This is a genomic window from Pseudomonas sp. LFM046 (assembly GCF_000949385.2).
In the GTDB taxonomy this organism is placed as follows: domain Bacteria; phylum Pseudomonadota; class Gammaproteobacteria; order Pseudomonadales; family Pseudomonadaceae; genus Metapseudomonas.
In genome coordinates, this window is sequence record NZ_JYKO02000001.1 from 506,292 (window position 1) to 730,866 (window position 224,575).

General features: G+C 65.6%; 215 protein-coding genes, 1 tRNA gene and 4 riboswitches (2 of these 220 only partly in view). Of the genes, 112 read left to right on the top strand and 104 right to left on the bottom strand.

What is annotated here, in order from left to right:
* The 4 genes from cobJ to cobG form a co-directional block, all read right to left on the bottom strand.
* Positions 1-1,020, bottom strand: partial view of a precorrin-3B C(17)-methyltransferase gene (cobJ, locus tag TQ98_RS02400; protein WP_044872669.1) — the 5' portion only. Its footprint begins 630 nt before the window's first position; the window shows 1,020 of its 1,650 coding nt (coding positions 1-1,020); it begins with the start codon at positions 1,018-1,020; its stop codon lies off the left edge, out of view.
* 90 nt (positions 1,021-1,110) lie between these two features.
* Positions 1,111-1,860 carry a precorrin-2 C(20)-methyltransferase gene (locus TQ98_RS02405; RefSeq protein ID WP_044872668.1) on the bottom strand — a complete coding sequence of 250 codons (750 nt, stop codon included), beginning with the start codon at positions 1,858-1,860 and terminating at the stop codon, positions 1,111-1,113.
* On the bottom strand, positions 1,857-2,483 hold the full coding sequence (locus tag TQ98_RS02410; protein ID WP_044872667.1) for a precorrin-8X methylmutase: 627 nt from the start codon (positions 2,481-2,483) through the stop codon (positions 1,857-1,859). The genes TQ98_RS02405 and TQ98_RS02410 overlap by 4 nt, the downstream gene beginning before the upstream one ends.
* Positions 2,480-3,796: a precorrin-3B synthase gene (gene cobG, locus TQ98_RS02415; RefSeq protein WP_103102855.1), complete on the bottom strand. Its 1,317-nt coding sequence runs from the start codon at positions 3,794-3,796 to the stop codon at positions 2,480-2,482. The genes TQ98_RS02410 and cobG overlap by 4 nt, the downstream gene beginning before the upstream one ends.
* A gap of 86 nt (positions 3,797-3,882) precedes the next feature.
* A riboswitch (cobalamin riboswitch) is annotated at positions 3,883-4,076 on the bottom strand.
* A gap of 81 nt (positions 4,077-4,157) precedes the next feature.
* Here cobG and TQ98_RS02420 point away from each other — a divergent pair.
* From TQ98_RS02420 to TQ98_RS02435, 4 genes are all read left to right on the top strand, one after another.
* Positions 4,158-5,360 carry a bifunctional cobalt-precorrin-7 (C(5))-methyltransferase/cobalt-precorrin-6B (C(15))-methyltransferase gene (locus tag TQ98_RS02420; RefSeq protein WP_044872666.1) on the top strand — a complete coding sequence of 401 codons (1,203 nt, stop codon included), beginning with the start codon at positions 4,158-4,160 and terminating at the stop codon, positions 5,358-5,360.
* A gap of 132 nt (positions 5,361-5,492) precedes the next feature.
* The gene (locus TQ98_RS02425) at positions 5,493-6,590 is read left to right on the top strand and encodes a cobalt-precorrin-5B (C(1))-methyltransferase (protein WP_044872665.1); all 1,098 of its coding nucleotides are present in this window, start codon (positions 5,493-5,495) and stop codon (positions 6,588-6,590) included.
* On the top strand, positions 6,587-7,318 hold the full coding sequence (locus TQ98_RS02430) for a cobalt-precorrin-6A reductase (protein WP_044872664.1): 732 nt from the start codon (positions 6,587-6,589) through the stop codon (positions 7,316-7,318). Before TQ98_RS02425 ends, TQ98_RS02430 begins: the two co-directional genes overlap by 4 nt.
* The gene (locus TQ98_RS02435) at positions 7,315-8,022 is read left to right on the top strand and encodes a (2Fe-2S) ferredoxin domain-containing protein (protein WP_044872663.1); all 708 of its coding nucleotides are present in this window, start codon (positions 7,315-7,317) and stop codon (positions 8,020-8,022) included. Before TQ98_RS02430 ends, TQ98_RS02435 begins: the two co-directional genes overlap by 4 nt.
* A gap of 90 nt (positions 8,023-8,112) precedes the next feature.
* Here the strand turns inward: TQ98_RS02435 and TQ98_RS02440 are convergent, their stop codons facing one another.
* Positions 8,113-8,766 carry a VWA domain-containing protein gene (locus TQ98_RS02440; protein ID WP_082073226.1) on the bottom strand — a complete coding sequence of 218 codons (654 nt, stop codon included), beginning with the start codon at positions 8,764-8,766 and terminating at the stop codon, positions 8,113-8,115.
* Positions 8,767-8,768: 2 nt separating this feature from the next.
* The gene (locus TQ98_RS02445; protein ID WP_103102856.1) at positions 8,769-9,770 is read right to left on the bottom strand and encodes an AAA family ATPase; all 1,002 of its coding nucleotides are present in this window, start codon (positions 9,768-9,770) and stop codon (positions 8,769-8,771) included.
* A gap of 519 nt (positions 9,771-10,289) precedes the next feature.
* Between TQ98_RS02445 and TQ98_RS02450 the strand changes: the two genes are divergently transcribed.
* Positions 10,290-11,381, top strand: coding sequence for a 3-deoxy-7-phosphoheptulonate synthase (locus tag TQ98_RS02450; protein ID WP_082073225.1), 1,092 nt, complete (start codon positions 10,290-10,292; stop codon positions 11,379-11,381).
* 106 nt (positions 11,382-11,487) lie between these two features.
* On the opposite strand, the gene cobN is transcribed toward TQ98_RS02450, so the two are convergent.
* A complete protein-coding gene (cobN, locus tag TQ98_RS02455; protein ID WP_044872661.1) occupies positions 11,488-15,222 on the bottom strand; it encodes a cobaltochelatase subunit CobN in 3,735 nt (1,244 codons plus the stop codon).
* A gap of 107 nt (positions 15,223-15,329) precedes the next feature.
* Positions 15,330-16,382, bottom strand: coding sequence for a cobalamin biosynthesis protein CobW (cobW, locus tag TQ98_RS02460; RefSeq protein WP_044872660.1), 1,053 nt, complete (start codon positions 16,380-16,382; stop codon positions 15,330-15,332).
* A gap of 91 nt (positions 16,383-16,473) precedes the next feature.
* Positions 16,474-16,667: riboswitch (cobalamin riboswitch) on the bottom strand.
* Between the two features lie 58 nt (positions 16,668-16,725).
* A riboswitch (cobalamin riboswitch) is annotated at positions 16,726-16,942 on the top strand.
* A gap of 102 nt (positions 16,943-17,044) precedes the next feature.
* On the opposite strand from cobW, the gene TQ98_RS02465 reads away from it, so the two are divergent.
* The 6 genes from TQ98_RS02465 (at position 17,045) to TQ98_RS02490 (ending at position 21,020) form a co-directional block, all read left to right on the top strand.
* Complete coding sequence (locus TQ98_RS02465) at positions 17,045-17,230, top strand: CbtB domain-containing protein (protein ID WP_044872659.1); 186 nt, start codon at positions 17,045-17,047, stop codon at positions 17,228-17,230.
* Between the two features lie 11 nt (positions 17,231-17,241).
* Positions 17,242-17,943, top strand: coding sequence for a CbtA family protein (locus TQ98_RS02470; RefSeq protein WP_044872658.1), 702 nt, complete (start codon positions 17,242-17,244; stop codon positions 17,941-17,943).
* The gene (locus TQ98_RS02475; RefSeq protein WP_044872657.1) at positions 17,940-18,350 is read left to right on the top strand and encodes a cobalamin biosynthesis protein; all 411 of its coding nucleotides are present in this window, start codon (positions 17,940-17,942) and stop codon (positions 18,348-18,350) included. Before TQ98_RS02470 ends, TQ98_RS02475 begins: the two co-directional genes overlap by 4 nt.
* Positions 18,347-19,117, top strand: coding sequence for a precorrin-4 C(11)-methyltransferase (cobM, locus tag TQ98_RS02480; RefSeq protein ID WP_044872656.1), 771 nt, complete (start codon positions 18,347-18,349; stop codon positions 19,115-19,117). The genes TQ98_RS02475 and cobM overlap by 4 nt, the downstream gene beginning before the upstream one ends.
* Before the next feature lie 96 nt (positions 19,118-19,213).
* A complete protein-coding gene (locus TQ98_RS02485; protein WP_044872655.1) occupies positions 19,214-20,098 on the top strand; it encodes a sugar nucleotide-binding protein in 885 nt (294 codons plus the stop codon).
* Positions 20,091-21,020 (top strand): NAD-dependent epimerase/dehydratase family protein, encoded by a 930-nt coding sequence (locus TQ98_RS02490; protein ID WP_044872654.1) that lies wholly within the window; start codon positions 20,091-20,093, stop codon positions 21,018-21,020. Before TQ98_RS02485 ends, TQ98_RS02490 begins: the two co-directional genes overlap by 8 nt.
* Before the next feature lie 65 nt (positions 21,021-21,085).
* Here TQ98_RS02490 and TQ98_RS02495 read toward each other — a convergent pair whose 3' ends face one another.
* The 5 genes from TQ98_RS02495 to TQ98_RS02515 all read right to left on the bottom strand — a co-directional run bounded on the left by TQ98_RS02495 (position 21,086) and on the right by TQ98_RS02515 (position 24,995).
* Positions 21,086-21,757 carry an OmpW family outer membrane protein gene (locus TQ98_RS02495; RefSeq protein ID WP_044872653.1) on the bottom strand — a complete coding sequence of 224 codons (672 nt, stop codon included), beginning with the start codon at positions 21,755-21,757 and terminating at the stop codon, positions 21,086-21,088.
* Positions 21,758-21,897: 140 nt separating this feature from the next.
* Entirely contained in the window at positions 21,898-22,416 is a 519-nt protein-coding gene (locus TQ98_RS02500) for a DUF3299 domain-containing protein (protein WP_044872652.1), read from the bottom strand.
* A 7-nt stretch (positions 22,417-22,423) separates the two neighbouring features.
* Positions 22,424-23,686, bottom strand: a complete 1,263-nt coding sequence (locus TQ98_RS02505; protein ID WP_044872651.1) for an ABC transporter permease — start codon at positions 23,684-23,686, stop codon at positions 22,424-22,426.
* 1 nt (position 23,687) lies between these two features.
* Positions 23,688-24,395, bottom strand: a complete 708-nt coding sequence (locus TQ98_RS02510) for an ABC transporter ATP-binding protein (protein WP_044872650.1) — start codon at positions 24,393-24,395, stop codon at positions 23,688-23,690.
* A gap of 39 nt (positions 24,396-24,434) precedes the next feature.
* Positions 24,435-24,995, bottom strand: a complete 561-nt coding sequence (locus TQ98_RS02515) for a DUF2796 domain-containing protein (protein WP_044872649.1) — start codon at positions 24,993-24,995, stop codon at positions 24,435-24,437.
* A gap of 106 nt (positions 24,996-25,101) precedes the next feature.
* Here TQ98_RS02515 and TQ98_RS02520 point away from each other — a divergent pair, with 106 nt between their 5' ends.
* Complete coding sequence (locus tag TQ98_RS02520; RefSeq protein ID WP_044872648.1) at positions 25,102-25,449, top strand: hypothetical protein; 348 nt, start codon at positions 25,102-25,104, stop codon at positions 25,447-25,449.
* A 98-nt stretch (positions 25,450-25,547) separates the two neighbouring features.
* Here the strand turns inward: TQ98_RS02520 and trxA are convergent, their stop codons facing one another.
* The 3 genes from trxA to TQ98_RS02535 form a co-directional block, all read right to left on the bottom strand.
* A complete protein-coding gene (trxA, locus tag TQ98_RS02525; protein WP_044872647.1) occupies positions 25,548-26,417 on the bottom strand; it encodes a thioredoxin in 870 nt (289 codons plus the stop codon).
* Between the two features lie 244 nt (positions 26,418-26,661).
* Positions 26,662-27,315, bottom strand: coding sequence for a 50S ribosomal protein L11 methyltransferase (locus TQ98_RS02530; RefSeq protein ID WP_044872646.1), 654 nt, complete (start codon positions 27,313-27,315; stop codon positions 26,662-26,664).
* Entirely contained in the window at positions 27,312-27,737 is a 426-nt protein-coding gene (locus tag TQ98_RS02535) for a YbaY family lipoprotein (protein WP_044872645.1), read from the bottom strand. The genes TQ98_RS02530 and TQ98_RS02535 overlap by 4 nt, the downstream gene beginning before the upstream one ends.
* Positions 27,738-27,849: 112 nt before the next feature.
* Here TQ98_RS02535 and nrdR point away from each other — a divergent pair, with 112 nt between their 5' ends.
* From nrdR to TQ98_RS02600, 13 genes are all read left to right on the top strand, one after another.
* A complete protein-coding gene (nrdR, locus tag TQ98_RS02540; protein WP_044872644.1) occupies positions 27,850-28,314 on the top strand; it encodes a transcriptional regulator NrdR in 465 nt (154 codons plus the stop codon).
* On the top strand, positions 28,314-29,423 hold the full coding sequence (gene ribD, locus TQ98_RS02545) for a bifunctional diaminohydroxyphosphoribosylaminopyrimidine deaminase/5-amino-6-(5-phosphoribosylamino)uracil reductase RibD (protein WP_044872643.1): 1,110 nt from the start codon (positions 28,314-28,316) through the stop codon (positions 29,421-29,423). The genes nrdR and ribD overlap by 1 nt, the downstream gene beginning before the upstream one ends.
* A gap of 90 nt (positions 29,424-29,513) precedes the next feature.
* Positions 29,514-29,660: riboswitch (FMN riboswitch) on the top strand.
* 219 nt (positions 29,661-29,879) lie between these two features.
* Positions 29,880-30,542, top strand: a complete 663-nt coding sequence (locus tag TQ98_RS02550; RefSeq protein ID WP_044872642.1) for a riboflavin synthase — start codon at positions 29,880-29,882, stop codon at positions 30,540-30,542.
* Positions 30,543-30,559: 17 nt separating this feature from the next.
* On the top strand, positions 30,560-31,654 hold the full coding sequence (ribBA, locus tag TQ98_RS02555; protein WP_044872641.1) for a bifunctional 3,4-dihydroxy-2-butanone-4-phosphate synthase/GTP cyclohydrolase II: 1,095 nt from the start codon (positions 30,560-30,562) through the stop codon (positions 31,652-31,654).
* A 61-nt stretch (positions 31,655-31,715) separates the two neighbouring features.
* Positions 31,716-32,192: a 6,7-dimethyl-8-ribityllumazine synthase gene (gene ribE, locus TQ98_RS02560; protein WP_044872640.1), complete on the top strand. Its 477-nt coding sequence runs from the start codon at positions 31,716-31,718 to the stop codon at positions 32,190-32,192.
* Entirely contained in the window at positions 32,189-32,662 is a 474-nt protein-coding gene (gene nusB / locus TQ98_RS02565) for a transcription antitermination factor NusB (RefSeq protein WP_044872639.1), read from the top strand. Before ribE ends, nusB begins: the two co-directional genes overlap by 4 nt.
* 13 nt (positions 32,663-32,675) lie before the next feature.
* A complete protein-coding gene (gene thiL / locus TQ98_RS02570; RefSeq protein ID WP_044872638.1) occupies positions 32,676-33,644 on the top strand; it encodes a thiamine-phosphate kinase in 969 nt (322 codons plus the stop codon).
* Positions 33,637-34,137 carry a phosphatidylglycerophosphatase A gene (locus TQ98_RS02575; RefSeq protein WP_044872637.1) on the top strand — a complete coding sequence of 167 codons (501 nt, stop codon included), beginning with the start codon at positions 33,637-33,639 and terminating at the stop codon, positions 34,135-34,137. The genes thiL and TQ98_RS02575 overlap by 8 nt, the downstream gene beginning before the upstream one ends.
* A 47-nt stretch (positions 34,138-34,184) precedes the next feature.
* Entirely contained in the window at positions 34,185-34,940 is a 756-nt protein-coding gene (locus TQ98_RS02580) for a transporter substrate-binding domain-containing protein (protein ID WP_044872636.1), read from the top strand.
* A 1-nt stretch (position 34,941) separates the two neighbouring features.
* The gene (locus tag TQ98_RS02585; RefSeq protein ID WP_242443182.1) at positions 34,942-35,580 is read left to right on the top strand and encodes a TIGR02281 family clan AA aspartic protease; all 639 of its coding nucleotides are present in this window, start codon (positions 34,942-34,944) and stop codon (positions 35,578-35,580) included.
* A gap of 198 nt (positions 35,581-35,778) precedes the next feature.
* Positions 35,779-36,393: a GTP cyclohydrolase II gene (ribA, locus tag TQ98_RS02590; protein ID WP_044872634.1), complete on the top strand. Its 615-nt coding sequence runs from the start codon at positions 35,779-35,781 to the stop codon at positions 36,391-36,393.
* Positions 36,390-36,809: a hypothetical protein gene (locus TQ98_RS02595; RefSeq protein ID WP_044872633.1), complete on the top strand. Its 420-nt coding sequence runs from the start codon at positions 36,390-36,392 to the stop codon at positions 36,807-36,809. The genes ribA and TQ98_RS02595 overlap by 4 nt, the downstream gene beginning before the upstream one ends.
* Positions 36,809-37,606 (top strand): cobalamin-binding protein, encoded by a 798-nt coding sequence (locus TQ98_RS02600; RefSeq protein WP_044872632.1) that lies wholly within the window; start codon positions 36,809-36,811, stop codon positions 37,604-37,606. The genes TQ98_RS02595 and TQ98_RS02600 overlap by 1 nt, the downstream gene beginning before the upstream one ends.
* A gap of 126 nt (positions 37,607-37,732) precedes the next feature.
* Here the strand turns inward: TQ98_RS02600 and TQ98_RS02605 are convergent, their stop codons facing one another.
* On the bottom strand, positions 37,733-38,074 hold the full coding sequence (locus TQ98_RS02605; RefSeq protein ID WP_044872631.1) for a zinc ribbon domain-containing protein YjdM: 342 nt from the start codon (positions 38,072-38,074) through the stop codon (positions 37,733-37,735).
* A gap of 201 nt (positions 38,075-38,275) precedes the next feature.
* Here TQ98_RS02605 and TQ98_RS02610 point away from each other — a divergent pair, with 201 nt between their 5' ends.
* Both TQ98_RS02610 and cysC read left to right on the top strand, forming a co-directional pair.
* Positions 38,276-38,980 (top strand): sulfotransferase family 2 domain-containing protein, encoded by a 705-nt coding sequence (locus tag TQ98_RS02610; RefSeq protein WP_044872630.1) that lies wholly within the window; start codon positions 38,276-38,278, stop codon positions 38,978-38,980.
* Positions 38,973-39,554 (top strand): adenylyl-sulfate kinase, encoded by a 582-nt coding sequence (gene cysC / locus TQ98_RS02615; protein WP_242443032.1) that lies wholly within the window; start codon positions 38,973-38,975, stop codon positions 39,552-39,554. The genes TQ98_RS02610 and cysC overlap by 8 nt, the downstream gene beginning before the upstream one ends.
* A gap of 18 nt (positions 39,555-39,572) precedes the next feature.
* Here cysC and TQ98_RS02620 read toward each other — a convergent pair whose 3' ends face one another.
* The 3 genes from TQ98_RS02620 to TQ98_RS02630 all read right to left on the bottom strand — a co-directional run bounded on the left by TQ98_RS02620 (position 39,573) and on the right by TQ98_RS02630 (position 42,241).
* Positions 39,573-40,040 carry an LEA type 2 family protein gene (locus TQ98_RS02620; protein WP_044872628.1) on the bottom strand — a complete coding sequence of 156 codons (468 nt, stop codon included), beginning with the start codon at positions 40,038-40,040 and terminating at the stop codon, positions 39,573-39,575.
* Positions 40,041-40,545: 505 nt separating this feature from the next.
* Complete coding sequence (locus tag TQ98_RS02625; protein WP_044872627.1) at positions 40,546-41,301, bottom strand: phytanoyl-CoA dioxygenase family protein; 756 nt, start codon at positions 41,299-41,301, stop codon at positions 40,546-40,548.
* Between the two features lie 97 nt (positions 41,302-41,398).
* Positions 41,399-42,241, bottom strand: a complete 843-nt coding sequence (locus TQ98_RS02630; RefSeq protein ID WP_044872626.1) for an arylamine N-acetyltransferase — start codon at positions 42,239-42,241, stop codon at positions 41,399-41,401.
* Between the two features lie 391 nt (positions 42,242-42,632).
* Between TQ98_RS02630 and TQ98_RS02635 the strand changes: the two genes are divergently transcribed.
* Positions 42,633-44,075 (top strand): sodium:solute symporter family protein, encoded by a 1,443-nt coding sequence (locus tag TQ98_RS02635; protein WP_044872625.1) that lies wholly within the window; start codon positions 42,633-42,635, stop codon positions 44,073-44,075.
* Between the two features lie 245 nt (positions 44,076-44,320).
* Here TQ98_RS02635 and TQ98_RS02640 read toward each other — a convergent pair whose 3' ends face one another.
* The 4 genes from TQ98_RS02640 to TQ98_RS02655 form a co-directional block, all read right to left on the bottom strand.
* A complete protein-coding gene (locus TQ98_RS02640) occupies positions 44,321-44,632 on the bottom strand; it encodes a hypothetical protein (protein ID WP_044872624.1) in 312 nt (103 codons plus the stop codon).
* Positions 44,633-44,740: 108 nt separating this feature from the next.
* Positions 44,741-45,559: an outer membrane protein OmpK gene (locus tag TQ98_RS02645; RefSeq protein ID WP_044872623.1), complete on the bottom strand. Its 819-nt coding sequence runs from the start codon at positions 45,557-45,559 to the stop codon at positions 44,741-44,743.
* 333 nt (positions 45,560-45,892) lie between these two features.
* Positions 45,893-48,103, bottom strand: a complete 2,211-nt coding sequence (locus TQ98_RS27725) for an Ig-like domain-containing protein (protein WP_044872622.1) — start codon at positions 48,101-48,103, stop codon at positions 45,893-45,895.
* Between the two features lie 42 nt (positions 48,104-48,145).
* Positions 48,146-49,450, bottom strand: coding sequence for a hypothetical protein (locus tag TQ98_RS02655; protein WP_044872621.1), 1,305 nt, complete (start codon positions 49,448-49,450; stop codon positions 48,146-48,148).
* A gap of 385 nt (positions 49,451-49,835) precedes the next feature.
* On the opposite strand from TQ98_RS02655, the gene TQ98_RS02660 reads away from it, so the two are divergent.
* From TQ98_RS02660 to TQ98_RS02670, 3 genes are all read left to right on the top strand, one after another.
* Positions 49,836-51,245, top strand: coding sequence for a HAMP domain-containing sensor histidine kinase (locus tag TQ98_RS02660; RefSeq protein ID WP_044872620.1), 1,410 nt, complete (start codon positions 49,836-49,838; stop codon positions 51,243-51,245).
* Between the two features lie 5 nt (positions 51,246-51,250).
* On the top strand, positions 51,251-52,678 hold the full coding sequence (locus tag TQ98_RS02665; protein WP_044872619.1) for a sigma-54 dependent transcriptional regulator: 1,428 nt from the start codon (positions 51,251-51,253) through the stop codon (positions 52,676-52,678).
* 194 nt (positions 52,679-52,872) lie between these two features.
* Positions 52,873-53,391, top strand: a complete 519-nt coding sequence (locus TQ98_RS02670) for a response regulator (protein ID WP_044872618.1) — start codon at positions 52,873-52,875, stop codon at positions 53,389-53,391.
* Between the two features lie 110 nt (positions 53,392-53,501).
* Here the strand turns inward: TQ98_RS02670 and TQ98_RS02675 are convergent.
* The 8 genes from TQ98_RS02675 to TQ98_RS02710 form a co-directional block, all read right to left on the bottom strand.
* Positions 53,502-53,577, bottom strand: a tRNA-Ala gene (locus TQ98_RS02675).
* Positions 53,578-53,680: 103 nt separating this feature from the next.
* Positions 53,681-54,619 carry a class I SAM-dependent methyltransferase gene (locus TQ98_RS02680; protein ID WP_044872617.1) on the bottom strand — a complete coding sequence of 313 codons (939 nt, stop codon included), beginning with the start codon at positions 54,617-54,619 and terminating at the stop codon, positions 53,681-53,683.
* Positions 54,620-54,728: 109 nt separating this feature from the next.
* Positions 54,729-54,974, bottom strand: a complete 246-nt coding sequence (locus TQ98_RS02685; protein ID WP_044872616.1) for a hypothetical protein — start codon at positions 54,972-54,974, stop codon at positions 54,729-54,731.
* A gap of 198 nt (positions 54,975-55,172) precedes the next feature.
* Entirely contained in the window at positions 55,173-55,940 is a 768-nt protein-coding gene (locus TQ98_RS02690) for an ATP-binding cassette domain-containing protein (RefSeq protein WP_044872615.1), read from the bottom strand.
* 16 nt (positions 55,941-55,956) lie between these two features.
* Positions 55,957-56,670: an ABC transporter permease gene (locus TQ98_RS02695; RefSeq protein ID WP_044872614.1), complete on the bottom strand. Its 714-nt coding sequence runs from the start codon at positions 56,668-56,670 to the stop codon at positions 55,957-55,959.
* Positions 56,667-57,356 (bottom strand): histidine ABC transporter permease HisQ, encoded by a 690-nt coding sequence (gene hisQ / locus TQ98_RS02700; RefSeq protein ID WP_044872613.1) that lies wholly within the window; start codon positions 57,354-57,356, stop codon positions 56,667-56,669. The genes TQ98_RS02695 and hisQ overlap by 4 nt, the downstream gene beginning before the upstream one ends.
* Before the next feature lie 79 nt (positions 57,357-57,435).
* A complete protein-coding gene (locus TQ98_RS02705; RefSeq protein WP_044872612.1) occupies positions 57,436-58,224 on the bottom strand; it encodes an ABC transporter substrate-binding protein in 789 nt (262 codons plus the stop codon).
* A 71-nt stretch (positions 58,225-58,295) separates the two neighbouring features.
* On the bottom strand, positions 58,296-59,465 hold the full coding sequence (locus TQ98_RS02710; RefSeq protein ID WP_044872611.1) for a M20 aminoacylase family protein: 1,170 nt from the start codon (positions 59,463-59,465) through the stop codon (positions 58,296-58,298).
* A gap of 153 nt (positions 59,466-59,618) precedes the next feature.
* On the opposite strand from TQ98_RS02710, the gene TQ98_RS02715 reads away from it, so the two are divergent.
* Together TQ98_RS02715 and osmE are read left to right on the top strand one after the other, a co-directional pair.
* On the top strand, positions 59,619-60,572 hold the full coding sequence (locus TQ98_RS02715) for a LysR substrate-binding domain-containing protein (protein ID WP_044872610.1): 954 nt from the start codon (positions 59,619-59,621) through the stop codon (positions 60,570-60,572).
* A gap of 184 nt (positions 60,573-60,756) precedes the next feature.
* A complete protein-coding gene (gene osmE, locus TQ98_RS02720; protein ID WP_044872609.1) occupies positions 60,757-61,113 on the top strand; it encodes an osmotically-inducible lipoprotein OsmE in 357 nt (118 codons plus the stop codon).
* A gap of 205 nt (positions 61,114-61,318) precedes the next feature.
* Here the strand turns inward: osmE and ppa are convergent, their stop codons facing one another.
* The 3 genes from ppa to TQ98_RS02735 form a co-directional block, all read right to left on the bottom strand.
* Positions 61,319-61,846, bottom strand: coding sequence for an inorganic diphosphatase (ppa, locus tag TQ98_RS02725; RefSeq protein WP_004420411.1), 528 nt, complete (start codon positions 61,844-61,846; stop codon positions 61,319-61,321).
* A 78-nt stretch (positions 61,847-61,924) separates the two neighbouring features.
* Positions 61,925-62,743, bottom strand: coding sequence for a M90 family metallopeptidase (locus TQ98_RS02730; protein WP_044872608.1), 819 nt, complete (start codon positions 62,741-62,743; stop codon positions 61,925-61,927).
* Between the two features lie 10 nt (positions 62,744-62,753).
* The gene (locus TQ98_RS02735; RefSeq protein ID WP_044872607.1) at positions 62,754-63,413 is read right to left on the bottom strand and encodes a DedA family protein; all 660 of its coding nucleotides are present in this window, start codon (positions 63,411-63,413) and stop codon (positions 62,754-62,756) included.
* A 150-nt stretch (positions 63,414-63,563) separates the two neighbouring features.
* On the opposite strand from TQ98_RS02735, the gene TQ98_RS02740 reads away from it, so the two are divergent.
* Positions 63,564-65,150, top strand: a complete 1,587-nt coding sequence (locus tag TQ98_RS02740; RefSeq protein WP_044872606.1) for a protein kinase — start codon at positions 63,564-63,566, stop codon at positions 65,148-65,150.
* Positions 65,151-65,192: 42 nt separating this feature from the next.
* Here TQ98_RS02740 and TQ98_RS02745 read toward each other — a convergent pair whose 3' ends face one another.
* The 4 genes from TQ98_RS02745 to eat all read right to left on the bottom strand — a co-directional run bounded on the left by TQ98_RS02745 (position 65,193) and on the right by eat (position 69,488).
* Complete coding sequence (locus tag TQ98_RS02745; RefSeq protein WP_044872605.1) at positions 65,193-65,651, bottom strand: GNAT family N-acetyltransferase; 459 nt, start codon at positions 65,649-65,651, stop codon at positions 65,193-65,195.
* Between the two features lie 169 nt (positions 65,652-65,820).
* Entirely contained in the window at positions 65,821-66,654 is an 834-nt protein-coding gene (gene eutC / locus TQ98_RS02750; protein ID WP_044872604.1) for an ethanolamine ammonia-lyase subunit EutC, read from the bottom strand.
* A 16-nt stretch (positions 66,655-66,670) separates the two neighbouring features.
* Complete coding sequence (locus tag TQ98_RS02755; RefSeq protein WP_044872603.1) at positions 66,671-68,065, bottom strand: ethanolamine ammonia-lyase subunit EutB; 1,395 nt, start codon at positions 68,063-68,065, stop codon at positions 66,671-66,673.
* Positions 68,066-68,120: 55 nt separating this feature from the next.
* Positions 68,121-69,488, bottom strand: a complete 1,368-nt coding sequence (eat, locus tag TQ98_RS02760; RefSeq protein ID WP_044872602.1) for an ethanolamine permease — start codon at positions 69,486-69,488, stop codon at positions 68,121-68,123.
* 302 nt (positions 69,489-69,790) lie between these two features.
* On the opposite strand from eat, the gene TQ98_RS02765 reads away from it, so the two are divergent.
* Positions 69,791-70,843 (top strand): AraC family transcriptional regulator, encoded by a 1,053-nt coding sequence (locus TQ98_RS02765; RefSeq protein WP_044872601.1) that lies wholly within the window; start codon positions 69,791-69,793, stop codon positions 70,841-70,843.
* A 148-nt stretch (positions 70,844-70,991) separates the two neighbouring features.
* Here the strand turns inward: TQ98_RS02765 and TQ98_RS02770 are convergent, their stop codons facing one another.
* Positions 70,992-72,512, bottom strand: a complete 1,521-nt coding sequence (locus tag TQ98_RS02770; RefSeq protein WP_044872365.1) for an aldehyde dehydrogenase family protein — start codon at positions 72,510-72,512, stop codon at positions 70,992-70,994.
* Between the two features lie 318 nt (positions 72,513-72,830).
* Here TQ98_RS02770 and TQ98_RS02775 point away from each other — a divergent pair, with 318 nt between their 5' ends.
* The 9 genes from TQ98_RS02775 to TQ98_RS02815 all read left to right on the top strand — a co-directional run bounded on the left by TQ98_RS02775 (position 72,831) and on the right by TQ98_RS02815 (position 88,197).
* The gene (locus TQ98_RS02775) at positions 72,831-74,732 is read left to right on the top strand and encodes a sigma-54-dependent Fis family transcriptional regulator (RefSeq protein ID WP_044872364.1); all 1,902 of its coding nucleotides are present in this window, start codon (positions 72,831-72,833) and stop codon (positions 74,730-74,732) included.
* 229 nt (positions 74,733-74,961) lie between these two features.
* Positions 74,962-76,059, top strand: coding sequence for a hypothetical protein (locus tag TQ98_RS02780; protein WP_044872363.1), 1,098 nt, complete (start codon positions 74,962-74,964; stop codon positions 76,057-76,059).
* A 254-nt stretch (positions 76,060-76,313) separates the two neighbouring features.
* The gene (gene vgrG / locus TQ98_RS02785; RefSeq protein WP_044872362.1) at positions 76,314-78,698 is read left to right on the top strand and encodes a type VI secretion system Vgr family protein; all 2,385 of its coding nucleotides are present in this window, start codon (positions 76,314-76,316) and stop codon (positions 78,696-78,698) included.
* Positions 78,699-78,758: 60 nt separating this feature from the next.
* Entirely contained in the window at positions 78,759-81,464 is a 2,706-nt protein-coding gene (locus tag TQ98_RS28010; protein ID WP_082073197.1) for a pesticin C-terminus-like muramidase, read from the top strand.
* Positions 81,449-82,021, top strand: a complete 573-nt coding sequence (locus TQ98_RS02795; protein ID WP_082073196.1) for a lysozyme inhibitor LprI family protein — start codon at positions 81,449-81,451, stop codon at positions 82,019-82,021. The genes TQ98_RS28010 and TQ98_RS02795 overlap by 16 nt, the downstream gene beginning before the upstream one ends.
* Positions 82,022-82,073: 52 nt before the next feature.
* Positions 82,074-82,517, top strand: a complete 444-nt coding sequence (locus TQ98_RS27530; RefSeq protein ID WP_146035982.1) for a hypothetical protein — start codon at positions 82,074-82,076, stop codon at positions 82,515-82,517.
* Positions 82,518-83,389: 872 nt separating this feature from the next.
* A complete protein-coding gene (locus TQ98_RS02805; protein WP_082073194.1) occupies positions 83,390-83,653 on the top strand; it encodes a PAAR domain-containing protein in 264 nt (87 codons plus the stop codon).
* 2 nt (positions 83,654-83,655) lie between these two features.
* Positions 83,656-84,879, top strand: a complete 1,224-nt coding sequence (locus TQ98_RS02810; protein WP_044872360.1) for a hypothetical protein — start codon at positions 83,656-83,658, stop codon at positions 84,877-84,879.
* Positions 84,880-85,161: 282 nt separating this feature from the next.
* Positions 85,162-88,197, top strand: coding sequence for an ImcF-related family protein (locus TQ98_RS02815; protein WP_242443183.1), 3,036 nt, complete (start codon positions 85,162-85,164; stop codon positions 88,195-88,197).
* Between the two features lie 131 nt (positions 88,198-88,328).
* Here the strand turns inward: TQ98_RS02815 and phnX are convergent, their stop codons facing one another.
* From phnX to TQ98_RS02830, 3 genes are all read right to left on the bottom strand, one after another.
* Entirely contained in the window at positions 88,329-89,156 is an 828-nt protein-coding gene (gene phnX, locus TQ98_RS02820; RefSeq protein WP_044872329.1) for a phosphonoacetaldehyde hydrolase, read from the bottom strand.
* A gap of 39 nt (positions 89,157-89,195) precedes the next feature.
* Positions 89,196-90,533: an MFS transporter gene (locus tag TQ98_RS02825; protein WP_044872328.1), complete on the bottom strand. Its 1,338-nt coding sequence runs from the start codon at positions 90,531-90,533 to the stop codon at positions 89,196-89,198.
* Between the two features lie 298 nt (positions 90,534-90,831).
* The gene (locus TQ98_RS02830) at positions 90,832-91,998 is read right to left on the bottom strand and encodes a 2-aminoethylphosphonate--pyruvate transaminase (protein WP_044872327.1); all 1,167 of its coding nucleotides are present in this window, start codon (positions 91,996-91,998) and stop codon (positions 90,832-90,834) included.
* A gap of 133 nt (positions 91,999-92,131) precedes the next feature.
* Between TQ98_RS02830 and TQ98_RS02835 the strand changes: the two genes are divergently transcribed.
* On the top strand, positions 92,132-93,004 hold the full coding sequence (locus TQ98_RS02835) for a LysR substrate-binding domain-containing protein (RefSeq protein WP_044872326.1): 873 nt from the start codon (positions 92,132-92,134) through the stop codon (positions 93,002-93,004).
* Here the strand turns inward: TQ98_RS02835 and TQ98_RS02840 are convergent.
* From TQ98_RS02840 to TQ98_RS02850, 3 genes are all read right to left on the bottom strand, one after another.
* A complete protein-coding gene (locus tag TQ98_RS02840; RefSeq protein WP_103102859.1) occupies positions 93,001-93,738 on the bottom strand; it encodes a GntR family transcriptional regulator in 738 nt (245 codons plus the stop codon). The two genes, TQ98_RS02835 and TQ98_RS02840, sit on opposite strands and share 4 nt — an antisense overlap.
* 86 nt (positions 93,739-93,824) lie before the next feature.
* Complete coding sequence (locus TQ98_RS02845; RefSeq protein ID WP_044872323.1) at positions 93,825-94,514, bottom strand: FadR/GntR family transcriptional regulator; 690 nt, start codon at positions 94,512-94,514, stop codon at positions 93,825-93,827.
* Positions 94,515-94,572: 58 nt separating this feature from the next.
* Positions 94,573-95,919 carry a C4-dicarboxylate transporter DctA gene (locus tag TQ98_RS02850; protein WP_242443034.1) on the bottom strand — a complete coding sequence of 449 codons (1,347 nt, stop codon included), beginning with the start codon at positions 95,917-95,919 and terminating at the stop codon, positions 94,573-94,575.
* Between the two features lie 272 nt (positions 95,920-96,191).
* Here TQ98_RS02850 and mpl point away from each other — a divergent pair, with 272 nt between their 5' ends.
* From mpl to TQ98_RS02865, 3 genes are read left to right on the top strand one after another with little or no spacing between them, the layout of a single operon-like run.
* Positions 96,192-97,544, top strand: a complete 1,353-nt coding sequence (gene mpl, locus TQ98_RS02855; RefSeq protein WP_103102860.1) for a UDP-N-acetylmuramate:L-alanyl-gamma-D-glutamyl-meso-diaminopimelate ligase — start codon at positions 96,192-96,194, stop codon at positions 97,542-97,544.
* Between the two features lie 10 nt (positions 97,545-97,554).
* On the top strand, positions 97,555-98,184 hold the full coding sequence (gene ubiX, locus TQ98_RS02860) for a flavin prenyltransferase UbiX (protein ID WP_044872319.1): 630 nt from the start codon (positions 97,555-97,557) through the stop codon (positions 98,182-98,184).
* Positions 98,177-98,467 carry a YceK/YidQ family lipoprotein gene (locus TQ98_RS02865; protein ID WP_044872318.1) on the top strand — a complete coding sequence of 97 codons (291 nt, stop codon included), beginning with the start codon at positions 98,177-98,179 and terminating at the stop codon, positions 98,465-98,467. The genes ubiX and TQ98_RS02865 overlap by 8 nt, the downstream gene beginning before the upstream one ends.
* A 53-nt stretch (positions 98,468-98,520) precedes the next feature.
* Here the strand turns inward: TQ98_RS02865 and TQ98_RS02870 are convergent, their stop codons facing one another.
* The 5 genes from TQ98_RS02870 to TQ98_RS02890 form a co-directional block, all read right to left on the bottom strand.
* Entirely contained in the window at positions 98,521-98,988 is a 468-nt protein-coding gene (locus TQ98_RS02870; protein WP_044872317.1) for a YbaK/EbsC family protein, read from the bottom strand.
* Positions 98,989-99,049: 61 nt separating this feature from the next.
* Complete coding sequence (locus tag TQ98_RS02875; protein WP_044872316.1) at positions 99,050-99,916, bottom strand: MBL fold metallo-hydrolase; 867 nt, start codon at positions 99,914-99,916, stop codon at positions 99,050-99,052.
* Positions 99,917-99,987: 71 nt separating this feature from the next.
* Positions 99,988-100,629 (bottom strand): oxidoreductase, encoded by a 642-nt coding sequence (locus TQ98_RS02880; protein WP_044872315.1) that lies wholly within the window; start codon positions 100,627-100,629, stop codon positions 99,988-99,990.
* 28 nt (positions 100,630-100,657) lie between these two features.
* Positions 100,658-102,385 carry a C13 family peptidase gene (locus TQ98_RS02885; RefSeq protein ID WP_044872314.1) on the bottom strand — a complete coding sequence of 576 codons (1,728 nt, stop codon included), beginning with the start codon at positions 102,383-102,385 and terminating at the stop codon, positions 100,658-100,660.
* Positions 102,386-102,468: 83 nt separating this feature from the next.
* On the bottom strand, positions 102,469-102,924 hold the full coding sequence (locus tag TQ98_RS02890; RefSeq protein WP_044872313.1) for a MaoC family dehydratase: 456 nt from the start codon (positions 102,922-102,924) through the stop codon (positions 102,469-102,471).
* 212 nt (positions 102,925-103,136) lie between these two features.
* Here TQ98_RS02890 and TQ98_RS02895 point away from each other — a divergent pair, with 212 nt between their 5' ends.
* From TQ98_RS02895 to TQ98_RS02905, 3 genes are read left to right on the top strand one after another with little or no spacing between them, the layout of a single operon-like run.
* Complete coding sequence (locus TQ98_RS02895; protein ID WP_044872312.1) at positions 103,137-103,499, top strand: CidA/LrgA family protein; 363 nt, start codon at positions 103,137-103,139, stop codon at positions 103,497-103,499.
* Positions 103,496-104,212, top strand: a complete 717-nt coding sequence (locus tag TQ98_RS02900) for an LrgB family protein (protein WP_044872311.1) — start codon at positions 103,496-103,498, stop codon at positions 104,210-104,212. Before TQ98_RS02895 ends, TQ98_RS02900 begins: the two co-directional genes overlap by 4 nt.
* A gap of 9 nt (positions 104,213-104,221) precedes the next feature.
* Positions 104,222-104,812 carry an LON peptidase substrate-binding domain-containing protein gene (locus tag TQ98_RS02905; RefSeq protein WP_044872310.1) on the top strand — a complete coding sequence of 197 codons (591 nt, stop codon included), beginning with the start codon at positions 104,222-104,224 and terminating at the stop codon, positions 104,810-104,812.
* Between the two features lie 97 nt (positions 104,813-104,909).
* On the opposite strand, the gene TQ98_RS02910 is transcribed toward TQ98_RS02905, so the two are convergent.
* Together TQ98_RS02910 and TQ98_RS02915 are read right to left on the bottom strand one after the other, a co-directional pair.
* The gene (locus TQ98_RS02910; protein ID WP_044872309.1) at positions 104,910-106,226 is read right to left on the bottom strand and encodes a bifunctional DedA family/phosphatase PAP2 family protein; all 1,317 of its coding nucleotides are present in this window, start codon (positions 106,224-106,226) and stop codon (positions 104,910-104,912) included.
* Positions 106,223-106,933, bottom strand: a complete 711-nt coding sequence (locus TQ98_RS02915) for a DNA-3-methyladenine glycosylase (RefSeq protein ID WP_044872308.1) — start codon at positions 106,931-106,933, stop codon at positions 106,223-106,225. Before TQ98_RS02915 ends, TQ98_RS02910 begins: the two co-directional genes overlap by 4 nt.
* 116 nt (positions 106,934-107,049) lie before the next feature.
* Here TQ98_RS02915 and TQ98_RS02920 point away from each other — a divergent pair, with 116 nt between their 5' ends.
* On the top strand, positions 107,050-107,895 hold the full coding sequence (locus tag TQ98_RS02920; RefSeq protein ID WP_044872307.1) for a class I SAM-dependent methyltransferase: 846 nt from the start codon (positions 107,050-107,052) through the stop codon (positions 107,893-107,895).
* Between the two features lie 229 nt (positions 107,896-108,124).
* Here the strand turns inward: TQ98_RS02920 and TQ98_RS02925 are convergent, their stop codons facing one another.
* On the bottom strand, positions 108,125-109,354 hold the full coding sequence (locus TQ98_RS02925; protein ID WP_044872306.1) for an alpha/beta hydrolase: 1,230 nt from the start codon (positions 109,352-109,354) through the stop codon (positions 108,125-108,127).
* Positions 109,355-109,624: 270 nt separating this feature from the next.
* Between TQ98_RS02925 and TQ98_RS02930 the strand changes: the two genes are divergently transcribed.
* From TQ98_RS02930 to lipB, 11 genes are all read left to right on the top strand, one after another.
* Positions 109,625-110,890, top strand: coding sequence for a glutamate-5-semialdehyde dehydrogenase (locus TQ98_RS02930; RefSeq protein ID WP_044872305.1), 1,266 nt, complete (start codon positions 109,625-109,627; stop codon positions 110,888-110,890).
* A complete protein-coding gene (gene nadD / locus TQ98_RS02935) occupies positions 110,890-111,534 on the top strand; it encodes a nicotinate-nucleotide adenylyltransferase (RefSeq protein ID WP_044872304.1) in 645 nt (214 codons plus the stop codon). The genes TQ98_RS02930 and nadD overlap by 1 nt, the downstream gene beginning before the upstream one ends.
* A gap of 22 nt (positions 111,535-111,556) precedes the next feature.
* Entirely contained in the window at positions 111,557-111,910 is a 354-nt protein-coding gene (gene rsfS, locus TQ98_RS02940; RefSeq protein ID WP_044872303.1) for a ribosome silencing factor, read from the top strand.
* A 12-nt stretch (positions 111,911-111,922) separates the two neighbouring features.
* Entirely contained in the window at positions 111,923-112,390 is a 468-nt protein-coding gene (gene rlmH / locus TQ98_RS02945; protein ID WP_044872302.1) for a 23S rRNA (pseudouridine(1915)-N(3))-methyltransferase RlmH, read from the top strand.
* A 9-nt stretch (positions 112,391-112,399) separates the two neighbouring features.
* Positions 112,400-114,298, top strand: coding sequence for a penicillin-binding protein 2 (gene mrdA, locus TQ98_RS02950; protein ID WP_044872301.1), 1,899 nt, complete (start codon positions 112,400-112,402; stop codon positions 114,296-114,298).
* Positions 114,295-115,440: a rod shape-determining protein RodA gene (gene rodA, locus TQ98_RS02955; RefSeq protein ID WP_044872300.1), complete on the top strand. Its 1,146-nt coding sequence runs from the start codon at positions 114,295-114,297 to the stop codon at positions 115,438-115,440. The genes mrdA and rodA overlap by 4 nt, the downstream gene beginning before the upstream one ends.
* Before the next feature lie 14 nt (positions 115,441-115,454).
* Complete coding sequence (gene mltB, locus TQ98_RS02960; protein WP_044872299.1) at positions 115,455-116,465, top strand: lytic murein transglycosylase B; 1,011 nt, start codon at positions 115,455-115,457, stop codon at positions 116,463-116,465.
* A 3-nt stretch (positions 116,466-116,468) separates the two neighbouring features.
* Positions 116,469-117,473: a septal ring lytic transglycosylase RlpA family protein gene (locus tag TQ98_RS02965; protein WP_044872298.1), complete on the top strand. Its 1,005-nt coding sequence runs from the start codon at positions 116,469-116,471 to the stop codon at positions 117,471-117,473.
* 61 nt (positions 117,474-117,534) lie between these two features.
* Positions 117,535-118,698: a D-alanyl-D-alanine carboxypeptidase family protein gene (locus tag TQ98_RS02970; protein WP_044872297.1), complete on the top strand. Its 1,164-nt coding sequence runs from the start codon at positions 117,535-117,537 to the stop codon at positions 118,696-118,698.
* 74 nt (positions 118,699-118,772) lie between these two features.
* A complete protein-coding gene (locus tag TQ98_RS02975) occupies positions 118,773-119,054 on the top strand; it encodes a DUF493 domain-containing protein (protein ID WP_044872296.1) in 282 nt (93 codons plus the stop codon).
* The gene (gene lipB / locus TQ98_RS02980) at positions 119,054-119,680 is read left to right on the top strand and encodes a lipoyl(octanoyl) transferase LipB (protein ID WP_082073192.1); all 627 of its coding nucleotides are present in this window, start codon (positions 119,054-119,056) and stop codon (positions 119,678-119,680) included. The genes TQ98_RS02975 and lipB overlap by 1 nt, the downstream gene beginning before the upstream one ends.
* 129 nt (positions 119,681-119,809) lie before the next feature.
* On the opposite strand, the gene lipA is transcribed toward lipB, so the two are convergent.
* From lipA to leuS, 6 genes are all read right to left on the bottom strand, one after another.
* Positions 119,810-120,862 (bottom strand): lipoyl synthase, encoded by a 1,053-nt coding sequence (gene lipA / locus TQ98_RS02985; protein ID WP_044872295.1) that lies wholly within the window; start codon positions 120,860-120,862, stop codon positions 119,810-119,812.
* 176 nt (positions 120,863-121,038) lie between these two features.
* Entirely contained in the window at positions 121,039-122,346 is a 1,308-nt protein-coding gene (locus TQ98_RS02990; RefSeq protein ID WP_044872294.1) for a lytic murein transglycosylase, read from the bottom strand.
* Positions 122,347-122,400: 54 nt separating this feature from the next.
* Positions 122,401-122,559 (bottom strand): alternative ribosome rescue factor ArfA, encoded by a 159-nt coding sequence (gene arfA / locus TQ98_RS02995; protein ID WP_044872293.1) that lies wholly within the window; start codon positions 122,557-122,559, stop codon positions 122,401-122,403.
* Positions 122,560-122,634: 75 nt separating this feature from the next.
* On the bottom strand, positions 122,635-123,672 hold the full coding sequence (gene holA, locus TQ98_RS03000; protein WP_044872292.1) for a DNA polymerase III subunit delta: 1,038 nt from the start codon (positions 123,670-123,672) through the stop codon (positions 122,635-122,637).
* Positions 123,673-123,712: 40 nt separating this feature from the next.
* Positions 123,713-124,321 (bottom strand): LPS assembly lipoprotein LptE, encoded by a 609-nt coding sequence (lptE, locus tag TQ98_RS03005; protein ID WP_044872291.1) that lies wholly within the window; start codon positions 124,319-124,321, stop codon positions 123,713-123,715.
* Positions 124,322-124,382: 61 nt separating this feature from the next.
* Complete coding sequence (gene leuS, locus TQ98_RS03010) at positions 124,383-127,004, bottom strand: leucine--tRNA ligase (RefSeq protein WP_044872290.1); 2,622 nt, start codon at positions 127,002-127,004, stop codon at positions 124,383-124,385.
* A gap of 254 nt (positions 127,005-127,258) precedes the next feature.
* Between leuS and TQ98_RS03015 the strand changes: the two genes are divergently transcribed.
* Together TQ98_RS03015 and TQ98_RS03020 are read left to right on the top strand one after the other, a co-directional pair.
* On the top strand, positions 127,259-127,696 hold the full coding sequence (locus tag TQ98_RS03015; RefSeq protein ID WP_044872289.1) for a hypothetical protein: 438 nt from the start codon (positions 127,259-127,261) through the stop codon (positions 127,694-127,696).
* A 23-nt stretch (positions 127,697-127,719) separates the two neighbouring features.
* Positions 127,720-128,481 carry a YdcF family protein gene (locus TQ98_RS03020; RefSeq protein ID WP_044872288.1) on the top strand — a complete coding sequence of 254 codons (762 nt, stop codon included), beginning with the start codon at positions 127,720-127,722 and terminating at the stop codon, positions 128,479-128,481.
* A 52-nt stretch (positions 128,482-128,533) separates the two neighbouring features.
* On the opposite strand, the gene lnt is transcribed toward TQ98_RS03020, so the two are convergent.
* The 5 genes from lnt to miaB all read right to left on the bottom strand — a co-directional run bounded on the left by lnt (position 128,534) and on the right by miaB (position 133,910).
* Entirely contained in the window at positions 128,534-130,054 is a 1,521-nt protein-coding gene (gene lnt / locus TQ98_RS03025) for an apolipoprotein N-acyltransferase (RefSeq protein ID WP_044872287.1), read from the bottom strand.
* A gap of 90 nt (positions 130,055-130,144) precedes the next feature.
* Positions 130,145-130,984, bottom strand: a complete 840-nt coding sequence (locus TQ98_RS03030; RefSeq protein ID WP_044872286.1) for an HlyC/CorC family transporter — start codon at positions 130,982-130,984, stop codon at positions 130,145-130,147.
* A gap of 21 nt (positions 130,985-131,005) precedes the next feature.
* Entirely contained in the window at positions 131,006-131,470 is a 465-nt protein-coding gene (gene ybeY / locus TQ98_RS03035) for an rRNA maturation RNase YbeY (RefSeq protein WP_044872285.1), read from the bottom strand.
* Positions 131,463-132,479, bottom strand: a complete 1,017-nt coding sequence (locus TQ98_RS03040) for a PhoH family protein (RefSeq protein ID WP_044872284.1) — start codon at positions 132,477-132,479, stop codon at positions 131,463-131,465. The genes ybeY and TQ98_RS03040 overlap by 8 nt, the downstream gene beginning before the upstream one ends.
* 90 nt (positions 132,480-132,569) lie before the next feature.
* Positions 132,570-133,910 (bottom strand): tRNA (N6-isopentenyl adenosine(37)-C2)-methylthiotransferase MiaB, encoded by a 1,341-nt coding sequence (gene miaB / locus TQ98_RS03045; protein ID WP_044872283.1) that lies wholly within the window; start codon positions 133,908-133,910, stop codon positions 132,570-132,572.
* A gap of 135 nt (positions 133,911-134,045) precedes the next feature.
* Between miaB and TQ98_RS03050 the strand changes: the two genes are divergently transcribed.
* The gene (locus tag TQ98_RS03050) at positions 134,046-134,369 is read left to right on the top strand and encodes a DUF1820 family protein (protein WP_044872282.1); all 324 of its coding nucleotides are present in this window, start codon (positions 134,046-134,048) and stop codon (positions 134,367-134,369) included.
* A gap of 31 nt (positions 134,370-134,400) precedes the next feature.
* On the opposite strand, the gene TQ98_RS03055 is transcribed toward TQ98_RS03050, so the two are convergent.
* From TQ98_RS03055 to TQ98_RS03070, 5 genes are all read right to left on the bottom strand, one after another.
* A complete protein-coding gene (locus TQ98_RS03055; RefSeq protein WP_044872281.1) occupies positions 134,401-134,949 on the bottom strand; it encodes a tetratricopeptide repeat protein in 549 nt (182 codons plus the stop codon).
* Between the two features lie 143 nt (positions 134,950-135,092).
* The gene (locus TQ98_RS27730) at positions 135,093-135,254 is read right to left on the bottom strand and encodes a hypothetical protein (protein WP_158249343.1); all 162 of its coding nucleotides are present in this window, start codon (positions 135,252-135,254) and stop codon (positions 135,093-135,095) included.
* Entirely contained in the window at positions 135,254-136,543 is a 1,290-nt protein-coding gene (gene hemL / locus TQ98_RS03060; RefSeq protein WP_044872280.1) for a glutamate-1-semialdehyde 2,1-aminomutase, read from the bottom strand. The genes TQ98_RS27730 and hemL overlap by 1 nt, the downstream gene beginning before the upstream one ends.
* A gap of 30 nt (positions 136,544-136,573) precedes the next feature.
* The gene (gene thiE / locus TQ98_RS03065) at positions 136,574-137,203 is read right to left on the bottom strand and encodes a thiamine phosphate synthase (protein WP_044872279.1); all 630 of its coding nucleotides are present in this window, start codon (positions 137,201-137,203) and stop codon (positions 136,574-136,576) included.
* Complete coding sequence (locus TQ98_RS03070; RefSeq protein ID WP_044872278.1) at positions 137,200-137,997, bottom strand: hydroxymethylpyrimidine/phosphomethylpyrimidine kinase; 798 nt, start codon at positions 137,995-137,997, stop codon at positions 137,200-137,202. Before TQ98_RS03070 ends, thiE begins: the two co-directional genes overlap by 4 nt.
* 251 nt (positions 137,998-138,248) lie before the next feature.
* Between TQ98_RS03070 and TQ98_RS03075 the strand changes: the two genes are divergently transcribed.
* The 4 genes from TQ98_RS03075 (at position 138,249) to amn (ending at position 144,664) form a co-directional block, all read left to right on the top strand.
* Positions 138,249-140,645 carry a hybrid sensor histidine kinase/response regulator gene (locus tag TQ98_RS03075; RefSeq protein WP_044872277.1) on the top strand — a complete coding sequence of 799 codons (2,397 nt, stop codon included), beginning with the start codon at positions 138,249-138,251 and terminating at the stop codon, positions 140,643-140,645.
* A 128-nt stretch (positions 140,646-140,773) separates the two neighbouring features.
* The gene (locus TQ98_RS03080) at positions 140,774-141,418 is read left to right on the top strand and encodes a TetR/AcrR family transcriptional regulator (RefSeq protein WP_044872276.1); all 645 of its coding nucleotides are present in this window, start codon (positions 140,774-140,776) and stop codon (positions 141,416-141,418) included.
* Positions 141,415-143,064 (top strand): acyl-CoA dehydrogenase family protein, encoded by a 1,650-nt coding sequence (locus tag TQ98_RS03085; RefSeq protein WP_044872275.1) that lies wholly within the window; start codon positions 141,415-141,417, stop codon positions 143,062-143,064. Before TQ98_RS03080 ends, TQ98_RS03085 begins: the two co-directional genes overlap by 4 nt.
* A 118-nt stretch (positions 143,065-143,182) precedes the next feature.
* Positions 143,183-144,664 (top strand): AMP nucleosidase, encoded by a 1,482-nt coding sequence (amn, locus tag TQ98_RS03090; protein WP_044872274.1) that lies wholly within the window; start codon positions 143,183-143,185, stop codon positions 144,662-144,664.
* Between the two features lie 63 nt (positions 144,665-144,727).
* Here amn and TQ98_RS03095 read toward each other — a convergent pair whose 3' ends face one another.
* On the bottom strand, positions 144,728-145,777 hold the full coding sequence (locus TQ98_RS03095) for an MBL fold metallo-hydrolase (RefSeq protein ID WP_044872273.1): 1,050 nt from the start codon (positions 145,775-145,777) through the stop codon (positions 144,728-144,730).
* 144 nt (positions 145,778-145,921) lie between these two features.
* Between TQ98_RS03095 and TQ98_RS03100 the strand changes: the two genes are divergently transcribed.
* Positions 145,922-146,488, top strand: a complete 567-nt coding sequence (locus TQ98_RS03100; protein ID WP_044872272.1) for a pseudouridine synthase — start codon at positions 145,922-145,924, stop codon at positions 146,486-146,488.
* 20 nt (positions 146,489-146,508) lie between these two features.
* On the opposite strand, the gene TQ98_RS03105 is transcribed toward TQ98_RS03100, so the two are convergent.
* The 4 genes from TQ98_RS03105 to TQ98_RS03120 all read right to left on the bottom strand — a co-directional run bounded on the left by TQ98_RS03105 (position 146,509) and on the right by TQ98_RS03120 (position 149,138).
* The gene (locus TQ98_RS03105; RefSeq protein ID WP_044872271.1) at positions 146,509-146,712 is read right to left on the bottom strand and encodes a DUF2788 domain-containing protein; all 204 of its coding nucleotides are present in this window, start codon (positions 146,710-146,712) and stop codon (positions 146,509-146,511) included.
* A 174-nt stretch (positions 146,713-146,886) separates the two neighbouring features.
* A complete protein-coding gene (locus tag TQ98_RS03110; RefSeq protein WP_044872270.1) occupies positions 146,887-147,366 on the bottom strand; it encodes an Lrp/AsnC family transcriptional regulator in 480 nt (159 codons plus the stop codon).
* Positions 147,367-147,719: 353 nt separating this feature from the next.
* Positions 147,720-148,607: a cation diffusion facilitator family transporter gene (locus TQ98_RS03115; protein WP_044872269.1), complete on the bottom strand. Its 888-nt coding sequence runs from the start codon at positions 148,605-148,607 to the stop codon at positions 147,720-147,722.
* Positions 148,608-148,718: 111 nt separating this feature from the next.
* Positions 148,719-149,138, bottom strand: coding sequence for a hypothetical protein (locus TQ98_RS03120; RefSeq protein ID WP_044872268.1), 420 nt, complete (start codon positions 149,136-149,138; stop codon positions 148,719-148,721).
* Positions 149,139-149,265: 127 nt separating this feature from the next.
* On the opposite strand from TQ98_RS03120, the gene hrpB reads away from it, so the two are divergent.
* Positions 149,266-151,788 (top strand): ATP-dependent helicase HrpB, encoded by a 2,523-nt coding sequence (gene hrpB, locus TQ98_RS03125; RefSeq protein ID WP_044872267.1) that lies wholly within the window; start codon positions 149,266-149,268, stop codon positions 151,786-151,788.
* Positions 151,789-151,844: 56 nt separating this feature from the next.
* On the opposite strand, the gene TQ98_RS03130 is transcribed toward hrpB, so the two are convergent.
* On the bottom strand, positions 151,845-152,930 hold the full coding sequence (locus TQ98_RS03130; protein WP_044872572.1) for an endonuclease/exonuclease/phosphatase family protein: 1,086 nt from the start codon (positions 152,928-152,930) through the stop codon (positions 151,845-151,847).
* 88 nt (positions 152,931-153,018) lie between these two features.
* Here TQ98_RS03130 and TQ98_RS03135 point away from each other — a divergent pair, with 88 nt between their 5' ends.
* Together TQ98_RS03135 and TQ98_RS03140 are read left to right on the top strand one after the other, a co-directional pair.
* On the top strand, positions 153,019-153,267 hold the full coding sequence (locus TQ98_RS03135; RefSeq protein WP_044872266.1) for a CDGSH iron-sulfur domain-containing protein: 249 nt from the start codon (positions 153,019-153,021) through the stop codon (positions 153,265-153,267).
* A 79-nt stretch (positions 153,268-153,346) separates the two neighbouring features.
* A complete protein-coding gene (locus TQ98_RS03140) occupies positions 153,347-154,084 on the top strand; it encodes a transporter substrate-binding domain-containing protein (RefSeq protein WP_044872571.1) in 738 nt (245 codons plus the stop codon).
* Here TQ98_RS03140 and TQ98_RS03145 read toward each other — a convergent pair.
* The 5 genes from TQ98_RS03145 to TQ98_RS03165 all read right to left on the bottom strand — a co-directional run bounded on the left by TQ98_RS03145 (position 154,078) and on the right by TQ98_RS03165 (position 157,319).
* Positions 154,078-154,515, bottom strand: a complete 438-nt coding sequence (locus TQ98_RS03145) for a VOC family protein (protein WP_044872265.1) — start codon at positions 154,513-154,515, stop codon at positions 154,078-154,080. The two genes, TQ98_RS03140 and TQ98_RS03145, sit on opposite strands and share 7 nt — an antisense overlap.
* A 91-nt stretch (positions 154,516-154,606) precedes the next feature.
* A complete protein-coding gene (locus tag TQ98_RS03150; protein WP_044872264.1) occupies positions 154,607-155,269 on the bottom strand; it encodes a YciC family protein in 663 nt (220 codons plus the stop codon).
* 75 nt (positions 155,270-155,344) lie between these two features.
* Positions 155,345-155,824, bottom strand: a complete 480-nt coding sequence (locus TQ98_RS03155; RefSeq protein WP_052659186.1) for a YbaK/EbsC family protein — start codon at positions 155,822-155,824, stop codon at positions 155,345-155,347.
* A gap of 43 nt (positions 155,825-155,867) precedes the next feature.
* The gene (locus TQ98_RS03160; RefSeq protein ID WP_103102861.1) at positions 155,868-156,590 is read right to left on the bottom strand and encodes a transporter substrate-binding domain-containing protein; all 723 of its coding nucleotides are present in this window, start codon (positions 156,588-156,590) and stop codon (positions 155,868-155,870) included.
* Between the two features lie 162 nt (positions 156,591-156,752).
* Entirely contained in the window at positions 156,753-157,319 is a 567-nt protein-coding gene (locus TQ98_RS03165; RefSeq protein ID WP_044872260.1) for a cysteine hydrolase family protein, read from the bottom strand.
* Positions 157,320-157,402: 83 nt separating this feature from the next.
* Between TQ98_RS03165 and TQ98_RS03170 the strand changes: the two genes are divergently transcribed.
* The gene (locus TQ98_RS03170; protein WP_044872259.1) at positions 157,403-157,882 is read left to right on the top strand and encodes an NYN domain-containing protein; all 480 of its coding nucleotides are present in this window, start codon (positions 157,403-157,405) and stop codon (positions 157,880-157,882) included.
* 24 nt (positions 157,883-157,906) lie between these two features.
* Positions 157,907-158,518, top strand: a complete 612-nt coding sequence (locus TQ98_RS03175) for a 3'-5' exonuclease (RefSeq protein WP_044872258.1) — start codon at positions 157,907-157,909, stop codon at positions 158,516-158,518.
* Positions 158,519-158,593: 75 nt separating this feature from the next.
* Here TQ98_RS03175 and TQ98_RS03180 read toward each other — a convergent pair whose 3' ends face one another.
* Positions 158,594-159,070 carry an Lrp/AsnC family transcriptional regulator gene (locus TQ98_RS03180; RefSeq protein ID WP_044872257.1) on the bottom strand — a complete coding sequence of 159 codons (477 nt, stop codon included), beginning with the start codon at positions 159,068-159,070 and terminating at the stop codon, positions 158,594-158,596.
* 162 nt (positions 159,071-159,232) lie between these two features.
* On the opposite strand from TQ98_RS03180, the gene yedA reads away from it, so the two are divergent.
* The 8 genes from yedA to TQ98_RS03220 all read left to right on the top strand — a co-directional run bounded on the left by yedA (position 159,233) and on the right by TQ98_RS03220 (position 168,665).
* Positions 159,233-160,159, top strand: a complete 927-nt coding sequence (yedA, locus tag TQ98_RS03185; protein ID WP_044872256.1) for a drug/metabolite exporter YedA — start codon at positions 159,233-159,235, stop codon at positions 160,157-160,159.
* Positions 160,160-160,220: 61 nt separating this feature from the next.
* Entirely contained in the window at positions 160,221-161,549 is a 1,329-nt protein-coding gene (locus TQ98_RS03190; protein WP_044872255.1) for a DEAD/DEAH box helicase, read from the top strand.
* A gap of 207 nt (positions 161,550-161,756) precedes the next feature.
* Positions 161,757-162,581 carry a helix-turn-helix transcriptional regulator gene (locus TQ98_RS03195; RefSeq protein WP_044872254.1) on the top strand — a complete coding sequence of 275 codons (825 nt, stop codon included), beginning with the start codon at positions 161,757-161,759 and terminating at the stop codon, positions 162,579-162,581.
* Between the two features lie 418 nt (positions 162,582-162,999).
* Entirely contained in the window at positions 163,000-164,151 is a 1,152-nt protein-coding gene (locus tag TQ98_RS03200) for an ABC transporter ATP-binding protein (protein ID WP_044872253.1), read from the top strand.
* Positions 164,152-164,206: 55 nt separating this feature from the next.
* Complete coding sequence (locus tag TQ98_RS03205; RefSeq protein ID WP_044872252.1) at positions 164,207-165,352, top strand: spermidine/putrescine ABC transporter substrate-binding protein; 1,146 nt, start codon at positions 164,207-164,209, stop codon at positions 165,350-165,352.
* A 100-nt stretch (positions 165,353-165,452) separates the two neighbouring features.
* Complete coding sequence (locus TQ98_RS03210) at positions 165,453-166,364, top strand: ABC transporter permease (RefSeq protein ID WP_044872251.1); 912 nt, start codon at positions 165,453-165,455, stop codon at positions 166,362-166,364.
* Entirely contained in the window at positions 166,364-167,176 is an 813-nt protein-coding gene (locus TQ98_RS03215) for an ABC transporter permease (protein WP_044872250.1), read from the top strand. The genes TQ98_RS03210 and TQ98_RS03215 overlap by 1 nt, the downstream gene beginning before the upstream one ends.
* 19 nt (positions 167,177-167,195) lie before the next feature.
* Positions 167,196-168,665, top strand: a complete 1,470-nt coding sequence (locus tag TQ98_RS03220) for an aldehyde dehydrogenase family protein (protein WP_044872249.1) — start codon at positions 167,196-167,198, stop codon at positions 168,663-168,665.
* A gap of 111 nt (positions 168,666-168,776) precedes the next feature.
* Here the strand turns inward: TQ98_RS03220 and TQ98_RS03225 are convergent, their stop codons facing one another.
* The 4 genes from TQ98_RS03225 to TQ98_RS03240 all read right to left on the bottom strand — a co-directional run bounded on the left by TQ98_RS03225 (position 168,777) and on the right by TQ98_RS03240 (position 172,693).
* Positions 168,777-169,232 carry a PAS domain-containing protein gene (locus TQ98_RS03225; protein ID WP_044872248.1) on the bottom strand — a complete coding sequence of 152 codons (456 nt, stop codon included), beginning with the start codon at positions 169,230-169,232 and terminating at the stop codon, positions 168,777-168,779.
* Positions 169,233-169,235: 3 nt separating this feature from the next.
* Entirely contained in the window at positions 169,236-170,243 is a 1,008-nt protein-coding gene (locus TQ98_RS03230) for a response regulator (protein ID WP_082073188.1), read from the bottom strand.
* A 109-nt stretch (positions 170,244-170,352) separates the two neighbouring features.
* A complete protein-coding gene (locus tag TQ98_RS03235) occupies positions 170,353-171,606 on the bottom strand; it encodes a TIGR03862 family flavoprotein (RefSeq protein WP_044872247.1) in 1,254 nt (417 codons plus the stop codon).
* 148 nt (positions 171,607-171,754) lie between these two features.
* Positions 171,755-172,693 carry a histone deacetylase gene (locus tag TQ98_RS03240; RefSeq protein ID WP_044872246.1) on the bottom strand — a complete coding sequence of 313 codons (939 nt, stop codon included), beginning with the start codon at positions 172,691-172,693 and terminating at the stop codon, positions 171,755-171,757.
* A 73-nt stretch (positions 172,694-172,766) separates the two neighbouring features.
* Between TQ98_RS03240 and TQ98_RS03245 the strand changes: the two genes are divergently transcribed.
* Genes TQ98_RS03245 through TQ98_RS03260 form a run of 4 tightly spaced genes read left to right on the top strand, consistent with a single transcriptional unit; the run spans position 172,767 to position 176,448 of the window.
* A complete protein-coding gene (locus tag TQ98_RS03245) occupies positions 172,767-173,327 on the top strand; it encodes a GNAT family N-acetyltransferase (RefSeq protein WP_044872245.1) in 561 nt (186 codons plus the stop codon).
* Entirely contained in the window at positions 173,324-174,928 is a 1,605-nt protein-coding gene (locus TQ98_RS03250) for a SagB/ThcOx family dehydrogenase (protein ID WP_103102862.1), read from the top strand. The genes TQ98_RS03245 and TQ98_RS03250 overlap by 4 nt, the downstream gene beginning before the upstream one ends.
* A gap of 31 nt (positions 174,929-174,959) precedes the next feature.
* Complete coding sequence (gene tesB / locus TQ98_RS03255; RefSeq protein WP_044872242.1) at positions 174,960-175,829, top strand: acyl-CoA thioesterase II; 870 nt, start codon at positions 174,960-174,962, stop codon at positions 175,827-175,829.
* Between the two features lie 25 nt (positions 175,830-175,854).
* Entirely contained in the window at positions 175,855-176,448 is a 594-nt protein-coding gene (locus TQ98_RS03260; protein WP_044872241.1) for an HAD family hydrolase, read from the top strand.
* Between the two features lie 189 nt (positions 176,449-176,637).
* Here TQ98_RS03260 and TQ98_RS03265 read toward each other — a convergent pair whose 3' ends face one another.
* The 3 genes from TQ98_RS03265 to TQ98_RS03275 all read right to left on the bottom strand — a co-directional run bounded on the left by TQ98_RS03265 (position 176,638) and on the right by TQ98_RS03275 (position 178,924).
* Complete coding sequence (locus tag TQ98_RS03265; RefSeq protein ID WP_044872240.1) at positions 176,638-177,510, bottom strand: neutral zinc metallopeptidase; 873 nt, start codon at positions 177,508-177,510, stop codon at positions 176,638-176,640.
* A 69-nt stretch (positions 177,511-177,579) separates the two neighbouring features.
* Positions 177,580-178,434 (bottom strand): PhzF family phenazine biosynthesis protein, encoded by an 855-nt coding sequence (locus tag TQ98_RS03270; RefSeq protein ID WP_044872239.1) that lies wholly within the window; start codon positions 178,432-178,434, stop codon positions 177,580-177,582.
* 55 nt (positions 178,435-178,489) lie between these two features.
* Complete coding sequence (locus TQ98_RS03275) at positions 178,490-178,924, bottom strand: DUF411 domain-containing protein (protein WP_044872238.1); 435 nt, start codon at positions 178,922-178,924, stop codon at positions 178,490-178,492.
* A 138-nt stretch (positions 178,925-179,062) separates the two neighbouring features.
* On the opposite strand from TQ98_RS03275, the gene TQ98_RS03280 reads away from it, so the two are divergent.
* Complete coding sequence (locus tag TQ98_RS03280) at positions 179,063-179,449, top strand: DUF4345 domain-containing protein (RefSeq protein WP_044872237.1); 387 nt, start codon at positions 179,063-179,065, stop codon at positions 179,447-179,449.
* Positions 179,450-179,499: 50 nt separating this feature from the next.
* Here the strand turns inward: TQ98_RS03280 and trmA are convergent, their stop codons facing one another.
* Both trmA and TQ98_RS03290 read right to left on the bottom strand, forming a co-directional pair.
* On the bottom strand, positions 179,500-180,594 hold the full coding sequence (gene trmA / locus TQ98_RS03285) for a tRNA (uridine(54)-C5)-methyltransferase TrmA (RefSeq protein WP_044872236.1): 1,095 nt from the start codon (positions 180,592-180,594) through the stop codon (positions 179,500-179,502).
* Entirely contained in the window at positions 180,594-181,886 is a 1,293-nt protein-coding gene (locus tag TQ98_RS03290; RefSeq protein WP_103102863.1) for an NCS2 family permease, read from the bottom strand. Before TQ98_RS03290 ends, trmA begins: the two co-directional genes overlap by 1 nt.
* A 196-nt stretch (positions 181,887-182,082) precedes the next feature.
* On the opposite strand from TQ98_RS03290, the gene TQ98_RS03295 reads away from it, so the two are divergent.
* Positions 182,083-182,649, top strand: a complete 567-nt coding sequence (locus TQ98_RS03295; RefSeq protein WP_044872233.1) for a DJ-1 family glyoxalase III — start codon at positions 182,083-182,085, stop codon at positions 182,647-182,649.
* Positions 182,650-182,782: 133 nt separating this feature from the next.
* On the opposite strand, the gene TQ98_RS03300 is transcribed toward TQ98_RS03295, so the two are convergent.
* Positions 182,783-183,991 (bottom strand): MFS transporter, encoded by a 1,209-nt coding sequence (locus TQ98_RS03300; RefSeq protein ID WP_044872232.1) that lies wholly within the window; start codon positions 183,989-183,991, stop codon positions 182,783-182,785.
* 288 nt (positions 183,992-184,279) lie between these two features.
* Between TQ98_RS03300 and TQ98_RS03305 the strand changes: the two genes are divergently transcribed.
* The 8 genes from TQ98_RS03305 to TQ98_RS03340 all read left to right on the top strand — a co-directional run bounded on the left by TQ98_RS03305 (position 184,280) and on the right by TQ98_RS03340 (position 193,514).
* Positions 184,280-187,108 (top strand): xanthine dehydrogenase family protein molybdopterin-binding subunit, encoded by a 2,829-nt coding sequence (locus tag TQ98_RS03305; RefSeq protein WP_044872231.1) that lies wholly within the window; start codon positions 184,280-184,282, stop codon positions 187,106-187,108.
* On the top strand, positions 187,101-187,640 hold the full coding sequence (locus TQ98_RS03310; protein WP_044872230.1) for a (2Fe-2S)-binding protein: 540 nt from the start codon (positions 187,101-187,103) through the stop codon (positions 187,638-187,640). Before TQ98_RS03305 ends, TQ98_RS03310 begins: the two co-directional genes overlap by 8 nt.
* A gap of 2 nt (positions 187,641-187,642) precedes the next feature.
* Positions 187,643-188,863 carry a cytochrome c gene (locus TQ98_RS03315; protein ID WP_044872229.1) on the top strand — a complete coding sequence of 407 codons (1,221 nt, stop codon included), beginning with the start codon at positions 187,643-187,645 and terminating at the stop codon, positions 188,861-188,863.
* 23 nt (positions 188,864-188,886) lie between these two features.
* The gene (locus TQ98_RS03320; protein ID WP_044872228.1) at positions 188,887-189,858 is read left to right on the top strand and encodes an XdhC family protein; all 972 of its coding nucleotides are present in this window, start codon (positions 188,887-188,889) and stop codon (positions 189,856-189,858) included.
* An 82-nt stretch (positions 189,859-189,940) separates the two neighbouring features.
* Entirely contained in the window at positions 189,941-190,510 is a 570-nt protein-coding gene (locus tag TQ98_RS03325) for a nucleotidyltransferase family protein (protein ID WP_044872227.1), read from the top strand.
* A gap of 399 nt (positions 190,511-190,909) precedes the next feature.
* Entirely contained in the window at positions 190,910-192,349 is a 1,440-nt protein-coding gene (locus tag TQ98_RS03330) for a cytochrome ubiquinol oxidase subunit I (RefSeq protein WP_044872226.1), read from the top strand.
* Between the two features lie 3 nt (positions 192,350-192,352).
* Positions 192,353-193,360, top strand: coding sequence for a cytochrome d ubiquinol oxidase subunit II (cydB, locus tag TQ98_RS03335; protein WP_044872225.1), 1,008 nt, complete (start codon positions 192,353-192,355; stop codon positions 193,358-193,360).
* A gap of 13 nt (positions 193,361-193,373) precedes the next feature.
* The gene (locus TQ98_RS03340) at positions 193,374-193,514 is read left to right on the top strand and encodes a DUF2474 domain-containing protein (RefSeq protein ID WP_044872224.1); all 141 of its coding nucleotides are present in this window, start codon (positions 193,374-193,376) and stop codon (positions 193,512-193,514) included.
* A gap of 132 nt (positions 193,515-193,646) precedes the next feature.
* On the opposite strand, the gene TQ98_RS03345 is transcribed toward TQ98_RS03340, so the two are convergent.
* Positions 193,647-194,771, bottom strand: a complete 1,125-nt coding sequence (locus tag TQ98_RS03345) for a class I SAM-dependent methyltransferase (RefSeq protein WP_044872223.1) — start codon at positions 194,769-194,771, stop codon at positions 193,647-193,649.
* 83 nt (positions 194,772-194,854) lie between these two features.
* On the opposite strand from TQ98_RS03345, the gene TQ98_RS03350 reads away from it, so the two are divergent.
* Positions 194,855-195,631, top strand: coding sequence for a ferredoxin--NADP reductase (locus TQ98_RS03350; protein ID WP_044872222.1), 777 nt, complete (start codon positions 194,855-194,857; stop codon positions 195,629-195,631).
* Positions 195,632-195,759: 128 nt separating this feature from the next.
* Here TQ98_RS03350 and TQ98_RS03355 read toward each other — a convergent pair whose 3' ends face one another.
* A complete protein-coding gene (locus TQ98_RS03355; protein WP_103102864.1) occupies positions 195,760-196,005 on the bottom strand; it encodes a cytochrome Cbb oxidase CcoQ in 246 nt (81 codons plus the stop codon).
* Positions 195,998-197,434 carry a cytochrome-c oxidase, cbb3-type subunit I gene (gene ccoN, locus TQ98_RS03360; protein WP_044872221.1) on the bottom strand — a complete coding sequence of 479 codons (1,437 nt, stop codon included), beginning with the start codon at positions 197,432-197,434 and terminating at the stop codon, positions 195,998-196,000. The genes TQ98_RS03355 and ccoN overlap by 8 nt, the downstream gene beginning before the upstream one ends.
* A 287-nt stretch (positions 197,435-197,721) precedes the next feature.
* Here ccoN and TQ98_RS03365 point away from each other — a divergent pair, with 287 nt between their 5' ends.
* The 3 genes from TQ98_RS03365 to TQ98_RS03375 all read left to right on the top strand — a co-directional run bounded on the left by TQ98_RS03365 (position 197,722) and on the right by TQ98_RS03375 (position 201,685).
* The gene (locus TQ98_RS03365) at positions 197,722-199,392 is read left to right on the top strand and encodes a nitrite/sulfite reductase (RefSeq protein WP_044872220.1); all 1,671 of its coding nucleotides are present in this window, start codon (positions 197,722-197,724) and stop codon (positions 199,390-199,392) included.
* Complete coding sequence (locus tag TQ98_RS03370) at positions 199,389-199,856, top strand: DUF934 domain-containing protein (RefSeq protein WP_044872219.1); 468 nt, start codon at positions 199,389-199,391, stop codon at positions 199,854-199,856. The genes TQ98_RS03365 and TQ98_RS03370 overlap by 4 nt, the downstream gene beginning before the upstream one ends.
* Before the next feature lie 275 nt (positions 199,857-200,131).
* On the top strand, positions 200,132-201,685 hold the full coding sequence (locus TQ98_RS03375) for a TerC family protein (RefSeq protein ID WP_044872218.1): 1,554 nt from the start codon (positions 200,132-200,134) through the stop codon (positions 201,683-201,685).
* 134 nt (positions 201,686-201,819) lie between these two features.
* On the opposite strand, the gene mscL is transcribed toward TQ98_RS03375, so the two are convergent.
* Positions 201,820-202,236: a large-conductance mechanosensitive channel protein MscL gene (gene mscL, locus TQ98_RS03380; protein ID WP_044872217.1), complete on the bottom strand. Its 417-nt coding sequence runs from the start codon at positions 202,234-202,236 to the stop codon at positions 201,820-201,822.
* A 211-nt stretch (positions 202,237-202,447) separates the two neighbouring features.
* Between mscL and TQ98_RS03385 the strand changes: the two genes are divergently transcribed.
* The 3 genes from TQ98_RS03385 to radA all read left to right on the top strand — a co-directional run bounded on the left by TQ98_RS03385 (position 202,448) and on the right by radA (position 204,459).
* A complete protein-coding gene (locus TQ98_RS03385) occupies positions 202,448-202,693 on the top strand; it encodes a YdcH family protein (RefSeq protein WP_044872216.1) in 246 nt (81 codons plus the stop codon).
* 79 nt (positions 202,694-202,772) lie between these two features.
* The gene (locus tag TQ98_RS03390) at positions 202,773-203,051 is read left to right on the top strand and encodes a hypothetical protein (RefSeq protein ID WP_044872215.1); all 279 of its coding nucleotides are present in this window, start codon (positions 202,773-202,775) and stop codon (positions 203,049-203,051) included.
* A 43-nt stretch (positions 203,052-203,094) separates the two neighbouring features.
* Positions 203,095-204,459, top strand: coding sequence for a DNA repair protein RadA (gene radA / locus TQ98_RS03395; RefSeq protein WP_044872214.1), 1,365 nt, complete (start codon positions 203,095-203,097; stop codon positions 204,457-204,459).
* 184 nt (positions 204,460-204,643) lie between these two features.
* Here radA and TQ98_RS03400 read toward each other — a convergent pair whose 3' ends face one another.
* From TQ98_RS03400 to TQ98_RS03410, 3 genes are read right to left on the bottom strand one after another with little or no spacing between them, the layout of a single operon-like run.
* A complete protein-coding gene (locus TQ98_RS03400; protein ID WP_044872213.1) occupies positions 204,644-205,012 on the bottom strand; it encodes a PilZ domain-containing protein in 369 nt (122 codons plus the stop codon).
* A gap of 53 nt (positions 205,013-205,065) precedes the next feature.
* Positions 205,066-207,228, bottom strand: coding sequence for a hypothetical protein (locus TQ98_RS03405; protein WP_044872568.1), 2,163 nt, complete (start codon positions 207,226-207,228; stop codon positions 205,066-205,068).
* Positions 207,215-208,396 carry a DUF3142 domain-containing protein gene (locus TQ98_RS03410; RefSeq protein ID WP_103102865.1) on the bottom strand — a complete coding sequence of 394 codons (1,182 nt, stop codon included), beginning with the start codon at positions 208,394-208,396 and terminating at the stop codon, positions 207,215-207,217. The genes TQ98_RS03405 and TQ98_RS03410 overlap by 14 nt, the downstream gene beginning before the upstream one ends.
* A gap of 175 nt (positions 208,397-208,571) precedes the next feature.
* Here TQ98_RS03410 and TQ98_RS03415 point away from each other — a divergent pair, with 175 nt between their 5' ends.
* The 4 genes from TQ98_RS03415 (at position 208,572) to TQ98_RS03430 (ending at position 212,816) form a co-directional block, all read left to right on the top strand.
* On the top strand, positions 208,572-209,078 hold the full coding sequence (locus tag TQ98_RS03415) for a DUF3015 domain-containing protein (RefSeq protein WP_044872212.1): 507 nt from the start codon (positions 208,572-208,574) through the stop codon (positions 209,076-209,078).
* 151 nt (positions 209,079-209,229) lie between these two features.
* Positions 209,230-211,296 (top strand): carbon starvation CstA family protein, encoded by a 2,067-nt coding sequence (locus TQ98_RS03420; protein WP_103102866.1) that lies wholly within the window; start codon positions 209,230-209,232, stop codon positions 211,294-211,296.
* A 13-nt stretch (positions 211,297-211,309) separates the two neighbouring features.
* Entirely contained in the window at positions 211,310-211,513 is a 204-nt protein-coding gene (locus TQ98_RS03425; RefSeq protein WP_044872209.1) for a YbdD/YjiX family protein, read from the top strand.
* A gap of 238 nt (positions 211,514-211,751) precedes the next feature.
* On the top strand, positions 211,752-212,816 hold the full coding sequence (locus TQ98_RS03430) for an extracellular solute-binding protein (protein ID WP_044872208.1): 1,065 nt from the start codon (positions 211,752-211,754) through the stop codon (positions 212,814-212,816).
* Between the two features lie 168 nt (positions 212,817-212,984).
* Here TQ98_RS03430 and glyA read toward each other — a convergent pair whose 3' ends face one another.
* The gene (glyA, locus tag TQ98_RS03435) at positions 212,985-214,241 is read right to left on the bottom strand and encodes a serine hydroxymethyltransferase (protein ID WP_044872207.1); all 1,257 of its coding nucleotides are present in this window, start codon (positions 214,239-214,241) and stop codon (positions 212,985-212,987) included.
* A gap of 159 nt (positions 214,242-214,400) precedes the next feature.
* On the bottom strand, positions 214,401-218,543 hold the full coding sequence (locus TQ98_RS03440; RefSeq protein WP_044872567.1) for an EAL domain-containing protein: 4,143 nt from the start codon (positions 218,541-218,543) through the stop codon (positions 214,401-214,403).
* 344 nt (positions 218,544-218,887) lie between these two features.
* Here TQ98_RS03440 and ettA point away from each other — a divergent pair, with 344 nt between their 5' ends.
* The 3 genes from ettA to gdhA all read left to right on the top strand — a co-directional run bounded on the left by ettA (position 218,888) and on the right by gdhA (position 222,787).
* On the top strand, positions 218,888-220,555 hold the full coding sequence (gene ettA / locus TQ98_RS03445; RefSeq protein WP_044872206.1) for an energy-dependent translational throttle protein EttA: 1,668 nt from the start codon (positions 218,888-218,890) through the stop codon (positions 220,553-220,555).
* Positions 220,556-220,664: 109 nt separating this feature from the next.
* Complete coding sequence (locus TQ98_RS03450; RefSeq protein WP_044872205.1) at positions 220,665-221,192, top strand: hypothetical protein; 528 nt, start codon at positions 220,665-220,667, stop codon at positions 221,190-221,192.
* 257 nt (positions 221,193-221,449) lie between these two features.
* Positions 221,450-222,787, top strand: a complete 1,338-nt coding sequence (gene gdhA, locus TQ98_RS03455; protein ID WP_044872204.1) for an NADP-specific glutamate dehydrogenase — start codon at positions 221,450-221,452, stop codon at positions 222,785-222,787.
* A gap of 62 nt (positions 222,788-222,849) precedes the next feature.
* Here the strand turns inward: gdhA and TQ98_RS03460 are convergent, their stop codons facing one another.
* The 3 genes from TQ98_RS03460 to TQ98_RS03470 all read right to left on the bottom strand — a co-directional run.
* Positions 222,850-223,212 (bottom strand): hypothetical protein, encoded by a 363-nt coding sequence (locus tag TQ98_RS03460; protein WP_044872203.1) that lies wholly within the window; start codon positions 223,210-223,212, stop codon positions 222,850-222,852.
* Positions 223,213-223,316: 104 nt separating this feature from the next.
* Complete coding sequence (rtcA, locus tag TQ98_RS03465) at positions 223,317-224,342, bottom strand: RNA 3'-terminal phosphate cyclase (protein WP_044872202.1); 1,026 nt, start codon at positions 224,340-224,342, stop codon at positions 223,317-223,319.
* A 58-nt stretch (positions 224,343-224,400) separates the two neighbouring features.
* On the bottom strand, positions 224,401-224,575 hold the 3' portion of the coding sequence (locus tag TQ98_RS03470) for an RtcB family protein (RefSeq protein WP_044872201.1). Its footprint extends 1,043 nt past the window's final position; only the last 175 of its 1,218 coding nucleotides appear in the window; its start codon lies off the right edge, out of view; it ends in the stop codon at positions 224,401-224,403.

Here is a 224,575-nt window from a genome sequence, read left to right on the forward strand (position 1 = left end):
CCCGGCCATGCGGATGTAGGTTTCGTAGCCCAGCAGATCCTCGGCTTCGTCCAGCGCCTGGCGTGCGGCGGGCACCATGAATTCGGCGGCGCCGGGGCCCAGGCCGACCACCGTCAGGCGACCGCGCGGCTGGCCGAGCCGGGATGGGTCCAGGGGCTCGGCAGCCAGATAGAGGCGGATGCCGGCTCCCATCTGGCGCAAGGGCGGCAAGGCAGTCTCGTCGGTGATGAACCGCAGTGGCACGCCGAGTTCGGCGGCGGTCGCTGCCAGTTCGGCGTCGACCATGCGTTCGCGATCCGCCACCAGGCAGGCCAGGGACAGCGGCGCGAGACCGGCAGCTTCCAGCGCTCGTCGCAGGGCTTCGGCACTGGCTTCGCCGTCGATTCGCGCCACGGCGACGCGAGGGTGGATCAGCAGTTCATCGCGCTGCGCCGTGCGCGCTTCGGCGGTGATGTGGATAACTCGCCTGGCCTCCTTGGCCAGCGGCAGGCGAGCCTCGTCCAGCCAGGGGGCCACGCCCTCCACGCGAACCGCCTCGCCGCCCAGAAGATCCGAGACGAAGCGCTTGCCCTGCTCGATATCGGCGAGGGCATAACCCGCCGGTGGGTCCAGCAGACAGGTGCCGAAACGCAGCTCACCGCTGGTGGTGATGGCTGGCGCCACCGCAAATAGGGCGGCGATCTCCCGCGCCATGCGATTGACCCCGCCCAGGCCGCCCAGCAGCGGCACCACGGCGCTGCCGTCCTCGGCCACCACCAATACCGGCGGTTCGGCGCCCTTGCTCGCCAGCAGCGGCGCCAGGGTGCGGATGACGATACCGGCCGCGCACAGGGCGATGATCGGCGTATCGCTTCGGTACAGCTCGCGCAGGGTGTCGCCGAACTCGGCGTAGGCCTCATCTGCACCTTCGACACGCCCGGCCAGGCCGAGGACGCGCGCCTGTGGATAAAACGCCTGGATGCGCCTCGCGACGGGCAGGCCGGTGTTGCCGAGCAGGACGATGGCCGGGGCGTTAGGCATGGCGAGGTACCAAGGGTAGGGTGCGCCGTGCGCACCATGGGGAAGTGGTGCGCACGGCGCACCCTACGGGGAGAGTCCTGTCAGGCGCCATCAGCCTCTCCACTTCTGGCCGGGGATGACGATCATCGAGAAGTAGGGCGAGGCCATGGGGTCCACCTCGTCCAGCGGCACGATGCGCTGGTTGGCCATGGTGGCGCGTTCCACATAGTGGGCGCGGTCGGCGATGCCGAGGTCCTGGAGCACGCGACGCACCTTGTCGAAGTTGCGCCCGAGCTTCATCACCACGGCGGCTTCGGCGTCCGCGAGGCGCGTTTTCAATTCGTCTTCCGGCAGTACACCGGAGAGCACCGACAGGCTCTGGTTGCGATACACCAGCGGTACGCCGAGCACCGCCGCGCTGCCCAGCATGGAGCAGACGCCGGGCACCACGTCCACCTCATAGCGGCCGGCCAGGCGGTCATGCAGGTACATGTAGGAGCCGTAGAAGAAGGGGTCGCCTTCACAGATCACCGCCACGTCGCGGCCAGCGTCCAGGTGCCGGGCAACCTGTTCGGCGGCGGTGTCGTAGAAGTCGCTGATGACGGTCTCGTAGGACAGCGGCGGCTCCAGCTTTTCGGTGGTCACCGGATAGACCAGCGGCATGCGCTGCTGGGCATCGGTCAGGTGCTGCTCGATGATGCCGAAGGCGTTGCCGCCTTGGCCCTGGCTGGCCTTCGCCTTGGCCACGAAATAGCCCACCACCGGCGCCGATTGCAGCAGGCGCAGGGCCTTCACCGTAATCAGTTCCGGATCGCCGGGGCCCACGCCCAAACCAATCAACCGTCCCTTGCGTTCCATCATTCCACCTCCGTGGCCAGGGCGTTGACCGCCGCGGCCGCCATGGCGCTGCCGCCGCGACGGCCGCGCACGATCACATAGGGCACGCCGCGGCTATCGGCGGCGAGCATGTCCTTGGATTCCGCCGCACCGACGAAGCCCACCGGGAAGCCGAGGATCAGGGCCGGCTTCGGGGCGCCGGCATCGAGCATTTCCAGCAGGTAGAACAGCGCGGTGGGCGCATTGCCGATCACCACCACGCTGCCTTCCAGGTGCTCGCGCCAGTGCTCCAGGGCTACCGCCGAGCGGGTGTTGCCCCGTTCACGCGCAAGCTCCGGTACGCCGGGATCGTTGAGGGTGCAGACCACCTTGTTGTTCGCAGGCAGGCGGGCGCGGGTAATGCCTTCGGCCACCATGCGTGCATCGCAGAGGATCGGTGCGCCAGCGGCGATGGCCGCACGGCCAGCAGCACCGGCGTCGGGGGAGAAGCGCAGGTCCTCCACCACATCGACCATGCCGCAGGCGTGGATCACCCGCACCGCGAGCTTTTCCAGGTCGGCGGGAATGCCGGCAAGGTTGGCTTCGGCGCGGATGATGGAGAAGGAGTTGCGATAGATCTCCTGACCATCGCGGATGTACTCGATCATGGGGTGGAACTCCAGGTGTCAGGAGAGGCGGCCAGGCGTTCACCGGCCTCTTGGATGCTGATCTCGCGCGCCAGCTGTTGGCCGAAGCCGGTGCCGCCGCGCTGGTAAAGGTCGTAGCGGCCGGGGCCGGTCGCCAGCAGGGTAAAGGGCGCCACATGGGCGGCGGCGCAGGAGCGCGGACAGCCGCTGAGGTGGACGTGGGCGCCGGGGGGTAGCAGCGGTGCCAGGGCCAGACCATCGGCCTTGGTGTCGGCCAGGCCTTTGGCGCAGCCGGCGGAGCCGGTGCAGGCGATCAGACGTGCCAGCGGCTCGCGGGCGTCGGTGACCAGCCCCATTTGGCGCATCTCGTACAGCACTGCCTCGGGGCCGCGGGCATTGGGCAGCAGCACGGATTGCCAGGGCGTCAGGCGCAGGCTGCCGTCGCCCTGGGCATCGGCGAGGTCTGCCAGGGCATGGAGCTGCGTGGGGTCCAGTCGACCCAGGACCGGCGCGCCGCCGACGTGCTGGCTATAGCGAATACCCAGGTGGGCGAAGGGCTGCGGGGCAGGGCGATGCCAGTCGCCGGCGGGCAGCAGGGGCCTGTCCAGACGCTGCTGCAGGCGTAGCAACAGGTCGCCTGACGGACGGTGTTCCAGTACGTGGCGCATGCGCGTCTGCTCCGGCGTCGCCAGGTCGAGGAACAGATCGAGCAGGGCCTCCACCAGCGCCGGAACCTGGGTGCGGGGCACGGCAGCCAGCGCAGGCACATCGTCTGCCGATTGTGGCGGGCAGCCCGCCAGGCCGAAGGCGAACAGCGCGTCTTCGCCCCGGCCCATGGCGGCCAGCCAGATATCGTGGGGGTGGTCCAGCATCGCCATGGACTCGCCGCCATCCAGCAGCAGGGCGAACTTGGGCGACAGGGCGTGGAAGTGTGGCTTGCCTTGCAGCAGCGCGAGGATCTGGTCGGCCAGCGGCGAGACATCCACCGCGGCGCGGGGATCGAGCCCGGCCAGGGGGCTGACCATCAGGTTGCGCACGTCGTCGGCGCCGGGGGAACCGGCGCCCAGTCCGGCGGCCAGCAGGGCATCGATCAGCGACTGCTCGGTGCCGGCCTTCACACCGCGAATCTGCAGGTTGGAACGATTGGTGGCCTCGATCACGCCGCCGGCATGCTCGCTGGCGGCCGCCGCCACGGCGCGGGCCTGGCCAGACGTCAGCCGGCCGCAGGGCAGCTTGATGCGGCAGATGCCACCGTCTTTCGCCGGGACGATGCGCAACAGCCCGGGACAGGCCGAGGGGCGGACGGACGAAGATGTGGGCTGGGCGTGCTTCACTCAGGTCACCATGGTTGGCGTCGCGGCGACCCGGTTCCCTAAGTTAGGGACAACGTTGCACCGATACACCCCGCTCGATGCGTACACACGCGACTGGTTCCACCGGCAGGTCTCCTGGCTGGCAGGTCGTCATCCTCTGCGGTCTTCCCAGGTTGCCCCAGTGACCCGAATGCATGGACTCGCTGCTTACAGTTGCGGGGGCAGCCACGGCTCGGCCGTGTTCCCTCTTAGGCTGGGGCTCGTCAGGTGAGCGCCAGCGACCGATGAAGGGCGCTATTATGCCCGCTTTGCCCGGACCGATGAAAAGGCTGCCTGTCGGAAGCCGAATGGCCTTGGCGTTTTCAGAGATCGAGGACAGCAGATGCAGCCCTGGCTGACAGTGGTGGGAATTGGCGAAGACGGCTATGCGGGCCTTGGCAAGGCCGCGCGCCGTGCATTGCTGGAAGCCGCCGAAGTGGTCGGCAGCCCGCGCCAGCTCGACCTGCTGCCGCACTGCATTCGTGCCCGGCGCACGCCGTGGCCGAGCCCATTCTCAGTGGTGCCGGTGCTGGAAAAGAGCGGGACGCCGGTCTGCGTTCTGGCCAGCGGTGACCCCATGTTCTTCGGCGTCGGTGCCAGCCTGGCGCGGCAGGTGGCGGTGGAGGAAATGCACGTGATTCCGGCGCCTTCGTCCTGTTCCCTGGCCGCCGCTCGCCTGGGCTGGCCGCTGCAGGACGCGACCCAGCTCTCCGTGGTGGCGCGGCCCCTGGCGGCACTCAACGCCTATCTCCACGACGGCGCCCGACTGCTGGTGTTGAGCAACGACGGCGACAGTCCGGCCGCCATTGCCGCGCTGCTGATGGAGCGGGGCTTCGGCCGAAGCCGGATCACCGTGCTGGAGCACCTGGGCGGCGAGCGGGAACGGCGCATCGACGGCATCGCCAGCGACTGGTCCCTTGTCGACGCCGCCGCGCTTAATCTCGTGGCCATCGAATGCCGGGCGGAGGAGGGCGTTCGCTCGTTGCCACTGACCACCGGGCTGCCAGACGATGCCTACCGCCACGACGGCCAACTCACCAAGCGTGATGTCCGCGCCATCACCCTGGCGAGGCTGGCGCCGCGTCCCGGTGAGCTGCTTTGGGATGTGGGCGCCGGTTGCGGCTCAATCGGCATCGAATGGATGCGCGCGCACCCGAGCTGCCGCGCCATCGCGATCGAAGCCAACGAGGGCCGACAGGACCATATTCGTCACAACCGCGATGCCCTCGGCGTGCCCGGCCTGCAACTGGTGGCCGGCCAGGCTCCGGCAGCGCTCGACGGCCTGCCCGCGCCGGATGCCATCTTCATCGGCGGCGGCGTCACCGAGCCCGGTGTGCTGGACACCTGCTGGGAGCAGTTGAAACCCGGCGGACGCCTGATCGCCAACGCCGTGACCCTGCAGAGCGAAGCCACGCTGGTGGCCTTCCGCGAACGCCAGGGCGGCGAACTCACCCGCATCGCCATTGCCCAGGCCCAGCCGCTGGGCGGCTTCGATACCTGGCGCTCGGCGTTGCCGATTACCCTGCTCGAAGTGGTGAAGCCGTGACGAACTCACCGCTTGTATCCCCTCTCGCGCTTGCGGGAGAGGGGCCGGGCGGGAGGGGCTTTGCCGAGCTTTCGTGCGATGGCCACCCCCCTCTCCTCCAAAGGGGCGAGAGGACTGAACCGAGCGTGCCCCATGCGTGACGAAACCCCCGAACAACCCGCCCCCCTGCGCAGCGGCTACACCACCGGCAGCTGCGCCACCGCCACCAGCCTGGCGGCAGCGCGCCTGTTGCTGGGGGGCGAGGCGACGGATGCGGTCGAGATCACCCTGCCCAAGGGCCAGCAGGTGCTGATGCGCCTGGAGTTCTGCCGCCTGATCGAGGGTGGTGCCGAAGCCGGAACCCTCAAGGATGCCGGCGACGACCCGGACGTGACCCACGGCGCGCTGATCTACGCCCAGGTGCGCTTGGCGGCCGAACCCGGCGTGCGTTTCCACGCTGGCCCCGGCGTCGGCACCGTCACCAAGCCGGGCCTGACCCTGGCTGTCGGCGAGCCCGCCATCAACCCGGTGCCCCGGCAGATGATGACGGGCCACCTGACCCAACTCGCGGCGGAGCAGGGCTACGCCGGCGGCTTCGAGGTGACCCTCTGCGTGCAGGGCGGCGAGGAGCTGGCGCTGAAGACCATGAACCCGCGCCTGGGCATCCTCGGCGGGCTTTCCATCCTTGGCACCACCGGTATCGTCCGGCCCTTCTCCTGCTCGGCGTACATCGCTTCCATCCATCAGGGCATCGATGTCGCCCGCGCCAACGGTTTCACCCATCTCGCGGCCTGCACCGGCAACGCCAGCGAGGACGCCATGCGCCGTCGCTATCACCTGGATGACACGGCCCTGATCGAGATGGGCGACTTCGCCGGCGCTGTACTCAAGCACCTGCGCAAGGCGCCTGTGGAAAAACTCAGCCTGTGCGGTGGCTTCGGCAAGATCAGCAAACTCGCCGCCGGCCATCTGGACCTGCACAGCCGCAGCTCCAGTATCGATCTGCCGCTGCTGGCGCAATGGGCTGCCGAACTGGGAGCCAGCACCGAGTTGCAGGAGGCCATGCGCGGCGCCAATACCAGCCAGCTGGCGCTGGTCATGGCCCATGACGCGGGCATTCCGCTGGGCAATGCGGTCTGCGCCCACGCCCTGGCTTTCGCCCGCAAGACGGTGCCGGCCAGCGTGACGCTGGAGGTCTTCGCCATCGACCGTCAGGGGAATATCGTCGGCGAAGCGGTGGAACAGCCATGAAGCGCATCCTCCTGCTGGGCGGCGTCAGCGAAGCCCTGGCCATCGCCCGCCGCCTCGGCCCCGACCACATTTACAGCCTCGCCGGTCTCGGCAAAGTGCCGGATGACCTCGCTTGTCAGGTGCGCGTAGGCGGCTATGGTGGCGCCGAGGGACTGGCGCGATTCATCGCACAAGAGGCTATCGACCTGTTGCTGGACGCTACCCATCCCTATGCCGCGCAGATCAGCCAGAACGCTGCCACGGCAGCCTCGCTGTCTGGCATCCCTTGTTGGGCGCTGCGCCGTCCCGGCTGGCAGGCCGGCCCCGGGGACGACTGGCGCGAGGTGGCCGATTGGGCCGAGCTGATCGAGGCGCTGAAGGGGTTCCGCCGGCCCTTTTTCACCCTGGGGCGTGAGCCCCTGGAACACCTCCACGAAATCCCTTCGCAGCAGCACTGGACGGTGCGCTGCCTGCAATCCCAACCGGCGGGCGAGCGTTACGACGTCATCGGCGCTCGCGGTCCCTTCAACCTGGACGACGAGCGCGAGCTGTTCTCCCGATTGCAGAGCGATGTGCTGATCAGCAAGAACAGCGGCAGCCAGTCCACCGAGCCCAAGCTGCAGGTGGCCCGCGAATTGGGGCTGCCGGTCTTGATCCTCAAGCGTCCGGATTTGCCTGGCGTGGCTCGCGAATTCGATTCCGTCGAAGGCCTCTGGCAGGCCCTCACGACCTACCTGGAAACCCCATGACTGCAACATCCTACGCTCGCGTGCTATTCGCCGGACCGGACCTTGGCAAAGGCTCCTTTGCCGAACTCTTCCGCCGCCAGCTCACGACCCTGCTCGGCGAGGCGGCCCTGGCCGATATCGTCGACACGTCCTCTGGCTACGACGCCCTGTGGCCCGTTGTGCAGTCCAGCCCGCGCCCGCTGCTGGTGGTCGACCTCGATCCGCAATCCTCCCCCCAGCACCTGGACTGGTTGCGCAGCGAACTGGGCAGGCTGGACGCCCCCGACCAGCTCTTCGCCGCCAGCCTGCTGGGCCAATACGACACCGACCCGGCAGGTGCCGCCTGCACCCTGGCCGACCGCCGCGAACTGCACCGTCCCTGTGTGGATGTGCCGGTCCTGCCCGAACGCCATTCCTGGTCCTGCATCCCGCCCCATTCCCGCCGGCTGCTGCTCTGCAACGGCCCCCGCTGCACCCGCCGTGGCGCACTGCCGCTGTGGAAGAAACTGCGCGAAACCCTCAAGGCCGCCGGCAAGCTGGAATGCGACGGCGGTGTGCTGATCACCCGCACCCACTGCCAATACCCCTGCGACGAAGGCCCCACCGCCAGCCTTCAGCCCGACGGCGAGTGGTACTGCATTCGCAATGAGGAAGAGGTGCTGCGCTGGGTGCAGGAGCGGATCGTGGAAGACCGGCCGGTGCCGGAGATGTTGATGAAGGCGTGACCGGGGCGGCGTCATTGATGGGTTTAACGCCGCCCGCCCATCTAAGGAGCCGCCACGTAGGATGGGTAGAGCGGAGCGAAACCCATCGATTCACAGCTCGGAGATGGTCCTGTACTCCGCGCCCAACTCCTCCGCCAGCTTCTTCGCACGCCCCAGGCGAATCGGCCCCCCCTCGATATTCACCAGCAGCGTCGGGCAACCCAGCGGCTCCAGCGCCGGCCATTCCTTCAAACGCCCATCGGTGAGGATCAGCATTCGCTGCTCCTCGGCCGGCTTCTGTCGTTGCCGACGTGCCAGCCAGTGTGCTGATTGCTGCAGCGCGTCGATCAATGGAGTGCCACCGCCGGCACCAAGTTCGGCGAGCCAGTGGTGCAGGGCGGGGGAGGCTTTCTGACCCTGCCAGAGCCACTGTGGCTGGCGCCCAGTGGCGTGGAGCACGGCGAGGCGGGTGCGCTGGCGATAGGCGGCGTCGAACAGATTGGCCAGCAGCCCCTTGGCCTGGGCCAGCGCGCCGTGGCGGCGGGTGGAGGCGGAGGCATCGACGACCACCAGCCAGAGCTGGTCAGGGCGCTGGCTGCGCGGCGCACGCACCAGGTCGGCGGCCTTGCGCGGGCGACCGCGCAGGAGCGTGGGCAACCACTGGATTGCACCATTGGCGCCCGAGCGGCGAGCGCCGCTGCGGCCGTTGCCAAGAGTGCCGGGTCTGGGCCGGGCACCCGCCCCTGTGACCGTACGCGGGCGGATGCTCAGGGCTTTTTTGGCCAGCGCGGCAGGTCGCGCCGTTCACCCATGGGCACCGCGTGTGCCGGCAATTCGCCCCATTGGCCTTCGCCACCGGATGCCTGCGATTGCGAGCCAGCGGGCGGGGACTGCGGCGGCTGGGACGCGGGCGGCGGCGTATGAGTACGGCGATGAGCCAGCGCGAAATGCTCGACGGCGTCGATATCCGCCGCCTCGATCCGCTCGGCACCTCGCCAGGCGGCATGGGCGCGGGCGGCACGCAGCCAGACCAGGTCGGCGCGCAGGCCGTCGACTCCGGCGGCGAAGCAGCGCTGGGCGATGTCATCCAGGGCGGCATCGTCCAGCGGAATGTTCGCAAGACGTGCGCGGGCATCCTGGCAACGGTGGGCGAGGGCCTGTTGCTCGTCACTCCAGCGGGCGATGAAACCCTGCGGGTCGGCGTCGAATGCCAGGCGACGGCGGACGATCTCGGCGCGCTCGGCCGGTTGTGGCTGGCCGTCCTGCAGTACCTTGAGACCAAAGCGGTCCAGCAGCTGTGGGCGCAGTTCGCCTTCCTCGGGGTTCATCGTGCCGATCAACACAAAGCGCGCCGCGTGGCGGTGGGAGATGCCGTCGCGCTCCACCTGGTTCACGCCGCTGGCGGCTACATCCAGCAGCAGGTCCACCAGGTGGTCGGGCAGCAGGTTCACTTCATCCACGTAGAGCACGCCGCCGTGGGCCTTGGCCAGCACGCCGGGGGAGAAGCGGGCGCGGCCTTCGCCGAGTGCGGCGTCCAGATCCAGGGTGCCGACGATGCGTTCCTCGCTGGCGCCCAGCGGCAGGGTGACGAAGATGCCGTCCGGCAGCAGTTCGGCAATGCCCCGGGCCAGGGTGGACTTGGCCATGCCGCGCGGACCCTCGATCAGCACGCCGCCAATGGCCGGGTCGATGGCCGCGAGGTAGAGCGCCAGTTTCAGCTCGTCGGCGCCGACGACGGCGCTCAGGGGGAAGTTGGGAAGCTCGGACATGGCTGGTTCCTGCAAAAGCATGCCGCGCATGTTAGCGAAAGGTCTGAATAGCCGATAGAAATCAGTGATTGAACGGTGCGCGGCGATGAAGTAGGTTAGCCAGCATTCGCTTTGGAGATTGTCATGCCGCACCTCGCTTCCACTTCGCTCACCGCTCGCCAGGCTCAGGCCGTGGCGCGTGTGCGTGTGGCCGCTGCGGCCAGCTATTTCTATGGGTATTGGTTTAGCCACGGGCTGGCCTGATACCCAATCAGGCGGCCCACTCCAGCAGGGTCGCCGCCAAAGCTCCACGAAACCCCCGGTCGGCAACCCGACCGGGGGTTTTTGTTTTCCGGCTCACAAGGCCACTCACCGAGATACAGACAGGATCGCACCATGATCAGCTACCGCACCTACCAGACCTATTACCGCAACTCCGACTGGCGATTTAGCCGCTTCAGCACCGCTCAGACACCTTTGAATCGAACACCCAGATAGCGCCGCGCGCGGATCGAGCCGCGCCGGCTGAGGACGCCAGTCATGAATTCGCATCTATCCGTTCTGTCCACCACTGTACAGCCGCTCCACGCCATCGCGCTGGAGGCTGCCTTGCCGCCATCCCGCAGCACCCGCCCGCTGCCCACGCCCGCCGAACTGCGCCAGCGCCTGCCGCTGACCCATGAATGCTCCCGCCAGATCAGCGCCCAGCGCGATGCCGTGCGCGCCGTGCTGGACGGTGAGGATTCGCGCCTGCTGGTGGTGGTCGGTCCTTGCTCCATCCACGACCCGGAATCCGCCCTCGACTACGCCCGCCGCCTCGCTGCGCTGGCGCCGGAAGTCAGCGACCAGCTGCTGCTGGTGATGCGCGCCTACGTCGAAAAGCCGCGCACCACCGTGGGCTGGAAGGGCCTGGTGTATGACCCGCACCTGGATGGCCGCAGCGACATGGCCGAGGGCCTGGCCCTGAGCCGCCGGCTGATGCTGGAGATGGCCGAGCTGGGTCTGCCGGTCGCGACCGAACTGCTGCAGCCACTGGTGGCCGGTTACCTGGACGACTTGCTGAGCTGGGCCGCCATCGGCGCGCGCACCAGCGAATCGCAGATCCACCGCGAGATGGTCAGCGGCCTGGACCTGCCGGTGGGCTTCAAGAACGGAACGGACGGCAGCCTCGGCATCGCCACCGACGCCATGCGTGCGGCGGCCCATGCGCACCAGCACTTCGGCATCGACGCCCATGGCCGCCCGGCGCTGGTGGAGACAGCCGGCAACGCCGATACCCACCTGGTGCTGCGCGGTGGCCACAAGGGGCCTAACCATGACGCCGCCAGTGTGCAGACGGCCCGCGAAGGGCTGGAGAAACTCGGCATCGCACCGCGCATCATGGTCGATTGCAGTCACGCCAACAGCGGCAAGGACCCGCTACGCCAGCCGGCGGTGCTGGAAGACGTGGTCAATCAACGCCTGGCCGGCCAGGACTCCCTGCGCGGCGTGATGATCGAGAGCCACCTGTTCGATGGTGCGCAGTCGCTGTCCTGCGAACTGCGCTACGGGGTTTCGGTTACCGATGGGTGCCTGGGCTGGGAAGGCACCGAGCGCATCCTGCGGGAGGCGGCAGAAAGGTTGCGGGGGTGATTTGCCGAGCTCCGAGCGGCGCCGGGCATCCCTCACCCCAACCCTCTCCCAAAGGGAGAGGGGGCGGGGGTGAGGGCAGCATCAGGTCGCTCGGTGCATCCGGGAATCACTGCTCCTCACTATCCAGCAACAGGTTCTCGATCGCCTCGCGGTACGCCCCCGGGTTTTCCCAGAGCCCACGCTGCTGCGCTTCCACCAGCCGCTCGGCGATATCGCGCAGGGCTTCGGGGTTGTGTTGGTGGATGAACTCGCGGGTGTCTGCGTCCAGCAGGTAGGCGTCGGCCAGCAGCTGGTACTGGTGGTCGTCCACCAGTTCGCTGGTGGCGTCGAAAGCGAAGAGATAGTCCACCGTCGCGGCCAGCTCGAAGGCGCCCTTGTAGCCGTGGCGTTTCATGCCGGCGATCCACTTGGGATTGGCGGCGCGGGCGCGGACCACGCGAGCGAGTTCTTCCTTGAGCGAGCGTATGCGCGGCAGGTCCGGCTGGCTGTGATCGCCGTGGTAGCTGGCGACCTTCTCGCCGCGCAGGGTTTCGGCGGCGGCGAGCATGCCGCCCTGGAACTGGTAGTAGTCGTTGGAATCGAGGATGTCGTGTTCGCGGTTGTCCTGGTTCTGCAGCACCGCCTGGAGCCGCTCCAGGCGCTGGGCGAATCGTTCCCGCGCTGGCGTCCCCGCATCCTGGGCGCCGTAGGCATAGCCGCCCCAGTTGAGGTAGACCTCGGCCAGCTCGGCGCGGTCCTGCCATTGGCGTTCCTCGATAGCGCCCTGCACGCCAGCGCCATACGCGCCGGGCTGAGCGCCGAACACCCGCCAGCCGGCCTGCAGGCGGGCGTCCTCGACGGCCAGGCCCTCGCTGGCGAGGCGTGCGCTTTCCTGCTTCACCCGTGCGGCCAGTGGGTTCATGTCCTCGGGCTCGTCCAGTTCCGCTACGGCTTGTACGGCAGCGTCGAACAGGCGGATCAGGTTGGCGAAGGCATCGCGGAAGAAGCCTGACACGCGCAAGGTCACGTCCACACGCGGACGGTCCAGCAGCGACAGCGGCAGGATCTCGAAATCCTCCACCCGTTGGCTGCCGGCCTGCCACACCGGGCGCACGCCCATCAGTGCCAGGGCCTGGGCGATATCGTCACCGCCGGTGCGCATGGTGGCGGTGCCCCACACGGAAATACCGAGCTGGCGCAGGTGGTCGCCGTGGTCCTGCAAGTGGCGCTCCAGCAGCAGGCTGGCGGACTGGAAGCCCAGGCGCCAGGCGGTGGGCGTGGGCAAATTGCGCACGTCCACGGTGAAGAAGTTGCGGCCGGTGGGCAGCACGTCGAGTCGCCCGCGACTGGGGGCGCCGCTGGGCCCGGGCGGGACGAAGCGGCCTTCAAGGGCGGCCAGCACGGCGCCGATTTCGGCAGCGCCACAGGCGTCCAGGGTCGGCGCGATCACCGCGCGCAGGGTGTGGATAACCGCATCGCTCGCCGGTCCGATGGACTCGGTTTCCGGCGCCGTGATCATCCGCAAGGCCAGCAGTTCCAGGCGCTCGCGGGTATCGCCATTGCTGCGCCAGGGTTCAGCGCTGGCCCCTTCCAGCACGGCCGGACGCGGGCCTTGCCAGGGCTCGGCCCAGTTCAGGTCCAGTGGGTCGGTGCCCAGTGCCAGGTCGGTGGACAGGGCGCGTAGCAGGCTGGCGTTGGCGCCTTTGCCGTCGCCACGGGGGATGCGCACCAGTGACAGCAGGGTGTCGTCCCGCAGGCGCCCGGCGGGGGACTCGCCGAATACATGGAGACCGTCGCGGATCTGCGATTCCTTGAGGTCGCAGAGGTAGGCATCCAGTTGCGGCAGCCAGCTTTCCGGGTCGTCGTTGATGACGAGATTCAGCTCGCGGTCGAGCGCGGTGGCTTTCACCAGCTCGAGGATTTCCCCGCGCAATTGCACGGCCCGGCGTGGGTCGAGCAGGGAGGCGTCGTAGTACTCGTCGGCCAGGCGCTCCAGGTCCCGCAGCGGGCCGTAGTTCTCGGCGCGGGTCAAGGGTGGCATCAGGTGGTCGATGATCACCGCCTGGGCGCGGCGCTTGGCCTGGGCGCCTTCGCCGGGGTCGTTGACGATGAACGGGTAGAGGTTCGGCAGCGGGCCCATCACCGCATCCGGCCAGCATTCGGCGGACAGGCCGACGCCCTTGCCCGGCAGCCATTCCAGGTTGCCGTGCTTGCCAACGTGGATCAGCGCGTCAGCGGCGAACACTTCCCGCAGCCAGAAGTAGAAGGCGAGGTAGCCGTGGGGCGGTACCAGGTCGGCGTCGTGGTAGATGGCCGCTGGGTCCAGTTGGTAGCCGCGGGCGGGTTGGATGCCGACGAAGGCCAGGCCGAAACGCAGACCGGCGACCATCATGCGGCCGCTGCGGAACATCGGGTCCTGCTGCGGCTCGCCCCAGCGCTCGCGTACGGCGCGCTGGTTGGCCTCGGGCAGGCGGACGAAGCAGGCGAGGTAGTCGGAGAGGGCCAGGCTCTGGGCGCACGGGCGCAGGTCCAGGCTGTCCAGGTCGTTGCTGACGCCGCCCAGCAGGCTGTGGATAAGCGCGGTGCCGCTGTCCGGCAGGCCGGCGAGCGGATAGCCCTCGGCCTCCAGCGCGCGGAGGATGTTCAGGGCGGCGGCCGGGGTGTCCAGCCCCACGCCGTTGCCGATGCGGCCGTCGCGGGTGGGGTAGTTGGCGAGGATCAGGGCGACGCGCTTGTCGGCATTACGCTTGTTCGCCAATTCGCACCAGCGCCGCCCCAGTTCGGCGACGAAGTCCATGCGCTCCAGCTGCGGCAGGTAGCAGACGACGTCGCTCTGGCTGCGTTCGCTGCGCCAGGCCAGGCCCTTGAAGCTGATGGGGCGGGTGATGATGCGGCCGTCCAGTTCCGGCAGGGCGATGTGCATGGCCAGGTCGCGCGGGCCCAGGCCTTGGGGGTTGTCGCACCACAGCGGTTCGTTGTCCAGGGAGCAGATGGCCTGCAGCACCGGGATATCGCGGCGGAAGGGGCGCAGGCTGGGGGCGTCGGGGTTGGACTGGGCGAAGCCAGTGGTGTTGATGATCAGGCCGGCTTCGGCAGCATCGAGCCAGTCTTCCACCGTCGCCAGGCACTCGGCTTCCTTGAGGCTGGCCACGGCGATGGGCAGGGGATTGAGACCCTGGGCCGCCAGGCGCTCGCAGAACGCGTCGATAAAGGCCGTGTTCGCGGCCTGCAGGTGGGTGCGGTAGAAGAGCAGGGCGGCCACCGGCTGGTCCGGCTGCCAGTCGGCTTTCCACTCCTCCAGCCGCGCATTTCGCAGGCGCGGGTGGTACAGGGCGACCCGCGGCAGCGCTCGGGGCTCGTTCCAGGGGTAATCGCGGCCGAGCCAGCGCCCGGCCAGGCAGTTGAAGAATTGCCGGGCATTGTCCAGGCCGCCCTGGCGCAGGTACTGCCAGAGGCGCTCGGCATCTTCGGCCGGCACGTTGCAGAGGCTGGCCAGTTCCGGGTCGGGGCGGTCGTCGCCGGGGACCAGGATCAGCTTCGCGCCGCGTTCGGCCAGGGCCACCAGTTGCTCGATGCCGTAGCGCCAATAGCTCACCCCGCCGTGCACCGAGATGAAGATGACCTTGGCGTGCTGCAGCACCTCGTCCACGTAGAGGTCCACCGAGGCGTGGTTCTGCAGCTGCATGGGGTTGGCCAGGCGCAGGCTGGGGAAGCCTTCGGGGAGTTCGCGGGCGGTTTCGGCCAGCAGCGCCAGGTGCGAATCGCCGCTGCAGAGGATCACCAGCTCGGCGGGCGTCTGGGCCAGGTGGGCGATGCCGTCGTCGGGGACGAAGCCGCCGGGTTGGGTGCGCAGGAGGTGCATGGGGTGCCTTTACGTCCTCGGAGGGAGGGTGGGGGAGCGTCCCAGTGGGCGGAGGCTTCCCTCACCCCCGGCCCCTCTCCCAGGGGGAGAGGGGAGAAGAGTGGAACTCACGCCAGCGCGGTACGCAGCTCGTTGGCGATGGCCGCCTGATCCAGTTCCTGGCCGATGACCACCAGGCGGGTGCTGCGGGTTTCGCCTTCCAGCCACTTGCGGTCGAAGTGCTTGTCGAAGCGCTTGCCGACGCCCTGGATCAAGAGGCGCATGGGCTTGCCGGGAATGGCAGCGAAGCCCTTGATGCGCAGGATGGCGTGGCGCTCCACGAGTTGGCCGAGGGCTGCCAGCAGGGCGGCTTCGTCCACTTCCGGCAGGTCGACGTGGAAGGAGTCGAACTCGTCGTGGTCGTGGTCCTCATGGCCTTCGTGATCATGGTGGGTGGGGCGGCTGTCGATGTGCAATTCAGCTTCGGCATTCAGGCCCAGCAGCACGGAGAGCGGCAGCTTGCCGGCGCTGGCTTCGACGATCTTCACCGCCGGCGGCAATTCCTCGGCCACTTCGGCGCGTACGGCGGCCAGGGCTTCAGGGCTGAGCAGGTCGGCCTTGTTCAGCACCACCAGGTCGGCGCTGGCCAACTGGTCTTCGAACAGCTCGTGCAGCGGGGATTCGTGGTCGAGGTTCGGGTCCTGCTTGCGCTGCTCGTCCACCTGCTCGGGGTGGGCGGCGAAGGTGCCGGCGGCCACGGCGGGGCTGTCCACCACCGTGATCACCGCGTCGACGGTGCAGGCGTTGCGGATTTCCGGCCACTGGAAGGCCTGCACCAGGGGTTTGGGCAGGGCGAGGCCCGAGGTCTCGATGAGGATCTGGTCGAGGTCGCCGCGACGGGCCACCAGTTCGCGCATCACCGGGAAGAACTCTTCCTGCACGGTGCAGCACAGGCAGCCATTGGCCAGCTCGAAGACGCGGCCCACGGCTTCCTCTTCGGTGCAGCCGATGGAGCATTGCTTGAGGATTTCGCCGTCGATACCCAGTTCGCCGAACTCGTTGACGATCACCGCGATGCGGCGGCCTTGGGCGTTGTCCAGCATGTGGCGGAGCAGGGTGGTTTTACCGGCGCCGAGGAAGCCGGTGACGATGGTGACGGGGAGTTTGGCCAGGGATTTCATGCGCGCCTCTGCGTGGTCGGTCGGCGGGCATGACGAGCGCAGCGGGGAGAGCCCCGCGCAACGGATTCGCCACCGGATCACCCCGCCCGGTTGTCTGGAAATTCGTCGAGGCAGGTCTCCTGGCTCACGACCCTGCGCGTGGCGCGGCACCTTCGCCTTCCCGCTTTCGCAGTGGCATTTCGAAGGGCCCGGGGGCGTTCACAGTTGCGGGGGCAGCCGTGGCCTTGACCACGTTCCCTCTTAGCTCCGGCCCATGACCGGAGAACCTCGAAAGGGCGAAGGCTACGCAGCGTCCAGGTGGCGGTCAATCACGGCAGTTGACGCTTGGTCGGACTCGTGATGTCCTAGCACGGTTTTTTCAGGTGCCCTGCGTCGCCGTACGCGGGGTGAAACGGGAAGTCGGTGCGTCCATCTCGGACAAGTCCGACGCTGCCCCCGCAACGGTAAGCGACCGTAGGGTTAAGTACGCCACTGTGCCGATCCGGCATGGGAAGGCATGCCCATCCTGCCCCTGGCAGGCGTCGCAAGCCCGGAGACCGGCCTGATCACGTTTTGGCAACCCGCGGTGGGCGGGCGCAAGCCGGAAATCTGGGTGCCTGTGCGCCCGCTTCCCTCGCGCGCGTTCCGCTGCCGGTATCACACACACTGCAGAGGGAACCTTCATGTCCAGCCGCGTCCTGTCCCAATCCGCCGTCTCCTCCTCGACCCTGGCCCAGCGCCTGCTGCTGGCCATCGGCGCCGGCCTCGTCGGCCTGTCCCTGGTGTATTTCGCCGGTTTCTCCCACATCGAGGCGGTGCACAACGCCGCTCACGACACGCGCCACAGTTCCGCGTTCCCCTGCCACTGAGTGGGTTCCCGATGATCAAGCGCATCGCCCAGACGGCCGGTTTCGCCGGCCTGATCGCCGCCATCGTGCTGACCCTGCTGCAGAGCCTGTGGGTCGCCCCGCTGATCCTCCAGGCGGAAACCTATGAAAATGCCGCGCCGGCGGAGCAGGTCCAGGACCACCAGCACGGCGGCCCCGCCGTTGCCCATACCCATGAACACAGCGACGAGGCCTGGGCGCCGGAGGACGGCTGGCAGCGCACCCTCTCCACGGGAGGCAGCAACCTGGTGGTGGCCGTGGGCTTCGCCCTGATCCTCGCTGGACTCTTCAGCCTGCGCGGCCCGACCCGTGCCTGGCAGGGCCTGCTCTGGGGACTGGGCGGTTTCGCCACCTTCGCCCTGGCGCCGTCCCTTGGGCTGCCGCCGGAGCTGCCGGGCACCGCCGCTGCTGACCTGGCCGAGCGTCAGGCGTGGTGGATCAGCACTGCCGCGTCGACTGCTGCGGGACTCGCCCTGATCGCTTTCGGCCGCCATTGGGCCCTGCGCATCGTCGGCGTGGCTGTTCTGGTGATCCCTCACGTCGTGGGCGCACCGCAGCCGGAGGTGCATTCCAGCCTGGCGCCGGAAGCCCTGGCCCGTGAGTTCATCGCCGCGTCCCTGATCACCAATGCGGCGTTCTGGGCGGTGCTCGGTTGGGCTGCCGCCTGGCTTTACCAGCGTCACACGACCGCTTGAAGCTGGTCGCCGGGCTGGGCTGCCGACGTGGCTGCCCAGCGGACGAGTTGCACGGTCTGCTGTGGCAGTGCCTTGCGGAGGCTGGGGCGTCCATCGATTCGCTGGTCGCCCTGGCCAGCAGTGAAGCGAAGGCTGCCGAACCAGGCCTGGTTGCCCTGGCCGAGGGGCTGGGGTTGCCGCTGCACGTCCTGCCTGTGGATATCCTGGCGGCCTGTGAAGCGCGCCTGAGTCAACCGTCCGAGCGGGTTCGCGCCGCGACGGGCAGTCCGGGGGTGGCCGAGGCCGCCGCCCTGGCCCAGGCCGAAGCGCTGTTCGGCGAACGCGCCATCCTGCTGATCGACAAACGCCGCAGCGCCAGTGCCACCTGCGCCCTGGCCTGCATCCATCACGAGGCTGAACGGCCATGACGGTCTATTTCATTGGTGCCGGCCCCGGCGATCCGGAACTCATCACGGTGAAGGGGCAGCGGCTGATCCGCTCCTGTCCGGTGATCCTCTACGCCGGTTCGCTGGTGCCGGAAGCCGTGCTGGCCGGGCACAGCGCCGAGCGGGTGGTGAACACCGCCGAGCTGCACCTGGATGAAATCGTCGCCCTGCTGGCAGAGGCCCACGACCGGGGGCACGACGTGGCGCGGGTGCATTCCGGTGACCCGTCGCTCTATGGCGCCATCGGCGAGCAGATCCGCCACCTGCGCGAACGGGGTATTCCCTATGAAGTGGTGCCGGGCGTCACCGCCACTGCCGCCTGCGCCGCGCTGCTGGGTTGCGAGCTGACCCTGCCGGACGTGTCCCAGACGCTGATTCTCACGCGCTACGCCAGCAAGACGCGGATGCCGGAGGGAGAAGCGCTGGGTGACCTGGCACGCCACCGCGCCACCATGGCCATCCACCTGGGGGTGAGCCAGTTGGCGAAGATCGTCGACGAATTGCTGCCCCATTACGGCCCGGCGTGCCCTATCGCCGTGATCCACCGCGCCAGTTGGCCGGATCAGGAGCAGGTCACCGGCACCTTGGGCGACATTCTGCCCAAGGTGGCGGCGCGGGACTTTCGCCGCACCGCGCTGATCCTGGTGGGCGAGGTGCTGGCCGCCGAAGGTTTCGCCGACTCGTCCCTGTACCGAGCCGACCACGCCCACCTCTACCGCCCTGCGACGACAGAGCCGCCACGCGGCTAGTGACGTCTGGCGGTTAAACCCGCAGAATGCGGCTCTTATGCGGCGGGCGGATGGCCCGCCCACTCCCTTAACCGGCTTTAAGCGACCTTTTTCTCTATGCGAATGCGCTTGATGCTGTTGGGTGGCGGCAACTCACTCGGACAGGCGCTGATTCGCCTCGGCGCCGAGGAAGACATAGGTTTTCTCGCTCCGCGCCCGCCCGAAAAGGGCTGGGACGCCGCCAGCCTGACCCAACTGCTCGACGACACCCGGCCCGACGCCGTGGTCAACCTCGCCTACTACTTCGACTGGTTCCAGGCCGAGGAAGTCAGCGAAACACGCCTGGCTGCCCAGGAGCGCGGGGTGGAACGCCTCGCCGAACTCTGTCAGCACCACGGCATCATCCTGCTGCAACCGTCCAGCTACCGGGTCTTCGATGGTTCCCGCGCCACCGCCTACAGCGAGAAGGACGAGACCGCTCCCCTCAGCCTGCGTGGCCAGGCCATCTGGCGCATGGAGCAGAGCGTTCGTGCGGCGTGCCCCAAGCATGTGCTGCTGCGGTTCGGCTGGTTGCTGGACGACAGCCGCGAAGGGGCGTTGGGGCGTTTCCTCAGTCGAGCCGAGCACGACAAGGAGATCTGCCTGGCCGACGACCGTCGTGGCAACCCCACCCCCGTGGACGATGCCGCGCGGGTGTTGCTGGCGGTAATCAAGCAGCTGGATTGCCAGGCGCCGCTCTGGGGCACCTACCACTACGGTGGCCACGAGGCGACCACGCCGTTGGCCCTGGGCCAGGCGCTGCTCAGCGAGGCTCGCAGCCTGCATCCGCTGACGGTGCAGGACATCACTCCGCAGGCCCACGCTGCCCGTCCTGACGCCGCGGACGAGCCGCAGAATGCGGTGCTGGCGTGCAAGAAGATCCTCCATACCTTCGGCATCAAGCCGCGTGCCTGGCGCGCCGCGCTGCCGACCCTCCTGGACCGTTACTACCGTCATGGCTGATTCCCCCATCCTGATCACCGGCGGCGCCGGCTTCATCGGCTCGCACCTGGCTGACGCGCTGCTCGCCAAAGGACATGCCGTGCGCGTGCTGGACAACCTTTCCACCGGCAAACGCGCCAACCTGGCGCTGGACAACCCGCGCCTGGAACTGATCGAGGGGGACGTGGCCGATGCTGCCCTGGTGGCGCAGGCAATGGCCGGCTGCAAGGCGGTGGCGCACCTGGCTGCAGTGGCCTCGGTACAGGCCTCGGTGGACGATCCGGTGGCGACCCACCAGAGCAACTTCATCGGCACCCTGAACGTCTGCGAAGCCATGCGCCAGTGTGGCGTGAAGCGTGTGGTCTTTGCGTCCAGCGCGGCCGTGTACGGCCAGAACGGTGAAGGCACGGCCATCGACGAAGACACCCCCAAGGCGCCCCTGACGCCTTACGCGGTGGACAAGCTGGCCAGCGAGCAGTACCTGGATTTCTACCGTCGCCAGCATGGCCTGGAGCCGGCGGTGTTCCGCTTCTTCAACATCTTCGGCCCGCGCCAGGACCCGTCCTCGCCCTATTCCGGGGTGATCAGCATCTTCACCGAGCGCGCCCAGGCCGGTCTGCCGATCACGGTGTTCGGTGACGGCGAGCAGACCCGCGATTTCGTCTACGTCGGCGACCTGGTTCAGGTGCTGGTGCAAGCCCTGGAGCTGGACTGGCTGGAAGCCGGCCCGGTGAATGTGGGCCTCAACCAGGCCACCAGCCTCAAGCAGCTGCTTGCCGCCATCGGCGAAGTGCTGGGTGGTCTGCCACCGGTGAGCCACGCCGAACCCCGCGCTGGGGATATCCGTCACTCGCGGGCGAACAATGTGCGTCTGCTGCTGCGCTACAACTTCCCGCAGCCGACACCGTTGCGTGATGGCGTGGCGCGTCTGTTGGGGCGCTGAGGCCCCTACAGTGATTCGCAAAAAAGGCGCCCGAAGGCGCCTTTTTTCATGGGGAGTGTCCGGGCTCAGAACTTGTAGCCGACGCCAACCATGTAGACCCACGGGTCCACGTCCACATCCACTTTCACTTTGCCCACGCCCGCCAGATCGGTGGTGGCGGTGGTGTCGATGTCGATGTACCAGACCGCGGCGTTGAGCAGGATGTTGTCGGTCAGCATGTAGTCCATGCCCACCTGCGCGGCCAGGCCGACGGAGTCGTCCAGATCCAGGTTGCTGAAGCCTTGGGCTTTGCGCTCGCTGGTCAGGTCTTCGTCGAAGAACAGGGTGTAGTTGATGCCGGCGCCGACGTAGGGCTGGAACGCCGAGTTCGGGTCCAGCGGGTAGTACTGGAGGCTCAGGGTCGGCGGCAGGTGCTTGACGTCGGCCAGCTTGCCGTCCAGGCCGCCGAGGCCCTTCACGCCCACTTCGTGCTTGAAGGGGGTGGCGGCCAGCAGTTCCAGGCCGATGTGGTCGGTGAGCATGTAGGTGCCGGTCAGACCCAGCTGGGTGTCGCTGTCCAGGGTGGCCTTGGTGCCGCCAACCTTGGTGCCGGCGATCGACAGGTTGGAACTGTCTTCATTCGGGGCGACGGTGGCGGCGCCTGCGCGGACGATCACGTCGCCGGCCTTGTGGGCGTGTGCCAGGGGCGAAGCGATGGCAAGGGCGAGCAGGGATGCGGTGAGAAGATGCTTGCGCATGAAAGGCTCCAGGGAGTTTTAGAAGTGTTTGGCTGGAGCCAGTTTCGGTAATTAGGAAGCTTTGTATCTTGATCCAGAGCAATACCGCTGGAAGTGGGTAGCAAAAGGCCAGGCAAGACCTGGCCTTTGTGCATTGGAGGTCAGTTGGCGGGGGATTCGTACGGGTAGATCTTGGTCGCATCCATCTGGTAGCCGGCTTCGGCCAGCTCGCTGCTGCTGGCCTTCACCTGCAGTGGACCTTCGATCCAGAAGGGCTGGTAGAGCGCATCCATCAGCACCCCCAGCTCGCTCGTCACATGGACGATCTGGTTGGACGGCGGCGGCGGTACGTGAATGCAGGCGCCGAAGTAGGGCACCAGGAGGAACTCGGTGACACGGCCTTCCTCGGTCACATCCAGCGGCACGATGTAGCCGGGCAGCTTCACTTGCTGGCCGTCCAGTTCCTTGACCACCGGCGCGGCCGGCGATTGCTGGCTGGCCGCTGGCGCAGCTTCGGCGTTGAGGGCGTCGGATAGCTGCGACAGGTCGTGGATCGGTGCAGGCGGGGCCGGTGGCGGAGCACCCTCGGGAATCATTTCCGCCCAGGTGAGTTCGCGCACCTCGCCGGCCCAGAGAGGGGTGGAGAGGGACAGCAAGAGAATCAGCAGGATGCGCTTCATGGACGTCTCACAGGCGAATGGACAGACCGTCGGCCAGCGACTGCCGATAGGCACGCCAGGCTGGCACCACCCCCATCAGCAGGGCGGCGGCCAGGATAGCGCCAAGCAGCGTCCACTCATAGGCAGTGGGCAGGGCCAGCGGCAGGTAGAGGCCATAACTGGCCTGCACGTAGCCCTGGCTGAGGCCGATTCCCAGGTAGAGCAACCCCACCCCCAGCACCGCACCGGCCAGGGCCAATGCGAAGGCCTCCAGCACCAGCAGGCTGCCGACGTGCCAGGGTCGCGCGCCCACCGAGCGAAGGATGGCCATCTCCCGGCGGCGCTCGTTGAGGCTGGTGAGGATGGCGGTGAGCATGCCGATCAGGCCGGTGAGCACCACGAACAGCGAGACCACGAACAGCGCCTTCTCCGCCGTGCCCATCAGGCCCCAGAGTTCCTGCAGGGCCACGCCGGGAAGGATCGCCAGCAGCGGTTCACCCCGGTATTCGTTGATCTGCCGCTGCAGGGCGAAGGTAGCGATCTTGCTGTTCAGGCCCAGCATGAAGGCGGTGATGGCCTTCGGCTGCAGGTCCATGGACCGGGCCTGGTCGGCGCTGACCTTGCCGGCGCCGCGCGCGGGCACGCCGTTCTGCCAGTCCACGTGCAGCGCTTCCATGCCCGCCAGCGAAATGTGCAGGGTGCGGTCCACCGGGGTGCCGGTGCGGGCGAGGATGCCGACCACCTTGAACGGCTTGTCGTCGTGCTGCACCAGGCTGACGGTGCTGACACCGTGGGCCAGCACCACCTGGTCCCCCAGCGTGTAATGCAGCGCTTCGGCCACCTCGGCGCCCAGCACCACCTCGAACAGGTCGGCGAACGGCTTGCCCTCGGCCAGTCGCAGCGGCTGGCCACGGCCGTAGTGGTAATGCTCGAAGTAGGCGGCGCTGGTGCCCATGACGCGGTAGCCGCGGTGGGAGTCGCCGAGGGAGATGGGGATCGCCCATTTCACTCGCTTGTCCTGGCTGATGGCCTCTAAGCTGTCCCAGCGGATGTTGTTGGTGGCGTTGCCGATGCGGAACACCGAATAGAGCAGCAGGTTCACCGAGCCTGAGCGGGCGCCGACGATCAGGTCGGTCCCGCTGATGGTGCTGGCGAAGCTGGCGCGGGCTTCGGTGCGCACGCGCTCCACCGCCAGCAGCAGGCAGACCGAGAGGGCGATGGCGAAGACCGTGAGCAGGGCGGTGAAGCGGCGGTTGGCGAGGCTCGCCAGGGCCAGGCGCAGCAGATACATCTCAATCCTCCTCGATGCGCGCGGCGTGGTTCAGGTCAGCCAGCGACAGGCTGCGGTCGAACAGCGGGGCCAGGCTCTGGTCGTGGCTGACGAACAGCAAGCTGGCGCCGGCCTCGCAGCACTCGGCGAAGAGCAGCTGGAGGAACGCCTCGCGGGCATCAAAGTCCAGGGCGGAGGTGGGTTCGTCGGCGATCACCAGTTCCGGCTGGCCGATCAGGGCTCGGGCGGCGGCTACCCGTTGCTGCTGGCCGATGGAGAGCGCATCGGCGCGGCGTTGCAGCAAATCTTCCTTGAGGCCCAGGTGCCGCAATAGCGTGGCGGCGGCTGCATCGACGCTGCCGTGGCGCTGGCGCGCTCGTTCGGCGCGCAGCCGGGAGAAGCGGCAGGGCAGCTCGACGTTCTCGCGCACGGACAGGAAGGGCAACAGATTGAACTGCTGGAAGATGTAGCCGGTGTGGTCGACACGGAAGTGATCGCGGGCGCTGGCGGAGAGTGTCGCCAGGTCCTGGCCCAGCAGGCGGATGCTGCCGCGACCGGGTTTCTGCACGCCGCCGAGCAGCCCGAGAAGCGTGGTCTTGCCGCTGCCGCTGGGGCCCTTGAGGAACAGGCTTTCGCCCCGATTGAGATGGAACTCGGGGATGTCCAGCAGTTCCGGGTGGCCGGGCCAGGCGAAGCCCAGCCCCTGGAGTTCGATCAGTGTCTGGCTCATGGGAAATCAGTCGGGTTACCCCGGTTGGTTCTTGGGAAATCAGAAGCTCAGGCTGGCGTTGGTGGCGCTGAGTTCTGCGCCTTGCTGGCCATTCGGGCCGATGAGTTGTACCTGAATTTTCTGGGTGGCGGGGAAGCGCTTGAGCAGGGGGGTAATGTCAAGGGCCTGCAGCGCTTCGGGGGTGGCGCACACCAGTGTGTAGTGGGCGTGAATGTCGCTGTGGTCATGGCCCTTGGACGCTTCATCGTCGTGGTGGGCGTTGTCGAAGAGCGGGCTTTCCAGTTCCCGTGAAGTCACTGTGCAGCCGGCCTCGGTGGGGATGGCGAAGAGCTCCAGGGGGGTGTCCAGGGCAGTGCGGGTGGCGACGACCTTGGCCTTGTCGGCGTCGCTCGTTGCGACGTGCTCGAAGCCCACCAGGTTCATGGCGGGGCTTTCCAGTTCCAGCTCCAGGGTCTTGCCGTCCAGGGCCACGTTCAGCTGCGCCACGCCATGTTCGTGGGCGCCTAGGCTGCCGTGCTCGTGGTCATGGTCGTGCTCATCGGCGTGGACAGCGACCAGGGGCAGCAGGGCGAATGGCAGGGAAAGCAGCAGGCGACGCATGACACATCCTCCGGTACGGAACGAAATTTGCGTTACGTTATAACAAATGTATGCATCTCGCCAGCGCCGTGGGAGCATTGCCCATTCGTTTCTGGAGGAGTTGGACATGCTGCGTATTCGCGGACAGATCGGTGATTGGCCGGTGGACCTGACGGTGGAGATGGATGCTGAGGACTGGGACCAACTGACCAGCCGCCTGTCGCCTGAATTGGCGGCCAAGGCGCCAGCGGCACCGATGGAGCGGAGCGCTCCGCGCAACGACTCACTCTGGGAGACCGCCCAGCAGTTGCTACAGAACGCCGGGCAGATGGAAGGCCCGCGCCTGTTGGCCGAGTTGGAGGCACTGGCGGGCGGGGCGGCGGCAGGCAAGCGCCTGCTGGTGCGGCTGCGCCACAGCGAGCAGGTGCATGTCGAGGTGCGGGAGGACGCGCCGCTCTACGTCTGGAAGGGTTGAGGAGCGATGCCTGAAGACCCTATGCGTTGGGCTTCGTGCCTCAGCCCAACCTACACGTAGGTTGGTGCCGAGCCTGCTAGGCCCAACGGCCGGCACGATCAGTAGATCGCGTTGTACAGCTTGCGGCGGTAGGTGGTGACCAGCGGATGGTCGTTGCCCAGCAGGTCGAACACTTGTAGCAGGGTCTTGTGGGGCAGACCGTTTTCGTAGCCGCGATTTCGCACGAACAGCTTGAGCAGAGCGTCCAGCGCCGGTTCGTATTGCTGGCGGGACAACTGCTGGACGGCTAGCTGATAGACCGCCTCGTCATCGCCCGCGTCTTGCGCCAGGCGCGATTTCAGGTCGGCCACTTCGGGCAGGTTGGCGGCCTGGCGGAGGAAGGTCAGCTGAGCGCGTGCGCCGGCCAGGGCCTGCTTGTGCTCGTCGCTCTTCACGGCATTGAGCACGGTTTCCGCTTCGCCCAGCTCACCGCGTTCGGCCAGGCAGCGCGCATAGAGGATCAGCCCGGCGGCGTTGGTGTTGTCTTCGGTCAGCAGTTGCTTGAGCAGGTTCTCGGCGTCGGCGATGCGGCCTTCGGTGAAGGCGATCTGGGCAGCGTCCAGCAAGTTGCCCTGGGGCGTGGCCGGCATCTGCACATGGGGTTCGAGCATGGCGCGGATGGCCGATTCCGGCTGGGCGCCGGCGAAGCCGTCCACCGGCTGGCCGTCCTTGAACAGCACGACGGTGGGCAGGCTGCGGATGCCGAAGCGCATCACGATGTCCTGCTCGATGTCGCAGTTGACCTTGGCCAGCAGCAACTCGCCCTGGTAGGACTCGGTGATCTGCGCCAGCAGCGGCATCAGGGCCTTGCAGGGGGCGCACCAGTCGGCCCAGAAGTCCACCAGCACGGGTTTCTGGAAGGAGTTCTGGATGACCGACTGTTCGAAGTCGGCGCTGGTGGTATCGAAGATGTAGGGAATGTCGCTCATCTGGGTTCTCGAAGGCGCAAACGGATGGGCGAATCATACGGCTGCCCGAGGCAGCCGCCTACCGGAGAACGCGACATCTGCGCGAGCACCTGTCCTTCCCGCTACTCGGTCTGCTTTACCTGTAGGGGCGAATTCATTCGCCAACCGGGCCGAAGGTCCGGCCCCGGATATCTCCCAAGGAGGGAGTGCTGCGCACTCCATTCGCGAATGAATTCGCTCCGACAAGGGGAGTTCGGGGCGACGCTCACCGAATCGCGTGATACAGGCTCACGGTGCGGAATTCCGCCGGTTCGGCCAGGTCCGGCCAGGTGCAGGCATCCAGCACCGCCAGGCGGGTATAGAGCGGATGCTGGAAGTCGCGGACCCGCGAGTCGGCCACCAGGGCCTGGCGGCCGCGGCTGAGGAAGTGGTCGAGCAGCGGCAGGTTGGCGCGGTCGTAGAGCACGTCGGCCACTATCACCAGGTCGAAGCGGTCTTCCTCCTGGAAAAAGTCGGCCGAGTAACTCAGCTGCACGCCATTGAGTTCGGCATTGGCCCGGCAGGCATCCAGGGCCAGCGGGTCGAGGTCGCAGGCCACCACTTCGGCAGCGCCGGCCTTCGCGGCGGCAATGGCAGCGACGCCCGATCCCGCGCCGAAATCCAGCACCCGTTTGCCGGCCACCCATTCGGGCTTCGAAGCCAGCCAGCGCGCCAGGGCCAGGCCGCTGGCCCAGCAGAAGCACCAGTAGGGCGGTTCTTCGAGGATGCGCCGGGTTTCCTCGGGGCTGAAGGCGCGGTCCATGTTGTCGGGGTCGATCAGCCAGAGGCGCAGGTCGGTGCCGGGCAGGGTTTCCGCACAGAGGCTGGCGTCGCCCAGCAACTGGTTGAGGGCCTGTTGCAGTGATTCCGGGGCCTTCATGGGGCGGGCACCATCTGCAGGGGGCCGAGGGACTGGTTTTCCGGTTGCAGGATCAGCTGCGGCCGCACTTTGAGGATCAGTCGTCCGGACTGGATAGCCCGGGCGCGAAACTCGACCCGTTCGCCACGGGGAAAGGCTTCTGGGTTGAACAGCAGGCGAAAGGGCAGGGGCCCGCCGTTGCCTTTCAGCGTCAGGCTGCCCAGCAGGCGTTGCGGGCGATCACGGGCGTCCACGGACATCAGCGCGATCTCCACCTCGCTACCCGCCGGCGGCACCTGGAGCACACCGCTGATTTCCCGCAGGTAGGCGGGCGTGGCCTCGACCTTGGGGGCCGGCGCGGTGCTGGGCAGCTTCGGCGCGGGCTTCTCGCTGGCGCAGGCGGCGAGCAAGGCGGCAAGGAGAAGGGGAAGAAGTGGGCGCATCTGGGCTTCCTGATCGCTGTGCGCGGGCCTTATAGCGCAAAGCCGTCGGCTTGTCTTGCCCCGGGGATGCGCTACCATGGACCACCTTTTCTGCCGATGCCTCTAGAACGCCATGCACTGTCCTTTCTGCGGGGCCCACGACACCAAGGTCATTGATTCGCGGCTGGTCGCCGAGGGCGACCAGGTGCGCCGGCGTCGCGAGTGCCTGGCTTGCGAAGAGCGCTTCACCACCTTCGAGACCGCCGAGCTGGTGATGCCCCGCCTGATCAAGCAGGACGGTAGCCGCCAACCCTTCGACGAAGACAAGCTGCGCGCTGGCATGCAGCGCGCGCTGGAAAAGCGTCCGGTGAGCGTCGAGCGCCTGGAGGCGGCCATCGCCCATATCAAGCACAAGCTGCGGGCCACTGGCGAGCGCGAGGTGAAGTCGCGGGTGCTGGGGGAACTGGTCATGGCCGAACTGCAGAAGCTCGACGAGGTCGCCTACATCCGCTTTGCCTCGGTCTACCGGCGCTTCCAGGACCTCAACGAGTTCCGCGAGGAAATCGAGCGCCTGGCCCGCGAGCCGTCGAAAGACTGATGGCCGCCAGCGATCAGGCCTATATGGCCCGCGCCCTGGAGCTGGCGCGCAAAGGCATCTACTCCACCCATCCCAATCCGCGTGTCGGCTGCGTCATCGTTCGCGATGGCCAGGTCGTGGGCGAAGGCTGGCACGTCCGCGCCGGCGAGCCCCACGCTGAAGTCCATGCCCTGCGGCAGGCCGGCGAGCTGGCTCGCGGCGCCACCGCCTACGTCACCCTCGAACCCTGCAGCCACCATGGCCGCACGCCGCCCTGTGCCGACGCACTGGTGGCCGCCGGGGTAGGGCGTGTGGTGGCAGCCATGCAGGACCCCAATCCCCAGGTCGCCGGCCGTGGCCTCGAGCGCCTGGCTGATGCCGGCATTGCCGTGGAAAGCGGCGTGCTGGAAGCCGAAGCGCGGGTGCTCAATGCCGGCTTCATCAAACGCATGGAGCAGGGCCTGCCCTTCGTGCGGGTCAAGCTGGCCATGAGTCTCGATGGCCGCACCGCCATGGCCAGCGGCGAAAGCCAGTGGATCACCGGCCCCGAAGCCCGCTCGGCCGTGCAACGCCTGCGTGCCCGCGCGAGCGTCGTGCTGACCGGTGCGGACACCGTGCTCACCGATGCCGCGCGCCTGACCGTACGTCCCGACGAACTGGGCCTCGATGCCGAGCTCAGCGCCCTGGCCGTCAGCCGCCCGCCGCTTCGTGTGCTGGTGGATGGCCGCCTGCGAGTGCCGCTGTCCGCGCCTTTCTTCCAGGCGGGCCCGGCTCTGGTGGCCACGGCCAGTGGGGCTGGCGAAGGCGCCTATCCGGGGCACGAACTGCTATCGCTGCCGGGCGCCGATGGTCATGTCGACCTGCGCCGACTCCTGCAGGAACTGGCGTCTCGTGGCACCAACGAAGTGCTGGTGGAAGCCGGGCCGCGCCTGGCTGGCGCTTTCGCCCGTGCCGGCCTGGTGGATGAGTACCAGATCTTCATCGCCGCCAAGTTCCTCGGCTCCAGCGCCCGTCCGCTGCTGGATTGGCCTCTGGACCGCATGGCCGAGGCGCAGGAACTGAAGATCGTCGAGATGCGCGCCGTGGGTGACGATTGGCGGGTCATCGCAGTCCCCCGTCCCATTGCCTGAATACCCGACAGCCGACATGGCCTCGGCAGCCGATGCAAGTTCGCCACGACTGTGATAAAACGCCTGCCAGCCAGCCTTGAAGGTTGGCTGTAACGTTCTCAGGGCGGGGTGCAAGTCCCCACCGGCGGTAATTGCGCGGAATGCGCATAGCCCGCGAGCGCTCGTCGAAGGCGAGGTCAGCAGACCCGGTGCGATTCCGGGGCCGACGGTAACAGTCCGGATGAAGAGAGAACGGGATTGCCTGCCTGGGCCGGGGTTTCTGCGTACCCGCGCCTGCCAGATCCCTTTCAATCCGATACGCCCTGTTTTTCACGAAACAGGAGTTCCATCGATGTCACATGCAATTGTCCACTACCTTCCGGCGCGAGCGGCCTGCGCGCGCGCGGGTGAGGGGCGGGCGCTTATAATGCGTCTTTCGCCGGCTCCGGCCGGTTCGCTGCAAGCTCTGGAGGTCCCATGTTCACCGGCATAATCGAAGCCATTGGCACCATCCGCGCGATCACGCCCAAGGGCGGTGACGTCCGCGTCCTGGTGGAAACCGGCAAACTGGACCTCGCCGACGTCAAACTGGGCGACAGCATCGCGGTCAACGGCGTTTGCCTGACTGCCGTGGAGCTGCCCGGCCACGGCTTCTGGGCCGACGTCAGCCGTGAAACCCTGGCCTGCACCGCCTTCGATGACCTGAAGCCCGGCAGCCCGGTCAACCTGGAAAAGGCCCTGACCCCCACCAGCCGCCTGGGCGGCCACCTGGTCAGCGGCCACGTCGACGGCATCGGCGAAGTGGTGATGCGCGAAGACAATGCCCGCGCCGTGCAATTCCGCATCCGCGCCCCGCGCGAACTGGCCAAGTACATCGCCCTCAAGGGTTCGATCACCGTCGACGGCACCAGCCTGACGGTGAACGCGGTGAATGGCGCCGAGTTCGAGCTGACCATCGTTCCGCACACCCTGGTCGAGACCATCATGGCCGACTACCGCCCGGGGCGCCGGGTCAACCTGGAGGTGGACCTGCTGGCCCGCTACCTGGAGCGCCTGCTGCTCGGCGACAAGGCGGCCGAGCCCCAGGCCTCCGGCCTGACCGAAAGCTTCCTCGCCGAACACGGCTACCTCAAACACTGAATTCATAAGGAGGGCCCATGGCTCTCAACACGATCGACGAACTGATTGAAGACATCCGCCAGGGCAAGATGGTCATCCTCATGGATGACGAAGATCGCGAGAACGAAGGCGACCTGATCATGGCCTCCGAGTGCGTGCAGGCCGAGCACATCAACTTCATGGCCCGGTTCGCCCGCGGCCTGATCTGCATGCCGATGACCCGTGAGCGTTGCGAGCTGCTCAAGCTTCCGCTGATGGCGCCGCGCAACGGTTCCGGCTTCGGCACCAAGTTCACCGTCTCCATCGAGGCCGCAGAGGGCGTGACCACCGGCATCTCCGCCGCCGACCGCGCGCGCACCGTGCAGGTGGCCGCCGCCAAGGGCGCCAAGGCTGAGGACATCGTCAGCCCCGGCCACATCTTCCCGCTGATGGCCCAGCCGGGTGGCGTGCTGGCCCGCGCCGGCCACACCGAGGCAGCGTGCGACCTGTCCCGCATGGCGGGCTTCGAGCCCTCCGGCGTGATCTGCGAAATCATGAACGACGACGGCACCATGTCCCGTCGCCCGGAGCTGGAGGCCTTCGCCGCCGAGCACGGGATCAAGATCGGCACCATCGCCGACCTCATCCACTACCGCCTGATCCACGAGCGCACCGTCGAGCGCATCGCCGAGCAGCCGCTGGACAGCGAACTGGGCCACTTCAACCTGGTGACCTACCGCGATGCCGTGGAAGGTGACGTGCACATGGCCCTGACCCTGGGCAAGATCTGCCCGGAAGAGCCGACCCTGGTGCGGGTGCACAACATGGACCCGCTGCGCGACCTGTTCATGGTCAACCAGGCCGGCCGCTGGAGCCTGCGCGCCGCCATGAAGGAAGTGGCGGCTGCCGGCAGTGGCGTGGTGCTGCTGCTGGGCAATCCGCTCACCGGCCCGCAGCTGCTGGCCCATCTGGAGCGCCAGTTGGGGGCCGAAACCAAGGTCACCAACCCGACCACCTACAGCACCGTCGGTGCCGGTTCGCAGATTCTCCGCGACCTCGGGGTGCGCAAGATGCGCCTGATGAGCTCGCCGATGAAGTTCAACGCGATATCCGGTTTCGACCTGGAAGTTGTAGAATACCTGCCCGCTGAATGACCCGCAGGGCTCCGACCGTCAAGGCCGGGGCCCTCGCTCTTTAATTGACGAGAACTCGCCCATGTCCCTGAAGACCATCGAAGGTACCTTCATCGCCCCCAAAGGCCGCTATGCCCTGGTGGTCGGCCGTTTCAACAGCTTCGTCGTGGAAAGCCTGGTGAGCGGCGCCGTAGACGCCCTGGTTCGCCACGGTGTCAGCGAAAGCGACATCACCATCATCCGCGCTCCCGGCGCCTTTGAAATCCCGCTGGTGGCCCAGAAGGTCGCCCAGCAAGGCGAGTACTCCGCCATCATCGCCCTCGGCGCGGTCATTCGTGGCGGCACCCCGCACTTCGAATACGTGGCCGGTGAGTGCACCAAGGGCCTGGCCCAGGTATCCATGGAATTCGGCGTACCGGTCGCTTTCGGCGTGCTGACCGTCGACTCCATCGAGCAGGCCATCGAGCGCTCCGGCACCAAGGCTGGCAACAAAGGCGCGGAAGCTGCCCTGTCTGCCCTGGAGATGGTCAGCCTGCTGGCTGCCCTGGAGGCCAAGTGAGCAACGCAGACGGTTCGGCACCCAAGGCGCCGAAAGGCAAGATTGCCGCTCGTCGCCAGGCCCGCACCCTGGCGATGCAAGCTCTGTACTCCTGGCACATCGCCGGTCAGCCGCTCAACGAAATCGAGGCGCAGTTCCGCGTCGACAACGATTTCAGCAAGGTAGACGGCGCCTACTTCCACGAGATCCTCCACGGCGTGCCGCGCCAGAAGACCGAGATCGACGCCGCTTTCCTGCCCTGCCTGGACCGCGCGCTGGAAGAGGTCGACCCGGTTGAGCTGGCGATCCTGCGTCTCTCCACCTACGAGATGATGAACCGCGTTGATGTGCCGTACCGCGTCGTGATCAACGAAGGCATCGAGCTGGCCAAGGTGTTTGGCGCCACTGACGGGCACAAGTTCGTCAACGGCGTGCTGGACAAGCTGGCACCGCGCTTGCGCGCTGCCGAAGTCCGCGGCGGCAAGCGCTGATCGCAGTTCGCGCGTGGGTGAGTTCGAGCTGATCCGCCGCTTCTTCGCCTCCGCCGCCTGTGCGGCGGGAGGCGAAGGCGTTGCCCTCGGCATCGGCGACGATTGCGCCCTGCTGCACGTTCCCCCTGGTGAACAGCTGGCGATCTCCACCGATACGCTGGTGGCCGGCGTTCACTTCCCCCTGGACGCCGACCCCTTCCTGCTGGGGCAGCGCGCCCTGGCGGTTTCCGTCAGCGACCTGGCCGCCATGGGCGCCACGCCCGTCGCCTTCACCCTCGCCCTGACCCTGCCCGATGCCCGCGCCGATTGGCTGGACGGTTTCGCCCGTGGCCTCTGCGCCATGGCCCAGGATTGCCGGATCGCACTGGTGGGTGGCGATACCACCCGCGGCCCCCTCTGCCTGACCCTCACTGTGTTCGGCCGCTTGCCTGTTGGCCTGGCACTGCGCCGTTCCGGCGCGCGGCCCGGTGACCTGCTCTGCGTTGGCGGCAGCCTGGGCGATGGCGCCGGCGCGCTGCCGCTGGTGCTGGGCGAACGCCAGGACACCGGTCCCGAAGCGCAGTACCTGCTGCAGCGCTACTGGGCGCCGCAGCCGCAGCTGGCCCTGGGCGAAGCGCTACGCGGTCGGGCGACGGCAGCGCTGGACATTTCCGACGGGCTCCTGGCCGATTGCGGCCATATCGCCCGCGCATCCGGCGTCGCGCTGATGGTGGAATCGGCACGATTGCCATTGTCGGACGCCCTGCAAGCACTCTTCCCCAGGGATTTCGCCCTCAACTGTGCGCTGGCCGGTGGCGACGATTACCGCCTGGCCTTTACCCTGCCGGCCGCTGAGTTGGCCGCCGTCCAGGCCGACTGGCCGGACGTGGCGGTGATCGGTCGGGTCGAGGCCGGGCAAGGCGTGCACCTGCTCGATGTCGCCGGGGCCGAACTGCAGCCGCCGGCACTGGGTTATCAACATTTCGGGAGTCAAGGTGACTGATCGCGAATCGGCCACGCCGCAACCCATCCCCCATTCGGTGTGGACCAACCCCTGGCATTTCATCGCCTTCGGCTTCGGCTCGGGCACCCTGCCCAAGGCACCGGGTACCTGGGGTTCGATGGTGGCGCTGCCCTTCATCCCCCTCTGGCAGATGCTGCCCGACTGGGGCTACTGGCTGATGCTGGGGCTGACCATGCTGTTCGGCTTCTGGCTGTGCGGCAAGGTGGCGGACGACCTGCGGGTGCACGACCATGAAGGTATCGTCTGGGACGAAATGGTCGGCATGTGGATAACCCTCTGGCTGGTGCCCGAAGGCTGGCAGTGGCTGCTGCTGGGCTTCGTGGTGTTCCGGGTGATGGATATCGTCAAGCCCTGGCCGATCCACTGGATCGACCGCCACGTCCACGGTGGCGTCGGAATCATGCTGGATGACGTGCTGGCGGGGGTCTTCGCCTGGCTGGCGATGCAACTCATCATCTGGGGTCTGGCCTAGGACCGTAGCTGCCCCGCCCAAGTCGACGGCCGGAGGAGGGAAAAACGATGCGGAGCTGGATATCGAAGGTCCTGATCGCTTGCCTGCTGCTTCCCGCGGCCTGGGCCGAGACCGTACAGGCCGACGAAATCCAGCTCGCCAGCGAGCTCTGGCCCGGCCATACCAATCCCGACGGTACCGGCCTTGCCTGGGACGTGCTGCGGCGCGTCTACGAGCCTGAAGGCATTCGGTTGAAGATCCGCTCGGTGCCTTACTCCCGCTCCATTGGCCTGGTGCTGCGCGGCGAGGCGGACGCCTGGCTCGGTTCCTACCGCGACGAGGTCAAGGGTATTCACTACCCCCGCTGGCACTACGACGCCGACCGGGTCAGTGCTCTGTCCAGCGCCTCCACGCCGGTTCCAACCTTGGCTACCTTGGGGCAGTACCGGCTCGTCTGGATTCGTGGCTACAACTACGATCGTTATCTGCCCAACCTGAAGCACTTCGAAGAAATCCAGCGGCGCAGCGGTATCCTCTCGATGCTCGATCTCGGCCATGTGGATTTCTACATCGACGCCCGTACCGAAGTGGACGATGTGCTCAAGAGCGCCGCCGATCCCAGCCGCTACCGAATCACCCCGCTGATGCGCTTGCCGCTTTACCTGGGTTTCGCTGATACCCCGCGTGGTCACAGCCTGGCGGAAATCTTCGACCAACGCATGGGCGAGCTGGTCGCCAGTGGTGAACTACGCCCACTGTTCCAGCGCTGGAAGCAGCCCTATGCCTTCGACAAGGACCTGGAGAAACCCCATGCCGCACCCTGACCTGCGTACTCTCGCCTTCCTGCTGGCCCTCGCTCCGGCATTTGCGGGCGCCACCCAGGTCCAGGTGGTCGGTCTGTTTCCCGGCGCCGCCGTGCTCAACGTCGACGGCCAGCGCAAGCTGGTGAAGGTGGGCCAGACCGGGCCCGGCGGCGTCCAGGTGATCAGCGCCGACAGCAAGGGCGCGGTGCTGCGGGTCGATGGCGTCGAACGCAGTTACGGCCTGTCCCGCGAATACAACCAGGCGGGTAGCCCCAGCGCGCCGCAGAAGACCCAGATGAGCATCGCCCGCGGCAACAACGGGCACTATCAGGTCGCCGGCTCCATCGAAGGCCATCCCGTGCAGTTCCTGGTGGACACCGGCGCCAGCAGCGTCGCCATGAGTGAGGGCCAGGCGCGCCGCCTGGGCATCGATTACCGGGTCAACGGCGTGCCGATGAAGGCCAGCACCGCCAGTGGGACGGTCAATGCCTGGCGGGTGACCTTCGACCGGATCAAGGTCGGTGGCATCGAGGTGCTGGGTGTGGAAGGGGCGGTGATCGAAGGCGAGGCGCCCGTCGACGTGCTGCTGGGCATGAGCTTCCTCAACCGCGTGCGCTGGCGCGAGGAGCAGGGAGTGCTGATGCTCGAATCCAAATTCTGAAGGCCCGCCGTGGTCTCCGCTGCGTTGTGGTGATGCCGTGTTGAAAGCAGGCACGTTCCGCTCCCGCCCGGCAGATCATTCGCAGGCTTTCCCGGCGTCTCTTCGAGCCGTTCGATACGTATTCCCAACTATTCAGTCTGACCTGCCGGAAAGCGTGCTGTTACAATGCCGGCCTTGACAGTATCCAGGAGCTCTTCGGTGTCCGTCGTCTTCGTCGCCGCCTCCCAGTTGCCCACCCCGTTCGGTGTGTTCACCATGCACGGCTTTCTTGACGAGGCCAGCGGGAAGGAACATGTCGCCCTGACTCTGGGCGATGTCGCCAATGGTGAGCCGGTGCTGGGCCGCCTGCATTCCGAATGCCTGACTGGCGACGCCCTGTTCAGCCTGCGTTGCGATTGCGGCTTCCAGCTGGAAGCGGCGCTGCGCGCCATCGCCGAAGACGGCCGTGGTGTGCTGCTCTACCTGCGCCAGGAAGGTCGTGGCATCGGCCTGCTGAACAAGATCCGCGCCTACGAGCTGCAAGACGCCGGCGCCGATACGGTGGAAGCCAACGAGCGCCTGGGCTTCGGTGCCGATCAGCGCGACTACGCCATGTGCGAGCCGATGCTGGAACACCTGGGTATCAAGGCCATCAAGCTGATGACCAACAACCCGCGCAAGGTGAAGGCACTGGAGACCTATGGTCTCAAGGTGGCCGAGCGGGTACCGCTGCAAACCGGTCTGAACAAGCACAACCGCAAGTACCTGGCCACCAAGGCCGGCAAGCTCGGCCATATGCTGGGCAACCTGCATCAGGCGGAAGCCGAGTCGTGACCCGCAAGGAAGTCCGCCGTCGTCTGGCCCAGGCCTGGTGGCGTCAGGTGGGTTACACCCTGGCCCCGCTGCTGGTCATGGGTTACCTGTTCGGCGACGGCGAACCGGTGTTGCCCGTGTTGCAGATGCCGCTGTTCATCGTTGGCCTGACTTCCTTGTTCCTCACCCTGCCGCTGTTCTCCGCCTATAAGCGTGCCCTGGTTGCCACCGAGGCTTCCCTTGGTCGCGCCGAAGAGCCGGGCGCCTGGCAAGAGCTGGCCCGGCGCCGCAGCAAGGCATTCCTCGCTGCCGGACTGCCGGCGTGGATCTCCGCGCTCGCAGTACCCTTCGGGCTGAACACCGTTGCGCTGATCCTCCTTGCCCTGAGCAGCCTGGTGCTGCTCTACCTCTACCGAATTCCCCGCCAGCTCGGCTGATGCGCCGACTGCTCGCCTCCCTGCTGTTGTGCCTCGCGCTACCCGCCACGGCACAGCTGCGGGTGGTCAGCCTGGCGCCATCCCTCAGTGAAACCATGATTGACTTGGGCGCTGCCGACCTGCTGGTGGGCGTGCTCGATGGTGGCGAACGCCCCACCGCCCTGGCTGGCCTGCCCTCCGTGGGGCGTTATGGCCAGCTGCAGGCGGAAAGCCTGCTCAGCCTCAAGCCCGATCTCGTCCTGCTCTGGCCCGATAGCGTCGGCGCCGCCGGGCGCGAACAACTGAAAAAGCTCGACGTGCCGCTATTGGTGGTAGAGCCCCGGGACCTTTCGCAGCTGTCGCAATCCTTCATCACCATTGGCGAGCGAATCGACCGCGCCGAGCAGGGCCGCCAACTGGCCGCCCGCTTCGACGCCGGCCTTACGGATCTGCGCCAGCGCTATCGGCGTGACGTGCCGTTGAAGGTCTTCTATCAGGTCTGGGACAAGCCGCTGTACACCCTGGGCGGACGGCAGATCATCAGTGACGCGCTTCGTGTCTGCGGGGCGGAGAACGTCTTCGCCGACCTCTCCCTACCGGCGCCCCAGGTGAGCGTGGAATCGGTCCTGCAGCGCAACCCCGAGGTGATCCTGGTGAGCGAACCGACTCAGGCCAAGGCCTGGGCGGCCTGGTCGCAGCTGACAGCCGTGAAGAAAGGGCAGGTCTGGCCCGTTCCGGACGTGGGCCTGGAGCGGCCGAGCTTCCAGATGCTGGCTGCCACCGAAAAGCTGTGCCGGTTGCTGGAGAACGCCAGATAGATTTTTGCCCAGCGAGAATGGGCCGATTCGGGCGCGGAAGGCAGCGGGGATGTGCAGTATTGCGAGTGGGTAAAGCAGCGCTCGGAACCCGTCCCCTTCACGACTGAAGAGGACGGGAACGCGGGATCAGACCTTCCGCACGAACTCCGACTTCAGCTTCATGGCGCCGATGCCGTCGATCTTGCAGTCGATGTCGTGATCGCCATCCACCAGGCGGATGTTCTTCACCTTGGTGCCGACCTTTACCACCAGGGACGAGCCCTTGACCTTGAGGTCCTTGATCACGGTGATGGTGTCGCCGTCCTGCAGGACGTTGCCAACGGAGTCCTTGATTACCTTGTCGTCGCTGGCCGCTTCTCCGCTGCCATCAGCGGACCATTCGTGGGCGCATTCCGGGCAGATCAGCAGCGCGCCGTCCTCGTAGGTGAATTCAGAATTGCATTTGGGGCAGGGCGGCAGTGTGCTCACGGTGTACCTCGACGTCGGGTGTTACGAAAATGACCTCAGATTGTATAAGGTTTTGCCATCCCTTTGCCGATTTCTGCGCTTTCGTAAGCGAGATGTGTCCGGGGGCTTACCGACTTGACCATGTCTAAATCTTCCCTGGAAAACTCGCTGCTAACCTGCATGCACTGACTTTTCGCGGGCTTGACCCGCTTCGAGGGTGCCATGTTGCAACGTGTTTTCTGGAAGCTGATCCCCAAGGAACAGCGCAACTTCCTGCTCAGCCGCCTGAGCGCGGTGGACCGGCAGGTGGTCAACCGCTCCCTGTCGGCCAATGTCGGGCTGCCCGCCCAATTCGGCTTGACTGAGTGCCTCTTTATCCACGTGCCCAAGTGCGCCGGCAGCAGCATCAGTTCGGCGCTGTTCGGTAACTGGCGGCCGGGGCATCTGCCGCTCTACTGGTACGAGCAGCAATTCCCCGAGCACTTCGCGCGGGCCTTCAAGTTCACCTTCGTGCGCGACCCGCTGGAGCGTGCCTACTCCGCTTACAGCTACTTGCGCAGCAACAAACTGCGGGTGCGGGAAACTCCGGCCCAGCAGATGGTCTGCCGCTATCGGGACTTCGATGAGTTCGTCAGCCGCTGGCTGCATGCGGACAACGTGCGCAAACAGGTCCACTTCACGCCGCAGACGGATTTCCTGGTGGATTCCCTTGGCAACCTGGCGATGGATTTCATCGGTCGCCAGGAAACCATGAATCGCGACTTCGCCACCCTGTGTCAGCGTTTCGACATCGTCGCCCCGCTGCCGCACATCAATCCCACGCGGCATCGGCAGCACCTGCCGGTGCGGGAACTCTGCTCGACCCGCACACGGCGCCTCGTGCGCCGGGCGTATGAGCGCGACTACGAGTGGCTCGGTTATGAGTGAGGCACATCCCCACACCTTGGCCGTGCCCGTCTGGGCCCGGTCGGCCATCAAGCACCAGCGGCCGCGCTGCATCTGGCTGACCGGACTGTCGGGAGCCGGCAAGTCCACATTGGTCAACGCCCTCGAACTGAAACTCAATGCCCGCGGCCTGCACACCTATGTGCTGGACGGTGACAACCTGAGAAGGGGCTTGTGTCGTGACCTGGGCATGTCTGTCGAGGACCGCCAGGAGAACATTCGCCGCATTGCCGAAGTGGCGCGGCTGATGGTGGATGCAGGGCTGATCGTGATTGTCTCGGCCATCGCGCCCTTTCGCGCCGACCGCGAGGCGGCACGGCGCCTGTTCAATCCCGGAGAGTTCTACCTGGTCTATGTCAGTACCTCCTTCGACGCCTGTGCCCGCCGGGACCCCAAGGGTCTGTACCGGGCGGCGCTGGAAGGGCGCCTGCGCAATTTCACCGGCCTGGACAGCCCCTACGAACCGCCGCTGGATGCGGACTGGGAAGTGGACACCGAAGTGACCGAGTTGCCTGTGGCTGCCCGGGAATTGCTGGGGTTCGTGCTCAGCAATTGAACAACGGGCGCGCACGCGCTAAGGCGTATCGAGCGGCTCGGGAATGCTCAGCAGTCCGGCGTCCGTGAAGTGCCGAGTGCCCCAGAAGCCGCCGCCCAGCTTCCCGCGCAGGGCGTAGGGAACGTTCTGGAACGGGCTGCCGCTCATGGTCCAGGCCTGGCGCAGCACGGAAAAGGCCGAGATCGTCACCGGCACTTCGATCAACGCTTCGCCAAACCCCGCCACGGTTCCGCCGTGGCTGCTGACGCCGCTGGCCAGGGGCAGGTCATTGAGGTCCAGTTCCAGGGCGACGCCGCTGTAGTGGAAGGCCCCTTCGTTGGGGTTCTGCACCCGCAGCTTGAGGTTGAAGCGCATCTCCAGGCCTTCTCCGGGAATGGGCTCCATGCCGGCCAGGTCGACCTGCAGCGGGTCGTGCTGGTCGAGTACGGCGCAGCCATGGAGCAAAAGCAGCGGGAACATCAGGGCGGCAAGGCGGAGAGTGCGCATGGTGGCGTCCTGCTCGGAGTCCTGTCTTGAGTAAAGATCAGGCCGGCTCCAACGTGCCCACAATTTCTGTGGAGCGAGCTGTGGATATCTTCTGGATGGATTGCGCTAGAGCCCATGGCTGAGGGCTCGGCACGGCTTGCTCGGTCATTGATCGACGGAGGTGCAACCGCGAGGCGATTTCCGCCCTTCGGCGTGTGGCTCGGATACCCACGGATTCTGTGGGGCAAGCTGTGGATAGCTTTTGGATGGGTGGCTGGAGGCCATGCGCTGTCTGGGTTTCAGGGGATTGTGCGGTATTTGTGCAAGCGGGTTTGGCCCACTGGGCCAAGGTTGCGCCTGGCCGGGCAAGGGCTGCGCACGTTTCACTGCCGGCTCCCGGGGAATGCGCGTTCCGGTGAGGGGAAACGTTCACAAAATCTGTGGGCGTCTCTGTGGATATCTTCGGGATAACTGTCTGGAAGGCCCATGGGTAAGGGGCCTGAAGCGCTTGCTCGGTTTTTCGGCGTCAGTCGTACTCGGCCGCCTGGTGATCCCCCAGCAGACGGCGCTGGCGCGGGGTGCAGGCGTCCAGCACATCGGGATTGAAGCGGAATGCCAGGTAGGGCGAGAACTTCTGCGCCACCATGCGCCGGCCGTAGTGGACCTGCAGCAAGTAACGGCTGCGATCGGCGGTGCGATTGCGGCTGCCGGCATGCCACAGCTCACTGCGGAACATCAGGACATCGCCGGCCTTGCACAACACCGCCTCCGCCTGCCGCCCATGCCAGTCGATTTCGCCGGGGCGTGGCCGGCGACCGGCGCGGTGGCTGCCGGGGATGACGCGAGTGGGGCAGAGGTCGGCATCGATATCGTCAAGGTAGAGATGCGCGGTGCAGACCTGCATCGGCAGACGGAAGCCCGGATCGGCCAGCAGGGTTTCCGGCAACTCCATCACCAGGTGGTCCAGGTGCAGGTCGGCACCAACGAAGCCCGGATGGCTGCGCCATGCGGTCTGGCCGATGACGTGGCAGTCTTCGTCCAGTGCCGCTTCGGCCAATTCGATCACCCCGGGCAGGTCCAGGTAGGGCAGCCACTCCGGGCCCCGGTTGAACACGCACTTGAAGTGGTCGTCCACCAGCCCCTGGTAGTCCCAGTGGATGGGCTGGAGCGTGTCGATCAGTGAGCGCAGGGTGGCGATGCTCGGCGCATCGAGCACGCCGGGGAGGACGGTGAAGCCCTGGGTGTGGAGGGCTTCGAGGTGGTCAGCGGTGGACATGGGCATGTCCTCGTGAGGTGGCACGGTGCTCGACGCAGGTTGGGCTGAAGCATGAAGCCCAACGAAGGTGGGCACGTTGGGCTTCGCTGCGCTCAGCGCCAACCTACGGTGTGGCGTTCAGCAATCCCGCCAGTCGGGTGTGCAGCGGTTCGATCTCGTCTTCCGCCAGGTTGAGCAGGAAGTCGTTCTTCAGCACGCGGACCAGTTCGCCGGCGTCTTCGATTGTGCGGTTTTCCACGCGGCCATCCCGGTGGCGCTTGTTGAGGGTGCCGTTGGCCAGGGTCAGGCGCCATTCACCTTCGCTGCGGGCGGCCATCAGCATCTGGCGGAACACGCTGTTGGGGTGGGTGGAGGTGTACCAGTTGCGCGGAATGCAATCGACCCAGGCATTCACCTCCTGGCCGAAGCGGTAGCAGGCCACCCAGCCGGTTTCTGCACGAAAGCTTTCCAGCTGCACTTCACCGCTACCGTCCTCCTGGGGGCGCAGGCGGTAGGGGAGGTCGGCGGGCACCGGGCCGTCGAGGGGCACGCCGCGCCAGGGTGTGGCAGAACCGAAACCGACGTCCGCCAAATGCGGACCTTCCGGGAGCAGCACGCGCAGCATCAGGTGAGAGAGCATGGTCTGCGGCGCATCCAGCGGCAGACCCCAGCGCACCCGGCCGCCCAGCAATTCGACCTGGAAGCCGAGGGCGAGGAGCAGGCGCGCGAACAGGTTGTTGAGCTCATAGCAGTAGCCGCCACGCTGGCGCTCCACCACCTTGTTGAACACCGCATCGGCGTCGATGTGGATGGGCCGGTTGAGCAGCACGTCGACATTCTCGAAGGCCACCCGGCGTTGGTGCGCGGCGATCAGCCGGTCGAGGCTGGCGAGGTCGGGCTGCTGCGGGGCGGGGGTGTCCAGGTGGCGCAGGTAAGCCTCGGTTTGCTGCGGGGTGAGCGCGTGCATGATGGGGTCGGCTCCATGACGGGGAAGCTTCGATGCTAGCAGATGATTCCAGGCCGCCGCCGAACGGTAGCCGGGTGTCTTTCTTAATCAACAGCCACTGTAAAAAATAAAGAACTCAATGGTCACGGCGTGACGTTGCAAGGCCAGTTAAATCAGTGTATTGAGGCCTATCTTGTCCTGGTAGTCAGAAAGCATTCTGTCGATTTTTTTGCTCATAGACGTTGTAATTGTTTGACATATTTTACGTCTTTGGCAGACTGCGCCCCGTGGCACCCCGCCCGTTTGCTCCGGGCCGGGCTCCTCCGCGTCAATAACAAAAACTCCGTCAGTCGAGGTGCCTGCCCTATCGGGCGCCGTGGCCCCGACAGGCGTGCCTTCGGAACAAGAACAAATGCTGATCTGGTTTGTTGCGGTATACCTGCTGATCACCGTTGGTGTCGGTTTCTACGCTACCACCCGCGTCAAGAACTCCACGGACTTCGCATCCGGCGGCCGGAGCATGTCCTTCCCCCTGGTCGTGGCGATGGTGTTCGCCACCTGGTTCGGCTCGGAAGCCGTGCTGGGCATTCCCGCGACCTTCGTCGAGGAAGGCTTCGCCGGGATCGTCGAAGACCCCTTTGGCTCCTTCGGTTGCCTGATGCTGGTGGGCCTGGTTTTCGCCCGTCCGCTCTATCGCCTCAACCTGCTGACCATCGGTGACTTCTTCAAGAAGCGCTTCGGCCCGAATGTCGAGCTGATCACCAGCCTGGTCATCATCGCGTCCTACCTCGGCTGGGTGGCTGCGCAGCTCACCGCGCTGGGCGTGGTGTTCAACGTGCTGACCGACGGTGCCGTGACCACCACCCAGGGCATGATGATCGGCACCTTCATCGTCCTCCTGCACACCCTGTTCGGCGGCATGTGGTCGGTGGCCATGACCGACTTCCTGCAGATGATCATCATCGTTGTCGGCCTGTTCTACCTGACCTGGCTGGTGGGCGACATGGCGGGTGGCCCTGAGGCGGTGATCACCAAGGCGGCCAACGACGGCAAGTTCACCTTCATCCACGGCACCTCGGCCAAGGACATCGTCGCCTTCCTCGGCGCCGCGGTGACCATGATGTTCGGCTCCATCCCGCAGCAGGACGTGTATGCCCGCGTGATGTCGGCCAAGACCGAGAACATCGCCGCTCGCGCCTCCATGACCGGCGCCTGCTTCTACCTGTGCTTCTGCATGCTGCCGATCTTCCTGGCGTACTCCGCCTCGATGATCGACCCGGCCATGGTCCAGCACTGGCTGGCCGAGGATTCGCAGATGATCCTGCCGCGCCTGATCATGGAGCACACCCCGCTGTTCGCCCAGATCATGTTCTTCGGCGCGATCCTCTCGGCGATCATGTCCACCGCTTCCGGCACCCTGCTGGCGCCGTCGGTGACCTTCACCGAGAACGTCCTCAAGCGCTTCATCCCGGACATGACCGACCGTCAGGCCCTGCTGGCAATGCGTTGCAGCGTGCTGGCGATGACCTTCGCCACCGGCCTGTTCGCACTGAACTCCGAATCCAGCATCTACGAGATGGTGGGCAACGCCTACAAGGTGACCCTGGTCGCCGCTGCGGTGCCGCTGTTCGCCGGCCTGTTCTGGAAGCGCGCCACCACCCAGGGTGCGCTGATGGCTATCGCCTTCGGCCTGGGCTCCTGGGGCCTGCTGGAAATGACCTACCAGGAAACCGACTTCTGGCCGCCGCAACTGGCTGGCCTGCTGTTCAGTTGGGTGGGCATGGTGGTCGGCTCCCTGCTGCCGCAACTCGTGCGCAGCCGTGCCGAGATCATCGGTACCCCGGCCAGCGCCTGAGTACCCTGAGCCTTACAAAAGGCCCCGCCAAGTGCGGGGCTTTTTCATGGGCTGGAGGAGAGCCTTGTAGGGGCGAATTCATTCGCCATGCAGGCCGAAGGTCTGCCTTCCGGAATCCACGGGAGCAGCTCGCGCAGGATGGGGCGGGCGGCGTTCCGCGAGCGGAGCGATACCCATGCGGAAAGAGTTGATGGGTGGGCTTCAGCCCACGCGGCCGGACCGATGGTGCAGTCCGAAGGCGCGTGTCAGGCCACCAGCTCGACGAAAGCGCGCAGCACGGTCAGGCCGACAAATGCGCTCATGGCGATCTGGCTGCCGCGAGGGACGTCGTCGCAGAGGCTGCGGTAGTTGATGGGGTTGAGGAAGAGGCTGGGCCAGCAGGCGAAGGCGGCGCAGAAGGTGATCAGGGAGAGCAGCGCGAGGCTGGTCGAGAAGTCGAAGGGTTCGCTGGAGAAGCAGAAGCTGACGAAGATGACGATGGCGAGGCTGATCCAGCCGCCGGTGACCACTTTCTCGCCCAGGGTACGCGGGGCGGCTTGGGGGCTGTCACTGGCCATCGGAAATTTCCTTATCTGACTGCAGGCGAAGACTGACGCGCATTTTCCACCTGCCCTTTCGACGGCGCAAGACAGAGGGGCCCGTTGTTGCAACGGGCCCCGCAATCATCAGAAATGCACCTTGGCCAACAGGCTGAAGGTGTTCTGGTCGGTGCCGCCGAGGATGTCGTCGCCGAGGAAGCTGTTGTCGTCGATGGCGTACTTGTTCTTCCAGTAGTCGTACTCGATACCGACGTAGAAGTGCTTCACCGCGCTCCAGCCCATGGCCTTGCCCAGGTCGTACTTGATCTGCGGGTTGAAGTGCAGGTTGGCGTGCAGGTCGTTGGGGCGGTCCGAGGTGGCGTCCTTGTTGTTCCAGACCCAGTCCATGAAACCGTCGATCAGAACGTCCGAGTTGCCCACCGGAATGGTGTAGGACCACACCGGGGTGACCTGCCACTGGCCGGACGGGTTGTTGGTGATGCCATCGGGCTTGCGGTAGTAGAAGTTCAGCTGGAAGTAGTCGAAGCCGGGCACCTTCAGGTCGAAGCCCGGGCCGAGCAGGTAGTTCTGGTTGCGGTTCTCGCCACGCTCGTAGGTGGCCGCCAGCAGCACGTCGCTGATGGGGCCGAACTCCAGCTTCTGGTCGAACATCTTGCCGAAGGACAGGCGCGGGGAGATTTCACCGTAGTAGGTGTTCTTGCCCAGGTTGGCGTCTTCCTCGCCGTTGTAGTTGATCTGGTCGACGAAGATGAACAGGTCGCCGAAGGTCCAGCCGCTGGCGTGCTCGAAGGTGAAGGTCTGCTGGATTTCCGGGTTGACCTGGAAGTTCTTGCCGTAGAGGTAGGTCAGGCTGTTGTCCTGCCACAGCAGGGGGCCGTCGGCCAGGGCATTGCCCGCGGCCAGCAGGCCGCCGGCGAGCATCAGGGAAGAGAGGGCACGGTTCATCGTGAAGTGGGCTCCAGGTTCTCGGGATTCTGTCGGCGCGAAATGTGTCGGTTCGGTCAGGTCAGACCGCCGCTGAACGTGCGGCGCCGAGATTCCAGGGCGCCGGGCCGGGCGCGCGATTATCGGCTGAAAGACAGGTTTTTCAAGGGGTTATTCGAAGATCGCGGCCATTTCCGACTGTTGGGAGGGGCAATGTCGGGAAAATGAATCTGACTGATTGGACAGACGGGCGCTGAGCCGGGATTGCGGAGGGGGGAACCGCTGGAAGCGCCAAGGTGCCGGCAAAAAATCCCCCGGCCACATGGCTGGCCGGGGGCAACTGGAGAAGATCCGTCAGCGGACGCTGATGGGGCCGGTGAGCACGGCACCCAGGGTCGAGCGCACGGTCACGGTGGGATTGGCGCTGGGCACTACGGCGGTGGAGTTGTTCACCGTCAGCTTCCAGCGTCCATTGGCCGACGGAGTGGCCGTGCCCAGCAGGACCTGGCCCTGGGTACCGGAGACCAGTACCTGGATCTGGTTACCCCGTGGCTGCGAGGTCGTTCCCTGGAAACTCCACGAGAAGCGGTTGTTGGGCCGCGCCTGCACCTGCGCCTGGGTAATGCTCAGGGTATCGGCGGCCACCACCGGGTTCACCGTGACAGTGACCGTGGTCGGAGTAGACGTGGCACCTGCGGAGTCCTGGGCCTGGTAGGTGAAGCTGACGGTGGTGGTGGCGGGCACCGTAGCTGGCGGGGTGTAGGTCACCGTGGTGCCGTTGGTGCTGGCGCTGCCGCGACCTGCCGGCGGCGGCGTCACGTTCACCACCGTCATGGCGTTGCCTTCAGGGTCCACGTCATTGGCCAGCACGTTGATCACCACGGGCGCGCCGGCGTTGGTGGTGGCGGTGTCGGGCGCCACGGTGGGCGGCAGGTTCGGCCGAACCGTGATGCTGACGTCGGTGGGGGCGGAGAGGGCGCCCAGGGCATCGCGCACCTGGTAGGTGAAGGTCACCACTTCGTTGGCGGCCACCTGGGTTGGCGGGGTGTAGATGACGGCGCCATTGCCGCTCTGCGCCAGGGTGCCGACCGTAACCGTGCCCAGGTTGGCGATGGACAGGGGCAGGTTGCCGTCCGGGTCGGTGTCGTTGGCCGTCAGGTCCAGGGTTACGGCGATGCCGGCGCTGGTGCTGGCGGTGTCCGGATTGGCCACGGGCGGCTGGTTGGCCGGCGGAGCGGGCGGCGCGCCTTCGATCAGCACGAACTCGGTGTCGCTGCCGCCGGCGGCGGATTTGACCGTGACCTTTGCCGGCGGGTGATCGACATCGCTGGCGACCAGGCGCTGGTTCACGCCGCTGACCGGCACCAGACGGCCGAAGCCTTGGGCCACCAGTTCCGGTGGTCCTACCTCATCGCTGGAATTGGCTTCCACTGTCAGCGTCCGGGTCGACCAGGAGTAGCGGGCGTCACTGATCTTGACGACGTCGGTGAGCGGCTGGCTCTGAGTCGTGGCCTTGGTGGTGGTGCCCTCTTCCTTGGCCGTGATCAGCACGAAGGGAGGCAGGCTCGTCGGCGCCACATCCTGACCGAAGAAACGGCCGGTGCCGTCGCCGGTCATCTGGAACTGGCACGGTGACGGCGGATCGCCCACCAGGTCGAGGCTCTCGCGGAAGCACAGCGTTGCGGTGGCGGCGGAGTTGGCGAACACCGAGATCCAGGTGCGCTGGGCGTTACGGCTGTAGGACGCACGGTCGACGCCGAGCTGGCTGGGCACGCCGGCACTGAGCACCTTGCCCGACAGGTTGAACAGATTCGTCTCGATACGCAGGCCGTTGGGCCCGTCGATTCTGATGAAGTTGGTGTTGAAGGGGCTGCCGGTGACCGGCTCGGCGATGTTCGGGTCGCCGATGAAGGTTTCCACCTCGCCCGTCTCCGGGTTGGTTTCCGTGTAGAGCGGCCCGACGCGGGTGAGGAATGGCCCTATATTGCCGGCCAGCGCACCCGTGAAGTCCCCCGGCGCGCCGATGCCGATGTCGCGGGTCAGGTTGATGGCGCGGCGGCCGGGCGCGGTGACGTTGAAGGTTTCCACGCCGTACGGGTGGGTCACCTTGTAGGTACCGGCTACCGGCACGTTCACCCGGATGCGGATGCGCGCGAAGCTCTGCTGGTCACCCTGGAGGGGCAGCCCGCCGGCGAAGGCCGCTTCGACCCCGGCGACATAGGCCTCCAGCTCGAGGCCGTTGCCGGGATCGTCGATGCTGGTTTCGGCGAGCATCCAGAAACTCTCATCGGGGAAGTTGGCGGGAAAGACGACCGGCTTGGCCGTATCGAAGATGCCGGGGTTCGGCAGCAGGGTGCACATGAAGCCACCGGGTACCCGGGAGCTGACCGCCTTGGAAAGGCACAGCTCCAGGGGCACGCTGTTGGCGTCCTGGTACCAGCGCGGGAAGAAACCGCTGGCGGCGGTGTAGGGGCCTGGGTCCACTGCCGTCAATGCCGCATCAGCGGCCGGGGTGCCGGCGAGCAGGCCCAGTGCCATGGTGAGTATTCCTGGCCATTTGAACATGACTGCCTCCGTTCACCTGCCCCTGGCAGGTGACTGTTGTGCTCAAGGAAGAATCAGGACTTCTTCGGTGTCGGAACCGCCGTTGCCCGAAATCACATGCACGGTGGCTGGCGGGGCAGTGACTCCCGTGACCTGCAGCTGGCCATTGGTCAGGACGCCCAGACCCTCGGCATTCAATGCCGGCTGGCCGGCCTGGTCGCTGGAGTTGGCCTCCACGGTCAGCACGGCTGTACCTACGCTGTATTCGGCCCGGGTGATGGTCACCAGGTCCGCGAGCGGGACGGTCTTGCTGGTGGGAGTGCTGCCGGTAATGACCAGGGAGTTGTCGGCGACGAAGGTCACGCTGCCGTTGGCTGCGAGGTTGCTGGTGGATTGGCCGTACCAGGCGCCGGAGGCGTTGCCGAGCATGAAGCCGCCAGTGACGACGCCGTCGTTGTAGGTGACCGATCCGGGAGGCGGTGGGGCCAGGGTGAAGTAATCCTGTTGCACGGCCCCTGGCGATGCGGCGGTGCCACCACGGGAATAGGTGGCGCGCTCGATGACCAGCGGGGTCGGCAGCGGCTCGGTGGACAGCCTGCCGGAAATGGCGAACAGGCGCGTTTCGGCGATCAGGCCGTTGGGACCTTCGATGCGCACGAAGTTGGTCCCGAACGGGCTGCCGGTGACTTCCTCCAGGATGTTCGGGTCGCCGATGAAGGTGTCCGTATTCCCAGTGACCGGGTTTGTTTCCAGATAGGGGCCGTTGACCGATCGCAGGAAGGGGCCGATGTCGCCGGCCAGCGCGCCGCGGAAATCCCCCGGTGCGCCGATACCGATATCGCGGGTCATGTTGATGACGCGGGTACCGGGTGCATCCACCTCGAACACATCCACGCCATAGGGGTGGGTGACGGTGTAGGTGCCCGCCACCGGCACCGTTGCCCGGATGCGGATGCGGGCAAAGCTGATCTGGTCGCCGGCTGCCGGCACGCCGCCGCCGAAGGCCGCCTCCAGGGCGGAGACATAGAGCAGGTCGATGCCTGTGTTGGCATCGATGATGGCGGCATCACCGGTGAACCAGAACGCCTCGTCCGGGAAATTGCTCGGAAAGACGATGGGCTGGGTCTCGTCGAACACCCCGGGCGCCGGCAGCAGGTTGCACATGAAGGCCCCCGGCACCCGCGTGCTCTGCGCCTTGGATAGGCACAGATCGAGGGCTCGGCCGTGGGTGTCCTGGTACCAGGCCGGGAAGAACCCATTGGCCTGAGTGAAGGGTGTGGGATCGACCGCATAGAGCCCGGCCGTGGCCGGAACGGCGGTCAGTCCGAGCAGAAGCGGGAGTGCGAGTTTTGGCAGTGCGTTGTGCATGGTGTCGCCCTTCCAGTCGATGAACTTCGCCGTTTGTCAGGCTCCGATGGGCGGTGGGCCCGTCGTTGGATGCGGAAGGCGCAACTTCCATACCACGTCGCTGCGCGCCCGACAGGGCCGGGCGCGCAGCCGAAAAACACCCTGATGCGATGGCGAAATGGCTCCTCGACTTCTGGGGACTGGCCCCCATACGTGGGGGAAAAATGGGTGGGAAATCTGGGTGATTGCGGCGTGACCGTTCAGCGGTCGCCGAACGGTAGGGCCGCCAGCGTCGGGGCCTGCGCTATAACTAACCGGACCCGGCGTGGGAGTCGTCGGCCGGCTGGCGAGTCCTTCAGGCGCTTCCCTTGGAAGCCAACTGCCGTTCGCCCAAGGGGAGGTCCCAATGAAGACGGCCTTGGCGAAAAAGCCCTTCAATCTGTTCCGCTGGTTTTCCCTGGTGAGCCTGGTGATCATCCTGGTGGTGGCCATCCTGCTCGGCACGGCGGCGACCCGGTTCCTCATGAACGAGAGCATTGATCGCGATGCGATGCTCAGCGCGCAGTTCATCAAGTCCATCGCTGATGTCGAAGTCATCCATGGCAATTTCTCCCCTGGCCTGACCCTCAGCGAATTCCTTGACAAGCGCGTGGATGGCGCCCGCCTCGGGGTGTCCCACGAGCAACTGGTGAAATCCCACGAAGAATTCTTCGACCACATCGTGCGGCTGCCCGACGTGCTGTTGGCCACCGTCTATGCCCCCGATGGCATGGTGATCTGGTCCACTCGCCCGGAACTGGTGGGGCACCACGCCGCCAGCGACAGCCGATTGAAGGAGGCGATCCAGTCCCGCAGCACGGTGACCGTCGACCATCGCGGTGGCGACCAGGCGGTGGAGCGCTACTTCCTCAGCGCGCCCCGTGGCCTCTATCTGGAGAGCTTCATTCCGCTGCAGGACAGTAACGGGGAAGTGCTGTCGGTAATCGAGATCTACAAGGAGCCGGTGGACCTGATCGCGCGGATGAACCGTGGATTCATCCTGCTCTGGATCGCCACTGCCCTCGGTGGTGCCGCCATCTACCTCAGCCTGTTCTGGTTCGTGCGTCATGCCTCGCACCTGCTGGACGAGCAGCAGAGCCAACTGGTGGAGAACGAAACACTGGCCCTGCTGGGCGAGATGTCCACGGCCGTCGCCCACAGCCTGCGCAACCCGCTGGCCTCCATTCGCTCCAGTGCCGAGCTGGCGCTTGAAGTGGACCAGGGCCCGCTGCACAAGAACCTGGGCGACATCATCATCCAGGTGGACCGCATGTCGAAGTGGGTGCGCGAGTTGCTGATGTCGGCCCGCCCGCTCTCGGGCGACCAGGAACCGGTGAACCTGACGGCTGCCCTGGAAGAAACCCTGGCCGCCTATGAACCGCAGATCCGCCATGCCGGCATCGCCGTGGACTGGCACCCCGCACAGGCACCTCGCGTGGTCAGCCACCCGGTGCTGCTGCAGCAGTTGCTGGGCAGCGTCCTGTCCAATGCCATCGAAGCCATGCCCCGGGGCGGCCGCCTGGCCATCCACCTGGCGCCGGACCCGCGTCGACAGTGGCTGACCCTGACCATCAGCGACACCGGCAGCGGCATGTCACCGGCCATGCTGGAAATGGCCTTCAAACCGTTTCACACCACCAAGCGTGGCGGCCTGGGCGTTGGCCTGGTGCTGGTGCGCAAGATCATCGAGCGCTTCGGTGGTGCGGTCAGCATCGACAGCCGGGAGAACGCCGGCACCAACGTGCACCTGACCTTCCGGGCGACGGCAGGGGGATAACAACAATGGGCAACAGCATCCTGATCGTCGAAGACGACGACATCCTGGCCGACAACTTCTGCACCTACCTGGAGCGGCGCCAGTTCGACGTCATGGTCTGCGGCTCGGCCGAAGAGGCGCTGACGATCATCGAAGCGCAGCACCCGGACCTGGTGCTCACCGATTACTGCCTGCCGGGCATGAGCGGCTGCGACCTGATCAGCCGCGCACGCGCCCTGGACGAGCAGCTCAAGGTCATCATGATCACCGGCCACGGCAACGTGCAGGGCGCGGTGGAAGCCATGAAGGCCGGCGCCAGCGACTACCTGACCAAGCCCGTGGCCCTGGCCGAGCTCAAGCTGGTGGTGGACAAGGTGCTGGAAGCGCGTCGCCAGGAACAACGGCTGTGCTTCTACCAGCAGCGGGAAGCCCAGGACTCCGGGCTCGCCGCACTGATCGGCAACTCCGAACCCATGCGCGCCATGAAGGAGATGGTGCGCCAGGTGCTGGCGGCCGAGGAGCGCATGGCCGGTGAAGACCTGCCCGTGGTGCTGATCGAGGGGGAAACCGGAACGGGCAAGGAACTGGTGGCCCGCGCGCTGCACTTCGACGGCTCGCGGAGCAAGGGCCCCTTCGTCGAATTCAACTGCGCCTCGATACCTTCGCATCTGCTCGAAGCCGAGCTGTTCGGCCATGAAAAGGGCGCCTTCACCGACGCCAAGGACCGTCGCGTCGGCCTGGTGGAAGCGGCGGACGGCGGCACGCTGTTCCTCGATGAAGTGGGCGAGATCGACCTGTTGCTCCAGGCCAAGCTGCTCAAGTTGCTGGAGGACCGCACCATTCGGCGCCTGGGCTCGGTGCGCGAACGCAAGGTCAACCTGCGCATCATCAGCGCCACCAACTGCAACCTCGAACAGATGGTGCAGGAGGGCAAGTTCCGTCGCGACCTGTTCTTCCGCCTGCGCATCATCACCATCAAGGTGCCGCCGTTGCGCGCCCGTGGGGATGACATGCTGACCCTCGCCGAGCACTTCGTCGTGCAGCACGGCAAGCGCTATGGCAAGCCGGGCCTGCGGTTCAGCCCCGAGGCCAGGGCCGTGCTCAAGGGCTACAGCTGGCCGGGCAATGTGCGCGAGCTGCGCAACATGCTGGAGCAGACCGTGCTGCTGGCGGCGGGCAGTGTGATCGGCCCGGAGCAACTGAGCATCTGCCGTGGGTTGCTGGCGGGGGCTGGCGTCACCGAGGACTCCAGCCAGGCCGTGGAGCGAGACGACCCGGGTTTCCAGGACGAGAACCTGAACCTGTCCGACGCCGAGCGCGAGCTGGTGGTGAAGGTGCTGGGCAAGACCGACTGGAACATCTCCAAGTCCGCCCGGATGTTGGGCCTGACCCGCGACATGCTGCGCTATCGCATCGACAAGCTGGGCCTTGAACGGCCTGACCGGCACCTCTGAAGCCGCACCGATGTTGGGGGAAACCCCCGGTCCGGGTGGGGAATTGGCGGGGCTGGTGAATCGCTGCTTCCGATCTAGACTCTAGGGATCGTCGGCCCCGGGCGGGCCGGCGCAGCCTTGGCTCGGATCGTGCAGAGCAGGAATCAGCGGCCAATCCGGCCGCCATCCGGTCTCCTGACAGGGGAGCAGCCACAGTGTCGAAGAAAGTACTGATCGTCGACGACGAAGAAATCCTCGCCGCCAATTTCAAGACCTACCTGGAGAGGCTGGGTTGCGAGGTGCAGACGGCTGCCGATGGCGCCACCGCCGTGCAGCGAGTGGCGAGCTTCAAGCCCGACCTGCTGGTGCTCGACTACCGTCTGCCGGACATGACCGGCTTCGAGGTCTTCGACGCCCTGCGCCCCCTGCACAGCTGCGAAGCGGTTCTGATGACCGCCCACCCCAGCATCGAAGTCTGCAACCGCGCCATCGAGCGCAGCATCGAGATCATCCTGCTCAAACCCTTCCCCCTGACGGAACTGGGCAGCGTGGTCCTGCACGGCCTGCCATCCGGCGCGCCAAAGGAGGAACAGTCGGTACCGGTGGAGCGACGCAACGGCGGCGAGGTGAGTTTCCCCCTGAAACTCTATGACGGCGCCTGGGTACTCTCCGACCGTCGCCGCCCCACGGCGAGCACCGAGCCGCCGCTGAAGCACGCCAAGAAGGGCGTGTAACTCCTCGGGATTGAACGAGCGCGGGCACTGGCCTGCGCGTTTGCTTTGCGAGGCAGAAAGCCGAAAACGACAAGCCCCCGAAAGTGATGCACTTCCGGGGGCTTCTTTTCTGGTGGAGACGAGGAGGATCGAACTCCCGACCTCGGCGATGCGAACGCCGCGCTCTCCCAGCTGAGCTACGTCCCCGGCCACTCAAGCGTAGTAGCTGCCCGGGGCCGGCGCCTCTCCAAACAGCGGTCACCCCTGCGGAACGATTGCCCCGCTTGCTGCAGAAGCGGGGCCCAGGCGATCAGCCCCGCTTGAACACCAGCGCCTTCAATCCCGCATCCGGATCGATGTCCTCGAACTCCGGCGGATTCTCCAGCCGCTCCACGAAGCGCAGCTCCGGTGCTTCCGCCGCCATCCCCTGAACGAGGAAGTCCGGCCCAATGCCCGGATCATTTACGCAGGCCAGCACCACCCCGTTCTCGGTCAGCAACTCCGGCAGGCGCCGCAGGATTTTCTGGTAGTCGCGGGTCAGCGCGAAGCTGCCTTTCTGGAAGGACGGCGGGTCGATGATCACCAGGTCATAGGGGCCGCTCTTCTTCACCTTGCCCCAGGACTTGAACAACTCGTGGCCGAGGAAACTCACCCGGCTGAGGTCATGGCCATTGAGCCGGTGATTGTCCCTCCCTCGGCTCAACGCCGAACTGGCCATGTCCAGGTTCACCACATGCTCGGCCCCACCCTCGATGGCCACCACGGAAAAGCCGCAGGTGTAGGCGAATAGATTGAGCACCCGCTTGCCCTGCGCATTGGCACGAACCCAGTCGCGGCCGTAGCGCATGTCGAGGAACAGACCGTTGTTCTGCTTCTTGCCCAGGTCCAGCTTGAAGCGCAGCCCGCCTTCGCTGACCACGCACTCATCGGTCATTTCGCCCCAGAGCAATTCCACGGTGCTTTCCAGCAGATAGCGATGCTGCAACAACAGACTCCGCGCCTCGCTGCGCTGCCAAACCGGCGACTCCACCAGCCGAGCCAGCATCGCCTTCAGCGCCACCAATTCCTCTTCCGCCACTTCGCGGAACAGCGATACCAGCACCACACCCTCCAGCCAGTCGACCGTCACCTGCTCCAGCCCCGGCCAACGCCGGCCTCGGCCATGGAACAGGCGGCGGATTTCATGCGGAGGGGATTCCAGGGCGGAAATGAGGTGTTGTTCCAGGGTGGAGAGCGCGTCGTGGTTCATGGTGGGTGGTTCGAGAAAAAGCGGGGGCGGGATTCTAACCTGAGCGCTCGGTTGGGACGCCGTACTCACCCGTGAAGCCATCGAATTAAGGGGGAGGGCGCCTATCGGCTCACTCCGCCTCGCGTGGTCGATTCGCCTTGGACTTGTCGACCGGTATGGCCAGCTCGGTCAGCGATCTGGAGATGGCATCCGCGTTGTCCAGTAGCGTTCCCAGCCGGTTTCGAATGCGCTCAGCGACCTCTTTCTGACCGCATGAGTCAGCCCAGTTGGCAAGCTCGACGATGGCGCAGGCGATTGCGGCCTGATTCTGGCTAATGCGATAGAGCGCGGTTTGGAGGTTGTTCCGGTCCGGCATCGCGACCACCTCGAGCGAGTGTCAGCGCAGGAAGGATAGTTCACCGAGTGGACTGGAGCGCTCAGCGTTCGGACGAGCTGAACAGGAAGGCAACCGATGGGTAAGAAAAGCAGATCAGCAACTGCCCACTGGGCCTCCGCACGGGGCTCCGGCCTGGTCCTGTCGGCTCGCCACGCTCCGGGTGCAACCCGGCCAGCGCTACTTCAGGCTGCTGGCAAGGAACTGCTTCAACCGCTCGCTCTCGGGGTGGTCGAACAGACGATCCGGCGGTCCCTCTTCCTCCACCAGCCCCTGGTGCAGGAACATCACGTGGCTGGAAACCTGCCGTGCAAACGCCATTTCGTGGGTGACGACCACCATGGTCCGCCCTTCTTCGGCAAGCTGCTGCATGACTTTCAGGACTTCGCCGACCAGCTCCGGGTCGAGTGCGGAGGTCGGTTCATCGAACAACATCACCTCCGGCTCCATCGCCAGGGCCCTGGCAATTGCAACGCGTTGCTGCTGACCGCCGGACAGTTGCGAGGGGTACTGGCCCTCGACCTTTTTAGGCAAACCGACCTTGGCCAGGTAGTTGCGGGCGCGCAGCGTCGCTTCATCCCGCTCGATGCCCAGCACATTCATCGGGCACTCGATGATGTTTTCCAGCACCGTCATATGGTTCCACAGGTTGAAGTGCTGGAAGACCATGGACAATCGCGTGCGTATTGCCTGCAACTGCCTGGGGTGGACAGCACAGAGTTCGCCCAGCGAATTCCTGCGGGTCAGCAACTCTTCGGCGTTGACGCTGATTCGCCCACTGCTGGGTTTCTCCAGGTAATTGATACAGCGCAGGAAGGTGCTCTTTCCGGAGCCGGACGAGCCAATGATGCTGATCACATCACCGGCCTTGGCCCTGAGCGAGATGCCCTTGAGTACTTCATGGCTGCCGTAGCTCTTGCAAATGTCTTCAACCAACAAACGGTACATGCTCACCTCTACGGAATCAGTGGGTTTTCGGTCGCTGGTAGGCCAGCCAATGCTCTTCCCCGCTCCGGAACATCCAGATCAGGAAGAAGGCGCTGCAGGCATAAAGCACGCCGGCAATGCTGAACGCGATGAAGGGCGCATAGGTTGCAGAGCTCACGTCCCGGGCGATTTTCAGCAGGTCGGGCACTGTGGCGGTAAAGGCTACCGAGGTGGAGTGCAGCATCAGAATCACCTCGTTGCTGAAGAACGGCAGGGCCCGACGCAACGCCGAGGGCAGGATGATCCGGCGGTAGAGGGTGAACTCGCTCATGCCGAATGCCCGCGCCGCCTCCACTTCGCCGTGGTGGGTACTCCTGATCGCGCCGGAGAATATTTCCGTCATGTAGGCACAGGTGTTGAGTACGAAAGCCAGCACTGTGCAGTTGAAGCCGTCGCGGAAAAACGCGCTCAGGAAGTCCTGAGTGCGAACGATATGCAGGCTGTATATCCCCGTGTAGAAGAACAGCAGCTGGATATACAGCGGCGTCCCCCTGAACACGTAGGTGTAGAACCACACCGGCCCACGGACGAAGGGGTTGCGGCTGACGCGTGCAACCGCCAGCGGGACGGCCAGCAGGAAACCGAGCACTACTGCGAGAATGAGCAGCCACAGGGTCATTGCCAGGCCGGAAAGATGCGCTCCGTCAGTCCAGAGATACGCCTTCCAGTATTCGTCGAGAATGCCAGTCATAGCAGTGCCCTTTTGACGCCGATCGAGTAGCGGCGCTCCAGCCACATCAATCCGCCATTGGACAGGCTGGTGATGGCGAGGTAGATGAGGCCGCCGACCAGGGTGAAGTAGAAGAACTGCATCGAGCCCTTGCCCGCATCCTGGGTGGCCTTCACCACGTCGCTCAGGCCGATGATCGAGACCAGGGCCGTCGACTTGACCAGCACCTGCCAGTTGTTGCCGATGCCGGGTAGCGCATGGCGAAGCATCTGTGGGAAGAGCACCCTGCGGAACGTCCTCCAACTGGACATGCCATACGCCGTCGCCGCCTCGATCTGGCCGGCGGGCACCGCCAGGAAGGCGCCCCGGAAGGTTTCGGCAAAGTACGCGCCATAAATGAATGTCAGCGTCACGGTGCCCGCGATGAAGGGATCGATGTCGATCTGCGTGAAGCCGAGTCCATCGGTGATTCGATTGAGCAGCATCTGCAGACTGAAGAACAGCAGCAGCATGATGACCAGATCGGGCACGCTGCGAATCAGCGTGGTATAGGCCGTGGCGAACGCTCGCAACGAGCGACTCTGGGATAGCTTTGCGCTGGCAGCTAGCAGGCCGAGCAGGACGGCTCCCAGAAGTGACGACAGTGCCAGCTCGATCGTGACCAGCGTGCCGGCCAGTATCTGAGGGGCAAATCCTTCCAGAAACATTTCACTCTCCTATTGTTCTTGTCAGGTCGAGGTGAAGGCGATACAGGGCGGCGCCCTGTATCAAGGGATTGGTCTCAACTCATTGCGCGCCGTAAATGTCGAAGTCGAAGTACTTCTTGTTGATGCGCGCATAGGTGCCATTGGCGAGGATGGTGGCCAGAGCCTTGTTCAGGTCCTCGCGCAATTCCACGTCCTCCTTGCGCAGGCCGATGCCGTCGCCGACACCGAAGAATTTGTCGTCCTGCAAGGTGGTTCCCGCAAACTCGAAGTCCTTGCCCGCCGGCTTGTCGAGGAAGCCATAGCTGGCCTGGATGGAGCCTTGCAGAGAGGCATCCAGGCGTCCCACGGTGAGGTCGGCGTACACCTGGTCCTGATTCTGGTAGGAAACGATTTCGACGCCCTTCGTCCCCCATTCCGCCTTGGCGTAAGCCTCCTGGCTGGAGCCCTGCTCCACGCCGACGCGCTTGCCGGCGAGCGATTCCGCGGTCGGAATCAGCGGGCTGCCCCGCCTGGCGACCAGGCGGGTGGGCGCGTTGGAAATCCTGTTGGTGAATGCGATGTGTTCCATCCGCTTGGGGGTGATCGTCATCGACGACGCGATGGCGTCTATCTTGCGCGCCAGTAGCGCCGGGATGATCCCGTCCCAGCTGCTCTCCACCCACAGGCACTTGGCATGCAGCTCGGCGCAGAGCGCTTCGGCGATGTCGATCCCGAAGCCGGCCAACTGACCGTTCGGGTTCTTGTACTCCAGCGGTGGGTAGGTGGGGTCGACGCCCAGGCGCAATACTTTGCCGGACCAGTCGGCCGCACCCGCGAAAGGAGACGCCGTCAGGAGCAGCAGCGACAGGGTAGCGATTGTCTTCTTCATTGTTTTCTTCCTCTCTCGTTGCACGGAGCCGGATCGCTTTCGCACCCGGCGTAACCCTGAAAAGCCGCCACTCAGCCCAGGAAGCGCTCGACCAGCTTCACCCAGTAGCTGGCGCCGATGGCCAGGCAGGCATCGTTGAAGTCGTACCCGGGGTTGTGCAGCAGGCAACTGCCATCACCCTGGCCATTGCCGATCACCAGGTAGCTGCCGGGGCACCGCTCCAGGAGAAAGGCGAAGTCCTCGCTTGCGGTGAACGGACGCAGGTCCTCGATGAGTCTGTCCTCCCCCAGCCAATCCCGCGCCACCTCGCGAGCAAACGCGGTCTGCTCCGAATGGTTGATCAGGACTGGATGGCAATGCTGATAGTCGATCTGCGCACTGGCGCCAAAGCTCGCGGCCTGCCCCTGTACCAGCTCAGTGATCCGGCGTTCGAGCAGCGCGCGCACGTCGGGCGTCAGCGCCCGCACGCTGAGGCACATTTCGGCGTAGGCGGGGATGACATTCGAGACGGTGCCGGAGCGAATGGAGCCAACGGTGACGATGGCGGTTTCCTGGGGATCAACGTTGCGCGACACGATGCTCTGCAACGCAATCACGATCGACGAGCAGACCACCACCGGATCGACCGCCTTGTGCGGTACTGCGCCGTGGCCGCCGGTGCCGATGATCCTGATCGACACCGTATCGGCAGACGCCATGAACGGGCCGCTGTAGAAGCCGAGATGACCCGCCGGGTAACCCGGCACGTTGTGCATGGCGAAGATGGCCTCGCAGGGGAAACGCTCGAACAGGCCGTCCTCGAGCATCTTGCGCGCCCCGCCCAGACCTTCCTCGGCGGGCTGGAAAATGAGGTGGAGCGTGCCCTTGAACGTGCCGGACTCCGCCAGGCACTTCGCCGCAGCCAGCAGCGTCGCGGTATGCCCATCATGACCGCAGGCGTGCATGACACCATCCACGCGGCTGGCATAAGGCAGACCGGTTTCCTCCTGGATCGGCAGCGCATCCATATCCGCACGCAGGCCGAGCGAACGGCCATCGCCATTCTTGAGCGTGCCGACCACCCCCGTCTTGCCGATGCCTCTGCTGACCTGGTATCCCCACGCCGTCAGGCACTCGGCAATGAGTTCACTCGTCGCGAATTCCTCGAAGCCCAACTCGGGATGGGCATGGATCCGGTGGCGCAACGCGACCATCTCCGGCTGCAGGTCCGCCACTACGGGCAGGATGTGGGAGGCACTCATTGCTCTTCTCCTCGGCAAGGCCAATCAGCCCTTCAGGGCTCTCCTGGCGAGTCCTGCAATGCTGTTCGAGGCCGATGATAGGGAGCAAAAAACGCCTCCGGGAGGCTCAGTTTGGCTATGATGACAACCAGCCGTTGTCACCCTGGTAAGCAGATGAAACTCCATCAATTGCAGGCCCTGATCGCCAGCGCCGAAACCGGGAGCATCCGCGCCGCCGCGCGCACGCTCGAAATCTCGCAGGCGGCCGTCACCAAGGCTCTACGCGAACTGGAAACCTCCCAGCAATTGCCCTTGTTCGTGAGGACGCCCACCGGCCTGCACTTCACCGAAGCTGGAAAGGTGCTGCTGACCCATGCGCGGCTCGTCATGAAGCAACTCGAACATGCGCAGATCGAACTCGATCATTTGCGGGGCAAAGCCAAGGGGCGGCTGTGCATCGGCGTGACACCGTGGGTTGCATTGACCTTTCTGCCTGAGGCTGTCCTGGCATTTCGGGAGCAGATGCCGGAGGTCCAGTTGGAGCTGTACGAGAGCCTGATGGCGGTCGCCCAGCCGCTGCTGCGCGATGGCAGCATGGACTTTGCCATCGGTCAGCTTCATCCCGCTCAAGCGACCCAGGAATTCAGTGGCGAACACCTGCTCGACTACGAGACATCGGTGCTGGTGCGCCATGGCCATGCCCGGCAGCAGTGCCGATCGATCCACGACCTGCTCGACCAGGACTGGGCCCTGAACTACGCGCCGGACGGACAGGAGGCGTTGATGCAGGACGTCTTCTGGAAACACGGTGCAAGAATCGACGAGAAGCGCATCGTTCGAGCCCACTCGATGGCAATCCTGCAGATGCTGGTGGAGCGGGCCGACATGTGTACCTGGGTCCCCACGATCATGAGCAGCACTCCGCTGTTTCTCGGCAGGGTGGCCCGCGTGCCGCTGACCGAGCAGTTCGAGCCCCGGAAGTTGAGCATCATCACACGTCGCAATGCCGCGCTGAGCAATCCCGCCCTCTGCTTCATCGACTGCCTGATGCGGACCATCCGCAGCCACGCCCGCTCGGCCAGGAAGGATGACCTGCAACTCTTCGAGACCTTGCGCATGCTGATCTGAGACCGGACCGATCACTTCGGCCACGACCGGCAGCGATCGGCCAAGGGCAGCTACTGGCGAGCGACCCAGCGTTGCCGGAGCGAGTCTGCAGTGGGCCGCTCGCCCATTGGAAAAGCCGACTTTAATTTTAGTAATGCCCTCAGGATCGGAATTCTCCTCGGCTATTCGCATCGGGAGAGCGGCCATGAAAAAACTGCATGTCGTAACGATCGTAGCGCTGGCGGCCATCGGCGGCTGCTTCGGCAACCCCGTAACCTATCGCGACCAACCACTGGTGGCGGACGTCCAGATGGGTATGAGCAAGCGGCAGGTCCTTGAAATCGGTGGTGAGCCTGCCATGACCGTGGCCCGCAAGGCGTACCCAGGCACCTGCTTTGAATACCTGTTCATCCACGAAGGCGAGCGTCAGCCGTATATGGTCAGCTTCAATGCCAGCGACAAGGTTGACCATAAGGACTTCCGAACCTGCGCCTTTTGGGATCAGCAGCAAGAAGATGACAAAGTGCCGTTTTATATGGACCCCGGTTACGGTGGCTATTGATCCTGGCGTTTTGACATCTGGGGGCTCCAATGACTGCCCGAAGGCCAGTCCTTCGACGTTGAAAACAGCCTCTGCGTTTTTCTGCGGATCACGTTCGCCGATGAGAGCGGAGCCAAGTCGCTTGAGCGATGGGTGAACTGCGCCCAGTTTTTCCCAGGCAATAAAAAAGCCGGCTTGTGGCCGGCTTTTCATGAGAGGTCGGGGCTTACTTTTGGTAGGCCGCAACCGCTTTAGTGATTTCTGCGCGGGCTTCGTCGGCGTTACCCCAGCCTTCTACTTTCACCCACTTGCCCTTTTCGAGGTCTTTGTAGTTCTCGAAAAAGTGCTTGATCTGCTCCAGCAGCAGGGCCGGCAGGTCGGTGTATTCCTTCACGTCCTTGTACAGGACGCTCAGCTTGTCGTGGGGAACGGCCAGCAGTTTGGCGTCGCCGCCGGCTTCGTCGGTCATGTGCAGAACGCCGACCGGACGGGCGCGGATTACGGCACCCGGAGCAACCGGGTAGGGGGTGACGACCAGCACGTCCAGGGGATCGCCGTCGTCAGCCAGGGTGTTCGGGATGTAGCCGTAGTTGGCCGGATAGAACATCGGGGTGGCCATGAAACGGTCGACGAACAGGCAGTCGCTGTCTTTGTCGATTTCGTATTTGATCGGCGCGTGGTTGGCCGGAATTTCGATCGCGACGTAGATGTCGTTCGGCAGGTCTTTGCCAGCCGGGATCTTGCTGTAGCTCATGGTCAACTCCCAGGAAGTGGGCCAAAAAAGTGGGCGCGATTATAGGCACATTCAAAGGCCGATGCCACGCCGTTCTGCTCATCCATTGGTCGCGTCGCGATAGTCCGGATGATTCTCCTGAAGCCGCTTCAGGCGGCCCAGCGGGTCCTGGCGATAGAACGCCTGGAGCTGGCGGTAGACAGCGGGGAAGGCCTGGTTCAGCAGGTCCGGCGCGGTGAAGAAGTATTCGCTGGTGACGGCGAAGAACTCCGCCGGGTCTTCCGCGGCGTAGGGATCGATGGGTGTTTCGGCCTCCGGGTCGCGGTCGAGCTGGGCATTGAGTGCGTCGTAGGCGCTTTTCATGGCCAGCGCCCAGTCCGATTGGCGCATGTCGCGGTGCAGCGGTGGCAGGCCATTGGGGCTGCCGCTGAGCATGTCGAGCTTGTGCGCCAGCTCGTGGATCACCAGGTTGTAGCCGTCCCAGCCGCCGCTGGCCGTGACGCCGGGCCAGGCGAGGATGACCGGACCGAACTGCCAGGATTCGCCGCTGCGCTCGTCGTCCCACTCATGCACCACGCCGCTGGCGTCACGGTTGCGCTGGGGGCTGACGAAGTCGTCGGGGTAAAGGACCAGTTCGTGGAAGCCCTGGTACCAGTTGAGGTCCGGCAGGTGCAACAGGGGCAGTTGCGCCTGGGCGGCCAGCAGCAGGCGGTCCTTGCTGGACAGCTCGACGCCGGGCAGGGCGGTCAGGTGCTTCTCATGCAGGAACAGCACGCAACGCTCACGCAGACGCTGTTCTTCGGCCTCGTCCAGGCCATCGAGTATCGGCAGGTGCCGACGCACGGCCGCCCACTCCTGCGGGTCGACCGGATTACGCGCGAGAATTCGCTGGCGGCGCCAGCGGCGGAAGGACCACATGGACCGATGTTCAGCTCGATTGCTCGGCACCCTTGCCGGCGTTGCGAAAGTGACGGCGAGCGAAGCTGATCACCATGGGCAGCATCGACACGCCGATGATGGCGATCACCATCAGCGACAGGTTCTGCTTGATGAAGGGCACGTTGCCGAAGAAGAAGCCGAGGGTCACCAGGCCGCCCACCCAGAGGATGGTGCCCAGCACGCTGAAGGCGAAGAAGCGCGGGTAGGGCATCCGGCCCATGCCGGCCACGAAGGGTGCGAAGGTCCGAATGATGGGCAGGAAGCGCGCCAGGGTCACGGTCTTGCCGCCGTGGACCTCGTAGAACTCGTGGGTTTGCTCGAGGTAGTCGCGGCGGAAGATCTTCGAATCCGGGTTGGTGAACAGGCGCTCGCCTGCCGTCCGCCCGATCAGGTAGTTGAGGCTGTCACCGCTGATGGCAGCGAGCATCAGCAGCCCGCCCAGCAGCAAGGGGTCCATGCCGCCCGTTGCGCAGACGGCGCCGGCGATGAAGAGCAGGGAGTCGCCGGGGAGGAACGGCGTCACCACCAGCCCCGTCTCGCAGAAGATGACCAGGAAGAGGATGCCGTAGACCCAGGCTCCGTAGTGGGTGACCAGGAAATTGAGGTATTGGTCCAGGTGCAGGATGAGGTCGATCGGGTTGAATTCCATGGGACGCCTTGTGGATGGCTGCGCCGGACGAGGGCAGTGATCGCCGCATTATAGGGGCAAGTTCCCTGGTGTCGGCGAGCCCCTGGCCGACTGGTGGGCGGCATGAAGCCTGCAACGGATGCCGAAGTTTCCCGGACCGGATGCGCCCTCATGCCCTTGCAGTTGCTGGAACATCCCGCCGTGAGCCTCGCCCAGGGGCACGGCCTGGACCTGCCCACCCAGGCGGCGCGCGCCCGCGCAACCTGGGTGGCCGGGCGCCAGGGGCGACCGCCGCTGATGTTGGTGGCCCTGCTCTGGGGACGTTCATGCACCAGCGTGGTGCGGATGCTGGAGCAATTCCTGGATGCCCTGTTCGCCGACTATGCCTGCACCCCCGAAGGTTGGAGCGAGACCCAGGCGGCGCGGCAGGTGCTGGCGGCGCTCAATCTGCAGCTTTATCGCCGGCGTCAGTCGGGGGAAAACGTCCCGGAGCTGAGCGCCGGATTGCTGCTGGTGCAGGACGGCGAGGTGCAGTTCCTCCAGGCTGGCTCTGTCGGCCTGGTGCACTTCCAGGGGGCGCGGATTCAGGGGCTGGTAGGCCGTGATAACCCCCTGGGCGGTCAGGCGGAGCTGGCGGTGATCCAGCACAGCCTGCCGCTGACGCCGAACCAGCTCCTGCTGCTGGCACCTCAGCCGTTGCTGGAAGTGGCTGACCTGAACGCTCTGGGTGAAGCCTGCGCCGACTTGCAGCCCGGCCAATTGGGCGGGCTGCTTGAGCCGCTGCTCTCAGCACCGGGTGCCGCCGCCCTGGTGTTGCCGGGTGAGCCCAATTGCCTGCCGCCCCCGGCTCCAGGCGTCCACTGCCCGAAGCTGGATGCCCCGGCTCCGGGCATGGAGGTGGATGGCTGGACCCTGCTCGCCCCATGCGACTACGGCCCGCCGGGTCGTCTGTTCCGTGCTGTGGAGGACGGACGTGAGGCGTTGCTCTGGCTGGCCGAAGCAGATGCCGACGAAGCCTTCTGGCAGCGCGAGTGGGTGTTGCGGCGCAGCCCGGTGGCGACCTTGCCCCAGGTGCTGTCACCGCGGCAGGGGCGTCAGCATGCCTACCAGCTTTTCACCTTGCCGCCGGCCGGTGCGCAGAGTCTGGCGAAGCTGCGGGAAGCGCACGGGTCGATGGATGCCGATGCCATCCTGGCGATCCTGGTGCAGTTGATCGAGGCGGTGCGCTCGTTGCAGCGGCGCGGGATGCAGGGCCTCTGGCTGAATCCCCGGCAGATTCTGTTGGACGAGCGGGGGCACCTGCTGTTGATGCCGGAATTCGCGGCCATCCTGCCTGGCGTCGCCCGGCAAGCCACTCCCGCTCAGGCAGTGCCCCTAGCGCCGGAGTTACGCCACGGCCGCGCCCTGGACGGCAGCGCCGATCAGTTCGCCCTGGCTGCGCTCGCCTATTGGCTGCTGGGTGGTGAGTGGCCGGAGGCGGCGCGCCCGGAGGGCGGCCAGGCCAGCCGCTATGTGCCCTTGGCGGGACGGGTCCCGAATCTGCCCGAAGGCTGGGATGGCGTGCTGGCGAAGGCACTGGCGCCGCAGCCGCGTGCGCGCTTCGAGGCACTGTCGGAGTTCCAGTTGGCCCTGGAGCGGCTATTGGGGCAAGCGCACCGGCAGAAGCCCGCTCCTCGGCATAAGAGAGCGTGGCATCTGGCTATGGTGTTGGCGCTGGGATTGCCCCTGTTGCTGGGGCTTTGGTTGGGGTTGAGCTAGAGCGGCGAGCCCGATCGGGTGGATCGGGCTGGCAGGCTGAACTCAGTCGCTGCTGATCGGCAGGATGTAGTTCTTGAATTCGGTGTCTTCGTGGAAGCCGATGGACTCGTACACCTTCTTCGCCACTTCGTTGCCGACGCTGGTGGACACGCGCATGCGCACGGCATTGGTTTCCCGCGCCATCTTCTTCGCAGTCTGCAGCAGGCGGTCGGCCACCAGTTGGCGGCGGGCATCTTCGGCGACGTAGATGTCGTTAAGGATCCAGACGCGCTTCAGGGCCAGGGAGGAGAAGCTCGGGTAGAGCTGGCAGAAACCCAGCAGGCGGTTTTCATCGTCGTCCGAAAGGGCGAGGTAGATCACCGATTCCTGGCGGCTCAGGCGCTTTTCGAGGAATTTCTTCGAGGACTCCGGGAACGGCAGTTCACCGTAGAACTCACGGTACTTCACGAACAGCGGCGTAAGCAGGTCCAGATGGTCCAGAGTGGCTTGGACGATGCGCATGATGGGCCTCGGCATTTTTGAGTGGGCATTTTTGGCGATGCAGATGCTGTGCCAGCAAACGCCAATGATGCTGCACCAGAAATTGTGGAAAACGCAATCCAAGCAAGCGTTTGAAAGGCTGCTCGTCTCGAGGCCGCCGAACGTGCGGCGGCCCCGGAACACGCGGGGTTCAGTGGTGGTCGTTGGCGAGCAGGAAGTTGCCGGCCAGGGCGCGGTCGGGCTCACCCGCTATGCTCGGTACCTCGGCCTCATCCTTCAGGTTGACCCCGGACAGCTGGCGACGGCAGGCCTCGCGCATCAGGTAGAGCAGGCGGTGCGCGGCCATGCCGTAGCTGAGGCCCTCCAGACGTACGTTGGAGATGCAGTTGCGGTACGCATCGGTGAGGCCCACCTTCGGCGCCCAGGTGAAGTACAGGCCGAGGCTGTCCGGCGAGCTGAGGCCGGGGCGCTCGCCGATGAGGATCACCACCATCTTCGCGCCGAGCAGCTCCGCCACTTCATCCGCCACCGCCACGCGGCCCTGCTGCACCAGCACCACCGGCGAGAGCGACCAGCCCTCGGCCAGGGCCTGCTCTTCCATGCGTTCTAGAAAGGGCACGCTGTGGCGCTGCACGGCCAGGGCGGAAAGGCCGTCGGCCACCACCACGGCGAGGTCGTAGCCGCCGGGATTGGCGCGGGCGTGTTCCTGCAGCTTTTCCCGCGAGGCCGCATCCAGGCGCCGGCCCAGGTCCGGGCGTTGCAGGTAGGTGTCGCGGTCTGTCGCGGCACTGTGCAGCAGCAGGGTTTCACGTCCCCGTTCGGCCAGCTTTGCGCTGAGGCCCTGGTGGTCGAAGGGCAGGTGCACCGCATCCCGCGCCTGGGCGTGGGCGTACTGGAAATTGAGTTGCGCATTGGTGGGCAGGCTGATGCCGGCGCGGCCCAGGGCGATACGCGCTGGCGTCAGGCGACGCAACTCCTGCCAGGGGTTGGCGGTGTGGCCGGAGGTGGGGCGTGGAGTTTTCATACATCTCTCCTCGGGGTCAGGCCAGTCGTGCGATGGCCTGACGGAAAGCGGGCGGCAGCTGGTCGCCGAGCATCACCCGGCCATCGCTCTGCACCAGGATGCCCATGCGTTCGAGCCAGGCCTCGAACTCCGGCGCCGGCTTCAGGCCCAGGCTCTGGCGGGCGTAAAGGGCGTCGTGGAACGAGGTGGTCTGGTAGTTGAGCATCACGTCGTCGGAGCCGGGGATACCCATGATGAAGTTGATGCCCGCGACCCCCAGCAGGGTCAGCAGGGTGTCCATGTCGTCCTGATCGGCTTCGGCATGGTTGGTGTAGCAGATGTCGCAGCCCATGGGCACGCCCAGCAGCTTGGCGCAGAAGTGATCCTCCAGCCCCGCGCGGATGATCTGCTTGCCGTTGTAGAGGTACTCCGGGCCGATGAAGCCCACCACCGTATTCACCAGGAACGGGTTGAAGTGGCGCGCCACGGCGTAGGCGCGGGTCTCACACGTCTGCTGGTCGACACCGTGGTGGGCGTTGGCCGAGAGGGCGCTGCCCTGGCCGGTCTCGAAGTACATCAGGTTGTTGCCCAGGGTGCCGCGCTTCTGTGACAGCCCCGCCTCGTAGCCTTCCTGGAGGATCTTCAGGCTCACCCCGAAGCTGGCATTGGCCGCCTCGGTGCCGGCAATGGACTGGAACACCAGGTCCAGCGGTACGCCGCGTTCGATGGCGGCGATGGAGGTGGTGACGTGGGTCAGCACGCAGGCCTGGGTGGGGATTTCGTAACGCTGGATGATGGCGTCGAGCATCTCCAGCATGGCGCAGATCGAGGAAATGCTGTCGGTGGCCGGGTTGATGCCGAGCATGGCGTCGCCGTTGCCGTAGAGCAGGCCGTCGAGGATGCTCGCGGCGATCCCGGCGGGTTCGTCCGTGGGGTGGTTGGGTTGCAGCCGGGTGGAGAGCCGGCCGCGCAGGCCCATGGTGTTGCGGAAGCGGGTGACCACACGGATCTTCTGCGCCACCAGCACCAGGTCCTGCACCCGCATGATCTTCGACACGGCGGCGGCCATCTCCGGCGTCAGGCCTTTCGCCAGGGCCCGCAGGCCGGCTTCGTCGGCATGCTCGCTGAGCAGCCAGTCGCGGAAGCCGCCAACGGTGAGATGGCTCACCGGCGCGAAGGCGGCGCGGTCGTGGCTGTCGATGATCAGGCGGGTGACTTCGTCCTCCTCGTAGGGGATCAGTGCCTCGTCGAGGAAGTGCTTCAGCGGGATCTCCGCCAGGGCCATCTGTGCGGCCACGCGCTCGCCATCGCTTGCGGCGGCAACGCCGGCCAGGTAGTCGCCGGAACGAGCCGGGCTGGCCTTGGCCATGACGTCCTTGAGGCTGTCGAAGCGCCAGGTCTCGCCCCCGACGCTATGGGAAAAACTGCTCACTCGAAGCTCTCCTTGGTGAGGCGCCCCGGTCCGCGTGCGGTGGGGCGCAACGGAATCAGGCGCGGTTCAGCAGGGCATCGGCCGGTGCGCTGGCGCGATGGTGGGCGGTGAACTGGAAGTAGATGTAACCCGCTGCCATGAAGCCAAGGAAGATGAATCCGATCAAGGTGTTGAACCAGGCCATCGCCAGCAGGCAGACCACGGCCAGCACCAGGGCGATGGCCGGCACCACCGGATAGCCCGGCGCGCGGAAGGTGCGCTCCAGGTTCGGCTCGCTGGCGCGCAGCTTGAACAGGCTGAGCATGCTGATGATGTACATGACGATGGCGCCGAACACGCTCATGGTGATCATCGCGGCGGTCAGGGTCATGCCTTGCAGGTTCACCATGCCGTCGCTGTAGATGGCGGCGATGCCCACCACGCCGCCGGCGATGATGGCGCGGTGCGGCGTCTGGAAGCGCGACAGCTTGGCCAGGCCGCGAGGCAGGTAGCCGGCGCGGGCCAGGGCGAAGAACTGCCGCGAGTAACCGAGGATGATGCCGTGGAAGCTGGCCACCAGGCCGAACAGGCCGATCCACACCAGCATGTGCATCCAGGTGGAGTCATTGCCCACCACGGCCTTCATGGCCTGGGGCAGCGGGTCATTGATGTTCGACAGCGTGCGCCAGTCGCCCACGCCACCGGCCATCACCATCACGCCGATGGCGAGGAACACCAGGGTCAGGATGCCGGCGATATAGGCACGTGGGATGGTGCGTTTCGGGTCCTTGGCTTCTTCGGCGGCCATGGCCGCGCCTTCGATGGCGAGGAAGAACCAGATGGCGAAGGGGATGGCGGCGAAGATGCCGGAGATGGCCTGGCCGCTGAACTCATTGCTGCCGGCCCAGCCGTTGAGCACGAAGTTGGAGAAGCTGAAGCCCGGCGCCACCACGCCCATGAACACCAGCAGCTCGGCCACGGCGAGCACGGTGACCACCAGCTCGAAGGTGGCGGCGATGCTGACGCCGAGAATGTTCAGCGTCATGAAGACGATGTACGCACCCACCGCCGCGTGCTTCGGATCCAGTTCCGGATACTGCACGTTGAGGTAGGCGCCGATGGCCATGGCGATGGCCGGCGGCGCAAAGACGAATTCGATCAGGGTGGCGATGCCGGCGATGAGTCCGCCCTTCTCGCCGAAGGCGCGGCGGCTGTACGCGAAGGGGCCGCCAGCGTGGGGGATGGCGGTGGTCAGTTCGGTGAAGCTGAAGATGAAGCAGGTGTACATGGTCGCCACCAGCAGCGCGGTGACCAGGAAACCGAGGGTGCCGGCGGTGCCCCAGCCGTAACTCCAGCCGAAGTACTCACCGGAGATCACGAGACCGACGGCGATGCCCCAGAGATGCAAGGTGCCGAGCGTGGGTTTTAGTTGTGTTGTGCTCATCGGGACTCCTCTGCCCTTGGGGGCTTTGTCGTTGGGTGACCGGAGCTCGATCTTATCCAGCGACCCCGCCCAGGACTTGACCGTGGAGGACGCTGTTCGGCACCTGCGGTCAAGTTGCACGGCACTGTTACCCATCGCCCCAACTGCCTGTGCCCCGACTCGGGGCGAGGGGCGTCCGAGATGCTCGCAAATGGCCCGTGAATGAGCCCTTTGGCGGCCGCTGAGGTACGGTCCACGGGCGTCCGCGCGAGGGCATGGGTTTTGCTTGAATGAGTGATCAAAAAAAGACGTGGTAGTCCGTGATGAGCCAGCCCCTGTTTTCCAGTGTCAGCCTGCAGGCGCCCATGGCGAGCAATGTCGGCGTGCTGTCGGCCGCCGCCAGCGGCCTTGATCGCTTCATCACGGATCAGGGCGGTGATCTGGACCTGGTTTTCGGTCGTTCCGGCATCGACCCGGAGCAATTGCTCCATCCCACCCTGAGCCTGGCCCTGCCCAACTACTGCCAGGTGTTGGAAGAGGCTGCGCGGCAATCCGGCTGTGACAACTTCGGCCTGCGCTATGGCCAGCAATTCCAGCCACGGGCCTTGGGCTTGCTGGGCTATGTCGGGCTCTGCTCGGACACCCTGGAGGCGGCGCTGAAGAACTTCGCCGCGGCCTTTCCCTATCACCAGCACAGCACCCTGATCCGCCTGGTGGATTGCGGTGAGTGCTACCGCTTCGACTATCAGGTCCGCCACGGCGCCATCCTGGATCGCCGGCAGGATGCCGAGCTGACCATGGGCATGGCCCTGAACCTGATGCGTCACGTACTGGGCCGCGACTGGACGCCGCGTGCCGTGGCCTTCGAGCATGAGCGCCCGGAAAGCTGGCAGGAGCACAGCCAGGTGTTCGGTGCGCCGGTGCAGTTCGGGCGGTCCTGCAACTTCCTGCTTGTACCCAAGGGGGATGTGCAGGGCAAATCGATGCCCGAGCGTGATCCCAACCTGCTGTTCCTCGTTCAGGACGTGATCCGTCGCCTGGGCGAGCAGGATGTTCGACCGAGCCTGCTGGAAGAAGCGGGGACTCGAATTCGCCTGGTTCTGGCCGAGGGCGAACCCTGTCTGGAACTGATCGCCGAATCCCTCGAACTCACCCCGGCGGGTCTGCAACGGCGCCTGCGCGAGGAGGGGCTGAGCTTCAGCCAACTGGTGGAACAGACCCGCCGTGAGCTGGCGCTTCATTACCTGCGCCAGCGTCAGCGACCCATTTCCGAGCTGGCGCCCTTGCTGGGCTATTCCGAGACCAGCGCCTTTTCCCGCGCCTTCCGCCGCTGGTTCGGCGTGAGCCCCCGGCAGTGGCGGGGCGACGAGCGCTGATCTGATGTTGTCGTAGGTTGGTGCCGAGCGCAGCGAGGCCCAACGATGCGGGAGTCCGGCATTGCCATGTTGGGCTTCGTTCCTAAGCCCAACCTACGGAAATGAAAAAACGCGGCCGAAGCCGCGTTTTTTCATTGCGTGCCGGGGATCAGAAGAAGCCCAGCGGGTTGATGTCGTAGCTGACCAGCAGGTTTTTGGTCTGCTGGTAGTGGTCGAGCATCATCTTGTGGGTTTCGCGGCCGACGCCGGACTTCTTGTAGCCGCCGAAGGCGGCGTGGGCCGGGTACAGGTGGTAGCAGTTGGTCCACACGCGGCCGGCCTTGATGCCGCGGCCCATGCGGTAGGCGCGGTTGATGTCGCGGGTCCACAGGCCGGCGCCGAGGCCGAACTCGGTGTCGTTGGCGATCGCCAGGGCTTCGGCTTCGTCCTTGAAGGTGGTGACGCCCACCACCGGGCCGAAGATTTCTTCCTGGAACACGCGCATCTTGTTGTGGCCCTTCAGCAGGGTCGGCTGGATGTAGTAGCCGGTCGCCAGGCTGCCCTCCAGCTTCTCCACGGCGCCGCCGGTGAGCACTTCCGCGCCTTCCTGCTGGGCGATGTCGAGGTAGGACAGGATCTTCTCGAACTGCTGCTGCGAAGCCTGGGCGCCGACCATGGTCTCGGTGTCCAGCGGGTCGCCGCGCTTGATGGCCTTGACCTTCTTCATCACCTCGGCCATGAACGCCGGGTAGATGGATTCCTGCACCAGCGCGCGGGACGGGCAGGTGCACACTTCGCCCTGGTTGAAGAACGCCAGCACCAGGCCTTCGGCGGCCTTCTCGATGAAGGCCGGCTCGGCCTGCATGATGTCTTCGAAGTAGATGTTCGGGCTCTTGCCGCCCAGCTCGACGGTGGAGGGGATGATGTTCTCCGCCGCGCACTTGAGGATGTGCGAGCCCACCGGGGTGGAGCCGGTGAAGGCGATCTTGGCGATGCGCTTGCTGGTGGCCAGCGCTTCGCCGGCCTCCTTGCCGAAGCCTTGCACCACGTTGAGCACACCGGCCGGCAGCAGGTCGCCGATCAGCTCCATCAGCACGGCGATGCCCAGCGGGGTCTGCTCGGCGGGTTTGAGCACGATGCAGTTGCCGGCGGCCAGGGCCGGGGCCAGCTTCCAGGCGGCCATCAGCAGCGGGAAGTTCCACGGGATGATCTGCCCGACCACGCCCAGCGGCTCATGGATGTGGTAGGCGACGGTGTTCTCGTTGATCTCGGCGGCGCCGCCTTCCTGGGCGCGGATGCAGCCGGCGAAGTAGCGGAAGTGGTCGGCGGCCAGGGGGATGTCGGCGTTCAGGGTTTCGCGCACGGCCTTGCCGTTGTCCCAGGTCTCGGTGACGGCGAGCACTTCCAGGTTCTGTTCGATGCGGTCGGCGATCTTCAGCAGAATGTTCGCGCGGTCCTGCACCGAGGTACGGCCCCAGGCATCGGCGGCGGCATGGGCGGCGTCCAGCGCCTTCTCGACGTCTTCGGCGGTGGAGCGGGGGAATTCGGCGATCGGCTGGCCATTCACCGGAGAGGTGTTGGTGAAGTACTGGCCTTTGACCGGGGCGACGAACTCGCCGCCGATGTAGTTGCCGTAGCGGGACTTGAAGGAAACGACAGCGCCGGGAGTACCGGGTTGGGCGTAACGCATGGTGTTTCTCCTGTCTCTTGTTCTGTTTGGGAGAACGCTGGTTGGCGTTTGTCCTCTTGAGAGCAAGGCCTGGGCCAGAGTGCTGAAAGTGCCGTGCTAGAGGGCTTTCTTACACGTCGCTCCGATCCTCTCCAGAACCCTTGTGACAGGTGTGGCACAGCGGCAGGTGACACTTTGTCACGCATCTGGCACAGCGGATGACCAGCAGGTCAGTCGGCCATTGCAATGGGCTCCACGCTGGAGGATGCTGCGTCGACGCGGGTGCCGTTCCACGGCCAGGGCTGCCTCCCCGGAAGCCCGCACTGGAGAACAACAACAATGCAGAATCCTCTCAGCCGTCACGCCCAACAGGTGATGACCCTGGCACAGGGGAAGGCGCAGGCCAGCGGTCCGGCCGCCGACCCTTCGATCGCTCGCTCCTGGCTTCGCTGCCTGGAGGACTATCATCTGGACCCGGCCCAGCCGATGGCGCCGACGGTGCTTGAGCACGGACGCATGCTCGAATGCCGCGAGCGCATGCGCCAGGTGCTGGAAGTCGCCAATGGTGAGATGAACAACCTGTATCGCCAGCTCTCCGGCGCGGGCCACGCGGTGCTCCTCACCGATTCCCGTGGCGTCATCCTCAACTGCGTCACCGCCAGCGCCGAGCGGCCCACCTTCGAGCGCGCCGGGCTCTGGCTGGGCGCCGATTGGAGCGAGGCCAGCGAAGGCACCAATGGCATCGGCACCTGCGTGGTGGAACGCCAGGCGCTGACCATCCACCAGGACGAACACTTCCGCAGCCGCCACACCGGCCTCACCTGTTCCGCCAGCCCCGTGTTCGATCCCCAGGGCGACCTGATGGCTGTGCTGGATGTATCATCCGCGCGGCACGACGTGTCGCGCCAGAGCCAGTTCCACACCATGGCGCTGGTGAACCTCTCGGCGAAGATGATCGAGAGCTGCTTCTTCCTGCGCCGCTTCGAGGGCGAATGGCTGCTGCGTTTCCACCTGCAGGCCGAATACGTCGGCCTGTTCAGCGAAGGGCTGCTGGCCTTCGACGGGGAAGGGCGCATCAGTGCGGTGAACCAGAGCGCCATCAACCTGCTGGGTTGCCCCCGCGAGCACCTGATCGGGCAGCCGGTGGAAACGTTCTTCGATTGCCGCCTGGACGATCTGCTGGGCCGTGCAACACCGCAGCCCGTCACCAGCTGGCCGCTGCGCACTCGCAATGGCCGCTCCCTGTTCGCTGCCCTGCGCGGACAGCCCCGCAGCATCCCTCAACCCATTCCGCTGGCGACACCGAACGTGGCGCGGCCGAGCATCTGCCTGGGCGACCTCGCCCTGCAGAACGACTTCCGCCGCGCGCTGCGGGTCTACGAGCGCGATGTGCCGCTGCTGATCAACGGCGAAACCGGCTCCGGCAAGGAAGCCTTTGCCCGCGCCCTGCACCAGGCCAGCTCCCGCGCCGAGCGGCCCTTCATCGCGCTGAACTGCGCGGCCATTCCGGAAACCCTGATCGAGAGCGAGCTGTTCGGCTATCGCGGCGGCAGCTTCACCGGCGCACGCAAGGAAGGCATGCGCGGCAAGCTGCAACAGGCCGATGGCGGCACGCTGTTCCTCGACGAAATCGGCGACATGCCCCTGGCCCTGCAGACCCGTCTGCTGCGGGTGCTGGAAGAGCGCCAGGTGGTGCCCATTGGTGGCGAGCCGCAATCGGTGGACGTGCGCATCATCAGCGCCACCCACCGCGAGCTGGAGGAGCGGGTCCGCGAAGGGAGCTTCCGCGAGGACCTGTTCTATCGCCTCAACGGCCTGATCCTCGACCTGCCACCCCTGCGTGAACGCAGCGACAAGCCGGAACTGCTGCAATACCTGCTGGAAGATGAAGCGCGCGGCATGCGCATCTGCCTCGCCGACGACGCCCGCCAGGCGCTGCTGGACTACCACTGGCCCGGCAACGTACGGCAACTGCGCACTGTGCTGCGGACCCTGACGGCGCTGTGCGAAGACGGTTTCATTCGACTCGGTGACCTGCCTCGGGACGTGCTGCGTGCGGTGCCTGAACCCACCGTTCCCGAACCGGTGGCCAGCCCGCTGGATGATGCCGAGCGCACCGCCCTGCTGAGCGCACTGGATAGCCAGCGCTGGCACATGACCCGCACCGCCGAGCAGCTGGGCATCAGCCGCAATACCCTCTATCGCAAGCTGCGCAAGCACGCCATCGCGACGCGCGGGTAGTCCGCACGCGGTTTGTTCTTATTGTGGGGGCGAATGTATTCGCCCCCACAGGTTCGTCGCCCTGACAAACAGAAAAGCCCGGCAGCCGGCACCCAGCCGTGGCTACACTTTTCTCTACCTTGCACGGCCCTCCAAGGCAGGTCGTCTGCTGCTGCAGGCTCATCGCTCGATTGCCTTGATCGAGGCGTATTGGCGCAGCCGGGTAGTGCTGCATCGAGGGGGTGAGCCCATGGTTCTCACGCGCAGACATCCGCTCCACGGCATCCGCTTGGCCCTGGTGCTCACCACGGTGTGCTGCGTAGGCGGTTGCGGCACATTGGGGCCGGCCTCGGTGCAACGCGACCGCACGGAATACGGCGATGTGCTCGCCTCCACCTGGAAGGAGCAGACGCTGCTCAACATCGTCAAGCTGCGCTACGGCGATGCGCCGGTGTACCTGGATGTTTCGTCCGTCATCAGCTCCAGCGCGCTCGAAAGCCAAGTGAGTCTCGGCAGCAGTTGGTTCTCGGGGTTTCCCAGCGATGGCGACAGCCAGACCGTTCTCGCCACCGGCCGCTACACCGATCGCCCGACCATCAGCTACACGCCGCTTTCCGGGGAACGCTTCTCGCGCTATCTGCTGTGCCCGCTTTCGCCGGGCGCGGTGTTTTCCCTGATCCAGGCGGGCTACCCGGTCGACCGCGTGCTGCAACTGACCACGCGCGCCATCAACGGGGTCTACAACCGCTCCACATCCCCGACGCGGATACGCTCTGCCGATCCGCGTTTCTATCAGCTGCTCGATACCTTGCGGCGGATCCAGCGGTCCGAGGCGCTCGGGATGCGCATCAGCCCGCGCGGGGACGATGACAATTCACTGATGATCATTTCCCGTGGCGTCCCGGCAAGCGTCGCCAAGGATAGCCACGCCGTGCGTGAAATCCTCCAGCTCAAACCCGACGCCAGCGAGCTGACATTGACCTTCGGCATGGTGCCGAGGAGCGATACCGAGGTCGCCGTGCTCACGCGCTCCATGTCGGAAATTTTTGCGGAAATAGCCGCGACCATCGAGGCGCCTCCCGAGCACGTGGCGCAAGGGCGTGCCAACCCGATGCCTGCGCTTCCCGAGGCGACCAGCCCCTGGGACCAGCCGCTGGTACGCATCCGGTCCAGCACGGAGCGGCCCGCCGATGCCTATGCCACGGTTCGCTACCGTGACCACTGGTTCTGGATCGACGACCGGGACATGCGCTCCAAGTCGGAATTCCTGTTCATTCTCGTGCTGTTCTCCCTGGCCGAAACGGGCGTTGCACCCCAGGCGCCGGTGATCACCGTGCCCGCCAACTGACAGCGTCCGCGGATCCCGGTGCAGGCACCAAAAAGCCCGGTCCCTTTGCAGGACCGGGCTTTTTTACAAGAGGTGCGGGCCTTCTTGCCCGCCGGTACCAGGTGTCCATCGGAAAATTCCTTCCAGCGTCGGCCGGTCTCCCAACACGACGAAACGCCTTTTCCGGCGAATTTTCCGAACCGTTCTGATAGCTGGGCCGGGTGGGCAGACGGCAATCTCCTGTGTTCGGTGTTAACGCAGGGAGGCCCACCCGTATGCTCGATGAAGCACGGATATTCTTCGACCACAGCCGCCACAAGCTCCGCGTCCGCAACCTCGACGCGCCGCTCGACGTGCTCGCCTTCCACGGCAACGAAGCCCTCAGCCGGACTTTTTGCTACCGCGTGGAGTTCACCTCCACCGAGCGCGACCTCCCCGCCGAGCGCCTGCTCGGCCAGGACGCCCGCTTCAGCCTCTTCCCGCCGCCCACGCCGGTGCCCTTCGCCGGCATGAGCGTGCCGCCGGCCAAACCGCTGCGCACCCTGCATGGCGTGATCACCGGCTTTCGCCGCCTCTCCGGCTCCGCTGACGAAGCCCGCTACGAAATCACCCTGCGGCCGCGCTTCGCGCTGCTGGGCCTTGGCCGGCAATACCGCATCTATCAGCACCAATCGGTGCCGGAGATCGTCGAAAGCATTCTGCGCAGCCGGCATGAATTCGAAGGGCAGGGCTTCTTCTTCGACCTCAAGCGCGAATACCCCAAGCGCGAACAGGTGATGCAATACGGCGAAAGCGACCTGAAATTCATCAATCGCCTGCTGGCCGAGGTCGGCATCTGGTACCGCTTCACCGCCGACGAGCGCCTGAACATCGAGGTCGTCGAATTCCACGACGACCAGCGCAACTACCAGTTCGACGTCAGTCTGCCGTACCGCCCGCAGTCCGGCACCAGCAGCAGCGGACAGGACGCCGTGTGGCAACTGCAATCCCGCCACGGCGTGGTGGAACAGCACATCCACATCCGCGCCTATGACCCGCGTGATGTCGATGCCTACCTCGACGGCGACGTCGACCAGACCCGTGGCGCCCCCACCACCTACGGCGAGGCCTACCACTACGCCGAGCCCTACACCGCGCTGGGCGATGCCCTCGACCAGGACGAAGACCTGCAGAGCGAGTCCGGCTACTTCTATGCCCGCCTGCGCCACGAACGCTACCTCAACCGGCAGACCCGCCTCGAGGGCTTCACCAGCAGCGCGGCCCTGGCGCCCGGGCAGGTGCTGAAAATCGACGGCGGCGCGCCCGCGGCCTACGCCCCCGGCGCCGTCATCACCCGCCTGATCACCACGGCCGCCCGCGACTGCAGCTTCGAGGCGCGCTTCAACGCCATCCCCTACGCCGAGCACATCTGCTTCCGCCCGCCGCTGGGGAAAAAACCGGTGATCGCCGGCACCATTCCCGCCCGTGTCACCAGCCGGCAGGACGGCGACCTCTACAGCCACCTCGATCTCGAAGGACGCTACAAGGTCAACTTCCTCTTCGACCGCGACGCCTGGCCCGCCGGGCAGGAAAGCCTGTGGCTGCGCCTGGCGCGCCCCTACGCCGGCGACACCCACGGCCTGCACCTGCCGCTGATCCAGGGCACCGAAGTGGCGGTGGCCTTCGAGCAGGGCGACCCGGACAAGCCCTACATCGCCTTCGCCCTGCACGACAGTCGCCACCCCGACCCCGTCACCCTGCGCAACTACACCCGCAACGTCCTGCGCACCCCGGCCAACAACAAACTGCGCCTGGAAGACCGGCGCGGCCAGGAACACATCAAGCTCAGCACCGAGCACAGCGGCAAGAGCCAGCTCAACCTCGGCCATCTGGTGGATGGCCAGCGGCCCCACCCCAACCGTCGTGGCGCAGGTTTCGAACTGCGCACCGATGGCCATGGCGCCATTCGGGCGGGCAAGGGGGTGTTCATCAGTGCGGATGAACAGCCGCGTGCGCAAGGCCAGGTCCTGGCCATGCAGGAAGCTGTCTCTCGCCTGCAACTGGCCGGTGAGGAGATGCAGAAGCTTTCCGCCGATGCCGAAGCCGCCAAAGCCGACGCCGCTGACGTGCAAGCACAACTGGCCCTGCTCAGAGAGCAACTTGATCAGTTGAAAGGCGCTGTGGCGTTGCTCAGCGCCCCGCAGGGAATCGCCCTGACCAGTGGCAACCATCTGCAACTGGCCGCCCAACGCAACCTGATGGTCAATGCCGGTCAGCAGGCGGATATCAGCGTGATGAAGCGCCTGTTCATCGGGGTGGGAAAAGGCTTGAGCCTGTTCGTACGCAAGTTGGGGATGAAACTCGTCGCCAACCAGGGCCCCATCAGTGTGCAGGCACAGAACGACCAGCTGGAGCTGATTGCCCGTCTCGGGCTGAGCATTACCAGCACGGAAGACGAAATCCGCATCACCGCCAGGAAGAAGATCACCCTCAACGCCGGCGGTAGCTACATCAGCCTCGATCCGTCTTGCATCGAATCCGGGACCCAGGGCGACTACCTGATCAAGTCGGCTCACTTCGACCACCAGGGCCCCGCCACGCAGTCACTGCCTTTGCCGGAACTGCCCCAACTCGGTGAATACCAGCGCAGCCATCAACGCCTCACAGATTTCTCGGGCTAAGTCGAAGGGTGCCAAGCAGGGAAGAGCACTGCCCCCACAACACGGACAGGAGAGTGACGATTGTTCTTTTCCAACCTCTATGAAGCGATGAAGGACGGATACCGGCGCTGGCGGGATGGACCGCCAGTGCCACCGACGCCGCAACCCCGCGTAGCGCCGCCGACTGCTTCACCGTCTCCAGTGATCCCCACGCCAGCTCCGGTGCCCGTGCCTTTGCCGTCGGGTGACCTGCCGGCGGTAAAGAACTGGAGCCATCCGTTTGGCGATACGTCGTCCGTCTTCCAGCAGTTGACCACCCTGGCCAAGGCCCAGGCGGGCTACTTTCCGCTGGGCCGCAATGGTCTGTGGCATGGCGGCGTGCATTTCGACTCCGGCACGGCGGGTACGGTGGGTCCTGAAGGTCAGGGCTACGTGCGTTGCCTGGCCGATGGGGAGGTGATCGCCTACCGCATCCCCGAGCAAACGCCCAAGACCATGTTCTTCCCGGCTCCGGGCGTCACCGTAGAGGCCCCCTTTGCCTCGGGCTTCGTGCTGGTCCGCCATCGCCTGGAGGCTCCCAGGATCGAGGGCAAGGCCGACACGCCACCCAGCCTGATCTTCTACAGCCTGTACATGCACCTTGCCGATTGGGCGAGCTACCGGGCTGATACCGGTAAAGCGCGCCCTGCCTTCTGGCCGGAATCGAGCCAGCGTCGGGTCAAGATGACGGTCAAAGACTCGCGCCCTGGACACCCCGAAGAACGTGGTTTGAATCTTCGGCACTCGCCTTCCAGGGGCAAGGTCATTGGCTTCCTGCCGAAAGGCGCGGCTGTCACCGTCAGTGGCGAAGGGGACTATCGGAAGGTTGAAGGCATCAAAGGGCCAGTGGAGTTGCAAAATCCGGACGGGACGCTGCGCGGATATGTCGGCTTCAGTGCCCTGAAAGACATGGGGGGCGGAGTCTATCGGGTCAACACGAGCAAGGATCCTCTCACGGTGCGCCCTGTACCCAATAAGTCAGAGAGCGGAATTTTCAAGCTACCCATAGGTAGCGAGATCACGATCAGCGGCGAGGGCGAGTTCCGAAAGCTGGAGAGCGTCGTTCAGTACGCGCACTTCGCCTCGCTAGAGAGCGAACGCGAACCGCAGCGTGGAAAAGTTGTGGTGCTGGAAAAGCCATTCCCGATCAAGGCCGGTAACTTGATCGGCCATCTGGGTCCCTACCAGGACAGCAAAGAGGAAACGCCCCAAGAGAAACTGCATTTGGAAGTATTCGCCTGCGACGACGTGGAGGCGTTCTTCACGCAAAGCCGTAGATGGGCGGATCTGATGCCTGAGAAAGACAAGACTTGGCTGAAGTTGGAGAAGGGAACGCAGGTCGTCGTTCATCAGGCAAGTTACAGCAAGACAACCCCGCCAAGATCTGCCCACCCCCATGTACTGAGTGGTGCCCCGCTACTGATCCCACGCGCCCTGCTGGATGGCCTGTCGGCTGATAGCAAGATCACCGTAGCCGCTAGCGAATCCACCAAGGCCAGGAACTGGTATCGACTGGATAACCTGTTGCTCGATGCGAATGGCAAGAACATCCCGATCGGGTGGGTGTGCGATGAAGTTGGCGTAACGCCTTGGGTTAATCCATGGGCGTGGGACGGTTATGAGGTCATCTACAACAATGACCCGCCACAGAACGCGCTTGCCCATTTCCTGCTCAATCTGGGCAATTACTTTGACGAGAAAGAGCGGGAACAGTGGAAGCCACTGGCTGACGCATCGGACAGAGGGCCAGTTAGGCAAAGATTGCTCGACATCATCGATGCCAATGCTGATGGAACGATCACGGCGGACGAAGTGCAAAAGGCTCTCAGTATTCCCGCTTACGCCCAGTCCATTTCTCAGTTGGTGATTCATTACGAAAGTGAGTGGTATTACCAACAACGGAAGTGGGATGCCTTGGACAAAATTCTGGGGCACTCCGGCTCGACGCCTATTTTGAATTGGGCGGCGGAGAAAGAGCGGATAAAGGAATTGAGTTGGTGGGGAGAAGTTTCCGCATTGGGTGGCCTTCCAGACAGGGGGGGTGCTTATCAATTTAACCCTATTGCCATACTTTCAAAGATGAATGGGTGCCGTTCAGAGGAGTGCATAGTTAAAACGTATGAAATGCAAGTGCTTGGCGGGAAAGTTGTGATTTCGGAGGAGTCTTTCAAATACATTTTAGAAGCTGAAGGGTATGGAGATTGTCCGTATGTGCCTGGCGGAAATAGTGGAGTGACTATTGGATATGGTTATGACCTCGGCCAACAGTCTGAGAGCCAAGTTCGCAGGGATCTTAAAGATATATATTCACCGCAAGTATTGGAGCGATTAATTGGGGTTGTGGGCAAAAAAGGGGATGACGCTCGCGATGTGGTTGGTTCTGTAAGTGATATAAAAATATCTAAAGATTTGGCTCTGAACCTTGCCTCAAATATGAAGGCCAGATACGCCCAGTTGATGGTTGATGTGTATCCATCAATTGTTGAGCTGCATCCTCACTGCCAGGGAGCGATACTTTCCCTTGTGGTCAACAGAGGAAATTCTTTCACAAGACCGGACGTTTTATCTAGAGTGGAAATGAAGCAAATAGCCGATGATCTTGAGGCTTCGCATCCAGATAAAGTTCCCTTGAGGCTTAGAGCAATGAAAAGGCTATGGCAGGGAAAGGCAAGTCTAAGGGGGCTGATTCTTCGCAGGGAGGAAGAGGCAAAATTATTTGAGAGGGGGTTGAAATGCAATTGCTGGTGAAAATTTGTTTGGCTCTCTCTGTTATTAAGTTTGGAAGCGCTTTTGCAGGTGAAAAATGTCAATCGGAAAGCACGAAAAAAGAGGATATTTTGAAATGTGTTGCAATATCTCATGCGATTGTTGATGGGATGTTAAACGATAGGTATAGGGCAATCATTGGTGATAAGGGTTTTAAATATAAAGACCTTCTCGTAGAGGGGGAGCGGCTCTGGATAAACTACAGGGAGTCTCGATGCAAATATATTTATGACTCTATTTATCCTGGGGCGGAGGCAGAGATAGAGCGAGGCTCATGCGTATTATCACTGACTTATTCAAGGCTTCTTGAATTGATCTACATAGAGAGCTCCGTTAAGGAGGCGAGTTTCGAGAGGTTTTTAGGGGGTGTCAAAGAACTCGAGCGAGATAGTGTTAAAAAGGCATACGATTCTCTTGATATGACAGTGATAGATATTGATGGAGGAAAGTACTTTAGTAAAAATTGTGAACTTATAAATGCTTTGTATGGCGAAGATGAAGCCGCTTGTATCGAAAGAATGAAGATTCAAAATTTGTAGATGTATTTTCATTTTGTAATTATCCGATGTCCTGCAGGTGGTTTGGCGTGGAATGAAATCCTTAATTTTTTTGGCGTATGTTGTGCTGCTAATTTTTTCGGTCCATGTGAACGCGGAGAGGTTTGAAGTTAGATGTTTCACCTCCCTGAAAAATGACGGGACGCCAATTAATATTAAGTTCTCTACAATGTTTGTAGCTTCAGATGGGTACAGAATTGGATATGTTGTGTACGAGAAGCCAAATAAACCAATACTTCTGTATTATTCGGGTAGAACTGAAAGAGTGTTTGAGGAAGATAGGCCATTTGAAGTCACGACGAAATGGAAGGAAATAATAGAGGGGAAGCCTGCTGGCGAGTATACGATTATTTCTCAGGGGGCGATTGTTTATGGTTTTTCGTATAAAACGAAAGCTGGAGAAGTTTTTGATTTTTCTTATAACTCAAAAGCTACTCACGCAGGTCAAGGAGGATGTAACTGGAACGGCGGCCTATGAGTGGCGGGGTTACTAAGTCAGTACTCTTGTATGTTTCGGGTGAGCCTGAAAGCTTTTTGAAGCAGGCCGGCCGGTTGTGGCTAAAACAAAATATCAAGAAATACTAATCTGAAGTCCGACTGGCAGGTTTTTGGTTGTCATTGAGGGGGCGTTTATGGTTCTTCATATGTGTCGAACTCTGGAAAGGTTTTTGAGTTTAACTACAACTCAAAGGCCGCTGATATGGCGCGAGGGGAGTGTAATTGGTGCGGCGAATAACTAGTGACTGGTAAACCTTAAAAAGTTCTAATGAATTTGGATTTTAATGTGGGATTTAAATTTTCATGCTGGAAGTAAAAATGTATTTAAGGTTAAAGTCCGGTGGGCGTTGTTGTTTTGGTGCTCGGCAGTTCTAGGGTGCGAAGATGGCCCAGATATCGAAGAATGCTTAAGAGAATTTCATGCAGACACTGAGTTAGCATTGAATGAACAATACAAGCTGGCCACGTTGAGCGTCCCTAAAGGGAAAAGGGAAAGCTTAAGATTAGTGGAGAGTGCTTGGGTCGATTACCGGCAGGATGTTTGCGGGAACTTAAATGACCTAGATCGCTTGGGGTGCGAGTCCTCACTAAATAATCAGCGTTCGCAAGAGCTTTTTATGATAGTGAGACGAAGTGCGCCAAGCATTGGTAGGGGGGTTATTGATTTACTTTCCCAAGGCGCTCGCATTAGCGATCAGGCGGCTCTGGATTTAATTGCAAAGCACAGAATCCAGGCCGGGCCGTGGGAGGTTTATGCCGGAAAACACTGTGAGTTCAGGTCAGGCGTAGTCGCAGAGCCAGTTATTGACTGCAAGATCAGACTGATAATGAGTAATTGGAGCGGGTTCTGAGGTGAAAGGAATCATTCGAATTGGTGACAAAACCACTGGCGGCGGCACTGTTATTTCGGGCTCTGCTGTCATGAAGTTTCATGGAATTGGCGTGGCGCGCGTCGGCGATGCGGTCAGTTGTCCGATTCCCGGCCATGGTCCGACGGTTGTCGCCGAGGGGCATCCGGTGTTCAAGGACCACGGCGTGCCGGTTGCCTTTCATGGCCATCGCTGCGCTTGCGGCTGTGTGCTTTTGACCTCGCTACCCGAAGCGACTGCGAGCTGAGCATGCCGGTCAGGTTGGATAAGGTTCCCGCGGCCTTGGATGAGCCGTCGACGCCTCGTGTCTGGTTGTGGGGACTGTCGTTGCCGGCGCTCATGGCGCTGGGGGTAGTGCTGGCGCTTTGGTTGGGGCCGGATGCGCTGACGCAGTACTCGCTGCACTTCTGGTGGTGGGCGCTGGGGGCACCCGTGCTCGTCTGGTGTGGCGCGGTTTTTTGGCGTGGACTGCTTTATCTCGGCCAACTGAGTGTCGTGGAAGGCTGGAACGAGGCGCGTGAAGTGGACCTGACGCAGCGGATGCGCCGAGGGCGGCGTTCGCAGCAGGTATTGGCCGTCAGCTTGCAGACGGCCCTGCGCGCTCCAGAAGCGGATGGTCAGGCACAGCGGATTTCCTTGCTGGCGAAGAATGGTGGGGCCTTGCGTACGCAAGCAGGCTGGCGTGGCCAGCAGCGACGCCATAGTCGATTGCCCTGGCTGGAGCATGAGAATGAGCACCAGTTGTTGCAGCGTGTGCTGTCGACCCTGTTGGGGGAGTTGGCGGATACGCTCGCTGCATTTCCCCCCGAAGTCCCCGTGTCGCTGTTGCTGGAAATGAACAGTGAGCTATCGAGCGAGCTCATGGATCGGCTGTGGCGGGAGTCCTTGGAGCAGTCGGGTATCCGTCAGGCAATAACGCGGATCGATGGCAGTGGCTTGGCGGCTATCGATCACTGGCTGGACCAGCGTATTCGGGACCGGGCGCTGCTTCTGGTGGTGGCGATTCAGGTCGCACCGCCGGTGCTGGAGGGGGCTGCCGAGGCCGCCGTAGGGCTGCTGTTCGGTAATCGCCTGACGCAGGATGTCTTGCCGCCCAGGGCCTACCTGCACCGCCCTGAACGGGCGCGCGAGCGGACTCCAGCGGGCGCGCTGACGGCTGCTTTCCAAGCCCTGGATTGGGTGCCGTTGCCGGGCACCTCGATCGGACGAGTCTGGATCACTGGAGCCGATGCGGCGCATGGCGCTGTGATTACGACCGTGATGGAGAAGGCTTCATTGCCTGCACAGGCTTCCCATGACTTGGGTGAACTCCTGGGTAATCCCGGCAATGCCGCGCCTTGGGTCGCTATTGCTGCAGCGGTGGAGGCGACGGCGAGCGAGGCGGTGCCGCATTTCATTTTCAGTGTTGATCGTGAAGAAGACGTGGGTTTGTGGTGTTCGGTCGTGATGCCGGCCGAGGCACCTGGGGAGTAGGGAACTTCGATGCGCACCGTGACTATTTGGGGACTGATCGGCCTGGTGGCCGTGGTGGGTGGTGGGATTTGTCTGCTGCTTTGGTGGTGGCCGGATCTTGTGGATGTCAGCCCGGGAAGTGATCGGCAGGAGATCGCGTTGTGGTTGACGTCGGGACTCTCGCTGTCGTTGGTAGCCCTGCTGGTGGCGTATTGGCAGATGGGGCGCAAGATCGGGCAATCGGGTTACCGGGAGCAGTTGGGAGACGATAGGCCAGCCACCTCTGCTCCGGCTTTGGATGGCATGGGCACCGATACCGTCATGGGTGAACTGCGCCAACACCTGCGCGACACCATCGCCTTCTTCTGGCGCCGTAAGGTCCGCCTGCTGCTGGTGGTCGGCGAGCCCGAGCAGATCGAGGCGATTGCCCCGGGGTTAGCTGCCCAGCAATGGCTGGAAGACGAGGGCACCGTCCTGCTCTGGGGCGGCAGTGTGCAGGAGTCGCTGAACGAGGCGCTGATCGAGCAGTGGCGCCTGCTGTGCCCGCGCCGCCCGCTGGACGGCATCGTCTGGGCGCTGAGCCCGGCGCAGAGCGCCGACCCCGAGCACCTGGGCAACGGGGTGCGTCGGCTGCACGCGCTGACGCGACGGTTGCGCTGGCAGGCCCCGGTGCACCTCTGGGAGGTCCGCGACAGCGCATGGGAACAGGCCGCTCGCCCGGTCGAGGCGGTGGGGTGCCGCTTGGCGCCGCGCGCCAGCGTGGCGCAACTGGAAGACAGCCTGGCCCGCCTGGCGCGACCGCTGCGCGAAGGAGGGCTGGCGCAGATGCAGCGCGATCACCGCCACGACTTCCTGCTGCGCCTCGCCCGCGATCTGCACGCCGAAGGCATCGCGCGCTGGACGCACGCCCTGGCGCCCCTGCTGCAAGCCGGGGGTGTGGCGCTGCGCGGGCTGTGGTTCAGCCTGCCGCTGCGGGTGCCCCAGGGCGGGCTGGCGCACGCCTGGTCGGTGGAGCCGGCCTGGCGCGGCGTGCTGGGCGACGGCGCCCTGGGCGGCCGTCCCCACGGCTGGACGCTGCCGCGCGCCGGCGTGGCGCTGCTGCTCGGGCTGATGGCCGTGTGGGGGCTCGGCCTGTTGCTGTCTTTCGTCAGCAACCGCGCGCAGATCGCCGAGCTGCAGACGACGCTGGCGCGCCTCGACCAGCCGCGCGAGGGCGACGACCAACTGCGCGCGCTCAACGAACTGGTCCACGAACTGGACCGCCTCGGCTACCGCGCCGAGCACGGCGTGCCCTGGTACCAGCGGTTTGGCCTGAGCCAGAACGACGGCCTGCTGGACGCCCTCTGGCCGCGCTTCATCGCGGCCAACCACCGGCTGCTGCGCGACCCGGCGGCGGCCCACCTCGAGGCCGAACTGGCGGCGCTGGTCCGCCTGCCGCCGGGCGATCCGCAACGCGCCGCGCGTGCGGCCGAGGCCTACAACCAGCTCAAGGCCTACCTGATGATGGCCCACCCGGAGAAGGTTGACGCGGCGTTCCTGGCCCGTACCCTCGGCGCCGTCGAAGCGGACCGCGCACACGTGAGCACTGGTGTCTGGCAGGGCCTTGCACCCAACCTCTGGCGCTTCTATGCCGACCACCTGGCGGCCCACCCTGACTGGCGCATCGACGCCGACCCGACGCTGGTGGCGCAGGCCCGTCAGGTACTGCTCGGCCAACTGGGCCAGCGCAACGGCGAAAGCGCCCTCTACCAGCGCGTGCTCGACGTCGCGGCGAACAACTACCCACCCCTGGGCCTGCGGCAGATGGTCGGTGATACCGACGCCCTGGCGCTGTTCACCACTGAGGCCGAGGTGCCCGGCGTCTTCACCCGCCAGGCCTGGGAAGGTCAGGTGCGCCAGGCCATCGACGCCATCGCGCAGGCGCGCCGCGAAGACATCGACTGGGTGCTGAGCGACGACCCGGCCCAGGTCGCCGCCGACCTGACCCCGGACGTCCTGCGCGAACGCCTCACCGCGCGCTACTTCCAGGACTATGGCAGCGCCTGGCTCGAGGTCCTCAACAGCCTGCGCTGGCAGCCGGCCGCCAGCCTCGCCGATGCCATCGACCAATTCACCCTGATGACCGACATCCGCCAGTCGCCCCTCATCGCCCTGATGAACACCCTGGCCTACCAGGGCCGGGCCGGCGCGCGCGGCCAGGCCCTGGGCGATTCCCTGCTGCAGTCCGCGCAGCAGCTCATCGGCCAGGCCCCGGTGCCGGGGATCGACCCTCAGGCCGAAGGGCCGCGCCGCCCGCTGGACGACAGCTTCGGCCCGCTGCTGGCCCTGCTCGGCCAGGGCGCGGAAGCCAAGGGGCGCGACGGCAGCCTGAGCCTGCAGGCCTTCCTCACCCGCGTCACCCGCGTGCGCCTGAAGCTCCAGCAAGTGAGCAACGCCGCCGACCCGCAGGCCATGACCCAGGCCCTGGCGCAAACCGTGTTCCAGGGCAAGAGCGTCGACCTCACCGACACCCAAGCCTATGGCAGCCTGATCGCCGCCAGTCTCGGCGCGGAGTGGGGCGGCTTCGGCCGCGCGCTCTTCGTCCAGCCGCTGGAGCAGGCCTGGCAGCGCGTCCTGCAACCCTCCGCGGCCGGGCTCAACCGCCACTGGCAGCGCGCCATCGTCAGCCCCTGGGACAGTGCCTTCGCCGGGCGCTATCCCTTCGCCGCCACCGCCAGCGATGCCTCGTTGCCCATGCTCGGCCAGATGATCCGCGCCGACAGCGGGCGCATCGATCAATTCCTGGCGCAACAACTGGGCGGCGTATTGCGCAAGGAAGGCCACCGCTGGGTGGCCGACACCCGCCAGAGCCAGGGGCTGCGCTTCAACCCCGTGTTCTTCGAGGCGGTCAACCAGCTCGGCGCGCTGGCCGACGTGCTCTACACCGACGGCGGCATGGGCATCGGCTTTGACCTGCGGGCCAAACCGGTGCGCGATGTGGTGCAGACCACCCTCATCCTCGATGGCGCGCGCCTGGAGTACTTCAACCAACTGGAAAGCTGGCAACGCTTCGGCTGGCCCAGCCTCCGCGACCACCCCGGCGCGCGCCTGAGCTGGACCAGCGTCAGGACCGGCGAGCGGCTGTTCGGCGACTACCCCGGCACCTGGGGGCTGATCCGCCTGCTGGAGCAGGCCCGGGTCACCCCGCTGGACGACGGCGCAAGCCACTACCGGCTGGTCCTCACGGCGCCCGATGGCCTGGGGCTGACCTGGCACCTGCGCACCGAACTGGGCGCGGGCCCGCTGGCCCTGCTGCAACTGCGCGGCTTCAAGTTGCCGGCACAGATCTTCCTCGAATGACGTGTCATCCTCGCCGCGTGTTCTTATAGGAACCGCACCCGGCGGGCAGTGGCACGACAAAAAGCCCGGTCCCTCTGCAGGACCGGGCTTTTTTACGAGAGGTGAGGGCCGACGGCCGCCCCCGCTTTCACTCAGCTGGACTGGGGCATCTCGCCGCGGGCGAGGCGCTTGTTGATGTCGTCGATCACCGCCGGCAGATCGGCGATGGTGTCGATCAGGTAGTGCGGGCGGGAGGCTTCGAACATCTGGCCGATGCGCGCGCGTTCCTGGTCCAGCTTGTCCTTCGGCAGGGCCTTGAACTGTTCGTAGGTCAGGCCGAGGGCGTTGCCCGAGCAGGTCAGGGCCACGGTCCACATGCCGGCGCTGCGGCCTTCGAGGATGCCCGGCCAGGTGTCGTCGACCTTCACGCAGGCGGCGACGTCGTCGATGCCGAGGGTGATCACGTTGGCCAGGGCCTGCGCCGGGTGCGGACGGCCGTTGGGCACTTCGTCGGTGGCGACGACGTGGTCCGGGGTGTAGCCGTTCTCGCGGGCCAGTTCCACCACCTTGGCCATCACCACCGCCGGGTAGCCGGAGCAGGTGCCGATCTTCAGGCCCTTGTCGCGCAGGGTGGCGATGGCGTCGAGGGCGCCGGGGATCAGCGCCGAGTGCAGGCCGATCTTCTCGATCTGCAGCGGCATGAAGCGCTCGTAGATGGCGGTGACGTCGTCATCGGTGGGCAGGCGGCCGAAGGCGGCGCGGTAGCGTTCGGCGATGGCCGGGATGTCGCAGAGGGTGCGGATGTGGTCCCACTTGCCCATGCCCATCGGGCCACGGGCTTCTTCCAGGGAGACGGCGACGCCGAACTCGGCGAAGGCCTCGACGAAGATCTGGGTCGGTGCGAAGGAACCGAAGTCGACGACGGTGCCGGCCCAGTCGAGGATCGCGGCTTGAAGCTGAGTGGGTTGCTTGTATTGCATGGTGATGGCTCCAGCGGATTGCAGTTCGGGTAAGGGAATTCAGGTCTTGGCCCCGGCCATGGCCGGTTGACCGGTCGCCGGGACGCCTTCCGGCGTTTTCAGGGTTTGCGGGCGGCTGTTCCAGAAGGGCATCAGCATCAGGCTGGCCAGCAGCGCCGTGGCGGTGAAGATGAGGAACACGGTGGTGGTGTCGAAGTAGCCCGGCAGCAGGCCGCCGAGGATGGCGCCCACCGAGCCGCAGCCGTTGACGAAGCCCGCGGCGGTGCCGGCGGCTTCCTGGGTACCGAAATCGATGGCGGCCGAGCCACTGATCATCGAGTCCGGCCCGTAGAGGGTCATGCCCATCATGAACAGCAGGCCCACTACCAGGTACAGGCTGCCGCTCTGCATGGTCGGTACGAACAGCGCCAGGCTGACCGTGAGCGCCACCAGGCTGAGGACGCAAGCCGGCATGCGGCGGGAGCCGAACAGCTTGTCCGAGGCGATGCCGATGAGAATAGGGCCCACCAGGCCAGCCACTTCGAAGGCCGTGGGAACGATGGCCGAAGCCACCTTGCCGATGGCGGGCATGCGTTCGTAGACGATCACCGGGCCCCACAGGAGGATGGCGTAGCGCGCGGGCTTCAGCAGGAAGTAGGCCATGCCCAGCACCAGCACCGTACGGTTTTTCAGCACCTTGCGCAGCGCGTTCCAGTGCCCCTCGCGCGGTGCGTCGGCCTTCTGATCCTGGGGCTCCACTTCCACCGGCGGCAGGCCGACGTCTTGCGGGCGGTTGCGTTGCAGCAGGAAGAACAGCGCGGCTACCCCCAGCACCACGACGGCGGAGGAGATGAACGCCATGCGCCAGTCGTGGGACACCTCATAGGCCCACCAGCCGGCGAAGGGCGTGGCCACCAGGCCGCCGAAGGCGTAGCAGGTGCTCCAGTAACCCAGCACCTGGCCGCGTTCGCGGGTGGAGAAGAAGCTGCCGATGTTCTTGCACAGGCCCGACCAGCCGGTGGACTGGGCCAGGCCCTGGATCAGCATGCAGGTGACGAAGAGCGGCAGGGTGGCGAAGCTGCCCATGGCGATGGCCGCGAGCGCTGAGATCACCAGGCCGCCGAGGACTACCACGCGCGGGCCGAAACGGTCAGCGAAGATGCCCCAGGTGAACTGGCCCACGGCATAGGCGGCCAGGTAGAGGGCGTCGAGGTTGGCCATCGTGGCCTTGTCGAGTTCGAAGCTCGGGTCTTCGCCGATGCCGAGTTTGGCGACGGAGAAGGCTTTGCGGGTGAAGTAGAAGGCGGCGTAGGCCAGCCAGGTGATGATGAAGATCTGAACGCGCCAGCGCTGGAGGGATTTCCAGCCGGTTGCGAAGGCACCTGCGTTGTTGTTCATGGTTCTGACCCCGTATGGGTATGCCGGACAGTGCAACTAGGGAGGTTGTTTTTGTTTTCAGTACTGCTGGGCTGTCTAAACGCACGACCTTGGTCAGACGGCAGAGGTCGTGACGTCAGGCTGGTGAGTGAGGTTCGGCGCTAGTCTTGGCTCCTGCCCGGCGCGGCCGAGCGGCTGATTTACTACAGAGATGTTGCAGAAAGAGGTCACCTCGCCACGGTCCCGCACCCGCTGCGGGACCGCCTCAGGACGGTGAGGTGACCTTGAATGGGCCTGCCCTTCGACCGGGGTGGCCGTGTTAGACGCTTTGCTCCATTTCCACGCCCATCACCTCCAGGGTGTCGGCGATGGCGGCCAGCAACTGACGAACGATGTGCTCGTCGATCTGCCCGATGCAGCCGATGCGGAAGCTCTCGGCGACGGTCAGCTTGCCGGGGTAGATGATGAAGTTGCGGGCCTTCAGCTCCTCGTAGAAGCGCTTGAACTCGAAGTTCGGGTGTTCCGGGCTGAAGAAGGTGGTGATGATCGGCGACAGCCACTGGTCTTCCAGCAGGGTCTTGAAGCCGATCTCGCGCATGCCGGCGACCAGTACGTCGCGGTTGCGGCTGTAGCGTGCCAGGCGACCCAGTACGCCACCTTCGGCGGCGTGCTGTTCCAGCGCCGTGCGGAAGGCCACCACGCTGTGGGTCGGCGGGGTGAAGCGCCACTGGCCGGTGCGTTCCATGTAGAGCCACTGCTCGTAGATATCCAGTGCCAGGGAATGGGCGCGGCCCTTGGCGGCTTCCAGCACCGAGCGGCGGATGATCACGAAGCCGAAGCCGGGGATGCCTTCGATGCATTTGTTGGCCGAGGACACCAGCACGTCGAAGGCCACTTCGTTGATGGTCAGCGGCACGGCACCGAAGGAGCTCATGGCGTCGACGATCAGGCTCTTGCCATGGGCCTTCACCACGTCGGCGATCTGGCGCAGCGGGTTGAGGATGCCGGAGCTGGTCTCGCAGTGGACCAGGAAGACGTTGGTGACGTCCGGGTTGGCCTTCAGCAGGGCGTCCACTTCACCGGGTTGCGGCGGCAGGTAGTCGCCCTTGTCCAGGGTGATGTAGGCGCGGCCCAGGTAGTCCAGGGTCTTGGCGGCGCGCTGGCCGTAGGCGCCGTTCATCAGGATCAGGCACTTGCCGTCGCGGGGGATGGCGGTGGCGAGGGCGGCCTCTACCGAGAAGCTGCCGCTGCCCTGCAGGGGGACGCAGGCGAAGCTGTCGTCGTGCACGCCGGCCATGGCGAGCAGTTCCTGGCGAACTTCGGCGGTGACCAGGTTGAAGGCGCCGTCCCACGAGCCCCAGTCACGCAGCATGGCTTCTTTGGTGGCCTTGGAGGTGGTCAGTGGACCGGGGGTCAGCAGGTAGGGCTCGCCGAGGGCCGGGGCGGCCAGCGGCTGGGTAGAGGTGGGGAATTCGGCTTTGGTCATGATCGTCTCCAGCGTCTTTGTTCTGGTGAGGGCGCGTTGCGATGGAGAGATAAAACCAATTCCCTAGAAATAACGAAAATCGATTTATAGTATTTCAAAAATAAGTTCTGCTTATTTATTGAGGATCAGGGAGATGGCGGTTTCCCAGGCGCAGCTCAAGGCCTTCCACGCCGTGGCGGTGCACGGCAATTTCACCCGCGCGGCCGAGGCGTTGTTCCTCAGCCAGCCGGCGGTTTCCGACCAGGTGCGCAAGCTGGAGGAGCGCTTCGGCATCCTTCTGTTCCACCGCAACAAGCGTTCCGTGCAACTGACCGACCTGGGTGAGCGCCTGCTGGCCATTACCCAGCGGCTGTTCGCCGCCGAGGCCGAGGCCCATGAGCTGTTGTCCACTTCGCGAGCGCTGGAAACCGGCAGCCTGACCCTGGCGGTGGACTCGCCGGTGCACCTGATGGCGCACATCGCGCGCTTCTGCGAGCGTTACCCGGGCATTCGCGTGAGCCTGGTGACCGGCAACAGCGACGAGTGCCTGCGCCGGTTGCAGGAGTACAAGGCGGACTTCGCCCTGCTGGGGCGGGCGGTGGAGGATGACGGGCTGATCACCCACGAGCTCAGCAGTGCGCCTCTGGTGGCCTTCGTGGCGCGCAGCCATCCCTGGGCCAGCCGCAAATCCATTGCCCTTGCCGACCTCGTCGAGATGCCCATGGTGTTGCGTGAACGCGGCTCCATGACCCGCCAGATCCTGGAGGACGAAATGCAGCGTGCCGGCCTCCCCATCCGCCCTGCCATCGAAGTGGAGGGCCGCGAGGCCACCTTCGAGATGGTCGCCGCGGGCCTCGGCGTCGGCTTCGTTTCCGCCGCCGAGGTGGGCGCCAGCGCCAACGTCCACGTGCTGCCCATTCGCGATTGCCAGCAGCGCATGACCGAAACCCTGGTGTGCCTGCGCGAGCAGGGCGCTCGGCGGATTATCGAGGCGTTCCTGGAAACGGTCCGGGGGCGTCGCGCCTAGGCCTGGCGGCGGCGCTGGACGGGGTCGAGCCTGCCCTGGAAGGCGGCGCGCAGGTCCTCCGTGGGCGGCGGCGTGAAGCGCAGCCGGGCGAACAGTCCGGTCAGGTGCCGGCTCATCAGCTCGCTGGCTTGTTCCGCATTGCCTGCCGCCAGGGCATCCACCACGGCCTGGTGTTCGTCGCAGGCGGCCTCGCTGTAGGCGCGGCTCCGGCTCAGGGCGATGCTCAGTGCGGCGCGGCGCAGCAGCTTGGCGAGGAAGTCCGCCAGCCAGGGGTTGCCGGCGTGCTCGGCCAGGCGCAGATGGAAGCGGTTCGCCTGGCCGATCAGGCCTGCGTGGTCGCCGGCGGCCAGGCACTGCCGCTGGCGTTCGACCAGGGCGCGCAGTTCTTCCAGTTGCCCACTCGTGAGGCGATTGCCGATCAGGCGGATGGCCTGGGACTCGATCATCAGGCGCGCTTCCAGCAGCTCGCGGGCGTGCCGCTCGCTGGGGCGAGCGATGGAGGCGACCTGGTTCGGCGCCAGTTCCACCGCGCCTTCCTCGGCCAGGCGGGTGAGGGCGCGCTGCACGGTGCCGGTGCTGACGCTGAAGATGCGGCCGAGGGTCTCCTTGCTCAGCCGGGTGCTGGGCGCCAGGCGGCGGTCGAGGATCGCCGTGTAGAGGGCTTCGTAGACCAGGTGCCCGGCAGAGCGTGGTTCGCTGCCGGTGCGGGAAATCGTGAAGTTGGTGTCGTGCATGGTCCCACCTCGCATCGCGTGAAGTGTCGACTGGGTGGCCCCTGTTCCGGGGGCCGTGCGGGGGAGGCGCGCAGGTGCGCGCCGTGTCAGGTCTCTGGCAAACGCAGGTCGATGTTCAGCCGCACGCCCTCATTGAGGATGTGCTGGCGCATCGCCCGGCTGGCTTGTTCGCTGTCATGGCGGCGAATGGCGCGCAGGATGGTTTCGTGTTCTTCGAGCACCTTCTCGGCATGCTCCGGACTGTGCAGCACCGTGCCCTCGCTCTGCTCCAGGGCCGTGCCGATCTGCCGGGACACGCTGAGGAAGATGGGGTTGGAGGTGATCGCCACCAGCTTCCGGTGAAAGGCCGAATAGGCGCTCGCCAGGGCCGTGGGATTGCGATCCTCCACCGCCTCGCGCATGTCCAGCACCAGCAGGCGCAGCTGGCTGAGGGCGTTGTCGTCCACTGTCTGTGCCACCAGGCCGACGATGAAAGGCTCCAGGGCATAACGCAGTTGCAGCACGTCCCCGGTGGTCGCGGCGCTCGGCACGGAGACTTCGGCCAGCGGCTGTCCGCGACGCTCCAGCACCATCACGCCCTTGCCCGGCAGCGAGCGGACCACGCCGAGGGTTTCCAGCACGGTGATGGCCTCGCGCAGGCTCGGGCGGCTGATCTCCAGCTGCTCGGCCAGTTCCCGCTGCCCCGGCAGCATCTGGCCGGCGGCCCAGCGCCCCTGCTCGATGGGTTCGAGCAGCTTCTGCACGATCGAGTTGACCAGTTTGGATGACGAGAACATTGAACCTCCCTAATGGTTGGAATCCGCCGTGGCGCCCCGGAAAGGGCGCCAGCCGTTGTCAGGCATCCGTTTTCCCCGGTCTGACCAGTTGTGTGCGCAGCTGCATGGAACCATCGTCCGCGCCGCCGCCGGCGAGCACGTCCTGGGTGCGTTGCAGGTCGATGTCGTTTTCCCAGCGGGCGATGGTGACGGTGGCGACGCAATTGCCGATGAGGTTGGTCAGGGCCCGGCCGATGCCCATGAACCAGTCGACCGAGAGTACCAGCACCAGGCCAGCAGCGGGGATGGCCGGCACGGCGGTGAGGGTGGCGGCGAGGATCACCAGGGCCGAGCCCGGAATACCGTGGGCGCCCTTGGAGGTGACCAGGGACACCAGCAGGATGGTCAGCAGGTCACCCGGCGACAGCGGTGTGCCGGTGGCGTGGGCGATGAACACCACGGCCAGGGTCAGGTAGATGGAGAAGCCGTCGAGGTTGAAGGAGTAGCCGGTGGGGATCACCAGGCCCACAGTGGAACTGCGGATGCCCAGGCGTTCGAGCTTGCGCATCACCTGCGGCAACACGGCGTCGGACGAGGCGGTGCCGACGACGATCAGCAGTTCCTCACGGAAGTAGCGCAGAAACGGCAGCAAGGGTACGCCGCACAGGCGCAGCACACCGCCGAGGACCACCAGGACGAAGAGCGCGCAGGTCAGGTAGAAGACCGCGACCAGGGCGCCCAGATGGCTCAGGGACTCCAGCCCGTAGCGACTGGTGGTGAAGGCCACCGCGCCGAACACGCCGATCGGGGCCAGGCGCACGATCATGCCCATGATGCGGAAGATCACGTGGCTGACTTCGCCGATCAGTCGGGAGACGCCGCTGGCCTGCTCGCCAACCAGATTCAGGGCGCTGCCGAACAGCACGGCGAACAGCAGAACCTGGAGAATGTTGTTTTCGGCGAAGGCGCTGAATACCGATGTGGGGATCAGGCCGAGGATGAACTCCACCGGGCCATGCAGGTGCGAAGTGCCCGAGCTGTAAGCCGCCGCATCCTTGCCGGACAGGCTGGAGAGATCGATGTTGGCGCCGTCGCCCAGGCCCATGCCGTAGGCCACGGCGAGGCCGAGGACGAGGGCGATGGTGGTCAGCACCTCGAAGTAGATCACCGACTTCAGGCCGATGCGCCCGACCTTCTTCAGGTCTCCCGCGCCGGAAATCCCGTTGACCACCACGCAGAAGACGATCAGGGCGATGAGCATCTTGATCAGCTTGATGAAGCCGTCGCCCAGGGGTTTCAGTTGGGAGGAGAGTTCGGGCAGTCCGACGCCGAACAGCACGCCGATCACCAGGCCAATCACGACTTGCAGAAATATCGAGCGGGAGCAGAGCTTGAAGAGCATTGCGGGAGTCTCCGTTCGGTGCATTCGTGCGGTCCCGGTTCGGGGCAGGGCATGAACGCTTTTGTTGTTGTGGTATTACCGGTCAGACCAGTTCAGCCTATTGCCAATCCCCGCACCTTGGCAAGTGCCGATTGTCCTGGTGTCGCGAAAAGGATTTTCCGGAGGGCCGTGCTCGATCTTTTCCACTGCTTCGAGGTCCAACGCTGGCCGGTAGCGACCATGGGGTCCGCCGGGCCGCTGTGCTAACCTGCGACAAGTTTTTCCCGGGCCGGGGCGGCCCGTTTCAGAGGTCATCCATGCATATCCACATCCTCGGCATCTGCGGCACCTTCATGGGTTCGCTGGCGGTGCTGGCCAAGGAACTTGGCCACCGTGTCACCGGCTCCGACGCCAATGTCTACCCGCCCATGAGCACCCAGTTGGAGGCGCAGGGGATCGAGCTGATGCAGGGCTACGAGCCCGCCCACCTGGAGCCGGCACCGGACCTGGTGGTGATCGGCAACGCCCTGTCCCGTGGCAACCCCGCGGTGGAGCATGTGCTGAACAAGGGCCTGCCGTACGTGTCCGGCCCGCAGTGGCTGGCGGACCATGTGCTGCAGGGCCGCTGGGTGCTGGCCGTAGCCGGTACGCATGGCAAGACCACCACCACCAGCATGCTGGCCTGGGTGCTGGAACATGCCGGCATGAGCCCGGGTTTCCTCATCGGCGGCGTGCCGCAGAACTTCGGTGTGTCCGCGCGTCTGGGCGGCACGCCGTTCTTCGTGGTGGAGGCGGATGAGTACGACAGCGCCTTCTTCGACAAGCGCTCCAAGTTCGTCCACTACCGTCCGCGCACCGCGATCCTGAACAATCTGGAATTCGACCACGCGGACATCTTCCCCGACCTCGCGGCTATCGAGCGGCAGTTCCACCACCTGGTGCGGACCATTCCGGGTGAGGGGCTGATCATCCATCCCACTTCTGAGACTGCGCTCAAGCGCGTGCTGGAGATGGGCTGCTGGACCCCGGTGCAGACCACTGGTGAAGGCGGCCAATGGCAGTCGCGCCTGCTGGCCGAGGATGGCTCGCGCTTCGAGGTGCTGTTCGAAGGCCAACCGGCGGGCACCGTGGAGTGGGAACTGACCGGTCAGCACAACGTCGCCAACGCCCTGGCCACCCTGGCCGCTGCTCGCCACGTGGGCGTGGTGCCGGAGCTGGGTGTCGCCGCCCTGTCCGCCTTCAAGAGCGTCAAGCGCCGCATGGAGAAGGTCGCCGAAGTGAAGGGCGTCACCATCTATGACGACTTCGCTCACCACCCGACCGCCATCGCCACCACCCTCGACGGCCTGCGCAAGCGCGTGGGCGATGCGCCCGTGGTGGCGGTGATCGAACCGCGCTCCAACTCGATGAAACTCGGCGCCCACCGCGACGGCCTGCCGGATTCGGTGAAGCTGGCCGACCAGGTGTTCTGGTACGCGCCGCCGAACCTCGGCTGGGACCTGGCCGCCACCGCCACCGCCTGCCCGGTGCCGGCGCAGGTCTGCAGCTCGCTGGAAAGCATCATTGCGGAAGTGAAAGCCCTGGCCCGTCCGGGCACCCAGGTGGTGATCATGAGCAATGGTGGTTTCGGCGGCCTGCACGGCAAGTTGGCCAAGGCCCTGGAAGAGTAAGGAGCAGGCCATGACCGGACCTTCCCGCATCACCCTGGCGATGACCGGTGCGTCGGGCGCCCAGTACGGTCTGCGCCTGCTGGACTGCCTGATCCAGGAAGACCGCGAGGTGCACTTCCTGATCTCCAAGGCGGCTCAGTTGGTGATGGCCACAGAGACTGAAGTCACCCTGCCGACCAAGCCCCAGGCGATGCAGGCCTTCCTCAGCGAGTACACCGGTGCCGCGCCGGGGCAGATCCGCTGCTACGGCAAGGAAGACTGGATGTCCCCGGTGGCCTCCGGCTCCGGTGCGCCGGCTGCCATGGTGGTGGTGCCCTGTTCCACCGGCACGCTGTCGGCCATTGCCACCGGCGCCTGCAACAACCTGATCGAGCGCGCTGCCGACGTGACCCTGAAGGAACGTCGCCAACTGATCCTGGTGCCGCGCGAGGCGCCGTACTCCAGCATCCACCTGGAAAACATGCTCAAGCTTTCCAACCTGGGCGCTGTGATCGTGCCGGCCTCACCGGGCTTCTATCACCAGCCGCAGACCATCGACGATCTGGTGGACTTCGTGGTGGCGCGCATCCTCAATCTGCTGGACATTCCCCAGGACATGCTGCCGCGTTGGGGCGAGCATCATCAGGGCGTCGATGACTAAACGACTGGCTGCTGGACTGCTGGCGCTTTCCCTTCTGCAGGGCTGCGCCAGTGTCGTCACCCTCAATGCGGCCAAGCCGGGGGCGCCGATCATCTATTCCGGTACGCAACTGGACTGGTATTCCATGAATGGCGGCTGCTGCCCCATGGACAAGTTCGGCGCTGAACCACCGCGTTACCCGGCCATCGACCTGCCGGCCAGTGCCTTGCTCGATACGCTGTTGCTGCCCTTTGCGGTGGCGGCGGAACTGGGTGTGGGGTTGGGGGTTCGGGGCGGGTATTGAGCTGATCGTCAGTCTGTAGGGGCGAATGAATTCGCCCCTACAGACTGACGCTTTCAGCCGGGCTCCTGGCACACATCCACCCACCGGGCTTCGACCAGATCGGCCATGCGCTCCGGGGCGATGCGCACTGCGCTGTGGACGGCGCCGGCGGCCGGCACCACTTCATCGAAAGCCTGCAGGGAGCGGTCGCAGTAGACCGCCAGCGGCGTCGCCAGGCCGAATGGGCAGACGCCGCCCACCGGGTGGCTGGTCAGGGATTCCACGGTTTCCGCATCCAGCATCCTGGCCTTGGCGCCGAAGGTCTCCTTGAACTTGCGGTTGTCGATGCGGGCGTCGCCCCGCGCTACCACCAGCACGGCGTCGTCGCCGACGCGGAAGGCCAGCGTCTTGGCAATGCGACCGGGCTCCACGCCGTGGGCTTCGGCGGCCAGGACCACGGTGGCGGTGCTGGTTTCCAGCTCGATGATGTCGATTTCAGGTGCCTTCCTGGCGAAGAAGGCACGTACCGATTCAAGGCTCATGGTCATTCTCCCTGGCAAAGGCCGAATCCTTGTCTGTCGGCCTTCTCGGCGTCAACCGTGTTCAGTGGGTCAGGCTTCGCACGTCGGCGAGGCTGTCGGCGAGCCCGTAACGGCCCTTGGCATCACGTACGACGCGGCCCATGGCGATGGCTGGATCGTGGGTGAAAACCAGCCGTCCATTGCGGGCCAGCAGGTCGGCCAGCAGGGCTTCCTTCTCTTCGATCAGGCCTTCGGGGAAGCGGTCGTAACCCATGGTGATGGGCAGGTGAACCCAAGGCGCGCCGGGAATCAGATCGCCGCTGAACAGCACCGGGCCGTCAGGCATCTCCACTTCCGGCAGCATCTGGCCGGGCGTGTGGCCGTCGCTCCAGTGGAAGCGCCAGCCTTCGCCGAGGGTGGCGCTATGGCTGCCTTCCTCGATCAGCTCCAGGCGGCCGCTGGTTTCCAGGAGCTCGATCAGTTCGGGGATATAGGAAGCCCGGTCGCGCGGGTGGGGCTTGCACGCCCGCTCCCACTGGCGGCGGCCGGTGATGAAGCGCGCCCTGGGGAACAGCAGGCGCGGCGGCTGGCCGTCTTCCCAGGGGGCGAGCAGGCCACCGGCGTGGTCGAAGTGCAGGTGGGTGAGCACTACGACATCGATATCGGTATCGCTGAGGCCCGCTTCGGCCAGGCTGTCCAGCAGCACGTGATGCGCTTCCTGGACGCCGAAACGCTGCTTGAGCTCGGGGGAGAAGAAGGCGCCGATGCCGGTCTCCACCAAGACGTTGCGGCCCGGTTCCCGGACCAGCAGGGCACGGCAGCCGAGGTCGATGCGGTGCAGTTCGTCCGGCGTCATCCAGCGCTCCCAGAGGGCGCGGGGAGCATTGCCGAACATGGCGCCGCCGTCGAGTTTCTGGCTGTTGCCGAGCAGGGTGGTGAGGGTACGCATGGCTGGGTTTCGTAGTGGAAAGCGAAGCGGCAAGGCTAACCCTTGCCCGCCACGCTGCCCAGCCCCGGTTATCAGCGCCCCAGACGGCGCAGGTCGTCGGATTCGATGATCCGCACGCCGTCCTGCTCCTCCAGCGCCAGGCGCCAGAGGGCACGGGCCAGGGTGCAGACGTTAATGCCGCGGTACTTGCCCGGCACCCAGCGCATCACCAATGAGGCCAGGCGTTCGCCCAGCCGGAATTCACTGCGCGGGCCCATCAGCAGGGAGGGGCGGGCGATGGTCAGTTGGGGCCAGTCCATGGCTTTCAGGGCTTCTTCCATTTCACCCTTGACCCGGTTGTAGAAGATCGACGACCCGCGATCGGCGCCCAGGGCGCTGAGCACGATGAAGTGTCGGGCCCCCAGCTCCCGCGCGCGGCGGGCGAAGGCCAGGACCAGGTCCAGGTCCACTGCGCGGAAAGCCTCCTGGGACCCCGCCTGGCGGATGGTGCTGCCCAGGCAGCAGAAGGCGACGTCGACCCGGCCTTGCAGGTCGGGCAGCAGATCGCCGACCGGGCCGACGGGGTTCTGCAGGTGGGGATGCTCGGCCAGGGGGCGGCGTGTCGGGGCCAGTACCTTGGCCACGGTGGGCTCGTTGAGCAGTCGGTCGAGCAGGTGCTCGCCGGTCAGTCCAGTGGCGCCGGCGAGCAGTATGTGCTGGGGCGTCAGATGCATATTGTTTCTCCGCTGATACACGCTGAGCTTAGTGGCTGCGAGCAGTTTTGTCGGCGCTTGCGGCGCTTTGCGCGGTCAGGGCCTGTTCGGCCTGATGTTCGCGCAGTTCATGCCAGCGGGTGGTAACGGCTTTCGGGGCCCAGATCTGCGGCTCGGACGCTTCGAAGTCATCGGCTTTCTCCCGCTCGGCGACCTTTTCCTTGGCAATGCTGAAGGCCCGTTCCAGGTCGTCGGTTTCACTGAAGGCGTCGGCGAACAGCGCCCGCCCGAAATAGGTGAAGTCATTCTCTTCGGAGCAGCCGAAGGACACCCGATCAGAGCGGGCAGCGGTCATGATCAGGGTCTTGTCATCCTTCAGCGGCGGAATGAAGCCGCCGGAGTAGCAGGCGGAGATCACCAGTACCTTGTACCTGTCCTTGAGCGGCGCGAGCAGGTCGGCCAGCTCCCGGGCCGGGAGGTGGCCCAATTGCAGGCCGGGTTGCTCCAGGGCCAGCTCGTGGGTCGGCGAGCCGTGGCTGGTCAGGTAGATGAACACCAGGTCCTCCGGGCCACTGCGTTTGGCGATGGCCTGGACTGCACGGGACAGGCTTTCGCGGGTGGCCAGGGGGCGGTCGGCCATGTGCTCGCGATGGTTGACCAGGGTGATCTGGCCGTGGGCGCGGAAGCGCTCGGCCAGGAGTTTCGAGACGTAATCCGCTTCGCGCAGGAACACGCTCTGGCGGCCGTCGCCGGCCAAGGCGATGGTGTAGAGCTCCACGTCCGGAGTCGATGCCGGCACCGCGTTCAGCGCCTGTTCGAGCAGGTAGCCCTGGGCGAGCAGGCCCAGCTCCAGCGGGTTGGCCAGGGCCTTACCCTGTTCATCACGAATGCGCGTGCCGTCCTGCCAGACGCCGGCTTCGCGTTTGCCGTCGGGCAGGGTCAGGGTGCCGGTGCCGCTGTACAGGCCATCACTGAAAGAGCCTTCGTAGCGGCTCCCGTCGGCCTGGGACAGTTTGCCCTTGCCCTGGTAGCGCCACTGCTTGAATTGGCCCAGGTAGTGGCTGCCGTCAGCTCCGACGAACTCACCCTTGCCGACCAGGCTGCCTTCCTTGAAGTCGCCGCTCCAGACATCACCGTCGGCACTGGTGTAGCGGCCCTTGCCCTCGAACAGGCTGTTCTTGAATTCGCCGATGTAGTGGGAGCCGTCCTGGCCCTGGTAGGCGCCCTGGCCATTCAGCTGGCCATCATGGAAGCGGCCGCTGTAGCGGTTGCCGGCCTCGTCGGTGCGCACGCCTTCGCCTTCCGGCCTGCCGTTGCGGAAGAGGCCCTGATAATTGCTGCCGTCGGGCCATTCGAGGCTGCCGAATCCCTGGTACTTGTCGTTGCGGAACTGCCCGCGGTAGGTCACGCCACCCTGGCTCAGGGTACCTTCGCCGTCGAACTGGTTGTGGGCGAAGCCGCCTTCGTAGGAGGTGCCGTTGCCATAGCGGAGTTGGCCCTGGCCGTGGAACAGACCGGCCTGGAATTCGCCGATGTAGACCAGTCCGTTGGGGCCGTGCCACTCGCCTTTCCCTTCAGGCTGACCGTCCTTGAACTGGCCTTCGAACCAGGTCCCGTTGTTGTAATCCAGCCGGCCCGGTCCCTGCAGCAGGCCGTCCACCAACTCCCCGCGATAGCGGGAGCCATCGGGTAGCCGCGCATCCGGCGGGGTCAGAGGTTCGCCTTCGCCGCAGGCCACAAGGAGCAGGGCGAGGGTCAGGGGCAGAAGGGGCTTCATCGGGCGTCCTTGGTTAGCGTCTGCCCTTCAGTTTGGCGCAAAAAAGCCCGCTGCTGCGGGCTTTTTTGCCACCGGGTCGCGGCTTAGACGAAGCAGAGGCTCAGGGACTCGGCGATATAGGCGGGCTTTTGCTGGCCTTCGATTTCCAGGGTGCAGAGGGCCTTGATCAGCCACTGGCCGGGGTTCTTCTCGTTGACGTCGATGACCTTCACGGCCAGGCGCACGCGGGAATCAACCTTGACCGGCTGGATGAAGCGCACGGTGTCGAGGCCGTAGTTGACCACCATCTTCGCGCCTTCGGGCAGGACCAGCAGGCCGTCTATGAGTTTCGGGATGAGCGACAGGCTGAGGAAGCCGTGGGCGATGGTGGAGCCGAAGGGCGTCTGCTTGGCGCGCTCCGGATCGACATGGATGAACTGGTGGTCGCCGGTGCATTCGGCGAACTGATTGATGCGCTGCTGATCGATGGTCACCCAGTCCGAGTGCCCCAACTCCTTGCCGACGTAGTTCTTCAGTTCCGCTACTGGTACGAACGCCATACGTCATCCTCCGTGGATGCAGTGTTGTAGTTTTTCTAATCAGGGGGCCTTGCCCCACTGTTGCGTGCAGGGCGTAGATCAGCACGCCGGGCGAGGCGGGTCAATATGCCATGGCCCCTGCGAATGGCGGGTTATAGGGGGACGGTGGGCGTGCCTATAATGCCCCGGTCCCGGCCGAGGCCCGGCGGGCGGACCTACCCGTGGAGATTTTCATGCTGTTGCGCGGACTGACCTGGCTGGTGCTGTTCCAGCTGATCGGTAGCGGGCTCAATGCCCTGTTCCTGTCCATGCTGCCCGGGCCCATCATCGGCCTGGTGCTGCTGTTCCTCTACCTGCTGGCCCGTGGCGAGGTGAGCGAGCCGCTGAGCCTGGCCGCCAGCAGCCTGCTGCGCTATCTGCCGTTGCTGCTGGTGCCGCCGGCGGTGGGCGTGATGGTCTATGCCCAGGACATCTGGGCGGACTTCTGGGCCATCGCCGGCGCCCTGGTGCTGTCCCTGCTGGTTGCCTTCGTCTTTTCCGGCTGGTTGATGCAGAAGCTCATCGATCGCCAGCCGCCACGGGGGGAGGAACCATGAGCCTCGACTGGCAAGCCGCCATTGCGGCGGTGGTGCACCATCCCCTGTTCGGCTTCGGCGTGACCCTCGCCGGGTATCAGCTCGCACTCGCGGCCTACGAGAAGACCCGCTGGGTATTCCTGCAGCCGGTGCTGCTGTCCATGCTGCTGCTGATCGGCGTGCTCATGGCCTTCGGCATCAGCTACCAGGAGTACCGCCAGAGCACGCAGCTGCTGACCGTTTTCCTCGGTCCCGCCACTGTCGCCCTGGCGGTGCCGCTATTCCTCAATCTGCGGCGGATTCGCCAGCTGTTCTGGCCCACGCTGCTGACGCTGGTGTTCGGCGGCCTCTTCGCTACGCTGTCGGTAGCACTGCTGGGCTGGTGGTTCGGCACCGAACACATGGTGCTGATGACGCTGTTGCCGAAGTCGGTGACCTCGCCCATCGCGATGCTGGTGGCCGAGCAACTCGGCGGCGTGGCGGCCCTGGCGGCGGTGTTCGTGCTGATCACCGGCGTGCTTGGGGCCATACTGGGGCCGGAGTTGCTGCGCCGTTGCGGCGTGCACCATCCGGCCGCCCAAGGCATGGCCCTGGGGCTCACGGCCCATGCGGTGGGCACTGCGCGGGCCCTGCAGGAAGGCGAGGAGTGCGGTGCCTTCGCCGCGCTGGCCATGAGCCTGATGGGCGTCGCCACCGCAGTGCTGCTGCCGCTCGCCGTTGCCATGATTGCTTGAGGTCGATGCATGAAGTTGCCGTTGTTTCCCCTCAATACCGTGCTGTTCCCGGGCTGCACCCTGGACCTGCAGATATTCGAGGCACGCTACCTGGACATGATCGGACGCTGCATGAAGCAGGGCGAAGGTTTCGGCGTGGTCTGCATCCTCGAAGGCCAGGAAGTGGGCGAGGCCGCCAACCGTTTCGCCGCCATCGGTTGCGAAGCGCTGATCCGCGACTGGCAGCAGCGCCCCAATGGCCTCCTGGGCATTCGTGTGGAAGGCGGGCGACGTTTCCACGTCAGCTCGGCGGAGGTCCTGCGCGACCAACTGACCCTGGCCGATGTGGACTGGCTGAGCGATGAGCCCGAGCGACCGCTGCGTCCGGAGCATGCCGACCTTGCGGCGCTGCTCAACGCCCTGGCCGAGCATCCCATGGTCCAGGGCCTGGGCATGGGTGGCGAAGTGGACGGGCAGCAGGCCCTGGCCAATCAGTTGGCCTATCTGCTGCCGTTCGACCTGAAGGAGAAGCTGCATCTGCTGACGCTGGCCGATCCCGATGAGCGCCTGACGTTCCTCCAGGGGCTGCTGGATCAGCTTCAGGGCGAATCCATCGCCTGAGGCTCCGCAGAGCCTTCACATCCCAACGCCTATCCGCACCGCGCCGGGCGGGACCGCGTCCTGCATGGCGAATGAATTCGCCCCCGCAGGACTTCAACTAGTAGCTGTAGCGCGCCAGGGCTTCAGGCAAGGCCCAGGTGGCGATGCCGCCGAGCAGGGCCAGGCAGGCCGGCAGGATCAGCAGCCACACCCTGGGGGCCATGGCCGTGAGGGGGGCTGCACGCTGCATCAGGACCAGGCCGGTTGACGCGATACCACCAGCCAGCAGACCGCCGGCCAGAATGTCGGTGGGCCAGTGCACGCCGAGGTAGACCCGCGACAGGGCGATGGCCAGGGCCGGCAGACAGGCCAGCAGCAGCCAGGTCAGGCGCTGGCGCCCCGGCTGGCCGCGCCCGGCGAGGATGCCCAGCACCAGGAAGAAGGCAAAGGCCGCCGAACTGTGGCCGCTGGGGAAACTGTAGGTGGTCAGCGGTTCGGTGAGCACATCCGGGCGTGCCCGTGCGAAGAAGTTCTTGAGTCCGCTGTTGGCCAGGGCGGTGACCACCAGTGTGCCAATCGCGAAGCAGGCGGCGCGCCACTGGCGCAGCACCAGCAGCAAGGCACCGAGCAGGGCGCCGGCGAGGAGTTGGGTGGTGAAATCCCCCAGGCGAGTGACCAATACCATCACGTGGTCGAAGCTGGGGTGGCGTTGTTCCTGGACCAGTGTCATCAGGCCCTGATCCAGGGCCTGCAGATGCGGCCAGCCGACCAACAGCGCGCCCAGCGCCGCCAGGCAGAGGCCGGCCGACAGCGGGTTGGCCCAGCGCTTCTCGCGCAGGGTGCTGTGGATGATCAGGCCGAGCATGCCCACCACGACCACGATGACCACACCGGCCTCGCGCCAGAAGCCTTCTGGCAGCGGCAGGCGCAGCGCCGCGCCGGTGGCCCAGCCCGGGACGAGGTAGGCCACTGCCCAGCCGGCGGCGGCCAGCATGCTCACGGCAACGAAGCGGGGGAAGGGCATGTCCAGCATGCCGGCCACCATCGGCAGCATCGGCCGCAGCGGACCGATGTAACGGCCCACCAGCAGGCTGGCGACGCCGTAGCGCTGGAAGTAATTCTCCGCGCCGCTGATCCATTCCGGATGGTCCCGTAGCAGCGGCAGGCGGCGGATGTTCTGGTGGAAGCGCCGGCCCAGCCCGTAGGAAATCAGGTCTCCCAATAATCCGCCGGTGTAGGCCAGGAGCAGGGTTTCCCAGAGCTCCAGGGCGCCGCTGCCGGCCATCACGCCGACGGCGAAGAGCAGCGCCACGCCCGGCACCACGATGCCGGCGATGGCCAGGCATTCGATGCAGGCGATCAGGAAGATGGCCAGGCCCAGCCACTCCGGGTTGGCGCCTAGCCAGGCGGTGGCCTGGTCGAACCATTGACTCATGGCTGGGTGTCCTCGATCAGCTGGTAGTCGCGCCCTTCGAGCTGCCCGCGGCGCAGCGGGTTGCGCGTGCAGTGGCGGGCATAGGCGGCATCGACGAAGCGGTAGGGCAGGTGTTCATCACGGCCGTGGGGGATGCCCAGGCGCGCGGTCTGGATGATGGTGCGCGGCCGCTCGCCGACGTCTTCGACGAACAGCTGCTGCCAGTCGAAGCGTTGGCCGTCCCAGTCCGGCACCTTGAGGCCGAGGGATTTGCACAGCAGGGTCTGGCCGGCGCAGAGCCGTTCGGCAGGGCGCGGTTCACCCTTGGCGTCCGGGTTGTTGCGCTGCATGGCCGCCAGGGACTCCTCCGGGGAGATGGCATCCACCCAGGGGTGCCCGGACTTGATCAGCACGGCATTGCCGGCACCGTGGGCACTGAAATTCAGCGAATCGCCGCCCCGGGCGTAATACATGTAGATGTGCCCGCCATCGAGGAACAGCGCCCGGCGCTTGTGGGTGTAACCGAGGGACGCGTGGCTGCCCTTGTCCACCAGGTAATAGGCCTCGGTTTCGATGATGCGTGCCGACAGCCAGCGTCCGTCAATGCGGTGGCGGATCACCTTGCCCAGCAGTTCCCGCGCCACCTGTTGGGCATCGCGGTCGAAGAAGTCGTCCGCCAGGGGGCGGGCGCCGGGCCAGGGCAAACTTAGGATGGGATCGCGGGACATGGGGCTGTTGCAGGGTTCCGGCTGGGAATAGGCTGGCGATTATACGGACACGATGATTAGTCGAAGCTGAATGCCTGCATCGGAATCGTCACGCAAAATAACAAGAGCCTGCCGCCATGTCCCGAGCCGCCCGCCTCGACAGCGCCCACATCACCCCGAGCGCGCATTACACCGGTTACGTCTGGTATCGCCATCAACTGGCCGAGGCTCCGTTCGTCACAGCCTTCGGGCGGCTGGCCCACGGCCTGCTGGCGCCGGTCAGCTGGGGCGCCAGGGCGGCGTTCGGGCTGGATGTGGAGCGCTTCCTGCTGCAGCGCCATCTGTTGATTGATGCCTGTCTGCGCGAGGCCATCGAGCAGCGCGGCGTGCGCCAGGTGGTGGAGATCGCCTGCGGCCTGTCGCCCCGTGGCCGGCGCTTCTGCGCCCGGTACCCGGATCTGCGTTACCTGGAGGCTGACCTGCCGCCCATGGCGGCCCGCAAGCGCCTGCTGTTGCACGAGGAGGGCTGGCTGAGCGCGCGGCACCAGGTGCGGCCTGTGGATATCCTGGCCGACCAGGGCGCCCACAGCCTGTCGGCGCTGTTTTCCGGGCTGGATGCGGAACTGCCGGTGCTAGTGATCACCGAGGGCCTGGTGAATTACTTCTCCCTCCCGCTGATCGAGACCTTCTGGACCCGGCTGGCGGCGCAGCTGCGCCCGTTCCCATCCGCCACCTACCTCACCGACCTCTACCCCGACCTGCCCGAGCACCCGCGCTATCGCCAGTTGCGCTGGGGCATCGACCTGGTGGGACGGCTGACCCGTGGCCGTTACTACCTGCATTACCGGGGCGACCCGGCCATCGTCGACGGCTTCGGCGCCTGCGGATTCCGTGAGGTGCGGGTGCACGACCCGAAGGAGTTGGCAACTGCACCGGCGGATGCCTGGCCGGCACTGGTGCGAGTGGTGGAGGCGCGGATTTGAGGTTGGATCGGGCCGCTCGTGGGCGAATGTATTTGAACGTGGGAAGCTGCGTCCTGAGTGTGCGGCCAACTGGCGGAGTAGGGTGCGCCGCGCGCACCAGCGGTTGGCAATAGTGCCGGGTCAGGCCCCGGGAGCGGTGCGCGCAGCGCACCCTACGGTCGACCAAGTGCTGAGGGCATGCTGCGGAGAGGAGGGTGAGCTACGCCCCCTTCCGGTGAGCTTCAATCCTTCAGGCGTAGGCCACTGCCCGGCTATCTGCCTGCACCACCTGCGCCGCCAGTGCCTCGCTGGCTTCGGCGTCGGTGTGGGGGAACACCAGCGCCAGCCTGTCGCCATCTCGGCGCAGGGGCAGGATGTCCAGTGGTGGCAGTTCGCCGGCTTGCAGGCGCCAGCCACGCGGCGGCAGCTCGGCGGGAAGGTCCGCTTGCAGCAGGCCGCCGAAGAATCCCAGTTCACTGACCTCCACTGTCCATTCGCCGCCATCGACATGGAGCAGGCGGCCACGCCGGTTGAGCGGGGCCACGCGCGGTTCCTGGCGCCGTTCCAGGTGGTCCAGGCGATTGCGGGCCAGGCGCGTGGCGCCGGGGCTGGCCAGGGGCAGGGCGGTTCCCTGGAGGAAGGGCCGGTAGAAGCTGGCGCAGGCTTCGCGCTGCTCGAACTGGGCCAGGTGGTCGCCGTTATGGATCAGGGCGCAATCGGCGTCCGCACAGGCAGCGGCAAATCCCGCATGTTCCCAGGGCTGGGTGAAATGGTCGTATTCGCCGGCCAGGACGAGGGTGGGGCAGGTCGGATGCAGGCCGAAGCCGGGGAAATCCAGCAGGCGCCGGCTGTTCTGCAGGTATCGTTCTACATCTTGCGGGGAAAGGCGCTGCATCTGTCGCAAAAGCGCTCTGCGGAATGTCAGCGAGATCCCGGTTTCCTCCAGCCGTAGCGGATTGATCAGGCCGGTGAGGGCCCCTTGGGCGAAACGCAGGACCTGGCCCTCGGCCAGCAGGTCCAGGCCTTCCTCCAGCATGCGCCGGGCGCCGGGGCGGCCGAAGGCGGTAATGCCGGCCAGCAGCAGGCGCGCGCAGCGCTGGGGATGGCGTACGGCGAACAGGGCGGCCAGGGCCGAGCCGTAAGACAGGCCGATGGGCATCAGGGGCGGCAACTGGAGTTCTTCGGCAAAGGCGGCGATGAGGTCTGCCAGTTGCTCGAGGGAGAGTTCCGGGGCCAATTGCAGATTGCCACCCTGACTCGGCAGGTCGAGGAGGATCACCGGGTGGCGGGGCAGCAGTTCCTGCACCTCGGCACCGAAGGAGCGGAAGCTCTGGAACGCGCCGCCCAGCATCAGCACGGGTTCCCGACGGTCGTCCGAGTGCTGGGAGAAGGCCTGGTAATGCAGGGGCCAGGGGCCGAGTTGGACGATGCAGGGGGCGTCGGCCAGGTGCTGCGGGGCGAAGTCGGTCCGATAACGCATGGCAGGTTCTCCGGCGCCTGGGCGCTTCTTGTTCTTATTCGGGGGCTGAATCTGGAAGGTAAACAGCGCGGCCGATTTTGTTTACCCAACCTTCGGGCGGGCGCTCCGCTGGAGTGTCACCTTGCCGCTCGCGGCCCTTGCGGGCCGTGGCTTACGCCGTTACGGGAAGGGGCAGCGGAACGGCCTGTCTACCATCCGCCCGGCGCCGCTGGGCGCGGGCGAGCGCGGTCGCTATAATCAGCCGCTTTCCCTTCGCCAGAACACGAGACCATGACCGAGTCCGTTCTCGATTACATGACCCGCCTTGGCCGCGCTGCCCGCGCCGCCTCGCGCGTGGCCGCCCGTGCCAGCACCGCGCAGAAGAACCGCGCCCTGCTGGCTGCCGCCGATGCCCTGGACGCCGCCCGTGGCGAGCTGTCCGCTGCCAACGAGCAGGACCTGGCCAATGGCCGGGCCAACGGTCTTGAGCCAGCCATGCTCGACCGTCTGGCGCTGACCCCAGCCCGCATCGACGACATGATCGAGGGCCTGCGTCAGGTCGCTACGCTGCCGGACCCCATCGGCGAAATCCGTGACATGCGCTACCTGCCGTCCGGTATCCAGGTGGGCAAGATGCGCGTCCCGCTGGGCGTGATCGGCATCATCTATGAGTCCCGTCCCAACGTGACCATCGATGCCGCCAGTCTCTGCCTGAAGTCCGGTAACGCCACCATTCTGCGCGGCGGGTCCGAGGCCATTCATTCCAACCAGGCCATCGCCGTCTGCATCCAGAAGGGCCTCGCCGAAGCCGGCCTGCCCAGCGAACTGGTGCAAGTGGTGGAAACCACCGACCGTGCCGCCGTGGGCGCGCTGATCAGCATGCCGGAATACGTGGACGTGATCGTCCCGCGCGGCGGCAAGGGCCTGATCGAGCGCATCAGCCGCGACGCCAAGGTGCCGGTGATCAAGCACCTGGACGGCATCTGCCACGTCTACATCGACGTCGCTGCCGACCTGGACAAGGCGATCCGCGTCGCGGACAACGCCAAGACCCAGCGCTACGCGCCGTGCAACACCATGGAAACCCTGCTGGTGCACAGCGGCATCGCCGCCCGCGTGCTGCCGCCACTCGCCGCCATCTACCGCGACAAGGGCGTGGAACTGCGTGGCGATGCGGCCACCCGCGCACTGCTGGGCAATGAGGTGCTGGAAGCGACCGAAGAAGACTGGCGTACCGAGTACAACGCGCCGATCCTCTCGATCCGCATCGTCGACGGCCTCGACCAGGCCATCGAGCACATCAATACCTACGGCTCGCAGCACACCGACGCCATCATTACCGAGAACTTCAGTGATGCCCGGCGCTTCCTCACCGAAGTGGATTCCGCGTCGGTGATGGTCAACGCCTCGACCCGCTTCGCCGATGGCTTCGAGTACGGCCTGGGCGCGGAGATCGGCATTTCCACCGACAAGCTGCACGCTCGCGGCCCGGTCGGCCTGGAAGGCCTTACCAGCGAGAAGTACGTGGTCTTCGGCGACGGTCACGTACGTACCTGATGGGCAAGCGCATCGGCCTCTTCGGCGGCACCTTCGATCCTGTGCATATCGGTCACCTGCGGGGCGCCCTGGAGGTGGCCGAGCAATTCGGTTTCGACGAGTTGCGCCTGATCCCCAGCGCTCGTCCGCCTCATCGCGGGACGCCGCAGGTGTCAGCGGCCCAGCGCCTGGAGATGGTCCGCCTGGCGGTGGAGGGCGTTGCGCCCCTGGTGGTGGATGACCGCGAGCTCAAGCGCGAACGGCCGTCCTGGACCATCGAAACCCTGGAGTCCCTGCGCGCCGAGCTGGACGCCGATGACCAGCTGTTCCTGCTGGTGGGCTGGGATGCCTTCTGCGGCCTGTCGACCTGGCACCGCTGGAACGAACTGCTCGACCATTGCCACATCCTGGTCCTGCAGCGCCCGGACGCCGACAGCGAAGCGCCGGAAGACCTGCGTGACCTGGTGGCGGCGCGCAGCGCGGTCGATCCGCTTTCCCTGCAGGGGCCGGCCGGGCAGATCGCCTTTGTCTGGCAGACGCCCCTGGCGATTTCCGCCACCCAGATCCGCCAATTGCTGGGGGAGGGGCGCTCGGTGCGCTTTCTCGTGCCCGACGCCGTATTGGCCTATATCCATGCGCACGACCTGTACCGTGCGCCGAATTGATTTATTGAGGTAGTTGAACCCGATGCATAACGAAGAACTCGTCAAGGTCGCCATCGCGGCCCTGGAAGACCTGAAAGGTCAGGAAATCACCACCATCGATGTACGTGGCAAGACCAGCATCACCGATTTCATGGTGATCGCCAGCGGCACCTCCGGTCGTCACGTCAAATCCCTGGCCGAGAACGTGCTGGAGAAGGCCAAGGAGCAAGGCGTGCGCGCCCTGGGCAGCGAAGGCCTGGACGGCGGCGAGTGGGCCCTGCTGGACCTGGGCGACGTGGTGGTGCATGTGATGCAGGTCGCCACCCGCCAGTTCTACGACCTGGAGCGCCTGTGGCAAGGCGCCGAGCAGAGCCGCGCCCACCACAGCCACGAGTAAGCGGGGCGTCCCTTGCGTCTACGTCTGATCGCCGTCGGCACTCGCATGCCGCGCTGGGTGGAAGAGGGCTGGCACGAGTACGTCAAGCGCCTGCCTTCCGAGCTCAGCCTGGAGCTGGTGGAAATCCCCCTGACCACGCGCGGCAAGAACGCCGACGTGGCACGGATGATCCGCCAGGAAGGCGAGGCCATGCTGGCCAAGGTGCAGCCGGGGGAACGCATCGTCACCCTGGAAGTCCAAGGGCGGCCGTGGAGCACCGAGCAGTTGGCCGCCGAGCTGGATCGCTGGCGCCTGGATTCGCGCACCGTCAACCTGATGGTCGGCGGCCCTGAAGGCCTGGCGCCTGAAGTCTGTGCCCGTAGCGAGCAGCGCTGGTCGTTGTCGCCGCTGACGCTGCCGCACCCTCTGGTCCGCATCCTCATCGGCGAGCAGATCTACCGTGCCTGGACCGTGTTGTCTGGCCACCCCTACCACAAGTAAGTCCTGGTCATGCCGCAACCGATCCGCCTGAAAGACCACGAAAAAGATGCCCGCCTGGTGCGTCGGCGCGTGATCGTCGGCGCGGTGGCGGTGTTGTTGCTGACCTGCACGCTGATCGCTCGCCTCTACTACCTGCAGGTGATCCAGTACGAGTACCACTCGACGCTGTCCGAGAACAATCGCGTCCATGTGCAGCCGATCCCGCCCACCCGTGGGCTGATCTTCGACCGCAATGGCGTGATCATCGCCGACAACCGGCCCAGCTTCAGCCTCAGCGTCACCCGTGAACGGGCCGGCGAGTGGCAGAAGACCCTCGACGTGATAGTCGAAGTGCTGCAGCTGACCCCGGAAGACCGCACCTTGTTCGAGAAGCGCATGAAGCAGGGCCGCCGCCCCTTCGAGCCGGTGCCCATCCTCTTCGAACTGACCGAGGAACAGATCGCCCGCATCGCCGTGAACCAGTTCCGCCTCCCCGGCGTGGAAGTGGTGGCGCAGCTGGTGCGGCATTACCCCCAGGGCGAGCATTTCGCCCATTCTGTGGGCTATGTCGGGCGCATCAACGAGAAGGAACTCAAGCAGCTCGACCCTGTGAACTACAGCGGCACCCACCATATCGGCAAGACGGGCATCGAGCGCTTCTACGAGGACCAGCTCCATGGCGAGGTGGGGTACGAGGAAGTCGAGACCAACGCCCGCGGCCGCGTCCTGCGGGTGTTGAAACGCACTGACCCGAAGCCGGGCAAGGACCTGGTGCTGACCCTCGACGTACGCCTTCAGGAAGCTGCTGAACAGGCCCTGGCGGGACGCCGTGGCGCCATCGTCGCCATCGAGCCGTCCAGTGGCGACGTGCTGGCCATGGTCAGCCAGCCGAGCTTCGACCCGAACCCCTTCGTCACCGGCATCAGCTTCAAGTCCTATGCCGAGTTGCGCGATTCCATCGATCGGCCGCTCTACAACCGCGTGTTGCGGGGCCTCTACCCGCCGGGTTCGACCATCAAGCCGATGGTGGCGGTGTCCGGCCTGGATGCTGGCGTGGTGACACCGGCCTCGCGCGTCTTCGACCCGGGCTTCTACCAGCTGCCGAACTACGACCACAAATACCGCAACTGGAACCGCTCCGGTGACGGCTGGGTGAACATGGAAACCGCGATCATGCGGTCAAATGACACCTACTTCTACGATCTTGCCCACAAGATGGGTATTGATCGCCTGCACGACTACATGAGCCGCTTCGGCTTCGGCCAGCGCGTGGCCCTGGACATGTTCGAGGAGTCCTCCGGCCTGATGCCGTCCCGCGAGTGGAAGCGCGCCCGCTACCGCCAGGCCTGGTTCCCGGGTGAAACCCTGATCCTCGGTATCGGCCAGGGCTACATGCAGGCCACTCCGTTGCAGCTGGCGCAGGCGGTCGCGCTGATGGCCAATCGCGGCAAGTGGATTCGCCCGCACCTGGCGAAGACCATCGAGGGCCAGCCGCCGGTGGACCCGAGCCCGATGCCGGACATCCTGCTGCGCGACCCGAAGTTCTGGGATTACGGCCGTCTTGGCATGGAACAGGTGGTCCATGGCGCCCGAGGCACGGCCCACAAGGTCGGCGCCACTTCGGTCTACCGCATTGCCGGCAAGTCCGGTACCGCCCAGGTGGTCGCGATCAAGCAGGGCGAAAAGTACGACCGCACCAAGCTCCAGGAGCGCCACCGCGACCACGCCCTGTTCGTCGCCTTCGCCCCGGCCGAGGACCCGAAAATCGCCGTGGCGGTGATGGTGGAAAACGGCGAGTCCGGCTCGGGCGTCGCCGCGCCGGTGGTCAAGCAGGTCATGGACGCCTGGCTGCTCGGTGAAGATGGCCAGTTGAAACCCGAGTTCCGCCCGCCGCAGCCCCTGGCGGACCAGCAGAGCGCCAATCGATGAACAGCAATTTCGACCGCACCATCTCCCAGGAGGACGTGCTCAAGCGCCGCGCGACCCTGCTGCAGCGCCTGCACATCGATGGCTGGCTGCTGCTGATCCTCCTGTTGCTGGCTGCCGGCAGCCTGTTCGTCCTCTATTCCGCCAGTGGCAAGCACTGGGACCTGCTGATGAAGCAGGCCAGCTCCTTCGGCCTCGGTCTTGGCGCGATGATCGTGATCGCCCAGTTCGAGCCGCGCTTCATGGCGCGCTGGGTGCCGCTGGGCTACGTGGTGGGCGTGAGCCTGCTGATGGTGGTGGAGATCATGGGCCACACGGCCATGGGCGCGACGCGCTGGATCAACATTCCCGGGGTGATTCGCTTCCAGCCCTCGGAGTTCATGAAGATCATCATGCCGGCGACCATTGCCTGGTACCTGTCGCGGCATAACCTGCCGCCCAAGCTCAAGCACATTGCGATCAGCCTGGTGCTGATCATTGTGCCTTTCGTGCTGATCCTGAAGCAGCCGGACCTGGGCACCGCGATGCTGATCCTGGCTTCCGGCGCCTTCGTGCTCTTCATGGCCGGACTGCAGTGGCGCTGGATCCTGGGGGCGGTGGGAGCGGTGGTGCCGGTGGCCGTGGCCATGTGGTACTTCGTGCTGCACGACTACCAGAAGCAGCGGGTGCTGACCTTCCTCGATCCGGAAAGCGACCCTCTGGGTACCGGCTGGAACATCATCCAGTCCAAGGCGGCCATCGGCTCGGGCGGCGTGTTCGGCAAAGGCTGGCTATTGGGCACTCAGTCGCACCTGGATTTTTTGCCCGAAAGCCACACGGACTTTATCATTGCCGTCCTTGGCGAAGAGTTCGGCCTTGTGGGCGTCTGCCTGCTGCTGTTGGTCTACATGCTCCTCATCGGTCGCGGGCTGGTCATCACCGCCCAGGCCCAGACCCTGTTCGGCAAGCTGCTGGCGGGCAGCCTGACCATGACCTTCTTCGTATACGTTTTCGTCAACATCGGCATGGTCAGCGGATTGCTGCCGGTCGTGGGGGTACCCCTTCCCTTCATTAGCTACGGCGGAACCCACTTGGTGACGCTGCTGTCTGGGTTCGGGGTATTGATGGCGGTTCACACTCATCGGAAGTGGATCGCCCAGGTTTGAAACGAGTGAATGAATTGAAAGCACTGCGCAGATGGATGCAGTCGGGGGCTTCCGGAGTTGCCCTGGTCGGCCTGCTGGGGGCAGCCGCGCCGGCTCTTTCCGGGGATTACGAGGGCTCGCCACAGGTGGCTGAGTTCGTCGCCGAAATGACCCGTGATTACGGCTTTGCCGGCGAGCAATTGGTGGACCTGTTCCGCGAAGTGGAGCGCAAGCAGTCCATCCTCGACGCCATTTCCCGGCCCGCCGAGCGGGTCAAGCCCTGGAAGGAATACCGTCCGATCTTCATCACCCCGGCGCGGATTCAGAAGGGCGTCACCTTCTGGAATCAGTACGCCGACGCGCTGGCCCGTGCCGAGAAGGAGTACGGTGTTCCCGCCCAGGTCATCGTCGCGATCATTGGCGTCGAAACCTTCTATGGCGGCAATACCGGCAATTTCCGCGTGATCGATGCACTGTCCACCCTGGGCTTCGACTACCCGCCGCGGGCCGACTTCTTCCGCAAGCAGTTGAAGGAATTCCTCCTGCTGGCGCGTGAGGAACAGGTCGACCCGCTGATGCTCAAGGGCTCCTATGCCGGCGCCATGGGCCTGCCGCAATTCATGCCGAGCAGCTTCCGCGCCTACGCCGTGGATTTCGATGGCGATGGCCATATCGATATCTGGAACAATCCCGTGGACGCCATTGGCAGCGTCGCCAGCTACTTCAAGCGCCACGGCTGGGAAGCCGGCGGGCTGGTGGTCAGCCGTGCCCAGGTGCGCGGCGAACGAATCGACGAAGGGTTGACCCAGGGGCTGGACCCGGTGAAGAACGTCGGCGATCTTAGGGCGCTGGGCTGGGCAAGCAGCGACGCACTGCGCGATGATGTGCCGGTTACGGCCTTCCGGCTGGAGGGTGACGAGGGGGCGGAGTACTGGATGGGACTGCCGAACTTCTACGTCATTACCCGCTACAATCGCAGCGTGATGTACGCCATGGCTGTGCATCAGCTTTCCGAACTGCTGGTCAACGCAAGGGGCGGGCGTTAACCGATGCCACAACCGATAAGAGTCGCCGTCTACGGCGCCGTAGCTTTGTTGCTGGCCAGCTGCTCGAGCAGCCGTGCGCCGGTACCAGTCCAGCCTGGCGGCCCGATCTCCGGTCCTGGCGATTACTCGCGTCCGCATCGAGATGGCGCCCCCTGGTGGGACGTCGACGTCTCGCGCATTCCCGACGCCGTGCCCATGCCGCACTACGGTGCGCTCAAGGCCAATCCCTATACGGTGCTGGGCAAGACCTACTACCCGATGAATGACGCGCGCCGCTACCAGGCGGTGGGCACCGCATCCTGGTACGGCACCAAGTTCCACGGCCAGGCCACCGCCAACGGCGAGGCCTACGACCTTTACGGCATGACCGCCGCCCACAAGACCCTGCCGCTGCCGAGCTATGTGCGGGTGACCAACCTGGACAATGGCCGCAGCGTGATCCTGCGGGTCAATGACCGTGGTCCCTTCTATTCCGACCGCATCATCGACCTCTCCTTCGCCGCGGCGAAGAAACTCGGCTACGCCGAGGTGGGCACCGCCCGGGTCAAGGTGGAAGGCATCGACCCCCATGAGTGGTGGGCCGCCCAGGGCCGTCCGGTGCCCATGGTGCTGGCGCAGCCGAAGATGGCCGCTCAGCCCCAGGCGCAACCCCAGCCGGTTGTCCAGGTGGCCAGCGCGCCGGTCGAGCAGTACACCCCGCCGCCCCAGCAGCACGCCGCCGCCGTGCTGCCGGTGCAGATCGACGCAAAAAAAAACGATTCACTCGCAGCCTCTGGCCTGTATCTCCAGGTGGGCGCCTTCGCCAATCCGGACGCTGCGGAACTCCTCAAGGCCAAGCTGAGCGGGACGGTGAGTGCCCCGGTCTTCATCAGCTCGGTCGTGCGCAACCAGCAGATACTGCACCGGGTACGCCTGGGGCCGATCGGAACTCAGGGTGAGGCACAGGACGTGCAAAACACGGTGCGCCTGGCCAATCTCGGGCAACCAACCCTGGTGAAGCCGGACTGACGGCTTCAATCATTTGCCCGCAAGGGCCTGTTAGACCATTAGCTACTTTCCAGAGAGACGGATGAACATCTTCAGCTTCGCCAAACGCCTATTACTGCCCGCAGCCCTGCTCATCGTCGCGCCGGTCTCCATGGCGGCCCAGCAGGTCATTCCGTCGCCGCCGCAACTGGCCGCCAAATCCTACGTCCTGATGGACGCCCAGAGCGGCCAGGTGCTGGTTGAGAACAACGGCGACCAGCGCCTGCCCCCGGCCAGCCTGACCAAGCTGATGACCGCCTACATCGCCACTCTGGAAATCCGTAAGGGCCAGATCGGCGAAACCGACCCGGTGACCATCAGCGAGCACGCCTGGCGCACCGGTGGTTCGCGCATGTTCGTCCAGGTGAACACCCAGGTAGCCCTGGGCGACCTGCTGCACGGCATCATCATCCAGTCGGGCAACGACGCCAGCGTGGCCGTGGCCGAGCACATCGCCGGCAGCGAAGATGCCTTCGCCGACATGATGAACACCACTGCCGAGAAGCTCGGCATGAGCAACAGCCACTTCATGAACGCCACCGGCCTGCCGGATCCGGAGCATTTCTCCACCGCCCATGACATGGCTCGCCTGGCCCGCGCGATCATCTACGAAGATCCGGCCCACTACGCCATCTACTCCCAGAAGGAATTCTTCTGGAACAACATCAAGCAGCCCAACCGCAACCTGCTGCTGTGGCGCGACAAGACCGTCGACGGCCTGAAGACCGGCCATACCGACGAAGCCGGCTACTGCCTGGTGGCGTCCGCCGTTCGTGACAACATGCGTCTGATCGCCGTGGTGTTCGGCACCAACAGCGAGCAGGCCCGCGCGGCCGAGACCCAGAAGCTCCTGACCTACGGCTTCCGCTTCTTCGAAACCCAGACCTTCTACCAGAAGGGCGCCGAACTGGCCAAAGCCCAGGTCTGGAAGGGCGCGACCCGCGAAGCCAAGGCCGGCCTGGCCCAGGACCTGTCCCTGACCCTGCCGAAGGGCCAGATCAAGAAGCTGCAGGCCAGCATGACCTTGAATCCGCAGCTGATCGCCCCCATCAAGCAGGGTGACGTGATCGGCAAGGTCGAGGTGAAGCTGGAAGACCAGGTGATCCACAGCGCCGACCTGATCGCCCTGGAAACCGTCGAGGAAGGTGGCTTCTTCCGCCGCCTGTGGGATAGCATCCGTCTGTTCTTCTTCGGCCTGTTCAACTGACCTACTGAGCCGACGCCTCGCGCCCTACCCGGGTTCGGGGCGTCCGCATCGCGGGCCACGAGTCCGCTGCCGCCATGACCGATACTCCTGACGTACAACCCCCGAAAATCGAGTTTCCCTGCGAGCGCTACCCCATCAAGGTGATTGGCGATTCCGGCGATGGCTTTGCCGATATGGTGATTGAAGTCATCCAGCGCCACGCTCCCGATCTCGACGCCACCACCCTCGTGGTGCGCGACAGCCGCAACGGCCGTTTCCTCTCTGTGCAGGTGCTGATCACCGCCACCAGCGTCGATCAGTTGCAGGCGATTCACGTCGACCTGCGCGCCACTGGCCGCGTGCACATGGTGCTCTAGTGGCACCCGCCGAGCTTTTCGTGCGTCACCTGGGGCTGGTGGACTACCTGCCGACCCTGGAGGCGATGCGCCGTCTGACCGTCGAACGCGACGAACGGACCCCCGACGAAATCTGGCTGCTGCAGCATCCCCGGGTGTTCACCCAGGGCCAGGCCGGCAAGGCCGAGCATCTGCTGGCGCCGGGAGACATCCCGGTGGTCCAGGTGGAGCGCGGCGGCCAGGTTACCTACCATGGCCCCGGCCAACTGGTGGCCTATCTGATGCTGGACCTTCGCCGCCTGGGACTGGGCGTGCGCGAGCTGGTCACAGCCATGGAGCAGAGCCTGGTGGATGTCCTGGCTGCCTATGGCGTTACGGCAGCACCCAAGGCGGATGCTCCCGGCGTTTATGTCGATGGCGACAAGATTGCCTCGCTGGGGCTGCGGGTCAGCCGTGGCTGCTCCTTCCACGGCTTGGCGCTCAACGTGGACATGGATATGTCGCCCTTCTGGCGGATCAACCCCTGCGGTTACGCCGGGCTGAAGATGGTGCAGCTCAAGGATTTCCTCGAGACGCCGCCGCAGCTCGATGAGGTGGCGCGGCACCTGGAGCAGGCTCTGCGTCAGCGGCTGGGCTACACGCAGTAGAAGGATGTTCCCGGATAAACGACGGCCCCCTCTCCCATAGGGAGAGGGGGCCGTTTCGTTAGATCGCGTCTGATTACCCGCTGCAATCGCCCCAGCCACTCCCTCGGGAGTGGGTTGGGCGGTTCCTGCTCAACCCAGGTTGAGTGTCGGAATGATGCTCGAGTCGACGGGCTGGCCCGGTACCGGCACCGGCGCGGCCAGGCCCAGGTTGTTCTTCTCGAACACCCGGTCGGCCCTGTAGCTGGAGCGCACCAGCGGGCCGGCGGCGACTTCCATGAAGCCCTTCTGCAGGCCGATATCGCGGAAGCGGTTGAACTCTTCCGGGCTGACCCAGCGCTGAACCTTTAGATGGTTGCGGGTGGGCTGCAGGTACTGGCCGAGGGTGAGGATGTCCACGCCAATGGCGCGCAGATCGTCCATGGTCTCGATGATTTCCTCGTCGGTCTCGCCCAGTCCCAGCATCAGGCTGGTCTTGGTCAGCACGTCCGGGCGGTGGCGCTTGGCATGCTCCAGCACGCGCAGCGTCTTCTCGTAACCTGCGCGCGGGTCCCGCACCACATGGGTCAGGCGCTTGACCGTCTCGACGTTCTGCGCGAACACCTCCAGGCCGGAGTCCACCACCCGTTCGATGGCCTCGTGGTCACCGTTGAAGTCCGGGGTCAGGGCCTCCACAACCACCTGGGGCGTGCGCTCCTTGATGGCGCGCACGCAGGCGGCGTAGTGGCCGGCGCCGCCATCGTCCAGATCGTCGCGATCCACCGATGTCAGCACGATATAGCGCAAAGCCATCAGTTCGACCGACTTGGCCGTGTTCTGCGGCTCTTCCAGGTCCAGCCAGCCATTGGGGTTGCCAGTGTCCACGGCGCAGAAGCGGCAGGCACGAGTACATACCGAGCCCATCAGCATGATGGTGGCGGTGCCGTTGGACCAGCACTCACCCATGTTCGGGCAGTGCGATTCCTGGCACACGGTGCTCAGGCGGTGCTCGCCGACGTTGCGCTTGACCGCGTCGAAGCGGCTGCCCCCCGGCGCCTTCACCCGCAGCCACTTGGGTTTGGGCTCGAAGACCTGGGGTTCGGCTGAGGCGCGGCGCTTCTGGCCATCCTTGATCGCGGTGATGCCCTGAGCAGTACGGAATTTTTCGCCGCTGGCGACGTGTTTGGACGAGTCTGTATCGGACATCGGAAATCTGACTCCGCTAGAGGCTTCAAGGGCTGCCGCAGGGGCACAAGAGGGTGGCGCAGTGTATCACAAGAGGTGTCCGCCCAGGCTGGCAGCGCGACGTTCCCGGTCTTGGCGCGACGTTAGGGAGCGTAGCGCCTGGCGCCAATTTGCGGACCATTCGCGGTCCGCAGGCGTCAGCGTTGGCGCAGGCTTTCCAGCAGCTTCTGGGTCGGGAATCCGTCCGCGGGCCAACCGAGGCGCTGCTGGTAACCGCGAATGGCCTTGCGGGTATTGGCGCCGATGATCCCGTCCGGCGTGCCCGGGTCGTAGCCAGCGGCGGTGAGGGACTCCTGCAGTTCAACCCGTTCGCTGCGGCTCAGGGGGCGTTCGTCCCGGGGCCAACTGCCGATGAGCTGGCCGCCGCCATCGAAGCGCTCGCCCAGCAGGCTGACGGCGAGGGCATAGGACGAGGAGTTGTTGTACTTGAGGATGGCGCGGAAGTTATCCAGTACCAGGAACGCCGGGCCGCGATAGCCGGCCGGCAGCAGGAGCGATGCACTTTCTCCGGACAGACCATTGGCCTGCGGACCCACTAGTAGTACGCCCGTGGCCTGCCACTGGCCCACGGATTTGCGGATATCCCCATCGGCGTGGGCGTAGTCGAAGCCCTGGGGGAGTTGCACCTGCAACGCAGCGGGCTGCCCCTTGCGCCAGCCGGAAGCCTGCAGGTAGTGGGCGGCGGAAGCCAGGGCATCGGCTGCGGAGTTCCAGATATCCCGGCGGCCGTCGCCGTCGAAGTCCACCGCGTGGCTGTTGTAGGTGGTGGGAATGAACTGGGTCTGCCCCATGGCGCCTGCCCAGGACCCCAGCATGCCGCCGGGCTGGATGTCGCCGTGCTGGAGGATCTGCAGGGCTGCCAGCAACTGGGCATGTGCGAACTCTGGGCGACGGCCTTCGTAGGCCAGGGTGGCCAGGGAGCGGATTACCGACTTGTCCCCCATGAACTGGCCGAAACTGCTTTCCATGCCCCAGATGGCCACCAGGGGCTCCCGGTCAACGCCAAAGCGCTGCTCGATGGCGGCCAGCGTGGTGGCATGCTCGGCCATCAGGGACTGGCCCTTGCGCACGCGATAGGGGGAAATGGCGCCTTCCAGGTATTCCCAGACGGGGCGGGTGAATTCGGGCTGGCTGCGGTCAGCGGTGATAACGCTGGCGTCGGGGGTGATGCCGGCGAACGCGCGATCGAAGGTCGCGGTGTCTATGCCGCTTGCCAAGGCTTGACGTCGGAAGCCGTCACGCCAGGCATCGAAGCTGATGGCCGGCATCACCACCGGGGCTTGTGCCGGCGACGTGGCGGCTTTGGCGGCGGGTTGGCTGGCCTGGGGCAGGGGAGCGGTGGCGGGTTTCTGGGCCGGGGCTTCGGCGCAGGAGGCTATCAGGGTCAGAGCGGAGGCCACGGCCAGGCGACGGAATATCAGGCCGGGGGCTGGGGCGTTGAACATGCGCGGTTCTCGGACAGACGAATCAAGCCGCGACCTTAACACGTCTCGCCACTTTCAGGCGGCCATAAGCGACGAAGCCTCCCAATCGTGGGAGGCTTCGCGGCGGTAGCTGCCTTTGCCTTTCAGGGGCTTCTCCTGGCGGCAGCGGAAGAGTGGTTGGGCTACCAGGGACTTTGCGCGGTTGTGTGCGCCTTTGTTGCGTTTCTTGGCCATGGCCGATGATCCTCGATTGGCGTCCGCACCAGTGCGGGCGCGCGAATCATCGGCTTCTGCTCAGAAAATGTCCAGTCACTCGGCGGAGAGGGGTAGACGCTGGCCGGCCAATAGCAAGGAGAGGCGTGCGAGGCCGTTCCAGGGATCACCCGGAGCCTGGCCCTTGATCTGTGCGTCGATGCGCTGGGCGTCTTGCAGCATCTGGTTCCAGCGGGAGGCTGGATGGCGCTGCAGGGCGCGGCTGACCAGCGGGCGGCGCTTGTCCCAGACCGGCGGGCGAGCAGCGGCGAAGGCCTTTTCCAGTGGCACGCCCTGGCTGTACTGCTGGGCAAGACCCGCCAGCAGGCGCAGTTCGCGAGCCAGGGCCCAGAGGATCACCGGAGGCTCTACGCCCTCGCCACGCAGCCCTTCCAGGGTCCGCAGGGTGTGGGCCGGCTCGCCATTGAGTGCGGCGTCGATCAGGCCGAAAACGTCGAAGCGGGCGCTGTCAGCCACTGCCGCCTGAACGGTGGCGGCATCCACTTGGCCACCCTCGGCCAGCAACTTGAGTTTTTCGATTTCCTGGGCGGCCGCCAGGAGGTTGCCTTCCACCCGCGCGGCGATCAGGTCCACGGCTTCCTGGTTGGCGGCCAGACCGGCCTGAGCCAGGCGCTGGCGAATCCACTGGGGCAGGTTGTGGGCTTCGATCGGCCAGATCTGGATGAACTGGGCGTCCGCGCCGTCGATCAGGGCCTTGGCCCATTTGGTCTTCTGGGTACTGCCGTCGAGCTTGGGCAGGCTCAGCAGCAGTACGGTGTCTTCCGGTGGGCGGGAGAGGTACTCCAGCAGCGCGGCGGCGCCCTTGTCCCCCGGCTTCCCCGAAGGCAGACGAACTTCCAACAGGCGTTTCTCGGCGAACAGCGAGAGGCTGGCGCCCGCTTCCAGCAGCAGGCCCCAGTCGAAGTTGGCTTCGGCGTTGAACACCTGGCGCTCGCTGAAATCCCGCGCACGGACGCTGGCGCGAATGGCGTCGCAGGCTTCCTGGCAGAGTAGTGGTTCGTCGCCACTGACGACGTAGACCGGTGCCAGTTGGCCCTGCAGGTGTTTGCCCAGTTGTGCGGGGTTGAGTTTCATAGGCGCAAATGACCGGGGCCGCTGGTGCGGCCCCGTGTACTCACTGGATGGGCAGTTGCAGCGGAGACTGCTGCGGTTGCTGGGCCTGTTCGGCCCTGCGCGCGGCTTCCTCCGCTTCGGCTTCGGCCTTGGCCTTGGCTTCGGCGGTCTGCTGAAGCTGATCCAGTTGGGTCGGGGTGATCAACTGCAGGCGCATGACGATCTGCTGAACCATTTCCTGGTGCATTTCCTGGCGCAGTTGCGCAGCTTCCTGGTCGGAACCGATCAGGTTGTTGCTGTCGTGTACGTAGTACTTCTGCACGGACAGTTGGTCGTTCATCAGCAACATGTCGTTGCTGCCGCGGATTTCGTATTTCAGCGTCTGGGTCAGCTCGTACTCGGCGCTTCGAGCGGAGCTGGTGTAGGTGGCCGCCCGCTGGCTCTCGGCCTCGTTGGTCAGCACCAGCGTGTAGGGAGCGCCGGCATGGACTTTGACCTTGTTGTCTTCCAGCGCCTTGCGCACATCCTTGACGGTCTGGCCGTATTGGTTGCGGGCAGTGACATCCAGTTCGGTCAGGGCGAACTCGGCGTCGACCGTGCCGCGCAGCTGGAAGCCGCACGCGCTCAGTAGTGCGCTGAGGCCCAGGACCAGCAGATTCCGTTTCATCATTTCTTGCGTTCCCCTTGCGTGCAGTCCGGCGCCGCTCCCGGAGGAGCAACGCCGGCTTCCATCAGTTGGCGACAATGTTGACCAGTTTGCCCGGCACCACGATGACCTTGCGAATGGTCAGGCCATCGGTGAAGCGCAGCACGTTCTCGTTGCCACGCGCGGCGGCTTCCACCGCTTCGCGGCTGGCGTCGGCCGGCACTTCGATGTGGCCGCGCAGCTTGCCGTTGACCTGTACCACCAGTTGCAGGCTGTCCTGCACCAGGGCGGCTTCGTCCACGACCGGCCAGGCGGCATCGATGACGGCATCGGCATGGCCCAGCTCGCGCCACAGTACGTGGCTGATGTGCGGGGTGATGGGGGCCAGCAGCAGTGCCACGGATTCCAGGCCTTCCTGGAGGAGGGCGCGGTCTTCGGCGCTGGCCTGCGGGGCCTTTTCCAGCACGTTCATCAGGGTCATCACGGCCGCGATGGCGGTGTTGAACTTGTGGAACTGGCCAACGTCCTGGCTGGCCTGGCGGATGGCCAGGTGGATAGCGCGATGTACGGCCTTCTGCTCGTCGTTCAGGGCACTGCGGTCCAGGGCGGCCGGCAGGCCAGCGGCGACGTGGCTCTGGGCAAGGCGCCAGACGCGGCGGAGGAAGCGGCTGGCACCTTCGACGCCGGAGTCGGACCACTCCAGGCTCATGTCCGGCGGCGAAGCGAACATCATGAACAGGCGGCAGGTGTCGGCACCGTACTGGTCGATCATGGCCTGAGGGTCGACGCCGTTGTTCTTCGACTTCGACATCTTTTCGGTGCCACCGATTTCCACGGGCAGGCCGTCGGTCTTCAGGCGAGCGCCGATGATCTTGGCCTTGGCGTCACGCTCAACCTCGACGTCGGCCGGGTTGAACCAGTCCTTGCCGCCGTTGGAAGCGGTGCGGTAGTAGGTTTCGGCGACCACCATGCCCTGGGTGAGCAGGTTCTTGAACGGCTCGTCGGAGCTGACCAGGCCTTCGTCGCGCATCAGCTTGTGGAAGAAACGCGCGTAGAGCAGGTGAAGGATGGCGTGCTCGATGCCGCCGATGTACTGGTCGACGGGCAGCCAGTGGTTGGCAGCGGCCGGATCGACCATGCCCTTGTCGTAGTTCGGCGAGGCGTAGCGGGCGAAGTACCAGGAGCTTTCCACGAAGGTGTCCATGGTGTCGGTTTCGCGCTTGGCCGCAGTGCCGCATTTCGGGCAGGTGCAGCTGTAGAACTCGGGCATCTTGGCCAGCGGGCTGCCGGCGCCGTCCGGCACCACGTCTTCAGGCAGCACTACCGGCAGTTGGTCTTCCGGCACCGGTACGTCACCGCAGCTCGGGCAGTGGATGATCGGGATTGGGCAGCCCCAGTAGCGCTGGCGGCTGATGCCCCAGTCGCGCAGGCGGAACTGGGTGCGGGCCTGGCCCAGGCCTTTCTCCTGCAGGGCCACTTCGATGGCGTCGAAGGCGCCCTGGTAATCCAGGCCGTCGAATTCGCCGGAGTTGATCAGTTGGCCGTGCTCGCCGTAGGCGTCCTGCCAAGGGGCCGGGGTCTCGTCACCCGCGGCGGTGCGGATTACCGGTTTGATCGGCAGGTCGTACTTGTGGGCGAAGGCGAAGTCACGCTCATCGTGGGCCGGCACGGCCATCACAGCGCCTTCGCCATAGTTCATCAGCACGTAGTTGGCGACCCACACCGGCAGCGTCTCGCCGGTGAGCGGGTGCTCGACGAACAGCGGAGTGGGCAGGCCCTTCTTCTCCTGAGTGGCGATATCGGCTTCGGCAACGCCGCCACGCTTGCACTCGTCGATGAAGGCCTGCAGTTCGGCAGCCTTGTCGGCCGGCATCTTCTGCACGGCCAGCGTGGCCAGCGGGTGCTCGGCGGCAACCGCTACGTAGGTGGCGCCCAGCAGGGTGTCGGGGCGGGTGGTGAAGACCTTCAGCGCGCCGTCCAGGCCGATGCTGGCCTGGTCATAGGGGAAGCTGACTTCCATGCCGCGGGACTTGCCGATCCAATTGCGCTGCATGGTCTTGACCTGCTCGGGCCAGCCGTCCAGGTCGTCGAGGCTGCTCAAGAGTTCATCCGCGTAGGCGGTGATCTTGAAGTAGTACATCGGGATCTCGCGCTTCTCCACCAGCGCGCCGGAACGCCAGCCGCGACCGTCGATGACTTGCTCGTTGGCCAGTACGGTCTGGTCCACCGGGTCCCAGTTCACGGTGCCGTTCTTGCGATAGATGACGCCCTTTTCGAACAGCTTGGTGAACAGCCACTGCTCCCAGCGGTAGTAGTCGGGCTTGCAAGTGGTGACTTCACGGGACCAGTCGATGGCAAGGCCCAGGCTCTTCAGCTGGGACTTCATGTAGTCGATGTTCTCGTAGGTCCACTTGGCGGGTGCGACGTTGTTCTTCATCGCGGCGTTTTCCGCCGGCATGCCGAAGGCATCCCAACCCATGGGCTGCAGCACGTTCTTGCCCTGCATGCGCTGGTAGCGAGCGATCACGTCGCCGATGGTGTAGTTGCGCACGTGCCCCATGTGCAGCTTGCCGCTCGGGTAGGGGAACATCGACAGGCAATAGAAGGTGTCCTTGCCGGGCTGCTCACTCACTTCAAAGGATTTGTGCGCGTCCCAGTGGGCTTGCGCGGCGGCTTCGATTTCGCGGGGCTGATACTGTTCGTGCATGGCTACTGGCGCTGAAGGATTGGGTTCCCTGGGGCCGATTGCGCCGGCTTTCGCCACAACATGGACCCCGTCGGGAAACGGAAATTCAAGCGCCGTAGCATACATGACCCCCATCGGCCTAGGGAAACCCTGAATGCACGGGTGGGCGTCCGTCGGGCATCCCGGCACCGTTTGTCGCTGGCACCTTGCAGCCAGGAACCGAACGCTAAGCTTTTCATAAGCAAGGCAAGCGTTTACGTGGTTCGAGGTGCTGGATGGCTGAGTTGCGGCGGACGGAATCAGGGAACGGGCTATACGAGCGGTTGTTGCACCGGCTGGCCCTAGCGCTGGATGAAGCGGATACAGCGGTTCGCTTGCGCGACGAGGAGCCGCTTGAACTGGAATTGAAGGGATTGACCCCCGCCGAGATGGAGTTGATCCGCGCATACTTGGACAAGGACATGCGCTGGCTCCGTGGTTGGCACGCTGCGGCGGAAGAGTTGGCCGCCATCAAGGAATTGCCGCGCTCCCCCCTGCGTTCGGAACGCACTTCTGCCCAACCTTTGCCCCTCAAGCCGAAGCCTCCGTTCAAGCGGCGCCAGCAGCTGTGTTGCGCCATGTGCGGCACGCCAGCCATCTGGCAGCGCGGCCAGGGGGTTCAGGCCTGCATGTCCTGCGGCTCGCAGCTTTTCCGCACGAGCAATCCCCGCTAGGCTCCGGGCACCTGGAGGTGCCCATGCCAATTCGTTACATCCTCAAGCAGATTCTGCTGCCGCCTGGTGGCCTGCTGCTGTTGCTTCTGTTCGCCTGGTGGATGCGCCGGCGCATGCCGCGATTGTCGAAGGCCTGCTTCGTGGCGGGGTTCGGCGGCCTTTGGTTGATGAGCCTGCCCATCGTCGTCGAGTGGTCGGCCAAGGTGCTGGAGCGCGAACCACCCCTGGCCGAGGTGGAGTGGTCGCAACTGGCCGGGCGGGTGGATGCGATCGTGGTGCTGGGCGGTGGCCGGGATCGTGACGACCCTGCCTGGGGAGCAGACCAGCCCGCCCTATTGCCCCTGGAGCGGCTGCGCTATGCCGCGCGCGTGGCCCGTGCCAGTGGCCTGCCGTTGCTGACCAGCGGCGGCCTGCACTTCGGCGAGCCGCCCAGCGAGGCGCAGATCATGGCCGACACGCTCAAGCGTGATTTTGGTGTCGAGGTGCGCTGGCTGGAGGGTGAAAGTCGCACGACCTGGGAGAATGCCCAGTTCTCGGCGCGGCTTCTGCAATCCGACGGTGTTCGCCGAGTGCTGCTGGTAACGCAGGCGGCCCATATGCCTCGGGCGCGTTGGTGCTTTGAGCGTGCCGGTTTCGAAGTGGTAACGGCGCCCGTGGGGTTCATGGGCGTTCCCAATGGCCGCCCCTTGAAGGGATGGCTGCCGGAGGCCAAGGCAGTGTGGCAGAGCAGCCTGCTGCTCAACGAGGCGATCGGGTTGATCGCCTATCCATTGGCCTACGACTGAGGCGGAATGGGGCCGTTACGCGGCCCCAGGTGACTTGCCCCGCTCTCGCGGGTCAGACCGTCTTGGCGATTCGACTGGCCATGAGAGCCCAGGCGAAGAGCAGGCCGCAGAGGATCACCAGCGGCCAGGCGCGCCATTGCAGATAAGGCGTCAGGCCCTGCATGGGCAGGACCTCTCCGTAGAGCACGCCCTGCTGGAACTGCGGGATGCCCTCGGTGATCTGGCCGTGGGGATCGATCAGCACAGTGACCCCATTGTTGGTGGCACGGATCATCCAGCGCCCGGCTTCCAGGGCGCGCATCTGCGCCATCTGCAGGTGCTGCAGCGGGCCGATGGACGTGCCGAACCAGGTGTCGTTGCTCACCGTCAGCAGGATGTCGCTCTGCGCCGCGAGATCGGCTGCGAACTCGGGATAGACCACCTCGTAGCAGATGTAGGGCGCGATGCGGTACCCCTTGGCCAGCAGCGGCTTCTGGTCAGAGTCGCCACGGGCGAAGTCGGACATGGGCAGGTCGAAGAAGGCAATCAGGCCGCGCAGCAGGTCCTGCAGCGGCACGTACTCGCCGAAGGGCACCAGCTTCTGCTTGAGGTAAGTGCCTTCACCCTGGCCGACCACAGTGATGCCGTTGTAGTAGCGCTTCTCGCCACGCTCATTGAGCTGGCGGATCGGCACGCCGGTGATCAGGGCGGACTGGCGGTCGTTGGCGAACCGGCCCATTACGCCGAGGTACCCGTCGACGAACTCCTTGAGCACCGGCACTGCGGTTTCGGGCCAGACGATCAGGTCCGCCTTCCGGGCGCTGAAGGTCATGTCGCGGTAGAGGGCCAACTGGGCATTGAGCTGTTCCGGGTCCCACTTCATGTTCTGTTCAACGTTGCCCTGCATGGCCGCCACCTTGAGCGGCTCACCGGCGGGCTGCGTCCAGGCGTGACCTTTGAGGGCCAGGCCGACGGCCCAGGGCGCGACCAAGAGGACGACGCCAGCACCGAGGAAGGCGGGGCGGCTGCGCAGCTGCGCCAGGTTCACCAGCAGGGCGGCGGTCAGGGCCAGGGCGAAGGACACCAGCCAGACACCCCCCACCGGTGCCAACCCGGCCAGCGGGCCGTCAAGCTGGCTGTAGCCGGCATAGAGCCAGGGGAAACCGGTGAGGAACCAACCGCGGAAGGCTTCCTGGGCCAGCCAGAGTGCGGCGAAGGCCAGGGTGTCGGCCAGGGCGGCTTCGCTGCGACGGAGCCAGCGGGCCCAGACCAGCGCAGGTAAGGCGAAGAAGAGCGCGACGCCGGCGCTGAAGCCGACGGTGAGGAATGTCGCCAGGGGTACGGAAGCGGCGCCGTAGTCGTGGATGCTCACGTAGATCCAGCCGGTGCCAGCGAGGTAGAGGCCAAAGCCGTAGCACCAGCCGCGCCAGAAGGCTGCCTTGGGCGCGAGGTCCCGCAGGCCCAGGTAGAACAGGGCAAGGGACAGAAGTTCGAGGGGCCAGAAATCGAAGGGGGCGAAGGCCAGGGGCGTCAGGGCGCCGGCGGCCAGGGCCAGCAGGTTGCCCGGCCAGCCGGGGCGGGTGATCCAGTTCATGCTCGGTCCTTGGGCGGATGGGGAGCTGGAATAGCGTGCGGCGCTGGATTATCCACATGCGCCCCTCTGCTGTGGAGGGGCGCACGCGAATCAGTGGGACAGCGGGGAGAGACGCAGCAGGTGGATGCGGCGGCTGTCCGCGTTGAGCACACGGAAGCGGAAGTCGCCGATTTCGGTGGTCTCGTTGCGCTTGGGCAGATGGCCGAAGGCACCCATGACCAGGCCGCCGACGGTGTCGAACTCGTCCTCGGAGAAGTCGGTCTCGAAGAACTCGTTGAAGGCATCTACCGGCGTCAGGGCCTTGACGATGAAGTCGCCGCTGGGCAGCGGCTTGATGTAGCTGTCTTCCTCGACGTCATGCTCGTCCTCGATGTCGCCGACGATCTGCTCCAGCACGTCTTCGATGGTCACCAGGCCCGCCACGCCGCCGTACTCGTCGATGACGATGGCCATATGGTTGTGGTTGGCACGGAATTCTCGGAGCAGGACGTTGAGGCGCTTGGACTCGGGCACGAAGGTGGCCGGGCGCAGCAGGTTCTTGATGTTGAACGGCTGGCTGCCGTCATGAAGGATCAGCGGGAGCAGGTCCTTGGCGAGCAGGATGCCCATGACGTCATCGAGGCTTTCGCCGACGACCGGGTAACGGGAGTGGGCCGCGTCGATGATCGCCGGGAGGAACTCCTTCGGCGAGTGATGGGCCTTGATGCTGATCATCTGCGAGCGCGGCACCATGATGTCGCGTACCTGCAGGTCGGCGACCTGGATGGCGCCTTCGACGATCGACAGCGCTTCGCTGTCGAGCAGCTTGTTCTGGTGGGCTTCGCGCAGCAGCTCGAGGAGCTCCTGGCGGCTTTTCGGCTCATGGGCAAAGGCCTGGGTCAGCTTTTCCAGCCAGGACCTGTGCCCGTTGCTCGATCGATCTTCGCTCATATGTCCTTTGCTCGGTGCTTCTTATTGGTCTTCGTCGTCGCGGTAAGGGTCGGGGTGGCCAAGTTCGGCCAGCAATTCCCGTTCCAGTGCTTCCATTTCCTCGGCTTCCTCATCCTCGATGTGGTCATAGCCGAGCAGGTGCAGGCAGCCGTGAATCACCAGGTGCGCCCAGTGCGCCTCCAGGGTCTTGCCCTGTTCGGCGGCCTCCCTGGCCACTACCGGCGCGCAGATCACCAGGTCGCCGAGTAGCGGGATGTCCAGCAACTCGTCCGGCACGTCTGCGGGGAAGGAGAGCACGTTGGTAGCGTAGTCCTTGTGCCGCCAGGTGCGATTGAGTTCGCGGCCTTCGGGCTCATCCACCAGGCGAATGGTCATTTCGGAGTCAGCGGTGCGCTGGCGCAGGGCCAATTCGCACCAGCGACGGAAGTCCGCCTCGCTCGGCAGGCCCTGGGCCTCGCTGGCGAGTTGCAGGTCAAGTTCAAGCATTGTCGTCTATGGCGCCCGGATCGTTGTCGGCTGGTTTGGCCCTGGCTTGCTGCTGGCGGCTGTCGAAGCGGTCGTAGGCTTCCACGATGCGCTGTACCAGCGGGTGGCGTACCACGTCCTGGGACTTGAAGTGAGTGAAGCTGATACCCGGCACATCGCGCAGCACATCGATCACGTGGGTCAGCCCGGACTTGGTGCCTCGGGGCAGGTCGATCTGGGTAATGTCGCCGGTGATCACTGCGGTGGAGCCGAAACCGATACGGGTCAGGAACATCTTCATCTGCTCGAGTGTAGTGTTCTGACTCTCGTCGAGAATGATGAAGCTGTTGTTAAGGGTGCGGCCGCGCATGTAGGCCAGCGGGGCAACCTCGATGATCTGCTTCTCGATCAACTTGGCCACCTGCTCGAAGCCGAGCATCTCGTACAGCGCATCGTAGAGCGGACGCAGATAGGGGTCGATCTTCTGCGAGAGGTCGCCGGGGAGGAAGCCGAGCTTTTCGCCGGCCTCCACGGCGGGACGCACCAGCAGGATGCGCCGCACCTGCTCACGCTCGAGGGCATCCACGGCGCAGGCCACGGCCAGGTAAGTCTTGCCGGTGCCGGCCGGGCCGATGCCGAAATTGATGTCGTGGTCGAGGATCGATTTGACATAGCGCTGCTGGTTGGCGCCGCGCGGGCGGATGTTGCCCTTGCGGGTCCGCAGGCTCACGGCCTCGGTCCGGGGATTGGCCTCGTCCATGCCGGTTTCGCGCAGGAACAGGTGCACCATGTCGGGCTCCAGTTCGATGGCTTCGGTCTCGCGATAGAGGCGGCGCAGGAGGTTTTCCGTGGCATGGGTGATCTGGGGATCACCGACCAGTTCGAACTGGTTGCCGCGATTGCGGATCTCGATGCCCATGCGCTGCTCGATCAGGCGCAGGTGCTCGTCGAATTGGCCGCACAGGTTGGCGAAGCGGCGAGCTTCAAAGGGTTCCAGGGTGAAACGGTGAAGATCCAGGGAGGCGTTCAATGTCGTGTGTTCGCCCTGAGGCGGCAGGAAATGGTGGATCAAGAATAACCCCGAGGGCCCGGCTGGAAAAGCACGGGCCCAACGGGTGCGTCAGTGCAGGTTCTCTTCGATCAGGGTGCCGCGCAGGGAGTGGGGCAGGGCGTCGTCGATGTGCACGTCGACGAACTGGCCGATCAGGCGCGGGTTGGCGCTGCGGAAGTTGACGATGCGGTTGTTCTCGGTACGGCCCTGGAGCATGCCCGGGTCCTTCTTGGAGAAGTCGCTGACGAGGATGCGCTGGACGCTGCCGACCATTCGTCGGCTGATCTCGAAGCCTTGCTGGTGGATGCGGCCCTGCAGAATCTGCAGGCGCTGCTTCTTCACTTCTTCCGGGGTGTCGTCCACCAGATCCGCCGCCGGGGTGCCCGGGCGCGAGCTGTAGATGAAGGAGAAGGAGAAGTCGAAGCCGACGTCTTCGACCAGCTTCATGGTCTGCTCGAAGTCCTTGTCGGTCTCGCCGGGGAAACCGACGATGAAGTCCGAGCTGATGCAGATGTCCGGCACAGCAGCCTTCAGCTTGCGGATGCGGGATTTGTATTCCAGCGCAGTGTGGTTGCGCTTCATGGCCGCGAGAATGCGGTCGGAGCCCGCCTGGACCGGCAGGTGGACGAACTTAACCAGCTCCGGCACTTCGGCGTGGGCCTGGATCAGCGCGTCGGAGAATTCCAGCGGGTGTGAGGTGGTGTAGCGGATGCGGTCGATACCGTCGACGGCGGCGACCACGCGGATCAGCTCGGCGAAGTCGGCGATGCGGCCGTCATGGGTCAGGCCACGGTAGCCGTTGACGTTCTGGCCCAGCAGGGTCACTTCGCGAACGCCGTTCTCGGCCAGGTGGATGACTTCGGCCAGCACGTCATCGAACGGGCGGCTGACTTCTTCGCCACGGGTGTAGGGCACCACGCAGAAGGTGCAGTACTTGCTGCAGCCTTCCATCACCGAAACGAAGGCGCTGGGGCCGTCGACGCGCGGTTCGGGCAGGCGGTCGAATTTCTCGATTTCGGGGAAGCTGATGTCCACCTGCGGCTTTCGGGTGTCGCGCGCGGCGTCGATCATTTCCGGCAGCCGGTGCAGGGTCTGCGGGCCGAAGACCACGTCGACGTAGGGCGCGCGCTCACGGATGGCGGCGCCTTCCTGGCTGGCCACGCAGCCGCCCACGCCGATCACCAGCTCCGGGTTCTGCTGTTTCAGTTCACGCCAGCGGCCAAGTTGCGAAAACACCTTCTCCTGCGCTTTCTCGCGGATCGAGCAGGTGTTGAGCAGAATCACGTCGGCTTCTTCCGGACGCTCGGTGACCTCCAGCGCCTGATGTTCACCGAGCAGGTCGACCATGCGCGAGCTGTCGTACTCGTTCATCTGGCAGCCGTGGGTTTCGATATAGAGCTTCTTGGCCATGCACGTAAGAGTCAGGTGGTTCGAAGAACCGCGCATTATAGTCGCCATGCCGCGCCCTTCCTAGCTCCGCCTGCCTGGCGGCTATGCTATGATCTGCGCCCCCGAAAATCCGCTGCGACTACCCGCTGATCCGCCATGAGCAAGTCCGACCCGATCTACAAGGTGATTTTCCTGAACCAGGGCCAGGTGTACGAGATGTACGCCAAGCAGATCTATCAGAGCGATCTGTGGGGCTTCCTGGAGGTGGAAGAGTTCGTCTTCGGCGAACGCACCCAGGTGGTGGTCGACCCGAGCGAAGAGAAGCTCAAGGCTCAGTTCGAAGGTGTGGTGCGCAGTTTCCTGCCGATGCATTCCATCATCCGCATCGACGAGGTGGAGCGCCTCGGCACGCCGAAGATCAGTGAGGCCAGGGGCGGCGGCAACGTGATGCCGTTCCCCCTGCCAATGCCGGAGAAGTGATCGGTCGAGTCGCTTTATCGAGCCGCTGCCGTCAGGGCAGTGGCGAGAAGGGTGAGCCGCCGTCTGCGGCCTGCAGTTCCAGCAGGTAATTGCGGAAGATCTGCCCCAGCACCTGGGTCGCGATTTCCAGCTCGTCGCTACGCATTTGCGCCGCCACCAGGTCGGCGCTGTCCATCGCCTCGTCCGAGCCGTTCACCGCAGCCATCTTCAGCACGATGTAGGCCTGCACGTTGTTGGCCGGCACCCCTTCGCCCCGGAAGAACATGTTGCCCAGGCGCAATTGGGCCTGGGCGTGGCCCTTGAGGGACGCCTGTTCGAACCATTGCAGGGCCTGGGCCAGGTCGCGCGGGGTGCGCTTGCCGTCGTAGTAGAACTCGCCGAGCTCGTACTGGGCTTCGGCATCACCGCCCTTGGCGGCCTGTTGGCAGGCAGAAATGGCTTCCGAGAGGTTTTCCGGCAGGCTGTTCAGGTTGCAGCGGCCGGTCGCTGGGATCAGCAGGGAGTTGCCGCCGGCATTGGCCAGCAGTGGCAGGAGAAGCAACAGGCAGCCCAGGATCAGGGTGCGGCCGGTGCGGTTCATGGGGGTCACAGCGCCTCGGAAGCAATGCGGGCATCATGCCCGGCCGGCGAGAAACGCGCCGACCGTCACATTATGAAATAAGGCGGGGCGATCTTACAAAGCCTTTGCTTTGTTTGCGTTCGGCGGGGTGTTGCGAAATGCCATCAGTCGCCAGGCCAGCAAGGGATCAGCAGCCCAAGCAGGGCGCAGAACCAGGCCGGGCGCTCCCCATCGTCAAACACCTGGCCCGCCTGCACCAGCACGAAAGCGCTGGCCAGGCAGGCGAAGGCGAGGATGCCGTCGGAGAGGGCGGTGCTGTATTGCATCAGGCCTGTTTGAGCGTGGCGAAGGCGCGCTCGGCGGCGTCCAGGGTGATCTTCAGCTCGGTTTCGCCGTGGGCGATGGAGGTGAAGCCCGCCTCGTAGGCGCTCGGTGCCAGGTACACGCCGCCATCCAGCATCAGGTGGAAGAAGCGCTTGAAGCGCTCGGCGTCGCTAGCCATCACGTCCTGGAAGGTGACGACGTTGTCGGCGCCGCTGAAGTACAGGCCGAACATGCCGCCCGCCTGGGTGGTGACGAAGGGGATGCCGGCGGCATCGGCACGTTGCTGCAGGCCGTCGAGCATGCGCGTGGTGTAGTCGGTCAGCTCGGCGTGGAAGCCCGGGCGGCTGATCAGCTTCAGGGTGGTCAGACCGGCGGCCATGGCCAGCGGGTTACCGGACAGGGTGCCGGCCTGGTAGACCGGGCCCAGCGGGGCGATGTGGGACATGATCTCGCGCTTGCCGCCGAAGCAGCCCACCGGCATGCCGCCGCCGATGATCTTGCCGAAGGTGGAAAGGTCCGGGGTAATGCCGTAATAGGCCTGGGCGCCGCCGAGGGCGACACGGAAGCCGGTCATCACCTCGTCGAAGATCAGGACCACGCCGTGCTTGTCGCAGAGGCTGCGCAGACCTTCGAGGAAGCCCGGTGCCGGGGGCACGCAGTTCATGTTGCCGGCCACCGGCTCGACGATGATGCAGGCCACTTCATTGCCCACGTCGGCCAGGGTCTTCTCCACGGCGTCGATGTCGTTGAACGGCAGGGTCAGGGTGTGCTGGGCGAAGGCGGCCGGTACGCCCGGGGAGCTGGGAACGCCCAGGGTCAGGGCGCCGGAACCGGCTTTCACCAGCAGGCTGTCGGAGTGGCCGTGGTAGCAGCCTTCGAACTTGATGATGCTGTCGCGACCGGTGAAGCCGCGGGCCAGGCGAATGGCGCTCATGGTGGCTTCGGTGCCGGAGCTGACCATACGCACCATCTCCATGGACGGCACGAGGGAGCAGACCAGGTCGGCCATTTCCACTTCCAGCGCGGTGGGCGCGCCGTAGGAGAGGCCGTGTTCCAGCTGCTTGCGCACCGCGTCCAGCACGTCCGGGTGGCTGTGGCCGAGGATCATCGGGCCCCAGGAGCCGACGTAATCCACGTAGCGCTTGTCGTCCTCGTCCGTCACGTAGGCGCCGGCCGCGTGCTTGAAGAACAGCGGAGTGCCACCGACGCTCTTGAAGGCACGGACGGGCGAGTTGACGCCGCCGGGGATGTGTTTCTGGGCATTGGCGAACAGGGTTTCGGAACGGGACATGGCAGGTCTCTCTTTCAAGCGAATTCGGGGTCAGGCGCGGTCGAACAGGGCACTGAAGGCACGGGCGCGGCGTTCCACCTCGGCTGCCGAGTCGGCGCCGAACAGGGCGTGGATCACCGCCACCATGCTGGCGCCGCGGGCGATCAGCTCCGGGGCGTTGTCCAGCGTCACCCCGCCGATGGCGACGATGGGCAGCTGGAAGCACTGCCGGGCCTCGTCCAGCAGCTCCAGGGTGGCGGCAGGGGCGCCCGGCTTGGTCTGGGAATTGTAGAAGCGGCCGAAGGCGATGTAGCTGGCGCCTTCCTTGATAGCGCCGGCAGCCAGATCGAGGCTGGCGTGGCAGGTGCCGCCGATGATGGCCTGACGACCCAGCAGGGCGCGGGCTGCGGCGAGGGAGCCGTCGCCCTGGCCGAGGTGCAGGCCGACGCCCAGGCGCGCGGCTAATTCGGCGTCGTCATTGATGATCAGCTGGGCGCCATAGCGGGTGCAGAGTTCTCGCAGAGACTCGGCCTCCCGCAGGCGGCGGGCCTCATCGCTGGATTTGTCGCGGTACTGCAGCAGCTTGGCGCCGCCCTTCAAGGCCGCTTCCACGTAAGGCAGCAGCTTGCCGTCGGCCAGCAGTTGGCTGTCGGTGATGGCGTAGAGGCCACGCAGTTTCATTGGCAGAAATCCAGCGGCAGGCGGCGTGGCACGTACTGGCCGTGGCCGGGTTGTTCGGCGTCACGCAGGGTGCGCCAGGTGTAATCGAGGGCGGTGCGTACGGCGCTGGACAGCTCCTCGCCCAGGGCCAGGCGGCCAGACAGGGCGCTGGCCAGGGTGCAGCCGGAACCGTGGTAGCTCCCGGGCAGGCGCTGGCAGGTGAAGGTGTGGCGTTCACCGCTCTGGGTGTAGAGGCGGTTGTGGACTTCGTTTTCGTCGCCGTGGCCACCGGTGATCAGCAGGTTGCGGCAGAACGGCAGCAGTTTCTCGGCGCATTCGTCCGGGGTGCCTTCCGGCAGTTCGGCGAGGATGCGCGCTTCCGGCAGATTCGGGGTGGCGATGGCGGCCACCGGCAGCAGGCGTTCGCGAATCGCGTAGCCCACTTCGTCCTTGCCCAGGGCACCGCCGCCGCCGGCACGCAGTACCGGGTCGCAGACCAGGGGAATGCCCGGCAGCGATTGCATGATCTCGAGGACGGTCTCGACCATTTCCACCGAGCCGAGCATGCCGAGTTTGACGGCGGCCACCGGCAGGTCGGCGATCACGGCGCGGGCCTGGGCCAGCACCCATTCACGGTCGAGGACGCGGAAGTCGGAAACGTTGACGGTGTCCTGAACGGTCAGGGCGGTCACCGCCGGGGCGGCGTGGCAACCTTGCGCGATCAGGGCTTCGATATCCGCCTGGAGGCCGGCGCCACCACTGGGGTCGTGGCCGGAGAGGCAGAGGACTACGGGGCGAGAGTTGGTCGTTTTCATGGTCGGCGAGCTTACCACTAAACACCTCGCCGGGCCGCACTGGCGGCGCTTTGCCTCAGGGGCGCCGAGCGGTGCCTGATTCTGCTGCTTGAAAGCCCCGGAATAGAGCCGTTTTTGAATGATGGCAAAGTGCAGCTTTCAGCTACCTTGCGCTGTGCTAGAGTGCTTCTTTTTGATCAACCTGGCCCCAGGTGGCGCGTCGGATAAGGAGGTGGACTCCAGACGCAGTCAAGAGGCCACTGTGGGGCTGCATGCGGATCGTCCTCCTTGCCTTTCTTTGTCTGTTCGCGGGCCTGGCCGGTGCCGTGGAGTTCGACGAGCAGACGCGCAACGTACCGCTCGGCCAGTACATGGACGTGTTCGAGGACGTGCGCGGCGACGCCAGCATTGAAGACATCACGTCTCCCGCGCTGGACGGCATCTTCCGCCGTAACGAGAAACCCGTACTCAACGCCGGCTATTCGCGCTCGGTGTTCTGGCTGCGTGTCGACCTGGACTACCGCCCGCGTGTCCAGGGGGGCGTGCAGGACTGGCTGTTGGAGCTGGCCTACCCGCCGCTGGATCACCTCGACCTCTACGTGCCGGACGGCCAGGGCGGCTACGTGCTCGCCCAGCGCACCGGTGATGCGCTGCCGTTCTCCAGCCGACAGATCAAGCAGAACAACTACGTCTTCGACCTCGCCCTGCAGCCCAACCAGCCGCAGCGAATCTATCTGCGCCTGCAGAGCGAGGGTTCCATCCAGGCACCGTTGACCCTCTGGCTGCCCCAGGCGTTCCTCGAGGAGCAGCCGGAGCGCATCTACGTGCTCGGCATCATCTACGGCGTGCTGCTGGTGATGCTGATCTACAACCTGTTCATCTTCCTCAGCGTCCGCGACACCAGCTACCTCTATTACATCCTCTATATCGGCTCCTTCGGGCTCTACCAGATATCGGTCAACGGTGCCGGCATCCAGTACTTCTGGCCTGACAACCCCTGGTGGGCCAACGCGGCGACGCCCTTCCTGATCGGCTCGGCCGCGCTGTTCGGCTGCCAGTTCTCCCGCAGCTTCCTGCACACCGCCGACCACAGCCCCTGGATGGATCGCGCGCTCCTTGGTCTGATGGCCGTGGGTGGGTTGACGATGATCCTGGCGCTGACCGTCAGCTACGGCCTTGCCCTGCGCCTGGCCACTTCCCTGGCGCTGATCTTCACCGTGGTGATCTTCTCCGCGGGTGTGCTGGCCTGGCTGCGTGGCATGCGCGTGGCGCGCTACTTCATCATCGCCTGGAGCGCCTTCCTCCTCGGCGGCGCCATCAACACCCTGATGGTGCTGGGCTACCTGCCCAACGGCTTCTTCACCATGTACGCCAGCCAGATCGGCTCGGCACTGGAGGTGGGTCTGCTGTCCCTGGCGCTGGCCGACCGCATCAACGCCATGAAGGAGGAGCGCACCCGCATCCTCCAGGACGCCGGCCGCAAGCTGGAGGCGTTGAACCAGGAATTGGCCAACAGCAACCGCCTGAAGGACGAGTTCCTCGCCACCGTCACCCACGAGCTGCGCACGCCGATGAACGGTGTGATCGGCTCCCTGGAACTGATGCAGACGCTGCCGCTGGACGACGAGCTGGAGCAGTACCAGCGCACGGCCTCCAGTTCGGCGCGGGACATGATGCGGCTGGTCAACGACATCCTCGCGATGACTGAGCTGCAAGCCGGCAAGCTCTACCCGAAGCGCGAGCCGTTCAGCCTGCGCGGGATGACGGACAGCCTGAAGGTCCAGTTCGCGCCACGGGCCGAGGAAAAGGGGCTCGTCTTCGACATCAACCTCGATCACAAACTGCCGGACACCCTCGAAGGCGACTCCGGCAAGCTGGCCCAGGCGCTGGGCTACCTGCTGGACAACGCCATCAAGTTCACCGGTCGCGGCAGCGTTGGCCTGGAGTTCAGTGGTGAGGAGACGGCCGAAGGCGGTATCGCCCTGCGGATCGACGTGAGGGACACCGGTATCGGCTTCACCACGCCGCCGGACGGGCGGCTCTATCGCCGCTTCTACCAGTTGGATGGCTCCATGACCCGCGAATATGGCGGTCTGGGCATCGGCCTGGCCCTCAGCCAGCAATTGGTGGAGTTGCTGGGCGGCACGCTTTCACACGATTCCCAACCGGGTTGCGGCAGCACCTTTACCTTGATGCTGACCCTGATGCTGCCTGCCCAGGCCCCGGCTACGCCCATACGCCGCCCGGGGGGCCAGCCCCAGCGCAGGCCGGAGCAATGCACCGTGCTGGTGGTGGAAGACAACGCCATCAACCAGTTGGTGACCCGCGGCATGCTGCTCAAGCTCGGCTACCGCGTGCGCACGGCCGACAACGGCGCCGAGGCCCTCGAACAAATCCGCCGCGAGCCCATCGACGCGGTGCTGCTGGACTGCCAGATGCCGGTCATGGACGGCTTCGCCACCTGCCGCGCCCTGCGTGCCATGCCCGGTTGCGCCGACCTGCCGGTGCTGGCCATTACCGCCCACAGCCACAGCGGCGATCGCGAGCGCTGCCTGGCAGCCGGCATGAGCGACTACCTGGCCAAGCCGGTGAAGTTCGAGGAGCTGCGGGCGCTGCTGCACGACTGGCTGTTGTGCAAGTCGGTGGAGAGCGTGAAGTCGCTGGGTTGACGATCGCGGTCCTGCAAACGGAATCGCCCCGCGTTCAAGGCATTTATGCTGCTGATCGCGGCGTTTATCCCACTTTCTGCAAGGTCTGAATCCTGATTCACTGAAAGAAGTGAACCGGGATTCAGACCATGGCCTACCGCACCACCGCATCCAGAATCGACCGCGACCAGACGCTGCGCAGCCACATTCTCGACTGCGCACATGCGCGGGTGGTCGAGGGTGGTTTCGCCGCGCTGACCATGCAGGCCCTGGCCGAGGACGCCGGAATCGCCACCGGCAGCCTGTATCGCCATTTCGGTAACAAGGGCGAACTGGCCGCGGAGGTCTTCGCCCGAGCCAGCCAGCTGGAAGTGGATAGTCTTGCCGAAGTGCTGCGCGGCTCTGGTCCGGCGACCGAGCGGCTGGCGCGCGGCTTGCGCCGGTTCGCCGCACGGGCCTGGTACAGCCAGCGGCTGGCCTTCGCCCTGATCGCCGAGCCGGTGGACCCCGAAGTGGACGAACAGCGCCTGCGCTACCGCGAAGCCTATGCCGAACTGTTCTGCCGACTGCTGGAAGAGGGCCAGGGCAGCGGTGAATTCCAGGTCCCGTCCATTTCCCTGACCGCAGCCTGCCTGGTGGGCGCCATCGCCGAATCCCTGGTCGGCCCGCTGTCGCCCCCGGCCCGCGCGGCCAGCCAGGCGCCGGGCACTCTCGAAGCGGTCTGCGCCAATCTCGTTTCCTTCTGCCTGCGCGCCCTCGGCGCCAGCCAACCTGCCCACGGAGACCTGCGATGAGCCTGCACGAGTTCGCCGAAACCCATGAAGTCTTCAATCAGGTGCCGCCACTGGATGGCGCCAACCTTTACCGCGTCGACCTGCCGCTGCAGGAGTGGGTGCGCCGTTACCAGGGCGGCTGGGCTGAGCAGCGCCTCGACACTTACGGCGCCCTGGCCGGTGGCCCGCTGATGGCGGCCGGCTTCCTTGCCAACGAGAACAAACCGGTATTCAAGAGCCACGACCGCTACGGCCACCGCATCGACCTGGTGGAGTTTCACCCGTCCTATCACGAGCTGATGCGCGCCTCCATCGAGCACGGCATCCCTTCCATGCCCTGGACCGACCCGCGCGCCGGCGCCCAGGTGGCCCGCGCCGGCATGAGCTACCTGCACAGCCAGGCCGAAGCCGGCACCGGCTGCCCGCTGACCATGACCTTCGCCAGTGTGCCGGCCCTGCGGTTGCAGCCGGACCTCGCCGAGAAGTGGCTGCCGAAGATCCTCGCCACCGAGTACGACCCGCGCAATGTGCCCATGGAGCAGAAGACCGGGGTCACCATCGGCATGGCCATGACCGAGAAGCAGGGCGGCACCGACGTGCGCGCCAACACCACCCGCGCCCATCCGGTGGGCATCCCCGGACCGGGCCAGGCGTACGAGTTGGTTGGTCATAAATGGTTCTGCTCGGCGCCCATGTGCGATGCCTTCCTCACCCTGGCGTACACCGACAAGGGGCTGTCGTGCTTCCTCCTGCCGCGTCACCGCCCGGATGGCACGCGCAATGAGTTCTACATCCAGCGCCTGAAGAACAAGCTGGGCAACTGGTCCAACGCTTCCAGCGAAGTGGAATATCGCGGGGCGCTGGCCTGGATGGTGGGCGAGGAAGGGCGCGGCGTGCCGACCATCATCGAGATGGTGGCGCTGACCCGATTCGATTGCATGATCGGCTCCAGCGCCCTGATGCGTCAGGCCCTGACCCAGGCCGCCCACCACTGCGCCCACCGCAAGGTCGGTGGCCGGGTGCTGGCCGCGCAGCCGCTGATGCAGAACGTCCTGGCCGACCTGGCCCTGGAAAGCGAGGCCGCCCTGGCGCTAACCCTGCGCATGGGGAACGCCCTGGACAATGCTCACGACGAGCAGGAGGACAAGTTCGCCCGCCTGGTCACCGCCGTGGGCAAGTACTGGATCTGCAAGCGCGCGCCGGCAATGATCAACGAGGCCGCCGAATGCCTCGGCGGCGCCGGCTACGTGGAGGACACCATCCTGCCGCGCCTCTACCGCGAGGCTCCGGTGAACTCCACCTGGGAAGGTTCCGGCAATGTGCAATGTCTGGATGTACTGCGCGCCCTGTCCAAGGAGCCCGGCGTGCTCGATGCCCTGTTCGCTGAATTGGGTGATGGCCACGGCGATGCGCGTCTGGCGACCTTCATCGGCAACCTGAAGAAGGGCTTCGCCGACACCGCCGACATCCAGTACCGCGCTCGCCAGCTCACCGAGGACGTGGCCGTGGCGCTGCAGGCCAAGCTGCTGCTGGAAGCCGGCAATGCCACCGTCGCCGATGCCTTCATCGGCAGCCGCCTGGGCGGCCATGGCCGCGTCTACGGCACCCTGCCGCGCGGCGCCGACGTCGAGGCCCTCGTCGCGCGCTCCACGCCCCACCTCGCCTGAATCCAGGCTCGACCACCCGCCCGAACGGCGGGTGGTGCAAGCGGTGCCCAACCTGCTGAATCGTTCTATGCCTTTGCTTGTCCAAGCAGGCAAGATAGGTCCAGAGCGACTAGACAGGATGCCGACCGTGAGCCTCGAACCGACCGATTTTGTGATTGCCGAAACCGCCGAGGAAGCCGTCGATCGCCTCGCCGAGCTACACAGGCAGGCCACCGGTGCCCTCAGCCACGCACTGAAGCGCTACATCAAGGAACGCATCGAGCCGGACGCTGGAGAGCGGGCGCTGTTCCGTTATCCGCTGCTGCGCATCACCTACCGCTGCCAGGGCGAGGTGCCGTCCACCACCCGCGCCTTCGCCAAGATCCAGGTGCCGGGCAACTACAGCGTCACCGTCACCCACCCGGATGCTTTCCGCACCTATCTGCTGGAGCAACTGCGGCCGCTGATGCACGACTTCACCGTACTGGTGGAGGTAGGCCCCAGCCAGCAGAACATTCCGTATCCCTACGTGGTGGAGCAGGGCGATGAACTCGCCGGTTCCGGGGTGACTGCCGCCGAGCTGGCGCGGGTGTTCCCCAGCACCGACCTCTCCGCCGCCACCGACGGCGTGGCCGACGGCCTCTATGAATGGGAGAACGCCGACCCGCTGCCCCTGGCGCTGTTCGACGCCGCGCGGGTGGATTTTTCCCTGCGCCGCCTGGTGCACTACACCGGCAGCGACTGGCGCCACGTGCAGCCCTGGATCCTGCTGACCAACTATCACCGCTACGTCGACCAGTTCATCCGTCACGGCATCGACCAGCTGCGGGAGGACCCGCGCTTCGTGCGCATGGTGCTGCCGGGCAATGTGGTGGTGGAGCGGGGCATGGACGAAGGCGAGATGCAGGCCATCGTCGACGGCGTGGTCTGGCATCGCTACCAGATGCCGGCCTACCACCTGATCGCCGCCGACGGCCATGGGGTGACGCTGGTGAACATCGGCGTCGGACCGTCCAATGCCAAGAACATTACCGACCACCTGGCCGTGCTGCGGCCGCACTGCTGGCTAATGATCGGCCACTGCGGCGGCCTGCGGCAGTCCCAGACCATCGGCGACTACGTGCTGGCCCATGCCTACATGCGCCGCGACGGCATTCTCGACCGGGTGCTGCCGCCCAACATCCCGCTGCCAGCCCTGGCCGAAGTGCAGCAGGCGCTGCAGGAGGCCGCCGCCCAGGTCACGGGTGAGCGGGGCGAAGACCTCAAGCGCCGGCTGCGCACGGGCACCGTGCTCACCTACGACGACCGCAACTGGGAGCTGCGCTGGGCCCAGGAGCGACCGCTGATCAACCTGTCGCGGGCGGTGGCGGTGGATATGGAAAGCGGTACGGTGGCGGCCCAGGGCTATCGCCTGCGGGTGCCCTACGGCACCTTGCTGTGCGTTTCCGACAAGCCGCTGCACAGCGAGATCAAGCTGCCCGGCTCGGCCAGTGCCTTCTACCAGCGTGCCGTCAGCCAACATCTGCGTATTGGCATCGCTGCCCTAGACCTGCTGCGCACCCAGCTCAACGCGCTGCACTCGCGCAAGCTGCGCAGCTTCGACGAGCCGCCATTCCGCTAGTTGGCGCACCCTACGGGCATGCACCGCGAGGGGATGGATGGGGCCGCACGATGCGGCCCTTTTTTATTGTCGCGCCATAGGTGGAATCAACCACTGATACCCCGGCGTCGGCACGCGAAAGCGGTCCGCGTCCACCTGCCAGTCCGTCAGCGCTTTCGCCAGGTCACGGGGCGGGGCGAACTGGCCTTCGTCAGTGAGGTTGAAGGTGCCGAAGTGGATCGCCAGGCTGTGCTGCGACTCCAGTTGCTGATGGGCCTGCACCGCGTCGTCCGGATTCATGTGGTTGTCGCGCATGAACCAGCGCGGCGCGTAGGCGCCAATGGGCAGGGCGGCGAAGCGCATCGGGCCGAAGCGCTCGCGGATCAGGCGGAATTCCGGCCCCAGTCCGGTATCGCCGGGAAAAAGGAAAGGGCCGTCCGGTGATTCGATCACGAAACCCATCCACAGGGTCTCGTTGGTGTCGCTGCGGGTCCGCGCCGACCAGTGCTGCACCGGCACCGCGTGGAGCCTCAGCCCGCCAGGCAGCGGCAGTTCCTGCCACCAGTCCAGCTCGACCACCTTCTTGAAGCCGGTTTCGCGGATCAGCACACCATTGCCCAGCCCGCTCACCACGGTGGCCAGCGGGAATCGCTCCACCAGGGCGCGCAGGCTCTCCACGTCCAGGTGGTCGTAGTGGTTGTGGCTGACCAGGATCAGGTCGATGGGCGGTAGCTGGTCGAGGCCAAGCCCCGGCTGCTGGTGGCGTTTCGGGCCGACGAAGCTGAACGGGCTGACCCGCTGCGACCAGACCGGATCGGTGACGATGTTCAGTCCGCGATGCTGGATCAGCAGGGTGGCGTGATTGATGTAGGTGACGCGCAATTCGTCGCCTTCCACCCGCGTCGGCACGGTGGGTGGCACTTTCGGGCCGGGCTGGTCGATCCAGGCTGCTTGCTTCTCGCGGCTGAACTGCCAGCGGAGGAAGGCGCGCAGGTCCTTGTGGGGCTTGGGTTCGACGTTGTGGAAGCGGCGGCCATCGAAGTTGGCCGACTGCGGCCCCCGGTAGGGCGAGCGATGGAAACCGGCGAGGGTCATCAGGCTGATCAGCCAGGTGGGGCGCAGGGCACGCGGCATGGCGTTCTCTCTTGCGACAGGAGGGCAGTCAACCTAGCATGCCTCTCCCATTCCCTTACCGCCAATCCGTTTCCAGGCATGTCGCGTCCACCTCGTCCCGCCCGTCCCGCCAATCGCCGCCCTGGCCCGGCCGCGCCACGCCGTGTGGCCAAGGCCCCACCGGCCGAGCCGCGGCTGGTGCTGTTCAACAAACCCTTCGACGTGCTGACCCAGTTCAGCGACGGCGAAGGCCGGGCGACCCTCAAGGATTACATCCCCATTCCCGGCATCTATCCCGCCGGGCGCCTGGACCGTGACAGCGAGGGCCTGCTCCTGTTGACCAACGATGGCCGCCTGCAGGCGCGCATCGCGGATCCGAAGCACAAGCTGGCGAAGACCTATTGGGTGCAGGTGGAAGGTGAGCCGAGCGAGGAACAGCTTCAGCGGCTGCGCGAAGGCGTTGAATTGAACGACGGTCCGACCCTGCCGGCCGAGGCACGGATGCTGGAAGAGCCCCAGTTGTGGGAGCGCGACCCGCCGGTGCGTTTCCGCAAGAGCGTGCCGACGGCGTGGATCGAACTGGTGATTCGCGAGGGGCGCAATCGTCAGGTCAGGCGCATGACAGCCGCAGTGGGCTTGCCCACATTACGTCTGGTGCGGGTGCGCATCGGCCCCTGGAGCCTCGACGGGCTGGGGCTCGGAGAGTATCGGGAAGTGCCGGCCCGGCTCTGAACCGGGCAGGTGGAGGATGCTCAGAAGCCTTCGAGGCCGCCGATCACCAGCGTCTTGATCACGAAGCCGAGCACGCCCAGGCCCAGGGCGAGGAACAGGATCATGGTGCCGAAGCGGCCGGCCTTGGACTTCTTGGCCAGGTCCCAGACGATGAAGGCCATGAAGGCCACCAGGGCGGCGATCATCGCCGTCATCATCAACTCTTCGAATTTTTCCGGGCTCATTGCATACCTCAAGGGCTGAATACAGGCTGCACCAGCACGGCCGGAGGCCGGGCGGAAGGCGGGCGGTGCGCTTGTAATTCCGTGAGCCGGAGGGGCTCTTTATGAGGCGGGCCACGCGGGGGTACAGCAAAGCGCGGCGATTATACGCCAAGGCGGTCGCCGCGCGAGGTCCATTCAGCTGCGTAGATGGCCCAGCGGCAGCTCGGTGCTGCTCAGCACCTGATTGAGCACGAAGCTCGATCGCACGCTGGTGACACCTTCGATGCGGGTCAGTTGGCCCAGCAGGAACTGCTGGTAGTGGTCCATGTCCGGCACCACCACCTTCAGCTGGTAGTCCGCTTCCATACCGGTGACCAGGCTGCACTCCAGCACCTCGGGGCACTGGCGGATCACTTCCTGGAAATGCTCGAAGCGCTCCGGCGTGTGCCGGTCCATACCGATCAGCACGTAGGCGGTGAGGCTCAGCCCCAGCTTCTTGCGGTCCAGAAGGGCTACCTGGCGGATGATGTAGCCATCGTCTTCCAGTTGCTTGACCCGGCGCGAACAGGGCGAGGGCGACAGGCCAATGCGCTCGGCCAGCTCCTGGTTGGAGATGCGGGCATCGCGCTGCAGTTCGGCGAGGATCTTCAGGTCGTAGCGATCGAGTTTTTCCATTGTGGCCGTCTTGCTTTAACTGGATTGCGCTGAATAATGCTGTGTTAGTGATTAATTGCGCAAGTGGTGTTCTGGTGAGCAATCTTCGCAATCATTCGTCGCGTCGTTCGCCGTAAGATTTCTCTCAGTTTCAAGGCCCGGACAGCAAGTCCACCCGACCCGCCCAATCAGGTGCGTCGGCGCCGCCGATCCAACCGGTTCGAGCAGGCACCCGGGTCCGCTCTGCCCAATCAGGCAGGCGATGAATGCAGCGACACGATCGCCAGCATCGGACGAATTTCCCCGAAGGGGGCTCCAATGGATGGGGCCCCCTTTTTTCTTGCCCGGAGAAAAGTAATGCGGTCGGGATGAGACTAGTCGTGCCTGACCACTTCGCTGGGGTCGGCATGCACCAGCACTTCGGCGCGCGGGTATTGCGCCGTGATGGCTGCGGCGGCCTGCTCGCAGAGGGTGTGGGCGCGGGACAAGGGCAGTTCGCCGGGCAGTTCCAGGTGCAGCTGAACATACCAGTGGCTGCCGGAGATCCGCGTGCGCAGGTCATGGGCGCCGAGCACGCCGGGCACGGTGCAGGCCAGGCGATGCATGTCGGCACTGATCTCCGGCGAGAGTTCCTCGTCCATCAGCACCGACACCGACTCCCGGGCAATGCCGAAGGCGCTCCAGAGGATGTAGCCGGCGATGCCCAGGCCGAACAGCCCGTCGGCCTGCTGCCAACCCAGGCTGGCCAGCACCAGGGCGAGGAGGATGCCGCTGTTCAGCAGCAGGTCGGAGCGGTAGTGCAGCGAATCCGCGCGAATGGCGGTGGAGCCGGTGGCGTGGATCACCCGGCGTTGCAGCATCAGCAGGCCCGCGGTCAGCAGCAGCGACAGCAGCATCACCCCGATGCCCAGCATCTCGGCACCTAGAGGCTGCGGGTCCTGCAGGCGCTGGAAGGCCTGGACCGCCACCAGCACGGCGCTGACGCCGATGAACAGTGCCTGGGCCAGTCCTGCCAGGGCCTCCGCCTTGCCATGGCCATAGCGGTGGTCCTCATCCGCCGGTTTCAGTGCGTAGTGCACCGCCAGCAGATTGAGGAACGACGCGGCGCTGTCCAGCAGCGAGTCGGTAAGGCCCGCCAGCAGGCTGACCGAGCCGCTCATGGACCAGGCCACGGCCTTGGCGACCACGAGGATGATGGCAACGGTCAGCGAGGCGCGGGTGGCCAGGCGCAGCAGCTGCGCGTGCTCTCGGGACGAGGTCATGCCAGCTCCGGTCTGTGCGGGACAGAGGCCGAAGCCGGCAAAGCGGCGGGAATCTGGCCGCAGCGAACGGGGGCGGCGTGACGCGCCGCGTGCCGGGCCAGGGCGGCCATGTCAGGCCGCCGGACGCAGGCCGTAGGCGGCCAGTTGCTGCAGGTTGCCACTGCGCTGGAGCAGTTGCGGGTTGTCCAGCGGCAGGTCGTGGCCGGTTTCGCGGGCGATGATGGACTTCAGGCGCACCGGGTCCACCTTGCCGTCGGCGGTAACGGCATCGCGCAGGGCTTCAGGCGAGACCTGCGCGGTCTTGCCTTCGGGCAGGTAGATGGCGCCGGTGGCGAAGTCGACGGCGAAAGCGATCAGGCCGGGAATCACATAGAAGAGGATGCCGATGGCATCCAGGCCGGCCACCACCGGATCGATCTTGCCTTCGATCTGGCCGCGCCGGTCCGGGTAGAGGATGGAGCCGCAAGCGGTCAGTTGGGTGAGGAGGGCAGCGGCAACGGCGCCGCCGATCAACCGGGAAGCAATGCGCATGAAGATCTCCTTGATCAAAAGTCGCGACTATACCAAGCCCACTGTTGCAATACCGCCTGGCATAGCTAAGACCCGGGCTAGGAACCGGCGGTTCGCCGTTATACTTGCGCGCCTGCCTGGAGTGCCCATGAATCCGCTACCCATCGATGCCGTTCTGCCCGAGCTGCGGGCCGCCCTGCAAACTCGCCACGAAGCCGTGCTGGAGGCGCCGCCCGGCGCCGGCAAGACCACCCGCGTACCGCTGGCGCTGCTGGACGAGCCCTGGTTGGCGGGGCAGAGCATCCTGATGCTGGAACCTCGCCGCCTGGCCGCCCGTGCCGCCGCCGAACGCCTGGCCAGCGAACTGGGCGAATCAGTGGGCGAGACCGTGGGCTACCGCATTCGCCTGGAGTCCAGGATTGGCCCGCGTACCCGCGTCGAGGTGGTGACCGAGGGCATCCTCGCCCGGCGCCTGCAGGAAGACCCGGCGCTGGAAGGCGTCGGGCTGGTGATCTTCGATGAGTACCATGAACGCAGTCTTGACGCTGACCTCGCCCTGGCCCTCTGCCTCAATGGCCGCGCGCTGCTGCGGGATGAACCGCCGCTGAAGGTGCTGTTGATGTCCGCCACCCTGGAGGGCGAGCGCCTGTCGCGCCTGCTGGACGACGCGCCCGTGGTGCGCAGCGAAGGCCGCATGTTCCCGGTGGCGCAGCATTGGGGGCGGCCGAGCCAGCCAGGCGAAGCGCTGGAGCCCAAGGTGGTGCAGACCGTGCTCCAGGCCCTCGCCGATGAGCCCGGCAGCCTGCTGGTGTTCCTGCCCGGCCAGGCGGAGATCCGCCGCGTCACCGACCAGCTTGCCGAGCGCCTGGACGGCCGCCCCGAGATCCTGCTCTGCCCGCTTCATGGCGAGCTGGACCTGGCGGCTCAGCGCGCCGCCATCGAGCCCGCCCCGGCCGGCAAGCGCAAGGTGGTACTGGCCACCAACATCGCCGAAACCAGCTTGACCATCGACGGCGTGCGCGTGGTGGTGGACGCCGGCCTCGAGCGGGTGCCGCGCTTCGACCCGGCCAGCGGCATGACCCGCCTGGACACCCAGCGCATTTCCCGCGCCTCTGCGACCCAACGTGCTGGCCGGGCCGGACGTTTGCAGCCGGGCGCGTGCTACCGGCTTTGGTCCGAAGCCCAGCATGATCAACTGGCTGCTCACGGCAGTGCGGAGATCCTTCAGGCCGACCTCGCCGGCCTGGCGCTGCAACTGGCGCGCTGGGGCGTTGGCGATCCCAACGAGCTGGCCTGGCTCGACCCGCCTCCCGCCGCTGCCTATGCCCAGGGCCGCGACCTGTTGCAGCGACTCGGCGCCCTGGCCGAAGACGGCAGCCTGACCCGCCACGGTCAGGCCATGGCTGAACTGCCGGCCCACCCGCGCATCGCCCACCTGCTGCTGCGCGGTCATGCCTTGGGGCTCGGCACCCTGGCCTGCAACCTGGCCGCTCTGCTCGGTGAGCGCGACATCTTGCGTGGCGGTGGCGCCGACCTGCACAGCCGCCTGGCCCTGCTGGCCGGCGACGACAAGGCCGCGCGCGGCGCCCGGGGTGGCGTGCAGCGTGCCCGGCAACTGGCCCGGCAATTCCGCTCGTACCTGCGCGGCCCGGCCAATGAGGCGGTGACCGACCCGGACCATCCCCGCTGGCTGGGCTGCCTGCTGGCCTTCGCCTACCCGGACCGTATCGCCCAGCAACGCCGCGCCGGTGGCGCGGACTACCGGCTGGCGAATGGCCGGGCCGCCAGCTTCGGCGAGCCGGATGCCTTGATGAAGGAAACCTGGCTGGTTATTGCGGACCTGGGCAGCCGCCAGGGCCAGCGCGAAGAGCGCATCTACCTCGCCGCCGATCTCGACCCGACACTGTTCGACGGCCCCCTGGCGGAACAGGTGCGCCGCCAGGACCTGCTGGACTGGGATGAGCGTGAAGGCGTCCTGCGTGCCGAGCGGCAGATCAAGGTCGGCGAACTGGTGCTGGCCCGCGAGGCCCTGACGGACCTGGATGAAGACGCACGCTCGCGAGCGCTGCTCGGCCTGGTGCGGCGCAAGGGGCTGGAATTGCTGCCCTGGACCCCGGAGCTGCGCCAGTGGCAGGCACGGGTGGCGCTGCTGCGTCGCCTGGATATCGCCGAAAAGGGCGAGAGCGAGTGGCCGGACCTGTCCGACCCCGCCCTGCTGGCTGGGCTTGAGAACTGGCTGCTGCCCTGGCTGGGCAAGGTCAGCCGTCTCAGTCATTTCGCCAGCCTCGACCTCGCCGGTATCCTCCAGGGCCTGTTGCCCTGGCCGCTGCCCCAACGTCTCGACGAACTGGCGCCGCGCACCCTGGAAGTCCCCTCCGGCTCCCGCATCCGCCTCGACTACAGCGAAGACGTGCCAGTGCTGGCGGTGCGGCTGCAGGAACTCTTCGGCCTGGCCGACACCCCGCGCATCGCCGGGGGGCGCCAGGGCGTCAAGCTGCACCTGCTGTCCCCGGCCCAGCGTCCGGTGCAGGTCACCCAGGACTTGGCCAGCTTCTGGCGCAACACCTACGCCGAGGTGAAGAAAGATTTAAAGGGTAGGTACCCCAAGCACTACTGGCCGGATGACCCCTTGGTGGCCGAGGCGACCGCGCGGGCCAAACCGAGGAAGTGAAGCCAGGTCGAGAGCTTTGCCTGCACGGAGGTGAAGAAGGCCCCCAAGTCGAGCCCTCAATGCGCCGGCGGCAGGAAGAACCGTGCGATCAGGGGCAGGTGGTCGGAGATGCGCAGGGTATCGGCCTGACGCACCTGCGCCTCGATGCGGGTCAGGCTGGGGCTGTGGAAAACGTAGTCCAGGGTGCGGTCCGGCCCCTTCACCCTCGGGTCGTTGGGGAACTGGGTGAACCACTGGGCCTGCTGAGCGCCGCTGGCTTCCTCCACGCTGGGGATCATCGGGTAGCGGCTCCACAGTGCCTTCAGCTCACTGTCGCGAGAATAGCGGTGGCGTTGCGTTTCGGAGAGGCGTTCGTACTGGCCGGGGGGTAACTGACTGAAATCGCCGGCCAGCACCCAGGGCTGGCCCTGAGACTGGAACTGGTCGAGCAGGCCCCGCGTCATGGCGACCTGCAGACGCAGGGTTTCCTGATCCTCGGGCAAGGCATCCAGATGGGTGTTGATCGCCGCCAGCCGGCCACCGCCGCGAATCGGCAGATAGCTCACCAGCAGGGCGCGCTTCTTGTCGAACTGGCGACTGATCGGGTCGTTGTCTTCCTGCGGCAGTTGCAGGCGCTCGGCGCTTTCGATACGGAAGCGGCTGAGGGTTGCCAGCTTCATGCCGACACTGCCGAGGATGCGTGGGTCGGGCACGAAGGTGGCCTTCCAGTAAAAGGCCTGGCTGGCGCAGGGGTAGAGGTCCGCCAGGCGCTCCTGGAGCAGGGCCAGTTGGTCCTGGTAGTCGGTGGCGCGGCTCCCCTCGTGGAGTTCCTGGAGGTTGATGATGTCCGGCTGCTCTTCGCGGATCACCCGTACCACTTCATCCAGGCTGTAGGCCAGGTCCTCGGGCGTAGGGCGCTCGTCGGGGCCTTCGGCGTCGGGCAGGTCGTAGTAGAAGATATAGCGCTTGCCGGCCAGGTACTGCAGGTTCCAGGTCATCACCTTGAGCGCCTGGCCGGGCTGCAGCAGCGGGGCTTCGGTCTGACAGGACGTGGGGGCCGGCTCGCGGGCCGCGGGATGCCAGGTCAGTGCATAGATCAGGGCGGCCAGGCCAACGACCAGGGCCGACAGGCTGAGCAGGGCGAAACGCAGGACTCGGGGCATCGGCAAAGGCTGGCAACTATGCTGGTAGAGGGCGAGCATACCCGAGCGGCCGCTACGGCCCAAGCCAAGCGCGCCCTGGAGGAACGGAGTGAGCGGTGAAGCGCTGATTGCCCAGAGGGGGCCCTATGAGGTGGACGTGGTTGCCGGCCAGGACTACTTCTGGTGTCGCTGCGGCCGCAGCCAGCAGCAACCGTTCTGCGATGGCTCCCACAAGGGGACCGGCCTGTTCCCGCTCAAATTTCATGCACAGGTCAGCGAAACCCTGTATTTGTGTGGCTGCAAACGTAGCCACTCGCCGCCGTGCTGTGATGGCACCCATAACGAACTGAACGACTGATCCGGGAGCCGGCATGAAGCTGGGCGTAGTCCTCCGGTCAATCCTGGCCTTGCTTTCAGAAACACGGCGCCGCCGTTCCTTGCTGGCTGGACTGCTGCTCCTGCCCGGTTTTGCCGCTGCTGAGGAGCCGGCGCTGCTTCGCGTGATGACCGACTACTGGCCGCCCTTTCGCATCGCTGGCGAGGGTGGGGAGTTGCGCGGTCTGGACATGGACCTGCTGACCGAGCTGGAGCGTCGCACGGGGTTACGCTTCGAGGTGCAGCGCGCGCCCTGGTCGCGGGGGCTGGCGGCTCTGGAACGCGGCTCGGCGGACCTGATGACCGGGCTGGCCAGAACCCCCGAGCGCGAGCGCTACATCGACTTCCTGGAACGCCCCTATTTCACCTGCGCGCCGCGTTTCTACAGCCTTCCCGAACTCGCCGAAAGCGTCACCGGCTATCCGCAACTGAGCCGTTACGACATCGGCTTCGTGCGCGGATCAGCCTATTTCGAGCCGTTCGATTCCGACCGGTCGCTGCGCAAGGTGGGGGTCAACAGTGAGCGCCAGTTGCTGGACATGCTGCGCCACAAGCGGTTGCAGCTGGTGATCGGCACCGATTGCCAGGTGGGTTACGAGCTGCTGCGCGATCCGCAACTGGCGGGGCGCATCGTCAAGCTCGCCTACCGGCCGCCGGCCCGCACCCAACTCTTCCTCGGCTTCTCGCGCCAGCGGCCGCTCAAGCCCCAGCGCCAGGCCATCGCCCAGGCACTGGGGCAGATGATCGACGAGGGCTGGATTCTGGAAGCCGCGCGGCGTTACCGCTCGGGCGCTCAGTGAGCGTGGGGTTCGATGTACAGCTCGTAGCCCTGGTCCAGCTCCATATCCCAGAAGGCGGCCTCGATCTTGTGGCCGTCCAGGTCGCGGATGAAGCAGCCGTAATAGGGTTCGCCGTACTCCGGGCGCGGGCCGGGTTCGCCCTCGCCCGTGCCACCGGCATCCAGCGCGGCTTCGAAGAAGGCCAGCACCGCCTCCTTGCTGGGGGCGAAGAAACCGATATGGGTGCCGTTGCCGACACTGGCGGGACGCCCGTCGATGGGCGTCTGGATCCAGAATTCCGGGTATTCGCGGCCGTAGGCCACGGCGCCGGGGTGTTCCATGATGCGCTTGCAGCCCAGGGTGGGCAGCACCTGGTCGTAGAAGGCGACGGCGCGCTCGAAGTCGTTGGTGCCCAGGGAGATGTGGGAAAGGATGCTGGGGTTCTCAGCCATGGGAATCCTCCTTGAGTGGCTAGAAAAGCCTAGCAGCCCGTAGAGGATCCATTGCGCCCTGCCAGGTCGGTTCACCCGGCAGGGGAAACCTTCATTGCTCCGTTGCCCGCTCCGTCACCAGGGTGAACATGCGGTACAGGGCGACGCTGACGAACAGCTGGAAGAAGCTGTTGAAGCTTTCCAGTATCACGGTGCCCACCGGGTCCGGGTGCGCGCCCAGTTCGCGGTAGGCGAACCAGTCCACCAGCCAGATCGGCCCCATCACCATCAGCACGCAGGAAAGGATGGTCCAGAAATGCCCCTTGGTGAGCTCGAAGCTCTCCTTGATGGCGTCCAGGGGCGACCGGCCTTCCAGCACCAGCAGGTACTCGGCAAAGGCCAGTTTGATCATCACGTAGACGCCGGGAAGGATCAGCATCCAGACGCCGACCAGGATCAGCAGCGTGCTGATGGCGGCCAGCACGGCGAAAGTCGGCCAGCGGAACAACGCCATGGCCATCACCTGCTGGGGCTTCAGACGGACATGGTGGCTGCGGCTGTCGACGAAGAGGATCAGCGCGCCGACGTAGACGGGGTAGAACAGCATGCTGACCACGATGGACGCGCCCTGGGATTTGTCCGGGCCGAGCCAGGCGATCAGGCCTTGCTGGGAAATGGCTTCGACCATGATCGCCGGAAGGCAGAGCAGGGCGATTGCGCCGACATTACGGGAGAAGAAGAACCAGGAGGCACGCAGCAGCTCGAATAGATTCATCGGCAGGCAGTCATTTTTTCAGGCGGTTGGTCCACGGCACTTTAGCCCAAGCTGCGGCCGCCTCCAAAGGGCAGCTCAGCCGGAACGGTAACGTAGCACCCGGTTCGGCAGTTCCGGCAATAGCCGGGCGAGGTCGGCAGTGGCTACCTGCAGCGTATGTTCGGGCGGGCCGGGGGAGTAGATCAGGTAGTCGTGCTGGAAGATCGCCTCGTCCACCACCAGCGCGATGTCCTCCGCGTGGCCCAGGGGACAGGCGCACTGGGGGACGCAGCCGGTCAGTTCCACCAGCTCCTCGTCGCTGGCGACGCTGGGGCGGGCACCCAGCAGGGCCTTGAGCTGAGTCCAGTCGGCCCGTGCGCCCTCCAGGGTCACCAGCATGGCGTAGCCGCCACCCTTCAGCCGCAGGAACAGGCTCTTGCTCTCCACGCCGCGCAGGCCGAAGCGCTGGCGCACCGCGTGGGCCGTGGGGTAGTCGAGCACGGCTTCGTGGCTGACTTCCCGGTAGGGAATGGCGTGGCGTTCGAGCAGGGCCAGGTTGCGGGCGTGAAGCGACATGGGGGTTCCGGGCAATCGGAGACGGGGGCGCCATGATAATCGTTCAGGGTGGACTGAGATCATCCAGCCCCGCCTCGTGCAGCACCTGATGCTCGATCTCGTGCAGTCTGCCGTTGCGCTCCATGCGCTGCAGCACTTCCTCCAGGCGCGGCGCCAGGTCGCGGTGGCGCGGGTTCAGGTAATGGTGCATCGAGAAGCGTTCCAGCACCGGGTGCAATGGCTGGATGCCGCGTATGCCGTTCTGGCGGAGGATGCACATGCCCGAGTAGTAATCCTCCACATGCACGTCCACGCGCCCTCCAGCCAGTTTGCGCATGCCGTTTTCCGCGCCATTGGAGGGCGACAGGCGGACGCCCTTCAGGCGCAGTTCCAGGGCCGCCTTGCCACGCTCGAATCCCACCCGGTAGGGCTTGAGGCTGGACCAGTCGTGCAGGGGCAGCGGGCGATTGGCGAAAGCCACGGCATAGGATTCGAACAACGGCGTGCGGATCAGCAGCAGGTCGCTGGGCTGCTCGGCGATCAGGCTGGTGCGGCACAGCTCGCCGTCGTTCAGGCCGCGTTCGGCGTCCTGCAGGGCGCGGGCCGCTGGCGCGGCGCGGGTTTCGATGCGGATGCCCAGCTCGCCATAGGCTTCCACCAGGATGCGCTGGCAAATCTGGAACAGCGGCAGGCCCTGGTCGGGAAAGGCGCTGAAGACCAGGCGCGCCTCGGCATGACAGGGAGCGGAAAGCAGCAGGGCAAGCAGGCAGCATCCATGAGCGCGCATTGCGGATTCGCCTTGGGCACGGCCTGCGCTGGAGTGACAGCCAGACGGCGCCGCCTGCCATGGCGGGCGCCTTGCTCCCTGCAACAGACCCATGCGGTGGGTCTCGGCGTCGTCCCCGTTCTCGATGCTCGCGGGGGTAGCTGAAACTATAGACGGCGGTGATCAGTCCGTCGGCCAGGCCGTCAGCAGCTCGTCCGTGAACCGCACCTCGGCGTATTCGCCTTGAAGGTTGGCCAGGGCCATGTCGTGTACTTCCTCGGCGCTGCGCGGGCGGCCGGAGAAGTCCGCCTTGGCGAAGGTGTAGCAGGCGTCCGCCACCACGGTGGTGGCAAAGCCCAGGTTGCCGGCGCTGCGTGCGGTGGCTTCCACCGAGTTTTCGCTGGCCACGCCCACGACGACCACGGCGTCGATGCCGCGCACACGCAGCCAGCGCTCCAGGCCACTGTTGATGAAGGCGTCGGGAACATTCTTTTCCAGCACCTGCTCCCGCTCCGTGGGGGCGAGGTCTGGCTGGAACAGCGCGCCGGACTGGCCGGGGGCAAATACCGAACCCGCCTCGCGGGAGATGTGGCGGATGTGCACCAGCGGCCAGCCGGCCCGGCGCCAACGCTCCAGCAGGGCAGCGATACGCCGTTCGGCATCGGGGTTGTTGCGCGGTCGGTCCAGGCGCTGGATACCTTGCTGCTGGTCGATGATCAGCAGGGCACCGGGCGAGTTCTGCGAGGTCATATCGGTTTCCATTCCCTGAGGCTGGCATACTGGCCGCAATCTACTCTTGTCCAGTCGCCGCCAGCCAGCCGCGAGGAGCCGCGTTGAAGAAGATCGCAGTATTCGCCGACGTGCAGAACCTCTACTACACGGTTCGCCACACCTATGGCTGCCACTTCGACTACAGCGCGTTCTGGCAAGGAATCAGCGCCGAGGGCCAGATTGTCGAGGCCAACGCCTACGCCATTGACCGGGGCGATCCCCGACAGCAGCAGTTCCAGCAGATCCTGCGCAACCTGGGCTTCACCGTGAAGCTCAAGCCGTTCATCCAGCGCAGCGATGGCTCGGCCAAGGGCGACTGGGATGTGGGCATCACCATCGACGTCCTCGACGCCGCCTCCCGGGTGGACCTGGTGGTGCTGGCCTCGGGCGACGGCGATTTCGACCTGCTGCTGGACCGGGTCGCCAAGGCCCACGGCGTGGAGACCCTGGTCTACGGCGTGCCTGGCCTGACCGCCCAATCCCTGATCCGTGCCGCCAGCCGCTATCAGCCCATCGAGGGCGCCCTGCTGTTGCGGAACTGAACCCCGCCCAACCTGGAATTCCACGTGGACCCCATAGCCGTAATCGACTTCGAGACCACCGGCGTCACGCCGGGCAGCCAATGCCGCGCCACTGAAATCGGCGTGGTCATCCTGGAGGGCGGGCGCATCGTCGACCGCTACCAGAGCCTGATGAACGCTGGGGTTCCTGTGCCCGCGTTCATCCAGGGCCTCACCGGCATCACCACGGCCATGCTGCGTGACGCTCCGCCGGTGGAACAGGTGATGGGGGAGGCGGCCGACTTCATCGGCGATCTGCCGTTGCTGGCGCACAACGCCTCCTTCGACCAGAAGTTCTGGGATTTCGAACTGGCCCGCATCGGGCGCACCCGCCGCCAAGCCTTCGCCTGCTCCCTGCTGTTGGCCCGCCGCCTGCTGCCCGAGGCGCCCAATCATAAGCTCGGCACCCTCAACACCTGGGCTCGCCTGCCCAACACCGGCAAGGCCCACCGTGCCCTGGCCGATGCCGAGATGGCCGCCAACCTCACCCTGCACATGGCCGAGCGCCTGCGGGACAAGCACGGGATAAACGAGGTTTCCCACAAGCTGTTCTGCAGCCTGCAGAAGGTGTCGGCGGCGAAGATTCCCGAGATCTTGAGGCGGCATCGGGAAGGCTGATTGCCGCGCGTCGCGCTCCTGGTCAGCCTCCCCTCAAGCCTCGTAGGGTGGGCTTCAGCCCACCATCCAGCCCTGTCAGCCTTTCACGGTCCTCAGCAGCTCCACCTTGCCGCGCTCCTGCAGCACCCCCGGAATCCGTTGCTCGAAGGACGTGGAAAGAATCAGCGAGGTCTTGGTCGACCCGTATTGGGCGATCTGGTCGATCAGGTCCTGAAGCTCCGGCATCGAGGCGACCGCGGCCTTGATCAGCAGACAGGCATCGCCGGTCACGCGGTGGCAAAGGGTGAGCTGGGGGATCTTCTCCAGGGCTTCCTGGGTGCGCTTGTAATCGTGGTCGATGATGCGCAGCTCGATCACGCATTCGATGGGCAGGCCGATCTTCGCCAGGTCCACGCTGGCGTGGTAGCCGGTGATGATGCCGGCAGACTCCAGCTTGGCCACACGGTCGGCCACCGCCGGCGGTGAGAGGTTGACCCGGCGCGCCAGGTCGGCGAAGGAAGCCCGGCCGTTCTCGATCAGGGCAGAAAGCAGCAGGCGGTCGTACTTGTCCACAGGGACCTCCGGAAACGGCCTCCGTCGAATCGAAGGAGGAGGCCGCTGATTTCGATGGTTTCCAAAGTCGAGACGGGCTTCAAGCAGGTTTTCATCCTTATTTTCCCGTCAGGGCCTTTCATAGAATAGACACCTCATTCCTGCCTGTGTCGAGTTCCGATCATGCCCGCGCGCCGCTTTCCGCTCCTGCTCATAGGGGCATTCATCGCTCTCTATCTGATCTGGGGGTCGACCTACCTGGCGATCCGCATCGGCGTCGAATCCTGGCCGCCGCTGCTGATGGCCGGCATTCGCTTCGTCATCGCCGGGGCCCTGATGTACGGCTTCCTGCGGTGGCGCGGGGTACCCAATCCGACCTGGCAGGAGTGGAAGTCCGCAGCCGCCATTGGCTTCCTGCTGCTCAGTTGCGGCAACGGCGGCGTGACCCTGGCGGAGGACCTCGGTGTGGCCTCCGGCGTCGCGGCCCTGGCCGTGGCCACGGTGCCGCTGTTCGCCCTGCTGTTCGGGCTGATCTGGGGCCAGCGCACCAGCCGACTGGAATGGGCCGGTATCGTCCTCGGCCTGGCGGGCATCGGCTTGCTCAACCTCGGTTCCAACCTCCAGGCCAGCCCCATCGGCGCGGCCCTGATCATCTTCGCCGCGGCAGCCTGGTCGTTTGGCTCCATGTGGAGCAAGAACCTCAAGCTCCCCGCCGGGCCCATGGCCAGTGCGGTGGAAATGCTCGCCGGTGGCGTGGCCCTGCTGGCCGGCAGCCTGCTTAGTGGCGAGCGCATGGTCGCCGCCCCGACCCTGGCCGGCTGGGGGGCGCTGGCCTACCTGGTCGTCTTCGGTTCCATCATTGCCTTCAGCTCCTACCTCTACCTGCTGAAGAACGTGCGCCCCGCTGCAGCCACCAGCTACGCCTACGTCAATCCGGTGGTGGCCGTGCTGCTGGGCATCGCCTTCGCGGGGGAAACCATCGGCATCGAGGAAAGCCTGGCGATGCTGGTGATCATCGGTGCCGTGGTGCTGATCGGCCTGCCGCAGTGGCGCGACCGCAAGGAAGACAAGCCAGTCAAGGACGAAGGGCTGCAAGAGCAGACCAGCTGATCACGGTGGGGGCGGCCGGCCTGATAGAATCGCGCCTTTTCCGCACACTATGGCTGCCCCGATGACCTTCGCCTCCCTCGGCCTGATCGAACCCCTGCTGCGCACCACCGAAGCGCTCGGCTACCAGACCCCATCGCCGGTGCAGGCCGAGGCGATCCCCGCCGTCCTCAAGGGCCGTGACCTGATGGCCGCGGCCCAGACCGGCACCGGCAAGACCGCCGGTTTCGCCCTGCCGCTGCTCCAGCGCCTGACCCACGAAGGCCCTCAGGTGGCCAGCAACTCGGTGCGCGCCCTGGTGCTGGTGCCGACCCGCGAACTGGCCGAACAGGTCAATGAGAGCTTCCGCGTCTACGGCCAGCACCTGCCGCTGCGCAACTACGCGGTCTACGGCGGCGTCAGCATCAACCCGCAGATGATGAAGCTGCGCAAGGGCATCGACATCCTCGTCGCCACCCCGGGCCGGCTGCTCGACCTGTATCGCCAGAACGCCGTGAAGTTCAACCAGCTCCAGACGCTGGTGCTGGACGAGGCCGACCGCATGCTCGACCTGGGCTTTGCCCGCGAGCTGGACGAACTCTTCGCCGCGCTGCCCAAGCGCCGCCAGACCCTGCTGTTCTCCGCCACCTTCTCCGACGCCATCCGCCAGATGGCCCGCGAGCTGCTGCGCGACCCGCTGTCCATCGAAGTCAGCCCGCGCAACGCCGCCGCCAAGAGCGTGCGCCAGTGGCTGATCCCGGTGGACAAGAAGCGCAAGAGCGAACTCTTCCTGCACCTGCTGGAGGATCGTGGCTGGGACCAGGTGCTGGTCTTCGTCAAGACTCGCAAGGGCGTTGACCAGCTGGTGGATGAACTCCAGGCCCGTGGCGTCAGCGCCGACTCCATCCACGGCGACAAGCCCCAGCCGTCTCGCCTGCGCGCCCTGCAGCGCTTCAAGGCGGGCGAAGTGCAGATACTGGTGGCCACCGACGTAGCCGCCCGTGGCCTGGACATCGACGACCTGCCGCTGGTGGTCAACTTCGACCTGCCCATCGTGGCCGAGGATTACGTGCACCGCATCGGCCGTACCGGCCGCGCGGGTGCTACCGGTGAGGCGGTGTCCCTGGTCTGCGCTGACGAAGTGCAGCTGCTGGCGGCCATCGAGGTGCTGATTCGCCAGACCATCCAGCGCCGCGACGAGCCGGATTTCTTCCCCGACCACCGGGTGCCCATGACCGATGCCACCGGTCAGGTGATCAAGAAGCCGAAGAAACCCAAGAAGCCCAAGGAACCCCAGGTCGCCGCTGGCAAGGCGGGCAAGGGTGCGGCCTTGGGGCGCTGGATCGACAGCGAGAAGCCCAAGGTCAAATCGGTGCGCAAGGCGCCGGGGTTTGGGAAGGCCAAGAAGGGCTGATCCGCGTTTGGGCGTCACCCTTTTGTGGCATTGGGTGACGCTTCGCAGGGCAGGGGAGCTCCGGGCGGGAACGGGCTGGCACCAGGTACCCCCGTCCTAGAGGGGCTGCCAAGGCTTTCAGGATATTGGCTCATTTCCTGCATTTCTGTGCGAAATGCTGAACGCCTATAGTGATTGAAGCGCAGCCCACCCTCAGGCATCGCCCACATGCGCCACAAGGAACTCAAACACTGGACCTCCGGTGTCGCCCACCTGTTCGCCCAGCCGGCTGGCCGGGCTCGGCTGCTCGGCCTCAGCCAATGGCTGCAGCAGATCTGCCCGGTCGATCACTTCGTCCTCTTCGTCTACGAAGGCAACCACCGGCCGCTGGCCCTGTTCGACACCTTCCCGCCGGACAAGCGCCACGTCTATGTGGAGGACTACCAGGTCGGCCCCTACCTGCTCGACCCCTTCTACCTCGCCTGCACCCGCAACCAGGCTCCGGGCCTCTGGCGCCTGCGTCAGTTCGCCCCGGACCACTTCTACCTGGGCGAGTACTACGTCACCTACTACCAACAGACCGGCCTGACCGAGGAAATCGCCTTCTTCATCGACCTCGCTTCTGGCGGCAAGGCCGTGCTTTCGCTGATGCGTGGCACCGCCAATCCGGCCTACAGCCGCGACGAGATGCAAATGCTGGACTGCGCCCAAGCCGTGGTGAACCAGGTGGTGAATGAAGCCTGGGAACTCTGCCGCGCCCACGCCCCGCGCCCGGCGCAGGACCTGGACTACAAGATCCGCGAAGCCTTCGACCAGTTCGGCGCCCACGTGCTGACCGCCCGCGAGCAGGAAGTGGTGCAGATGCTCCTGCGGGGCCACTCCAGCGCCTCGGTGGCCGAGCACCTGGCCATCAGCCCGGGAACGGTGAAGATCCATCGCAAGAACATCTACGCCAAGCTGGGCATTGGCAGTCAGTCGGAGCTGCTGGGGCTGTTCGTGCGGGAACTCGCCGGCCAGCGGGACGAGCCGGAGCCCTTGCGCACGGCGGTCTAGGCTTATTGCGATTGGCGATTAGCGGTGACTGATCAATAACCGTACAGCGTGAGGAGAGCCAGGCACCATCAGCTTTCCAGCGCCCTGCCCACGATTTATCCACAACCCTTTGCACAGAATCTGTGGGCAGGGTTGTGGGGGCGAATTCATTCGCTATGGGCAACACCGTTGCCCCTGGGGAATCTGCAGGGCAGACCTGCGGCCTGCTTGGCGAATGAATTCGCCCCTACAAGGAAATGCGCCCTCAGGTGGGGCGCTGCTCAGAAATCAAACACTTGCTTCAAAGCCGCGCCCCGAGCGGCCTGCAGCCGGTCATCCATAACTTATCCACATCCCGCTCCACAGTTTCTGTGGAGCACGCGCCTATCCCCGGAGGGATATATACAGCCGAAAACCGCCATTGCTAGCGTGTTGCCACATGCCCATAACACCTGAAAACAAGGGGCCGGCCGTGAGCGATGCAGGCGAGTTCTTCGATATCGAGTTCCGCAATGTGGTCAAGCGCTATGGCGCGGTGGCTGCGGTCAATGGCCTGAACTTCAGGGTGCGGCGCGGTTCGTTTCATTCCTTCCTCGGCAGCTCCGGCTGCGGCAAGACCACCACCCTGCGGATGATCGCCGGCTTCGAGCAGCCCACGGCGGGGGAGGTGCTGCTGGCCGGGCGTTCGGTGGCCGGGGTGCCGGCGCACCAGCGGCCGGTGAACATGGTGTTCCAGAGTTATGCACTGTTCCCCCACCTCTCGGTGGCGGAGAACATCGCCTACGGCCTGCGCTACCACCAGCCACGCCCGGACCGCGCCGAACAGCGCCGCCTGGCGGACGAGGCGCTGGAGATGGTGCGCCTGTCCGGCTTCGGCCAGCGCAAGCCCCACGAACTGTCCGGCGGCCAGCAGCAGCGGGTGGCCCTGGCTCGCGCCCTGGTGAACAAGCCCACGGTGCTGCTGCTGGATGAGCCCCTGGCGGCACTGGACCGCAAGCTGCGCAAGGAGATGCAGTCCGAACTGCTGCGCCTGCAGCGGGAGGTGGGCATCACCTTCGTGCTGGTCACCCACGACCAGGAAGAGGCCCTGTCCATGAGCGACAGCATCAGCGTCATGCAGGACGGCCAGATCCTCCAGAGCGCCAGCCCCGAGCAACTCTACGAAACCCCCGCGAGCCGCTACGTGGCGGACTTCATCGGCGAATCCAACCTGTTCGACGGCACCGTGCGGCGCATCGAGGATGGCCGGGTCCTGCTGGAAACCACCCACGGCCTGCACCTGGCCAGTCCGCAGACGCCCACCGGCCCGACCCTCAAGGCGTGCGAGCCGGGCTGCATTGCGGTGCGGCCGGAGCTGATCGCCATCGGCGCCGGCGAAGAGTCTCTGGCCCGCGAGATCAGCCTGCCTGGCGAAGTGGTGGACCGCATCTACCTGGGCAACCTCACCGAGTACCGGGTGCGCACCGAGCCTTTCGGCATCGTCTGCGTGCGGGTGCCGCGACACGGCAAGCACGAGCGCTCGGCCTTCGAGCACGGGTCGCCGGTCAGGATCGGCTGGGATCAGGCGAGCGGTCTTGCGATGACGTTGTAGCGCACGAGAAGCAGTACGGAACGGATAACACCAACCCTCAAAGCAGGTGGCAGCAATGGATCGGAAAGACTTCATCAAGCAACTGCGCAGTTGGCAGAACGGCTCCATCAGCCGTCGCGAGTTTCTCGGCCGTACCGGCCTGGGCCTGGCAATGGCGGTGATGGCCGCCAATATGCCGGGGCTCCTGACCAGCAACCGGGCCTTCGCCGCCGAGAAGGGCTCGATCGGCGACCGCGTCGTGCTGGCCACCTGGCCGAACTACCACAACCCCGAGAACTTCGCCGCCTTCGCCGAGCAGACCGGCGCCCAGGTGCAGATGAACGTCTTCGGCTCCAACGAGGAGATGCTCGCCAAGCTCCAGGCCGGCGGCAGCGGCTGGGATGTCTTCGTACCCACCAACTACACCATCAGTACCTATGCCGAACTGGGGCTGATCGAGCCGCTGGACCTGTCGCGCATTCCCAACTTCGACGCCGCTTCCTACGAGAAGCGCTTCATGGAGCAGGGCGTCGTCAACGGCAAGACCTACGCCGTACCGAAGGACTGGGGCACCACCGGCTTCGTCTACGACAGCAAGAAGCTCAAGGCCAGGCCCACCACCTGGAAGGAATTCTGGGAACTGGCCCAAGGCGAGGCCACCGGCCGGGTGATGGTCCACGACTACCAGCTGACGGTGATCGGCAACGCCCTGAAGGCCTACGGCTACAGCTTCAACTCCATCGATCCGAAGGAACTGGCCGATGCGGAGAAACTGCTGCTGGAGGTCAAGCCGCACCTGTTCGCGATCAACTCCGACTACCAGCCCTCCATGCGCAACGGCGATGCCTGGATGGCCATGTGCTGGACCGGCGACGCTTCGCAGCTGCACCGTGACCTGCCAGAAATGACCTATGTGCTGGGCCGCGAGGGTGGCGAGATCTGGAGCGACTTCTTCGCCATTCCGAAGAGCGCCGAGCGGCGGGACGCGGCCTATGCGCTGATCAACTTCCTGCTCGACCCGAAGGTGAACAAACGTGAAGTGGAAGCCCACGGTTATCCCAGCGGCGACAAGCGGGTGGATGCCCTGCTGCCCAAGACCATGCTCGACGACCCGATCATGTACCCGGCCGCCGACTTGCTCAGCGCCCTGGAGTTCGGCGCCGCCGCGACCCTGACCAGCCCGGCGCGAGCGGAGCTGATGGCGCGCTTCAAGGCGGCCTGATCGGCAATGCCCTCGTAGGAGCGAGCTCTGCTCGCGAACCGCTTCGCGAGCAGAGCTCGCTCCTACCGGTGCCGTTTCCATGAACCGTAGGGAATCGTCCATGAACATCGCACTCAGCGCCCCGGCGCTGGCCGATGCGGGCCAGGCCGTGCCGGCGGAAAGCCGCAGCCTCGGCCGGCGCGTCACGCTGCTCCTGCTGTTGCCGTCCACGCTCTGGTTCCTGCTGCTGCTCCTGCTGCCGCTGGTGATCATCCTGGTCTTCAGTCTGGGCGAGCGCAGCCCCGTGGGGGGCTACAGCGCGGCCCTGACCCTGGAGAACTACCTGAACCTCGGGTCGCGGGCCAAGGCGTTCTACAACACCTTGCTCCTGGCGCCGCTGGGCACCCTGGTGTGCCTGGTGGCCGCCTACCCGCTGGCCTACTTCCTGGCGGTGAAGGTGCAGCGCAGCCGCTCCCTGCTGCTGACCCTGGTGATCGTGCCGTTCTGGACCAGCTTCCTGATCCGCACCTACGCCTGGATCTTCATCCTCGGCGGCAAGGGCATCCCGGCGCTGCTGGCCATGGTCGGGCTGGACGACGTGCGCCTGATCAACACCCCGACTGCGGTGCTGATCGGCATCGTCTACGGCTACCTGCCGCTGATGGTGTTCCCCATCTACGTCAGCCTGGAGAAGCTCGACAAGCGGCTGCTGGAGGCTTCATCCGACCTCGGCGCCAGCGCCTTCGAGACCTTCCGCCGGGTGACCTTGCCGCTCTCGGCGCCCGGCGTGATCACCGGCGCCATGCTGGTGTTCATCCTGCTCATGGGCGAGTTCCTGATCCCGGCCATCCTCGGCGGCGGCAAGGTGTTCTTCGTCGGCAACGCCCTGGTGGACCTGTTCCTGCAATCGCGCAACTGGCCGTTCGGCAGCGCGGTGGCCATGACCCTGGTGGCGATGATGCTGGTCATCATCGCCCTCTACCTGAAGCTGGTGGCGCGCTACGGCAAGCGCGGCACGGAGGGGATGCTCTGATGTGGCTGCGCAGCTATTCCACCTCGCTTTACCTGTTCCTCTACGCGCCCATCGCGCTGATCGTGCTGTTCTCGTTCAACGCCGGACGCAGCGGGTTGTCCTTCGAATGTTGCTCGACGCAGTGGTTCGGCCGCGCCTTCGGCAACCCCTTCATCATGGAGGCCCTGGGCACCAGTGCGCTGATCGCCTTCAGCTCGGCGGTGATCGCCACCCTGTTCGGCACCCTGGCGGTGTTCGGCCTGCAGCGGGCGGGCAAGCGGGTGCGGCTGTTCTTCGATGCCATGACCTACTGCGCCATCATCATTCCTGGCATCGTCATCGGCATCGCCACCCTGATCGCCTTCATCAGTCTGTTCGAGGTGGTCAATCCGCTGCTGGACCTGCTGTTGGGCGCCGGCCTGCCGCGCTTGCGCATGGGGTTGTTCACCGTGATCGCGGCGCATTCGCTGTTCACCATGGCGCTGGTGATGGTGATCGTCCGCACCCGCGTCGAGTCCCTGGACAAGGCGCTGCTGGAAGCCTCCTCCGACCTCTACGCTCCGCCCCTGGAAACCTTCCGCCGGGTGACCCTGCCGCAGATCGCCCCGGCGATCCTGGCCGGCTTCCTGCTGGCGTTCACCTTCAGCTTCGACGATTTCATCATCGCCTTCTTCGTCGCCGGTTCGGAAACCACCTTGCCGATCTACATCTTCTCGTCGATCCGCCGGGGCATCACGCCGGAGATCAACGCCATTTCCACGGTGATCATCTGCGTCTCCCTGGCGCTGCTGTTCACCTCCCGCCATCTGCAGAACCGCCGCAGCGGCGCCTGAGCGCCCATGGAGCAAAGCCATGCGTGACCAGCTGTATATCAACGGGCAATGGGTCCGCCCCGACCTGGGCGGTTATTTCGAAGTGCTGGACCCCAGCAACGGCGACCTGATCCAGCGCGTGCCGGCGGCCACGGAAGAAGACATCGACCACGCCGTGCACGCCGCCCGCCAGGCTTTCAACCGGGGCTGGGGGCAGAGCAGCGGGGCGGAGCGCGCCGTCTGGCTGGAGGCCCTGGCCAGTGAGCTGGAAGGGCGCCAGGACGCCCTGGCGGTGCTGGAGGTGCGCGACAACGGCAAGCCGCTACCGGAAGCGCAGTGGGACATCGCCGATGCCGTCGGCTGCTTCCGCTATTACGCCGACCTGGCGCGGGAGCTGGACGGCCGCCAGGACCAGCCGCTGGAGCTGCCGGACGCGCGCTTCAGCTGCCGCGTCCGCTATGAACCGGTGGGGGTGGCAGGGCAGATCATTCCCTGGAACTACCCGCTGCTGATGGCGGCCTGGAAAGTGGCCCCGGCCCTGGCGGCGGGCGCCACCTGCGTGCTCAAGCCCTCGGAACTGACACCGCTGACGGCCCTGGAACTGGCCGGCGCCGCCGAACGCATCGGCCTGCCCTCCGGTGTGCTCAACGTGGTTACCGGCCTGGGCAGTGAAGCGGGTGGGCCGCTCAGCCACCATCCGGGTGTGGACAAGCTGGCCTTCACCGGCAGCGTGCCGACGGGGGCGAAGATCATGTCGGCGGCGGCGGCCGACATCAAGAACATCAGCCTGGAGCTGGGCGGCAAGTCGGCCTTCATTGTCTTCGACGATGCCGATGTCGAGGCCGCCGTGGAGTGGATCATGTTCGGCATCTTCTGGAACCAGGGGCAGGTGTGCAGCGCCACATCGCGCCTGCTGGTGCAGGAGGGCATCGCCGACCGCCTGATCGAACGCCTGGTGGAGGAGACCCGGCGCATCAGTATCGGCCCCGGTCTGGAACGGGGTGTGCTGCTGGGCCCGCTGGTGAGCGCCGGGCAGTACCAGAAGGTCATGGGCATGATCGAACAGGGCCGGCAGGAGGCCAGCCTGCTGACCGGCGGCAAGCGCCCGGCGCACCTGTCACACGGCTACTTCGTCGAGCCTGCGGTATTCGATGAGCCGGCAGACAACAGCCGCATCTGGCGCGAGGAAATCTTCGGCCCGGTGCTCTGCGTCAAACGCTTCAAGACCGAAGCCGACGCCCTGCGCCAGGCCAACGACAGCCGCTACGGCCTCGCCGCCGCCGTAATGAGCACCGACCTCGACCGCGCCGCGCGGGTGGCCAACGGCCTGCGCGCCGGCATCGTCTGGGTCAACTGCTCGCAACCCACCTTCACCCAGGCCCCCTGGGGCGGCATGAAGCACAGCGGCATCGGCCGCGAACTGGGTCGCTGGGGGCTGGACAACTACCTGGAGGTGAAGCAGGTCACCGAGTACCGCAGCCAGGAGAAGTGGGGGTGGTACCTCAAATAGACAGGCCGTACGGACAGCCCCCTCTCCCTCTGGGAGAGGGTTGGGGTGAGGGAAGCTCGCTGCGCGCCCCATTCGCGAATGAATTCGCCCCCAGAGGAACAACAGAACGCATCAGTGGCGCGCGCCGACCTCCACCAACCGCCTCTTCAACCGCGCCACCTCGGTCATGTCGGTGATCACCAGGCACACCCGCTCCACCTGTCCTCCGGCTGCCGCCAGGGGCAGGACGGTGAGGTTCTGGTACATGAAGTCCTCTTCGCCGGTGATGGGCCGGTAGTTCTCGAAGCGGATCAGGTAGGGGCGCTGCTCCCACAGGCTGAAGGCGCGGGTGCCCAGTTGCAGCACGGTGTCCACCTTGCGCCGGAGCCAGACGCGGTCGATCTCCGGGAACAGCTCGAAGATGTTCTTGCCGTGCACCCGGTCGGGGCTCAGCCCTGAATGGTTCTCCATGAAGCTGTTCCACACCTCGACATGGTACTGGCGGTCAAGCACCACCACACCGACGTCCAGGCACTGGACGATATCGAGCAGCCAGTGGAGTTCCTTGAAATCGATCTGTGCCGGCATGGGTCAGTCCATCAGGTAGTGGATCTTCTGGGTCAGGCGCGCGATGGAGGTCTCGGTGAAGAGCAGCAGCAGGTCGAAGTGCAGGTTGTGGTCTTCGATGGTGTAGCTGATCTCCACCGCCAGGGTCTTGCGCCAACGCCGGTTGTTGAGCTGGAGCAACCGCTCGATGGAGCTGTGCTGGCCCAGCAGCTGCGGATGGCCTTGGGAGAAGCGCACGTCGATCTGCTCGGCGATGCCGCCCAGGCAGGCGCCGATGAGGATGCTCGCCAGGTCCAGCTGCATTTCCGCCTCGCCGGCATCGCTGTGGGGCGCCCAACCCAGCAGGCGGGCGACTTCGGCGCTTTCGGCGTCATGGAACAGCAGCAGCGCCTCGCCGGCGATGGATTCGCCGATAAAGCCCTGGCACACCGCGGAAAGCCGCTCGCCCCGCTGGGCGTCGACCAGGGCCATGTGCAGTTCGCTGACTTCGAAGAGATTGACGTTGGGCACCGGCAGTTCCACGAAGACCCCGAGCACCCGGGCCAGCAGGGCGGCGGCGCGGCCCATGGCGACGTTGCTGACCTCGCGCAGGGCGTCACGGAAATTCACCCGCAAGTCGGGGTCGATGCGGCTGGGCACACCGGTGACCGGGCTGGTGGCCGGCGCCGGGCGCAGGAGACCGAGGCTGATCAGGGTTTCCCGCAGTTCGTCCGGGTCGGCGGGCTTGCGGATGAAGGCCAGGGCGCCCAGCTCGTGGACGCGGCGCTGGGCCTCTTCCTGGATATCGCCGGAAACCACCACCACCTTGGCATGGAGCCCTTCGGCGCGGAGCTGGCTAAGCACCTGGTAGCCATCCATCACCGGCATGGTCAGGTCCAGCAGGACGACGTGGCCGTGCCCTCGGCGTATCGCTTCCAGTGCTTCTTCACCCTGGCTGGCCTGGGTGATGTGCACCGGCCAGTCCAGCGGCAGCGCGCGGATCAGCTGCTTGCGCGCCATCATCGAGTCGTCGCAGACGAGGAGGGGAATCACCTTGAGGGCACCGCACGGAAAAAGCTTGGCTCAGGGGAAGCATAGACGCTGGCCGGGTGCCGGCGGGCACCTCCCGACCAGCTTCCGATCAGCTGTGGTTCGCGACCGATCAGATGTCTGGATGCGGGTACAGGGCGCGTGACTCCGATAGCCAGCGCAGCACGCCCCGTGCGGCGACGCGGCCGCTGGCGAAGCAGGCGGTGAGCAGGTAGCCGCCGGTGGGGGCTTCCCAGTCGAGCATCTCGCCGGCGCAGAACACGCCCGGCAGTCGCTTGAGCATCAAGCCTTCATTCAGAACCTCGAACGGCACGCCGCCAGCGGAGCTGATGGCCTCGTCCAGCGGACGCGCCCGCACCACGGTCAGCGGCAGGTTCTTGATGGCGACGGCCAGACGCTGCGGGTCGAGGAAGTCGTCCTTGGCCGACAGTTCCCGCAGCAGGCCGGCGCGGGCACCGTCGATCCCCAGCTGGCTGTGCAGGTGCTTGGCCATGGAGCGCGACCCGCGTGGCCGGGACAGGGCCTTGATGACCTTGTCCACAGGCTGGCTGGGCAGCAGGTCCAGCGTCAGCGTGGCGCTGCCCGTGGCGTTGATCTGCTCGCGGATGGCGGCGGAGAGGGCGTAGATCAGGCTGCCTTCGACACCGGTCGCGGTGAGTACGAACTCGCCCTGACGCGGCGTTCCGTGACCCAGGCGGATGGTTGCCGACTTGATCGGCGCACCGGCGAATTTCTCCTTGAGCAGCGGGCTCCAGCCTTCCACGTCGAAACCGCAGTTGCTGGGTTGCAGCGGCGCGATGCCCACCCTCCGGGCTTCCAGCAGCGGCAGCCAGGCGCCGTCCGAACCCAGCCGCGCCCAGCTGCCGCCGCCAAGGGCCAGCAAGCAGGCGTCGGCCGCGATCGCACGTTCTCCATCCGGGGTGGCGATGCGCAGGGCGCCGGATTCGTCCCAGCCGAGCCAGCGATGGCGGGTGTGGATAACCACGCCCTGTTCCCGCAGACGCTTGAGCCAGGCGCGCAGCAGGGGCGCAGCCTTCATATCGGTGGGAAAGACCCGGCCGGAGCTGCCGACGAAGGTGTCGATGCCGAGGTCGTGAATCCACTCGCGCAGTTCTTCGGCACCAAAACCGTCCAGCAGCGCGGCCAGTTCATCGCGGCGCGCACCGTAGCGACCGAGGAAGGGTTCCTTCGGCTCCGAGTGGGTGATGTTCATCCCGCCGACGCCCGCCAGCAGGAACTTGCGCCCGACCGAGGGCATGGCATCGAACAGCTCCACCCGCGCGCCACCCTGGGCCAGGACTTCGGCGGCCATCAGGCCGGCAGGGCCGCCGCCAATGACGGCGACGAAGGGGGCGGAATCGTTCATGGGAGAGGCAATGCGGAAGTTGAAGAGGGGCGAATTCTACCGGACTGCATGCTCTTTGTAGGATGGGTAGAGCGGAGCGAAACCCATCGATTCGGTGGCATGGGTCAATGCACAAGACCTGGGATGGCTGTCGCGAATGAATTCGCTCCTACAGCTCGGAGGACGGGTTTCCCAACCCCATCCCCCGCCAGACCTTGTCCGCACTGTGATGCAGAATCCCATGGCGGCGGGCCAGGGCCGTGCGGTCCTTGTCGTAGCCACCGCCGATCAGGCCCACCACCGGAATATCCCGGCCCAGGCAGTGGCGGATCACCCGCTCGTCGCGCTCGGCCAGGCCGGCATCGGTGAGTTGCAGGTAGCCCAGGGCATCGTCCTTGTGCACATCGACGCCGGCGTCGTAGAGCACCAGGTCCGGCTGATAGAGGGGCAGCAGGTAGTTGAGGGCGTCATCCACCACCCGCAGGTAGTCGGCATCGCCCATGCCCATGGGCAGGGGAATGTCCCAGTCGCTTTCGGCCTTGCGCGCCGGGAAGTTCTTGTCGCAGTGCAGGGACACCGTGATCGCTTCGGGGGTATCTGCCAGCAGGCGCGCAGTGCCGTCGCCCTGGTGCACGTCGCAGTCGAAGATCAGCACCCGCTGCACCCGGCCGGATTCCAGCAGGTAACGGCTGATCACCGCCAGGTCATTGAAGATGCAGAAGCCCGCCGCGTGGTCGTAGTGCGCGTGGTGGGTGCCGCCCGCGAGGTGGCACGCCAGCCCGTGCTCCAGGGCCAGATCGGCGGCCAGCAGGGAGCCACCCACCGCGCGCACGGTGCGCCGCGCCAGGGGCGGGCTCCAGGGCAGGCCAAGGCGACGCTGCTCCTCGCGGCCCAGTTCGCCGTCGAGAAATCGCTGGATATAACGGGGGCAGTGGGCGAGGGCCAGCACCTCGGGCGGGCAGACCTCCGGACGGTGCAGGCGTTCGTCCGTGGTCAGGCCGCTGTCCACGAGGTGGTCCCGCAGCAAGCGGAACTTGTCCATGGGGAAGCGGTGCTCCGCCGGGAAAGGCGGGCTGTAGTCGTCGTGGTAGACCAGCGGCAGGAACATCGATCGGCACTCGGGGAGGGACGCGCGGCAGTATGATGGGGCCCTCGCGCCACTGTGCTCAAGAGACGTTCCCGTGCCACCGATCGAACTGCATACCCCGCGCCTGCACCTGCGTGCCTGGCGCGACGACGACCTGCCGGCCTTCGCCGAACTCAATGCCGCCCCCGAGGTGATGCGCCATTTCCCGGCCTGTCTCGACCGGGCGGAAAGCGATGCCCTGGCGGGCCGCATCCGCCAGCATGCCCAGCAGTACGGCTTTGGCCAGTGGGTGGTCGAGCACCGTGAGGATGGCGGCTTTGTCGGTGTCGTCGGCCTGCAGAATGTGAACTTCGACCAGCACTTCACCCCGGCGGTGGAAATCGGCTGGCGCCTGATGCATCGCTACTGGGGGCAGGGCCTGGCCAGCGAGGCGGCGCTGGCGGCCCTGGCGTTCGGTTTCGAGTCCCTGCAACTGGCGGAAATCGTGGCCTTCACGGTGCCGGCGAACCTTCGCTCGCGGGCGGTGATGGCGCGTATCGGCATGCAGTACGACCCGGAAGGCGACTTCCTGCACCCGCGCTTGCCCGAAGGCCATCTGCTGCAACCGCATGTGCTCTATCGGCTGGGCCGCGCCGAATGGGAGGCGCTGCGATGAGCGACGCCGTGCGCGCCTACCACGAGCTCAGCAAGCATCGCCCCGATCGCTTTGCTCCCGGCCCCGGTCAGCTGCACTGGGCCACCCAGCCGGCGCCCTTTCGCCGCTACGCCGGCGCGCGACTGCTGGAGCTCTGGCACCGCCCGCTGGAGGAAACGCCGCCCTACGACGCCGCCTTCGCCGGCCCGATCGGCCCGCCTGCACCGCTCAATCGCGAAAGCCTGTCCCAGCTGCTCTACGACAGCCTGGCCATTTCCGCCTGGAAGGAGGCCGGTGGCAACCGCTGGGCGCTGCGGGTCAATCCGTCCTCGGGCAACCTGCACCCCACCGAGGCGTATCTGCTGCTGCCGCCCGGCGCGGTGGAGGAGGCCGGCCTGCTGGCCCACTACACCCCGGACGTGCACGCCCTGGAAGTCCGCGCCGAACTGCCGGCGCCCCTGGCCGCTCAGTTGACGGCGAACCTGCCGGCGGGCGGCTTCCTGCTCGGTCTGGCCAGCATTCCCTGGCGGGAAGCCTGGAAATACGGCGAGCGGGCCTACCGCTATTGCCAGCACGACCTGGGCCACGCCCTGGCGGCACTGGCCATCGCCGCCAGCGCCCTGGGTTGGCAGGTGCGGCTGCTGGGCGGTGTCACCGAGGAGCGGCTGGACGGCCTGCTGGGGCTGGATCGGCCGGGCTTTGTCGAGCGCGAATACGCCGATGTGCTGCTGTGGGTGGGGCCGCCCCAGGATCAGGAGTTTCCGCTTGGCCAGGCGCTGCTGGATGGCCTGATGGCGCTGGAGATGCAGGGCGTTCCCAATCGCCTGTCCCGCGAGCAGCGCCACTGGCCGGAACTGGAGCGCATCCATGGCCTGTGCCGTGCCCCGCGCCGGCCGTTGGCGGATTGGCGTGCACCGTTAGCGGCCGCCACTGTGGATAACCCGGGCCTGCCGTTGCGCCCGTTGTTGCATCGGCGGCGCAGCGCGCAATCCATGGACGGCCGCAGCGGTATTCACGCGGACCTGCTGCTGGCCTGGCTGCGTCGATTGATGCCGGCGCATTCGCCGGTGCCCTTCGCCGGGTTTGGCCGGCCACAGGTGGATCTGCTGCTCTTCGTCCACCGTGTCCAGGGCATGGCTCCCGGCCTCTACTGGCTGGCCCGTGGCGCGGCGCCCGAGGGCGACCTGGCGAATGGTCTGCGGGCGGATTTTCTCTGGCAGCGGGCCAGCGACGAGCTGCCGCTGTACCGCCTGCTGGAAGGCGATGCTCGTGGCCTGGCGGGTTTTCTGTCCTGCGGCCAGGACATCGCCGCCGATGGCTGTTTCGCCCTGGCGATGCTCGCCCGCTTCGACGACGCCCTGGCTCAGGGCGCGTGGCAGTACCCGCGGCTTTACTGGGAGTGCGGCCAGATCGGCCAAGTGCTCTACCTGGAGGCGGAGGCGGCTGGGCTGTCCGGCACCGGGATCGGTTGCTACTTCGACGACTCGGTACATGAATTGCTGGAAATGGCCGACAGTCGGTGGCAAAGCCTTTACCATTTCACCATTGGCCGCGCGCTGTGGGACGAGCGCCTGACGACGCTGCCGGCCTATCCGCAACTACGACTACCGCCCCGGCCATGACCGGGGTGGATGCCTTGCAGAGGAGATCCACATGACCCAGGTGCTCGACGAGCTGGTCGCGCTGCTGAGCCTCGAATCCATCGAAGAGAACCTGTTCCGTGGCGTCAGCCAGGACCTGGGCTTCCGCCAATTGTTCGGTGGCCAGGTGCTGGGCCAGTCCCTGTCCGCCGCCAGCCAGACGGTGGACCCGGAGCGCCACGTGCACTCCCTGCACGGCTACTTCCTGCGCCCCGGGGATGCGACCCTGCCGGTGGTCTACTCGGTGGAGCGGGTCCGCGACGGCGGCACCTTCAGCACGCGCCGCGTCACCGCCATCCAGAAGGGCCAGCAGATCTTCACCTGCAGCGCCTCGTTCCAGCAGGACGAAGAAGGCTTCGAGCACCAGCTCACCATGCCCGATGTGCCGGGGCCGGAAAACCTGCCCAGCGAACTGGAGATTGCCCGACAGAATGCCCAACTGTTGTCCGAGCGGGTCCGCGACAAGTTCCTCTGCGCCAAGCCCATCGAGATTCGTCCGGTCACCGCCGACAACCCCTACGACCCGCGTCCGGGCGAGCCGGTGAAGCACCTCTGGTTCCGCGCTGACGGCAGCCTTCCGGACATCGCGGCGATCCACAAGTACATCCTCGCCTACGCCTCGGACTTCGGCCTGCTGACCACGTCGATGCTGCCCCACGGCGTGTCGGTGTGGCAGAAGTTCATGCAGGTGGCCAGCCTCGACCACGCCCTCTGGTTCCACCGCAACCTGCGCGCCGACGACTGGCTGCTCTATTCCATGGACAGCCCCTGGGCCGGCAATGCCCGTGGTTTCTCGCGGGGCAGCATCTTCAATCGCGAAGGCCAACTGGTGGCCTCGGTGGCCCAGGAAGGGCTGACACGCCTGCGCGAGGATTGGAAGTGATCGCCCTGCGCTCCGGAGCGTACCGATGAGCCTGGCGCAGTTCCGCCACTGGGTGTTCGACATGGACGGCACCCTGACCATCGCCGTGCATGATTTCGCCGCCATCCGCGTGGCGCTGGACATCCCGCCGGAGGACGACATCCTCCACCACCTGGCCGCCCTGCCCGAGGACGAGGCCGCCGCCAAGCATGCCTGGCTGCTGGAGCACGAGCGGGAACTGGCCCTCGGCGCCCAGCCCGCCGCCGGCGCCATCGAACTGGTGCGCGAACTGCACCAGCGCGGCTGCCAGCTTGGCATCCTCACCCGCAACGCCCACGAACTGGCACTGCTCACCCTGGAGGCCATAGGCCTCGGCGACTGCTTTGTCACCGAGGACATCCTCGGTCGCGGCGAAGCCCCCCCAAAACCCCATCCCGGCGGCCTGCTGCACCTGGCCGAGCGCTGGCAGGTCGAGCCCGCTCACCTGGTGATGGTGGGCGACTACCGCTTCGACCTCGACTGCGGCCGTGCGGCAGGGGCCAGTACCGTGCTGGTGAACCTGCCGGAAAACCCCTGGCCGGAGCTGGCGGACTGGTTTGCGCGGGATTGTGGGGAGTTGTTGGGGATGGTGAGGGGGTAGGTTGGTGAGTGGCGCCCTTCTCCATGGCACAAGCAGCCCCCTCTCCCGGAGGGAGAGGGGAGCAATCTGAAGCCAAGCTTGACGCTGCGCGGGCCGGCTAACTCCAGAGCCTGATCCCAGAGTCACCCCTCTCCCCTCGGGAGAGGGGGCGGGGGTGAGGGAAGCGTCAGGCCGCTCGAAGCCACCCCCTCAAAGCCTCGCCGTCGAAAACGTATCGCACCGCCCCACTTCCCCTCGCTCAAACCCCACCTTGAACCAGCGCACCCGCTGCGCCGAGGTGCCGTGGGTGAAGGAGTCGGGGACCACCTGGCCGCGGGCCTGGCGTTGCAGGCGGTCGTCGCCGATGGCGTTGGCGGCGTTGAGGGCTTCTTCCAGGTCGCCGGGTTCCAGCCAGTTCAGGCGCTTCTGTGCGTGGTAGGCCCAGACGCCGGCCAGGCAGTCGGCCTGGAGTTCCTGGCGGACCAGCAGGCCGTTGTCGCCTTCCACCCGGTCGCCGCGTTGGCGGGCGGCGTTCACCTTGGCGGAGACGCCCAGCAGGGTCTGCACGTGGTGGCCCACTTCATGGGCGATCACATAGGCCTGGGCGAAGTCGCCGGCGGCCTGGAAGCGCTCGGCCATTTCCTCGAAGAAGTCCAGATCCAGGTAGACCTTGCGGTCGCCCGGACAGTAGAAGGGACCCACCGCCGAGGAGGCGAAGCCGCAGGCTGATTGCACGCCGCCGTTGAACAGCACCAGCGTCGGGTCCTGGTACTGACGGCCGGCGGCCTGGAAGATGGCGTGCCAGGTGTCTTCGGTGTCGCCGAGGATGGCGCGGACGAACTCGCGTTCCTCCGGGGTGCCTGATGGCATGGCTGATTGTTGCTGGGGATTGATCGAGGCGCCTTGCTGGGTGATCTGGCCGAGGATCTCCAATGGGTCTTCGCCCATCAGCAGCGCCACTACGACCACTATCGCGACGCCGCCCAGGCCCAGTCCCTTGCCGCCGCCCAGGCGCATGCCGCTTCCACCCATGCCTCCGGCGTCTTCCACGTTGTCACTGCGACGCGCGCGTTGCCAGCGCATGTCCACTCTCCGTTCATATGGCGAAGTGTTCAGTGTTGACGCTGGCGGCGGGCACCGCCAGACCGGTCGTCAGACCAGTTCGTCTGGCGCCGGCAGCAGGCGGGCCTGGGCCAGCAGTTGAACCTCGCCACCCACCAGCACATTGCCCGCCTCGGTCACGCAGACATCCAGGCGGCTCGGGCGGCCAAGGAAGCGGCCCTGGGCCAGGGCGAAGGGCTTGCCCGGCAGGTCCAGGCCCTGGGCGACGCGCCAGGCGGCTACCGGACCGGCGGCGCTGCCGGTGGCGATGTCTTCCACCACGCCGAGCGGGTCCCAGGTGCGGCCTTCACGGGCGTCCACATCCATCAGGAAGACGAAGGCGGCGCCCAGCTTGGCCAGCGCGTCGTCCAGCAACTCACGCTGCTTGGCGGTGGCAAGGCCGGCGGCGGTCACCGGCAGCAGCACGTAGGGCAGGCCAGTGCTGACCACCTGGGCGGGATAGCGACGGTCGCGCTCGCTGCCGAACGCGGCGGCGAAGGCGTCGGCACTGGCGTCGTCCAGTACCTGGCCGAACTCGGCCGGGCCCTGGTCCATTTCTGCGTAGAACCCCTTGCCCTGGCGGCGGGTGGCGATGCACACCTGTTTTTCCGGCAGTTGCAGACGCCAGCTGGCCTCGGACTCGCCACCGTGGAGGTGGTGCAGCAGGGCGGCGGCGCCCAGGATGGGGTGGCCGGCGAAGGGCAGTTCTTCCTCGACCGTGAACACCCGTGCGGCGAAGGCGTCCGGGGTCTCCAGCGGTGCGAGGAAGATCGATTCGAACTGCCGCAGTTCGCGGGTCAGTTCCTGCATGGCTGCCGTGCCAAGGCCGCGGCAATCGGGGAAGACCGCCAGGCCGTTGCCAGCCAGGACTCGTTCAGCGAATACATCGACTTGCCAGTAATCCATTTCAGGCTCCAGAAAAAACGGCCGCTAGGAGCGGCCGTTGGGGTCGGACTCGGAATCAGCGAGCAGGATACTCGTTCAGGACGCTCAGCTTGCCACCCTGGGCGACGCCGATCACCTGGTAGGCATCGACGCGATCACCCATCTCCATGCCGGGCGAGCCGACGGGCATGCCGGGCACGGCGGCGCCCAGCAGGTCGGGGCGTTCACGCAGCTTCAGCACGTCGCTGACCGGTACATGGCCTTCGACGAATTTGCCGTCCACGACGCCGGTGTGGCAGGAGCCGAGCTGATAGGGCACGCCGACGCGCATCTTCACGGCGGCCATGTCGGTTTCCTCGTGGTCACGGACCTGGATGCCGTTGTCCCGCAGGTAGCTGATCCAGTCCTTGCAGCAGCTGCAGTTGGGGTCGCGGTAGACATCCATGGTGATGGGCTCGGCGGCTTGGGCGAGGCCAGCGAGCAGGGTGGTCAACAGGAGGAGGGATCGCATGTGAGGCTCCTTGCGTCATGCCGTTCGGGAAATGGGGAGGCAGCATAGCGCCGTGCCGACCGAGGCCCAATCGAAGCTCTGTTTCAGAGTGTTGTGGGGAGCCTATGCTCATTTCTGCACTTCCCACGAGACCAGGCGATGCTCTTCACCCGCATCTTGCTCGGCCTGCAGGCCCTGATCCTGACCGTCCTCGGGTTGGCCTACTTCATCCGTCCCGAGCAGATGGCCGGCCTCAGCGGCACGCTGCTGATGGACGCCTCGGCGGTTACCCACGCGCGAGCCTGGTACGGCTGCCTGCCACTGGGGCTGGCCGCCTTCCTCCTGTTGTCCCAGCTGCGCCTGCAACTGGCACGGGCGGCGCTGGATCTGCTGGTGCTGCTCTACATGGCGCTGGCCCTGGGGCGGGTCAGCGGACTCTGGCTGGATGGCGGCCTGGGGCAGACCTTCAACCTCTATGCGCTGCTGTTCGAGGTGGTCTCGGCGGGGCTGGCCTTTGCGGCGCTGCGCAAGCTGGATGGCGCGTAGGGCGCGGCGTCCGGCCCCTCTCCCGTGCTGGAAGAGGGGCGGGGTGAGCGTCAGCGGCGTTCCAGCAGGACGCCGGACTCCATGTGGTGGGTGTAGGGGAACTGGTCGAACAGGGCGCAGCGCACGACGCGGTGGGTGTCGCTGAGCTGCTGGATGTTCGCCGCCAGGGTCTCCGGGTTGCAGGAGATATAGAGGATGCGGTCGAAGCGGCGGGTCAGTTCGCAGGTGTCCGGGTCCATGCCGGCGCGGGGCGGGTCGACGAACACGTTGCCGAACGCGTAGCCCTTGAGGTCGATCCCGGCCAGGCGGCGGAAGGGACGAACCTCGTTCAGCGCCTCGGTCAGTTCCTCGGCGGACAGGCGCACCAGGGTGACGTTATCCACCGCGTTGTCGGCCAGGTTGGCCAGCGCGGCGTTCACCGAGGTCTTGCTGATCTCGGTGGCGAGCACCTTGCGCACCCGGGTGGCCAGGGGCAGGGTGAAGTTGCCATTGCCACAGTAGAGCTCCAGCAGGTCGTCCTGGCGATCGCCCAGCACATCGAAGGCCCAGCCCAGCATCTTCTGGTTCACCTCGCCGTTGGGCTGGGTGAAGGCACCTTCCGGCTGGCGATAGCGGAACAGGCGGCCGGCGACCGTCAGCGCTTCCTCGACATAGTCGCGGCCGATGACGATGCGCTTGCCTTTCGAGCGGCCCACCAGACTCACGCCCAGTTCGGCGGCGAGTTTTTCGGCCTCGGCCTGCCAGGCCTCGTCCAGCGGACGGTGGTAGCAGAGGGTGATCAGCGCATCGCCCGCCAGGGTGGTGAGGAACTCCACCTGGAACAGCTTGAACGACAGCACCTTGCTCGCCTGCCAGCCGGCTTTCAGACGCGGCATCAGTTCATTGATGCGGCGGCTGGCGATGGGGAAGTCCTCGATCAGCACCGGGGTGAACTTGTCGCCGGCCTCGAACATGGCGTAGTGGCGGTTTTCGTTGCCGGTCTCGCGCCACAGGCGGAACTCGGCGCGCAGGCGGTAGTGCTCGCGGGGGGACTCGAAGACTTCCGGTTCCGGTGCATCGAAGGGTGCCAGCAGCGCCTTCAGGCGCTGCGTCTTCTCGGCGAGCTGGGCGGCGTAGGCCGCCGGGTCGAACTGGGGACGACTCATCAGTGGAAGTAACCCATCTTGATAACGAAGAGCACGGCCAGGATCACCAGCGCCGGGCTGAGCTCCTTGAAGCGGCCAGCCAGGGTCTTGATCGCGGCCCAGGCGATGAAGCCGAAGGCGATACCGTCGGCAATGGAGTAGGTGAAGGGCATGGCCAGGGTGGTGATCAGCACCGGCGCGGCGGTGGTCAGGTCGTGCCAGTCGATCTCGGCGAGGCCGGACGCCATCAGCACGGCGACGAAGAACAGCGCCGGGGCGGTGGCGAAGGCCGGCACGCTGCCCGCCAGCGGCGAGAGGAACAGGGCCAGGAGGAACAGCACGGCCACGGTCAGGGCGGTAAGGCCGGTGCGGCCACCGGCGCTGACGCCCGCGGCGGATTCGATGTAGCTGGTGGTGGTGGAGGTGCCCAGCAGAGAACCGCCCATGGCCGCGGTGGAGTCGGCGATCAGGGCGCGGCCCATCTTCGGCATGTAACCGTCGGCGCGCATCAGCCCGGCCTTCTTGGCCACGGCGATGAGGGTGCCGGAGTTGTCGAACAGGTCGACGAAGAGGAAGGCGAAGATCACGCTCACCAGGCCGATTTCAAGGGCACCCTTGATGTCCAGCTGGAGGAAGGTGGGGACCAGCGACGGCGGTGCGGAGAAGATGCCGCCGAACTGGGAGACGCCCAGGGCAATGCCGACGACGGTCACGCTGAGGATGCCGATCAGTACCGCGCCGGTGACCTTGCGTGCTTCCAGGGCGACGATCAGGAAGAAGCCGAGCACGGCGAGGATGGGCTCGGGCTTGGTCAGGTCGCCGACGGTCAGCATGGTCACCGGGTGGGCGGCGACGATGCCGGACTTCTGCAGGGCGATCAGTGCCAGGAACAGGCCGATGCCGGCAGCGATGGCGGAACGCAGCTCCAGCGGGATGCTGTTGATGATCCACTCACGGATCTTGAAGATCGACAGCAGGAAGAACATGCAGGCGGAGATGAACACGGCGCCCAGTGCCACCTGCCAGGTATGGCCCATGTGCAGGACCACGGTGTAGGTGAAGAAGGCGTTCAGGCCCATGCCGGGCGCCAGGGCGATGGGGTAGTTGGCGATCAGCGCCATGATGGTCGAGCCGATGGCGGCGGCCAGGCAGGTGGCGACGAACACCGCCCCCTTGTCCATGCCGGTTTCGCCGAGGATGGCCGGGTTGACGAACAGGATGTAGGCCATCGTCAGGAAGGTCGTCAGCCCCGCCAGGATCTCGGTGCGCACATTGGTGTCATGTGCCTTTAGTTGAAACAGCTTCTCCAGCATGTTTTGGCTCCCCGTGACGCACTGCGTCGTTGTCATTCAGCTGGCAAAAAGCAAAGCACAATTGCACGGCGCGCGCGGGCGCCATGGACTTTTCTCTGCCAGTCTGGAAAAAGGCGCGCATCATACCAGCTCACCCCGGAGCGGTGAATTTATGACCGGACGGACAGCTTCGGTTTCCGCGAACAGGAGAACAGCCATGCATACCCAGCCCCATCCCCTGGCCCTGGTTGCCGTCGCCGAAGGCGTGGAAGACCTGGAAACCGTGACCCTGATCGACGTGCTGCGGCGTGCCGAGGTGAAGACCGTAGTGGCCAGCATCGAGACCCGGCGCATGATCACCCTGGCCCGTGGCACCCGCCTGACTGCCGACACCATGCTGCTGGACGTTCTGGCCCAGGAATACGACCTGATCGTCCTGCCCGGCGGCATGCCCGGCGCCCAGCGCCTGGGTGAGCATGAGCCGCTGGCCGAGAAGGTCCGCGAACAGGCCAAGGCCGGGCGCTTCTTCGCCGCCATCTGTGCCTCTCCGGCCATGGCCCTGCAACCCTATGGCGTGCTGCGCCAGCGGCGCATGACCTGCTACCCGTCCTTCAGCGACCGCCTGTCCGGCTGCACTTACGTCGACCAGCCGGTGGTGGTGGACGGCAACTGCATCACCGCCCAGGGACCGGGCTCCGCCCTGGCCTTCGCCCTGACGCTGGTGGAGCAGTTGTGCGGCAAGGCCAAGCGCAATGAGATCGCGAAGGCGATGCTGGTGGGGTAAGGGCGACGGTTTATCTGTAGGGGCGAATTCATTCGCCAAGGGCGGCACAGCCGCCCCCGATGTATTGCAGGGCAGCCCTCGGCCTGCTTGGCGAATGAATTCGCCCCTACAAGGGTTCACGCCCAGGGAGGACTCAGTGCAGCTTGTCCCGCTTGGCCAGGCTCGGGAACAGCTTCATCCACACCCCGGTCACCAGCAGCGTACCCACGCCGCCCATGACCACCGCCGGCACGGTGCCGAACCAGGCCGCAGTGACCCCGGATTCGAATTCCCCCAACTGGTTGGAAGCGCCGATGAACAGCCCATTCACCGCGCTGACCCGGCCGCGCATCTCGTCCGGGGTGTGCAGCTGCACGAAGGCGCCGCGGATCACCATGCTGATCATGTCGGCCGCGCCGAGCACGGCCAGGACTGCCAGGGAGAACCAGAAGGAAGTCGAGAGGCCGAAGGCGATGGTGGTCACGCCGAACACCCCCACCGAGGTGAACATGATCCGCCCCACGTTGCGCTCGATAGGGAAGCGCGCCAGCCAGAAGGACATCAGCAACGCCCCCACCGCCGGTGCCGAGCGCAGCAGGCCCAGGCCCCAGGGGCCGGTGAGCAGGATGTCCTTGGCGAACACCGGGAGCAGGGCGGTGGCGCCGCCCAGCAGCACGGCGAAGAGGTCCAGGGAGATGGCGCCGAGGATGTCCGGGCGGCTGCGGATGAAACGGATGCCTGCCAGCAGGGAGTCCAGGCTGGCGCGCTGACCATTGGCCGGCTGCTGCCGGCTGTTCAGCCCCAGCATCAGGGCGCAGGCCGCGAGGTAGAGCACCGCTGTCGGGCCATAGACCCACAGGCTGCCGAAGGCATAGAGCAGGCCGCCCAGGGCCGGCGCGACGATGGTGGCTGCCTGCATGGCCGACGCGGAGGCGGCCACGGCGCGGGGGAAGAGTTCGGTGGGAACTACGTTGGGCAGTAGCGCCTGGGTCGCTGGCATCTCGAAGGCGCGGGCGGCGCCGAGGAGGAAGGCCATCAGGAAGATCAGTTCGCGGCTGGCGTTGTCAGTGGCGCTGGCGAACACCAGCACCCCGGCCACCAGGGCCTGCAGCACCTGGCAGACAGCCGCGACGCGGCGGCGGTCGAAGCGGTCGGCCACGTGCCCGGTGTGCAGCATGAAGAGCACGCGGGGCAGGAATTCCACCAGGCCCACCAGGCCGAGGTCGAGCACGTCGCCGGTGAGGGCGTAGATATGCCAGCCGATGGCGACCGTGATCATCTGGAAGCCGCTTGCCGTACAGACGCGCGCGAACCAGAAGGCCAGGAATGGACGATGGTGACGTAGAAGGGTGGCCTGGGACATATCCGAAAATGCTTAGGCTGCTATCGATGGCGCAGCCTAGCACGCCCGCTGAAACATGCGGTTGCATTTACCGAACGAAGCGTTCGATCAGCGAGTCGCCCTGCTCAAATTTCTGACTGAAAGGACAACTTTACCGTTGTATGTGTTGGAGATTTCGTTAAAATTTGACCGCCAAGTCAGGTCACCTCCCCCGACTATTCTTATTGCGGCCCTTCTCCAAGGAAGGGCCGACAACCGTTTATTGCACAAAAATTGGGTTCGGCTACGGTCGGCCCAGGAGAAACGGGTATGTCCACTCCTGAACTATCCCGCCGCGCCTTCCTGCAAGGCAGCGTCGTCGCCGGTATCGGCATCACCCTCGCCCCCCTGGGCAGCAAGGCGTTCGCCGCGCTGTTCGAGGAAAAGGTCACCATCTCCCCGGAAACCTGGTACACCGCCGGTGGCCAGGCCCGTGGGCGGATCGATGGCGTCAGCAAGGTCTGCGGCGGCAAGGTGTTTGCCCGCGATATCCGTGCCAAGGACATGCCCGGCTGGCCCCGGCAACAGGGCCACGCGCTGTTGATCAAGGCGACCCGCGCCGACCACCTCTACCAGGGCATCGACCTGTCCATGCTGGGCGACGAACTGAAGCCCGACCGGGTGGTGACCGCCGTTGACCTGGTGAAGGACGGCATCGCCTTCCCCGAAGCCCACAGCCCCGACCCTTTCCTGCCGGAAGGCCAGGTGCCCATGTTCATCGGCCATCCGGTGGCCATGCTGATCTGGAAGGACTTCGACCGCTACCGCCGGGCCAAGAACATCCTCAAGTTCAACGAGAAGGTCGTGCGTTACGGTGCCCAGGCGCCGCTCTTCCAGCGCGATCCCTATGGCAGCTTCCGCTTCGTCCGTGTCGGCGGCGCCACGCCCTTCGAGCCGGACACTTTCTCCAGCCTGAAGGACAGCATGCTGTTCCCGCTGATCCGCGAGCGCAAACCCGTGTGGGGGGCCGGCAACCCGGCGGGCGACCTGACCGCCCAGGGCATCTACTACGCCGAGCAGATGCAGCAGAAATTGGAAAATCCGCCGGAAGGCTGGATGGTCTTCGACGAGCGCTTCACCACCCAGTCCGTCGAGCCGGCCGCCCTGGAAGCGGACAACGGCAACGGCTGGTATGACCCGGCCACCGGCACCCTGCATTTCGTGGTGGCCACCCAGTGCCCCTTCGAAGCGGCAGAACAGACCGCCCATATGCTGGCGCCGTCGCGCTTCAAGGTGCAGAAGCTGAACATGCACCCCGGCTACACCGTGGGTTACGGCTCCAAGGACAACAACATCTTCGTCTTCTACGCCGCCCTGGCCGCCATCTACGGCGAGGGTGTGCCGGTGCGCCTGGCCAATGACCGCTACGAGCAGTTCCAGAGCGGCATCAAGCGCCACCCCTTCGACATGCACTACCAGCTGGCGGTGAAGAAGGACGACCTGTCGTTCCAGATCTTCCGCGCGCACATGGATGCCGACGGTGGCGGCCGCATCAACTACAGCCCCTCCGTGGCCGCCGTGGGCGCCACCGCCGCGCAGTCCATCTACTACCTGCCGCAGAGCGACCTGGCCGCCACCGCCTACTACTCCCGTGGCGTCGAGGCTGGCTCCATGCGCGGCTACGGCACCCTGCAGACCATGGCCGCCACCGAAATGATGGTGGATGACGTGGCCCAGCGCCTGGGCGTGGACGCCATCGAGCTGCGCAAGAAGAACGTCTTCAAGTCCGGCATGAAGAACACCCAGGGCGCGATCCCCGCCGGTGCCCTGCGCCTGGACGAAATCCTCGACAAGGCCGCGCAGCACGAGGTCTGGAAGAACCGCGACGCGCGCAAGCGCGAGCAGGAGGCCAAGGACCCGGACAACTACTACGGCGTCGGCTTCGCCATCTGCCAGAAGGACTTCGGCACTGGCTCCGAATCGCCCATGGCGAGCCTGGAGTTCACCGCCGAAGGCCGCGTGAAGCTGCGTCAGATCGCCATCGACATGGGCACCGGCATGGCCACGTCCCAGGCCCTTTTGGTGGCCGACTACCTGGGCCGCCCGGCTGATGAGATCCGCACCGGCGAGACCGAATGGGCCGAGCTGGCGCTGACCACCAGCGGCAACCCCTACCTGATCAGCCAGGCCGAGCAGGACGCCGCCCTGAAGAACCCGCGTTGGGTCGGCAAGCTGGCCTCGCCGTCTTCCGCCACCAACTCGGCCTATTACACCGGCCACGGCACCCGCGAAGCCGCGCGCATCCTCTTCAACCACGGCCTCTGGCCGGCGGCCCTGGCGATCTGGGGGCGCGGCGAGTATGGCGGCCTGGCCAACCCCTACGTGGTGCGCCGCGAGGACGCCAACTGGGTGGAGGGCAAGCTGACCGCCAGCGGTTTGCCGCCGATTCCGTTCGAATTGCTGGCCCACAAGGCCCATGAACTGGGCCTGGTCACCGGCGTCAGCGTCCACGGTTTCAACCGCTGGTCCTGGGCTTCGGGCGAATTCGACATCGACGGTCGTCGCGAAACCGTGCCCCTGGACGCGGTGGCGGTGAAGTACGGCGACGGTGCCCCCGAGGCGAAGAAGGCGAAGATGACCAGCCACGGCTTCCACCTGCTGGACCGCGCTTCCGTCCACTACCCGCCGACCCAGCTGAACAACGCCATGGTCACCTACTACAGCCCGGTGGCGACCCTGGTGGAAGTGAAAGTGAACAAGGGCAGCGGCGAGGCGCGGGTGATCAATCACCACTCCTGGCTGGAGTGCGGCCGGGTCATCGTGCCCGAGCTGGTGCGCGGCCAGTTGGAAGGCGGCATTGCCATGGGCATCGGTCACGCCTTGCTGGAAGAGATGCCGAAGTACGAAGGCGGCCCCGGCGAGGGCACCTGGAACTTCAACCGCTATCAGCTGCCGCGCGCCAAGGACTGCGCCGTCTGGACCCAGACCGCCGAAATCCTCCCGCCGCTGTCGCCCAGCGACCCGGCCAAGGGCATTGCCGAAGTGGTGATGATCCCCGTGGTCGGCGCCATCGTGAACGCCGTGGCCCACGCCACCGGCAAGCGCCTGCGCGACCTTCCCCTGACTCCGGCCCGCATCAAGGAGGCCCTCCATGGCTAAGCGCGCCCTCAGCATGACCATCAACGGCCAGGCCGTCGGTCCCTTCACCGTGGACGACGACCTGATGATGATCGAATTCCTCCACGAGTACCTGAACCTCACCGGCTCGCGCCTGGGCTGCGGCCAGGGCGTCTGCCACGCCTGCGTGGCGATCCTCGACAAGCCCGACGGCACCAGCGAGGAAATCCGCACCTGCATCACCGGCGCGCACTTCTTCGACGGCAAGAAGGTGCGCACCATCGAAGGCCACGCCAAGCGCGATGCCAAGGGTGAGGTGACCGAGCTGAACCCGATCCAGCAGAAGTTCATCGACAAGTTCGCCTTCCAGTGCAGCTACTGCACCCCCGGCTACGTCAACGCCGCCACCGTGCTGGTGGAAAAGCTCCAGCGCCAGCCGGTCAAGCGCAGCGAACTGGAAGGGGAGATCGAGAACGCCCTGGGCAAGCACATCTGCCGCTGCACCGGCTATGTCCGCTACTACAGCGCCGCGCGCGATGTGGTGGAGGGTCTGGGCCTGGTGAAGGAGGGTTGAGGATGCGCGCACTTCTCCTCGCGGCCCTGCTGCTGCCCGTGGCCGCCCAGGCCAAGGAACAGCCGGCGGACCAGGCGCAGATCGAGCGTGGCAAGTACCTGGCCCGCGCCGCCGACTGCGTGGCCTGCCACAGCGTCGAAGGCGGCGCCGAGTACGCCGGTGGCCTGCCGCTGGTGTCGCCGTTCGGCACCATCTACGGCACCAACATCACCCCGGACAAGGAGCACGGCATCGGTCATTACAGCGCCGACGACTTCTTCAAGGCGGTGACCCAGGGCGAGCGCCGGGACGGCAGCAAGCTCTACCCGGCCATGCCGTACACGTCCTACCACCTGCTCAAGCGGGAGGATTCCGATGCCATTTACGCCTACCTGATGAGCCTTGATCCCATTGCCAAGCCGAGTCCGAAGACCGACCTGGCCTTCCCCTTCAACGTGCGATTCGGCATGACCTTCTGGAACATGCTCTACAAGAATCGCGTGCAGCTGCAGCCGGGGGATGGCAAGGGTGAGGAGTGGCAGCGCGGCCAGTACCTGGTGGAAGTGCTCGGCCACTGCGGCGAGTGCCACACCCCGCGCAACGCGGTCGGTGCCCTGCAACAGGACCAGCGCCTCACCGGCGGTGTGATCCTCGGCTACGAGGCGCCCAGTTTGCTGGCCAAGGACCTCGCCGAGCGCGGCTGGACCACCGGCGACCTGACCACCTTCCTCAAGCACGGCATCAGCGACCAGGGTTCGGTGTTCAACGAGATGTACCCGGTGCTGCACCACAGCACCCAGTTCCTGCCGGTCGACGATCACCGCGCCATGGCCGTCTACCTGCTGGGCGAGGAGGCGCCGGCGCCGCGCAAGATCGCTGCGTTGACCGAGGACAAGCTGGGCGAAAGCGCCCAGCGCGGACGCCAGAACTACCTCAACGTCTGTGCCGGCTGCCACGGTGCGTCGGGCGAGGGCGTGCCCCATGTGGCCGTGGCGATGAACGGCAACACTACCCTGCGCCTGGCGGATTCGCGCAACCTGCTGCGGGTGATCGACGACGGCATTCGCGAGCAGCAGTTCGGCGGTTTCGAGCGGATGCAGCCGATGCCCGGCTTCAGGGATAAACTCGACGACGGCCAGATGCGCGACCTGCTCAACTACCTGCGCCAGACCTGGGGCGGCCTCGAATCCGAGGTGGGCCCGGAGCGGGTGGCGGAGCTGCGCGGCGAAGCCCAGTCCCACTGACAGCTTGTAAAGGCGAATCCCCGATGCAACACCTTGATCTGCTGGTGGTGCGCAAGGCCCTGGAGTGGTCCAGGGCCGGTGAGCGCGTGTGGCTCTGCACCGTCCTTGCGACCTACGGCTCAGCACCTCGCGCGCCGGGTTCGCTGCTGGCGGCGACCGCGTCCGGGCACTGGATCGGTTCGTTATCCGGCGGCTGCGTGGAGGATGACTTCCTCGAGCGCCTGGCCGCCGGCGCGTTCCCTGAGCCCGTGCAACTGGTGCGCTACGGTGATGGCAGCGACGAGCGCTCGCAGATCCGTCTGCCCTGTGGCGGCGTGCTGGAAGTGCTGGTGGAGAACCTGCCCTCCGATTGCGACGTCCAGGCCCACCTGCGCGAGCTGGAAAGCGCCCTCGCCGGCCAGCGCCGGCTGATCCGCGAACTCTCGTTGCCGGACGGTACGCGCAGGTTGCTGCCGGATCACGAGCAGGGGCCAAAGGTGGAGCGCGAGGGCAATCTGTTACGCCTGCGCATCGGCGCCGCCCAGCGGCTGCTGCTGGCGGGCTATTCCACGGTGGCCCAGGTGTGCGCGGAGTTCGGCCAGAGCCTGGGCTTCGAAGTGGTGCTCTGCGACCCTCGTGACGAGGTGCTCCAGGGGGTCGAATTGCCGGGGGTGGAGATTCGACGCGAACTGCCCTCCGAGTTCATCCGCCAGGGCGGTTGCCACGCCGACACGGCGGTGGTGGCCCTGACCCACGACCCGAAGATCGACGACCTCGCCATGATCGAGGCCGTACGCACCGAGGCCTTCTATATCGGCGTGATGGGCTCCATGGCCACCAGCACCAAACGGATGGAGCGCCTGCGCCGCGTGGGCGGCCTGAACGAGGCGGAGCTCGCCCGCATCATCGCGCCCATCGGCCTCAACCTGGGCAGCAAGACCCCCTCCGAAATCGCGTTGGCCGTGCTGGCGGATATTCTGCGGGTGCGCAATGGGATTGCTCGGGAAAAGATTTGACCAGTCGAAATCAATCGCCCCTACAGAGACGGAATTCGCCCCCACAATGTCCGTGTCTGCGATGGCAATCCGGAGCTGACTGATGCCCACCGTCCCCGCCCTGATCCTCGCCGCCGGCTTCGGCTCCCGCTTTGGCAGCGACAAGCGTCGCGCGGCCTTGTCCGATGGCCGCACGCTGCTGGCGGCCAGCCTGCAGAGCGCGCTGCGGGTGTTCGACGAGGTGCATCTGGTCCTGCGTCCTGAAGATGACCCAGTGGCGCTGGGCTTGCCCGAGGGCTGCAACATCATCCGCTGCGAAGAGGCGACGCAGGGCATGGGCCATAGCCTGGCCGCCGGCGTGCGGGCTCTGTCGAGCGGGACGGGAGACGCCATCGCCGTGGTGCTGGGCGATATGCCCTGGATCGCCGAAACCAGCCTGCGGGCCTTGGTGGCGAAGGCCTCGGCGGAGCGCATCGTCTTTCCCGTCCATCACGACGAGCGCGGCCACCCGGTGCTGTTCGGCCGCGACTTCTGGCCCGAACTGCAACAACTGACCGGCGACGGAGGCGCCCGCTGCGTGCTGCGCGCCCATGCCTCCGCCTGGGTGGCGGTGGGGGTGGATGATCCGGGCGTGCTGCGGGATGTGGATTCGCCCGAGGCGCTGGATTCGTAGGGTGGATCGCGCTTCATCGATCCACCATCGATGTTCGGCCTGGCTTCGCTGGTGGATATGAAAAGCGATATCCACCCTACGGCTCTGTGCGTCGGTGCGCATGGCGCACCCTAGGGTCGGGCTTCGTGCGTCCTGTTCAACGCCTGCGGCGGCCGGTCGCGCGGCAACCTGTCGCGCGGCAACGAACCACAGAATCCCGCGCGCGCGAACCGGCTAATCTCTAGGCATTGCTTGATCCGCGTCAAAACCTCCGGTGCGGATCTGTGAAGGGCCGACCTGGCTCTTCATCCACCCGTAGCGGCCCCCGACCTAAAAGAATAATTGCGCCCGGCCTGCGTCCTCCATCCAATGGAGTCGAGCGGGGCGCGTGCCCGTATCAACCTGATTAGAGGATTCGCCATGTTCGGATTGGAGGCTCTCGATCTCGCCCGAATGCAGTTCGCCTTCACCGTGTCCTTCCACATCATCTTCCCGGCCATCACCATCGGCCTGGCGAGCTACCTCGCCGTGCTGGAAGGCCTGTGGCTGAAGACCGGGCAGGAGGTCTACCGCGACCTCTACCACTTCTGGTCGAAGATCTTCGCCGTCAACTTCGGCATGGGCGTGGTGTCGGGCCTGGTCATGGCCTACCAGTTCGGTACCAACTGGAGCGCCTTTTCCGACTTCGCCGGCGCCGTCACCGGGCCGCTGCTGACCTACGAGGTGCTCACTGCCTTCTTCCTCGAAGCAGGCTTCCTCGGCGTCATGCTGTTCGGCTGGAACCGCGTGGGCCCGAGCCTGCATTTCTTCGCCACGGTCATGGTGGCCATCGGCACCATCATCTCGACCTTCTGGATCCTCGCGTCCAACAGCTGGATGCAGACCCCGCAAGGCTACGAGATCATCGACGGCCGTGTGGTGCCGGTGGATTGGCTGGCGGTAGTGTTCAACCCGTCCTTCCCCTACCGCCTGCTGCACATGGCCACCGCCGCCTTCCTCTCCACCGCCTTCTTCGTCGGCGCCTCGGCCGCCTGGCACTTGCTGCGCGGTCGCGATAACCCGGCAATCCGCAAGATGCTGTCCATGGCCATGTGGATGGCCCTGATCGTTGCGCCGGTACAGGCCTTCATCGGCGACTTGCACGGCCTCAACACCCTCAAGCACCAGCCGGTGAAGATCGCCGCGATGGAAGGTCACTGGGACAACAGCCACGGTGAAGCCACGCCGCTGATCCTCTTCGGCTGGCCGGACATGGAGCGTGAGGAAACCCGCTTCAAGGTCGAGATTCCCTACCTTGGCAGCCTCATCCTGACCCACAGCCTGGACAAGCAGGTGCCGGCGCTGAAGGAGTTCCCGAAAGAAGACCGTCCCAACTCCACCGTGGTGTTCTGGTCCTTCCGCATCATGGTCGCCCTGGGGATGCTGATGATCCTGGTGGGCCTCTGGAGCCTGTGGCTGCGCTGGCGCGGCGGGTTGTTCCGCTCGCGGCCGTTCCTCCACCTCTGCCTGTGGATGGGGCCGTCCGGGCTGATCGCGCTCCTCGCCGGCTGGTTCACCACCGAGATGGGCCGCCAGCCCTGGGTGGTCTACGGGCTGATGCGCACCACAGACGCCGTGTCCAACCACAGCGTGGCCCAGATGAGCCTGACCCTGGTGAGCTTCGTGGTGGTGTACTTCGTGCTCTTCGGCGCGGGCCTCGGCTACATGATGCGCCTGGTGCGCAAGGGCCCGGTCACCGACGAAGGCAAGGAGCAGGGCACTGGTGGCCCCGGCCAGCACCGCACCCCCGCCCGCCCGCTCTCGGCGACCGAAGAGGGCATGGACGATGACGACAACGCTGCAACCCTGCCGAGGACCTGAACCATGGGCGTCGACCTTTCACTGATCTGGGCCATCATCATCATCTTCGGCGTGATGATGTATGTGGTGATGGACGGTTTCGACCTCGGAATCGGCATCCTCTTCCCCTTCGTCAAGGATGACGGCGAGCGCGACGTGATGATGAACACCGTCGCGCCGGTCTGGGACGGCAACGAGACCTGGCTGATCCTGGGCGGCGCGGGCCTGTTCGGCGCGTTCCCGCTGGCCTACTCGGCGGTGCTTTCGGCCCTCTACCTGCCGCTGATCTTCATGCTGCTGGGCCTGATCTTCCGGGGCGTGGCCTTCGAGTTCCGCTTCAAGGCCAAGCCGGCCAAGCGTCACCTGTGGGACAAGGCCTTCATCGGCGGCTCCATCGCCGCCACCTTCTTCCAGGGCGTCGCCCTGGGCGCCTACATCGAAGGCATTCCGGTAGTGAACCGCGTCTTTACCGGCGGCTCGCTGGATTGGCTGGCGCCGTTCCCGTTGTTCTGCGGCCTGGGCCTGATCGCCGCCTACGCGCTGCTGGGCTGCACCTGGCTGATCCTGAAGACCGAAGGCCGCCTGCAACAGCAGATGCACGACCTGGCGCGTCCGCTGGTGCTGGCGCTGCTGGGCATCACCGGCATCGTCAGCATCTGGACCCCGCTGGCCCACGCCGAGATCGCCGAGCGCTGGTTCAGCCTGCCCAACCTGTTCTGGTTCATGCCGGTGCCGATCCTGGTGCTGGTGTGCACCTGGGCGCTGCTGCGCGCCGTGGCCAACAACGCTCACCACGCGCCGTTCGTGCTGACCCTGGTGCTGATCTTCCTGGGTTACAGCGGCCTCGGCATCAGCCTCTGGCCCAACGTGATCCCGCCGTCCATCTCCATCTGGGACGCGGCGGCGCCGCCGCAGAGCCAGGGCTTCATGCTGGTGGGCGCGCTGTTCATCATCCCCTTCATCCTGATGTACACGGCCTGGAGCTACTACGTGTTCCGCGGCAAGGTGCGGGTGGAAGATGGCTACCACTAACGGGAGTGGCGTCATGGGCGAGCCGGAACAGAAACCCCTGTGGCAACGCCTGGGCTGGCTAGTGGGCATCTGGACCCTCAGCGTGCTGAGTCTGGGCGTGGTGGCCTACCTGCTGCGGATGGTGATGGCGGCGGCGGGGTTGAGTACGCACTGAGCTTTTCTCCCCTCTCCCTCCGGGAGAGGGGCCGGGGGAGAGGGGTGCTGAGACTCGCTCGAATTTCGGGGGTAACTACGTTGCCCTTCGCGAATGAATTCGCCCCCACAAGGTTTCCTGCAAACCCCTGCGTTACTTGCTCGCCTTCAACACCACGAACTTCGGCGTCGCAGCCACCTGATCCACCCCCCGGAACAGGCGCTTGAGCTTGGCGTGGTAGCCCAGGTGGCGGTTGCCCACGATCCACAGCTCGCCGCCTTTCACCAGCGCATTGCGGGCCTGCACGAACATGCGCCAGGCGAGGAGGTCGCCCACCACCTGCTGTTGGTGGAAGGGCGGGTTGCACAGCACCAGGTCCAGCGAATGCGCGGGCTGTTCGGCCAGGCCGTCGCCGGCACGAATGTCCGCCGGGCGTTCGCCGAGGGCCGCGCGCCAGTTTTCCCGGGCCGACTGCACCGCCATATAGGACTCATCCACCAGCGTCATTTCCGCCTGCGGGTTGGCCAGGGCGTAGGCGATGCCGAGGACGCCGTTGCCGCAGCCCAGGTCCGCCGCGCGGACGTTCGCCAGGCTGCGGGGCAGGTGCGGGAGGAAGGCACGGGTGCCGATATCCAGGCCTTCGCGGCAGAAGACGTTGGCGTGGTTGATCAGCGTCAGGCGCGGTTGGTCCAGCTGGTAGCGGGTGGGGTAGGGCGAGGTGATCGCCGGCTTCTGTTCGGGCGTGGCGATCAGCAAGCGGGCCTTCTTCACCGCCAGCGATGGCTGCATCGGGCCGATGTATTTCGTCAGCAGGTCACCGGCGGCGTGGGGCAGGTGTTTGACCATGCCCGCGGCCACGACCGAAGCGCAAGGCGCCAGCTGGCCCTGCAGGCGGATCAGCTGTTCTTCCAGCAGGGCCAGGGTCTTGGGGACGCGGATCAGCACATGGTCGAAGGGGCCAATGGCCACCTCGCTGGCCGGGACGAAGCGCACGCGATCCGCCGTCAGTCCATTGCGCGCCAGATTGCGCTCGAGGCCCAGGTGGCCCAGGTGGGAATCGCCGCTGCTGGTGACCTGCGCATGGGAGGCCAGGCTGGCAGCGAGGGCGCCGAAGCTGTCGTTCAGCACCAGGATTCGGGTCGCTGCCGCGATGCCTTGCTCATGCAGGTGGTTGAGCAGGTATTCGTCGGCGGCGTCGAAGGCTTGCAGCGGGTCGTCCTGCTGCTCGGGCTGACGGATCAGGTCAAGCTGGGCAAAAGGCGTAGCAAATATAGGCATAAGAACCGGCGGTGTTTCTGAAGGCCGCTTTGCGAGAAACTGAGGCGGTCTTCGAGCGAATCGGAAGAGGATGGGAGCGGAGTATGACCGCCAGCGAAGAGAAGTTCACCCGTCAGACCCTGCTGGACGTGCAGACACTGACGCCCAGCCTGTTCACCCTGCGCACCACCCGCGACGCGGGCTTCCGCTTCCGCGCCGGGCAGTTTGCTCGCCTGGGAGTGACCAAGGCTGACGGCAGCACGGTCTGGCGCGCCTATTCCATGGTTTCGGCGCCCCACGACGAGCACCTGGAGTTCTTCTCCATCGTCGTGCCGGAAGGCGAATTCACCAGTGAGCTGTCCCGGCTGAAGGAAGGCGACACGCTGATGGTGGACAAGCAATCGTTCGGCTTCCTCACCCTCGATCGCTTCATCGACGGGCGAGACCTCTGGCTCTTGGCCACGGGCACAGGCCTGGCGCCTTTCCTGTCGATCCTGCAGGACCTGGAAGTCTGGGAACGCTTCGAGCGCATCATCCTGGTCTACAGCGTGCGCCACGCCGCCGAGCTGGCGTATCAGCCGATGATCCACTCGCTGAAAGACCTGGAATACCTCGAAGGCGTCGAGGACAAGCTCATCTATGTGCCGGTGGTGACCCGCGAAGAAGTGCCCGGCGCGCTGCACGGGCGCATCACCACTCTTATCGAGAACGGTGAACTGGAGCGCACCGTCGGCTTCGAGCTGACCCCCGAACACGCCCGCGTGATGCTCTGCGGAAACCCGCAGATGATCGACGACACCCGCGCCGTGCTGAAGCAGCGCGACATGCACCTGAGCCTGAGCCGCCGGCCGGGGCAGGTGGCGGTGGAGAATTACTGGTAGGAGGCTCCGGGCTGAGGCGGATGCTTTGGTAGTTTGGGTCGGCCGGCGTTCCGCGAGCTTGCGAAACCTATCAATCCCACAGCATGGGTTTCGCTCCGCTCTACCCATCCTACGAATTGCCCTCCGATTCACGCCTCCATTTCTATCCGGCTTTCGCAACTCCCATCACACCTTCCCGGACAGCTGCACCCCGTGCTGCTGCGGCCGGTGGCGCGTTCCATGCGGCGGGCCACCGGTTCGTCATCGGCGAAGGGCAGCATGGTCGCTTCGTCGATCTGCCGTTGGCTCCTGCCGCCCAGGCTGGCCTGGGTGGCGAGGTAGAAGAAGGTCGCAGCGGCCAGGCTGAGCAGGGCGTAGGCGCTTTCGCTATCCATGGGCCACCGCCTGCGGCACGGCTTCGGTGGCGCGGGCGTCGCCCACGCGCACGGTGCGCCAGGTGTTCCAGGCCATCAGCAGCATGCCGGTGACGAAGAAGATGCCGCCGACCATGCGCACCACAAAGCCCGGATGGCTGGCCTCCAGCGCCTCTACGAAGGAATAGGTGAGGGTGCCGTCCTCGTTCACCGCACGCCACATCAGGCCCTGGGTGATGCCATTGACCCACATGGAGGCGATGTAGAGCACGGTGCCGATGGTGGCCAGCCAGAAGTGGGCGTTGATCAGACCGGTGCTGTGCATCTGCGTGCGGCCCCAGAGGCGTGGGATCAGGTGGTAGAGCGAGCCGATGGTGATCATCGCGACCCAGCCCAGCGCCCCGGCGTGCACGTGGCCGATGGTCCAGTCGGTGTAGTGGGAGAGGGCGTTGACGGTCTTGATGGCCATCATCGGGCCTTCGAAGGTGGACATGCCGTAGAAGGCCAGGGACACCACCAGGAAACGCAGGATCGGGTCGTCGCGCAGCTTATGCCAGGCCCCGGAGAGGGTCATCATGCCGTTGATCATGCCGCCCCAGGACGGTGCCAGCAGGATGATCGACATCACCATGCCGAGGGACTGGGCCCAGTCCGGCAGGGCGGTGTAGTGCAGGTGGTGTGGGCCGGCCCAGATGTAGAGGGTGATCAGCGCCCAGAAATGCACGATGGACAGGCGGTAGGAATACACCGGGCGCCCGGCCTGCTTGGGAATGAAGTAGTACATCATCCCGAGGAAGCCCGTGGTCAGGAAGAAGCCCACGGCGTTGTGCCCGTACCACCACTGCACCATGGCGTCGGTGGCGCCGGCATAGACCGAGTAGGACTTGAACCAGCTCACCGGAATGGCCAGGTGGTTGACGATGTGCAGCATCGCGGTGACCACGATGAAGGCGCCGAAGAACCAGTTGCCCACGTAGATGTGTTTGGTCTTGCGCTTGACGATGGTGCCGAAGAACACCACCGCGTAGGCGATCCAGATGATCCCCATCCACACTGCGCCGGTGAACTCCACTTCGGCGTATTCCTTGGTGGTGGTCAGGCCCTGGGGCAGGGTGACCAGCAGGATCACCACCAGCGCCTGCCAGCCCCAGAAGGTGAAGGCCGCAAGCCCGCCACCGAACAGGCGCGCCTGGCAGGTGCGTTGCACGGTGTAATAGCTGGTGGCGAACAGCGCGCTGCCGCCGAAGGCGAAGATCACCAGGTTGGTGTGCAGCGGGCGCAGGCGGCCAAAGCTGGTCCAGGGCAGGTCGAAATTCAGCGCTGGCCAGACGAGCTGGGAAGCGATGAACACACCCATGCCCATGCCGACGATGCCCCAGACCAGGGTCATCAGGACGAACTGGCGGACCACCTTGTAGTCGTAGGTCGGTTCCGGAATTGCGGTGTTCATGTGCGGGCCTTTCAGTTGGGAAGACTGAGCGGTTGCCACTCTAGAAAGGTCGCTGCAAAGGAAACAGACTCAGATTGTCTGGCTTTTTAGGGCTCAGATTTGTCGCGGACGCACCTGATGTAGGAGCGAGCTCTGCTCTTGAACAGGGCCACTTCGCGAGCAGAGCTCGCTCCTACGACGGTAATCGTGCGTCTGTCTGATATGGCTTTTTGCGTCAGATCTGGCGCTGTTTATTCGTGGCCCCGCTGGCGATAGTGACGCCTCCGCCCGCCTTGCTGGAGCCTTCGATGTACCGATACGACGACTACGACCGCGCCCTGGTGCAGGAGCGCGTCGAACAGTTCCGCGACCAGGTGGCGCGGCGCCTCAATGGCGAATTGTCCGAGGAGGAGTTCCTCCCGCTGCGCCTGCAGAACGGCCTGTACCTGCAGAAGCATGCCTACATGCTGCGGGTCGCCATTCCCTACGGCACCCTGTCGTCGAACCAGCTGCGCTGCCTGGCGCGCATCGCCCGCGAACACGATCGCGGCTACGGCCATTTCACCACCCGGCAGAACATCCAGTTCAACTGGATCGAACTGGCCGAAGTGCCGGACATCCTCCAGCAACTGGCCGAGGTGGAGATGCATGCGATCCAGACCTCCGGCAACTGCGTGCGCAACATCACCACCGAAGCCTTCGCCGGGGTGGCCGCCGACGAGTTGCTGGACCCGCGCCCGCTGGCGGAAATCCTCCGCCAGTGGTCCACCATCAACCCGGAATTCCTCTTCCTGCCGCGCAAATTCAAGATCGCCCTCTGCTCCGCCGAGGAGGACCGCGCCGCCGTGCAGATGCACGACATCGGTCTCTACCTGTACCGCGACGCAGCGGGCGAAATGCGCCTGCGGGTGATGGTGGGCGGCGGTCTCGGGCGTACTCCGATCCTCAGCCAGCAGATCCGCGACGGCCTGCACTGGCGCCATCTGCTGTCCTATGTCGAAGCCATCCTGCGGGTCTACAACCGCCACGGCCGGCGCGACAACAAGTACAAGGCGCGGATCAAGATCCTGGTGAAGGCGCTGGGCATCGAGGCGTTCGCCCGCGAGGTGGAGGCCGAATGGCAGCACCTCAAGGACGGCCCTGCCGAGTTGACCGAGGACGAGTATCAGCGCGTTGCCGTCAGCTTCGATGCGCCGTCCTACGCGCATCTGGACGACGTCGACCTCGACTTCGGCAGCCATCTGGCACGGGACCCGGCATTCGCTCGTTGGTGCGCGCGCAACCTGCAGCCGCACAAGGTGCCGGGCTATGCCGCTGTGGTGCTGTCCACCAAGCCGGGGCCGGATGCGCCGCCCGGCGACGTGACCGCCGCACAAATGGAGGCGGTGGCCGAGTGGGCCGAGCGCTTCGGTTTCGGTGAAATCCGCATCGCCCACGAACAGAACCTGGTGCTGCCGGATGTGCGCAAAGCCGACCTGCACAGCCTCTGGCTGCTGGCGTGCGAGCAGGGGCTGGCGACCGCCAACATCGGTCTGCTCACTGACATCATTGCCTGCCCGGGAGGCGACTACTGCTCCCTGGCCAACGCCAAGTCCATCCCCATCGCTCAGGCCATTCAGGCACGCTTCCCCGACCCGGTGGCGTTGCAGGAACTGGGTGAGCTGAGCCTGAACATCTCCGGCTGCATGAACGCCTGCGGCCACCACCACATCGGCAATATCGGCATTCTTGGTGTGGATAAGGGCGGCAGCGAGTGGTACCAGATCACCCTCGGCGGCGCCCAGGGCATGGACAGCGAGCTGGGCAAGGTCATCGGCCCGTCCTTCAGCGCCGAAGAAGTGCCGGATGTGATCGAGAAGGTGGTGGACACCTTCCGCGACTACCGAGAGCCGGAGGAGCGCTTCGTCGACACGGTGCGGCGCATCGGCCTGGAACCCTTCAAGGAACGGGTCTATGCGAAGGCGGAGGTGCCGGCATGAACAACCTGATCAAGTTGATGGACGGCCAGGCTCGCCTGGTGGAGGACCCCTGGACCCTGCTGCGCGAGACGCAGGAGCCGCTGCCTTCCGGGCCGCTGATCCTGCCGCTGGCGCTCTGGCGCGAGGGGGACGGCCTGCTGCTTCAGCCGGACGACGACGTGGAGGCGCTGGCGCCGCTTTCCGAAGGGTTGCCGCTGATCGCCATCGACTTCCCCAGCTTTCGCGATGGCCGTGGCTACAGCCAGGCCTACCTGCTGCGCACCCGCCTGGGCTGGCGCGGCGAGCTGCGGGCGGTGGGGGATGTGTTGCGGGACCAGCTCAGCCACATGCGCCAATGTGGCTTCGATGCCTTTGCCGTGCGCGAGGACAAATCCGCCGAGGACGCGCTGAAGGGATTGGCCGGCGTGAGTGTGCTCTATGGCCGCTCGGTGATAGAGCCGAGGCCCTTGTATCGTCGCCGGTAAGAGATTTCATACATGATTGGTAAAAATTCCTGGCTTAAAGCGGGTGATTTTCTGACCTAGCATTCGCGGCTCGTTTATCCGAACCGGAATCCAATGGACAGCGATTGTTGCAAGCCGCCCCCTGCGCCCCAGGGTGCGGCCCCCCATCCCACCGACGCCGCCGCGCGTCGATCCGAATCGCAGCGCCCCGCTGCACACTCCCCGCGCATGTCGATGCAACGCCAGCAGGCGTGGTTCGCGCGTGCCCGTGACCTTCATCCAAGAGCCTGAACACGATGGAATGGTTAGCTGACCCTACGGCCTGGCTGGGCCTCTTGACCCTGATCGTCCTGGAGATCGTCCTGGGCATCGACAACCTGGTGTTCATCGCCATCCTCGCGGACAAGCTGCCGCCTCATCAGCGCGACCGCGCGCGGCTGATCGGCCTGTCCCTGGCCCTGGTGATGCGCCTGGGCCTGCTGGCCAGCATTTCCTGGCTGGTGACCCTGACCACGCCGCTGTTCGAGGTGTTCGGCAAGAGCTTCTCCGGCCGTGACCTGATCATGCTGTTCGGCGGTGTGTTCCTGCTGTTCAAGGCCACCATGGAGCTTCACGAGCGCCTGGAAGGCCGGGTTCACAGCCAGGGTGGCAGCCGCGCCTACGCCCTGTTCTGGCCGGTGGTGGCGCAGATCGTGGTGCTGGACGCGGTGTTCTCCCTGGATGCGGTGATCACCGCCGTGGGCATGGTGGAGCACCTGGAAGTGATGATGCTTGCCGTGGTGGTGTCCATCGGCCTGATGATCATCGCCAGCAAGCCGCTGACCGCCTTCGTCAACGCCCACCCGACCGTGATCATGCTGTGCCTGGGCTTCCTGATGATGATCGGCTTCAGCCTCACCGCCGAAGGTCTGGGTTTCCATATCCCCAAGGGCTACCTGTATGCGGCCATTGGCTTCTCCCTGCTGATCGAGGCGGCCAACCAGCTGGTGCGCTGGCGCCGCAAGCGGCACCTCCAGGGTGATCGCGACCTGCGTGAGCGCACGGCCCACGCGGTACTGCGCCTGCTGGGTGGGCGTGGCGTCGAGGCCGAGGCCGTGGGGGAGGACATCGCCGACCTGGTGGGGGCTGATGACGCCGGGCAGGTCCCCTTCGACCGTCGTGAGCGGATCATGATCAGCGGTGTGCTGAACCTGGCCAAGCGCCCCATCCGCAGCATGATGACCCACCGCGGCGAGGTCGAACGCATCGACCTGGATGAGTCGCGGGAGGTCATCCACGACGCCTTGGTGCGTTCGCCTCACTCGCGTCTGGTGGTGATTCGGGGCGGCGATGTGGACGAGCCCCTGGGTTACGTCCACAAGAAGGAATTGTTGCGTGAGTTGCTGCAGGGCCAGGAGCCGGATATCGAGCAGCTGTTGCGAATTCCGCCGAACCTGCCGGAAAGCGCCTCGGTGCTGAGCGCCCTGGAGGCAATGCGCAAGGCCGAGACCCACGTGGCCTTCGTGGTCAACGAGTTCGGCGGTTTCGAGGGCCTGTTGACCATGACCGATATCCTCCAGTCCATTGCCGGCGAACTGCCGGATGCCAGCGAAGTGGACGGCCTGGACATCGAGCCCTGCGAGGGTGGGTGGAAGGTCAGCGGTGCGGTGAACCTGAGCCTGCTGGGCGAGCGCCTGGGCTTTACCGCCAAGCCCGGCGAGGACTACCAGACCCTGGCGGGCCTGACCATGAGCCTGCTGGATCGCCTGCCGGTGATGGGCGACGCCCTGGAGGTAGAAGGCTGGACCGTGCAGGTGATCGAGCTGAAGGAGCGCCGGGTGAACCGCCTGTTGCTGAAGCCCTTGATGTAGATCGCGTAACCCTTGTAGGAGCGAATTCATTCGCGAAGCAGGCAGCAGGCCTGCCCCTGACCAACAGAAAGGGCCGCACAGCGGCCCTTTTCCTTTCGCGAATAAATTCGCTCCTACAATTCGCGCTGGCGAATTCAGGGCTGTTTGTTCTGCTGCGCCTTCAAAAGGTCGCGGATCTCGGTCAGCAGTTCCTGGTCCTTGGTCGGCGCCGGCGGGGCTTCCGGGGCGGCGGCCTCGGCGCGTTTCAGCTGGTTGATCGCCTTGACGCCCATGAAGATGGCGAAGGCGACGATGATGAAATCGAGCACGGTCTGGATGAACTTGCCATAGGCCAGCACCACCGCCGGAACGTTGCCCTCTGCCGCCTTGAGGGTGATGGCGAGGTCGGAGAAGTCCACGCCGCCGATCAGCAGGCCAATGGGCGGCATGATCACGTCGCCGACGAAGGACGAGACGATCTTGCCGAAGGCCGCGCCGATAATGATGCCCACGGCCATGTCGACCACGTTGCCTTTGACGGCGAAGGCTTTGAATTCACTGAGCAGACTCATGTTTCACTCCCTGAGGTTCTGGTTTTAAGGCTGAAGTGTAATTCAGCGGGAAGAGGCTGCCAGCGCGGGCGCACCTTCCTGTGCAGGCGCACATGCTAGGGCGCTGGCACGGTTGATGCCAAGCCGTGTCCGGGTTTCCGTCAGGCGGCGCTTCCCGACGCCGGACCCTGGTCTAGCCTGAGAGTGAGGCTGCAAGAGGAGGGTCGCTGCCATGCCACTAGAACATCACCCGCTCAACCGTGAATTTCCCGAGTTCAAGGACACCATGCGCTCGCTGCTGCAGAGCGACGCGCACTTTGCCCGGTTGGCGGGGGAGTACCAGGATCTGGATTCGCGTATCTACGAAGTCGAGGACGGTAATCAGGCTCTCGACGATAACGCCTTGCATGGACTCAAGGTCCAGCGGGTCGCCCTGAAGGACGAGATCGCCCGCATGCTCAAGGACGCCAAGGGCTGAGCCCCGGATTGACCGGGATCAACGGAGCCCGGGAGGCGCGCGGATAGGCTGGGGCATCCAAATATCCGGAGCCTCTCCCATGTCTGCCACCTTCCAGAATCCCGGCGCGGACGTAACGTCCGCGTCGCCCCTTTCCGTTGATCGCCGGGAAGCCATCGAGCGCCTGGATCACCTGGAGCAGCAGTACGACCTGCTGCAACGCCGAGTCATGCGTGTGGAGGAGGGCAGCGAGCCGGACGACGGCTCCGGCCTGCCCGTCCTGCGCATGCGCCTGGAGAGCCTGCGTCAGGACCTGGAACGCCAGCGTCGGCGGGCCAGCGGTCAGTGCTGCAACTGTGGGGGCGGCTGCGGGGGCTGATCCGCTATCATGCCGGCTTTCGTTTTTTCGACGGAGGCCGCTGATGGCCAAGGCCAAGCGCATGTACGGCTGCACCGAGTGCGGTGCCACCTTCCCCAAATGGGCCGGCCAGTGCGCCGACTGCGGGGCCTGGAACACCCTGGTGGAAACCGTGCTGGAGGGCGCCGCCGCCACCGCCACTGGTCGTGGCGGCTGGGCGGGCCAGCAAGCGCAGATCAAGACGCTGGCGGAAGTCAGCGTCGAGGAGATGCCGCGCTTCTCCACCGCCTCCACCGAATTGGACCGCGTGCTCGGCGGCGGCCTGGTGGATGGCTCCGTGGTGCTGATCGGTGGTGACCCCGGCATCGGCAAGTCCACCATTCTCCTGCAGACCCTCTGCAACATCGCCGCGCGTTTCCCCGCGCTCTACGTCACCGGTGAAGAGTCCCAGCAGCAGGTGGCCATGCGCGCTCGCCGCCTGGGCCTGCCGGAAGACAAGCTCAAGGTGATGACCGAGACCTGCATCGAAAGCATCATCGCCACCGCCCGGGTCGAGAAGCCCAAGGTGATGGTGATCGACTCCATCCAGACCATCTTCACCGAGCAGTTGCAATCCGCCCCGGGCGGCGTCGCCCAGGTGCGCGAAAGCGCGGCCCTGCTGGTGCGCTTTGCCAAGCAGAGCGGCACGGCGATCTTCCTGGTGGGCCACGTGACCAAGGAAGGCGCCCTGGCTGGTCCCCGCGTGCTGGAGCACATGGTGGACACGGTGCTCTATTTCGAGGGTGAGTCCGATGGCCGCCTGCGCCTGCTGCGGGCGGTGAAGAACCGCTTCGGCGCGGTCAACGAACTGGGCGTGTTCGGCATGACCGACAAGGGTCTGAAGGAAGTGTCCAACCCGTCGGCCATCTTCCTCACCCGCGCCCAGGAGTCGGTGCCTGGCAGCGTGGTGATGGCCACGTGGGAAGGCTCCCGGCCCATGCTGGTGGAGGTGCAGGCGCTGGTGGATACCAGCCACTTGGCCAACCCCCGCCGCGTCACCCTGGGCCTGGACCAGAACCGCTTGGCCATGCTGCTGGCGGTACTGCATCGCCACGGCGGCATCCCCACGTATGACCAGGACGTGTTCCTCAACGTGGTGGGCGGGGTAAAAGTGCTGGAAACCGCCTCCGACCTGGCGCTGATCGCCGCCATCATCTCCAGTCTGCGCAACCGTCCCCTGGCCCATGATGTGCTGGTATTCGGTGAGGTGGGCCTTTCCGGCGAAGTCCGCCCGGTACCCAGTGGTCAGGAACGCCTGAAGGAAGCCGCCAAGCACGGCTTCAAGCGCGCCATCGTGCCCAAGGGCAACGCGCCCAAGGAAAACCCGCCCGGCCTGACGGTGGTGGCGGTGACCCGGCTTGAACAGGCGCTGGATGCGTTGTTCGAGTAGGGATCGATACGCGGACTGCCTCGCATTGGTAATGCAGGAAGTCCGCAGGGCGAGCCTTCGGCCCGCTTGGCGATTGAAATCGCCCCTACAGGAGACGCGAGGAACCTGCCCGTGCGCGGGCCGCCCCCTCTCCCGCTTGCGGGAGAGGGCAGCATTAATGCGGGGAGTCCTTAAGCAGTGAAACCTACTGCTCCCCCAGCGCCGTGAGTTCGCGTTCCAGCAGTTCTTCGCTTCCCAGGTTGAGCTCCACCAGGCGCCGCAGGTGGCTGATGGATTCCAGGTCGATATGGCGGCAGATGAAGCCGAGCTGGTCGTGTTCTGCGCGGGTCAGTTCCACCTCCATGCGCACCTGGATTTCGTCGCTGAGGACGATGCGTGCCTCGAAGGGCAGGGCCGGGTCGCCGCCCCAGTCTGCCGGGCGGAGCACCAGGAGCCCCTTGAGGGAGATGTCATGCAGCTCCACCGACCAGCGCTGGTCACCCTGGGCCAGTTCAGTGGCCGCGTCGAAGTTGATGCGGTGGAAGCGCCGACGTTCGTTGGCGGTTTCACTCATGTCTGTGCTCCTGCGGGATTTCACCCACTATAGACAAGGCTGGCGGGCGTCGCTCAGGTGTTCCGGCGGCGCCGAAACAGCCAGACGGCGACGGCAAGGACCAGGGCGCCAGCGCCCACCAGCAGGTATTTGTATGGGCGAAGGCTGCTTCGCAGCCACTGGCCACGCTCTTCCCAGACGCGCTTGCTGGCGGCGTCAAAGTCCGGCTCTTCGCACTGCTGGCCGAAATTGGCGGCCCAGGGCACGTAGGGCCCCTCTTCCACGTAGCGTCGGTAGTAATGTCGCGCGCCTTCCAGATCGCGGTACAGCAGCCAGCCGGTGGCCTTGCAGAGCACCGCGGCGAACGCATGGCTGCTGCGAGGCAATTGGTCGGCGGCGCGGTCAGCCAGTTCGGCGGCGACCCAGCGGTAGTGGAAGCGGAGGTTGGGTTGGGCGAGGGAGGCATTTTGCCGCTTGGCCTCGTCGGTGCTGAGCAGCCCACCGGCTTCCTGCTGGTCCACCTGGCGCGGGGCGAAGGCGCCGCCGAGAGTGTGGTAGTCCGGCGACATTTCGTAGCCCAGCACTTCCATGCCCTGTTCCCGGGCGATCACCGCAGCCTGGTACAGCGCCTCGGCGCGGCCGCTGGCGGCCCAGCGGCTTTGCGCCTCAGCACGGGCCTGGCCATAGCGGCGGGCCGCTTCGCGGGTGTCGTCACTGTCGAAGTAGGTCAGGGCTTCGGTATAGCGGCCTTCCCGCACCAGCCGGCGAGCCAGGAGGTCCCGTAGCTGCGCAGCAGGCGGGCGTGGCTGCCAGTTTTCGCGTTCTTCCTCGGTCTGCGGTTTGGCGGCGGGGACCTTGGCGTCCACGTAGCGTTTGAGTTCGTCGACGGCCAGGACCCGTTCGGCCACGGTCGCGGCATCCCACCAATAAATGTCGCCGCTGCGGAACAGCAGGTCGAAGGCGTCGAGGTAATCGCCGCGTTGCAGCGAGAGGATGGCGCTTTCGCCGTCCACCCGGCAGCGCGGCTTCACGGTTTCGTAGTCCCAGTTCTCGGTACGGCGGGAGCCCCAGTCTTCATCCGCGGGGAAGGCCCGCGCGGCCTTGGCGTAGGCCTCGGTAGCGCGGCTGGTGTCTCCGTCGCGAAGCGCCAGCTTGGCCCGCAGCCACCAGGCAAGGCCGCTGTCGCCGGCTTTTTCGAGGAAGCGCGCGGAATCGTCGTATCGACCGAACTGGTAGCTCAGGGCCGCCAGGCGATCGGCGTTGGCGAGGTCCGGGCCTGCGTTGTTCACCAGCAGTTCGGCCAGGTGTGCGTCGTCGTTCTGCTCGCCGTCGATACGGCTCAGCAGCCGGGCGGTGAGCAGTTGCTGCACTTCCGCGATTTGCAGCAGCGGGATCAGCTGCGGGTCGGGCATGCGCGCCAGCTCACTGGCGAGTTGGCGCAGGGAACTGTAGCCGGTGGAGGAGTGGTGGGCGGTCTGGCTGGCATAGAGGCGAATGGCCGTGGCCCAGTCACCGGCCCGATAGGCCAGCCGGGCTTCCTCACCCAGACTGGCGATGCCCAGCTCGAGCGGATCGGCATAGCCCTGGGCGGTGAGCTGGCGGGTCTGCTGGAAGGCCTCGCGTGCGGCTTGGGCTGCGTCCTGCATAAACAGTCGCCGTTCTTCTTCGCTCGGCGGCGGCTCGGTGGCGGGTATGCCTTCGGGACGGCTGAGCAGGGACTGGGCGCGGCCCAGGGAGTAGGCGGCCCAGGTGCTGCGCAGGCGTCGTTGGTCCGCCGGCAGTTCGAGGACGCGGCGGAAGTACTCGCTGGCGAGGGCGTAGTCCTGCTGCGCGAACGCCACCGCACCGGCGCTGTAGAGCCGCAGTTCGACGGGCAATTCCAGCCCCTGGTCCTCGGCCTGATGGGCGTCGGTGAGGGTGCGCAGGCGTTGCACGTGCTGGTAGAGCGGCTCGGCCAACTCGGCCTGTTCCACCTCGTCGCGCTGCTGGAGGTAGCGCTCACCGCCGTCATCCCAGTAAGCGACCAGGGTCGCGTCGCCGGACTGGCCGATGCCGGCGGCCAGCTTGCCCAGGCGCGCGGCCTCGAAGGCGAAGTTGCCTTCGGGCAGTTCCGCGAGGGTCTGGGCGCGGTCATCCAGCAGGCTCAGGGGGAACTCGGGGCCGCAGGCCTGGGCGCTCAATACGGGCAGGCAGAGGGCGATGGCGAGGGCCAGGCGGCGGGGTTCAGGGAATAACACGTGATCCTCCTTGATCAAGGGTCTGGCAGCGGGCCCAGCCCAGGGCGCGTTGATGGCCGGCGGACACCTGGCCTTCGATGCTGCGGGTGAATACCAGGCGGTCGGCGTTGCGCTGCAACTGATAGCCCGCGAGGGCATCGGCGGCCTCGCAGCCCTGCGCCGGCAGTTCGACGCGTGCCGGCAGCGGGCCGGCGAGATTGCCCAGATTGGCGAGTGCGAGTTCATGCAGCCGCCCATCCCGGCGGAAGCGTGGCTGGATATCGGCTTTCAGCGGCTCGCCCCGCGTCACCGCGAGCAGGGTGGTCAGCGGCCAGGCGCGGCGGTCTCCGGCCAGCGGCAGGCGAAACCAGATGATCCCGGCCAGATGTGCCGGCGGATTCCGCCGCAGTTCGGTCAAGAGGTCGGCCAATTGCTGCGGCTCGGCTTGCAGCTCCTGGCGCTGGCCGGCGATGGCCAGCGGGCGTTCGCTTTCCACGCGGCCGTTCACCAGGGCGATGCCATAGGCGGGCAGGGCGAGATGGAAGGGGCGTTCCCCGACTGCACTCCAGCGACGGGCCCAGGCCAGGGCGCGGGCCGGGTCGAACAGGCCGTCAGCCGGATCGTTGACCGCGTGGACCTGCAGGACGCTGCTGTTCACCTGCCGCAGCAGGTCGGGTAGGGCGGTGCTGTCGAGCCAGGCAGGCAGGGCGGTGATGCTGAGCGGGAGGTCGTCCGGCAGCGCCTGGCGCAGATCGCGCAGGAAGGCGGCATAGGCCGGCAGGCGCGCGCTGGCGCAGTCATGGTCGATTTCCAGACCTTGGGGTGCGAGGCCCTGGGCCCGCCAGTCATCAATCAGGGCGAGGATGCTGGCGCGGGCGTGCTGGAGGTCATGGCCGGGCAGTTGGCCGTCGAGGCGCACCACCGCGATCAGCGGACGGCCGTCGGCCTTGAGCAGGTCGGCGTCGACCTGCACGCGGGACCAGCCGGCTCCAGGGTGCGCCTGGGCGGCCAGGACGCGCAGGGTGGAGAAGTCGGCGCGGCTCGCGGCCAGGGCCTCGGCGTGGGCCGGCCGCCACTGGCGTTGCCAGATATAGAGCTGCTGGTCGAGGGGGGATGGCGCTTCCGGCCGGCAGCCGGTGGCGAGGAGCAGGAGAAGGGCCAGAGCGGCGCGACGGCGGAAGACAGACATGGGTTCGGCGCGCGCTGGTGCGTCGGGCTCCCTGGGGAAATTGGCCGGGTTTCGGTGGATTACATCCGCAATCGCAGGCGCCGGCAAGGCAGGATTTAGGCGGGTTTGACAGTTTTTCATCCGTCGTCGAAGCTGCTTAGGCGGTTTCTCTATAAATCAATGCGGAGCGCAAATAATGGACAAGCGACTGCTTAGCAAGGGGTTGATCGTGGGGTTGCTGAGCGCAGCCAGCCTGGCGGCGCAGGCTGATGAAGCCGGCGGCAAGGGCTGCGGCTGGGGCAACATGCTTTTCGAGGGACAGCGCGGCCTCGGCCCGCACCTGCTGGCCACCACCACCAATGGCACTTCCGGTAACGCCACCTTCGGTCTGACTTCCGGTACCAACGGCTGCGATTCCAGCGTGCGTATCGGCTATGGCGGCCGTTCCTGGCTGGCCATGAATGGCATGCTGGACAACATCGCCGAGGACATGGCCCAGGGCCAGGGCGAGGCACTGGATGCCTACGCGACCCTGCTGGGCATCGAGCAGGCTGACCGCGCCCACTTCGCGCAGGTCACCCAGGCCAATTTCTCCACCATCTTCTCCGCGCCGGACGTGACCGGGGAGCAGGTGCTTGCTGCCACCCTGGACGTGATGAGCCGCGACCAGCAACTGGCCCGCTACGCCAAGCAGCAGAGCTAAGTTCTGATATGCATAAGAAAGCCGGGCAATGCCCGGCTTTTTTCTTGCCTGCCGTCGCTGCAAGGGCCGTCCCGGAAAGTGGTCGGAATACCATGGGTGATGGAGCGTCTAAGCTTAAGCAAGCCTGCATGTTCACCATTCGGAGCTTCCTATGAACAATAACAACAGCGTCCTGCGTCACCTGCCCTGGGCAGTGCTGGCCGTAGCCGGCGCTTGCGCCCTGGGTGTCGTCGCGTTGCGCCGCGGCGAAGCAATCAATGCCTTGTGGATCGTGGTGGCTGCCGTTGCCCTTTATCTCGTCGCCTTTCGTTACTACAGCCTGTTCATCGCGACTCGGGTAATGCAGCTCGACCCCACCCGCGCCACGCCGGCGGTCATTCACAACGACGGCCTGGACTTTGTTCCGACCAACAAGCACGTGCTCTTCGGGCACCACTTCGCCGCCATCGCCGGTGCTGGCCCGCTGGTGGGCCCGGTCCTTGCCGCGCAGATGGGCTACCTGCCCGGCACCCTCTGGCTGATCTCCGGGGTGGTGCTGGCCGGTGCGGTGCAGGACTTCATGGTGCTGTTCATTTCCAGTCGCCGCGATGGGCGCTCCCTGGGCGACCTGGTGCGCGAGGAGATGGGACAGGTGGCGGGCACCATCGCGCTGTTCGGTGCCTTCCTGATCATGATCATCATCCTCGCGGTGCTCTCGCTGATCGTGGTCAAGGCCCTGGCCGAAAGCCCCTGGGGCATGTTCACGGTGATGGCGACCATCCCGATCGCGATGCTGATGGGCATTTATATGCGCTACATCCGCCCGGGCCGCATCGGTGAGATCTCGGTGGTGGGCGTGGTGTTGTTGCTGACGTCTATCTGGCTCGGTGGCCAGGTCGCCGCTGACCCGGTCTGGGGCCCGGCCTTCACCTTTACCGGTGTGCAGATCACCTGGCTGCTGATCGGCTACGGCTTCGTGGCCGCCGTGCTGCCGGTGTGGCTGATCCTGGCGCCGCGCGACTATCTGTCGACCTTCCTGAAGATCGGCACCATCATCGCCCTGGCCATCGGCATCCTGATCACCATGCCGGAACTGAAGATGCCGGCGCTGACCCAGTTCGTCGACGGCACCGGCCCGGTGTGGAAGGGCGCCCTGTTCCCCTTCCTGTTCATCACCATCGCTTGTGGTGCGGTGTCCGGCTTCCATGCGCTGATTTCCTCGGGCACCACGCCCAAGATGCTGGCCAATGAGTCCCATGCCCGCTACATCGGCTACGGCGGCATGCTGATGGAGTCCTTCGTCGCCATCATGGCCATGGTCGCCGCCTCGGTGATCGAACCGGGTGTCTACTTCGCCATGAACAGCCCGCCGGCCGTGGTCGGCGCGGATGTCACCAGCGTGGCCGCTACTGTCAGCAACTGGGGCTTCACCATCACGCCCGACGTGTTGGAGGCCACTGCCAAGGACATTGGTGAGCACACCATCCTGGCCCGTGCCGGCGGTGCGCCGACGCTGGCCGTGGGCATCGCGCAGATCCTCCACCAGGTGCTGCCGGGTGAGAACACCATGGCCTTCTGGTACCACTTCGCGATCCTCTTCGAAGCGCTGTTCATCCTCACTGCCGTGGACGCGGGTACCCGTGCCGGTCGCTTCATGCTGCAGGACCTGCTGGGCAACTTCGTTCCATATCTGAAGAGGACCGAATCCTGGACCGCCAACGTCATCGGCACCGCTGGCTGCGTGGCCATGTGGGGCTGGCTGCTGTACCAGGGCGTGATCGATCCGCTGGGGGGCATCAACACCCTGTGGCCGCTGTTCGGCATCTCCAACCAGATGCTGGCGGGCATCGCCCTGATGCTGGGCTGCGTGGTGCTGATCAAGATGAAGCGCCAGCGCTATGTCTGGGTGACGCTGATCCCGGCCATCTGGCTGGTGATCTGCACCACCTCTGCCGGCGTGATCAAACTGATCGATCCGAACCCGGCCGTCGGCTTCCTGGCCCTGGCGAAGAAGTACAGCGACGCCCTGGCCGCTGGCCAGGTATTGGCGCCGGCCAAGGATATCGGCCAGATGCAGAACGTGATCTTCAATGCCTACACCAACGCGACGCTGACGGCGCTCTTCCTCTTCGTGGTGCTGAGCGTGCTGTTCTACGCCTTCAAGGTGGGCAGGAGTGCCTGGATGAAGCCGGAGCGCACCGACAAGGAATCGCCGTTCCAGCCGATTCCGGAAGCCTGAGGAGGGCTGACGTATGTTCAATGACCTGAGCCGCATGGGGAAATACCTCGGACAGGCCGCCCGCATGCTCGTGGGCATGCCCGACTACGACAACTACGTCGAGCACATGCGCAATAAGCATCCGGACAAGCCGGTGATGTCCTACGAGGAGTTCTTCCGCGAGCGGCAGGAGGCGCGCTACGGCGGCGGCAAAGGGCGTCCGATTCGCTGTTGTTGAGCGGAGAAGCAGAAACAGGGAGCGCCACGCATTGTCGTGGCGCTTCTTTTTTGCGCGCCTGCAACCGTTGCCATGTCCACCCTAGGTGACGTCCCTCTCCCGGGCCCGGTGCGACCCGGCTCGCAATCCGGACATTTCGGCAGCCAGACACAAGCGTCTGGCAGGCATGGCCATGACAGCATTCCGGGCGATGCTTTTAATCCTTCCAGCCCTCATGGGAGCAGGGCCGGAGGGAACCATGAAGAAGACGTTCTGCCTGTTGCTGTGCACGTTGCTGGTCGGATTCGCCCAGGCCGAAGAGGTGTTGCGGGTCTACAACTGGACCCACTACATCGAGCCCGAGGTGCTGGCGGCTTTCCAGCGAGAGAGTGGCATCCGTGTCGAGTACACCACCTTCAACACCGCCGCCGAACTGGACGCGGCCCTGGCCGGGACGACGCGATATGACCTGGTGGTGCCTTCACATTTCCAGCTCGCCCGGTTGATCGGCGATAAGCGTCTGCAACCCCTGGATTTCAACCGACTGCCCCATTCCAACAGCCTGGACCCGGCGCTGCTGGCCATGCTGGCCGGATTCGGTTCGGCTAACCGTTATGTCGTGCCCTATCTCTGGGGTTCGGTGGGACTGGTGAGCAACCCGGCCCTCGCAGAGCCGGCGTTCGGCGGTGCCTTGCCGAACAGCTGGAGCCTGCTTTTCGACGAGCAGCAGCGATCGCGCCTGGCGAGCTGCGGCCTGGGGATGCTGGATGCACCGGAGGAAACCGTGTCGCTATGGCTCAACTACCGTGGTCGCAACCTGAGCAAGGGCGGCACCCGACAGATCGACCAGGCCGGCAAGCAACTGCTGGCCATGCAGGGGCAGTTTCGCAATCTGGACAATGATGGCTATATCGCCGACCTGGCCGACGGCACGCTCTGTGTGGCCATGGCCTGGGTCGGTCATGCGCTGACGGCGGCGGAGAAGAACTCGGCGCTGCGCTTCCGGATTCCCGATGAAGGCGCGCTGGTGTTCATCGACAGTCTGGCCATTCCCACCAATGCCGCACGGCCGGACCTGGCCTACCGATTCATCGACTATTTGCTGCAGCCGGACAACGCCCGGCGCAATGCCCTGGCCTCGCGCTTCTATTCGCCCCTCGCGCCGGATGCGCCCGAAATGGCCCGTCTGGCGCGGGAGCAGCCGATGCTGGTGCCCGACCAGGCCGATCGCAAGCGTCTCTACTTCCTGGAACGCCTGACGCCGGAGCAGAAGGCGCGGGTCGATGCGCTGTGGCAGCAGATCAAGGCGTCGCGAACGCTGTAAAGACGCCGATCCGTAGGGCGCGCCGCGCGCACCAGGAGAGCTTGGTGTTGCAACCATCGCTCGGTGCGCAAGGCGCACCCTACGGAGGCCCACTTCAGGAGACCGAGCGGAAGTGCAGGCATGAAAAAGCCCGGCATTTGCCGGGCTTCGTCTTTGCGGGTCTGTCGCTTACTTGCCGTATACCGGCAGCTTGGCGCAGATGGCCTTGACCTTCTCGCGAACGCCGTCGACCACGGACTCGTCGCCCATGTTGACGAGGATGTCGCAGATCCAGCCAGCCAGTTCGCGGCACTCAGCTTCCTTGAACCCACGGGTGGTGACGGCCGGGGTACCGATACGCAGGCCGGAGGTCACGAAGGGCGAGCGCGGGTCGTTCGGCACGGCGTTCTTGTTCACGGTGATGAAGGCGCGGCCGAGGGCGGCGTCGGCGTCCTTACCGGTGATGTCCTGCTTGATCAGGGACAGCAGGAACAGGTGGTTCTGGGTGCCACCGGAAACCACGTCGAAGCCGCGCTCGATGAACACGCTGGCCATGGCCTGGGCGTTCTTCACCACTTGCTCCTGGTACGCCTTGAACTCGGGCTGCAGGGCTTCCTTGAAGCACACGGCCTTGGCGGCGATGACGTGCATCAGCGGGCCGCCCTGGCCGCCCGGGAATACGGCGGAGTTCAGCTTCTTCTCGATCTCTTCGTTGGCCTTGGCCAGGATCAGGCCGCCGCGCGGGCCGCGCAGGGTCTTGTGGGTGGTGGTGGTGACCACGTCGGCGTAGGGCAGCGGGTTCGGGTAGACACCGGCAGCCACCAGACCGGCCACGTGGGCCATGTCGACGAACAGGTAGGCGCCTACCTTGTCGGCGATGGCGCGGAAGCGCGGGAAGTCCAGGACCTGGGAGTAGGCGGAGAAGCCGGCGATGATCATCTTCGGCTTGTTCTCGACGGCCAGGCGCTCGACTTCGTCGTAGTCGATCAGGCCGGTTTCCGGGTTCAGACCGTACTGCACGGCCTTGTAGATCTTGCCGGAGAAGTTCACGGAGGCGCCGTGGGTCAGGTGACCGCCGTGGGCCAGGCTCATGCCCAGAACGGTGTCGCCCGGCTGTACCAGGGCCTGGAAGACGGCGCTGTTGGCCTGGGAGCCGGAGTGCGGCTGGACGTTGGCGTAGTCGGCGCCGAACAGCTCCTTGGCGCGGTCGATGGCCAGTTGCTCGACGATGTCGACGAATTCGCAACCGCCGTAGTAGCGCTTGTGCGGGTAGCCTTCGGCGTACTTGTTGGTCAGCACGGAGCCCTGGGCTTCCATCACCGCCGGGCTGGTGTAGTTCTCGGAGGCGATGAGCTCGATGTGCTCTTCCTGACGCTGGGCTTCTTGCTCCATGGCGGCAAACAGGTCGGCATCGTAGCGGGAGAGGGTCAAATCACGGCTGAACATGGCGGTCCTCTTAAGGATCGGTGCAGGGAAAGGCGTGCATTCTACCTGATCGGCCGCAGGCTGGCATATGAAGGTCGGTCATGGGATGGACGAATGGGGCTCAAGTGGGAGTGAGGGCAGGACGCCGCAACTTCCGGCTTCCTGCCTTGAGCTCACCATTCAGCTGAGAATGAAGTTCGCGCTGGTGCCAAACAGGCGCTCGAACTGGGCTGCCGGCACCGGGTGGCCGAACAGGTAGCCCTGGACCTCGTCGCAGCCGTGCTCCCGGAGGAAGCCCAGCTGGGCGTGGGTTTCCACGCCTTCGGCGATCACCGCCAGGTTCAGGCTGTGGGCCATGGCGATGATGGCGCGGGCGATCTGGGCGTCCCGTTCGCCGTCGGGCAGGCCGTCGACGAAGCTGCGGTCGATCTTCAGGACGTCGATGGGGAACTGCTTCAGGTAGTTCAGCGAGGAGTAGCCGGTACCGAAGTCGTCTACCGCGATGCACAGGCCAAGGCGCTTGAGGCTTTCCAGGATGGCCATGGCCTCGGACACGTCGCGCATCAGGATGGACTCGGTCAGTTCCAGCTCCAGGCAGGCTGGCGGCAAGCCGCTGTCTTCGATGATGGCGGCGATGCGTTCGACCAGTTGGCCGTCGCCGAACTGGCGGGCGGAGATGTTCACCGAGATTTTCGGCAGGCGCATCTTGGCCTGGTGCCAGGCCTTGAGCTGACGGCAGGCCTCGCTCAGGACCCAGTCGCCCACCTGCACCACCAGGCCGAGTTCTTCGAGTACCGGAACGAAGTCCGCAGGCGGTACCAGCCCGCGCGTGGGGTGGCGCCAGCGCAGCAGGGCTTCGACGCCGGTGAGGCGCTTGCCGTCGCCGGAGAATTGCGGCTGGTAGTAGAGCAGGAATTCGCCCTGCTCCAGGGCGTGGCGCAGGTCGCTCTCCAGCTCCAGGCGTTCCAGGGCGCGGGCGTTCATGTCCGCCTGGTAGAACTGGAAGTTGTTCTTGCCGCGTTCCTTGGCGTGGTACATGGCCGTGTCGGCGTTCTTCATCAACTGGCTCAGCTCTCGACCGTCCTGGGGCGAAAGGGCGATGCCGATACTGGCGGTGACGAAGAATTCGCGGCCTTCCAGGACGAAGGGGCGGGCGAGGCTGGCGAGGATTTGCTCGGCGACGTGAACCGCCCGGTTCAGCGCCCCTTCGCGGGTGGCGCGGGGCTGCAGGAGCAGGGTGAACTCGTCGCCGCCCATGCGTGCCACGGTGTCGTCTTCGTCCACGCAGTCAGCCAGGCGCACGGCCACATCCTTGAGCATGCGGTCGCCGGCCGCGTGGCCGAGGGAGTCGTTGATCGGCTTGAAGCGGTCCAGGTCCAGGAACATCAGCACGACCCACTCTTCGTGGCGTTCGGCGTGCTGCAGGGCCGTGTGCAGGCGGTCCTGGAACAGAGTGCGGTTGGGCAGGTGGGTCAGGCCGTCGTAGTAGGCCAGGCGGTGAATGCGCTGTTCGCTGGCCTTGCGTTCGCTGATGTCGCTGAAGAAGCAGACGTAGCTGACCAGGTCGCCGTCCTCATCGTGCACGGCCGTGATGCCGACCCAGGCCGGGTAGTGGTCGCCCATCCGGCGCTTGAGCCAGATCTCGCCTTCCCAACTGCCCCGCTGGTTGAGCTGGCCCATGATGTAGTTGAGCTGGGTGGCCTGCTGGCGGTCGGCGGTGAGCATCGTCGGCAGCTGGTCCTGCACGTCTCGGGCGGCATGGCCGGTGATGCGGCAGAAGGCTTCGTTGACCTGAACGATGTAGCCGGCCGGGTCGGTGACCAGGATGGCCGAGGTGGAGTGTTCGAACACCGTGGCCGCCATGCGCATGTCCTTTTCGGCACGGCGCTGCTGGCTGACGTCTCGACCGACGCCGAGCATGCCCTCGAAGCGCCCGTACTCGTCCCACATCAGCATGGTGCGCAGTTCCACCGGGATCTTCTGCCCGTCAGCGCGCATGCAGTCGAAGAGGAACAGCCGCGCCGGCATCTGGCTGCGCAGGTCCGCCAGGCGCTGGGGATTGCCCAGGGCGCTGCGGATCTGCTCCAACTGCTCGAACAGGGTGTGCATCTGCCGCGGGTCGGCGGCCATCCCGCTGAATCCGTTGGCCACGGTCCACTCGGCGCTGTAGCCGAGCACCCGCAATACGGAGGGGCTGACGTAGTTGAGCTGCAGGTCGCGGTCGGTGGTGAAGATCACGTCGCTGATGCTTTCGGCCAGCATGCGGTAGCGGCGTTCGCTCTCGCGCATGGATTCGGTGGCTTCGATCTGCTCGGTGATGTCCTTGGCCACGCCGATCAGGCGGCTGACCCGGCCGTGTTCGTCGCGGGCCAGGGCCTGCTCACGGATATCGAACCAGTGCCAGGTGCCGTCGTTATGCCGCCAGCGCAGCTGGCACTGCAGCAGCATGCCATCGCCTACCACCTGCTGCATGTTGCGTACACGCCAGTACTGCTCGGCGTCGTCCGGGTGCAGCACTTCTTCCCAGAAACGCTCGCCCATCCGGCGGATGGCGGCCTTGTCGTAGCCCAACTGCTGGGCCAGACGGTTGTTGGTGAGCATCACCCGCTTGCCGATGAGGTCGTGGACGTAGAGGGTGTCGGGCACCGCCAGCACCACGTCGGACCAGAAGCGCTCCCGTTCGATCAGGGAGAGTTCCATCTCCTTGCGACTGGTGATGTCGTTGATGCTGAGGGTGACGGCGTCCAGGTCCTGGATCATGTCGGGCAGGTTCAACACCAGCCAGATATGCCGCTGCTGGCCCTGGAGCGTGACGATCTGGCTTTCCATCTCCAGGTGTTTGCCGCCCCCCAGCAGCGCCGCCATGAGCCGGAAGCGGATGCCGCTTTCGTGCAACCGGCGGAAGCCGATCAATTGCTGCCAGGCCTGCTCGCTGCTGCCGACCCCCAGCAGCCGCATGGCGACCTGGTTGACCTCGGTGATGCGCAACAGGCGCAGCAATTCCATGTGCCGCTGCGGGTTGTCCCGGACCCATTCGGCCAGGCTTGCCTTGTCACGGACGCCCAGCTGGATCAGGTGCCGGCGCAGCTCGGCCAGATCCAGCACGCAGAGTGCGATGCCGCTGCCTTCGAAGATGTCCTGGTAGCGCCGCCGTGTTTCCTGCAGCACGCGAAGGGAGCGCTGTTCCTCGGTCACGTCGCGCAGTACCCAGACGTAGCCCAGCAGTTGGGCGCCGTCGTTCAGGTCGTTGCGGGTGACGGCCAGCAGGCGTTGCTCGCCGCCACGTTCGAACGGCACAAGGTCCGAACCCAGTTCGTGGTCGAGGCCGGGGGCATTCAGGAGCAAGGGGTCCAGATCCGGCAGCAGGGCCAGCAGGTGATGTTCCTGGGCGGTCTCGCCGCTGACGCCGAACATGGCTTCGGCCTGGGGGTTGAGGTAGCTCAGCCGGCCATCCACCTGGGTCACCAGGACGCGTTCCTCGATCACGCCGAGGGCGCTGGCGGCCTGGCGCAGGGAGCGCCGCGACGCATCGTTGAGTTCGCGCAGGCCGCGTTGCTCGCGTTGCAGGTAATAGAGGGCGATCAGCGCCAGGGCGGCGCTGATGAGGAACAGCAGGAGCTTGCTCAGCAGCTCGGGCAGCAGGTGAGCCCGTACCTGGCGCTCGTCGTGGAGGGCGCGGAACTGCCAGTCACTGTGGCTCAGCGGCGCGACGAGAATGGTCTGCACCTCCTGCTCCGCGGTGATCGGCATGACGATGGGGGTGGCGCGGCTCGGTTTGCCGCTCTGCGCCAGGACGCGCTGGAGGTAGTGGTCTTCCAGCAGCCAGCGGTAGTCGTCGTGGTCCTTGTTCTTGAGCAGCCAGGTGCGAATGGCCTCGGCATCCATGCGCAGGGCCCAGTAGCCGCTGGGTTCGGGCAGTGGCGACTGGCGCAGGATCAGGTAGACCTCGCCACGGCGCTGGGTGCTGAAGGCGTAGTGGTACAGCTCGCCCTCGCTGCGCTGGACCAGGGTGACGAGAAAGCGTGCATCGTCGCTGCCCACCTGGGTGTCGGCCAGCAGGCGCCCGTTGGGATTGAGCCAGGCCAGGCTGCGCGCGGCCGGCAACAGGGGGCGAAGCAGGTCAAGGGTGGCCAGGCGCTGGTCTTCGTCGTGTACGTCGTAGGAGCGCTGGCGGAGCAGAGTGAGTGCCGCATCGGCCTTCATCTGCATGATCAGTTCGAGGTGGTTGGCCAGTTCGTGGGTCAGGGTGTAGTTGCGGTCCCGCGCGCCGTCCTGCAGCTGGCGGTACTCCTGATGAAGCTGCCAGAGCAGCAGGGCCAGCATCAGCAGCACCAGGCCTCCCAGCAGGCTCTTGACCGAGCGCTGCGCAGGGGCTCCGGGCAGGAGCTGTCCGGACTCGCGCTGGGCTGGAGGAGGGGGGCTGGCTGGCACGAATGGATTTCCTGCTGTCACTGCTCGATGGGCAGGTGTCGGAGCATACCGGGCCCCAAGGCCCACGGGGCCGCTAGCATGCCTTGAAGGGATACAAAGTGCCAGCACGACCGACGAGCGTCGTTTGCCCTCACCGGCGCATTCCGGTAGCTTTGCCGCGCGCGCGCGGGAGCGCCTGTTCCCATTTTGTCGCTCCCCGCCTTATCCCTCATTCGTCATAGCACCAAGGTCAGCCAATGGCTCAATACGTCTACACCATGCACCGGGTCGGCAAGGTCGTGCCCCCGAAGCGTGAGATCCTCAAAGACATTTCCCTGTCCTTCTTCCCGGGCGCCAAGATCGGCGTGCTCGGTCTGAACGGCGCGGGTAAGTCGACCCTGCTGCGCATCATGGCCGGCGTGGATACCGAGATCGACGGTGAAGCCCGCCCGATGCCGGGCATCAAGGTCGGTTACCTGCCCCAGGAACCGAAACTCGACCCGACCAAGAGCGTGCGTGACATCGTCGAAGAGGCCGTAGGCGAGATCAAGCAGGCCCAGGCGCGTCTGGACGAAGTCTATGCCGCCTACGCCGAGCCGGATGCCGATTTCGACGCCCTCGCTGCCGAGCAGGCCAAGCTGGAGGCCATCCTCCAGGCCTCTGACGGCCACAACCTGGAGCGTCAGCTGGAAGTCGCCGCCGATGCCCTGCGTCTGCCGCCGTGGGACGCGAAGATCGAACACCTCTCCGGTGGCGAGAAGCGCCGCGTAGCGCTTTGCCGCCTGCTGCTGTCGGCCCCCGACATGCTGCTGCTGGACGAACCGACCAACCACCTGGACGCCGACTCCGTCGCCTGGCTGGAGCACTTCCTCCACGACTTCCCCGGCACCGTGGTCGCCATTACCCACGACCGTTACTTCCTCGACAACGTCGCCGGCTGGATTCTCGAACTGGACCGCGGTTACGGCATCCCCTTCGAGGGCAACTACTCCGGCTGGCTGGAATCCAAGGCCAACCGCCTGGCCCAGGAAGCCAAGCAGGAAGCCTCCCACGCCAAGGCCATGAAGGCCGAACTGGAGTGGGTGCGCCAGGGCGCCAAGGCTCGTCAATCGAAGTCCAAGGCCCGTCTGCAACGCTTCGAGGAAATGCAGTCCCAGGAATTCCAGAAGCGCAGCGAAACCAACGAGATCTACATCCCGGCCGGTCCGCGCCTGGGCGACAAGGTCATCGAACTGCAGAACGTCACCAAGGGCTACGGCGATCGCGTGCTGATCGACGACCTGTCCCTGAGCATTCCGAAAGGCGCCATCGTCGGCGTGATCGGCGGTAACGGCGCGGGTAAATCCACCCTGTTCCGCATGCTGACCGGCAAGGAGCAACCGGACTCGGGCACCATCGAGATCGGTGAAACTGTGCAGATCGCCAGCGTCGACCAGAGCCGCGACAGCCTGGAAGGCACCAAGACCGTTTGGGAGCAGGTTTCCGACGGCTTCGAGCAGATCAAGATCGGCAACTACGAAGTCCCGTCGCGCAGCTACGTCGGCCGCTTCAACTTCAAGGGCGCCGACCAGCAGAAGTTCGTCAAGGACCTCTCCGGTGGTGAGCGTGGCCGCCTGCACCTGGCACTGACCCTGAAGCAGGGCGGCAACGTGCTGCTGCTCGACGAACCGTCCAACGACCTCGACGTGGAAACCCTGCGCGCGCTGGAAGAAGCGCTGCTGGACTTCCCCGGCGCCGCCATCGTGATCTCCCACGATCGCTGGTTCCTGGACCGTATCGCCACCCACATCCTGTCCTACGAGGACGACGGCAAGGTGACCTTCTTCGAAGGCAACTACACCGAGTTCGAAGCGGACCGTAAAAAGCGTCTCGGCGACGCGGCCTCCCAGCCGCACCGGGTGCGTTACAAGAAGCTGGCGCAGTAACCGGCTGCGTGACCATGGCGCTCCCGGCCTCGCGACAGGTTCGTGGGGGCCGGACGAGCGCAATGTGAAAGCGGAGCCGAAAGGCTCCGTTTTCGTTTCCGGAGGTTCCATGAAGGGATTCAACCACTACCTGTTCTGGCTCTCGACCCTGGCGCTGTTCGGTGTCTGCGGCCTGTATTTCTCTTTCTACCCGTCTGCGGCCTGGAAAGTGGGCTCCGTTCCCTGTGCCCTGTTGCTGGGGGGCGGGTTATACGCCTGGCTGGCCTGGCGCGAGCGGTTTGCCAGCCTGTTCCAACTGGAGACTGATGCGGCGCGTTGGCACCTGCATCTCACCTTGGGCTCGTTGCTGGTACTGGTGGTCTGGGGCGCCCTGCAGGTGCCAGTGGCCGCGCTCTACACCCATTGGCTCGGCGAGGACACCGAGTTCGCTGCCCGTGTCCTGAACAAGGAGCAGGGCGGACTGGGCTGCGGGTTCAAGGTGGAGCTGGTGCTGGATGAGGTGGCGCAGGGCATGGGCATTTGCGTCACCGAGGACGTCTGGCACGCGCTGCCGTCCCGTGGCGCCGTGGTGATGCGGGGCAAGAGCAGCGGCCTTGGCATCAATCCCAGGCAAGTGCTGGGGGGTACGACGCGCTGAGGCTCGCTGTCGCGTGGCTGGATCTTATTTGGTGCGTCCAGTGCCGCAAATTGGTGCGAAACCTTGTCACTGCAGGCTGAGGCAGGGTCCCTGAAATAGAGGGGGCTGTGTAGGAAATGCTGCTGCCCCTTGTCTGAATTTATAGTTAATGCACCAAAAAGATTCAGAAAAGCGTCATTTTGCCCTATCGAGGTGCCTCTCGGATTGATAGAGTCTCGCGCCATAAATTGTTCACAAAAGAAAAACTGGTGAGAGTCATGATGCAATCCGTCGACGCCTTCCTGCAGCGCCTGAAGCAGCGCGATCCCGACCAGCCTGAGTTCCATCAGGCCGTGGAGGAGGTCCTGCGCAGCCTGTGGCCTTTCCTGGAAGCCAACCCCCGTTACCTGGAAGCCGGAATCATCGAACGGATCGTCGAGCCTGAACGCGCCATCCTGTTCCGCGTACCGTGGGTCGACGACAAGGGCCGCGTACAGGTCAACCGCGGCTACCGCGTACAAATGAGCAGCGCCATCGGCCCGTACAAGGGCGGCCTGCGGTTCCACCCGTCCGTGAATCTGGGCGTGCTGAAGTTCCTGGCCTTCGAACAGGTCTTCAAGAACTCGCTGACCTCGCTGCCCATGGGCGGTGGCAAGGGCGGCTCGGACTTCGATCCGAAGGGCAAGAGCGACGCCGAAGTGATGCGCTTCTGCCAGTCCTTCATGAGCGAACTGTACCGTCACGTCGGCGCCGACCTGGACGTACCGGCCGGTGACATCGGTGTGGGCGGTCGTGAGATCGGCTTCATGTTCGGCCAGTACAAGCGCCTGGCCAACGAATTCACCTCCGTGCTGACCGGCAAGGGCCTGAGCTACGGCGGCAGCCTGATCCGTCCTGAAGCCACCGGCTACGGCTGTGTGTACTTCGCCCAGGAAATGCTCAAGCGCAGCGGCCAGGACTTCGACGGCAAGCGTGTGACCATCTCCGGTTCCGGCAACGTGGCTCAGTACGCTGCGCAGAAGGTCATGGAGCTCGGCGGCAAGGTGATCTCCCTGTCCGACTCCGAAGGCACCCTGTACATCGAGTCGGGCCTGACCGTCGAGCAGTGGGAATACCTGATGGACCTGAAGAACGTCCGTCGCGGCCGCATCAGTGAGATGGCTGCCCACTTCGGCCTGGAATTCCGTGCCGGCCAGACCCCGTGGCACCTGTCGTGCGACATCGCCCTGCCGTGCGCCACCCAGAACGAACTGGACGCCGAGGACGCCCGCACCCTGCTGAAGAACGGCTGCATCTGCGTCGCCGAAGGCGCCAACATGCCGTCGACCCTGGAAGCGGTGGACCTGTTCATCGAAGCAGGCATCTTCTACGCGCCGGGCAAGGCCTCCAACGCCGGCGGCGTGGCAACCAGCGGTTTGGAAATGAGCCAGAACGCCATGCGCCTGCACTGGACCGCCGGCGAGGTGGACCAGCGCCTGCACGGCATCATGCAGAACATCCACCACGCCTGCGTGCACTACGGCGAGGAAAATGGCCGGGTGAACTACGTCAAGGGCGCCAATATCGCCGGCTTCGTGAAAGTGGCCGATGCGATGCTGGCGCAGGGCGTGGTGTAACCCCGGCGTGACCTTGTAGGGGCGAATGAATTCGCCCCTACCGCTACTGTTGACCTTCACCATCAATCGGGGTGCAACGCCCGTCCCATGGCATTGCCCCGGTTTCGCTCCCACTCATCGTCCCGGTCGCGGAACCTGTCCTCGTATTCCCGCCGCTCGTCGCTCTGAACCTGGGCCTGGCACTGGCGGAAGCCATCGCTCCAGCCTTCCGCATAGTTGGCGTCCTTGAGGTAGCGCGGCACGTCCTTGCGGAACTCCCCACTGATCGCCCCCGCCGCCTGGCGACCACTGCTGCAGCCGTGCGCAAAGCCATCGGCAAAGGCCGGTGGATAACCCTGGGCGATCAGGTGGTCATGGGTGGTTTCGCAGCCCGCGAGCAGGGTTGCGCAGAGGCTGAAGAGGAGGGCGGCGCGGCGACACGCCATGGCGAACTCCCATGCGCCGAAGGGCGGGCGCACGCGTCTTGATGGTCACGGGGCAACAAGGGTTGTTGTTCTGTGATTCTCGGCCGAGGGATGTCGAGGTTTCGTCAAAGTGCCGTGATGACGACGTCATGGAAATCCTGCCGCCGACTCTGGACCTGGCAGCGAACAGGCAGGAATCGCTGGATCACCTCGATATTGCTGGTGAGGTGGTCGCTCAGCGTGCAGGTGCTGAAGCTGCCTCCGCCAGCAAGAGCCATGGGCAGCAGCAGTTGGTCGGCAAGATGCTCGCTGGTCGCCGCGCCGCTGTCGAGCCAGGTGCGGGCCAGGTCAATTGCCTGATCGGCGACCCGTTCAGACGAAATCCTTGGCTGGCCGAAGGCGCAGAACATTTCTGTCACCCGTTCGCAGGTGATTTCCAGCAGCAGTGCATTTCCCGGGCCCTGGTCCGTGGGGATGGCATCTACCTTCAGGCATTCCTGTGCCCAGCCCAGCCGTCTCGCCACTCGTTGAAGCTCGCGCTGGCCGACATGCCCTGGCACGCCGGACAACAGGGACCGGGCCTCCTGGCTCAAGCGCGTGCCCGGGGCTGGCAGGTGCAGCGGTCGCAGCTCGCCGGGAACCACCCGCGCCAACAGTTCTCCGCCTCCGGCTGGCATGAAACCATGGCGCAGCAACTCCAGTTCCACCCCCACGCCCATGCGCCGCAGGAGTGGCAACCAGGCGCGCTGAAGGAAGTCCGCCGGCGGCGCCAACGGATTGTGGGTCCCGCCAGTGATTCGCAGGCTGCTCGGCCCAGGTGCGACGAGCAGGGCCGGTAACAGGGTCTGCATCACCAGGGTGCAACTGCCTGCACTGCCGATGGCAAAGCGATAATCTCCGGCGCGAATCGAACCCGGAATGAAACTCAGCGTCTGCGAGCCCAGCTCCGCACCGTCGGTTCTGGCCGCGCAGACTTCTGCTGCCGCCAGCACAGCCGTCAGGTGCTGACGCAGCAACCCTGGACGACTGCGCCGCGCGCGGATGTTGCGGATGCGGAAGGCCCGGCCGCTGACCATCGACAGGCTCAGGGCGCTGCGCAGGATCTGCCCTCCGCCGATGGCGCCGTCGAGTTCGAGGAATGGCTTGTTCATGACTGTCCTGTCTTCATCCTGATTACGTTGCATGGCGCCTCACGCATTCCCGCCCGCCCTATCCCTTCACGCACACCACCTGGCGCAGGGTGTGCACCACTTCCACCAATTCGCTCTGGGCCTGCATCACGGCGTCGATGTCCTTGTAGGCCATGGGAATCTCGTCGATCACGTCCTTGTCCTTGCGGCATTCCACGTGGGCGGTGGCGCGTACCTGGTCTTCGACGGTGAAG

Coding starts and splice junctions, on each gene's coding strand:
- TQ98_RS02405 (WP_044872668.1), bottom strand. CDS start 1,860: ATGATGGAACGCAAGGGACGGTTGATTGGTTTGGGCGTGGGCCCCGGC.
- TQ98_RS02410 (WP_044872667.1), bottom strand. CDS start 2,483: ATGATCGAGTACATCCGCGATGGTCAGGAGATCTATCGCAACTCCTTC.
- TQ98_RS02420 (WP_044872666.1), top strand. CDS start 4,158: ATGCAGCCCTGGCTGACAGTGGTGGGAATTGGCGAAGACGGCTATGCG.
- TQ98_RS02425 (WP_044872665.1), top strand. CDS start 5,493: ATGCGTGACGAAACCCCCGAACAACCCGCCCCCCTGCGCAGCGGCTAC.
- TQ98_RS02430 (WP_044872664.1), top strand. CDS start 6,587: ATGAAGCGCATCCTCCTGCTGGGCGGCGTCAGCGAAGCCCTGGCCATC.
- TQ98_RS02435 (WP_044872663.1), top strand. CDS start 7,315: ATGACTGCAACATCCTACGCTCGCGTGCTATTCGCCGGACCGGACCTT.
- TQ98_RS02445 (WP_103102856.1), bottom strand. CDS start 9,770: ATGTCCGAGCTTCCCAACTTCCCCCTGAGCGCCGTCGTCGGCGCCGAC.
- TQ98_RS02450 (WP_082073225.1), top strand. CDS start 10,290: ATGAATTCGCATCTATCCGTTCTGTCCACCACTGTACAGCCGCTCCAC.
- cobN (WP_044872661.1), bottom strand. CDS start 15,222: ATGCACCTCCTGCGCACCCAACCCGGCGGCTTCGTCCCCGACGACGGC.
- cobW (WP_044872660.1), bottom strand. CDS start 16,382: ATGAAATCCCTGGCCAAACTCCCCGTCACCATCGTCACCGGCTTCCTC.
- TQ98_RS02465 (WP_044872659.1), top strand. CDS start 17,045: ATGTCCAGCCGCGTCCTGTCCCAATCCGCCGTCTCCTCCTCGACCCTG.
- TQ98_RS02470 (WP_044872658.1), top strand. CDS start 17,242: ATGATCAAGCGCATCGCCCAGACGGCCGGTTTCGCCGGCCTGATCGCC.
- cobM (WP_044872656.1), top strand. CDS start 18,347: ATGACGGTCTATTTCATTGGTGCCGGCCCCGGCGATCCGGAACTCATC.
- TQ98_RS02485 (WP_044872655.1), top strand. CDS start 19,214: ATGCGAATGCGCTTGATGCTGTTGGGTGGCGGCAACTCACTCGGACAG.
- TQ98_RS02490 (WP_044872654.1), top strand. CDS start 20,091: ATGGCTGATTCCCCCATCCTGATCACCGGCGGCGCCGGCTTCATCGGC.
- TQ98_RS02495 (WP_044872653.1), bottom strand. CDS start 21,757: ATGCGCAAGCATCTTCTCACCGCATCCCTGCTCGCCCTTGCCATCGCT.
- TQ98_RS02500 (WP_044872652.1), bottom strand. CDS start 22,416: ATGAAGCGCATCCTGCTGATTCTCTTGCTGTCCCTCTCCACCCCTCTC.
- TQ98_RS02505 (WP_044872651.1), bottom strand. CDS start 23,686: ATGTATCTGCTGCGCCTGGCCCTGGCGAGCCTCGCCAACCGCCGCTTC.
- TQ98_RS02510 (WP_044872650.1), bottom strand. CDS start 24,395: ATGAGCCAGACACTGATCGAACTCCAGGGGCTGGGCTTCGCCTGGCCC.
- TQ98_RS02515 (WP_044872649.1), bottom strand. CDS start 24,995: ATGCGTCGCCTGCTGCTTTCCCTGCCATTCGCCCTGCTGCCCCTGGTC.
- TQ98_RS02520 (WP_044872648.1), top strand. CDS start 25,102: ATGCTGCGTATTCGCGGACAGATCGGTGATTGGCCGGTGGACCTGACG.
- trxA (WP_044872647.1), bottom strand. CDS start 26,417: ATGAGCGACATTCCCTACATCTTCGATACCACCAGCGCCGACTTCGAA.
- TQ98_RS02530 (WP_044872646.1), bottom strand. CDS start 27,315: ATGAAGGCCCCGGAATCACTGCAACAGGCCCTCAACCAGTTGCTGGGC.
- TQ98_RS02535 (WP_044872645.1), bottom strand. CDS start 27,737: ATGCGCCCACTTCTTCCCCTTCTCCTTGCCGCCTTGCTCGCCGCCTGC.
- nrdR (WP_044872644.1), top strand. CDS start 27,850: ATGCACTGTCCTTTCTGCGGGGCCCACGACACCAAGGTCATTGATTCG.
- ribD (WP_044872643.1), top strand. CDS start 28,314: ATGGCCGCCAGCGATCAGGCCTATATGGCCCGCGCCCTGGAGCTGGCG.
- TQ98_RS02550 (WP_044872642.1), top strand. CDS start 29,880: ATGTTCACCGGCATAATCGAAGCCATTGGCACCATCCGCGCGATCACG.
- ribBA (WP_044872641.1), top strand. CDS start 30,560: ATGGCTCTCAACACGATCGACGAACTGATTGAAGACATCCGCCAGGGC.
- ribE (WP_044872640.1), top strand. CDS start 31,716: ATGTCCCTGAAGACCATCGAAGGTACCTTCATCGCCCCCAAAGGCCGC.
- TQ98_RS02580 (WP_044872636.1), top strand. CDS start 34,185: ATGCGGAGCTGGATATCGAAGGTCCTGATCGCTTGCCTGCTGCTTCCC.
- TQ98_RS02600 (WP_044872632.1), top strand. CDS start 36,809: ATGCGCCGACTGCTCGCCTCCCTGCTGTTGTGCCTCGCGCTACCCGCC.
- TQ98_RS02610 (WP_044872630.1), top strand. CDS start 38,276: ATGTTGCAACGTGTTTTCTGGAAGCTGATCCCCAAGGAACAGCGCAAC.
- cysC (WP_242443032.1), top strand. CDS start 38,973: ATGAGTGAGGCACATCCCCACACCTTGGCCGTGCCCGTCTGGGCCCGG.
- TQ98_RS02620 (WP_044872628.1), bottom strand. CDS start 40,040: ATGCGCACTCTCCGCCTTGCCGCCCTGATGTTCCCGCTGCTTTTGCTC.
- TQ98_RS02625 (WP_044872627.1), bottom strand. CDS start 41,301: ATGCCCATGTCCACCGCTGACCACCTCGAAGCCCTCCACACCCAGGGC.
- TQ98_RS02630 (WP_044872626.1), bottom strand. CDS start 42,241: ATGCACGCGCTCACCCCGCAGCAAACCGAGGCTTACCTGCGCCACCTG.
- TQ98_RS02635 (WP_044872625.1), top strand. CDS start 42,633: ATGCTGATCTGGTTTGTTGCGGTATACCTGCTGATCACCGTTGGTGTC.
- TQ98_RS02640 (WP_044872624.1), bottom strand. CDS start 44,632: ATGGCCAGTGACAGCCCCCAAGCCGCCCCGCGTACCCTGGGCGAGAAA.
- TQ98_RS02645 (WP_044872623.1), bottom strand. CDS start 45,559: ATGAACCGTGCCCTCTCTTCCCTGATGCTCGCCGGCGGCCTGCTGGCC.
- TQ98_RS27725 (WP_044872622.1), bottom strand. CDS start 48,103: ATGTTCAAATGGCCAGGAATACTCACCATGGCACTGGGCCTGCTCGCC.
- TQ98_RS02655 (WP_044872621.1), bottom strand. CDS start 49,450: ATGCACAACGCACTGCCAAAACTCGCACTCCCGCTTCTGCTCGGACTG.
- TQ98_RS02660 (WP_044872620.1), top strand. CDS start 49,836: ATGAAGACGGCCTTGGCGAAAAAGCCCTTCAATCTGTTCCGCTGGTTT.
- TQ98_RS02665 (WP_044872619.1), top strand. CDS start 51,251: ATGGGCAACAGCATCCTGATCGTCGAAGACGACGACATCCTGGCCGAC.
- TQ98_RS02680 (WP_044872617.1), bottom strand. CDS start 54,619: ATGAACCACGACGCGCTCTCCACCCTGGAACAACACCTCATTTCCGCC.
- TQ98_RS02685 (WP_044872616.1), bottom strand. CDS start 54,974: ATGCCGGACCGGAACAACCTCCAAACCGCGCTCTATCGCATTAGCCAG.
- TQ98_RS02690 (WP_044872615.1), bottom strand. CDS start 55,940: ATGTACCGTTTGTTGGTTGAAGACATTTGCAAGAGCTACGGCAGCCAT.
- TQ98_RS02695 (WP_044872614.1), bottom strand. CDS start 56,670: ATGACTGGCATTCTCGACGAATACTGGAAGGCGTATCTCTGGACTGAC.
- hisQ (WP_044872613.1), bottom strand. CDS start 57,356: ATGTTTCTGGAAGGATTTGCCCCTCAGATACTGGCCGGCACGCTGGTC.
- TQ98_RS02705 (WP_044872612.1), bottom strand. CDS start 58,224: ATGAAGAAGACAATCGCTACCCTGTCGCTGCTGCTCCTGACGGCGTCT.
- TQ98_RS02710 (WP_044872611.1), bottom strand. CDS start 59,465: ATGAGTGCCTCCCACATCCTGCCCGTAGTGGCGGACCTGCAGCCGGAG.
- TQ98_RS02715 (WP_044872610.1), top strand. CDS start 59,619: ATGAAACTCCATCAATTGCAGGCCCTGATCGCCAGCGCCGAAACCGGG.
- osmE (WP_044872609.1), top strand. CDS start 60,757: ATGAAAAAACTGCATGTCGTAACGATCGTAGCGCTGGCGGCCATCGGC.
- ppa (WP_004420411.1), bottom strand. CDS start 61,846: ATGAGCTACAGCAAGATCCCGGCTGGCAAAGACCTGCCGAACGACATC.
- TQ98_RS02730 (WP_044872608.1), bottom strand. CDS start 62,743: ATGTGGTCCTTCCGCCGCTGGCGCCGCCAGCGAATTCTCGCGCGTAAT.
- TQ98_RS02735 (WP_044872607.1), bottom strand. CDS start 63,413: ATGGAATTCAACCCGATCGACCTCATCCTGCACCTGGACCAATACCTC.
- TQ98_RS02740 (WP_044872606.1), top strand. CDS start 63,564: ATGCCCTTGCAGTTGCTGGAACATCCCGCCGTGAGCCTCGCCCAGGGG.
- TQ98_RS02745 (WP_044872605.1), bottom strand. CDS start 65,651: ATGCGCATCGTCCAAGCCACTCTGGACCATCTGGACCTGCTTACGCCG.
- eutC (WP_044872604.1), bottom strand. CDS start 66,654: ATGAAAACTCCACGCCCCACCTCCGGCCACACCGCCAACCCCTGGCAG.
- eat (WP_044872602.1), bottom strand. CDS start 69,488: ATGAGCACAACACAACTAAAACCCACGCTCGGCACCTTGCATCTCTGG.
- TQ98_RS02765 (WP_044872601.1), top strand. CDS start 69,791: ATGAGCCAGCCCCTGTTTTCCAGTGTCAGCCTGCAGGCGCCCATGGCG.
- TQ98_RS02770 (WP_044872365.1), bottom strand. CDS start 72,512: ATGCGTTACGCCCAACCCGGTACTCCCGGCGCTGTCGTTTCCTTCAAG.
- TQ98_RS02775 (WP_044872364.1), top strand. CDS start 72,831: ATGCAGAATCCTCTCAGCCGTCACGCCCAACAGGTGATGACCCTGGCA.
- TQ98_RS02780 (WP_044872363.1), top strand. CDS start 74,962: ATGGTTCTCACGCGCAGACATCCGCTCCACGGCATCCGCTTGGCCCTG.
- vgrG (WP_044872362.1), top strand. CDS start 76,314: ATGCTCGATGAAGCACGGATATTCTTCGACCACAGCCGCCACAAGCTC.
- TQ98_RS02795 (WP_082073196.1), top strand. CDS start 81,449: ATGCAATTGCTGGTGAAAATTTGTTTGGCTCTCTCTGTTATTAAGTTT.
- TQ98_RS27530 (WP_146035982.1), top strand. CDS start 82,074: ATGAAATCCTTAATTTTTTTGGCGTATGTTGTGCTGCTAATTTTTTCG.
- TQ98_RS02810 (WP_044872360.1), top strand. CDS start 83,656: ATGCCGGTCAGGTTGGATAAGGTTCCCGCGGCCTTGGATGAGCCGTCG.
- TQ98_RS02815 (WP_242443183.1), top strand. CDS start 85,162: ATGGGCACCGATACCGTCATGGGTGAACTGCGCCAACACCTGCGCGAC.
- phnX (WP_044872329.1), bottom strand. CDS start 89,156: ATGCAATACAAGCAACCCACTCAGCTTCAAGCCGCGATCCTCGACTGG.
- TQ98_RS02825 (WP_044872328.1), bottom strand. CDS start 90,533: ATGAACAACAACGCAGGTGCCTTCGCAACCGGCTGGAAATCCCTCCAG.
- TQ98_RS02830 (WP_044872327.1), bottom strand. CDS start 91,998: ATGACCAAAGCCGAATTCCCCACCTCTACCCAGCCGCTGGCCGCCCCG.
- TQ98_RS02835 (WP_044872326.1), top strand. CDS start 92,132: ATGGCGGTTTCCCAGGCGCAGCTCAAGGCCTTCCACGCCGTGGCGGTG.
- TQ98_RS02840 (WP_103102859.1), bottom strand. CDS start 93,738: ATGCACGACACCAACTTCACGATTTCCCGCACCGGCAGCGAACCACGC.
- TQ98_RS02845 (WP_044872323.1), bottom strand. CDS start 94,514: ATGTTCTCGTCATCCAAACTGGTCAACTCGATCGTGCAGAAGCTGCTC.
- TQ98_RS02850 (WP_242443034.1), bottom strand. CDS start 95,919: ATGCACCGAACGGAGACTCCCGCAATGCTCTTCAAGCTCTGCTCCCGC.
- mpl (WP_103102860.1), top strand. CDS start 96,192: ATGCATATCCACATCCTCGGCATCTGCGGCACCTTCATGGGTTCGCTG.
- ubiX (WP_044872319.1), top strand. CDS start 97,555: ATGACCGGACCTTCCCGCATCACCCTGGCGATGACCGGTGCGTCGGGC.
- TQ98_RS02865 (WP_044872318.1), top strand. CDS start 98,177: ATGACTAAACGACTGGCTGCTGGACTGCTGGCGCTTTCCCTTCTGCAG.
- TQ98_RS02870 (WP_044872317.1), bottom strand. CDS start 98,988: ATGAGCCTTGAATCGGTACGTGCCTTCTTCGCCAGGAAGGCACCTGAA.
- TQ98_RS02875 (WP_044872316.1), bottom strand. CDS start 99,916: ATGCGTACCCTCACCACCCTGCTCGGCAACAGCCAGAAACTCGACGGC.
- TQ98_RS02880 (WP_044872315.1), bottom strand. CDS start 100,629: ATGCATCTGACGCCCCAGCACATACTGCTCGCCGGCGCCACTGGACTG.
- TQ98_RS02885 (WP_044872314.1), bottom strand. CDS start 102,385: ATGAAGCCCCTTCTGCCCCTGACCCTCGCCCTGCTCCTTGTGGCCTGC.
- TQ98_RS02890 (WP_044872313.1), bottom strand. CDS start 102,924: ATGGCGTTCGTACCAGTAGCGGAACTGAAGAACTACGTCGGCAAGGAG.
- TQ98_RS02895 (WP_044872312.1), top strand. CDS start 103,137: ATGCTGTTGCGCGGACTGACCTGGCTGGTGCTGTTCCAGCTGATCGGT.
- TQ98_RS02900 (WP_044872311.1), top strand. CDS start 103,496: ATGAGCCTCGACTGGCAAGCCGCCATTGCGGCGGTGGTGCACCATCCC.
- TQ98_RS02905 (WP_044872310.1), top strand. CDS start 104,222: ATGAAGTTGCCGTTGTTTCCCCTCAATACCGTGCTGTTCCCGGGCTGC.
- TQ98_RS02910 (WP_044872309.1), bottom strand. CDS start 106,226: ATGAGTCAATGGTTCGACCAGGCCACCGCCTGGCTAGGCGCCAACCCG.
- TQ98_RS02915 (WP_044872308.1), bottom strand. CDS start 106,933: ATGTCCCGCGATCCCATCCTAAGTTTGCCCTGGCCCGGCGCCCGCCCC.
- TQ98_RS02920 (WP_044872307.1), top strand. CDS start 107,050: ATGTCCCGAGCCGCCCGCCTCGACAGCGCCCACATCACCCCGAGCGCG.
- TQ98_RS02925 (WP_044872306.1), bottom strand. CDS start 109,354: ATGCGTTATCGGACCGACTTCGCCCCGCAGCACCTGGCCGACGCCCCC.
- TQ98_RS02930 (WP_044872305.1), top strand. CDS start 109,625: ATGACCGAGTCCGTTCTCGATTACATGACCCGCCTTGGCCGCGCTGCC.
- nadD (WP_044872304.1), top strand. CDS start 110,890: ATGGGCAAGCGCATCGGCCTCTTCGGCGGCACCTTCGATCCTGTGCAT.
- rsfS (WP_044872303.1), top strand. CDS start 111,557: ATGCATAACGAAGAACTCGTCAAGGTCGCCATCGCGGCCCTGGAAGAC.
- mrdA (WP_044872301.1), top strand. CDS start 112,400: ATGCCGCAACCGATCCGCCTGAAAGACCACGAAAAAGATGCCCGCCTG.
- rodA (WP_044872300.1), top strand. CDS start 114,295: ATGAACAGCAATTTCGACCGCACCATCTCCCAGGAGGACGTGCTCAAG.
- TQ98_RS02965 (WP_044872298.1), top strand. CDS start 116,469: ATGCCACAACCGATAAGAGTCGCCGTCTACGGCGCCGTAGCTTTGTTG.
- TQ98_RS02970 (WP_044872297.1), top strand. CDS start 117,535: ATGAACATCTTCAGCTTCGCCAAACGCCTATTACTGCCCGCAGCCCTG.
- TQ98_RS02975 (WP_044872296.1), top strand. CDS start 118,773: ATGACCGATACTCCTGACGTACAACCCCCGAAAATCGAGTTTCCCTGC.
- lipA (WP_044872295.1), bottom strand. CDS start 120,862: ATGTCCGATACAGACTCGTCCAAACACGTCGCCAGCGGCGAAAAATTC.
- TQ98_RS02990 (WP_044872294.1), bottom strand. CDS start 122,346: ATGTTCAACGCCCCAGCCCCCGGCCTGATATTCCGTCGCCTGGCCGTG.
- arfA (WP_044872293.1), bottom strand. CDS start 122,559: ATGGCCAAGAAACGCAACAAAGGCGCACACAACCGCGCAAAGTCCCTG.
- holA (WP_044872292.1), bottom strand. CDS start 123,672: ATGAAACTCAACCCCGCACAACTGGGCAAACACCTGCAGGGCCAACTG.
- lptE (WP_044872291.1), bottom strand. CDS start 124,321: ATGATGAAACGGAATCTGCTGGTCCTGGGCCTCAGCGCACTACTGAGC.
- leuS (WP_044872290.1), bottom strand. CDS start 127,004: ATGCACGAACAGTATCAGCCCCGCGAAATCGAAGCCGCCGCGCAAGCC.
- TQ98_RS03015 (WP_044872289.1), top strand. CDS start 127,259: ATGGCTGAGTTGCGGCGGACGGAATCAGGGAACGGGCTATACGAGCGG.
- TQ98_RS03020 (WP_044872288.1), top strand. CDS start 127,720: ATGCCAATTCGTTACATCCTCAAGCAGATTCTGCTGCCGCCTGGTGGC.
- lnt (WP_044872287.1), bottom strand. CDS start 130,054: ATGAACTGGATCACCCGCCCCGGCTGGCCGGGCAACCTGCTGGCCCTG.
- TQ98_RS03030 (WP_044872286.1), bottom strand. CDS start 130,984: ATGAGCGAAGATCGATCGAGCAACGGGCACAGGTCCTGGCTGGAAAAG.
- ybeY (WP_044872285.1), bottom strand. CDS start 131,470: ATGCTTGAACTTGACCTGCAACTCGCCAGCGAGGCCCAGGGCCTGCCG.
- miaB (WP_044872283.1), bottom strand. CDS start 133,910: ATGGCCAAGAAGCTCTATATCGAAACCCACGGCTGCCAGATGAACGAG.
- TQ98_RS03050 (WP_044872282.1), top strand. CDS start 134,046: ATGAGCAAGTCCGACCCGATCTACAAGGTGATTTTCCTGAACCAGGGC.
- TQ98_RS03055 (WP_044872281.1), bottom strand. CDS start 134,949: ATGAACCGCACCGGCCGCACCCTGATCCTGGGCTGCCTGTTGCTTCTC.
- TQ98_RS27730 (WP_158249343.1), bottom strand. CDS start 135,254: ATGCAATACAGCACCGCCCTCTCCGACGGCATCCTCGCCTTCGCCTGC.
- hemL (WP_044872280.1), bottom strand. CDS start 136,543: ATGTCCCGTTCCGAAACCCTGTTCGCCAATGCCCAGAAACACATCCCC.
- thiE (WP_044872279.1), bottom strand. CDS start 137,203: ATGAAACTGCGTGGCCTCTACGCCATCACCGACAGCCAACTGCTGGCC.
- TQ98_RS03070 (WP_044872278.1), bottom strand. CDS start 137,997: ATGAAAACGACCAACTCTCGCCCCGTAGTCCTCTGCCTCTCCGGCCAC.
- TQ98_RS03075 (WP_044872277.1), top strand. CDS start 138,249: ATGCGGATCGTCCTCCTTGCCTTTCTTTGTCTGTTCGCGGGCCTGGCC.
- TQ98_RS03080 (WP_044872276.1), top strand. CDS start 140,774: ATGGCCTACCGCACCACCGCATCCAGAATCGACCGCGACCAGACGCTG.
- TQ98_RS03085 (WP_044872275.1), top strand. CDS start 141,415: ATGAGCCTGCACGAGTTCGCCGAAACCCATGAAGTCTTCAATCAGGTG.
- amn (WP_044872274.1), top strand. CDS start 143,183: ATGCCGACCGTGAGCCTCGAACCGACCGATTTTGTGATTGCCGAAACC.
- TQ98_RS03095 (WP_044872273.1), bottom strand. CDS start 145,777: ATGCCGCGTGCCCTGCGCCCCACCTGGCTGATCAGCCTGATGACCCTC.
- TQ98_RS03105 (WP_044872271.1), bottom strand. CDS start 146,712: ATGAGCCCGGAAAAATTCGAAGAGTTGATGATGACGGCGATGATCGCC.
- TQ98_RS03110 (WP_044872270.1), bottom strand. CDS start 147,366: ATGGAAAAACTCGATCGCTACGACCTGAAGATCCTCGCCGAACTGCAG.
- TQ98_RS03115 (WP_044872269.1), bottom strand. CDS start 148,607: ATGACCTCGTCCCGAGAGCACGCGCAGCTGCTGCGCCTGGCCACCCGC.
- TQ98_RS03120 (WP_044872268.1), bottom strand. CDS start 149,138: ATGCGCATTGCTTCCCGGTTGATCGGCGGCGCCGTTGCCGCTGCCCTC.
- hrpB (WP_044872267.1), top strand. CDS start 149,266: ATGAATCCGCTACCCATCGATGCCGTTCTGCCCGAGCTGCGGGCCGCC.
- TQ98_RS03130 (WP_044872572.1), bottom strand. CDS start 152,930: ATGCCCCGAGTCCTGCGTTTCGCCCTGCTCAGCCTGTCGGCCCTGGTC.
- TQ98_RS03145 (WP_044872265.1), bottom strand. CDS start 154,515: ATGGCTGAGAACCCCAGCATCCTTTCCCACATCTCCCTGGGCACCAAC.
- TQ98_RS03150 (WP_044872264.1), bottom strand. CDS start 155,269: ATGAATCTATTCGAGCTGCTGCGTGCCTCCTGGTTCTTCTTCTCCCGT.
- TQ98_RS03155 (WP_052659186.1), bottom strand. CDS start 155,824: ATGTCGCTTCACGCCCGCAACCTGGCCCTGCTCGAACGCCACGCCATT.
- TQ98_RS03160 (WP_103102861.1), bottom strand. CDS start 156,590: ATGCGCGCTCATGGATGCTGCCTGCTTGCCCTGCTGCTTTCCGCTCCC.
- TQ98_RS03165 (WP_044872260.1), bottom strand. CDS start 157,319: ATGACCTCGCAGAACTCGCCCGGTGCCCTGCTGATCATCGACCAGCAG.
- yedA (WP_044872256.1), top strand. CDS start 159,233: ATGCCCGCGCGCCGCTTTCCGCTCCTGCTCATAGGGGCATTCATCGCT.
- TQ98_RS03190 (WP_044872255.1), top strand. CDS start 160,221: ATGACCTTCGCCTCCCTCGGCCTGATCGAACCCCTGCTGCGCACCACC.
- TQ98_RS03195 (WP_044872254.1), top strand. CDS start 161,757: ATGCGCCACAAGGAACTCAAACACTGGACCTCCGGTGTCGCCCACCTG.
- TQ98_RS03200 (WP_044872253.1), top strand. CDS start 163,000: ATGCCCATAACACCTGAAAACAAGGGGCCGGCCGTGAGCGATGCAGGC.
- TQ98_RS03205 (WP_044872252.1), top strand. CDS start 164,207: ATGGATCGGAAAGACTTCATCAAGCAACTGCGCAGTTGGCAGAACGGC.
- TQ98_RS03210 (WP_044872251.1), top strand. CDS start 165,453: ATGAACATCGCACTCAGCGCCCCGGCGCTGGCCGATGCGGGCCAGGCC.
- TQ98_RS03215 (WP_044872250.1), top strand. CDS start 166,364: ATGTGGCTGCGCAGCTATTCCACCTCGCTTTACCTGTTCCTCTACGCG.
- TQ98_RS03220 (WP_044872249.1), top strand. CDS start 167,196: ATGCGTGACCAGCTGTATATCAACGGGCAATGGGTCCGCCCCGACCTG.
- TQ98_RS03225 (WP_044872248.1), bottom strand. CDS start 169,232: ATGCCGGCACAGATCGATTTCAAGGAACTCCACTGGCTGCTCGATATC.
- TQ98_RS03235 (WP_044872247.1), bottom strand. CDS start 171,606: ATGAACGATTCCGCCCCCTTCGTCGCCGTCATTGGCGGCGGCCCTGCC.
- TQ98_RS03240 (WP_044872246.1), bottom strand. CDS start 172,693: ATGTTCCTGCCGCTGGTCTACCACGACGACTACAGCCCGCCTTTCCCG.
- TQ98_RS03250 (WP_103102862.1), top strand. CDS start 173,324: ATGAGCGACGCCGTGCGCGCCTACCACGAGCTCAGCAAGCATCGCCCC.
- tesB (WP_044872242.1), top strand. CDS start 174,960: ATGACCCAGGTGCTCGACGAGCTGGTCGCGCTGCTGAGCCTCGAATCC.
- TQ98_RS03260 (WP_044872241.1), top strand. CDS start 175,855: ATGAGCCTGGCGCAGTTCCGCCACTGGGTGTTCGACATGGACGGCACC.
- TQ98_RS03265 (WP_044872240.1), bottom strand. CDS start 177,510: ATGCGCTGGCAACGCGCGCGTCGCAGTGACAACGTGGAAGACGCCGGA.
- TQ98_RS03270 (WP_044872239.1), bottom strand. CDS start 178,434: ATGGATTACTGGCAAGTCGATGTATTCGCTGAACGAGTCCTGGCTGGC.
- TQ98_RS03275 (WP_044872238.1), bottom strand. CDS start 178,924: ATGCGATCCCTCCTCCTGTTGACCACCCTGCTCGCTGGCCTCGCCCAA.
- TQ98_RS03280 (WP_044872237.1), top strand. CDS start 179,063: ATGCTCTTCACCCGCATCTTGCTCGGCCTGCAGGCCCTGATCCTGACC.
- trmA (WP_044872236.1), bottom strand. CDS start 180,594: ATGAGTCGTCCCCAGTTCGACCCGGCGGCCTACGCCGCCCAGCTCGCC.
- TQ98_RS03290 (WP_103102863.1), bottom strand. CDS start 181,886: ATGCTGGAGAAGCTGTTTCAACTAAAGGCACATGACACCAATGTGCGC.
- TQ98_RS03295 (WP_044872233.1), top strand. CDS start 182,083: ATGCATACCCAGCCCCATCCCCTGGCCCTGGTTGCCGTCGCCGAAGGC.
- TQ98_RS03300 (WP_044872232.1), bottom strand. CDS start 183,991: ATGTCCCAGGCCACCCTTCTACGTCACCATCGTCCATTCCTGGCCTTC.
- TQ98_RS03305 (WP_044872231.1), top strand. CDS start 184,280: ATGTCCACTCCTGAACTATCCCGCCGCGCCTTCCTGCAAGGCAGCGTC.
- TQ98_RS03310 (WP_044872230.1), top strand. CDS start 187,101: ATGGCTAAGCGCGCCCTCAGCATGACCATCAACGGCCAGGCCGTCGGT.
- TQ98_RS03315 (WP_044872229.1), top strand. CDS start 187,643: ATGCGCGCACTTCTCCTCGCGGCCCTGCTGCTGCCCGTGGCCGCCCAG.
- TQ98_RS03320 (WP_044872228.1), top strand. CDS start 188,887: ATGCAACACCTTGATCTGCTGGTGGTGCGCAAGGCCCTGGAGTGGTCC.
- TQ98_RS03325 (WP_044872227.1), top strand. CDS start 189,941: ATGCCCACCGTCCCCGCCCTGATCCTCGCCGCCGGCTTCGGCTCCCGC.
- TQ98_RS03330 (WP_044872226.1), top strand. CDS start 190,910: ATGTTCGGATTGGAGGCTCTCGATCTCGCCCGAATGCAGTTCGCCTTC.
- cydB (WP_044872225.1), top strand. CDS start 192,353: ATGGGCGTCGACCTTTCACTGATCTGGGCCATCATCATCATCTTCGGC.
- TQ98_RS03340 (WP_044872224.1), top strand. CDS start 193,374: ATGGGCGAGCCGGAACAGAAACCCCTGTGGCAACGCCTGGGCTGGCTA.
- TQ98_RS03345 (WP_044872223.1), bottom strand. CDS start 194,771: ATGCCTATATTTGCTACGCCTTTTGCCCAGCTTGACCTGATCCGTCAG.
- TQ98_RS03350 (WP_044872222.1), top strand. CDS start 194,855: ATGACCGCCAGCGAAGAGAAGTTCACCCGTCAGACCCTGCTGGACGTG.
- TQ98_RS03355 (WP_103102864.1), bottom strand. CDS start 196,005: ATGGATAGCGAAAGCGCCTACGCCCTGCTCAGCCTGGCCGCTGCGACC.
- ccoN (WP_044872221.1), bottom strand. CDS start 197,434: ATGAACACCGCAATTCCGGAACCGACCTACGACTACAAGGTGGTCCGC.
- TQ98_RS03365 (WP_044872220.1), top strand. CDS start 197,722: ATGTACCGATACGACGACTACGACCGCGCCCTGGTGCAGGAGCGCGTC.
- TQ98_RS03370 (WP_044872219.1), top strand. CDS start 199,389: ATGAACAACCTGATCAAGTTGATGGACGGCCAGGCTCGCCTGGTGGAG.
- TQ98_RS03375 (WP_044872218.1), top strand. CDS start 200,132: ATGGAATGGTTAGCTGACCCTACGGCCTGGCTGGGCCTCTTGACCCTG.
- mscL (WP_044872217.1), bottom strand. CDS start 202,236: ATGAGTCTGCTCAGTGAATTCAAAGCCTTCGCCGTCAAAGGCAACGTG.
- TQ98_RS03385 (WP_044872216.1), top strand. CDS start 202,448: ATGCCACTAGAACATCACCCGCTCAACCGTGAATTTCCCGAGTTCAAG.
- TQ98_RS03390 (WP_044872215.1), top strand. CDS start 202,773: ATGTCTGCCACCTTCCAGAATCCCGGCGCGGACGTAACGTCCGCGTCG.
- radA (WP_044872214.1), top strand. CDS start 203,095: ATGGCCAAGGCCAAGCGCATGTACGGCTGCACCGAGTGCGGTGCCACC.
- TQ98_RS03400 (WP_044872213.1), bottom strand. CDS start 205,012: ATGAGTGAAACCGCCAACGAACGTCGGCGCTTCCACCGCATCAACTTC.
- TQ98_RS03410 (WP_103102865.1), bottom strand. CDS start 208,396: ATGTCTGTCTTCCGCCGTCGCGCCGCTCTGGCCCTTCTCCTGCTCCTC.
- TQ98_RS03415 (WP_044872212.1), top strand. CDS start 208,572: ATGGACAAGCGACTGCTTAGCAAGGGGTTGATCGTGGGGTTGCTGAGC.
- TQ98_RS03420 (WP_103102866.1), top strand. CDS start 209,230: ATGAACAATAACAACAGCGTCCTGCGTCACCTGCCCTGGGCAGTGCTG.
- TQ98_RS03425 (WP_044872209.1), top strand. CDS start 211,310: ATGTTCAATGACCTGAGCCGCATGGGGAAATACCTCGGACAGGCCGCC.
- TQ98_RS03430 (WP_044872208.1), top strand. CDS start 211,752: ATGAAGAAGACGTTCTGCCTGTTGCTGTGCACGTTGCTGGTCGGATTC.
- glyA (WP_044872207.1), bottom strand. CDS start 214,241: ATGTTCAGCCGTGATTTGACCCTCTCCCGCTACGATGCCGACCTGTTT.
- TQ98_RS03440 (WP_044872567.1), bottom strand. CDS start 218,543: ATGCTGGCCCTGCTGCTCTGGCAGCTTCATCAGGAGTACCGCCAGCTG.
- ettA (WP_044872206.1), top strand. CDS start 218,888: ATGGCTCAATACGTCTACACCATGCACCGGGTCGGCAAGGTCGTGCCC.
- TQ98_RS03450 (WP_044872205.1), top strand. CDS start 220,665: ATGAAGGGATTCAACCACTACCTGTTCTGGCTCTCGACCCTGGCGCTG.
- gdhA (WP_044872204.1), top strand. CDS start 221,450: ATGATGCAATCCGTCGACGCCTTCCTGCAGCGCCTGAAGCAGCGCGAT.
- TQ98_RS03460 (WP_044872203.1), bottom strand. CDS start 223,212: ATGGCGTGTCGCCGCGCCGCCCTCCTCTTCAGCCTCTGCGCAACCCTG.
- rtcA (WP_044872202.1), bottom strand. CDS start 224,342: ATGAACAAGCCATTCCTCGAACTCGACGGCGCCATCGGCGGAGGGCAG.